This window comes from Klebsiella sp. CN_Kp073, from assembly GCF_040065495.2.
GTDB lineage: Bacteria > Pseudomonadota > Gammaproteobacteria > Enterobacterales > Enterobacteriaceae > Klebsiella > Klebsiella aerogenes.
The window spans coordinates 343609-569982 of record NZ_CM198051.1 but is presented as its reverse complement, the minus strand read 5'-3'; the positions used below and the strand labels follow the sequence as shown (position 1 = coordinate 569982).

230 protein-coding genes, 4 tRNA genes, 4 rRNA genes and 1 pseudogene (1 of these 239 only partly in view) are annotated in these 226374 nt (G+C 55.2%); 79 read left to right on the top strand and 160 right to left on the bottom strand.

What is annotated here, in order from left to right; translation table 11 throughout:
- The 9 genes from nlpI to ABLV66_RS02790 all read right to left on the bottom strand — a co-directional run.
- On the bottom strand, positions 1-746 hold the 5' portion of the coding sequence (gene nlpI / locus ABLV66_RS02830) for a lipoprotein NlpI (protein ID WP_020077841.1). Its footprint begins 139 nt before the window's first position; only the first 746 of its 885 coding nucleotides appear in the window; it begins with the start codon at positions 744-746; its stop codon lies off the left edge, out of view.
- Between the two features lie 107 nt (positions 747-853).
- The gene (pnp, locus tag ABLV66_RS02825; protein WP_047038750.1) at positions 854-2989 is read right to left on the bottom strand and encodes a polyribonucleotide nucleotidyltransferase; all 2136 of its coding nucleotides are present in this window, start codon (positions 2987-2989) and stop codon (positions 854-856) included.
- Positions 2990-3230: 241 nt separating this feature from the next.
- The gene (gene rpsO, locus ABLV66_RS02820; RefSeq protein WP_045394940.1) at positions 3231-3500 is read right to left on the bottom strand and encodes a 30S ribosomal protein S15; all 270 of its coding nucleotides are present in this window, start codon (positions 3498-3500) and stop codon (positions 3231-3233) included.
- 148 nt (positions 3501-3648) lie between these two features.
- The gene (gene truB, locus ABLV66_RS02815) at positions 3649-4593 is read right to left on the bottom strand and encodes a tRNA pseudouridine(55) synthase TruB (RefSeq protein WP_045394942.1); all 945 of its coding nucleotides are present in this window, start codon (positions 4591-4593) and stop codon (positions 3649-3651) included.
- The gene (gene rbfA, locus ABLV66_RS02810; RefSeq protein WP_002918248.1) at positions 4593-4994 is read right to left on the bottom strand and encodes a 30S ribosome-binding factor RbfA; all 402 of its coding nucleotides are present in this window, start codon (positions 4992-4994) and stop codon (positions 4593-4595) included. The genes truB and rbfA overlap by 1 nt, the downstream gene beginning before the upstream one ends.
- A gap of 105 nt (positions 4995-5099) precedes the next feature.
- Complete coding sequence (infB, locus tag ABLV66_RS02805; protein ID WP_348876254.1) at positions 5100-7790, bottom strand: translation initiation factor IF-2; 2691 nt, start codon at positions 7788-7790, stop codon at positions 5100-5102.
- A gap of 24 nt (positions 7791-7814) precedes the next feature.
- A complete protein-coding gene (gene nusA / locus ABLV66_RS02800; RefSeq protein ID WP_015369524.1) occupies positions 7815-9302 on the bottom strand; it encodes a transcription termination factor NusA in 1488 nt (495 codons plus the stop codon).
- A 27-nt stretch (positions 9303-9329) separates the two neighbouring features.
- Entirely contained in the window at positions 9330-9782 is a 453-nt protein-coding gene (gene rimP / locus ABLV66_RS02795; RefSeq protein ID WP_015703598.1) for a ribosome maturation factor RimP, read from the bottom strand.
- A gap of 206 nt (positions 9783-9988) precedes the next feature.
- Positions 9989-10065, bottom strand: a tRNA-Met gene (locus tag ABLV66_RS02790).
- A 306-nt stretch (positions 10066-10371) separates the two neighbouring features.
- Between ABLV66_RS02790 and argG the strand changes: the two genes are divergently transcribed.
- The 3 genes from argG to ABLV66_RS02775 all read left to right on the top strand — a co-directional run bounded on the left by argG (position 10372) and on the right by ABLV66_RS02775 (position 13238).
- The gene (argG, locus tag ABLV66_RS02785; RefSeq protein WP_015369521.1) at positions 10372-11715 is read left to right on the top strand and encodes an argininosuccinate synthase; all 1344 of its coding nucleotides are present in this window, start codon (positions 10372-10374) and stop codon (positions 11713-11715) included.
- Between the two features lie 170 nt (positions 11716-11885).
- A complete protein-coding gene (locus tag ABLV66_RS02780; protein WP_045394944.1) occupies positions 11886-12515 on the top strand; it encodes a winged helix-turn-helix transcriptional regulator in 630 nt (209 codons plus the stop codon).
- A gap of 171 nt (positions 12516-12686) precedes the next feature.
- Entirely contained in the window at positions 12687-13238 is a 552-nt protein-coding gene (locus ABLV66_RS02775) for a YfaZ family outer membrane protein (protein ID WP_045394946.1), read from the top strand.
- A gap of 38 nt (positions 13239-13276) precedes the next feature.
- Here the strand turns inward: ABLV66_RS02775 and ABLV66_RS02770 are convergent, their stop codons facing one another.
- The 7 genes from ABLV66_RS02770 to rlmE form a co-directional block, all read right to left on the bottom strand.
- Positions 13277-13672: a KPN_03583 family lipoprotein gene (locus ABLV66_RS02770; protein WP_348876255.1), complete on the bottom strand. Its 396-nt coding sequence runs from the start codon at positions 13670-13672 to the stop codon at positions 13277-13279.
- Between the two features lie 150 nt (positions 13673-13822).
- Positions 13823-13909 (bottom strand) — tRNA-Leu (locus tag ABLV66_RS02765).
- Positions 13910-13918: 9 nt separating this feature from the next.
- Positions 13919-14248, bottom strand: coding sequence for a preprotein translocase subunit SecG (gene secG / locus ABLV66_RS02760; protein ID WP_015369517.1), 330 nt, complete (start codon positions 14246-14248; stop codon positions 13919-13921).
- 227 nt (positions 14249-14475) lie between these two features.
- Positions 14476-15813 (bottom strand): phosphoglucosamine mutase, encoded by a 1338-nt coding sequence (gene glmM / locus ABLV66_RS02755; RefSeq protein ID WP_015369516.1) that lies wholly within the window; start codon positions 15811-15813, stop codon positions 14476-14478.
- Entirely contained in the window at positions 15806-16654 is an 849-nt protein-coding gene (gene folP / locus ABLV66_RS02750; protein ID WP_047044714.1) for a dihydropteroate synthase, read from the bottom strand. The genes glmM and folP overlap by 8 nt, the downstream gene beginning before the upstream one ends.
- A 341-nt stretch (positions 16655-16995) precedes the next feature.
- Positions 16996-18930, bottom strand: coding sequence for an ATP-dependent zinc metalloprotease FtsH (gene ftsH / locus ABLV66_RS02745; RefSeq protein WP_015369514.1), 1935 nt, complete (start codon positions 18928-18930; stop codon positions 16996-16998).
- A gap of 99 nt (positions 18931-19029) precedes the next feature.
- The gene (rlmE, locus tag ABLV66_RS02740) at positions 19030-19659 is read right to left on the bottom strand and encodes a 23S rRNA (uridine(2552)-2'-O)-methyltransferase RlmE (protein ID WP_008806638.1); all 630 of its coding nucleotides are present in this window, start codon (positions 19657-19659) and stop codon (positions 19030-19032) included.
- A 123-nt stretch (positions 19660-19782) separates the two neighbouring features.
- On the opposite strand from rlmE, the gene yhbY reads away from it, so the two are divergent.
- On the top strand, positions 19783-20076 hold the full coding sequence (gene yhbY / locus ABLV66_RS02735; RefSeq protein ID WP_002918374.1) for a ribosome assembly RNA-binding protein YhbY: 294 nt from the start codon (positions 19783-19785) through the stop codon (positions 20074-20076).
- A 152-nt stretch (positions 20077-20228) separates the two neighbouring features.
- Here yhbY and greA read toward each other — a convergent pair whose 3' ends face one another.
- A complete protein-coding gene (greA, locus tag ABLV66_RS02730; RefSeq protein ID WP_045394952.1) occupies positions 20229-20705 on the bottom strand; it encodes a transcription elongation factor GreA in 477 nt (158 codons plus the stop codon).
- A 235-nt stretch (positions 20706-20940) separates the two neighbouring features.
- On the opposite strand from greA, the gene dacB reads away from it, so the two are divergent.
- Entirely contained in the window at positions 20941-22374 is a 1434-nt protein-coding gene (gene dacB, locus ABLV66_RS02725) for a serine-type D-Ala-D-Ala carboxypeptidase (protein ID WP_047044712.1), read from the top strand.
- Positions 22375-22418: 44 nt separating this feature from the next.
- Here dacB and cgtA read toward each other — a convergent pair whose 3' ends face one another.
- From cgtA to rplU, 4 genes are all read right to left on the bottom strand, one after another.
- The gene (cgtA, locus tag ABLV66_RS02720; protein WP_045377966.1) at positions 22419-23594 is read right to left on the bottom strand and encodes an Obg family GTPase CgtA; all 1176 of its coding nucleotides are present in this window, start codon (positions 23592-23594) and stop codon (positions 22419-22421) included.
- Positions 23595-23609: 15 nt separating this feature from the next.
- Complete coding sequence (locus ABLV66_RS02715; RefSeq protein WP_015369509.1) at positions 23610-24575, bottom strand: DMT family transporter; 966 nt, start codon at positions 24573-24575, stop codon at positions 23610-23612.
- 98 nt (positions 24576-24673) lie between these two features.
- A complete protein-coding gene (gene rpmA, locus ABLV66_RS02710) occupies positions 24674-24931 on the bottom strand; it encodes a 50S ribosomal protein L27 (RefSeq protein ID WP_002434222.1) in 258 nt (85 codons plus the stop codon).
- Positions 24932-24952: 21 nt separating this feature from the next.
- A complete protein-coding gene (gene rplU, locus ABLV66_RS02705) occupies positions 24953-25264 on the bottom strand; it encodes a 50S ribosomal protein L21 (RefSeq protein ID WP_015703604.1) in 312 nt (103 codons plus the stop codon).
- A 260-nt stretch (positions 25265-25524) separates the two neighbouring features.
- Here rplU and ispB point away from each other — a divergent pair, with 260 nt between their 5' ends.
- A complete protein-coding gene (ispB, locus tag ABLV66_RS02700; RefSeq protein ID WP_045394958.1) occupies positions 25525-26496 on the top strand; it encodes an octaprenyl diphosphate synthase in 972 nt (323 codons plus the stop codon).
- A 195-nt stretch (positions 26497-26691) separates the two neighbouring features.
- Positions 26692-26964: a DNA-binding transcriptional regulator SfsB gene (gene sfsB / locus ABLV66_RS02695; protein ID WP_015369506.1), complete on the top strand. Its 273-nt coding sequence runs from the start codon at positions 26692-26694 to the stop codon at positions 26962-26964.
- A gap of 62 nt (positions 26965-27026) precedes the next feature.
- Here sfsB and murA read toward each other — a convergent pair whose 3' ends face one another.
- From murA to mlaF, 7 genes are all read right to left on the bottom strand, one after another.
- The gene (murA, locus tag ABLV66_RS02690; RefSeq protein ID WP_045394960.1) at positions 27027-28286 is read right to left on the bottom strand and encodes a UDP-N-acetylglucosamine 1-carboxyvinyltransferase; all 1260 of its coding nucleotides are present in this window, start codon (positions 28284-28286) and stop codon (positions 27027-27029) included.
- Between the two features lie 54 nt (positions 28287-28340).
- Complete coding sequence (gene ibaG / locus ABLV66_RS02685) at positions 28341-28595, bottom strand: BolA family iron metabolism protein IbaG (protein WP_015369504.1); 255 nt, start codon at positions 28593-28595, stop codon at positions 28341-28343.
- 136 nt (positions 28596-28731) lie between these two features.
- A complete protein-coding gene (mlaB, locus tag ABLV66_RS02680) occupies positions 28732-29022 on the bottom strand; it encodes a lipid asymmetry maintenance protein MlaB (protein WP_047077788.1) in 291 nt (96 codons plus the stop codon).
- Positions 29022-29657: a phospholipid-binding protein MlaC gene (gene mlaC / locus ABLV66_RS02675; RefSeq protein WP_045394964.1), complete on the bottom strand. Its 636-nt coding sequence runs from the start codon at positions 29655-29657 to the stop codon at positions 29022-29024. The genes mlaB and mlaC overlap by 1 nt, the downstream gene beginning before the upstream one ends.
- 18 nt (positions 29658-29675) lie before the next feature.
- On the bottom strand, positions 29676-30227 hold the full coding sequence (gene mlaD / locus ABLV66_RS02670) for an outer membrane lipid asymmetry maintenance protein MlaD (protein ID WP_045394997.1): 552 nt from the start codon (positions 30225-30227) through the stop codon (positions 29676-29678).
- A 4-nt stretch (positions 30228-30231) separates the two neighbouring features.
- The gene (gene mlaE / locus ABLV66_RS02665; protein ID WP_015369500.1) at positions 30232-31014 is read right to left on the bottom strand and encodes a lipid asymmetry maintenance ABC transporter permease subunit MlaE; all 783 of its coding nucleotides are present in this window, start codon (positions 31012-31014) and stop codon (positions 30232-30234) included.
- Positions 31015-31021: 7 nt separating this feature from the next.
- Positions 31022-31834, bottom strand: a complete 813-nt coding sequence (mlaF, locus tag ABLV66_RS02660; RefSeq protein ID WP_015369499.1) for a phospholipid ABC transporter ATP-binding protein MlaF — start codon at positions 31832-31834, stop codon at positions 31022-31024.
- Between the two features lie 206 nt (positions 31835-32040).
- Between mlaF and ABLV66_RS02655 the strand changes: the two genes are divergently transcribed.
- The 11 genes from ABLV66_RS02655 to npr are packed head-to-tail and all read left to right on the top strand — an operon-like array spanning position 32041 to position 39925.
- Positions 32041-33018 carry a calcium/sodium antiporter gene (locus ABLV66_RS02655; protein ID WP_047044703.1) on the top strand — a complete coding sequence of 326 codons (978 nt, stop codon included), beginning with the start codon at positions 32041-32043 and terminating at the stop codon, positions 33016-33018.
- A gap of 14 nt (positions 33019-33032) precedes the next feature.
- Positions 33033-34019, top strand: coding sequence for an arabinose-5-phosphate isomerase KdsD (gene kdsD, locus ABLV66_RS02650; RefSeq protein ID WP_015369497.1), 987 nt, complete (start codon positions 33033-33035; stop codon positions 34017-34019).
- 14 nt (positions 34020-34033) lie between these two features.
- Complete coding sequence (gene kdsC, locus ABLV66_RS02645) at positions 34034-34600, top strand: 3-deoxy-manno-octulosonate-8-phosphatase KdsC (RefSeq protein WP_015369496.1); 567 nt, start codon at positions 34034-34036, stop codon at positions 34598-34600.
- Positions 34597-35172: an LPS export ABC transporter periplasmic protein LptC gene (gene lptC / locus ABLV66_RS02640; RefSeq protein ID WP_047044700.1), complete on the top strand. Its 576-nt coding sequence runs from the start codon at positions 34597-34599 to the stop codon at positions 35170-35172. The genes kdsC and lptC overlap by 4 nt, the downstream gene beginning before the upstream one ends.
- On the top strand, positions 35141-35686 hold the full coding sequence (gene lptA, locus ABLV66_RS02635) for a lipopolysaccharide ABC transporter substrate-binding protein LptA (RefSeq protein WP_015369494.1): 546 nt from the start codon (positions 35141-35143) through the stop codon (positions 35684-35686). The genes lptC and lptA overlap by 32 nt, the downstream gene beginning before the upstream one ends.
- 6 nt (positions 35687-35692) lie before the next feature.
- Complete coding sequence (lptB, locus tag ABLV66_RS02630) at positions 35693-36418, top strand: LPS export ABC transporter ATP-binding protein (protein WP_004206203.1); 726 nt, start codon at positions 35693-35695, stop codon at positions 36416-36418.
- Between the two features lie 47 nt (positions 36419-36465).
- The gene (rpoN, locus tag ABLV66_RS02625) at positions 36466-37899 is read left to right on the top strand and encodes an RNA polymerase factor sigma-54 (RefSeq protein WP_047044697.1); all 1434 of its coding nucleotides are present in this window, start codon (positions 36466-36468) and stop codon (positions 37897-37899) included.
- 22 nt (positions 37900-37921) lie between these two features.
- Positions 37922-38209: a ribosome hibernation promoting factor gene (hpf, locus tag ABLV66_RS02620; protein WP_004125711.1), complete on the top strand. Its 288-nt coding sequence runs from the start codon at positions 37922-37924 to the stop codon at positions 38207-38209.
- A 58-nt stretch (positions 38210-38267) separates the two neighbouring features.
- Positions 38268-38756, top strand: a complete 489-nt coding sequence (gene ptsN, locus ABLV66_RS02615) for a PTS IIA-like nitrogen regulatory protein PtsN (RefSeq protein WP_015369492.1) — start codon at positions 38268-38270, stop codon at positions 38754-38756.
- Between the two features lie 45 nt (positions 38757-38801).
- Positions 38802-39656 carry an RNase adapter RapZ gene (gene rapZ, locus ABLV66_RS02610; RefSeq protein WP_015369491.1) on the top strand — a complete coding sequence of 285 codons (855 nt, stop codon included), beginning with the start codon at positions 38802-38804 and terminating at the stop codon, positions 39654-39656.
- A complete protein-coding gene (gene npr / locus ABLV66_RS02605; protein WP_002918431.1) occupies positions 39653-39925 on the top strand; it encodes a PTS phosphocarrier protein NPr in 273 nt (90 codons plus the stop codon). Before rapZ ends, npr begins: the two co-directional genes overlap by 4 nt.
- A 22-nt stretch (positions 39926-39947) precedes the next feature.
- Here npr and mtgA read toward each other — a convergent pair whose 3' ends face one another.
- The 4 genes from mtgA to mnmL all read right to left on the bottom strand — a co-directional run bounded on the left by mtgA (position 39948) and on the right by mnmL (position 44928).
- Positions 39948-40673 (bottom strand): monofunctional biosynthetic peptidoglycan transglycosylase, encoded by a 726-nt coding sequence (gene mtgA, locus ABLV66_RS02600; RefSeq protein WP_348876256.1) that lies wholly within the window; start codon positions 40671-40673, stop codon positions 39948-39950.
- On the bottom strand, positions 40670-41323 hold the full coding sequence (gene elbB / locus ABLV66_RS02595; RefSeq protein WP_047076747.1) for an isoprenoid biosynthesis glyoxalase ElbB: 654 nt from the start codon (positions 41321-41323) through the stop codon (positions 40670-40672). Before elbB ends, mtgA begins: the two co-directional genes overlap by 4 nt.
- A 234-nt stretch (positions 41324-41557) precedes the next feature.
- Positions 41558-43894: an aerobic respiration two-component sensor histidine kinase ArcB gene (gene arcB, locus ABLV66_RS02590; RefSeq protein WP_045394977.1), complete on the bottom strand. Its 2337-nt coding sequence runs from the start codon at positions 43892-43894 to the stop codon at positions 41558-41560.
- Positions 43895-44001: 107 nt separating this feature from the next.
- Complete coding sequence (mnmL, locus tag ABLV66_RS02585) at positions 44002-44928, bottom strand: tRNA modification radical SAM protein MnmL/YtqA (protein ID WP_045394979.1); 927 nt, start codon at positions 44926-44928, stop codon at positions 44002-44004.
- Between the two features lie 685 nt (positions 44929-45613).
- Between mnmL and gltB the strand changes: the two genes are divergently transcribed.
- Together gltB and gltD are read left to right on the top strand one after the other, a co-directional pair.
- A complete protein-coding gene (gene gltB / locus ABLV66_RS02580) occupies positions 45614-50074 on the top strand; it encodes a glutamate synthase large subunit (RefSeq protein WP_072056438.1) in 4461 nt (1486 codons plus the stop codon).
- 9 nt (positions 50075-50083) lie between these two features.
- On the top strand, positions 50084-51502 hold the full coding sequence (gene gltD / locus ABLV66_RS02575; protein WP_015369485.1) for a glutamate synthase subunit GltD: 1419 nt from the start codon (positions 50084-50086) through the stop codon (positions 51500-51502).
- A gap of 55 nt (positions 51503-51557) precedes the next feature.
- Here gltD and ABLV66_RS02570 read toward each other — a convergent pair.
- The 6 genes and pseudogenes from ABLV66_RS02570 to zapE all read right to left on the bottom strand — a co-directional run bounded on the left by ABLV66_RS02570 (position 51558) and on the right by zapE (position 56044).
- Positions 51558-52260, bottom strand: a pseudogene (locus ABLV66_RS02570) (N-acetylmannosamine-6-phosphate 2-epimerase).
- Positions 52261-52380: 120 nt separating this feature from the next.
- Entirely contained in the window at positions 52381-52878 is a 498-nt protein-coding gene (gene sspB, locus ABLV66_RS02565) for a ClpXP protease specificity-enhancing factor (RefSeq protein WP_045394985.1), read from the bottom strand.
- Positions 52879-52881: 3 nt separating this feature from the next.
- Complete coding sequence (sspA, locus tag ABLV66_RS02560; protein ID WP_015369483.1) at positions 52882-53520, bottom strand: stringent starvation protein SspA; 639 nt, start codon at positions 53518-53520, stop codon at positions 52882-52884.
- Positions 53521-53829: 309 nt separating this feature from the next.
- Positions 53830-54222 (bottom strand): 30S ribosomal protein S9, encoded by a 393-nt coding sequence (rpsI, locus tag ABLV66_RS02555; RefSeq protein WP_000829818.1) that lies wholly within the window; start codon positions 54220-54222, stop codon positions 53830-53832.
- A 15-nt stretch (positions 54223-54237) separates the two neighbouring features.
- Positions 54238-54666 carry a 50S ribosomal protein L13 gene (gene rplM, locus ABLV66_RS02550; protein WP_002918559.1) on the bottom strand — a complete coding sequence of 143 codons (429 nt, stop codon included), beginning with the start codon at positions 54664-54666 and terminating at the stop codon, positions 54238-54240.
- 247 nt (positions 54667-54913) lie between these two features.
- Positions 54914-56044, bottom strand: coding sequence for a cell division protein ZapE (zapE, locus tag ABLV66_RS02545; RefSeq protein ID WP_047077786.1), 1131 nt, complete (start codon positions 56042-56044; stop codon positions 54914-54916).
- Positions 56045-56234: 190 nt separating this feature from the next.
- Here zapE and zapG point away from each other — a divergent pair, with 190 nt between their 5' ends.
- The 3 genes from zapG (at position 56235) to degS (ending at position 59320) form a co-directional block, all read left to right on the top strand.
- Positions 56235-56633 (top strand): Z-ring associated protein ZapG, encoded by a 399-nt coding sequence (gene zapG / locus ABLV66_RS02540; RefSeq protein ID WP_015369480.1) that lies wholly within the window; start codon positions 56235-56237, stop codon positions 56631-56633.
- 173 nt (positions 56634-56806) lie between these two features.
- The gene (gene degQ / locus ABLV66_RS02535; RefSeq protein WP_348876257.1) at positions 56807-58174 is read left to right on the top strand and encodes a serine endoprotease DegQ; all 1368 of its coding nucleotides are present in this window, start codon (positions 56807-56809) and stop codon (positions 58172-58174) included.
- An 87-nt stretch (positions 58175-58261) separates the two neighbouring features.
- The gene (gene degS / locus ABLV66_RS02530; RefSeq protein WP_015703614.1) at positions 58262-59320 is read left to right on the top strand and encodes an outer membrane-stress sensor serine endopeptidase DegS; all 1059 of its coding nucleotides are present in this window, start codon (positions 58262-58264) and stop codon (positions 59318-59320) included.
- A gap of 29 nt (positions 59321-59349) precedes the next feature.
- On the opposite strand, the gene ABLV66_RS02525 is transcribed toward degS, so the two are convergent.
- The 10 genes from ABLV66_RS02525 to mdh form a co-directional block, all read right to left on the bottom strand.
- The gene (locus tag ABLV66_RS02525) at positions 59350-60048 is read right to left on the bottom strand and encodes a hypothetical protein (protein ID WP_348876258.1); all 699 of its coding nucleotides are present in this window, start codon (positions 60046-60048) and stop codon (positions 59350-59352) included.
- A gap of 279 nt (positions 60049-60327) precedes the next feature.
- The gene (locus ABLV66_RS02520; RefSeq protein WP_512173810.1) at positions 60328-61632 is read right to left on the bottom strand and encodes an oxaloacetate decarboxylase subunit beta; all 1305 of its coding nucleotides are present in this window, start codon (positions 61630-61632) and stop codon (positions 60328-60330) included.
- Between the two features lie 15 nt (positions 61633-61647).
- Positions 61648-63420, bottom strand: coding sequence for a sodium-extruding oxaloacetate decarboxylase subunit alpha (oadA, locus tag ABLV66_RS02515; protein ID WP_165430612.1), 1773 nt, complete (start codon positions 63418-63420; stop codon positions 61648-61650).
- A gap of 15 nt (positions 63421-63435) precedes the next feature.
- On the bottom strand, positions 63436-63684 hold the full coding sequence (locus tag ABLV66_RS02510) for an oxaloacetate decarboxylase subunit gamma (RefSeq protein ID WP_045398376.1): 249 nt from the start codon (positions 63682-63684) through the stop codon (positions 63436-63438).
- Between the two features lie 140 nt (positions 63685-63824).
- Positions 63825-64442, bottom strand: a complete 618-nt coding sequence (ttdB, locus tag ABLV66_RS02505; RefSeq protein ID WP_015703618.1) for a L(+)-tartrate dehydratase subunit beta — start codon at positions 64440-64442, stop codon at positions 63825-63827.
- The gene (gene ttdA / locus ABLV66_RS02500) at positions 64442-65341 is read right to left on the bottom strand and encodes a L(+)-tartrate dehydratase subunit alpha (RefSeq protein ID WP_045397212.1); all 900 of its coding nucleotides are present in this window, start codon (positions 65339-65341) and stop codon (positions 64442-64444) included. The genes ttdB and ttdA overlap by 1 nt, the downstream gene beginning before the upstream one ends.
- 32 nt (positions 65342-65373) lie before the next feature.
- Complete coding sequence (locus tag ABLV66_RS02495; RefSeq protein WP_047047149.1) at positions 65374-66642, bottom strand: SLC13 family permease; 1269 nt, start codon at positions 66640-66642, stop codon at positions 65374-65376.
- A gap of 200 nt (positions 66643-66842) precedes the next feature.
- Positions 66843-67508, bottom strand: a complete 666-nt coding sequence (locus ABLV66_RS02490; protein ID WP_045397216.1) for a GntR family transcriptional regulator — start codon at positions 67506-67508, stop codon at positions 66843-66845.
- Entirely contained in the window at positions 67495-68124 is a 630-nt protein-coding gene (locus ABLV66_RS02485; protein ID WP_047047146.1) for a GntR family transcriptional regulator, read from the bottom strand. The genes ABLV66_RS02490 and ABLV66_RS02485 overlap by 14 nt, the downstream gene beginning before the upstream one ends.
- Positions 68125-68255: 131 nt before the next feature.
- The gene (gene mdh / locus ABLV66_RS02480) at positions 68256-69194 is read right to left on the bottom strand and encodes a malate dehydrogenase (protein WP_045397222.1); all 939 of its coding nucleotides are present in this window, start codon (positions 69192-69194) and stop codon (positions 68256-68258) included.
- A gap of 540 nt (positions 69195-69734) precedes the next feature.
- Here mdh and argR point away from each other — a divergent pair.
- The 3 genes from argR (at position 69735) to yhcN-B (ending at position 71216) form a co-directional block, all read left to right on the top strand.
- A complete protein-coding gene (gene argR, locus ABLV66_RS02475; RefSeq protein WP_015369474.1) occupies positions 69735-70205 on the top strand; it encodes a transcriptional regulator ArgR in 471 nt (156 codons plus the stop codon).
- Positions 70206-70585: 380 nt separating this feature from the next.
- Entirely contained in the window at positions 70586-70849 is a 264-nt protein-coding gene (gene yhcN, locus ABLV66_RS02470) for a peroxide/acid stress response protein YhcN (RefSeq protein ID WP_015369473.1), read from the top strand.
- Positions 70850-70949: 100 nt separating this feature from the next.
- Positions 70950-71216, top strand: coding sequence for a DUF1471 family stress response protein YhcN-B (gene yhcN-B, locus ABLV66_RS02465; protein ID WP_015369472.1), 267 nt, complete (start codon positions 70950-70952; stop codon positions 71214-71216).
- A gap of 50 nt (positions 71217-71266) precedes the next feature.
- On the opposite strand, the gene ABLV66_RS02460 is transcribed toward yhcN-B, so the two are convergent.
- The 4 genes from ABLV66_RS02460 to aaeX form a co-directional block, all read right to left on the bottom strand.
- Complete coding sequence (locus ABLV66_RS02460; RefSeq protein WP_045380213.1) at positions 71267-71542, bottom strand: barstar family protein; 276 nt, start codon at positions 71540-71542, stop codon at positions 71267-71269.
- An 84-nt stretch (positions 71543-71626) separates the two neighbouring features.
- Complete coding sequence (aaeB, locus tag ABLV66_RS02455; RefSeq protein ID WP_047047143.1) at positions 71627-73594, bottom strand: p-hydroxybenzoic acid efflux pump subunit AaeB; 1968 nt, start codon at positions 73592-73594, stop codon at positions 71627-71629.
- A 5-nt stretch (positions 73595-73599) separates the two neighbouring features.
- Complete coding sequence (gene aaeA, locus ABLV66_RS02450) at positions 73600-74532, bottom strand: p-hydroxybenzoic acid efflux pump subunit AaeA (RefSeq protein WP_045397228.1); 933 nt, start codon at positions 74530-74532, stop codon at positions 73600-73602.
- A 7-nt stretch (positions 74533-74539) separates the two neighbouring features.
- A complete protein-coding gene (aaeX, locus tag ABLV66_RS02445) occupies positions 74540-74743 on the bottom strand; it encodes a p-hydroxybenzoic acid efflux pump operon protein AaeX (RefSeq protein WP_002918640.1) in 204 nt (67 codons plus the stop codon).
- Positions 74744-74873: 130 nt separating this feature from the next.
- Here aaeX and aaeR point away from each other — a divergent pair, with 130 nt between their 5' ends.
- Positions 74874-75803 carry an HTH-type transcriptional activator AaeR gene (aaeR, locus tag ABLV66_RS02440; RefSeq protein WP_015703623.1) on the top strand — a complete coding sequence of 310 codons (930 nt, stop codon included), beginning with the start codon at positions 74874-74876 and terminating at the stop codon, positions 75801-75803.
- 44 nt (positions 75804-75847) lie between these two features.
- Here aaeR and tldD read toward each other — a convergent pair whose 3' ends face one another.
- The 8 genes from tldD to csrD form a co-directional block, all read right to left on the bottom strand.
- Entirely contained in the window at positions 75848-77293 is a 1446-nt protein-coding gene (gene tldD, locus ABLV66_RS02435; protein ID WP_015369467.1) for a metalloprotease TldD, read from the bottom strand.
- Between the two features lie 114 nt (positions 77294-77407).
- Positions 77408-81205 (bottom strand): AsmA2 domain-containing protein YhdP, encoded by a 3798-nt coding sequence (gene yhdP, locus ABLV66_RS02430; RefSeq protein ID WP_047047140.1) that lies wholly within the window; start codon positions 81203-81205, stop codon positions 77408-77410.
- Between the two features lie 89 nt (positions 81206-81294).
- Positions 81295-82764 (bottom strand): ribonuclease G, encoded by a 1470-nt coding sequence (rng, locus tag ABLV66_RS02425; protein ID WP_015369465.1) that lies wholly within the window; start codon positions 82762-82764, stop codon positions 81295-81297.
- 2 nt (positions 82765-82766) lie between these two features.
- On the bottom strand, positions 82767-83348 hold the full coding sequence (locus ABLV66_RS02420) for a Maf family protein (RefSeq protein ID WP_015369464.1): 582 nt from the start codon (positions 83346-83348) through the stop codon (positions 82767-82769).
- Positions 83349-83356: 8 nt separating this feature from the next.
- Positions 83357-83845 carry a rod shape-determining protein MreD gene (gene mreD, locus ABLV66_RS02415; RefSeq protein ID WP_015369463.1) on the bottom strand — a complete coding sequence of 163 codons (489 nt, stop codon included), beginning with the start codon at positions 83843-83845 and terminating at the stop codon, positions 83357-83359.
- On the bottom strand, positions 83845-84843 hold the full coding sequence (gene mreC / locus ABLV66_RS02410) for a rod shape-determining protein MreC (RefSeq protein ID WP_015369462.1): 999 nt from the start codon (positions 84841-84843) through the stop codon (positions 83845-83847). Before mreC ends, mreD begins: the two co-directional genes overlap by 1 nt.
- A 70-nt stretch (positions 84844-84913) precedes the next feature.
- The gene (mreB, locus tag ABLV66_RS02405) at positions 84914-85957 is read right to left on the bottom strand and encodes a rod shape-determining protein MreB (protein WP_002918653.1); all 1044 of its coding nucleotides are present in this window, start codon (positions 85955-85957) and stop codon (positions 84914-84916) included.
- A gap of 300 nt (positions 85958-86257) precedes the next feature.
- Entirely contained in the window at positions 86258-88198 is a 1941-nt protein-coding gene (csrD, locus tag ABLV66_RS02400; protein WP_015369461.1) for an RNase E specificity factor CsrD, read from the bottom strand.
- A gap of 214 nt (positions 88199-88412) precedes the next feature.
- On the opposite strand from csrD, the gene acuI reads away from it, so the two are divergent.
- The 11 genes from acuI (at position 88413) to fis (ending at position 97927) form a co-directional block, all read left to right on the top strand.
- Positions 88413-89387, top strand: a complete 975-nt coding sequence (gene acuI, locus ABLV66_RS02395) for an acrylyl-CoA reductase (NADPH) (RefSeq protein WP_047047136.1) — start codon at positions 88413-88415, stop codon at positions 89385-89387.
- A 77-nt stretch (positions 89388-89464) separates the two neighbouring features.
- Complete coding sequence (gene msrP, locus ABLV66_RS02390; RefSeq protein WP_045397237.1) at positions 89465-90466, top strand: protein-methionine-sulfoxide reductase catalytic subunit MsrP; 1002 nt, start codon at positions 89465-89467, stop codon at positions 90464-90466.
- Complete coding sequence (gene msrQ, locus ABLV66_RS02385) at positions 90466-91065, top strand: protein-methionine-sulfoxide reductase heme-binding subunit MsrQ (RefSeq protein WP_047047133.1); 600 nt, start codon at positions 90466-90468, stop codon at positions 91063-91065. Before msrP ends, msrQ begins: the two co-directional genes overlap by 1 nt.
- A gap of 233 nt (positions 91066-91298) precedes the next feature.
- Positions 91299-91751 carry a type II 3-dehydroquinate dehydratase gene (aroQ, locus tag ABLV66_RS02380; protein WP_015369457.1) on the top strand — a complete coding sequence of 151 codons (453 nt, stop codon included), beginning with the start codon at positions 91299-91301 and terminating at the stop codon, positions 91749-91751.
- A gap of 22 nt (positions 91752-91773) precedes the next feature.
- A complete protein-coding gene (accB, locus tag ABLV66_RS02375) occupies positions 91774-92235 on the top strand; it encodes an acetyl-CoA carboxylase biotin carboxyl carrier protein (protein ID WP_015369456.1) in 462 nt (153 codons plus the stop codon).
- Positions 92236-92245: 10 nt separating this feature from the next.
- Positions 92246-93595 carry an acetyl-CoA carboxylase biotin carboxylase subunit gene (gene accC / locus ABLV66_RS02370; RefSeq protein ID WP_015369455.1) on the top strand — a complete coding sequence of 450 codons (1350 nt, stop codon included), beginning with the start codon at positions 92246-92248 and terminating at the stop codon, positions 93593-93595.
- Positions 93596-93705: 110 nt separating this feature from the next.
- Positions 93706-93948, top strand: coding sequence for a DUF997 family protein (locus ABLV66_RS02365; RefSeq protein ID WP_015369454.1), 243 nt, complete (start codon positions 93706-93708; stop codon positions 93946-93948).
- Entirely contained in the window at positions 93938-95389 is a 1452-nt protein-coding gene (panF, locus tag ABLV66_RS02360) for a sodium/pantothenate symporter (protein WP_045397242.1), read from the top strand. The genes ABLV66_RS02365 and panF overlap by 11 nt, the downstream gene beginning before the upstream one ends.
- An 11-nt stretch (positions 95390-95400) precedes the next feature.
- The gene (gene prmA, locus ABLV66_RS02355) at positions 95401-96282 is read left to right on the top strand and encodes a 50S ribosomal protein L11 methyltransferase (protein ID WP_015703628.1); all 882 of its coding nucleotides are present in this window, start codon (positions 95401-95403) and stop codon (positions 96280-96282) included.
- A 358-nt stretch (positions 96283-96640) separates the two neighbouring features.
- Complete coding sequence (gene dusB, locus ABLV66_RS02350) at positions 96641-97606, top strand: tRNA dihydrouridine synthase DusB (RefSeq protein WP_015369451.1); 966 nt, start codon at positions 96641-96643, stop codon at positions 97604-97606.
- Positions 97607-97630: 24 nt separating this feature from the next.
- Positions 97631-97927, top strand: coding sequence for a DNA-binding transcriptional regulator Fis (fis, locus tag ABLV66_RS02345; RefSeq protein WP_000462905.1), 297 nt, complete (start codon positions 97631-97633; stop codon positions 97925-97927).
- A gap of 85 nt (positions 97928-98012) precedes the next feature.
- Here fis and envR read toward each other — a convergent pair whose 3' ends face one another.
- The gene (envR, locus tag ABLV66_RS02340; protein ID WP_047047122.1) at positions 98013-98669 is read right to left on the bottom strand and encodes an acrEF/envCD operon transcriptional regulator; all 657 of its coding nucleotides are present in this window, start codon (positions 98667-98669) and stop codon (positions 98013-98015) included.
- A gap of 355 nt (positions 98670-99024) precedes the next feature.
- Between envR and ABLV66_RS02335 the strand changes: the two genes are divergently transcribed.
- The 4 genes from ABLV66_RS02335 to ABLV66_RS02320 all read left to right on the top strand — a co-directional run bounded on the left by ABLV66_RS02335 (position 99025) and on the right by ABLV66_RS02320 (position 104697).
- Positions 99025-100164, top strand: coding sequence for an efflux RND transporter periplasmic adaptor subunit (locus ABLV66_RS02335; RefSeq protein WP_047047118.1), 1140 nt, complete (start codon positions 99025-99027; stop codon positions 100162-100164).
- Positions 100165-100177: 13 nt separating this feature from the next.
- The gene (locus ABLV66_RS02330; protein ID WP_348877031.1) at positions 100178-103288 is read left to right on the top strand and encodes an efflux RND transporter permease subunit; all 3111 of its coding nucleotides are present in this window, start codon (positions 100178-100180) and stop codon (positions 103286-103288) included.
- Positions 103289-103565: 277 nt separating this feature from the next.
- Positions 103566-103787, top strand: a complete 222-nt coding sequence (locus tag ABLV66_RS02325; RefSeq protein ID WP_015369447.1) for a hypothetical protein — start codon at positions 103566-103568, stop codon at positions 103785-103787.
- 358 nt (positions 103788-104145) lie between these two features.
- Positions 104146-104697 carry a hypothetical protein gene (locus ABLV66_RS02320; protein WP_512173809.1) on the top strand — a complete coding sequence of 184 codons (552 nt, stop codon included), beginning with the start codon at positions 104146-104148 and terminating at the stop codon, positions 104695-104697.
- A gap of 19 nt (positions 104698-104716) precedes the next feature.
- Here the strand turns inward: ABLV66_RS02320 and rrf (ABLV66_RS02315) are convergent.
- The 6 genes from rrf (ABLV66_RS02315) to ABLV66_RS02290 all read right to left on the bottom strand — a co-directional run bounded on the left by rrf (ABLV66_RS02315) (position 104717) and on the right by ABLV66_RS02290 (position 109966).
- Positions 104717-104832 (bottom strand): 5S ribosomal RNA (gene rrf, locus ABLV66_RS02315).
- A gap of 37 nt (positions 104833-104869) precedes the next feature.
- Positions 104870-104945: transfer RNA gene (locus tag ABLV66_RS02310), tRNA-Thr, on the bottom strand.
- A 14-nt stretch (positions 104946-104959) separates the two neighbouring features.
- Positions 104960-105075 (bottom strand): 5S ribosomal RNA (gene rrf / locus ABLV66_RS02305).
- A 95-nt stretch (positions 105076-105170) separates the two neighbouring features.
- Positions 105171-108075 (bottom strand): 23S ribosomal RNA (locus tag ABLV66_RS02300).
- A 190-nt stretch (positions 108076-108265) separates the two neighbouring features.
- Positions 108266-108341 (bottom strand) — tRNA-Glu (locus ABLV66_RS02295).
- An 85-nt stretch (positions 108342-108426) separates the two neighbouring features.
- Positions 108427-109966 (bottom strand): 16S ribosomal RNA (locus ABLV66_RS02290).
- The 16S, 23S and 5S rRNA genes sit together here with 2 tRNA genes alongside, the layout of an rRNA operon.
- A gap of 471 nt (positions 109967-110437) precedes the next feature.
- On the opposite strand from ABLV66_RS02290, the gene ABLV66_RS02285 reads away from it, so the two are divergent.
- Entirely contained in the window at positions 110438-110992 is a 555-nt protein-coding gene (locus ABLV66_RS02285; RefSeq protein ID WP_047078585.1) for a gamma carbonic anhydrase family protein, read from the top strand.
- Here ABLV66_RS02285 and ABLV66_RS02280 read toward each other — a convergent pair.
- From ABLV66_RS02280 to dprA, 6 genes are read right to left on the bottom strand one after another with little or no spacing between them, the layout of a single operon-like run.
- Positions 110968-111225 carry a DUF1488 family protein gene (locus tag ABLV66_RS02280; protein WP_047078584.1) on the bottom strand — a complete coding sequence of 86 codons (258 nt, stop codon included), beginning with the start codon at positions 111223-111225 and terminating at the stop codon, positions 110968-110970. The genes ABLV66_RS02285 and ABLV66_RS02280 overlap by 25 nt on opposite strands.
- On the bottom strand, positions 111222-112040 hold the full coding sequence (gene aroE, locus ABLV66_RS02275; protein WP_047047081.1) for a shikimate dehydrogenase: 819 nt from the start codon (positions 112038-112040) through the stop codon (positions 111222-111224). Before aroE ends, ABLV66_RS02280 begins: the two co-directional genes overlap by 4 nt.
- Positions 112041-112043: 3 nt before the next feature.
- A complete protein-coding gene (gene tsaC / locus ABLV66_RS02270) occupies positions 112044-112616 on the bottom strand; it encodes an L-threonylcarbamoyladenylate synthase type 1 TsaC (RefSeq protein ID WP_015703634.1) in 573 nt (190 codons plus the stop codon).
- Positions 112609-113163, bottom strand: a complete 555-nt coding sequence (locus ABLV66_RS02265) for a DNA topoisomerase family protein (RefSeq protein WP_015369441.1) — start codon at positions 113161-113163, stop codon at positions 112609-112611. The genes tsaC and ABLV66_RS02265 overlap by 8 nt, the downstream gene beginning before the upstream one ends.
- Positions 113164-113189: 26 nt before the next feature.
- The gene (gene smg / locus ABLV66_RS02260) at positions 113190-113663 is read right to left on the bottom strand and encodes a DUF494 family protein Smg (protein WP_015369440.1); all 474 of its coding nucleotides are present in this window, start codon (positions 113661-113663) and stop codon (positions 113190-113192) included.
- On the bottom strand, positions 113635-114759 hold the full coding sequence (gene dprA, locus ABLV66_RS02255) for a DNA-protecting protein DprA (RefSeq protein ID WP_348876543.1): 1125 nt from the start codon (positions 114757-114759) through the stop codon (positions 113635-113637). The genes smg and dprA overlap by 29 nt, the downstream gene beginning before the upstream one ends.
- A 128-nt stretch (positions 114760-114887) precedes the next feature.
- Between dprA and def the strand changes: the two genes are divergently transcribed.
- The 5 genes from def (at position 114888) to mscL (ending at position 119650) form a co-directional block, all read left to right on the top strand.
- The gene (gene def, locus ABLV66_RS02250; protein ID WP_045397945.1) at positions 114888-115397 is read left to right on the top strand and encodes a peptide deformylase; all 510 of its coding nucleotides are present in this window, start codon (positions 114888-114890) and stop codon (positions 115395-115397) included.
- 14 nt (positions 115398-115411) lie between these two features.
- Entirely contained in the window at positions 115412-116359 is a 948-nt protein-coding gene (gene fmt / locus ABLV66_RS02245) for a methionyl-tRNA formyltransferase (RefSeq protein ID WP_047057387.1), read from the top strand.
- A gap of 52 nt (positions 116360-116411) precedes the next feature.
- Complete coding sequence (rsmB, locus tag ABLV66_RS02240) at positions 116412-117707, top strand: 16S rRNA (cytosine(967)-C(5))-methyltransferase RsmB (RefSeq protein ID WP_348876544.1); 1296 nt, start codon at positions 116412-116414, stop codon at positions 117705-117707.
- Positions 117708-117720: 13 nt separating this feature from the next.
- Positions 117721-119097: a Trk system potassium transporter TrkA gene (gene trkA / locus ABLV66_RS02235; RefSeq protein ID WP_015369435.1), complete on the top strand. Its 1377-nt coding sequence runs from the start codon at positions 117721-117723 to the stop codon at positions 119095-119097.
- Between the two features lie 142 nt (positions 119098-119239).
- Positions 119240-119650 (top strand): large-conductance mechanosensitive channel protein MscL, encoded by a 411-nt coding sequence (gene mscL / locus ABLV66_RS02230; protein ID WP_015369434.1) that lies wholly within the window; start codon positions 119240-119242, stop codon positions 119648-119650.
- On the opposite strand, the gene ABLV66_RS02225 is transcribed toward mscL, so the two are convergent.
- The 31 genes from ABLV66_RS02225 to rpsJ all read right to left on the bottom strand — a co-directional run bounded on the left by ABLV66_RS02225 (position 119651) and on the right by rpsJ (position 134482).
- Complete coding sequence (locus ABLV66_RS02225; RefSeq protein WP_045397936.1) at positions 119651-119866, bottom strand: alternative ribosome-rescue factor A; 216 nt, start codon at positions 119864-119866, stop codon at positions 119651-119653.
- 57 nt (positions 119867-119923) lie between these two features.
- The gene (gene zntR, locus ABLV66_RS02220) at positions 119924-120349 is read right to left on the bottom strand and encodes a Zn(2+)-responsive transcriptional regulator (protein ID WP_015369432.1); all 426 of its coding nucleotides are present in this window, start codon (positions 120347-120349) and stop codon (positions 119924-119926) included.
- 2 nt (positions 120350-120351) lie between these two features.
- Positions 120352-120720 carry a DnaJ family domain-containing protein gene (locus tag ABLV66_RS02215; RefSeq protein ID WP_047078581.1) on the bottom strand — a complete coding sequence of 123 codons (369 nt, stop codon included), beginning with the start codon at positions 120718-120720 and terminating at the stop codon, positions 120352-120354.
- Positions 120721-120828: 108 nt separating this feature from the next.
- Positions 120829-121215 (bottom strand): 50S ribosomal protein L17, encoded by a 387-nt coding sequence (gene rplQ, locus ABLV66_RS02210; RefSeq protein WP_004868344.1) that lies wholly within the window; start codon positions 121213-121215, stop codon positions 120829-120831.
- Between the two features lie 40 nt (positions 121216-121255).
- Positions 121256-122245: a DNA-directed RNA polymerase subunit alpha gene (locus ABLV66_RS02205; RefSeq protein WP_002438685.1), complete on the bottom strand. Its 990-nt coding sequence runs from the start codon at positions 122243-122245 to the stop codon at positions 121256-121258.
- 25 nt (positions 122246-122270) lie between these two features.
- Positions 122271-122891 carry a 30S ribosomal protein S4 gene (gene rpsD, locus ABLV66_RS02200; RefSeq protein WP_002919224.1) on the bottom strand — a complete coding sequence of 207 codons (621 nt, stop codon included), beginning with the start codon at positions 122889-122891 and terminating at the stop codon, positions 122271-122273.
- A gap of 32 nt (positions 122892-122923) precedes the next feature.
- Positions 122924-123313, bottom strand: coding sequence for a 30S ribosomal protein S11 (gene rpsK, locus ABLV66_RS02195; RefSeq protein WP_004388621.1), 390 nt, complete (start codon positions 123311-123313; stop codon positions 122924-122926).
- A gap of 16 nt (positions 123314-123329) precedes the next feature.
- Positions 123330-123686 carry a 30S ribosomal protein S13 gene (gene rpsM / locus ABLV66_RS02190; RefSeq protein WP_015369429.1) on the bottom strand — a complete coding sequence of 119 codons (357 nt, stop codon included), beginning with the start codon at positions 123684-123686 and terminating at the stop codon, positions 123330-123332.
- A gap of 146 nt (positions 123687-123832) precedes the next feature.
- Positions 123833-123949, bottom strand: a complete 117-nt coding sequence (gene rpmJ, locus ABLV66_RS02185) for a 50S ribosomal protein L36 (protein ID WP_000868187.1) — start codon at positions 123947-123949, stop codon at positions 123833-123835.
- Between the two features lie 31 nt (positions 123950-123980).
- On the bottom strand, positions 123981-125312 hold the full coding sequence (secY, locus tag ABLV66_RS02180; RefSeq protein ID WP_015703640.1) for a preprotein translocase subunit SecY: 1332 nt from the start codon (positions 125310-125312) through the stop codon (positions 123981-123983).
- Positions 125313-125319: 7 nt separating this feature from the next.
- The gene (gene rplO, locus ABLV66_RS02175) at positions 125320-125754 is read right to left on the bottom strand and encodes a 50S ribosomal protein L15 (protein ID WP_015369426.1); all 435 of its coding nucleotides are present in this window, start codon (positions 125752-125754) and stop codon (positions 125320-125322) included.
- 3 nt (positions 125755-125757) lie between these two features.
- Complete coding sequence (gene rpmD, locus ABLV66_RS02170) at positions 125758-125937, bottom strand: 50S ribosomal protein L30 (RefSeq protein WP_001140434.1); 180 nt, start codon at positions 125935-125937, stop codon at positions 125758-125760.
- A gap of 3 nt (positions 125938-125940) precedes the next feature.
- Positions 125941-126444, bottom strand: coding sequence for a 30S ribosomal protein S5 (gene rpsE, locus ABLV66_RS02165; RefSeq protein ID WP_015703641.1), 504 nt, complete (start codon positions 126442-126444; stop codon positions 125941-125943).
- A gap of 14 nt (positions 126445-126458) precedes the next feature.
- Positions 126459-126812 (bottom strand): 50S ribosomal protein L18, encoded by a 354-nt coding sequence (gene rplR / locus ABLV66_RS02160; protein WP_006817270.1) that lies wholly within the window; start codon positions 126810-126812, stop codon positions 126459-126461.
- 9 nt (positions 126813-126821) lie between these two features.
- Positions 126822-127355: a 50S ribosomal protein L6 gene (gene rplF / locus ABLV66_RS02155; protein ID WP_008807049.1), complete on the bottom strand. Its 534-nt coding sequence runs from the start codon at positions 127353-127355 to the stop codon at positions 126822-126824.
- 12 nt (positions 127356-127367) lie between these two features.
- Positions 127368-127760 (bottom strand): 30S ribosomal protein S8, encoded by a 393-nt coding sequence (gene rpsH / locus ABLV66_RS02150; protein ID WP_008807048.1) that lies wholly within the window; start codon positions 127758-127760, stop codon positions 127368-127370.
- Positions 127761-127793: 33 nt separating this feature from the next.
- A complete protein-coding gene (rpsN, locus tag ABLV66_RS02145) occupies positions 127794-128099 on the bottom strand; it encodes a 30S ribosomal protein S14 (protein ID WP_002919667.1) in 306 nt (101 codons plus the stop codon).
- A gap of 14 nt (positions 128100-128113) precedes the next feature.
- Positions 128114-128653 carry a 50S ribosomal protein L5 gene (rplE, locus tag ABLV66_RS02140; RefSeq protein WP_003031123.1) on the bottom strand — a complete coding sequence of 180 codons (540 nt, stop codon included), beginning with the start codon at positions 128651-128653 and terminating at the stop codon, positions 128114-128116.
- 14 nt (positions 128654-128667) lie between these two features.
- Positions 128668-128982 carry a 50S ribosomal protein L24 gene (rplX, locus tag ABLV66_RS02135; protein WP_015369424.1) on the bottom strand — a complete coding sequence of 105 codons (315 nt, stop codon included), beginning with the start codon at positions 128980-128982 and terminating at the stop codon, positions 128668-128670.
- A gap of 10 nt (positions 128983-128992) precedes the next feature.
- Entirely contained in the window at positions 128993-129364 is a 372-nt protein-coding gene (gene rplN, locus ABLV66_RS02130) for a 50S ribosomal protein L14 (RefSeq protein WP_000613954.1), read from the bottom strand.
- Between the two features lie 164 nt (positions 129365-129528).
- Positions 129529-129783 (bottom strand): 30S ribosomal protein S17, encoded by a 255-nt coding sequence (rpsQ, locus tag ABLV66_RS02125; RefSeq protein ID WP_002438707.1) that lies wholly within the window; start codon positions 129781-129783, stop codon positions 129529-129531.
- Positions 129783-129974, bottom strand: a complete 192-nt coding sequence (gene rpmC / locus ABLV66_RS02120) for a 50S ribosomal protein L29 (RefSeq protein WP_002919754.1) — start codon at positions 129972-129974, stop codon at positions 129783-129785. Before rpmC ends, rpsQ begins: the two co-directional genes overlap by 1 nt.
- Positions 129974-130384 carry a 50S ribosomal protein L16 gene (rplP, locus tag ABLV66_RS02115; protein ID WP_002919759.1) on the bottom strand — a complete coding sequence of 137 codons (411 nt, stop codon included), beginning with the start codon at positions 130382-130384 and terminating at the stop codon, positions 129974-129976. The genes rpmC and rplP overlap by 1 nt, the downstream gene beginning before the upstream one ends.
- 12 nt (positions 130385-130396) lie before the next feature.
- Positions 130397-131095: a 30S ribosomal protein S3 gene (gene rpsC, locus ABLV66_RS02110; RefSeq protein ID WP_002919766.1), complete on the bottom strand. Its 699-nt coding sequence runs from the start codon at positions 131093-131095 to the stop codon at positions 130397-130399.
- Between the two features lie 17 nt (positions 131096-131112).
- Complete coding sequence (rplV, locus tag ABLV66_RS02105) at positions 131113-131445, bottom strand: 50S ribosomal protein L22 (RefSeq protein WP_002919773.1); 333 nt, start codon at positions 131443-131445, stop codon at positions 131113-131115.
- Positions 131446-131459: 14 nt separating this feature from the next.
- The gene (rpsS, locus tag ABLV66_RS02100) at positions 131460-131738 is read right to left on the bottom strand and encodes a 30S ribosomal protein S19 (protein WP_001138115.1); all 279 of its coding nucleotides are present in this window, start codon (positions 131736-131738) and stop codon (positions 131460-131462) included.
- A 16-nt stretch (positions 131739-131754) separates the two neighbouring features.
- Complete coding sequence (gene rplB / locus ABLV66_RS02095) at positions 131755-132576, bottom strand: 50S ribosomal protein L2 (protein ID WP_015369423.1); 822 nt, start codon at positions 132574-132576, stop codon at positions 131755-131757.
- A 17-nt stretch (positions 132577-132593) separates the two neighbouring features.
- Positions 132594-132896, bottom strand: coding sequence for a 50S ribosomal protein L23 (gene rplW / locus ABLV66_RS02090; protein WP_000617546.1), 303 nt, complete (start codon positions 132894-132896; stop codon positions 132594-132596).
- Complete coding sequence (gene rplD / locus ABLV66_RS02085; protein ID WP_000424395.1) at positions 132893-133498, bottom strand: 50S ribosomal protein L4; 606 nt, start codon at positions 133496-133498, stop codon at positions 132893-132895. The genes rplW and rplD overlap by 4 nt, the downstream gene beginning before the upstream one ends.
- 10 nt (positions 133499-133508) lie before the next feature.
- Positions 133509-134138 (bottom strand): 50S ribosomal protein L3, encoded by a 630-nt coding sequence (gene rplC, locus ABLV66_RS02080; RefSeq protein ID WP_015369422.1) that lies wholly within the window; start codon positions 134136-134138, stop codon positions 133509-133511.
- Positions 134139-134170: 32 nt separating this feature from the next.
- Positions 134171-134482 carry a 30S ribosomal protein S10 gene (gene rpsJ / locus ABLV66_RS02075; RefSeq protein ID WP_001181005.1) on the bottom strand — a complete coding sequence of 104 codons (312 nt, stop codon included), beginning with the start codon at positions 134480-134482 and terminating at the stop codon, positions 134171-134173.
- A 376-nt stretch (positions 134483-134858) separates the two neighbouring features.
- On the opposite strand from rpsJ, the gene ABLV66_RS02070 reads away from it, so the two are divergent.
- Positions 134859-135341: a prepilin peptidase gene (locus ABLV66_RS02070; RefSeq protein ID WP_348876545.1), complete on the top strand. Its 483-nt coding sequence runs from the start codon at positions 134859-134861 to the stop codon at positions 135339-135341.
- Here ABLV66_RS02070 and bfr read toward each other — a convergent pair.
- The 11 genes from bfr to fkpA all read right to left on the bottom strand — a co-directional run bounded on the left by bfr (position 135325) and on the right by fkpA (position 143528).
- Positions 135325-135801, bottom strand: coding sequence for a bacterioferritin (gene bfr, locus ABLV66_RS02065; protein ID WP_015369420.1), 477 nt, complete (start codon positions 135799-135801; stop codon positions 135325-135327). The two genes, ABLV66_RS02070 and bfr, sit on opposite strands and share 17 nt — an antisense overlap.
- A 74-nt stretch (positions 135802-135875) precedes the next feature.
- Positions 135876-136070, bottom strand: coding sequence for a bacterioferritin-associated ferredoxin (gene bfd / locus ABLV66_RS02060; RefSeq protein ID WP_015369419.1), 195 nt, complete (start codon positions 136068-136070; stop codon positions 135876-135878).
- A gap of 180 nt (positions 136071-136250) precedes the next feature.
- On the bottom strand, positions 136251-137435 hold the full coding sequence (gene tuf, locus ABLV66_RS02055) for an elongation factor Tu (RefSeq protein ID WP_015369418.1): 1185 nt from the start codon (positions 137433-137435) through the stop codon (positions 136251-136253).
- Positions 137436-137504: 69 nt separating this feature from the next.
- Positions 137505-139619, bottom strand: coding sequence for an elongation factor G (gene fusA, locus ABLV66_RS02050; protein WP_045375915.1), 2115 nt, complete (start codon positions 139617-139619; stop codon positions 137505-137507).
- Positions 139620-139715: 96 nt separating this feature from the next.
- Positions 139716-140186 carry a 30S ribosomal protein S7 gene (gene rpsG / locus ABLV66_RS02045; protein WP_015369416.1) on the bottom strand — a complete coding sequence of 157 codons (471 nt, stop codon included), beginning with the start codon at positions 140184-140186 and terminating at the stop codon, positions 139716-139718.
- A 95-nt stretch (positions 140187-140281) separates the two neighbouring features.
- Positions 140282-140656 carry a 30S ribosomal protein S12 gene (rpsL, locus tag ABLV66_RS02040; RefSeq protein WP_000246815.1) on the bottom strand — a complete coding sequence of 125 codons (375 nt, stop codon included), beginning with the start codon at positions 140654-140656 and terminating at the stop codon, positions 140282-140284.
- 124 nt (positions 140657-140780) lie between these two features.
- Complete coding sequence (gene tusB / locus ABLV66_RS02035) at positions 140781-141068, bottom strand: sulfurtransferase complex subunit TusB (RefSeq protein ID WP_045394886.1); 288 nt, start codon at positions 141066-141068, stop codon at positions 140781-140783.
- Between the two features lie 7 nt (positions 141069-141075).
- The gene (gene tusC, locus ABLV66_RS02030; protein WP_045394885.1) at positions 141076-141435 is read right to left on the bottom strand and encodes a sulfurtransferase complex subunit TusC; all 360 of its coding nucleotides are present in this window, start codon (positions 141433-141435) and stop codon (positions 141076-141078) included.
- Positions 141435-141821, bottom strand: coding sequence for a sulfurtransferase complex subunit TusD (gene tusD, locus ABLV66_RS02025; protein ID WP_045394884.1), 387 nt, complete (start codon positions 141819-141821; stop codon positions 141435-141437). The genes tusC and tusD overlap by 1 nt, the downstream gene beginning before the upstream one ends.
- Positions 141821-142543, bottom strand: coding sequence for a helix-turn-helix transcriptional regulator (locus tag ABLV66_RS02020; RefSeq protein ID WP_004868391.1), 723 nt, complete (start codon positions 142541-142543; stop codon positions 141821-141823). The genes tusD and ABLV66_RS02020 overlap by 1 nt, the downstream gene beginning before the upstream one ends.
- A 166-nt stretch (positions 142544-142709) precedes the next feature.
- Positions 142710-143528, bottom strand: coding sequence for an FKBP-type peptidyl-prolyl cis-trans isomerase (gene fkpA / locus ABLV66_RS02015; RefSeq protein WP_015369412.1), 819 nt, complete (start codon positions 143526-143528; stop codon positions 142710-142712).
- Between the two features lie 221 nt (positions 143529-143749).
- On the opposite strand from fkpA, the gene ABLV66_RS02010 reads away from it, so the two are divergent.
- Positions 143750-143968: a protein SlyX gene (locus ABLV66_RS02010; RefSeq protein ID WP_015369411.1), complete on the top strand. Its 219-nt coding sequence runs from the start codon at positions 143750-143752 to the stop codon at positions 143966-143968.
- 58 nt (positions 143969-144026) lie between these two features.
- Here ABLV66_RS02010 and slyD read toward each other — a convergent pair whose 3' ends face one another.
- The 4 genes from slyD to kefG form a co-directional block, all read right to left on the bottom strand.
- Positions 144027-144617: a peptidylprolyl isomerase gene (gene slyD, locus ABLV66_RS02005; RefSeq protein ID WP_015369410.1), complete on the bottom strand. Its 591-nt coding sequence runs from the start codon at positions 144615-144617 to the stop codon at positions 144027-144029.
- A gap of 94 nt (positions 144618-144711) precedes the next feature.
- Positions 144712-144912: a YheV family putative zinc ribbon protein gene (locus ABLV66_RS02000; RefSeq protein ID WP_004106389.1), complete on the bottom strand. Its 201-nt coding sequence runs from the start codon at positions 144910-144912 to the stop codon at positions 144712-144714.
- A 13-nt stretch (positions 144913-144925) separates the two neighbouring features.
- Positions 144926-146731, bottom strand: coding sequence for a glutathione-regulated potassium-efflux system protein KefB (gene kefB, locus ABLV66_RS01995; RefSeq protein WP_047065852.1), 1806 nt, complete (start codon positions 146729-146731; stop codon positions 144926-144928).
- Positions 146718-147281, bottom strand: a complete 564-nt coding sequence (gene kefG, locus ABLV66_RS01990) for a glutathione-regulated potassium-efflux system ancillary protein KefG (RefSeq protein WP_047048039.1) — start codon at positions 147279-147281, stop codon at positions 146718-146720. Before kefG ends, kefB begins: the two co-directional genes overlap by 14 nt.
- 173 nt (positions 147282-147454) lie before the next feature.
- On the opposite strand from kefG, the gene ABLV66_RS01985 reads away from it, so the two are divergent.
- The 4 genes from ABLV66_RS01985 (at position 147455) to ABLV66_RS01970 (ending at position 151748) form a co-directional block, all read left to right on the top strand.
- On the top strand, positions 147455-149359 hold the full coding sequence (locus tag ABLV66_RS01985; RefSeq protein ID WP_348876546.1) for an ABC transporter ATP-binding protein: 1905 nt from the start codon (positions 147455-147457) through the stop codon (positions 149357-149359).
- Positions 149360-149631: 272 nt separating this feature from the next.
- Positions 149632-150591 (top strand): hydrolase, encoded by a 960-nt coding sequence (locus ABLV66_RS01980; RefSeq protein ID WP_230981849.1) that lies wholly within the window; start codon positions 149632-149634, stop codon positions 150589-150591.
- Positions 150588-150806: a YheU family protein gene (locus ABLV66_RS01975; RefSeq protein WP_015369405.1), complete on the top strand. Its 219-nt coding sequence runs from the start codon at positions 150588-150590 to the stop codon at positions 150804-150806. Before ABLV66_RS01980 ends, ABLV66_RS01975 begins: the two co-directional genes overlap by 4 nt.
- A gap of 72 nt (positions 150807-150878) precedes the next feature.
- A complete protein-coding gene (locus tag ABLV66_RS01970; RefSeq protein ID WP_015369404.1) occupies positions 150879-151748 on the top strand; it encodes a phosphoribulokinase in 870 nt (289 codons plus the stop codon).
- 62 nt (positions 151749-151810) lie between these two features.
- Here the strand turns inward: ABLV66_RS01970 and ABLV66_RS01965 are convergent, their stop codons facing one another.
- Positions 151811-152215, bottom strand: a complete 405-nt coding sequence (locus tag ABLV66_RS01965; RefSeq protein WP_015703648.1) for an OsmC family protein — start codon at positions 152213-152215, stop codon at positions 151811-151813.
- Between the two features lie 304 nt (positions 152216-152519).
- On the opposite strand from ABLV66_RS01965, the gene crp reads away from it, so the two are divergent.
- Both crp and ABLV66_RS01955 read left to right on the top strand, forming a co-directional pair.
- Complete coding sequence (gene crp, locus ABLV66_RS01960) at positions 152520-153152, top strand: cAMP-activated global transcriptional regulator CRP (RefSeq protein ID WP_000242758.1); 633 nt, start codon at positions 152520-152522, stop codon at positions 153150-153152.
- Between the two features lie 50 nt (positions 153153-153202).
- Positions 153203-155281, top strand: coding sequence for a YccS/YhfK family putative transporter (locus ABLV66_RS01955; protein WP_045394881.1), 2079 nt, complete (start codon positions 153203-153205; stop codon positions 155279-155281).
- Here ABLV66_RS01955 and argD read toward each other — a convergent pair.
- From argD to ppiA, 5 genes are all read right to left on the bottom strand, one after another.
- On the bottom strand, positions 155271-156491 hold the full coding sequence (argD, locus tag ABLV66_RS01950) for a bifunctional acetylornithine/succinyldiaminopimelate transaminase (RefSeq protein ID WP_049060873.1): 1221 nt from the start codon (positions 156489-156491) through the stop codon (positions 155271-155273). The genes ABLV66_RS01955 and argD overlap by 11 nt on opposite strands.
- A gap of 89 nt (positions 156492-156580) precedes the next feature.
- A complete protein-coding gene (pabA, locus tag ABLV66_RS01945; RefSeq protein ID WP_045394877.1) occupies positions 156581-157144 on the bottom strand; it encodes an aminodeoxychorismate synthase component 2 in 564 nt (187 codons plus the stop codon).
- Positions 157145-157176: 32 nt separating this feature from the next.
- Positions 157177-157779 carry a putative adenosine monophosphate-protein transferase Fic gene (locus tag ABLV66_RS01940; RefSeq protein WP_047048022.1) on the bottom strand — a complete coding sequence of 201 codons (603 nt, stop codon included), beginning with the start codon at positions 157777-157779 and terminating at the stop codon, positions 157177-157179.
- Positions 157769-157936 carry a FicA/YhfG family antitoxin gene (gene ficA, locus ABLV66_RS01935; protein WP_064571555.1) on the bottom strand — a complete coding sequence of 56 codons (168 nt, stop codon included), beginning with the start codon at positions 157934-157936 and terminating at the stop codon, positions 157769-157771. The genes ABLV66_RS01940 and ficA overlap by 11 nt, the downstream gene beginning before the upstream one ends.
- Positions 157937-158042: 106 nt before the next feature.
- Complete coding sequence (gene ppiA, locus ABLV66_RS01930; protein WP_015369397.1) at positions 158043-158612, bottom strand: peptidylprolyl isomerase A; 570 nt, start codon at positions 158610-158612, stop codon at positions 158043-158045.
- 277 nt (positions 158613-158889) lie between these two features.
- Here ppiA and tsgA point away from each other — a divergent pair, with 277 nt between their 5' ends.
- Positions 158890-160068, top strand: coding sequence for an MFS transporter TsgA (gene tsgA, locus ABLV66_RS01925; RefSeq protein ID WP_015369396.1), 1179 nt, complete (start codon positions 158890-158892; stop codon positions 160066-160068).
- Here tsgA and ABLV66_RS01920 read toward each other — a convergent pair.
- Entirely contained in the window at positions 160065-161387 is a 1323-nt protein-coding gene (locus ABLV66_RS01920; RefSeq protein WP_032715192.1) for a cytosine deaminase, read from the bottom strand. The genes tsgA and ABLV66_RS01920 overlap by 4 nt on opposite strands.
- A 215-nt stretch (positions 161388-161602) precedes the next feature.
- Here ABLV66_RS01920 and nirB point away from each other — a divergent pair, with 215 nt between their 5' ends.
- From nirB to cysG, 3 genes are all read left to right on the top strand, one after another.
- On the top strand, positions 161603-164146 hold the full coding sequence (nirB, locus tag ABLV66_RS01915; protein WP_015369394.1) for a nitrite reductase large subunit NirB: 2544 nt from the start codon (positions 161603-161605) through the stop codon (positions 164144-164146).
- A complete protein-coding gene (gene nirD, locus ABLV66_RS01910) occupies positions 164143-164469 on the top strand; it encodes a nitrite reductase small subunit NirD (protein WP_015369393.1) in 327 nt (108 codons plus the stop codon). The genes nirB and nirD overlap by 4 nt, the downstream gene beginning before the upstream one ends.
- Before the next feature lie 152 nt (positions 164470-164621).
- Complete coding sequence (cysG, locus tag ABLV66_RS01905) at positions 164622-165995, top strand: siroheme synthase CysG (RefSeq protein WP_047050227.1); 1374 nt, start codon at positions 164622-164624, stop codon at positions 165993-165995.
- A gap of 68 nt (positions 165996-166063) precedes the next feature.
- Here cysG and trpS read toward each other — a convergent pair whose 3' ends face one another.
- The 12 genes from trpS to ABLV66_RS01845 form a co-directional block, all read right to left on the bottom strand.
- Positions 166064-167068, bottom strand: coding sequence for a tryptophan--tRNA ligase (gene trpS, locus ABLV66_RS01900; RefSeq protein WP_015369391.1), 1005 nt, complete (start codon positions 167066-167068; stop codon positions 166064-166066).
- Positions 167061-167822 carry a phosphoglycolate phosphatase gene (gene gph / locus ABLV66_RS01895; RefSeq protein ID WP_045394865.1) on the bottom strand — a complete coding sequence of 254 codons (762 nt, stop codon included), beginning with the start codon at positions 167820-167822 and terminating at the stop codon, positions 167061-167063. Before gph ends, trpS begins: the two co-directional genes overlap by 8 nt.
- Positions 167815-168492 carry a ribulose-phosphate 3-epimerase gene (gene rpe, locus ABLV66_RS01890; protein ID WP_015369389.1) on the bottom strand — a complete coding sequence of 226 codons (678 nt, stop codon included), beginning with the start codon at positions 168490-168492 and terminating at the stop codon, positions 167815-167817. The genes gph and rpe overlap by 8 nt, the downstream gene beginning before the upstream one ends.
- Positions 168493-168509: 17 nt before the next feature.
- Entirely contained in the window at positions 168510-169337 is an 828-nt protein-coding gene (gene dam / locus ABLV66_RS01885) for an adenine-specific DNA-methyltransferase (protein ID WP_045394863.1), read from the bottom strand.
- 79 nt (positions 169338-169416) lie between these two features.
- The gene (gene damX / locus ABLV66_RS01880) at positions 169417-170709 is read right to left on the bottom strand and encodes a cell division protein DamX (RefSeq protein ID WP_315711683.1); all 1293 of its coding nucleotides are present in this window, start codon (positions 170707-170709) and stop codon (positions 169417-169419) included.
- An 84-nt stretch (positions 170710-170793) separates the two neighbouring features.
- On the bottom strand, positions 170794-171888 hold the full coding sequence (gene aroB, locus ABLV66_RS01875) for a 3-dehydroquinate synthase (RefSeq protein WP_015369386.1): 1095 nt from the start codon (positions 171886-171888) through the stop codon (positions 170794-170796).
- Positions 171889-171941: 53 nt separating this feature from the next.
- The gene (aroK, locus tag ABLV66_RS01870; protein WP_002920267.1) at positions 171942-172463 is read right to left on the bottom strand and encodes a shikimate kinase AroK; all 522 of its coding nucleotides are present in this window, start codon (positions 172461-172463) and stop codon (positions 171942-171944) included.
- 269 nt (positions 172464-172732) lie between these two features.
- Positions 172733-173974, bottom strand: a complete 1242-nt coding sequence (gene hofQ, locus ABLV66_RS01865; protein WP_289578434.1) for a DNA uptake porin HofQ — start codon at positions 173972-173974, stop codon at positions 172733-172735.
- Positions 173886-174287 (bottom strand): HofP DNA utilization family protein, encoded by a 402-nt coding sequence (locus tag ABLV66_RS01860; RefSeq protein ID WP_289578433.1) that lies wholly within the window; start codon positions 174285-174287, stop codon positions 173886-173888. The genes hofQ and ABLV66_RS01860 overlap by 89 nt, the downstream gene beginning before the upstream one ends.
- Complete coding sequence (locus ABLV66_RS01855; protein WP_348876547.1) at positions 174277-174714, bottom strand: HofO family protein; 438 nt, start codon at positions 174712-174714, stop codon at positions 174277-174279. Before ABLV66_RS01855 ends, ABLV66_RS01860 begins: the two co-directional genes overlap by 11 nt.
- The gene (locus ABLV66_RS01850) at positions 174698-175237 is read right to left on the bottom strand and encodes a PilN domain-containing protein (protein WP_348876548.1); all 540 of its coding nucleotides are present in this window, start codon (positions 175235-175237) and stop codon (positions 174698-174700) included. Before ABLV66_RS01850 ends, ABLV66_RS01855 begins: the two co-directional genes overlap by 17 nt.
- A gap of 2 nt (positions 175238-175239) precedes the next feature.
- Complete coding sequence (locus ABLV66_RS01845) at positions 175240-176025, bottom strand: type IV pilus biogenesis protein PilM (protein ID WP_213292990.1); 786 nt, start codon at positions 176023-176025, stop codon at positions 175240-175242.
- A gap of 214 nt (positions 176026-176239) precedes the next feature.
- Here ABLV66_RS01845 and mrcA point away from each other — a divergent pair, with 214 nt between their 5' ends.
- The 3 genes from mrcA (at position 176240) to ABLV66_RS01830 (ending at position 180445) form a co-directional block, all read left to right on the top strand.
- Complete coding sequence (gene mrcA, locus ABLV66_RS01840) at positions 176240-178798, top strand: peptidoglycan glycosyltransferase/peptidoglycan DD-transpeptidase MrcA (protein ID WP_348876549.1); 2559 nt, start codon at positions 176240-176242, stop codon at positions 178796-178798.
- A 239-nt stretch (positions 178799-179037) separates the two neighbouring features.
- Positions 179038-180042: a hypothetical protein gene (locus tag ABLV66_RS01835; protein ID WP_047078889.1), complete on the top strand. Its 1005-nt coding sequence runs from the start codon at positions 179038-179040 to the stop codon at positions 180040-180042.
- A 4-nt stretch (positions 180043-180046) separates the two neighbouring features.
- Positions 180047-180445 carry a hypothetical protein gene (locus tag ABLV66_RS01830; protein WP_047078888.1) on the top strand — a complete coding sequence of 133 codons (399 nt, stop codon included), beginning with the start codon at positions 180047-180049 and terminating at the stop codon, positions 180443-180445.
- Positions 180446-180556: 111 nt separating this feature from the next.
- Here the strand turns inward: ABLV66_RS01830 and nudE are convergent, their stop codons facing one another.
- Complete coding sequence (nudE, locus tag ABLV66_RS01825) at positions 180557-181117, bottom strand: ADP compounds hydrolase NudE (protein WP_015703662.1); 561 nt, start codon at positions 181115-181117, stop codon at positions 180557-180559.
- A 285-nt stretch (positions 181118-181402) separates the two neighbouring features.
- Between nudE and ABLV66_RS01820 the strand changes: the two genes are divergently transcribed.
- The 5 genes from ABLV66_RS01820 to pckA all read left to right on the top strand — a co-directional run bounded on the left by ABLV66_RS01820 (position 181403) and on the right by pckA (position 187555).
- The gene (locus tag ABLV66_RS01820; protein WP_047078887.1) at positions 181403-183532 is read left to right on the top strand and encodes an intracellular growth attenuator family protein; all 2130 of its coding nucleotides are present in this window, start codon (positions 181403-181405) and stop codon (positions 183530-183532) included.
- 59 nt (positions 183533-183591) lie between these two features.
- Positions 183592-184275: a GMP/IMP nucleotidase gene (gene yrfG / locus ABLV66_RS01815; RefSeq protein ID WP_047047984.1), complete on the top strand. Its 684-nt coding sequence runs from the start codon at positions 183592-183594 to the stop codon at positions 184273-184275.
- On the top strand, positions 184272-184673 hold the full coding sequence (hslR, locus tag ABLV66_RS01810; protein ID WP_015369376.1) for a ribosome-associated heat shock protein Hsp15: 402 nt from the start codon (positions 184272-184274) through the stop codon (positions 184671-184673). Before yrfG ends, hslR begins: the two co-directional genes overlap by 4 nt.
- A gap of 26 nt (positions 184674-184699) precedes the next feature.
- Entirely contained in the window at positions 184700-185578 is an 879-nt protein-coding gene (gene hslO, locus ABLV66_RS01805) for an Hsp33 family molecular chaperone HslO (RefSeq protein WP_015703666.1), read from the top strand.
- Between the two features lie 357 nt (positions 185579-185935).
- Positions 185936-187555 carry a phosphoenolpyruvate carboxykinase (ATP) gene (gene pckA, locus ABLV66_RS01800; RefSeq protein ID WP_045375850.1) on the top strand — a complete coding sequence of 540 codons (1620 nt, stop codon included), beginning with the start codon at positions 185936-185938 and terminating at the stop codon, positions 187553-187555.
- Positions 187556-187776: 221 nt separating this feature from the next.
- Here the strand turns inward: pckA and envZ are convergent, their stop codons facing one another.
- The 9 genes from envZ to ABLV66_RS01755 all read right to left on the bottom strand — a co-directional run bounded on the left by envZ (position 187777) and on the right by ABLV66_RS01755 (position 196321).
- Positions 187777-189138, bottom strand: a complete 1362-nt coding sequence (gene envZ / locus ABLV66_RS01795) for a two-component system sensor histidine kinase EnvZ (protein WP_015369373.1) — start codon at positions 189136-189138, stop codon at positions 187777-187779.
- Positions 189135-189854 carry an osmolarity response regulator transcription factor OmpR gene (gene ompR, locus ABLV66_RS01790; protein WP_001157751.1) on the bottom strand — a complete coding sequence of 240 codons (720 nt, stop codon included), beginning with the start codon at positions 189852-189854 and terminating at the stop codon, positions 189135-189137. Before ompR ends, envZ begins: the two co-directional genes overlap by 4 nt.
- A 341-nt stretch (positions 189855-190195) precedes the next feature.
- Positions 190196-191419 carry an L-fucose:H+ symporter permease gene (gene fucP, locus ABLV66_RS01785; protein WP_063415087.1) on the bottom strand — a complete coding sequence of 408 codons (1224 nt, stop codon included), beginning with the start codon at positions 191417-191419 and terminating at the stop codon, positions 190196-190198.
- Positions 191420-191450: 31 nt separating this feature from the next.
- A complete protein-coding gene (locus ABLV66_RS01780; RefSeq protein ID WP_320482952.1) occupies positions 191451-191807 on the bottom strand; it encodes an L-rhamnose mutarotase in 357 nt (118 codons plus the stop codon).
- Positions 191804-192580: an L-fucose dehydrogenase gene (locus ABLV66_RS01775; RefSeq protein WP_047047976.1), complete on the bottom strand. Its 777-nt coding sequence runs from the start codon at positions 192578-192580 to the stop codon at positions 191804-191806. The genes ABLV66_RS01780 and ABLV66_RS01775 overlap by 4 nt, the downstream gene beginning before the upstream one ends.
- Positions 192564-193415 (bottom strand): amidohydrolase family protein, encoded by an 852-nt coding sequence (locus ABLV66_RS01770; RefSeq protein WP_063415089.1) that lies wholly within the window; start codon positions 193413-193415, stop codon positions 192564-192566. Before ABLV66_RS01770 ends, ABLV66_RS01775 begins: the two co-directional genes overlap by 17 nt.
- On the bottom strand, positions 193402-194697 hold the full coding sequence (locus ABLV66_RS01765) for an L-fuconate dehydratase (protein ID WP_049060788.1): 1296 nt from the start codon (positions 194695-194697) through the stop codon (positions 193402-193404). The genes ABLV66_RS01770 and ABLV66_RS01765 overlap by 14 nt, the downstream gene beginning before the upstream one ends.
- On the bottom strand, positions 194694-195545 hold the full coding sequence (locus tag ABLV66_RS01760) for a fumarylacetoacetate hydrolase family protein (RefSeq protein WP_348876551.1): 852 nt from the start codon (positions 195543-195545) through the stop codon (positions 194694-194696). Before ABLV66_RS01760 ends, ABLV66_RS01765 begins: the two co-directional genes overlap by 4 nt.
- Positions 195546-195580: 35 nt before the next feature.
- Positions 195581-196321 carry an SDR family oxidoreductase gene (locus tag ABLV66_RS01755; RefSeq protein WP_348876552.1) on the bottom strand — a complete coding sequence of 247 codons (741 nt, stop codon included), beginning with the start codon at positions 196319-196321 and terminating at the stop codon, positions 195581-195583.
- A gap of 234 nt (positions 196322-196555) precedes the next feature.
- Between ABLV66_RS01755 and ABLV66_RS01750 the strand changes: the two genes are divergently transcribed.
- From ABLV66_RS01750 to feoC, 6 genes are all read left to right on the top strand, one after another.
- Positions 196556-197314, top strand: a complete 759-nt coding sequence (locus ABLV66_RS01750) for a FadR/GntR family transcriptional regulator (RefSeq protein WP_047047964.1) — start codon at positions 196556-196558, stop codon at positions 197312-197314.
- A gap of 85 nt (positions 197315-197399) precedes the next feature.
- The gene (greB, locus tag ABLV66_RS01745) at positions 197400-197873 is read left to right on the top strand and encodes a transcription elongation factor GreB (RefSeq protein ID WP_015703675.1); all 474 of its coding nucleotides are present in this window, start codon (positions 197400-197402) and stop codon (positions 197871-197873) included.
- A gap of 99 nt (positions 197874-197972) precedes the next feature.
- Complete coding sequence (locus tag ABLV66_RS01740) at positions 197973-200303, top strand: Tex family protein (protein WP_047064507.1); 2331 nt, start codon at positions 197973-197975, stop codon at positions 200301-200303.
- 388 nt (positions 200304-200691) lie between these two features.
- Entirely contained in the window at positions 200692-200919 is a 228-nt protein-coding gene (gene feoA / locus ABLV66_RS01735; protein WP_015703677.1) for a ferrous iron transporter A, read from the top strand.
- Between the two features lie 29 nt (positions 200920-200948).
- Positions 200949-203267, top strand: coding sequence for a Fe(2+) transporter permease subunit FeoB (feoB, locus tag ABLV66_RS01730; RefSeq protein ID WP_348876553.1), 2319 nt, complete (start codon positions 200949-200951; stop codon positions 203265-203267).
- A gap of 12 nt (positions 203268-203279) precedes the next feature.
- Complete coding sequence (gene feoC, locus ABLV66_RS01725; protein ID WP_063415097.1) at positions 203280-203516, top strand: [Fe-S]-dependent transcriptional repressor FeoC; 237 nt, start codon at positions 203280-203282, stop codon at positions 203514-203516.
- A 99-nt stretch (positions 203517-203615) separates the two neighbouring features.
- Here feoC and ABLV66_RS01720 read toward each other — a convergent pair whose 3' ends face one another.
- Together ABLV66_RS01720 and bioH are read right to left on the bottom strand one after the other, a co-directional pair.
- Positions 203616-203885: a YdgH/BhsA/McbA-like domain containing protein gene (locus tag ABLV66_RS01720; RefSeq protein WP_015369359.1), complete on the bottom strand. Its 270-nt coding sequence runs from the start codon at positions 203883-203885 to the stop codon at positions 203616-203618.
- A gap of 112 nt (positions 203886-203997) precedes the next feature.
- Positions 203998-204780: a pimeloyl-ACP methyl ester esterase BioH gene (bioH, locus tag ABLV66_RS01715; RefSeq protein WP_348876554.1), complete on the bottom strand. Its 783-nt coding sequence runs from the start codon at positions 204778-204780 to the stop codon at positions 203998-204000.
- A 37-nt stretch (positions 204781-204817) separates the two neighbouring features.
- Between bioH and gntX the strand changes: the two genes are divergently transcribed.
- The 3 genes from gntX to gntT all read left to right on the top strand — a co-directional run bounded on the left by gntX (position 204818) and on the right by gntT (position 207786).
- On the top strand, positions 204818-205492 hold the full coding sequence (gene gntX / locus ABLV66_RS01710; RefSeq protein WP_348876555.1) for a DNA utilization protein GntX: 675 nt from the start codon (positions 204818-204820) through the stop codon (positions 205490-205492).
- A gap of 58 nt (positions 205493-205550) precedes the next feature.
- Complete coding sequence (gene nfuA / locus ABLV66_RS01705) at positions 205551-206126, top strand: Fe-S biogenesis protein NfuA (RefSeq protein ID WP_015369356.1); 576 nt, start codon at positions 205551-205553, stop codon at positions 206124-206126.
- Positions 206127-206469: 343 nt separating this feature from the next.
- The gene (gene gntT, locus ABLV66_RS01700; RefSeq protein WP_047078876.1) at positions 206470-207786 is read left to right on the top strand and encodes a gluconate transporter; all 1317 of its coding nucleotides are present in this window, start codon (positions 206470-206472) and stop codon (positions 207784-207786) included.
- Between the two features lie 614 nt (positions 207787-208400).
- Here gntT and malQ read toward each other — a convergent pair.
- Positions 208401-210476: a 4-alpha-glucanotransferase gene (malQ, locus tag ABLV66_RS01695; RefSeq protein WP_348876557.1), complete on the bottom strand. Its 2076-nt coding sequence runs from the start codon at positions 210474-210476 to the stop codon at positions 208401-208403.
- A 10-nt stretch (positions 210477-210486) separates the two neighbouring features.
- Positions 210487-212877: a maltodextrin phosphorylase gene (malP, locus tag ABLV66_RS01690; protein WP_348876558.1), complete on the bottom strand. Its 2391-nt coding sequence runs from the start codon at positions 212875-212877 to the stop codon at positions 210487-210489.
- Positions 212878-213498: 621 nt separating this feature from the next.
- Here malP and malT point away from each other — a divergent pair.
- Positions 213499-216204 carry an HTH-type transcriptional regulator MalT gene (malT, locus tag ABLV66_RS01685; protein WP_348876559.1) on the top strand — a complete coding sequence of 902 codons (2706 nt, stop codon included), beginning with the start codon at positions 213499-213501 and terminating at the stop codon, positions 216202-216204.
- 6 nt (positions 216205-216210) lie between these two features.
- Here malT and ABLV66_RS01680 read toward each other — a convergent pair whose 3' ends face one another.
- The 3 genes from ABLV66_RS01680 to glpE are packed head-to-tail and all read right to left on the bottom strand — an operon-like array spanning position 216211 to position 218201.
- Positions 216211-216969, bottom strand: a complete 759-nt coding sequence (locus tag ABLV66_RS01680) for a DeoR/GlpR family transcriptional regulator (protein ID WP_015369351.1) — start codon at positions 216967-216969, stop codon at positions 216211-216213.
- Positions 216970-216988: 19 nt separating this feature from the next.
- A complete protein-coding gene (gene glpG / locus ABLV66_RS01675; protein WP_015703685.1) occupies positions 216989-217819 on the bottom strand; it encodes a rhomboid family intramembrane serine protease GlpG in 831 nt (276 codons plus the stop codon).
- A gap of 52 nt (positions 217820-217871) precedes the next feature.
- Positions 217872-218201, bottom strand: a complete 330-nt coding sequence (glpE, locus tag ABLV66_RS01670; RefSeq protein ID WP_015369349.1) for a thiosulfate sulfurtransferase GlpE — start codon at positions 218199-218201, stop codon at positions 217872-217874.
- Between the two features lie 206 nt (positions 218202-218407).
- On the opposite strand from glpE, the gene glpD reads away from it, so the two are divergent.
- Positions 218408-219916 (top strand): glycerol-3-phosphate dehydrogenase, encoded by a 1509-nt coding sequence (gene glpD, locus ABLV66_RS01665; protein WP_020077778.1) that lies wholly within the window; start codon positions 218408-218410, stop codon positions 219914-219916.
- A gap of 351 nt (positions 219917-220267) precedes the next feature.
- Here glpD and relB read toward each other — a convergent pair whose 3' ends face one another.
- The 5 genes from relB to glgC form a co-directional block, all read right to left on the bottom strand.
- Positions 220268-220567 carry a type II toxin-antitoxin system RelB family anti-toxin gene (gene relB, locus ABLV66_RS01660; RefSeq protein ID WP_045394831.1) on the bottom strand — a complete coding sequence of 100 codons (300 nt, stop codon included), beginning with the start codon at positions 220565-220567 and terminating at the stop codon, positions 220268-220270.
- A complete protein-coding gene (locus ABLV66_RS01655) occupies positions 220567-220914 on the bottom strand; it encodes a type II toxin-antitoxin system RelE/ParE family toxin (protein WP_045394830.1) in 348 nt (115 codons plus the stop codon). Before ABLV66_RS01655 ends, relB begins: the two co-directional genes overlap by 1 nt.
- 217 nt (positions 220915-221131) lie before the next feature.
- Entirely contained in the window at positions 221132-223579 is a 2448-nt protein-coding gene (gene glgP, locus ABLV66_RS01650; protein WP_348876560.1) for a glycogen phosphorylase, read from the bottom strand.
- Between the two features lie 17 nt (positions 223580-223596).
- Complete coding sequence (gene glgA / locus ABLV66_RS01645; protein WP_045394829.1) at positions 223597-225030, bottom strand: glycogen synthase GlgA; 1434 nt, start codon at positions 225028-225030, stop codon at positions 223597-223599.
- Positions 225030-226325, bottom strand: coding sequence for a glucose-1-phosphate adenylyltransferase (gene glgC, locus ABLV66_RS01640; RefSeq protein ID WP_015703688.1), 1296 nt, complete (start codon positions 226323-226325; stop codon positions 225030-225032). Before glgC ends, glgA begins: the two co-directional genes overlap by 1 nt.
- Positions 226326-226374: the final 49 nt, after the last annotated feature.

The following is a 226374-nucleotide window of genomic DNA, read 5'->3' as shown; positions in this document are numbered from 1 at the left end:
TCCCCCAGACTTAGGTAGTACTTACCTAAATAGAAGTTGGTTTCACTGAGATGCTCAGCGAGCGAGGTGTTATCCGTTGCGTCTGCCTTCAGACGGGTCATCAGCTCTTTTTCGCTAATGTCGCCAAGGTAGAACTCGACAATGTTCCATCCCCATTGCTCTTTATCCGACTTGTTGAAGCGCTGTTTCAGTGCTTCAAGCGCCTGCTTCTCATCAAGCTTACGCTCGGCGAGGTATAACCACAGACTGCGGAAAGGATCATTGGGATCGTCTTGATAAAACGCCAGCAGATCATCTTGCGCTAACTTAGCACGGCCACCGTAATACAGAGCGATGCCGCGGTTTAAGTGCGCGTAGTTGTAAGTTGGATCAAGCTCAAGTACAGAATCAAACGCTTCATAGGCAGCATCAAAATTGCCTGCCTGCGTTAAATAAATGCCTAAGTAATTGAATACTTCAGGCATATCGGGTCGGATTGCCAGCGCTTGTGAAAAATCATTTCGCGCTAATGCCCTCAGACCGAGACTATCATACAACACTCCGCGCTCATATAAAAGCTGTGCGCGTTCGTCATCGGTTAAAGCCCGACTGGCAAGAATTTGTTCCATGCGCGCCAGAATCACTTCTTGCTGCAAAGTCGGTTGCAATGGTACCGCGAGGACGGCGTCCTTACGCCAGGCAGAGTTGCTGCATCCTGCCAGCGTGAGAGCTGTCGCCACGAAACACCAGCGCAGAAAAGGCTTCATTTCCCACTCCCGAAGACAACGATTGGATGAACGTCCAGTTCCCCGGCTGCAAAAAGGCATCCTGCCCGGAATAGACCCTCCGCCGAAGCGGAGGGCAATCGGCAACCTTACTCGCCCTGCTCTGCGGCCGGAGCTTCCGGCGCGTTAGCTGGCTGAGTCTGCTCAGTTGCTTCTTTAATGCTCAGACGTACGCGGCCCTGACGGTCAACTTCCAGAACCTTAACCGGTACTTCCTGACCCATCTGCAGGTAATCAGTCACTTTCTCAACGCGCTTGTCAGCGATCTGAGAGATGTGAACCAGACCTTCTTTACCGCCGCCGATGGCAACGAATGCGCCAAAGTCAACGATGCGGGTCACTTTACCATTGTAGATACGGCCAACTTCGATCTCAGCGGTGATCTCTTCGATACGGCGGATAGCATGCTGCGCTTTGTCGCCGTCGGTCGCTGCGATCTTCACGGTACCGTCATCTTCGATTTCGATGGTGGTGCCGGTTTCTTCGGTCAGAGCACGGATAACAGAACCGCCTTTACCGATAACGTCTTTGATCTTGTCCGGGTTGATCTTGATGGTGTGGATACGCGGTGCGAATTCGGAGATGTCGCCGCGCGGCGCGTTAATCGCCTGTTCCATCACGCCCAGGATGTGCAGACGCGCACCTTTAGCCTGGTTCAGAGCAACCTGCATGATTTCTTTGGTGATACCTTCAATTTTGATATCCATCTGCAGCGCAGAGATACCGTCGCGAGAACCCGCAACTTTGAAGTCCATATCGCCAAGGTGGTCTTCGTCACCCAGAATGTCGGACAGTACGACGAAGTTGTCGCCTTCTTTCACCAGACCCATTGCGATACCCGCAACGGCGGCTTTCACCGGCACGCCAGCGTCCATCAGCGCCAGAGATGCGCCACAGACGGAAGCCATGGAAGAAGAACCGTTGGATTCGGTGATCTCAGATACCACGCGAACGGTGTACGGGAATTCGTCGATTGTCGGCATTACGGCCAGAACGCCGCGCTTAGCCAGACGACCGTGACCGATTTCACGACGCTTCGGAGAACCCACCATGCCAGTTTCGCCTACGGAGTACGGAGGGAAGTTGTAGTGGAACAGGAAGGAGTCCGTGCGCTCGCCCATCAGTTCGTCGATGTTCTGCGCGTCGCGTGCGGTACCCAGAGTCGCGGTAACCAGCGCCTGAGTTTCGCCGCGGGTAAACAGTGCGGAACCGTGAGTACGCGGCAGTACGCCGGTACGAACGTCCAGACCACGGATCATGTCTTTTTCGCGGCCATCGATACGCGGCTCGCCTGCCAGTACGCGGCTACGAACAACGTTTTTCTCGATGGCGTGCAGGATTTCACCCAGTTCGTTGGCGTCCAGGGTTTCATCTTCAGCAACCAGCGTAGCGATGGTTTCAGATTTGATCACGTCAACCTGAGCGTAACGCTCTTGTTTGTCGGTGATACGGTAAGCATCGCTCAGGCGGGATTCAGCCAGCGCAGCAACGCGCGCGTTCAGCGCTTCGTTGACCGCTTCCGGCTGCCAGTCCCAACGTGGTTTACCGGCTTCTTTCACCAGGTCGTTGATGTTCTGAATTACAACCTGCTGCTGCTCGTGGCCAAAGACCACCGCGCCCAGCATCTGGTCTTCGCTCAGCAGTTCAGCTTCGGATTCAACCATCAGTACGGCCGCTTCGGTACCGGCAACCACCAGATCCAGTTTGCTGGATTTCAGCTCTTCCTGGGTTGGGTTCAGTACGTACTGGTCGTTGATGTAACCCACGCGAGCGGCGCCGATTGGGCCATTGAACGGAATACCGGACAGAGACAGCGCTGCGGATGCGCCGATCATCGCGACGATATCCGGGTTAACCTGCGGGTTAACGGAAACAACGGTCGCGATAACCTGAACTTCGTTAACGAAGCCTTCCGGGAACAGCGGACGAACCGGGCGGTCAATCAGACGCGCGATCAGGGTTTCGCCTTCGCTTGGACGGCCTTCACGACGGAAGAAGCCACCCGGGATTTTACCGGCAGCGTAAGTACGCTCCTGGTAGTTAACAGTCAGCGGGAAGAAGTCCTGGCCCGGTTTCGCTTTTTTCTGACCCACAACGGTAACGAATACCGCGGTGTCATCCATGCTAACCATCACAGCGGCCGTTGCCTGGCGCGCCATCATGCCGGTTTCCAGGGTTACGGTGTGCTGGCCGTACTGGAATTTACGAACGATCGGATTAAGCAAAATTCTATCCTTTTATCTAAAAATGACGCCATATCCACGATATCGCGTCTGATGACCCGATCCTCTGCATCCTCGCGACTAATGACAACCTTTACCCGCCCCTGCGGATGAAGCCTCTCATTAGCCGCGCGAACCTCTGCATGAAGATCATTAATAGCAACAATACATGAGTTTTTAATGAATTGCTGCCGCCCGGTCGAAAAAAGGGGCCGTGAGGCCCCTTTTTCTGAAACTCGCAGAATTAGCGACGCAGACCCAGACGCTCGATCAGCGCGGAGTAACGTGCAACATCTTTACGTTTCAGGTAGTCGAGCAGTTTACGACGCTGAGAAACCATGCGCAGCAGACCACGACGGCTGTGGTGATCTTTTTTGTGCTCTGCAAAGTGACCCTGCAGGTGGTTGATCTGTGCAGTCAGCAGTGCAACCTGAACTTCAGTAGAACCGCTGTCGTTTGCGCCACGACCGAACTCAGAAACGATTTGTGCTTTAGCTTCAACGCTTAGAGACATTTTCAAACTCCAAAATTATAAGTAAAGAAAGGGTGCCGATCTCTAATTCAGCAACCCCTGATGCAACGCCCGAAAATGTTAAAACACTTTAGCGGACGTTAAGCGGCGATATTCTACTCGTAGCAGGCTTTTATCGCAACAAAAGCGCTCACTGCGGGTATTCCACCACCAGACGACGAGGCGCGACGCGGCCTTCATCGTCGATTTCGCCCATGCCGAGGAACTTACCGGACTCGCTTTCCATCACCCGCACCAGCCCGTTAAGCGGCGCGCCTGACTGACGAACCGGATTACCGTTCTTAAAGTAGACCGCGGAAGTTTCTGGAATATGAACCAGCGGGTAATCCGAAGCCGGGCTGTCCATCGGCATCAGCAGCGGATCAAGCAGTTGCGCGGCAGGAATATCCTGCGCCGCCGCCTGTTCGACCAGCGCCTGCAGCTGCTCCAGGGTCACCATCCGCTCGACCGGGTATTTGCTCACCGCCAGGCGACGCAGGAAAATCACGTGCGCGCCGCAGCCAAGTTTCTCACCCAAATCATCGATAATCGTACGGATGTAGGTGCCTTTCGAGCAGTGGATCTCAAGCTCCAGTTCATCGCCTTCATGGCGAATAAACAGCAGCTCATAGACCGTAATCGGCCGGGCTTCACGCGGAACCTCAATGCCCTGACGAGCGTATTCGTACAGTTTTTTACCCTGATACTTCAGCGCCGAGTACATCGACGGCACCTGCTGAGTCTCGCCGCGGAAGCTATCCAGCGCCGCCGCCAGTTGTTCTTCGCTAAAGGTTAACGGGCGTTCTTCCACCACCTGACCATCGGCGTCGGAGGTATCCGTACGCTGGCCAAGTTTGGCGATCACGCGATAACGCTTATCGGAGTCCAGCAGATACTGGGAAAACTTAGTCGCTTCGCCAAGGCAAACCGGCAGCATACCGGTCGCCAGCGGATCCAGCGCGCCGGTATGCCCAGCGCGGTTGGCGTTATAAATACGTTTTACTTTCTGCAGCACATCGTTGCTGGAGGCGCCCTGAGGCTTATCCAGCAGCAATACGCCGTGCACGTCGCGGCCGCGACGACGAGGACGACTCATTAGTCCTCCTTGCTGTCGTCCGGGTTAACACGACGCTCATCGTCGTGTTTCACCACGCTGGTAACCAGGTTGGACATGCGCATCCCTTCGACCAGCGAGTTGTCGTAGAAGAAAGTCAGTTCCGGCACGATGCGCAAGCGCATCGCTTTGCCCAGCAGAGAGCGGATAAAGCCAGAGGCTTCCTGCAGCGCTTTGATGCCCGCTTTCACCGCGGCTTCATCTTTGTCGTTGAGGAAGGTGACATACACTTTGGCATAGGCCAGGTCACGGGACATTTCCACGCCGGAAACGGTGGTCATCATGCCCAGACGCGGGTCTTTGATTTCACGCTGCAGGATGATGGCAATTTCTTTTTGCATCTCCTGGGCCACGCGCTGCGGGCGACCAAATTCTTTCGCCATAATAAATTCTCCAGAATAAAGACAAAAAAGGGGCCAAAAGCCCCTTTTTAAAATTATTGCCGGGTGGCGCTTCGCTTACCCGGCCTTCGCATAGCTATCTGACGATTAGTCGATGCTACGCTGGATTTCGATGATTTCGAACACTTCGATCATATCGCCAACGCGAACGTCGTTGTAGTTCTTCACGCCGATACCACATTCCATGCCGTTACGGACTTCGTTAACGTCATCTTTGAAGCGGCGCAGGGATTCCAGCTCGCCTTCATAGATAACCACGTTGTCGCGCAGGACGCGGATTGGGTTGTGACGTTTAATCGTACCTTCGGTAACCATACAGCCCGCGATGGCGCCGAATTTCGGCGATTTGAAGACATCACGCACTTCAGCCAGACCGATGATCTGCTGTTTCAGTTCCGGAGACAGCATGCCGCTCATCGCTGCTTTCACTTCGTCGATCAGGTTATAGATGACGGAGTAGTAACGCAGATCCAGGCTTTCTGACTCGATAACTTTACGTGCGGAAGCATCGGCACGAACGTTGAAGCCAACCAGAATCGCGTTGGAAGCGGCAGCCAGGGTCGCGTCGGTTTCGGTGATACCACCTACGCCGGAACCGATGATCTTCACTTTAACTTCGTCGGTAGACAGTTTCAGTAAGGAATCGGAAATCGCTTCGACAGAGCCCTGCACGTCCGCTTTCAGCACGATGTTCACTTCGTGAACTTCGCCTTCGGTCATGTTAGCGAACATGTTTTCCAGTTTAGATTTCTGCTGGCGAGCCAGTTTAACTTCACGGAATTTACCCTGACGATACAGCGCAACTTCACGCGCTTTTTTCTCGTCACGAACAACGGTAACTTCATCACCCGCCGCCGGAACGCCGGACAGACCGAGGATTTCCACCGGAATGGACGGACCCGCTTCCAGCACTTCGCGACCCAGTTCGTCACGCATCGCACGTACGCGGCCATATTCAAAGCCACACAGTACGATATCGCCCTTATGCAGAGTACCTTCGCGAACCAGAACGGTAGCTACCGGACCACGACCTTTATCCAGGAAGGATTCGATGACCGCGCCGCTCGCCATACCGTTACGTACCGCTTTCAGTTCGAGAACTTCAGCCTGCAGCAGGATTGCGTTCAGCAGGTCGTCGATACCGGTACCGACTTTCGCTGATACTGGGATGAACTGCGCTTCACCGCCCCACTCTTCCGGCATCACGCCGTACTGGGAGAGTTCGTTCTTCACGCGATCCATATCCGCTTCCGGCTTATCGATCTTGTTCACTGCAACCACTACCGGCACCTGCGCCGCTTTGGCGTGCTGGATAGCTTCCACAGTCTGCGGCATCACGCCGTCGTCTGCCGCCACCACCAGAACCACGATATCCGTCGCCTGCGCGCCACGAGCACGCATAGAGGTAAACGCGGCGTGGCCCGGGGTATCCAGGAAGGTGATCATGCCGTTGTCGGTTTCTACGTGGTACGCGCCGATGTGCTGGGTAATACCACCCGCTTCGCCGGAGGCAACCTTAGTAGAACGAATGTAGTCCAGCAGAGAGGTTTTACCGTGGTCAACGTGACCCATGATGGTCACTACCGGTGCGCGCGGTTCAGCCGCAGCGCCGGTGTCACGGTCGCTCATTACTGCTTCTTCCAGCTCGTTTTCACGACGCAGGATAACTTTGTGGCCCATCTCTTCGGCAACCAGCTGTGCGGTTTCCTGGTCGATGACCTGGTTGATGGTCGCCATCGCGCCCAGTTTCATCATCGCTTTGATGACCTGAGAGCCTTTGACCGCCATCTTGTTGGCCAGCTCGCCAACGGTGATGGTTTCGCCGATCACAACATCACGGTTAACGGCCTGAGCCGGCTTCTGGAAGCCCTGCTGCAGAGAAGAACCTTTACGATGTTTGCCGCCTTTACCGCCACGAACGGCCGCACGGGCTTCTTCACGGTCAGCTTTGGATTCAGCGTGTTTGTTGCCTTTCTTCGCCGGACGCGCAGCTTTGCTGTTACGGCCACGGCCGCGACCGCCTTCAACTTCACGATCGTTATCATCTTCAGCCTGACGCGCATGCTGAGAGGTGGTTACGTGGTAGTCGGTCGTTTCTTCTGGGGTTTCCGGAGTTTCACTCCAGTTTTTTTCATTTTCTTCAGCCATACGGCGTGCTTCTTCCGCTACACGGCGCGCTTCTTCTTCAAGTTTGCGGCGTGCTTCTTCTTCCGATTTGCGCTTCAGCTCCGCTGCTTCGTTCTCACGGCGGATCTTTTCAGCCTGGGCGGTCTTGGTCATTTCGTCGGTATGTTGATTGCTCACTTTGTCTTTTTCCGCGGCTTCACGTTTCGCTTTATCAGCGACTTCACGTTTAGCTTGTTCTGCGGCCTCACGTTCAGCTTTTAATTGCGCCTCGCGTTTAGCTGCTTCTTCAGCTTCACGACGGGCCTGCTCTTCCGCTTCACGCTGCGCCTGCTCTTCCGCGGCCAGGCGTTCAGCCTCTTGCGGATCGCGTTTCACAAAGATGCGTTTCTTGCGGACTTCGATTTGTACCGATTTACTCTTTCCACCGGTACCTGGAATATTTAACGTGCTGCGCGTTTTACGCTGCAACGTCAGCTTGTCAGGCGCCGAGCCGTGTTCACGGTTCAGGTGCGTTAACAAGGTTTGCTTCTCTTGCGCGGTCACAGAATCATCAGCCGATTTGCGAATGCCTGCATCAGCAAATTGCTGTATCAGGCGATCCACAGAGGTCTGAATTTCTGAGGCCAGCGCTTTAATAGTCACATCTGTCATGCTGTTCCTTCCTGCTACAGTTTATTACGCTTCGTCGCCGAACCAACAAATGTTGCGAGCAGCCATGATGAGTTCACCAGCTTTCTCGTCGGTCATACCTTCGATATCAGCCAGGTCATCAACGCCCTGTTCGGCGAGATCTTCCAGCGTACAAACACCACGGGCAGCCAGCTTAAACGCCAGAGCACGGTCCAAACCTTCCAGATTCAGTAAATCGTCGGCAGGTTTGTTGTCTCCCAGGCTTTCTTCCTGAGCCAGCGCCAGTGTAGTCAGTGCGTTTTTCGCACGCTCACGAAGTGCTTCAACGGTCGCTTCGTCAAGGCCGTCGATTTCCAGCAGTTCTTTCATCGGCACATAGGCCAGTTCTTCCAGCGAGGAGAAGCCCTCTTCAACCAGTACGGTTGCGAAATCTTCATCAATATCGAGATATTTGGTGAAGGTATCGATAGCGGCATGGGCTTCAGCCTGGTGCTTAGCCTGCAGGTCATCAACGGTCATGACGTTGAGTTCCCAGCCGCTGAGCTGCGATGCCAGGCGGACGTTCTGACCGTTACGGCCGATCGCCTGCGCCAGGTTGCCTGCTTCTACCGCGATGTCCATGGTGTGTTTATCTTCATCCACCACGATGGACGCGACGTCAGCCGGCGCCATAGCGTTAATCACGAACTGCGCCGGGTTATCATCCCACAGGACGATATCGATGCGCTCGCCGCCAAGCTCGGTAGAAACCGCCTGAACGCGCGCGCCGCGCATACCGACACAAGCGCCAACCGGGTCGATACGCTTGTCATTGGTTTTCACGGCGATTTTCGCACGAGAACCCGGATCGCGGGCTGCGGCTTTGATTTCCAGCACTTCTTCGCCAATTTCCGGCACTTCAATGCGGAACAGTTCGACCAGCATCTCCGGTTTGGAGCGAGTCACGAACAGCTGCGCGCCGCGTGCTTCCGGACGAACGGCGTACAGCACGCCGCGAATACGGTCGCCCGGACGGAAGTTTTCACGCGGCAGCATATCTTCACGCAGGATCACGGCTTCAGCATTGCTGCCCAGATCCAGAGTGATGTTGTCGCGGTTCACTTTTTTCACCACGCCGGTGATGATCTCACCTTCGTGCTCGCGGAACTGATCGACAACCATCGCGCGCTCAGCTTCACGTACTTTCTGTACGATAACCTGTTTAGCGGTCTGCGTAGTGATACGGTCGAAGGTGACAGATTCAATCTGATCTTCAACGTAGTCGCCGACGTTCATGCTTTCATCTTCGTAACGCGCAGCTTCCAGCGTGATCTCGCGGGTAGGTTGAGTCACCTCTTCAACCACCAGCCAGCGACGGAAGGTGTCGAAATCGCCGCTTTTACGGTCGATTTCTACGCGAACGTCGATCTCTTGTTCGTATTTTTTCTTGGTCGCCGTTGCCAGAGCGCTTTCCAACGCTTCGAAAATCTTCTCGCGCGGCAGCGCTTTTTCGTTGGAAACGGCTTCAACAACAGCCAAAATTTCTTTGTTCATCGGGGCCTTTCACCTCAATCCAGACTGTTAAAAGTGGGGAACCAGGTTCGCCTTCTGGATGTTACTCAGCGCGAACACTTCATCTTTGCCTTCGACGGTTACCGTGATCATCTCACCGTCTACCGCTTTGATAATGCCCTGCCATTTACGACGGTTCTGTACCGCCATGCGCAGCACCAGCGAAACTTCTTCACCGGTGAAACGTTGATAGTGTTCAGCAGTAAACATCGGACGGTCGAGACCAGGCGAAGAGACTTCCAGGTTGTAAGCGACGGTGATCGGATCTTCGACATCCATGACAGCACTGACCTGGTGGCTCACATCAGCACAATCATCAACATTGATGCCATCTTCACTATCAATATAGATGCGCAGTGTGGATGTGCGACCGCGAATAAATTCGATGCCGACCAGCTCAAAGCCAAGCGCTTCAACTGGCGCAGTGAGCATCTCTGTTAATTTTTGCTCTAATGTGGACAAACCCACCCCCAAGACATAAAAAAAGGGCGTATAGCCCAGTTATTCTGAAGTCAGATAACAAAAAACCCCGATAAATCGGGGCTTTAGATAACTGAACCCTGAGACCGCAATTGCGATCTGGAACACCTTCCAGAAGAATTCTTTCAAATCCGGCTACGAAGGACCTAGTCCTCACAGTATATTTGAAAAAGTACTTAATGGGAAAGTGGTTGCGGGGGCCGGATTTGAACCGACGACCTTCGGGTTATGAGCCCGACGAGCTACCAGGCTGCTCCACCCCGCGCCTGAAACGTGGCATATTTTACTCTTTCTGAGCAAAAGACGCAAATACTGCTGGGATTTGGTACCGAGGACGGGACATAAAATCGTGGTGAATTGTATCGATAAATCATATATTTTGTCAACATCCATTTTACACCACCCGCTTGCCGTTTATGCTGGCATTTCAGGCTTTTTTAGCAAAATCACCATCAGGCTCTTCCTGTCGCCAGCAAAAGATGATTAAATGAAAACTCACAATTAGTGCATAAAAATGCAAATTTGTTGTTGAGTCGAACTCACCACAGTCTATCTAGCAGGGTTTTATTTTATGACGACGATTCTTAAGCATCTCCCGGTTGGTCAACGTATTGGTATTGCTTTCTCTGGTGGACTGGATACCAGCGCCGCCCTGCTGTGGATGCGTAAAAAAGGCGCGGTTCCTTATGCATATACCGCGAATCTGGGCCAGCCTGACGAAGACGACTACGAAGCCATTCCGCGTCGTGCGAAAGAGTATGGCGCTGAAGGCGCTCGTCTGATTGATTGCCGCAAACAACTGGTGGCGGAAGGTATAGCGGCGATTCAGTGCGGCGCATTCCATAACACCACCGGCGGCTTAACTTATTTCAATACCACGCCGCTGGGCCGCGCCGTGACCGGCACCATGCTGGTTGCCGCGATGAAAGAAGATGGCGTCAACATCTGGGGCGACGGTAGCACCTATAAAGGCAACGATATCGAGCGCTTTTATCGCTACGGTCTGCTGACCAATGCGGAACTGCAGATTTACAAACCGTGGCTGGATAGCGACTTCATTGATGAACTGGGCGGTCGTCATGAAATGTCTGAGTTTATGATAGCCTGCGGCTTCGACTACAAAATGTCTGTCGAAAAAGCCTATTCCACCGACTCCAACATGCTGGGTGCGACGCACGAAGCGAAAGATCTCGAATTTCTCAATTCCAGCGTGAAAATCGTCAACCCGATCATGGGTGTGAAGTTCTGGGATGAAAGCGTAAAAATCGCCGCTGAAGAAGTGACCGTGCGTTTTGAACAGGGCCACCCGGTTGCGCTGAATGGTAAAACGTTCAGCGATGACGTCGAACTGATGCTGGAAGCTAACCGCATCGGTGGTCGCCACGGTCTGGGCATGAGCGACCAGATTGAAAACCGCATCATTGAAGCGAAAAGCCGCGGCATCTATGAAGCCCCGGGGATGGCGCTATTGCATATCGCCTACGAGCGCCTGCTGACCGGTATCCATAACGAAGATACTATCGAGCAATATCATGCTCATGGCCGCCAGTTGGGTCGTCTGCTGTATCAGGGACGCTGGTTCGATTCCCAGGCGCTGATGCTGCGCGATTCGCTGCAGCGTTGGGTAGCCAGCCAGATCACTGGCGAAGTCACCCTTGAACTGCGTCGCGGCAACGACTACTCGATCCTGAATACCGTGTCAGACAACCTGACCTATAAAGCAGAGCGTCTGACCATGGAAAAAGGCGATTCCATGTTTACCGCTGAAGATCGTATCGGCCAGCTGACCATGCGTAACCTGGACATTACCGATACTCGTGAGAAGCTATTCGGCTATGCCCAATCCGGGCTACTCAGCGCGTCTTCCGCCACCGGTCTGCCACAGGTTGAAAACCTGGAAAATCGCGATAAATAAACCGCGAAGCCAAACTCTCCAGCCGGCGCTAACCCGCCGGCTTTTTTATTTCCGCAATAAATCCTAAATGACAACCCTACTTTATCGTTATAGTTTATGGCATCACTATTTTTAATAATCACCATCTATAATTTATCGAATACCTGTACTCTTATACCGAGAGGATCGCAATGAATATTAAACCTCCCGTTCGGCCGCAAGACGCGATCAACCGTCTGATGGCAATGCTGGAACCGCATGCCACGCCAATAAATATGGTCGCAAGGAAAAGGCTTAGCTGGGAATATAAAGGCAAAATCCAGCTCTATCTGTTTAAGAAAGGTGAGTTATCCATTTTTCGCTCATCGGACAGATTACTCATGGTCACCGTCTATGAACCACACCTGTTTGGCGTAGCCGAGATGCTGCAGCCCAGCCGTAGCCACGGCCTTCGCGCGGAAGTCGATACGGAGATCCTGCGGATTGACAGCGACAAAGCCATGCAACTTTTCAGTGAGCATAATATGTGGGAAGAGGTCACCCGGCTACTGGCTTACCATACCTCTTATTTGGTGTATCGCGACGATTTAGTATTACAACAGCGGACTTATTCGGTCATTCGCAATCACTTAATGGAAATGTTGTTGCTTCCTGAAGAGACCCGTTCGCGGGTATCCATGCTGGAATATATTCAGGACCGCACGCATTTGTCGCGCAGCAGCATTCTGAATGTGCTTTCCGCATTGAAAAAAGGTGGCTATATCGAGTTTGCCCGCGGTGGTTATTTACAGAGTATCACCTCCCTGCCTGAGAAGTTTTAACGCACTGCAGTCCCACTTATCGCCTCACGACCATTATTTAAAAATAAACATATAAACGGTAACGGTGGGCGATAAATGCTTTTATTCTGCACATAACTATTAAACCAGAAACCCGTTAATTTTGCCCGAGCGCTCGTATCGGGCATTTTTTTACCCGAAGGAATACGAATAATGAGCATGTTCAGATTGAAATCCATCCTGCTTATCGCCGCCCTGAGCGCCAGCAGCGCCGCCTTCGCTTCCGTTAGTCTTCACGGTGAAGCCGGTTCAGAATTCACCAACTTATCAGCCAGCTTTAATCCGCAGGCTCCCGGAATGACCTTTAACGGGAACTGGGCGCATAGCGATAACGATGGCGATACGGTGGGATTGGGCATGGGCTATAACTTTGACCTCGGTCCGTTCCTGCTGACGGCCGGTGGTAAAGCGGTATACCTGAATCCGAACGATGGCGATGAAGGCTATGCGATTGCCCTCGGCGGCGGCGCTCAACTACCGCTTGGCGATTTCTTTACCTTGTTCGGTGAGGCTTATTATTCCCCGGATTCAATGTCCAGCGGCGTTGATGAATACCTTGAAGCCAATGCCGGCTTACGCGTGAATATCATCAAATCCATGAGCATCGAAGCGGGCTATCGCTATATCGATATGGCGGGTAAACATGACCACCGCGATAACGTCCTGGCGGATGGCGCCTATGCGGGTTTCAATTTCCGTTTCTAAGCGCGGCAAAAGGGATTGCCTGTCGGCAATCCCTTTTTTTATGCGACAGATGGTATGGTTTTCAGCAGCTTATTAATTTCCTGCAAGCCCGCAATATTGTTCTCTTTACGGTAGACGTCGTTCATCGAAGCCATTTGCTCAAGTTTGGTTAACGCACCGTAGACCTGAAACGCCTCGCTATCCTTATCAAAGACATCCCGTTTATCCACATCCTGTAAATAGTTGCTTTTAAGCGACTGGCTTAACTTGCTGATGAGCAGGTTGTTATCCTGAAAACAGTTAACGACCGTTGATGATTCCGGCGCAGGCACGGAATTATTTATAACCGGCACCTGCAGGGTATTCAACGTGTCTACTGTTTCTGGCGAAGAATTGCTGCTGCATCCGGCCAGGCCCAACATACCGGCAATGATAACTACTTTTAAAGTACGCATGGCGTCACTGAACCTCGTCAAAATTGATGAGGGCGACTTTAGCGATTTCACGGGGATCAAAACCAGCGGAGTGTTGTTTATAAATAAACAACGAATAGAGAGGGACAAAAACAAAAAAAGACGCTTTTCAGCGTCTTTTCTCTGGAATATTGGTACCGAGGATGGGACTCGAACCCACAAGCCCGTTAGGGCACTACCACCTCAAGGTAGCGTGTCTACCAATTCCACCACCTCGGTACAGAATACTTAGTGCGGGATATCGCTGGCCGGCTGAGCCGGTGCGGTTGGCTGAGTCTGCTCAGATTTCGGCGCACTCAGATTATCCCACTCACTTCCTTTATTGGTCTTGTTGCTGTTGATATTACCCAGCGCCAGACTGATGATGAAGAACAGCGCGGCCAGGATGCCGGTCATACGGGTCATGAAGTTACCAGAACCGCTAGAACCAAACAACGTGCCAGAAGCGCCTGCTCCGAAGGAGGCTCCCATGTCAGCGCCTTTACCTTGCTGCAGCATGATCAGGCCAACAAGGGCAATCGCTACAATAAGGAAAATTACTAAAAGAGCTTCGTACATAATCAACCTGTTCCTTGCGGATTCGCCGCATACCAAGTGCTTCACCAATAAAGCGGGACGTTTTAATATTTCCCACTGAAGCGGGTGTGAATACTAACCAAAGCGAATAACCTTCGCAAGGGCAATTTTGGCGTATTGTATCAACTGCGGAAAAAAACAGCAAAAAGCGTTTTTATATGCTTAAAAAGGCAGCAACAGCCGCCTTTTTAATCACTTAGACGCGATAGTTATACGCTTTTGACCGCATCGGCGATACGGTGGGCAAATTCCTTCACCTGCGCTTCATGCTCGCCTTCAACCATCACGCGAATCAGCGGCTCTGTGCCGGATTTACGCAGCAGCACGCGTCCACGGTTCCCCAGCGCAGCCTCTACTTCGGCAGTGACCGCTTTTACGCTGTCATGTTCCAGCGGGTTGCCGCTGCCTTCGGTAAAGCGTACGTTGACCAGAATCTGCGGGAACATTTTCATACCGCTGCACAGATCGTGCAGGCTCATATGATTACGCACCATCGCCGCCACCACCTGCAGGCTGGCGACAATGCCATCGCCGGTGGTGGTTTTGTCCAGCAGAATCACGTGTCCGGAGTTTTCCGCGCCGATACGCCAGCCTTTTTCCTGCAGTTTTTCCAGCACGTAGCGGTCACCCACTTTCGCACGGGTAAACGGAATGCCAAGTTGCTTCAGCGCCAGCTCAAGACCCATGTTGCTCATCAGCGTGCCGACTGCGCCACCGCGCAGCTGACCCTGACGCAGACCCTCACGGGCGATAATATAGAGGATCTGATCGCCATCGACTTTATTACCTTCATGATCAACCATGATGACGCGATCGCCATCGCCGTCGTAGGCGATACCCAGATCGGCTTTTTCCGCCAGCACGCGTGCCTGCAGCGCGCGGACGTCGGTTGCGCCGACCTCTTCGTTAATATTTAGCCCATCAGGCTCACAGCCCATCGCGATAACCTGTGCGCCCAGTTCACGGAATACATTCGGCGCAATGTGGTAAGTCGCGCCGTGGGCGCAATCCACCACTACCTTCAGCGAACCGAGGCTCAGCTCATTCGGGAAAGTGCCTTTGCAGAACTCAATATAGCGGCCTGCGGCATCGACAATACGGCTGGCTTTCCCAAGCTCAGCGGAATCAACGCAGGTCAGCTCTTTTTCCATCTCTGCTTCAATCGCTTCTTCGACGTCATCTGGAAGCTTAGTGCCTTCGATGGAGAAGAATTTAATACCGTTGTCGTAGAAAGGGTTATGAGAGGCAGAGATGACGATTCCCGCTTCAGCGCGGAAGGCGCGGGTCAGATAAGCGATTGCCGGCGTCGGCATAGGGCCGGTAAACGAGGCGGACAAACCCGCAGCCGCCAGGCCAGCTTCCAGCGCGGATTCCAGCATATAGCCGGAAATTCGCGTGTCTTTGCCGATAATGATTTTACGTGAACCATGGCGCGCGAGCACTTTGCCGGCCGCCCAACCCAGTTTCAGCACGAACTCAGGCGTAATAGGTGCGTCGCCAACGCGGCCACGAATACCATCGGTGCCAAAATATTTGCGGTTACTCATAACGTTTATTTTCCTTAGCGGCCAGGGTGGCTTCCACCACGCGCAGCGCTTCTACCGTTTCTTTGACATCATGGACGCGAATTATCTGCGCGCCCTGCATTGCAGCAATGACTGCGCAGGACAAGCTGCCGCTCAGCCGTTCCGACGGCCCTACGTTCAACAGCTGACCCACCATCGACTTACGCGACATCCCCACCAGCAGCGGGAGGCCAAAATGATGGAACTCCCCTAGTCGGGCAAGCAGTTCATAGTTATGGGAAAGATTTTTACCGAATCCGAATCCCGGGTCGAGCAACAATTTTTCTTTTGCGATCCCCGCCTGTTCGCAGCGCACAATGTGTTCAGCAAAAAAACGGTCAACATCGGCAAAAACATCTTCGTACTTCGGCGCTTCCTGCATCGTTTTCGGCTGCCCCTGCATATGCATCAGGCACACCGGTAGCCCGGTTTGCGCGGCGGCCTGCAGGGCGCCAGGCTCGGTTAATGAACGGATATCGTTAATGATATGCGCGCCAGCGTGTGCGGATTCGCGAATGACCTCGGCTTTCGAGGTATCAACCGAGATCCAGACTTCAAAACGTTGTGCAATTGCCTCAACCACCGGGATCACCCGCGCCAGCTCTTCCTCGACGCTGACATCCGCCGCGCCAGGCCGGGTTGATTCACCGCCGATATCAATAATAGTCGCCCCGGCGTTGATCATCAGGTTGGCATGCTTAACCGCTTCAATCAGTGAATTGTGGCTGCCGCCATCGGAGAAGGAATCCGGCGTAACGTTAAGGATCCCCATCACATGCGGATGGGAGAGATCGAGCGTTGACCCCTGGGCGTGTAATTGCATGTTTTCTTTCCGCTATGGTTTGTACAGTTGTCGTTCGGACAGGGTTCAGCCCGTACCATCTTAGAGATTCTGACGGTGACATCATTCAATTCCTCAAAAGGAATAATGAAGCGCCGGCGTTTAAATATTCAAAAAATGAATATTATCAGACAGACGATGCATCCGCGCGTGTTGCAGCCGCCTCCATCCCGAAAACATTTTACGCGATGGACGATAGCATGCCATCGCTATAGTTATGTTCCGAAAGAGGAACGCTGAAGACCGGCACATAAAACAAAAGGGCCGCAGCGGATTAGGCTGCGGCCCTTATTAGTCAGAGCGCTTTGGCAAAGCGTGGAGACTTATTTGTCGCCCAGCTGTTCCGACATGGTATTACCCGGATTCGGCGTACGCGGTTCATCAACCGGACGCGGCGCCGTCGGGGTGCCATTGTTGCCAGAGTTATTAGAAGAACCCGGTTCTTCCCAACCCGCCGGCGGACGAACATCGCGACGAGCCATCAGGTCGTCAATCTGCGGCGCATCGATGGTCTCATATTTCATGAGCGCATCTTTCATCGCGTGCAGAATATCCATGTTGTCGTTCAGCAGCTGGCGAGCACGACCATAGTTACGCTCAATCAGCGATTTCACTTCCTGGTCGATGATACGCGCGGTTTCATCAGACATATGCTTCGCTTTCGCGACGCTACGGCCGAGGAACACTTCGCCCTCTTCTTCGGCATACAGCAGCGGGCCGAGTTTGTCAGAGAAGCCCCACTGGGTAACCATGTTACGCGCCAGGTTAGTCGCAACTTTAATATCGTTGGACGCGCCGGTAGAAACATGTTCCGCACCGTAGATAATCTCTTCCGCCAGACGACCGCCGTACAGGGTGGAAATCTGACTTTCCAGTTTCTGACGGCTGGCGCTGATAGCATCGCCTTCCGGCAGGAAGAAGGTCACACCCAGCGCACGGCCGCGCGGGATAATCGTCACTTTGTGTACCGGATCGTGTTCTGGTACCAGACGGCCGATAATCGCGTGGCCCGCTTCGTGGTATGCGGTCGATTCTTTCTGCGCTTCCGTCATCACCATGGAGCGACGTTCCGCACCCATCATGATTTTGTCTTTCGCTTTTTCGAACTCAACCATCGAGACGACGCGTTTGTTGCCACGGGCAGCAAACAGGGCTGCTTCGTTCACCAGGTTCGCGAGGTCAGCACCGGAGAAGCCAGGAGTACCACGAGCAATAATTGCCGCGTCGATATCCGGCGCCAGCGGTACGCGACGCATGTGAACTTTAAGGATCTGCTCACGACCACGAACATCCGGCAGACCAACGACAACCTGACGGTCGAAACGGCCAGGACGCAGCAGTGCCGGGTCCAGAACGTCCGGACGGTTAGTCGCGGCGATAACGATGATACCTTCGTTACCTTCGAAGCCGTCCATCTCAACCAGCATCTGGTTCAGGGTCTGCTCACGCTCATCGTGACCACCGCCAAGACCGGCGCCACGCTGGCGACCGACGGCGTCGATTTCATCGATGAAGATGATGCAAGGCGCTGCTTTCTTAGCTTGTTCGAACATGTCGCGTACGCGAGACGCGCCGACACCCACAAACATTTCTACGAAGTCAGAACCGGAAATAGTAAAGAACGGCACTTTGGCTTCGCCGGCGATAGCTTTCGCCAGCAGCGTTTTACCGGTACCCGGAGGGCCGACCATCAGGACGCCTTTCGGGATTTTACCGCCCAGCTTCTGGAAACGGCTCGGTTCGCGCAGATATTCAACCAGCTCGCCTACTTCCTCTTTCGCTTCGTCGCAACCGGCAACGTCAGCAAAGGTGGTTTTGATCTGGTCTTCGGTCAGCATTCGGGCCTTGCTCTTGCCGAAGGACATCGCGCCCTTTCCGCCGCCGCCCTGCATCTGACGCATAAAGAATATCCAGACGCCGATCAGCAGCAGCATCGGGAACCAGGAAATGAAGATGGAAGCCAGCAGGCTTGGTTCTTCCGGCGGTTCGCCAACTACTTTGACGTTTTTAGTCAACAGGTTGTCGAGCAGCTTCGGATCGTTAACCGGAATGTAAGTCGTGTAACGGTTACTATCTTTCTTGGTAACGTTGATCTCACGTCCGTTGATACGCGCTTCGCGAACCTGGTCCTGATTGACCTCTTGCAGGAAGGTAGAATAATCCACCTTGCGGCCATTCGACTCGCTGGGCCCAAAGCTCTGGAATACTGACATCAGCACAACGGCAATGACCAGCCAGAGTATTAGGTTTTTCGCCATGTCACTCAAGGGATTAACCTCTTATTACAACTGTGTTAAAAACAGCGTCAGGATACTCTATATCCAGCGTCTTTCAAACTTTCGTTTGAAATCTACCGGTTATGGTTTACGCCCGGTCGCTACAATATACACTTCACGCGAACGAGCGCGGGAAGAGTCCGGCTTACGAACTTTGACCTTCGTAAACAGGGAGCGAATTTCTCTAAGATACTCATCGAAGCCTTCGCCCTGGAACACCTTCACAACAAAACTACCACCTGGCGCTAATACATCACGAGACATTTCAAGCGCCAGTTCTACCAGATACATAGCCCGGGGAATATCCACCGCCGGTGTTCCGCACATATTCGGCGCCATATCGGACATGACAACTTGTACTTTACTGTCGCCTACTCGCTCAAGTAACGCTTTCAGGACTAATTCATCACGAAAGTCGCCCTGAAGGAAGTCCACACCGACGATTGGATCCATTGGTAAAAGATCGCAAGCGATGATGCGGCCGCTGTTTCCGATCTGCGTAACCGCGTATTGCGACCAGCCACCGGGTGCAGCGCCAAGGTCGACTATCGTCATCCCCGGCTTAAAAATCTTGTCACTTTGCTGTATTTCATCAAGTTTAAACCAGGCACGGGAACGTAACCCCTTTTTCTGTGCCTGTTGAACATATTTATCGCTAAAGTGTTCCTGAAGCCAGCGGCTTGAGCTGGCAGAACGCTTTTTACCTGTCATTTAACATTCCCATTCGGGTTCATCGTACTTTACTGCGTAAAAATCGACGCGGTAGTTTGGCGATATATGGGAGATGGCGGTAGAATGACCCGTTTTCAATCCCAACGTAAGCAAAAAAATACGATGAATCTGAGTACTAAACAAAAACAGCACCTGAAAGGTCTGGCACATCCGCTCAAGCCGGTAGTTATGCTTGGCAATAATGGTTTGACCGAAGGGGTACTGGCCGAGATCGAACAAGCGTTAGGGCACCATGAGCTCATCAAGGTGAAGATCGCCTCAGAAGATCGCGAAACTAAAGCCTTGATCGTGGAAGCCATCGTGCGTGAAACCGGCGCCTGTAACGTACAGGTCATCGGTAAAACGCTGGTTCTGTACCGCCCAACGCCAGAGCGTAAAATCTCGCTGCCACGCTAAGAATATCCTGAATCCCGACACAACATTGTGTAAAACGAGGGATTTCTGTGGCCAGGCGAGCAAAATGCCATGCTCCTGACGTTGATAAAAGGCCGCTATGCGGCCTTTTTCCTTTCTTTACAATCTATAAACATCGTAGCGGGAAATACGCCTTACAGGTACTCAACCTTGGTAATTTCGTATTCCACTTCACCACCCGGGGTACGGATAGTGACGACGTCATCCTGCTCTTTGCCAATCAGACCGCGGGCGATCGGTGAATTCACAGAGATGAGATTCTGTTTAAAATCCGCTTCGTCATCGCCCACGATACGGTAAGTCTGCTCTTCGTCGTTATCCAGGTTCAGCACGCTGACCGTGGAGCCGAAAATCACGCGGCCATTATTCGGCATCTTAGTGATATCGATAACCTGCGCATTCGACAGTTTTGCTTCGATATCCTTGATACGACCTTCGCAGAAGCCCTGCTGTTCGCGGGCAGCGTGGTATTCCGCGTTCTCTTTCAGATCGCCGTGCTCACGCGCCTCGGCGATAGCAGCAATAATTTCTGGACGACGTACGGACTTCAGGAAATCCAGTTCTTCGCGCAGTTTTTCTGCGCCACGTAAGGTCATCGGAATAGCTTGCATTTGTTATACCTCTTTATCATTCCTTCATGGAACGGACGGAGTCGTTCCGCCATCGGTCACGTCTTAGCCATGGCCGAAGCAAAAAGAAAACCGACCCGGGAAACACTCCCCAGGTCAGCAGCAATTTTCAATTTGATACGCATTTTACCCTGAAGTTCACTATGGGTCATCGTTTACTTTACAGGGTGATGCACCGTAGTATGACGGCTTGGTTTCAGGTTGTTAGCGCGAGATTATGCGATTTCCCAGATTTATCATCGGATTGACTGCCGGTATAGCGCTTAGCGCTCAGGCCGCGAATATTGACGAGTACATTAGTCAGCTTCCTGCTGGCGCGAACCTTGCCTTCATGGCGCAGAAGGTTGGCTCCCCGACGCCGGAGATAGACTTCCACAGCCAACAGATGGCGCTGCCTGCCAGTACCCAGAAGGTGATCACCGCGCTGGCGGCGTTGCTGCAGCTGGGGCCGGACTTCCGCTTCACCACGACGCTGGAAACCAAAGGCTCGCTTGACGGCGGTGTGCTGAAAGGCGACCTGATTGCCCGCTTCGGCGGCGATCCGACGCTAAAGCGTCAGGATATCCGCAACATGGTGGCGTCGCTGAAAAAAGCCGGCGTACAGCGCATTGAAGGCAATGTGCTTATCGATACCTCGGTTTTCGCTAGCCACGATAAGGCCCCCGGCTGGCCATGGAATGACATGACGCAGTGCTTCAGCGCCCCGCCAGCGGCAGCGATTGTTGATCGTAACTGTTTCTCCGTCTCACTCTATAGCGCGCAGAAACCCGGCGATTTGGCCTTTATCCGCGTGGCCTCTTACTATCCGGTCACCATGTTCAGCCAGGTGCGGACGCTCGCCCGCGGCTCCGCAGAGGCGCAGTATTGCGAGCTGGACGTCGTACCAGGCGATCTTAACCGCTACACCCTCACCGGCTGCCTGCCGCAGCGCAGCGAGCCGCTGCCGCTGGCGTTCGCCATTCAGGACGGCGCAGGCTATGCAGGCGCGATCCTGAAAGCCGAGCTCACCGATGCGGGTATCACCTACAGCGGCACTCTCTTGCGCCAGACCCTGGCTAACGATCCGGGCACCGTGCTGGCGACGACCCAATCGGCGCCGTTGCACGATCTTCTACGCATCATGTTGAAGAAATCCGACAACATGATTGCCGATACGGTGTTTCGTACTATCGGCCACGCGCGAATGGGCGTGCCGGGAACCTGGCGCGCCGGTTCCGACGCGGTGCGGCAAATTCTGCGCCAGCAGGCGGGTATTGACCTCGGTAACACGATTATCGCCGATGGCTCAGGCCTGTCCCGGCACAATCTTATCGCGCCGGCGACGATGATGCAGGTATTGCAGTACATCGCTCAGCACGATAACGAGCTCAACTTTATCTCGATGTTGCCGCTTGCCGGACACGATGGTTCGCTGCAGTATCGCGCCGGTCTTCATCAGGCGGGCGTTGACGGTAAGGTTTCGGCGAAGACCGGTTCGCTGCAGGGGGTATATAACCTGGCAGGTTTCATTACCACCGCCAGCGGGCAAAAGATGGCCTTCGTGCAGTATCTCTCCGGCTATGCGGTGCCGCCGGGCGACCAGCGCAACCGCCGCATACCATTGGTGCGCTTCGAAAGTCGACTGTATAAAGATTTGTACCAGAACAACTAAAACAAAAGGGCCGCATCAGATGATGCGGCCCTTTTTACTCAGAATTAACGTTTGTAGATGAATTCGACGCCTTCTTCGTCGTCTTCGTCCCAGTCGTCATCCCAGTCTTCGTCATCTTCTTCCAGTTCGGCTTCTTCAAGCTGCTGACGGTGATAGTCGTCCCACATGAACTCGACTTTCTCCGGCTTCTGCTCTTCTTCCGCCTGCACGATTGGATTTTCGATGATAAAGGTCATCACGTCCCAGCACAGGTCTTTAACGCCCTGCTGGCTGGCCGCGGAGATCAGATAGAACTTATCTTCCCAACCCAGCGCTTCGGCGATGGCCTTCGCTTTGGCTTCAGCCTCCGCTTTGTCCATCAGGTCAATCTTGTTGAAGACCAGCCAGCGCGGTTTAGAGGCCAGCTTCTCGCTGTATTTCTCCAGTTCGCCGATGATAATGCGCGCGTTTTCTACCGGATCGGAACCGTCGATAGGCTCGATGTCGATAAGGTGCAGCAGCACGCGGCAGCGCTCGAGGTGCTTAAGGAAGCGAATACCAAGGCCAGCGCCTTCCGCTGCGCCCTCAATCAGCCCCGGAATATCGGCGACCACAAAGCTCTTCTCGTTGTCCATACGCACCACGCCCAGGCTCGGCACCAGGGTGGTAAATGGATAGTCGGCCACTTTCGGCTTCGCCGCGGAGACCGCGCGAATGAAGGTGGATTTACCGGCATTCGGCATCCCCAGCATCCCCACGTCGGCCAGCAGCATCAGCTCGAGCTGCAGATCGCGCTTATCGCCCGGCGTACCCATGGTTTTCTGACGCGGGGTACGGTTAACGGATGATTTGAAGCGCGTGTTGCCCAGACCATGCCAGCCGCCTTTCGCGACCATTAAACGCTGACCATGCTTGGTCATATCGCCCATGGTCTCGCCGGTTCCCTGGTCGATGACGCGGGTCCCTACAGGCACTTTCACCGTGACATCTTTACCGCGTTTACCGGTACAGTCGCGGCTCTGACCGTTCTGTCCGCGTTCTGCGCGGAAAGATTTTTCGAATCGATAGTCGATCAGGGTGTTGAGGTTCTCGTCCGCTTCCAGCCAAACGTCGCCGCCGTCACCGCCATCGCCGCCGTCCGGGCCGCCTCGCGGAATATATTTTTCGCGGCGGAAGCTAACGCAACCATTGCCGCCGTCACCTGCTACGACCAGGATCGTTGCTTCATCTACAAACTTCATTTTACTCTCCGTAAATCATTCGCCTGAGCGGGGCAGCGGTACAACCGCTTCTCGCTTGCGCCAGCGTCCCCAAAGACGATGGCCAATGGCGGAATACATCGCGCCCGCAACCACGACAAACGCACCGAGATAACCAATCAGGTTTAACATCGGTCTGGCGAAAACATCGGGCCAGGCCATTGATAATAAATCAGAAAACAGTAGCGTAAACAGTGGCGTTAAGGTAATTAACGCGCTGACCTGCGCCGCCTGCCAGCGCGCCATGGCTTCCGCCAGCGCCCCGTAGCCGACCAGGGTATTCAGCCCGCAAAAAATCAGGCAAGCCAGTTGCCAGTCGCTCAGTTGGGAGATAACCCCCGGTTTAGCGAGTGGCAGTAAAGCAATCGTACATAAAGTGTACAGCAAAAATAGTATCTGCTGTGATGCCAGGCGCCGCAATAACACCTTTTGCGCGACCCCGTAGCTTACCCACACCGTTGCCGCTGCGACACCAAAAATTACCCCCCACGTGTAGTCCGTGAGACGGGTAAAGATTTCAATCAGGCTGGTGTTGAAGAACATCACCAGCCCGCTGAGCAACATCAGCGCCCCTACAACCTGGGTACCACGCATGCGCTCTTTCAGAATCACAACGCTTGCCACCATCATACCGACCGGTGATAACTGGCCGATGACCTGGGAGGCCGTTGGACTGAGATATTGCAAGGAAGAGCTGAACAGAATGAAGTTACCGAACAGACCGCCGGTAGCAATCGCTAATAAAACCAACCAGCGCGGCTTGCGAAAAATACGCAGCGGCGGCAGCTTGCCTTTGATGGCGAGGATCGCGCCAAGACCAATACTGGCCATCAAAAAGCGATAAAAGACCACCGTTGGCGGCTCCATCACTTCGAGAACCTGCTTCATTGCAATTGGCAGTGCTCCCCAACACATCGCGGTGGTTAGCGCCAAAAGAATGCCTATGCCGGCCTGCTGCTTCATGATGCCCGTTTTCCCTGCAGAAATTTTTCCGGGATTCTAATGTAAAAAGCCCCGCAACGTGTTGCGGGGCTTTCATCCGTCACCAGGACGCGAAAAACTTATTCAGCAACGATGCTGATGAATTTACGGTTTTTCGGGCCTTTAACTTCGAACTTGACTTTACCGTCAGTCAAAGCGAACAGAGTGTGGTCACGGCCGCAACCAACGTTGGTGCCAGCGTGGAATTTGGTACCACGTTGACGAACGATGATGCTACCTGCCAGAACAGCTTCACCGCCGAAACGTTTTACGCCCAGACGTTTAGCTTCTGAATCGCGACCGTTACGAGTCGAGCCGCCAGCCTTTTTATGTGCCATTTAAATCTACTCCCTCAAGTCTTAGGCGCTGATGCCAGTGATTTTCACATCAGTGAACCACTGACGGTGGCCTGCTTGCTTACGATAGTGTTTACGACGACGAAACTTAACGATTTTAACTTTCTCGCCACGACCGTGAGCAACAACTTCAGCTTTGATTACGCCGCCCTCAACGAAAGGAACGCCGATCTTGATTTCTTCACCGTTTGCGATCATCAGAACTTCAGCGAACTCAACAGCTTCGCCAGTTGCGATGTCCAGCTTTTCCAGGCGAACGGTCTGACCTTCGCTTACTCGGTGTTGTTTACCACCACTTTGGAAAACCGCGTACATATAAAACTCCGCTTCCGCGCACCTCTTCGTGTGATTCAGAGTGCGCTATAAATATTCACAATAGGGCGCGAATATTACGCAAAACGCGACCCTTTGACAAGAGCGATCATCGATCAACGCAGAAAAAAAACACAACTTTCACGCTAACGTTTATCTGCGCTGATTTTTCAGTACAATCATATCTTCTTTTAATTCTATCTTAATCCTTCTGTGATCCCACCTGGATTCGCGGTAACAGGACATTTGGCCCGGCTTTTGCGATGAATTTAGAAAAAATCAATGAGTTAACCGCGCAGGATATGGCGGGTGTCAATGCGGCAATCCTCGAGCAGCTCAACTCAGATGTACAGCTTATCAATCAGTTAGGCTACTACATCGTCAGCGGAGGCGGTAAACGTATTCGTCCGATGATCGCCGTGCTTGCAGCGCGTGCGGTCGGCTATCAGGGGAATGCGCACGTCAACATTGCCGCACTGATCGAATTTATTCATACCGCGACCCTGCTGCATGACGACGTCGTCGACGAGTCCGATATGCGCCGCGGCAAGGCGACGGCCAATGCCGCGTTCGGTAACGCCGCCAGCGTACTGGTGGGCGACTTTATCTACACTCGCGCCTTCCAGATGATGACTCGCCTCGGTTCGCTGAAGGTGCTGGAGGTGATGTCGGAAGCCGTAAACGTTATCGCCGAAGGTGAAGTCCTGCAGTTGATGAACGTCAACGACCCAGATATCACAGAAGAGAACTATATGCGGGTCATCTACAGTAAGACCGCCCGTCTGTTTGAAGCCGCTTCGCAGTGTTCCGGCATCCTGGCTGGCTGCAGCGCGGAAGAAGAACAGGCGCTGCAGGATTATGGTCGTTACCTCGGCACCGCGTTCCAGCTGATTGACGATCTGCTGGATTACAGTTCCGATGGCGAACGCCTTGGCAAAAACGTCGGTGATGACCTGAACGAAGGCAAACCAACGCTGCCGCTACTGCACGCGATGCATCACGGTACCCCGGATCAGGCGGCGATGATTCGCGGCGCTATAGAGCAGGGTAACGGGCGCCATCTGCTTGACGCCGTACTTGAAACCATGGCGGCCTGCGGTTCGCTGGAGTGGACGCAGAAACGTGCGGAAGAAGAAGCCGATAAAGCTATCGCCGCGCTGCAGGTTCTGCCGGATACGCCGTGGCGCGAGGCGCTCATCGGCCTTGCCCATATCGCCGTTCAGCGCGACCACTAATCCCCCCCTTTCTCCCGCGCGCATTGCGCGGGAGAGTTCCAATAAAATCCAATATCCTTCAAATAACGCCAGAAACCTTAATATATTCCGAATATACAGGAACGATAATGGAACTTGTTAAAACCATATAAGAACCAGGGTATAGTATTTCAGCCGTCCGTATTGACGCGCAGACAGTTATCACCGGGAGAATTTATGGATAAGTTCATCGACTGGCATTCAGCGGATATCATTGCCGGCCTTCGCAAAAAGGGGACATCGCTCGCAGCTGAGTCGCGACGTCACGGTTTAAGCTCTTCTACGCTTGCCAACGCACTAACCCGTCCGTGGCCAAAGGGCGAATTGATTATTGCTAACGCGCTGGGAACCGATCCGTGGGTTATTTGGCCATCGCGTTATCACGATCCCATTACCCATCAGTTCATCGACAGAACGCAGATGATGCGTCAGAAGAGAAATAAGACCTAAGGTGAGGGAGAGCTCGATAACAGCCCCCGGACGGACGTCAGAGGGCTGCTACCGAAGCGGGACTACTCGCCCTTGACGCGTTCGATATTCGCGCCCAGAGCCTGCAGTTTATCTTCGATGCGCTCATAGCCGCGATCGATGTGATAGATACGGTCGACGATGGTCGTCCCTTCCGCAATACAACCCGCCAGTACCAGGCTTGCGGATGCACGCAGGTCGGTCGCCATGACCTGTGCGCCGGACAGCTTCGCGACACCATGGCAAATCGCGGTATTGCTCTCGATTTCCGCGTGCGCGCCCATACGGATCAGTTCCGGAATGTGCATGAAGCGGTTTTCGAAGATGGTTTCGGTGATAACGCCAGTCCCTTCAGCCACCAGGTTCAGCAAGGTGAACTGCGCCTGCATGTCGGTTGGGAAACCCGGGTGCGGCGCGGTACGCACGTTGACCGCTTTCGGACGGTTGCCGTGCATATCGAGGCTAATCCAGTCTTCACCGACTTCAATATCCGCGCCAGCTTCGCGCAGCTTCGCCAGCACCGCATCCAGGGTATCCGGCTGCGCATGGCGGCACATAATTTTACCGCCGGAGATCGCCGCCGCGACCAGGAAGGTACCGGTTTCGATACGGTCCGGCAGCACGCGATAAACGCCGCCGCCGAGACGCGCGACGCCTTCGATGGTGATACGGTCGCTGCCCTGGCCTTTGATTTTCGCGCCCAGCGCGTTGAGGAAGTTGGCGGTATCGACGATTTCCGGCTCGCGCGCGGCGTTTTCGATAACCGTGGTGCCTTCAGCCAGCGTCGCCGCGCTCATGATCGTCACGGTCGCCCCTACGCTCACCTTATCCATCACGATATGCGCGCCTTTCAGACGCCCATTGACTGATGCCTTCACATAGCCTTCTTCCAGTTTGATTTCCGCGCCCAGCTGTTCCAGGCCGGTAATATGCAGGTCGACCGGACGCGCGCCGATAGCGCAGCCACCCGGCAGAGAAACCTGACCCTGACCGAAACGCGCCACCAGCGGCCCCAGCGCCCAGATGGAAGCGCGCATGGTTTTCACTAAATCGTACGGAGCACAGAAAACATTTACCGGACCGGCATCGATCCATACGGAACCATTGCGCTCGACCTTCGCGCCCAGCTGGCTCAGCAGCTTCATGGTGGTATCGATATCTTTCAGCTTCGGTACATTCTGGATTTCAATCGGCTCTTCGGCTAACAGCGCGGCAAAGAGGATTGGCAGGGCAGCGTTTTTAGCGCCGGAAATGGTGACCTCGCCCTGCAGGCGAGTCGGCCCCTGAACACGGAATTTATCCATTGATTCTGTTCTCGGTTAAAAATTCATCAACGCTGTAGGGAACATCCCTACAGCTTAAAAGCCATTAAGTTTGCGATCGCGCGCCCATTCTTGCGGGGTAAACGCTTTGATCGACAGCGCATGAATGCGATTGTCGGCAATATATTCCATCAGCGGCGCGTAGATAGCCTGCTGTTTTTTTACCCGGCTCATGCCGTCAAACATCTCACCCACAGCGATAACCTGAAAGTGGCTGCCATCGCCAGAGACGTGGACTTCCTGAAGGGAGAGTGCGTTCATCAGCACGGTCTGAATTTCATGATTTTCCATGGGATCACATTTTTCTGAGTGTGAAAACAGCCCAACATCTTAGAGGAAAGTGGCGCTGTCTTAAACAAGCAAAAAGCCCCATCGAACAGATTGATGGGGCTTTCAGAATAGCTTCAGCATTAACCTACTGAAAAATTTACGGGATCATGTCTGCCGGAAGGTTGTAAAGACTCACCAGCGTTTGCAGGTTTTCGCTTTTTCCTACCACTTGCGCCGTTTTGCCCTGCCGGCGTACCAGCGCGACAAAATGAACCAGCAACGCCACTCCGGCGCTATCGACCCGCGAAACATCGCTGAGGTCGATAGTGGATACGCCGTCGGTGGCCTGCGCGCGGGCGTTCCACAGCGGCAGTATAAATTCCTGATCCAGTTCGCCGCGCAACGCCAGGCGTTCACCGTCGCGGTTCCAGCTCAGTTGCTCGCCCATTATTTTTTCTGTTCCAGAGTGATAGGCTGGGCAGAAATAGCTTTCAGCTGCGCGGTCAGACCGTCAACGCCTTTCGTACGCAGCAGATCGCTCCACTCGTTTTGTTTGGTAGTGATCATGCTGACGCCTTCGGCGATCATGTCATAAGCCTGCCAGTTGCCGGTCTGGGTATTTTTACGCCATTGGAAGTCCAGGCGTACCGGAGGACGGCCATTCGGGTCGAGGATGGTGACGCGAATCGGTACGATGGTTGCGCTGCCCAGCGGCTGCTCAGGCGCAATTTGATAAGTCTGCCCGTGATACATGGCCAGCGCCTGACCGTAAGCCTGTTTCAGATATTCGCGGAAGGCGGCAAAGTAGGCTTCACGCTGTGCAGGCGTCGCCTCTTTGTAGTAACGGCCCAGCACCAGCGCGCCGGCGTATTTCACCTGCACGTAAGGCAGCAGTTCCTGATCGACGATATCACGCAGATAGTTTGGGTTCGCTTTGATCTTCGGCTGTTCGTTCTTCAGACGATCGAAGGTCTTCTGCGCCGCCTCGTCCATCAGCTTATACGGGTTAGTTTGATCCGCGGCATGCGCGGCGGTCAGTGGAGCAATCACCAGCATGGCGACCATGAGTAAGCGTTTAAACATATCTTGTCTCTCCTGAAATTAATGCGTCATGCCGGCCTGCGGCGTAGCGTCAGTATGACTCTCAGCCGCCGCCTTATCATTGTCAGAATTCTGATTATCGCCGCCCTTGCTGTTATAGAGGAACTGGCCTATCAGATCTTCCAGTACCATCGCGGACTTGGTGTCCTGAATCGTACCGCCGTCTTTAAGAATAGCGGTGCCCAGTTCCGGATCTTCGAAACCGACGTTCAGCGCCAGGTACTGCTCCCCGAGCAGGCCGGAAGTACGAATCGCCAGCGAACTGGTATCCGGAATGTGGTTGTAGCTTTCGTCGATATCGATGGCAACACGCGGCAGATAGGTTTTCGGATCGAGGGTAATATCGGCAACGCGACCGACCACCACACCGCCGATACGCACCGGTGAACGCGCTTTCAGACCGCCGATGTTATCGAAGGTCGCATAAAGACGGTAAGTCGGTTCGGTACGCAACGAGGTCACGTTCGCCGCCTTCAGACAGACAAACAGCGCCGCTAGCAGCGCCGCCAGTAAGAACACACCTACCCAGATCTCATTTTTTTTCGTTTGCATGAACTTAATTCCCAAACATCAGCGCAGTCAGCACAAAATCCAGCCCCAGAACCGCCAGCGACGAATGCACCACGGTGCGCGTCGTTGCCCGGCTAATTCCAGCGGAAGTGGGGATAGCGTCATAACCATTGAATAACGCAATCCAGGTTACCGTAACGGCAAAAACCAGACTTTTAATCAGGCAGTTAACCAGATCCATTCGCCAGTCGACGGCATTTTGCATCGCGGTCCAGAAGAACCCTGCGTCGATGCCTTTCCAGCTTACGCCAACCAGCGAACCGCCCCAGACCCCCACGGCGACGAAAATGATCGTCAACAGCGGTAGCGAGATGACCCCGGCCCAGAAGCGCGGCGAAATCACCCGGCGCAGCGGATCCACCGCCATCATCTCCATGCTGGAGAGCTGCTCGGTCGCCCGCATCAGGCCAATCTCGGCGGTTAACGCCGAACCGGCTCGCCCGGCGAACAGCAGCGCGGCCACCACCGGCCCCAGTTCGCGCAGCAGCGACAGCGCCACCAGCATGCCCAGACTGGTCTCAGCGCTATAGGTCGTTAATACCAGATAACCCTGCAGCCCCAGTACCATTCCGATGAACAGCCCCGAGACGATAATAATCAGCATCGATAGCACGCCGACGTTATACAGCTGGCGTACCAGCAGCGGCGCATGCTTGCGAAATTCCGGCTTGCCCACCACGGCATTAAACAGCATTAATCCGGCGCGCCCGAAGGTCGCGGTGGTTTTGATGCCGCGGTGTCCGAGCGCTGCCAGCGCATTAAATAGCATGAGTCGTTTAGCTCCCTTTGCCTAATAAATCATGGTGGTAATCGCCCGCAGGATAACGGAACGGCACCGGGCCGTCAGCGATGCCATCAATGAACTGGCGCACGCGCGGATCGCTATTTTCACGCAGCGATTGCGCGCTGCCGTGGGCAACGATTTTCTTATCCGCCACGATGTAGGCGTAATCCGCAATGCTCAGCACTTCCGGTACGTCGTGCGATACCACAATGCAGGTCACTCCCAGGGTGCTATTCAGCTCTGAGATAAGTTTAACCAATACGCCCATGGTGATGGGATCTTGTCCGACGAAGGGTTCGTCAAACATGATCAGATCCGGCTCAAGGGCAATCGCCCGCGCCAGCGCCGCGCGCCGCGCCATTCCGCCGGAGAGTTCAGAAGGCATCAGTTTCGCCGCGCCGCGTAGCCCAACCGCCTCCAGCTTCATCATGACGGTGGTATGCAGCAGCGCATCCGGCAACTGGGTATGTTCGCGCAGCGGGTAAGCTACGTTATCAAACACGTTCATATCGGTGAATAGCGCGCCGGACTGAAACAGCATGCTCATGCGTTTACGCACGGTATACAGCCGCGAGCGCGTCATTTGCGGCACGTTTTCGCCGTCAAACAGGATCTCGCCGCTGTCCGGCGGGATCTGGCCGCCGATCAAACGCAGCAGGGTCGTCTTGCCGATCCCCGATGGCCCCATAATGGCGGTAATCTTGCCGCGAGGCACCGATAGCGAGATATCATCGAAGATGACGCGGTCGCCCCGAGAGAAACGAATACCGCGAACCTCGACTAAATTCGCCAGAGTTTGGCTCATAAAATCATCCTTACTAAACCTTCGGGCTAAGCATGGCGCTTTCTTTCACCACAAACCCAACATTTTTACAGAATCTTACCTGCCCGGGTTAGCGAAAGCTGGCATTTGTTTTACTTTTGCCACACATAAAGTCAAAATTAAGAATTCGTTACGCTGCGTACGGACGGCCAGCGAGGCGACGATTATACCTGAAGAAAGGACTTTAGATGCTCTTAGCAACGGCTCTGTTAATAATTGGTTTACTGCTGGTCGTTTACAGCGCCGATCGTCTGGTATACGCCGCTTCAATACTGTGCCGCATGATGGGGATCCCGCCGCTCATCATCGGCATGACTGTCGTGAGCATCGGTACCAGCCTGCCGGAGATCATCGTTTCCGTCGCCGCTTCCCTGCACGGACAAACCGATTTGGCGATCGGCACGGCGTTGGGATCCAATATTACTAATATTCTATTAATTCTCGGTCTTGCCGCCCTGCTCCATCCATTTACCGTGCATTCTGATATCCTGCGCCGCGAATTGCCGTTAATGTTGCTGGTCAGTTTACTGGCGGGATTTGTACTTTACGATGGTCAACTGTCGCGTCTGGACGGGCTGTTTTTACTGGCGCTAGCCATACTGTGGCTGGTGTTTACCCTAAAGATAGCGCGCCTGGCGGAACGCCAGGGCAGCGATAGCCTGACCCGGGAACAGCTGGCGGAGCTGCCGCGCGGCGGTTCTCTGCCCGTCGCCCTGCTGTGGCTCGGGGTGGCGATGATCGTCATGCCGATGGCCACCCGCATGGTGGTGGATAACGCCACGGTGCTGGCGAACTATTTCGCCATTAGCGAGCTGACGGTCGGCTTAACGGTTATTGCTATCGGCACCAGCCTGCCGGAACTGGCCACCGCTATCGCCGGCGCACGAAAAGGGGAAGACGATATCGCCATCGGGAATATTATTGGCGCGAATATCCTTAACCTTGTGTTGGTACTCGGGCTGCCAGCGTTAATCGCCCCTGGCGCCTTCCCTGCCGAAGCTTTTACGCGCGACTACAGCGTAATGCTGCTGGTCAGCGCTATCTTCGCGCTGCTGTGCTGGCGGCGCAAACGGCAGCCGGGACGCGTAGCGGGCGCCTTGCTGGTCGGCGGCTTTATGGTTTGGTTGGCGCTACTGTTCTGTTCTGCGCCGTTCTTCATTGAATGAATTGGGATAACATCATGTCGCAAATAGATTTGCCAACGGATTTTGACTTTCAACAGGCAGGACGTCAGGTTCTGGAAATTGAACGTGAAGGTCTGGCCCAGCTCGATCAGTATATTAATGAAGATTTCACCCGCGCCTGTGAAACGATTTTCCGCTGCGGCGGTAAAGTCGTGGTGATGGGCATGGGTAAATCCGGTCATATCGGGCGCAAAATGGCGGCGACTTTCGCCAGTACCGGTACTTCGGCTTTTTTTGTCCATCCCGGTGAAGCGGCTCACGGCGATCTGGGGATGGTCACGCCGCAGGATGTGGTCATCGCGCTATCCAATTCCGGTGAATCTAATGAAATTCTGGCGTTGATTCCGGTGCTTAAACGCCAGCAGGTGCCGCTTATCTGCGTCACCAGCCGTCCGGACAGCAGCATGGCGCGCGCCGCCGATATTCATCTATGTGTGAAAGTGCCGAAAGAGGCCTGTCCGCTAGGACTGGCGCCGACCTCCAGCACCACCGCCGCGCTGGTGATGGGTGACGCCCTTGCCGTAGCGCTGCTCGAAGCCCGCGGCTTTACCGCCGAAGATTTCGCCTTGTCGCACCCCGGCGGCGCACTTGGTCGTAAGCTGCTGCTGCGGGTCAATGATATTATGCATACCGGCGATGAGATCCCTCACGTCGGCCTGCAGGCCACCCTGCGCGATGCGCTGCTGGAAATCACCCGTAAGAATTTAGGCATGACGGCCATCTGCGATGACGAGATGAATATCATCGGCATCTTCACCGATGGCGACCTGCGCCGCGTCTTCGATACCGGCGTCGATATGCGCAACGCCAGCATCGCTGAAGTCATGACCCCAGGCGGGATCCGCATTCGTCCGGGCATGCTGGCGGTAGATGCGCTCAACCTGATGCAGTCCCGCCATATCACCTGCGTGCTGGTTGCCGATGGCGACCGACTGCTAGGTGTGGTACATATGCACGATCTGCTGCGCGCTGGCGTAGTGTAAGTAAGGATAAAATAATGAATAATGCTGATGCCCAGGTCGACACCTGCTACGGGCCGGTAAGCCAGGAATTTATCGACCGGGCGGCGAAGATCCGTTTACTGATCCTCGACGTCGACGGCGTGCTTTCCGACGGCCTTATCTATATGGGCAACAACGGCGAAGAACTGAAAGCGTTTAACGTCCGCGATGGCTACGGGATCCGCTGCGCGCTGACTTCCGGTATTGAAGTCGCGATTATTACCGGGCGAAAAGCTAAACTGGTAGAAGACCGCTGCCAGACGCTGGGCATTACGCATCTGTATCAAGGTCAGTCCGATAAGCTATTGGCGTTTCGCGAATTATTAAGCAAACTGGCGGTTCGCCCCGATGAAGTCGCGTACATTGGCGACGATCTGATCGACTGGCCGGTAATGGCGGAGGTCGGTTTAAGCGTCGCCGTCGCCGATGCGCATCCGCTGCTGCTCCCGCGGGCGAACTATGTCACGCGAATTAACGGCGGACGCGGCGCGGTACGCGAAGTCTGCGATTTGTTACTATTGGCGCAGGGCAAGCTTGATGAGGCCAAAGGGCAATCAATATGAGTAAAACCAGACGTTGGGTTATCATCTTACTATCGCTGGTCGCGTTGATCCTGATCGGCCTGAACCTGGCGAGTACGGACGACACCGCGACCGTCGCGGTCAATCCTAACGATCCGACGTATAAAAGCGAGCATACCGATACCGTGGTGTACAGCCCGGAAGGCGCGCTGAGCTATCGTCTGATAGCCGAGCATGTCGAATACTTTTCCGAACAAGAAGTATCGTGGTTCACCAACCCGGTAATGACTACCTTTGATACCAACAAGGTTCCGGCCTGGTCAATCAGAGCGGATAAAGCCAAGTTAACCAACGACCGTATGCTGTATCTTTACGGCCACGTTGAGGTCGACGCGTTGAGCCCCGACTCTCAACTGCGCAAAATTACCACCGATAACGCGCAGGTGAACCTGGTGACCCAGGATGTAACCTCTGACGATATGGTGACGTTATACGGAACAACATTTAATTCCAGCGGCCTGAAAATGCGCGGGAACCTACGCAGCAAAAATGCCGAGCTGATTGAAAAGGTTAGAACCTCTTATGAAATTCAGAACAAACAAACTCAGCCTTAACATTGCGCTCGCAAGCGCGCTTCTGGCCGCCAGCCTGCCGGCTCTGGCAAAAACCGGCGATACCGATCAGCCGATTCACATCGAATCCGATCAGCAGTCGCTGGATATGCAGGGTAACGTCGTGACCTTCACCGGTAACGTGGTCGTTACCCAGGGGACCATTAAGATCAATGCCGACAAAGTCGTGGTTACCCGCCCTGGCGGTGAAAAAGGCAAAGAGGTGATCGACGGTTTCGGCAATCCGGCCACCTTCTATCAGATGCAGGACAACGGCAAACCGGTGAAAGGCCGCGCGTCGAAAATGCATTATGAACTGCAGAACGATTTCGTGGTGCTGACCGGTAACGCGCATCTGGAACAGCTGGATAGCAATATTCAGGGCGATAAAATCACCTATCTGGTGAAAGAGCAGAAAATGCAGGCCTTCAGCAACAAAGGCGGTCGCGTGACTACGGTACTGGTGCCTTCGCAGTTGCAGGACAAAAGCGGCGATCAGCAAAAGAAAGGTAAGTAATCCGTTATGGCAACATTAACTGCAAAAAACCTCGCCAAAGCCTACAAAGGCCGCCGCGTGGTGGAAGACGTCAGCCTGACCGTCAACTCCGGTGAAATCGTCGGTCTGCTGGGCCCGAACGGCGCCGGTAAGACCACCACCTTTTATATGGTGGTGGGCATTGTGCCGCGCGATGCCGGCAACATTATCATTGACGATGAAGATATCAGTCTGCTGCCGCTGCACGCGCGCGCGCGCCGCGGCATTGGTTATCTGCCGCAGGAAGCCTCTATCTTCCGCCGCCTGAGCGTCTACGATAACCTGATGGCGGTGCTGCAGATTCGCGACGATCTCAGCAGCGAGCAGCGTGAAGATCGCGCTAAAGAGCTGATGGAAGAATTCCACATCGAACACCTGCGCGATAGCCTGGGCCAGGCGCTCTCCGGCGGTGAACGCCGCCGCGTCGAAATCGCCCGCGCGCTGGCGGCGAACCCCAAATTCATCCTGCTGGATGAACCGTTCGCCGGGGTCGACCCCATCTCCGTTATCGATATTAAACGCATCATCGAACACCTGCGCGACAGCGGGCTTGGCGTACTCATTACTGACCATAACGTCAGGGAGACGCTGGCGGTCTGTGAACGAGCTTATATCGTAAGCCAGGGCCATCTCATCGCCCACGGCACCCCGCAGCAAATCCTTGAAGACGAGCAGGTTAAACGCGTGTACCTTGGGGAAGACTTCAGACTCTGATAGGGTAGAGGTTATAGACGTTTTAGCCGGAGATATTGACCCTGAACATGAAGCAAGGTTTGCAATTAAGGCTAAGCCAACAGCTTGCCATGACGCCCCAACTGCAGCAGGCCATCCGCTTGTTGCAGCTGTCTACGTTAGAACTCCAGCAAGAACTCCAGCAGGCGCTGGAGAGTAACCCATTGCTTGAGCAAACCGATCTTCACGAAGAGGTTGAAACCACAGAAGCCGAGGACCGCGAGTCCCTGGATACCGTCGACGCGCTCGAACAAAAAGAGATGCCGGATGAGCTGCCGCTGGACGCCAGCTGGGATGAAATCTACACCGCCGGCACGCCGTCGGGTAATGGCGTCGACTACCAGGACGATGAACTGCCGATCTATCAGGGTGAAACCACCCAGAGCCTGCAGGATTATCTGATGTGGCAGGTTGAGCTCACGCCTTTCACCGATACCGACCGCGCGATTGCCACCTCCATCGTCGATGCCGTTGACGATACCGGCTACCTTACTATTCCCATTCAGGACATTGTCGATAGTATCGAAGATGATGAAATTGGCATTGAGGAAGTGGAAGCGGTACTCAAACGCGTGCAGCGTTTCGATCCGGTCGGCGTCGCCGCCAGGGATCTCCGTGACTGCCTGCTGATCCAGCTTTCACAATTTGCCAAAGAGACGCCGTGGCTGGAAGAGGCACGGTTGATCATCAGCGAGCATCTTGATCTCCTGGCCAACCACGATTTCCGCAGCCTGATGCGCGTCACCCGCTTGAAAGAAGACGTTCTGAAAGAGGCGGTTTGCCTGATCCAGTCGCTGGATCCGCGGCCGGGGCAGTCCATACAAACCAGCGAGCCGGAGTACGTGATCCCGGATGTGCTGGTGCGCAAGGTTAGCGGCCGCTGGGTTGTCGAGCTCAATTCCGATAGCATTCCGCGGCTGAAGATTAATCAGCAATACGCGGCGATGGGCAATAATGCGCGCAACGACGCCGACAGCCAATTTATCCGCAGCAACCTGCAGGAAGCCCGCTGGCTGATTAAGAGCCTTGAGAGCCGTAACGATACCCTGCTGCGCGTCAGCCGCTGCATCGTCGAACAGCAGCAGGCCTTCTTTGAGCAGGGCGAAGAATTTATGAAACCGATGGTGCTGGCGGATATCGCCCAGGCCGTCGAGATGCATGAATCAACAATTTCACGCGTTACCACGCAAAAATATCTGCACAGTCCACGCGGTATTTTTGAGTTGAAGTATTTCTTCTCCAGCCATGTGAATACCGAAGGCGGCGGCGAAGCCTCGTCTACCGCCATTCGCGCGCTGGTGAAGAAGTTAATCGCCGCGGAAAACCCCGCGAAGCCGTTGAGCGACAGCAAGCTCACCACCATGCTCTCCGATCAGGGTATTATGGTGGCACGGCGCACTGTTGCTAAGTACCGAGAGTCTTTATCCATTCCGCCGTCAAACCAGCGCAAACAACTGGTCTGACACAACCGATAAGGAAGACACTATGCAGCTCAACATTACAGGACACAACGTCGAGATCACTCCTGCTATGCGCGACTTCGTCACCACGAAGTTCAGCAAACTGGAGCAGTTTTTCGATAGGATCAACCAGGTCTATATTGTGTTAAAAGTAGAGAAGGTGACGCAAATCGCGGACGCCAATTTGCATGTCAACGGTGGCGAAATCCATGCCAGTGCGGAAGGGCAGGATATGTATGCCGCTATCGATGGTCTTATCGATAAGCTGGCAAGACAGTTAACAAAACATAAAGATAAACTGAAACAACACTAATTGTCCGGGCGATCGCCCTTATCCGCAGCCCGCGGATAAGGGCAGCTCAGGTGAAATTATGATGAACAACGATTCCGCTCTACAACTGAGCAATGTCCTTAACCAGGATTGTACCCGTAGCCAGGTTCACTGCCAGAGCAAGAAACGCGCGCTGGAAATCATCAGCGAACTGGCGGCGAAGCAGCTAGGTTTGCCGCCGCAGGTGGTCTTTGAAGCGATCCTGACCCGTGAAAAAATGGGCAGTACCGGGATCGGCAACGGCATTGCGATCCCTCACGGCAAGCTTGAAGAGGATACCCTGCGCGCCGTTGGCGTATTTGTGCAGCTGGAAACGCCGATCGCCTTCGATGCGATCGACAATCAGCCGGTTGATCTGCTGTTTGCGCTACTGGTGCCGGCCGATCAAACCAAAACCCACCTGCATACGCTCTCGCTGGTCGCCAAACGTCTGGCGGACAAAACCATCTGCCGTCGCCTGCGCGCTGCGGTGAGCGATGAAGAGTTGTATGAGATCATCACCGAAGCAGGAAGCAGCGATGACGCTTAACGTGAGTCGCGCCTTAACCTTTATCGTACTGAGGAGAAACGGTACATGGTACTGATGATCGTCAGCGGCCGCTCTGGCTCGGGGAAATCCGTCGCCCTGCGAGCGCTGGAAGATATGGGCTTCTACTGTGTGGATAACCTGCCGGTAGTGCTGTTACCTGAGCTGGCGCGAACGCTGGCCGACCGCGATATCTCCGCGGCCGTCAGCATCGACGTGCGTAATATGCCGGAATCACCGGAAATCTTTGAACAAGCGATGCAGAACCTGCCGGAATCCTTCTCCCCGCAGCTGCTGTTCCTTGATGCCGACCGCAATACCCTGATCCGCCGCTACAGCGATACCCGCCGCTTGCATCCGCTCTCCAGCAAGAATTTGTCGCTCGAAAGCGCGATCGACGAAGAGAGCGATCTGCTCGAGCCGCTGCGCTCGCGCGCGGACCTGATCGTCGATACTTCCGAAATGTCGGTGCATGAACTGGCCGAGATGCTGCGTACCCGCCTGCTAGGTAAACGCGAACGTGAATTGACGATGGTCTTTGAATCATTCGGCTTCAAACACGGTATCCCGATCGATGCCGATTACGTTTTTGACGTCCGTTTCCTGCCGAACCCGCACTGGGATCCGAAGCTACGCCCCATGACCGGCCTCGATAAACCGGTTGCCGCCTTCCTCGATCGCCATACGGAAGTGCATAACTTTATTTATCAGACCCGAAGCTATCTGGAGCTTTGGTTGCCAATGCTGGAAACCAATAACCGCAGCTATCTGACGGTGGCCATTGGTTGTACCGGCGGTAAGCATCGCTCGGTCTATATTGCCGAACAGCTGGCTGACTACTTCCGCTCGCGCGGTAAGAACGTGCAGTCTCGTCACCGGACGCTGGAAAAACGTAAATCATGACCGTCAAGCAAACCGTTGAAATCACCAACAAGCTGGGCATGCATGCGCGCCCGGCGATGAAGCTTTTCGAGCTAATGCAGAATTTCGATGCGGAAGTGTTGCTACGCAACGACGAAGGCACGGAGGCGGAAGCCAATAGCGTTATCGCCCTGCTGATGCTCGATTCCGCCAAAGGTCGTCAAATTGAGGTGGAGGCCAGCGGCCCGCAGGAAGTCGAAGCGCTGGCGGCGGTGATCGCGCTATTCAACGCCGGGTTTGATGAAGACTAAGCATCTCCCGGCGGGATTGCGGTTAATGCAGCTTATTGGCCTGCATAAAGCCTTCGCCGCCTGACTGACGCATCTGGCGCAGGATCCATGCCTGTCGGCTGCGAACATAACCTGATGGCGCATCGGCGCGAAACCGAATCGGATTCGGTAATACCGCCGCCAGCAGCGCGGCCTCTGCAGGGGTTAAACGGCTGGCCGGCTTATGAAAATAGCGCTGAGCCGCCGCTTCAACACCGAAAATACCGTCGCCAAACTCGGCGATATTCAGATACACGGTGAGAATGCGTTTCTTGCTCCAGACCGTTTCGATACCGACGGTCAGGCCCACTTCCAGCCCCTTGCGTAGCCAGCTACGGCCATCCCATAAAAACAGGTTTTTCGCCGTCTGCTGAGAGAGCGTTGACGCGCCGCGAATTCGATTTTCATTCCGTTCGTTGTGCGCCAGCGCTTTTTCGATTGCCGGCACGTCAAAACCCCAGTGGTCGGGGAATTTCTGATCTTCAGCAGCAATCACCGCCAGCCCCATCCAGGGGGAAATCTCGTCCATACCAACCCAATCAGAATGGGCGACATAATGAAAATCACCGGAGAACCAGGCGCTAACCTGGCGCTCGAGCATCACCGCTGAGAACGGCACCGGCAGAACGCTGAATACGGCGATACCGCCGCCCCAGAAAACCACGCAGATAAGCGCCAGGCGTAACAGCAGGCGCTTGATCATCGCCAGCGGCGCAACACGCTTACTCATTCAGCGAGAACCAGTACGCGATCGACCAGTTTCTCAATACCGCTGGCGGCCTCGGCAATATTCTGCGCCAGCATATAAGCAGGCGTGGTCACCACTTTGTTGTCTTCATCGACCACGATGTCGTCAACCGGGCACGGCACATGCTCCGCGCCCATCTCTTCCAGCACCTCGGCAGTATCCGGATCGGTACCGATGGTTATCCGCAGCGGTGTCGGGAAAATCTTCGGCAACAGCGCCGGCGCGATACACATAAAGCCCAGCGGCTTACCCGCCTCGTGCATCGCCAGCGTTAACGCCTGCAGATCGCGATCAACAACGCATTCACTTCCCTGGGCGGCGAAATTACTCAGGTTTTTCGCCGCGCCAAAGCCGCCTGGCACAATCAGCGCATCCAGATCGTCCACACGGGCGCTGGCCAAAGGCTGAATAGCGCCGCGCGCAAGACGCGCCGCTTCAATCAGCACGTTGCGGCTTTCCGCCATCGTTTCGCCGGTCAGATGATTGATCACGTCGGTTTGCGCCTTATCCGGCGCAAAGCAGACGGCCTGCGCGCCGCGACGCGCAATGGCCAACAGGGTAATGACCGCTTCATGGATTTCTGCGCCGTCGTAAACGCCACAGCCGCTTAGTACCACGCCAATCTTCTTCATCTTGCTAACCCCTTAGCGCAACTCTATGAAACAAGTAAATAATTTTGATTTACTCGCTATGCTTCACATATTTTACCGATTCACGTAACAAATTATTTATGGTTTGCTATCTTAATGAACGAGCAAGCCAAATCCTCAGGTTGCGCCGTGTAAAAAAATCACTCGAACAATCCTGGCTCAACAACCAGTTCCCTGGTGTTGGCGCAGTATTCGCGCACCCCGGTTTATCCGGGGTCATTTTTTATCCGCCGCCGCAATCCAGGCCTTCAGTATCGCAACATCGTTTTGCCACTCGGATTTCATCTCTTCCACCCACTCGCCGACGTTGTCTTCCCACGCGGGTAAATCAGGCGTTTGGATCTGCTGTCCCAACTGCTGGATATGGCGCAGGCCTATCGAACCCGCCGCGCCCTTAATTTTATGGCCCTCATCGACGATACCTTTCTGGTCGCGCGCGGTGAGATTCGATTCCAGCACGGACATGTAACCTGGCATCATCTTCTCAAACACCGCCAGCCCGTCGGTAATCAGCTTCGGTCCCACCAGCTCGATATATTGCTCCAGCATATCGGTGTCCAGTACCGATGCCGATTTCGCGACATCCACCGCAGGCGGCTCATGGCCGTCGTCTTCCGGCGCATCCCAGAATTTCTTGATGATCGCGGTTAACGCCGGTACCGATAGCGGCTTACTCAATACATCATCCATACCGGCATCAAGGTACTCTTTTTTGTCCTTCAGCACGTTAGCGGTCAGCGCCACCAGCGGCGGTAGCTCATCGGCGGCATAGCGCTGTTTTAGCTGCCGCGAGATGTCGAGGCCGGTCATGTCCGGTAGCTGAATATCCAGCAACACCAGGTCATATTCGCCGGGTTCGAACATCTCCAGCGCGGCTTTACCGGTCATCGCCACGTCCACGCTGTTGCCCAGTTTTTCCAGCACCGAACGGGCGACAATCACGTTCAGTTCGATATCTTCCACCAGCAGCACATTCAGCGCCGGCAGCGGCATATCGTCTTCGGCCAGCGTATCTTCGACTTCATCAGCCACCGCCTGCGCGTGTACGGTCAGGGTAAACGTCGCCCCCTGCCCCGGCTGGCTGGTCACGCTGATATCGCCGCCCATATTGCGCGCCAGACGGCGCGACACCGCCAGACCAATGCCGGTACCGGTTGCCGGTTTACCGCCATGGCTGTCTTTCACCTGATAATACATGGCGAAAATTTTGTCCTGCTCCGCCTGCGGGATACCGATACCGGAGTCCTCGACTTCGAAGTGCAGCATATCGCCTTCATCATAGCGGACGCGCACGGTGACATTGCCCTGCTGGGTAAACTTCACCGCATTGCTGATCAGGTTCCACAGGATCTGCCGCAGGCGCGTGCCATCGGTTACCACCTTGTGCGGCAGCGGCTGGGTTGGCTCCATCACAAAGCGCAACCCTTTCTGCTGCGCCTGCAGACCCGAGAGGTTCTCCAGATCGGCAAGGAAGCTGGTGAAATCCACCTCCTGATTATCGAGCTGCACTTTGCGCCGCTCCATTTTATCCATGTCGATAATATCATTGAAGATATTCCCCAGCGTCACCGCTGAAACATGGATAGTTTTCAGATATTTTTCCTGCTCGTTGGTCAATTCAGTATCCAGCAGGATGCGGCTGAGCCCAACGATGCCGTTGAGCGGCGTACGCAGCTCGTGGCTGATGGTTGAGATAAAGGTGGTCTTGTCCCGGCTGGCGCGCTCCAGCGCGTCCTGATAGCGCTTACGCTCGGTAATATCGCGGCCAAAGCCCATCAGGCCACGGCGCTTGCCCACGCGGTCATAGTAGGGGACCTTGCGGATCTCAAAGCAGGCTTTACGCCCATCGGGATAATCGAGCCATTGTTCGTAGGTCAGCGAGACATTATGGCGGAAGACTTTCTCATCGGTCTCCAGCACTTTCACCGCGGCTTCTTCGCTATAGACATCCTGCGGCTTGAGGTGAATCAGCTGCTTTTCGCTTTTTCCGGTCAACAGTTCCATCGCCCGGTTACAGCCGGAGAACTCTTTATCCTCGTTACGATAGAAAACCAGATCCGGTGAGGCATCAAGAAAAGAGCGCAGGAAAGAGGACTGTTGTTCCAGCTGAATTTGCGTCTCTTCGCGCTCTTTCATCTCTATTTTCAACTGTTCCAGCGTGGTTTCTCGTTCCGCTTCCGCTTTCTCGCGCTCGCCAATTTCCTGGTTCAACTGGGCGATATTGTCCTTGAGCTGCACGTTAAGCTTAAGGTCGCGCTCGCGCATCTCTTCCAGCTTTTCCACCAGCCGCGAGAGCCGCTGCCGCGACTCTTCCAGCTGTTCGACCACCACTGACAGAAAATAGACCGCCCAGGGGGTAATCAGCAGCCCGAAGAAGATAGAACGGATGACATCAATACTCTCCACCTGCCCATGTAGCACCATCGTGACGGCCATCTGTACCACAATAGCCAGCACCACCAGCGCCAGAGCTAACAGCATTGAAAAGCGCACCAGACCTAACTTCATCATCAGATCGACATAGTACTGCGCCAGCATACGAATTTGCTTCATGAGGGATTCCTTATCGCCAACTCCGCACAATAATACCCAATTCTGAACATTACGCTGTAAGTTGTGCAAAAAATGCGGCGGTAATCAGCCGTTAAGGAAGTGGAGCATCAGGCGGGCAGGATCCACGGTGTCCCCAATGCCGACCCCTGAACGCCATGGGCATTAAGGTATTTGTCCAGCTCGACCATGCCGGTCCAGCGGTTTTCGCACCACAGCGGCGCCAGCAGCGTTGGGCGACGGGCGCTGGCCGAGATACGGTGATAAATCACCTCCGGCGGCGTATGGCGAATCATCTCACCGGCGGTGACCGTATAGTCATCCAGCGCAATACCGTTCAGGCGACCCGCCTGCCAGGCTTTCGCCATGATGCTGCCGGTCACGATGTGCAGCGGGTGCAGCTTGATGCCATCGACGCCGGTGTCGACCACCCGTTGCAGGGTTTGCAGGCACTGTTGCTGGGTTTCGCCCGGTAGGCCGACGATAAGATGCGCACAGACCTTTAATCCGCGCTCGCGCGCCAGTCGGGTGGTGCGCTGGTAGCAGGCAAAGTCATGGCCGCGATTGATACGATGCAGCGTTTTATCGTGCGCGGTCTGCAGCCCCAGCTCCAGCCAGATTTCATAGCCCTGTTCCCGATATTCGCTGAGCAGATCCAGCACCGCATCGGGTACGCAGTCGGGGCGGGTGCCGACGCACAATCCAACGATATTCGCCTGGCTCACCGCCTGCTGATACATCGAACGCAGGAGCTGAACTTCGGCAAAGGTGCTGGTGTAGGCCTGGAAATAAGCAAGATAGCGTTTCGCGCGGTTGACCAGCTGCGCCTGGTGCGCCAGCTGATCGGCAATTGAGCGGTACTGCTGGGCCTCGTCGGCGAAGGAGGCGACATTACAAAATGTGCAGCCGCCGCGGCCAATTGTGCCATCCCGGTTCGGGCAGCTAAAGCCACCATGCAGCGTCAGTTTATGAACCTTTTCGCCGTAGCGGCGCGTAAGATCCCCACCAAACATGTTGACTAATTTTTGTAACTGCATAATCTGATAGACCGGCCTCAAGAAAGGGGCCAAGCCTGCCATTTTTAGCCTCCGACGGCGATGACCTGGATCAATCGTCAGCGCGGCCGCTTAGCTCATTGCATATTCAATCAAAATAAACGCTGTTTCATTCACAGCTGCAGTAATAACATTTCCTTATACTTCAATGCTGAGTTTCAATTATCTTTGTCACAGCAAAAAATAGTTTTATTTCCTGCCATTAAGAACAGCAGCAGTCAAATACTCTGCTATAAAAATACAATTCAGCACAGAAAGGTAATCTTAGGCTGCGGATATAGTGAGACAGATCACACTAGATTACGCATCCCTGAGAGTTTATATGCCTTAAAAAAAACAATAATACTCTTTAAAATCATAAAATTAACCACCTCTTAGCACACTTTTGTATAAATAAGATTGCCATTTGACGTAAGTGTGGATTCTCGATAAGTTGGGAATCCGCTGGAAGCTTTCTGGATGAGCGCTCTGCTCATCATATTTATGCAGTAATTGAGATTCCCTCTTAATAGCAAGTCCTCAAACTTGTGTACCGATGCGAAAAGGATTTAAAGAGGGCGAATGCGAGGTAGGCAAAGATGCCCTTACCCCGTCGCCATGCTCTTGCTGTGCCTTGCGCGCAATCGATTAAGAGGGCATCCCGTAGAGCCTGGGGAGGTTCACTGATATGTTGTACGACAAATCCCTTGAGCGGGATAACTGTGGTTTCGGCCTGATCGCCCACATAGAAGGCGAACCTAGCCACAAGGTAGTGCGCACCGCTATACACGCACTGGCCCGAATGCAGCACCGCGGCGCGATCCTTGCCGATGGTAAAACCGGCGACGGTTGCGGCCTGCTGTTACAAAAACCCGATCGTTTCTTCCGGATTGTGGCGGAAGAACGCGGCTGGCGCTTAGCCAAAAACTACGCCGTCGGGATGCTGTTCCTGAATAAAGACCCCGAGCTGGCAAGCGCTGCGCGCCGTATCGTTGAAGAAGAGCTGCAACGCGAAACATTGTCTATCGTTGGCTGGCGCGATGTGCCGACTAACGAAGGCGTGCTCGGTGAAATCGCCCTCTCCTCGCTGCCTCGTATTGAACAAATTTTTGTTAACGCTCCGGCAGGCTGGCGCCCGCGCGATATGGAACGCCGTCTGTTCATCGCGCGCCGTCGCATTGAAAAGCGCCTGCAGGACGACAAAGATTTCTACGTTTGTAGCCTGTCGAACCTGGTCAATATCTATAAAGGTCTGTGTATGCCGGCGGATTTGCCGCGCTTCTACCTGGACCTCGCGGACCTGCGCCTGGAATCCGCTATCTGTCTGTTCCACCAGCGCTTCTCCACTAATACCGTGCCGCGCTGGCCGCTGGCGCAGCCGTTCCGCTATCTGGCGCACAACGGTGAAATCAATACCATCACCGGTAACCGCCAGTGGGCCCGCGCCCGTACCTATAAATTCCAGACCCCGCTGATCCCCGATCTGCATGACGCCGCGCCGTTCGTCAATGAAACCGGCTCTGACTCAAGCTCGATGGATAATATGCTGGAACTGCTGCTGGCAGGCGGGATGGATATCGTCCGCGCGATGCGCCTGCTGGTACCGCCGGCCTGGCAGAATAACCCGGATATGGATCCGGAGCTGCGCGCGTTCTTCGACTTTAACTCCATGCATATGGAGCCGTGGGACGGCCCGGCGGGCATCGTCATGTCCGACGGTCGCTACGCCGCCTGTAACCTCGACCGTAACGGTCTGCGTCCGGCGCGCTACGTCATTACCAAAGATAAACTCATCACCTGCGCGTCTGAAGTCGGCATCTGGGACTATCAGCCGGATGAGGTGATGGAAAAAGGCCGCGTTGGGCCTGGCGAGCTGATGGTCATCGATACCCGCAGCGGGCGCATTCTGCACTCGGCGGAAACCGATAACGATCTGAAAAGCCGCCATCCGTACAAAGAGTGGATGGAGAAAAACGTCCGCCGTCTGGTGCCGTTCGAAGACCTGCCGGAAGAAGAAGTCGGCAGCCGTCAGTTGGATGACGACACGCTCGCCAGCTACCAGAAACAGTTTAACTACAGCGCCGAAGAGCTGGACTCCGTTCTGCGCGTCCTTGGGGAAAACGGCCAGGAAGCGGTCGGTTCGATGGGCGATGATACCCCATTCGCCGTGCTCTCCAGCCAGCCGCGTATCATTTACGATTATTTCCGCCAGCAGTTCGCCCAGGTGACAAACCCGCCTATCGATCCGCTGCGTGAAGCGCACGTGATGTCGCTGGCTACCAGTATTGGTCGCGAAATGAACGTCTTCTGCGAAGCGGAAGGCCAGGCGCACCGCCTGAGCTTTAAATCGCCGATCCTGCTGTACTCCGACTTTAAACAGCTGACCACCATGGAGGAGGAGCACTATCGCGCCGACACCCTGGACATTACCTTTGATGCCAACGAAACCACGCTGGCCGAGACGGTAAAAGCGCTGTGCGATAAAGCGGAACAGATGGTGCGTAACGGTACCGTATTGCTGGTACTGTCTGACCGCAACATCGCGAAAGATCGTCTGCCAGTGCCGGCGCCGATGGCCGTTGGCGCTATCCAGACGCGCCTCGTCGAAAAGAGCCTGCGCTGCGACGCTAACATCATCGTCGAAACCGCCAGCGCCCGCGATCCGCACCACTTCGCGGTGCTGCTGGGCTTTGGCGCGACGGCTATCTATCCTTATCTGGCTTACGAAACCCTGGCGAAGCTGGTGGATAGCAAAGCTATCGATAAAGAATACCGTGCGGTGATGCTGAACTACCGTAACGGCATCAACAAAGGCCTGTACAAAATCATGTCGAAGATGGGGATCTCGACCATCGCCTCCTACCGCTGCTCGAAGCTGTTCGAAGCGGTCGGCCTGCATCGCGACGTGGCCGACCTCTGCTTCCAGGGCGTAGTGAGCCGCATCGGCGGCGCCGGTTTCGACGACTTCCAGCAGGACCTGCTGAATCTGTCGAAGCGCGCATGGCTGGCGCGTAAACCGCTGGCTCAGGGCGGCTTGCTGAAATACGTCCACGGCGGCGAATATCACGCCTACAACCCGGACGTCGTTCGCACCCTGCAGCAGGCGGTTCAGAGCGGCGAATACCGTGATTATCAGGAATACGCGAAGCTGGTTAATGAACGCCCGGCGGCCACGCTGCGCGATCTGCTGGCGCTCAACCCAGGCGATGAAGCCGTAAGCATCAATGAGGTGGAATCAGCGAAAGAGCTGTTTAAACGCTTCGATACCGCGGCCATGTCGATCGGCGCACTGAGCCCGGAAGCGCACGAATCACTGGCGGAAGCGATGAACAGCATCGGCGGCTTCTCCAACTCCGGTGAAGGCGGTGAAGACCCGGCGCGCTACGGCACCAACAAAGTCTCGCGCATTAAGCAGGTGGCTTCCGGTCGTTTCGGCGTTACTCCAGCCTACCTGGTGAATGCCGACGTGATCCAGATTAAAGTCGCCCAGGGCGCGAAACCCGGTGAAGGCGGACAGTTGCCGGGTGACAAAGTGACGCCTTATATCGCCAAACTGCGTTATTCGGTACCGGGCGTGACGCTGATCTCCCCGCCGCCGCACCACGATATTTACTCTATCGAGGATCTGGCGCAGCTGATTTTCGACCTCAAGCAGGTCAATCCGAAGGCGATGATTTCCGTCAAACTGGTTTCCGAACCGGGTGTCGGCACCATCGCCACCGGCGTGGCGAAAGCCTACGCAGACCTTATCACTATCGCCGGTTACGATGGCGGTACCGGGGCGAGCCCGCTCTCATCGGTGAAATATGCCGGCTGTCCGTGGGAACTTGGCCTGGTGGAAACCCAGCAGGCGCTGGTCGCCAACGGCCTGCGTCATAAAATTCGCCTGCAGGTAGACGGCGGCCTGAAAACCGGCCTCGATATCATCAAAGCGGCAATCCTTGGCGCGGAAAGCTTCGGCTTCGGCACCGGCCCGATGGTCGCGCTGGGCTGTAAATACCTGCGTATCTGTCATCTGAACAACTGCGCCACCGGCGTAGCGACCCAGGACGACAAACTGCGTAAGAACCACTACCACGGCCTGCCGTTCAAAGTGACCAACTACTTTGAATTCATCGCCCGCGAAACCCGCGAGCTGATGGCGCAGCTGGGCGTGAAGCGCCTGGTGGACCTGATCGGCCGTACCGACCTGCTGAAAGAACTGGAAGGCTTTACGGCGAAACAGCAGAAACTGGAGCTCGGCAAACTGCTGGAAACCGCTGAGCCGCTGCCGGGCAAGGCGCTGTACTGCACCGAGAGCAACCCGCCGTTCGATAACGGCGTGCTCAACGCGCAGCTGCTGCAGCAGGCGAAGCCGTATGTGGATAACAAACAGAGCAAAACGTTCTGGTTCGATATTCGTAACACCGACCGTTCCGTTGGGGCGTCGTTGTCCGGTTATATCGCCCAGACTCATGGCGACCAGGGGCTGGCCGCCGACCCGATTACCGCCCACTTTAGCGGTACCGCGGGCCAGAGCTTCGGCGTCTGGAACGCCGGCGGCGTTGAGCTGCACCTGACCGGCGACGCCAACGACTACGTGGGTAAAGGCATGGCGGGCGGTCTGCTGTCGATTCGTCCTCCGGTCGGCTCCGCCTTCCGCAGCCATGAAGCAAGCATCATTGGCAACACCTGTCTGTATGGCGCGACCGGCGGTCGTCTGTACGCGGCAGGACGCGCGGGCGAACGCTTTGCGGTACGTAACTCCGGCGCCATCACCGTGGTGGAAGGCATCGGCGACAACGGCTGTGAATACATGACCGGCGGTATCGTCTGTATCCTGGGTAAAACCGGCGTGAACTTCGGCGCAGGTATGACCGGCGGCTTTGCTTACGTCCTGGATGAAGATGGCGACTTCCGTAAACGCGTTAACCCTGAACTGGTGGAAGTTCTGGACGTGGACACGCTGGCTATCCATGAGGAACACCTGCGCGGCTTAATTACCGAACACGTCCAGCTTACCGGTTCGCAGCGCGGCGAAGAGATCCTCGCCAACTGGCCGGCCTTCGCGGCGAAGTTTGCGCTGGTTAAACCGAAGTCCAGCGATGTTAAAGCACTGTTGGGTCACCGTAGTCGTTCCGCAGCTGAGCTGCGGGTGCAGGCGCAGTAAGGGGTTAAGATGAGTCAGAACGTATACCAATTTATCGACCTGCAGCGTGTTGATCCGCCAAAGAAACCGCTGAAGATCCGTAAAATTGAGTTTGTAGAAATTTACGAGCCGTTTTCAGAAGGCCAGGCCAAGGCGCAGGCGGACCGCTGCCTCTCCTGCGGCAACCCGTACTGCGAATGGAAATGTCCGGTGCACAACTACATCCCGAACTGGCTGAAGCTGGCCAACGAGGGGCGTATTTTTGAAGCGGCGGAGCTGTCGCATCAGACCAACACCCTGCCGGAAGTCTGCGGACGTGTCTGCCCGCAGGACCGCCTGTGCGAAGGTTCCTGCACCCTGAACGATGAGTTCGGCGCGGTGACCATCGGCAACATTGAACGCTATATCAACGATAAAGCGTTTGAGATGGGCTGGCGCCCGGACTTGTCCGGCGTGAAGCAAACCGGTAAAACCGTCGCCATCATCGGCGCCGGTCCGGCAGGGCTGGCCTGCGCCGATGTGCTGACCCGCAACGGCGTGAAGGCGATCGTCTTCGATCGTCATCCGGAAATCGGCGGCCTGCTGACCTTCGGCATCCCGGCGTTCAAGCTGGAAAAAGAGGTGATGACCCGGCGCCGTGAGATCTTCACCGGCATGGGGATTGAGTTCCGGCTCAATACCGAAGTGGGTCGTGACGTCCAGCTCGACGATCTGCTGAAAGAGTACGATGCGGTATTTCTGGGCGTGGGCACCTACCAGTCCATGCGCGGCGGGCTGGAAAACGAAGATGCCAACGGCGTGTATGACGCTCTGCCGTTCCTTATCGCCAACACCAAACAGATCATGGGCTTTGGCGAAACGGCACACGAACCTTTCGTCAGTATGGAAGGCAAACGCGTGGTGGTTCTCGGCGGCGGCGACACCGCGATGGACTGCGTGCGAACCTCGGTTCGTCAGGGGGCGGCGCACGTTATTTGCGCCTATCGCCGTGACGAAGAAAACATGCCGGGCTCCAAACGCGAAGTGAAAAACGCGCGTGAAGAGGGTGTCGAATTCCAGTTCAACGTCCAGCCGCTGGGCGTGGAAGTGAATGCCAACGGCAAAGTGTGCGGCGTGAAAATGGCGCGCACCGAAATGGGCCAGCCGGATGCGAAAGGCCGCCGTCGCGCGGAAATCGTCGCCGGTTCCGAGCACGTGGTGCCGGCAGACGCGGTGGTGATGGCGTTTGGTTTCCGTCCGCACAGCATGGAATGGCTGGCGAAGCATAGCGTCGAGCTGGACTCTCAGGGCCGCATCATCGCCCCGGAAGGCAGCGACAACGCGTTCCAGACCAGCAACCCGAAAATCTTTGCCGGCGGCGATATCGTTCGCGGTTCGGACCTGGTGGTAACGGCGATTGCCGAAGGCCGCAAAGCGGCAGACGGTATCCTCAACTATCTTGAAGTCTGATTAGATTCTGAGTCGCAACGCATAAAAGCCCGATGGTTAACGCCACCGGGCTTTTTTATTGCTCATTGAGTGGAAACGGCTTTTTTCAACGCCGTATTATACCAGCCACAGATATGCTCTAAGCGGGTTATCGCTGACCCGACGGTGACGGCCCACGCGCCGTGGCGCATCGCCTCAGCCGCCTGCGCTGGCGTATTATACCGCCCCTCGGCGATTACCCTGCAGCCCGCGGCGCTGAGGCTTTTCACCAGCGCCAGGTCGGGCTCATCCGGCGTCTCTTCTGCGGTATAGCCTGAAAGAGTGGTGCCGACGATTTCTGCGCCCAGCTGCCAGCACTGCAGGGCATCGGCCTGAGACGAACAATCCGCCATCGCCACTTTTCCCTGATGATGAATTTCCGCCAATAGCGCCGATACCGGTACCGGACGCTGACGCTGCGTACCGTCAATGGCAATAATATCCGCCCCGCCCTGCGCCAGCGCGACGATATCCTCCACCCACGGGGTGATACGCACCGGGCTTTCATGCAGATCGCGCTTTATCAGGCCGATAATGGGCACCGTCACTAACGGACGAACGGCCTGCAGGTTGTTCAGACCTTCAATACGCAGCGCCACGGCCCCCGCCTGCTCTGCCGCCAGCGCCATCGCGGCGACAATCTGCGGGTTATCAAGCGGGCTGCCGGGTACCGGCTGGCAGGAGACAATTAATCCGCCATGATGGCGTATGCGCGAATTTAGTTGGGCAAATAAAGACATTCCTGCTCCCCGAACGGATACGTGTAGCGTAAACAGTACCAGTGGCGAGACGCGTGATGTGTGGCGGGGTTAACAAAGCAGGCAGGCAAAAAAAACAGGCCCCGGAGGGCCTGTCAGGAATTACTTCACAACGCGCAGCGCCGGACGACCACCGCGCGGCGGCGGTGGCGTGTCGTCAGGATCGTCATCGTGATTATCCGGCTTATCGCCATCAATCACCGACATCACCGTTTCGTTTTCGCTCTCAGGCGCGACGTCATCATCGTTGAGGCTGCTGACATCTTCGTCATAGGCCGCTTCAGGTTCAAACATCGTTCCTGCGCCGTTCTCACGGGCATAGATAGCGAGTACCGCAGCCAGCGGCACGGAAACGTTGCGCGGTACGCCGCCGAAGCGGGCGTTAAAGCGCACTTCGTCATTCGCCAGTTCCAGATTGCCCACCGCACGCGGCGCAATATTCAGAACGATTTGGCCGTCGCGAGCGTACTCCATCGGCACGAGAACGCCTGGAAGCGTCACATCGACGACCAGGTGCGGAGTCAGCTGGTTATCCAGCAGCCACTCATAGAACGCCCGCAGCAGGTACGGGCGACGCGGCGTCAGCTGTGATACATCCATTATTTAGCCCCGGCCGAGGCGCATTTCACGCTCGGCTTCAGTTAAAGAAGCGAGGAAAGAATCACGTTCGAAGACGCGAGTCATATAGCCCTTAAGCTCTTTCGCGCCAGCACCCACCAGTTCTACGCCGAGAACCGGCAAACGCCACAGCAGCGGAGCCAGGTAGCAATCGACCAGGCTGAACTCATCGCTCAGGAAGTAAGGCTTCTGAGTAAAGACCGGCGCAATCGCCTGCAGTTCTTCACGCAGCTGCTTACGAGCGGCATCAGCCTGGGCCGCGGTACCGGTCTGGATGGTATTCATCAGCGAATACCAGTCTTTCTCGATACGTTGCATGTACAGACGGCTTTCACCACGCGCCACCGGGTAAACCGGCATTAGCGGCGGATGCGGGAAACGCTCATCCAGGTATTCCATAATGATGCGGGATTCCCACAGAGTGAGCTCACGATCCACCAGCGTCGGGACGCTTTGATTCGGGTTGAGGTCAATCAGATCCTGAGGCGGGTTATCCTTCTCCACGTGCTCTATCTCAAAACTGACACCTTTTTCGGCCAGCACGATGCGGACCTGATGGCTATAGATGTCAGTAGGACCAGAAAACAGCGTCATTACCGAACGTTTGTTGGCAGCGACAGCCATGAAAACCTCCAGGTATATTCAGAATTTTTACTGCTGCCGACCACGCATGGCCAGCCAGATGTATAAACCCCATTCGCACGGCGACGATATGTTCATTGATTAACTAAAAAATGAACAACCACCAGCATTTGGGCAGAAAATTGGATGATAGTTTACCAGATTTTGCGGACGTTGTGGTGAGGGTATTCTGGAAATGCTGAAAAAGTGGTAAGAACAGGCCATTTCTTTGTGGATAACAGCCGTTTTATCCATAAAAAAACCCGCCGGAGCGGGTTTTTTCGCAAATTGTTCTGCGTGAGCAGAAAACAATTAACGTTTGGAGAACTGCGGACGACGACGTGCTTTACGCAGACCGACTTTCTTACGTTCAACCTGACGAGCGTCACGAGTAACGAAGCCAGCTTTACGCAGTTCAGAACGCAGGGACTCGTCGTACTCCATCAGAGCGCGGGTGATACCGTGACGGATCGCACCAGCCTGACCAGAGATACCACCACCTTTAACAGTGATGTACAGATCCAGTTTCTCAACCATGTCGACCAGTTCCAGCGGCTGACGAACTACCATGCGGGCAGTTTCACGACCGAAGTACTGTTCCAGCGAACGCTGGTTGATTACGATTTTGCCGTTGCCCGGTTTGATGAAAACGCGAGCTGCGGAACTTTTGCGGCGACCAGTGCCGTAGTATTGATTTTCAGCCATTGCCTATAATCCCGATTAGATGTCAAGAACTTGCGGTTGCTGTGCCGCGTGGTTGTGCTCGTTACCAGCGTAAACTTTCAGTTTACGGTACATAGCACGACCCAGCGGGCCTTTTGGCAGCATGCCTTTAACCGCGATTTCAATCACACGCTCAGGACGGCGGGCAATCATCTCTTCAAAGGTCGCTTCTTTGATACCACCGATGTGGCCGGTGTGGTGGTAGTACATTTTGTCTTCGCGCTTGTTGCCGGTTACAGCAACTTTTTCTGCGTTCAGAACGATGATGTAATCACCAGTATCAACGTGCGGAGTGTATTCCGCTTTGTGCTTACCGCGCAGGCGACGAGCCAGTTCAGTAGCCAGACGGCCCAGAGTTTTACCGGTCGCGTCAACAACATACCAGTCGCGTTTTACGGTTTCTGGTTTAGCTGTAAAAGTTTTCATTAAAAGCTTACCCAAATAAATAAGTTACACGTTGGTGAACACCCAAACGTTTAGTCAGTTGAGGTTCACACGACAAAGTCCGGCAAACCTACCCCTTCGAATAGCCTATGCCAGCACATAGAAGATTTCGGGAAAAAAAACCTTCTCGTAACGTGGGGTCGCAAGATTATAGAGAAGTAGGGGCCAAAGATCGACCCCTTTATGTGATTTGCAGCAGGTTTTTCTCAACCTGAGAAGAAGGCTGGATTCAGGGCATGTGCGGCTGCTTCAGATACTCTTCACTTTGCATTTCCTGCAGGCGCGATAAACAGCGCTGGAACTCAAACTTCAGGCGTTCGCCCTGATAGATCTCATACAGCGGTACCGCCGCGCTGACCACCAGCTTCACATGGCGTTCGTAGAATTCATCCACCAGCGCGATAAAGCGCCGCGCTTCGCTCTCGAGCTGCGTCGTCATCACCGGCACATCGTACAACATCACGGTATGGAACAGGCGTGACAGCGCGATGTAATCGTGCTGGCTGCGCGCATCTACGCACAGCGTGTCGAACGACGCTGCCAGGGTCTGGTTTTCCACGCCCAACGTCGGCAGCGGCCGGTGGTTAATTTCCAGCGTCGGCATCTGCTCGCGTTTGCCCCCCGCCAGCGCCAGCCAGAGTTTATCCATTTGCTGGCTGGTCTCGGCATTGAGCGGCGACAGCCACAGATGCGCCTGGGTTAAAGTGCGCAGGCGGTAATCAATCCCCGCATCGACGTTCATAATGTCGCAATGCTGTTTGATGGCGTCTATCGCCGGCAGGAAACGCGCGCGTTGCAGACCATTGCGGTAGAGTTCGTCCGGCGGGATGTTCGAGGTAGCGACCAGCGTAATCCCCCGCGAGAACAGCGCTTTCATTAAGCCGCCGAGCAGCATGGCATCGGTGATGTCGGAGACAAAAAACTCGTCGAAGCACAACACATCGGTTTGCGCTTTAAAGCGGTCGGCAACGATTTCCAGCGGGTCGCTATGCCCCTGCAGGGTGGTTAACTCTTCGTGCACGCGCAGCATAAAGCGATGGAAATGCAGGCGCTGTTTACGCTCGCCCGGCAGGCTTTGATAGAACATATCCATCAGCCAGGTTTTGCCGCGCCCCACGCCGCCCCACATATACAGGCCGCGTACGGCGGTCGTTTCCGCCGCCGGCTCGCGCTTGCCGAGTAGTTTGCTGAATTTCGCCCGCAGACCGCCGCCCGCGGGCGCTGCGGCTACAGGTTTATCCTGCAGTTCACGATAGATGGTATCGAGTCGGCTGACCGCTTCTCGTTGGACATCGTCTGGTTGATGGCTGCCCTCTTTGAGAGCTAAAAGGTAACGCGATGTTGGGGACAGGCTTTGCATGATCTTATTGTTATTCCTTGAAAACCGTGGCGCCGTGACGCACGATTGACGAAAAAAAGGCGGTTCTACAGTACGCGATGATACGCCAGGATTCCACTTCTGTGGAATTAGCGGTTATAGTGGCACTATCGGGCGCAGGCGGAGAGCCTAACAGCCACCCTACGGAACCACAAAACAACGGGAGATGTTCATGACCTGGGAATACGCGCTAATTGGATTAGTCGTCGGTATCATCATCGGTGCCGTCGCCATGCGTTTTGGTAACCGCAAATTGCGTCAGCAACAAGCGCTGCAGTTCGAACTGGAAAAGAATAAAGCAGAGCTTGAAGAGTATCGCGAAGAGCTGGTCAGCCATTTTGCGCGCAGCGCAGAACTGCTGGACAACATGGCGGATGACTACCGTCAGCTGTATCAGCACATGGCAAAAAGCTCCAGCAGCCTGCTGCCGGACGCCATGGCGGACGCCAATCCGTTCCGCAATCGCCTGGCGGAGTCCGAAGCCAGCAACGATCAGGCGCCGGTCCAGATGCCGCGCGACTACTCTGAAGGCGCATCCGGCCTGCTGCGCGGTGGCGCGAAACGCGACTGATCCCGCTGTCTGCGTAAAAATATTTACCGGGCGCGCCTTCCGCGCCCGTCTTCCCCCTGCATCCCAGCTACAATTTAAGCACGGACCGCATTGTTAGCCGGTCGAAAATTCAATAACATCAAATCATTCGGACGTTTTTTCCATACACCTCAGGTTACGAGAGCCAGCATCTAATGAAGAAACAGACTTTGCTGTTGAGTGCGTTAACGTTAAGCATTGGATTATCGTTGTCGGTCCTGCCTCCGGCGGCGGCATCACTGCCGACCCAGGTTCCAGGCCAGGGCGCGCTGCCGAGCCTCGCGCCGATGCTGGAAAAAGTATTGCCTGCGGTGGTGAGCGTGCAGGTAGAAGGCACCGCCTCGCCGGTGCAGAATATGCCGGAAGAGCTGAAAAAATACTTCGGCGACAACGCGCCGCAAGAGCAGGCGCAGCCGTTTGAAGGCCTCGGTTCAGGGGTGATTATCGACGCCGCCAAAGGCTACGTGCTGACCAACAACCACGTAATAAGCCAGGCGCAGAAAATCAGCATTCAGTTGAACGATGGCCGCGAGTTCGATGCCAAACTGGTAGGCAGCGACGAACAGAGCGATATCGCTCTGCTGCAGGTTTTAAAACCCAGCAATTTAACGCAAATCGCCATCGCGGATTCCGACAAACTGCGCGTCGGCGATTTCGCCGTTGCCGTCGGCAACCCCTTCGGCCTCGGCCAAACCGCCACTTCCGGCATTATCTCCGCGCTGGGCCGTAGCGGCCTTAATCTCGAAGGGCTGGAAAACTTTATTCAAACCGATGCCTCAATTAACCGCGGCAACTCCGGCGGCGCGCTGCTGAATCTCAACGGCGAGCTTATCGGCATTAATACCGCCATTCTGGCGCCGGGCGGCGGCAGCATCGGCATCGGCTTCGCCATCCCGAGCAACATGGCGAAGACACTCGCCGATCAGCTTATTCAATACGGCGAGATTAAACGCGGCCTGCTGGGCATTAAAGGCATGGAAATGAGCGCGGATATCGCTAAAGCGATGAATATCAACGCTCAGCGCGGCGCCTTCGTAAGCGAAGTCCTGGCCAATTCAGGCTCCGCAAAAGCAGGGATTAAATCCGGTGACGTTATCGTCAGCATGAACGGCAAACCGCTAAGCAGCTTCGCCGAGCTGCGTTCGCGTATCGCCACTACCGCCCCTGGCACTAAAGTAAAACTGGGGCTACTGCGCGACGGCAAACCATTGGAGGTCGAAGTCACGCTGGATAAGAGCACTTCTTCCACCGCCAGCGCCGATCTGATTATCCCGGCCCTGCAGGGAGCGGCGCTAAGCGATGGCCAGCTGAAAGACGGCACTAAGGGCGTGACTATCGATAACGTCGATAAAGGCAGCGCGGCGGCGCAGGTTGGCTTGCATAAAGACGATCTGATTATCGGCCTCAACCGCCAGCGCGTGCGTTCCATCGCCGAGCTACGTAAAGTGCTGGAAACCAAACCGGCCGTCATCGCGCTGAATGTGCTGCGCGGTAACGAAAGCATTTATCTGCTGCTACGCTGACGGCTGCTTCCGGACATCGCGCGTCGTGCGATGTCCGGATAAGTCATGCTATGCTGCGCCTGCCCATTAATTAACGATATTCGCATCATGCCAGGAAAGCTTTTACGTTCAGTCCTTATCGGTTTAATCGTCGGCGGCATCCTGCTGGCGGCGATGCCTTCGCTGCGCCAGTGGCAGCTCTCATCGGCGACGCCGAGCGATACCGCTGACGAATCGCCCGCCAGCTATAATGCTGCGGTAAGACGCGCCGCGCCGGCGGTGGTCAACGTCTATAACCGCGCGCTGAACAGCACCAGCCATAACCAGCTGACGCTTGGCTCCGGCGTTATCATGGACCAACGCGGATATATCCTCACCAACAAGCACGTCATCAACGATGCTGACCAGATAATCATTGCGCTGCAGGATGGACGGGTATTCGAAGCCCTGTTAGTCGGTTCCGATACCCTGACCGACCTGGCGGTGCTCAAAATAAACGCCAGCGGCGGCCTGCCGGTCATCCCGATTAACCCGAAACGCGTTCCGCATATCGGCGATGTAGTACTGGCGATAGGCAACCCATATAACCTCGGACAAACCATCACCCAGGGCATCATCAGCGCGACCGGTCGTATCGGCCTGAACCCTACCGGGCGGCAGAATTTCCTGCAAACCGATGCCTCTATCAACCACGGCAACTCCGGCGGCGCGCTGGTCAACTCGCTGGGTGAATTGATGGGTATTAACACCCTGTCGTTTGATAAGAGCAATGACGGCGAAACGCCGGAAGGGATCGGCTTTGCCATCCCGTTCCAGCTGGCGACCAAGATCATGGATAAACTGATCCGCGACGGTCGGGTGATCCGCGGTTACATCGGGATCAGCGGCCGCGAGATCGCGCCAATGCATGCGCAGAGCGGCGGCATGGATCAGATCCAGGGGATCGTCGTGAATGACGTCGCCCCGGATGGCCCGGCGGCGCAGGCTGGGATCCGCGCCAATGACGTGATCATCTCGGTGAATGATAAACCAGCAGTTTCGGCGCTGGAAACCATGGACCAGGTTGCGGAAATTCGCCCGGGTTCAGAAATCCCGGTGGTCATCATGCGCGATGATAAGAAAATCACCCTGCACGTGGCGGTACAGGAATACCCGGCGACAAATTAACGCTTAGCGCTCCTTTACCGGGAGCGCGATTAATCGGCAAACAGCGGTCCGGCCGGGAATCTGGCCAGAAACCCGGTCACCGCCAGTAACGACCACAACGATGGCCAGCGGATCTGCCGCTCCCGCAGTTCATCATCCAGCGTCAGTAACGCGAACTCCCCTCTCTCGCCGAGAACCCCGCCCTGCCACAGCAGCCGTTGCGCCTGCTGCCGCGCCCACGGCGATTCACTCCTCCAGGCCAGCAAATGCAGCAGCGACTGCTGTAAACAAACGCTGTGCGCATGGTTGTCCCGCAGCAATCGTCGATACACCGGCAGCGAGATACTGCGTACGGTGTAGAAACCGCTGCATGATTCACTATCAGCCTGCGCCACGCTGGCGCACATCTTTCCGGCCAGATCGCATAAACGATTATGCGTCAGCGGCTGGCGCAGCGCATCCAGATACCCGGCAGCGGCGCAAAGCAGGCCGCTCCTTTGCCGCTCCTGCGTCAGCGAATCAAGCAACGCCGCTACCGTTTCAGCCTCCCCGCTCTGCGCATGCTGTACACCGGCGTCATAACAACAGACAAAGAAATCATGGCTGCCACGGCCGACCGGCGGGTGCGCCAGCAGATTCAGCGCCGGATGCAGTTGTTCAAGCTCCTCCAGCGACGCCAGGGCGTCATCCACGACCCCCTCTTTTGCCGACGACCGGCTGGCAGGATGTAATACTAGCGTTTCATTCATCAAAGCCTCCTCAGGGAAAATTCCCGGCTCGCGCGGCGCCCGGCCGGGCTACGGGGTCACCGGTCGCCCGGATAAGGCGCCAGCCGCCATCCGGGAACCTCTCCCCGGTGGCGCTGCGCTTACCGGGGTTACAAACCGGAGCGGACCGGTCGCCCGGATAAGGCGCCAGCCGCTATCCGGGAACCTCTCCCCGGTGGCGCTGCGCTTACCGGGGCTACAAACCGGAGCGGACCGGTAGCCCGGATAAGGCGTAAGCCGCCATCCGGGAAGGATGCCGGCCTACATCGCCAGCACGTACTTGAGCATCACCCCGGCGGCGATCGCCGAGCCGATCACCCCGGCCACGTTCGGGCCCATCGCGTGCATCAGCAGGAAGTTCTGCCCGTCCGCTTCCAGACCCACCTTGTTGGACACCCTCGCCGCCATCGGCACCGCCGATACCCCGGCGGAACCAATCAGCGGGTTGATCTTGTGCTTACTGAACACGTTCATCAGCTTCGCCATGATCACCCCGGCGGCGGTGCCCACGCAGAAGGCGATCACGCCCAGCAGCAGGATCCCCAGCGTCTGCGGCTGCAGGAACTTGTCCGCCACCAGCTTGGCCCCCACCGACAGCCCGAGGAAGATGGTGACGATATTGATCAGCGCGTTCTGCACCGTATCGCTCAGACGATCCACCACCCCGCTTTCGCGCATCAGGTTGCCGAAGCAGAACATCCCCAGCAGCGGCGCGGCGTCCGGCAGCAGCAGCAGCGCCACCAGCAGCAACAGCACCGCCGGGAAGAGGATCTTCTCGCGTTTGCTCACCGTACGCAGCTGCACCATGCGGATCTTCCGCTCTTTGTCGCTGGTCAGCGCCTTCATGATCGGCGGCTGGATCAGCGGTACCAGCGCCATGTAGGAGTAGGCGGCCACCGCGATGGCCCCCAGCAGCTCCGGCGCCAGCTTGCTCGACAGGTAGATGGCCGTCGGGCCGTCGGCGCCGCCGATGATGCCGATGGCCGCCGCCTGCGGCAGGGTGAAGGAGATGAAGCCGAAGTAGTTCAGCGTCAGCGCCCCGAGCACGGTGGCGAAGATCCCGAACTGCGCCGCCGCCCCCAGCAGCAGGGTGCGCGGGTTGGCCAGCAGCGGGCCGAAATCGGTCATCGCCCCGACGCCCATAAAGATCACCAGCGGCGCGATACCCGAGCCAATCGCCACCTTATAGAAGATGGCCAGCACCCCGGAGGAGTAGCCCATGTCCACCGCCAGCGTCTCCATCTGCCCCTGCACCGACGGCAGGGCCAGCGCCAGCGCCTCCTTGATGGCGTGGACGTCCGGCGCGCAGTTGAGCTTCGCGGCAATCACCGCCAGCTGGACCGGGTCGTGGTGGGCCAGCAGGTTTTCCAGCGCGCTCAGCGCCAGCCCGGCCTCCGGGATATTGGAGAGCAGGCCGCCGAAGCCAATCGGCAGCAGCAGTAACGGCTCGAACTTTTTCGCAATCGCCAGCCACAGCAGCAGCAGGCTGACCAGCAGCATTACCGCCTGGCCGGCCCCCAGGTGCATCAGCCCCATGCCCTGAATCAGGGCGTTCAGACTTTCCATTTGCGCTCCTCGTCCTTACGCCAGCTGCAGCAGGGTGTCGCCGACCGCCACCGCATCGCCGGATTTCACCGCGATACCGCGTACGGTACCGGCCTGCGCGGCGCGGATTTCGGTTTCCATCTTCATGGCTTCCAGAATCAGCAGCACCTCGCCTTCCGCCACCGCCTGGCCTTCGCTGGCCAGCACCTTCCAGATGGTGCCCGCCAGCGGCGCGGTCACCGGGGTGCCGGTGCCTGCCGGGGCCGGGGCGGCTGCCTGAACCGGTGCGGAAGACGGAGTGGCCGCCGTCAGCTGGCTGACGTCGCCGCCGTCGCTGACTTTGACCACGAAGGCTTTGCCTTCCACTTCCACGGTGTAGACGCCGGAGGCGGCGGCTTTTGCCGGCGCGGCAGATTTTGCTTCTTCCACCTGCGGCACGGGCTCAAAGGCCGCCGGGTTGTGGCGGTTTTCGAGGAACTTCAGGCCGATTTGCGGGAACAGCGCCACGGTGAGCACGTCGTCGATGGCGTTTTCGGCAAGCGTGATGCCCTTCTCCTGCGCCTGGCGTTTCACGTCGGCTTCAAGCTCCGCCAGCTCCGGCTTCAGCAGGTCCGCCGGGCGGCAGGTGACGGCGTCGGCGCCGTCGAGCACCCGCGCCTGCAGGGCGGCGTTAACCGGCGCCGGGGTGTGGCCGTATTCGCCTTTCAGGATACCGGCGGTCTCTTTCGCGATGGTTTTGTAGCGCTCGCCGCCCAGCACGTTAAGCACCGCCTGGGTGCCGACAATCTGCGAGGTCGGGGTCACCAGCGGGATGAAGCCGAGGTCCTCGCGCACACGGGGGATTTCCGCCAGCACCTCATCCAGACGGTGGGCGGCGCTCTGCTGTTTAAGCTGGCCCTCAAGGTTGGTGAGCATCCCGCCCGGCACCTGGGCGACCAGGATACGGCTGTCGGTGCCTTTCAGCTGGCCTTCGAAGGCGTGGTATTTTTTGCGCACCTCGCGGAAGTACGCGGCGATGCTCTCCAGTTTGTGGATATCGAGGCCGGTGTCGTAGCGGGTCCCGGCGAGGGTGGCCACCAGCGCTTCGGTGGCCGGGTGGCCGTAGGTGGCGCTCATCGAGGAGATGGCGGTATCGACGCCGTCGACGCCGGCTTCAATAGCCTTCAGCAGCGCCATCTCCGCCATGCCGGTGGTGGCGTGGCAGTGCAGGTGCAGGGTGACGGCAAAGCGTTTTTTGATTTCGCTGACCAGCTCAAAGGCGGCATGCGGGGTGAGGATACCGGACATGTCCTTGATGGCGATGGAGTCGACGCCGGTCTCCAGCAGCTGTTCGGTGAGGTCGAGCCAGGTCTGCAGGGTGTGTGCCGGGCTGGTGGTGTAGCTGAGTGTGCCCTGGGCGTGGGCGCCGTGGCTGCGCACCGCCTGCAGGGCGGCTTTCATGTTGCGCGGGTCGTTCATGGCATCGAAAACGCGGAACACGTCCATGCCGTTTTTGACGGCGCGCTCGACAAAGCGCTCCACCACGTCGTCGGCGTAGTGGCGGTAGCCGAGCAGGTTCTGGCCGCGGAGCAGCATCTGCAGCGGGGTTTTCGGCATCGCCTTTTTCAGTTCGCGCAGGCGGACCCACGGGTCCTCGCCGAGGAAGCGGATGCAGGCGTCAAAGGTGGCGCCGCCCCAGCATTCCAGCGAGCGGTAGCCGACGTCATCCAGCTGAGCGGCGACGGGGAGCATATCGTCAAGGCGCAGACGGGTGGCGAACAGGGACTGGTGGGCGTCGCGCAGGACGACATCGGTAATGGCAACGGTCATGAATTCCTCCGTGAATTAAGGATTAAGGCGGCGATGGTGGTGAATGGCGGCGACAATCGCCGGTTTTAAGCGGGCGAAGTCGTCGGCGGGCGCGACGGCGGCCGGCGCCGCTTTGGACGCGGCAGGCGGCTCAGGGAACAGACGGGTAACGGCGAGAGACATCCCCCGGATGGCGAAAATGAGCAGCAGCAGGAACGCCAGCACGAAGCCCATGCCAAGAAACATCAGGGTGAAGCCCTCGCCTAACAGCGCAGCATCAGTCATAAAATAGCCTTTGGAGGGGCGCAATAATGGCGTAATGAACCCGCGATAGCAGAGTGGATTTCCCCAGACCACATGGTCAGAAGCCTCTTTATCGCGGAATTTAATTCTCGCCACTACTGCGCAATATATTTAGCCAGGAGTTATTTAATAAAACTTACGTGCTGACAGATCTCATCAGCGACAATCTCTTTGCGCTGATTAAATATCACTTTATTCTGCTCAAACAGGTTATTTCCATGGGTATCGATCGACACAATAAGTGGGCCGAATTCTTTTACCCGGCAAACCCATAAGGTTTCCGGCATACCTAAATCACGCCACTGGGCGTCTTCAATTTCTTCCACACAGACCGCGGCAACCACCGCGCAGCCGGCCGGGAATACGCAGTGCAGCGCTTTATGTTCGGCGCAGCCTTCTTCGGTACCTTTGCCCATGCCGCCTTTACCGACAATGAGTTTCACACCGGTCTTAGCAATAAATTCTTTTTCAAATTTCTCCATACGCATACTGGTGGTTGGTCCAACAGAGACCATTTCAAATTTATCTTCTGTACCTTTAATCGGCCGCACAATTGGCCCGGCATGTAATATCGCGCCGCCGGCAACGTTGACCGGCAATTCGCGACCGCCTTCAATTAAACGACGATGAGCAACATCACGACAGGTAACAATATGACCATTAAGATAAATAATATCGCCCGCTTTAATATCAGCTAAATCTTCATCTTTAATTGGCGTAGTAAGTATTTTTTTAGTCATCAGAAAGCCACTCCTGTGTGAGACGTAATGGTGTAATTCAAATCTTTATCGAAAACGATATGTCCTTTGCGGTGCGACCAGCAGCCGACGTTGACCGCCACGCCAATGGTGGAAGGATGGCGTGCGGTATTTTCGATATTGACGCCCATCACGGAGGTATTGCCGGACATCCCCTGCGGGCCAAGGCCAATTTTATTAATGCCGTCTTCGAGCATTTTCTCCAACGATGCGGCGCGTTCATTCTCATTGCGCGATCCCACCGGACGCATCAGCGCTTTCTTCGACAACAGCGCCGCCGTTTCAACGGAAGTCGCGACGCCAACGCCAACCAACAACGGCGGACAGGCGTTCAGGCCATAGCTGGTCATGACATCCAGCACGAAACGGGTTACGCCTTCGTAACCAGCACCCGGCATCAGCACCATCGCTTTACCCGGCAGCGAGCAGCCGCCGCCGGCCATATAGGTGTAAATACTGCACTGGTCAGAATCAGGGACAATCTCCCAGAATACCGTCGGCGTACCTTTACCCACGTTTTTACCGGTGTTGTATTCGTCAAAGGTCTCAACGCTGTTGTGACGCAGCGGAGAATCCACGGTGGCTTTAATCACCGATTCGCGCAGCAGCGCTTCCAGCTCGCCAATCAGCGGGAAATTAGCGCCGCACTCAACCAAAAACTGAATGACGCCGGTGTCCTGGCAGGAGGGACGATCCAGCTCCTTCGCCAGACGCTGGTTTTCAATCATGGTGGTGAAGATGACGTCAGCCAGCTGGCTGGTCTCTTTCTTATGCAATTCTTTCAGTTTTGCAGTGACGTCATCAGGCAATACTTTGCCGGTATATCCCACGAATTTGGCCATAATATCGGTCATTCGGGATATCTGTTCGCTTTTGCTCATAAAGGCTCCTTAGTCAGAACAGCGTCCGTAAATTACGGGTGAAAAGGGAAAAGAATTGGCAGCAGTACGAGGCTGACAATGGTAGAAACGATAATCAGAGGAAGGCCCGATTTGGCGTAATCGACAAACTTATAGCCGCCTGCCGATAGCACCATCATGTTGGCGGGCATACCGATCGGCGTCGCGTAGGCGCAGGAACTGCCGATTACGGTCGCCATCAGAACCGCTTTCGGATCGGCGCCCATTCCGGCCGCGATCGACAAACTCACCGGTACCAGTAGCGCGACGGTGGCGGTATTGGACATAAAATTGGTCATGATGACGGACAGCGCAAAGACCACCACCATCAACATGAACGGGGAAGAGTTCTGGCCCAGCATGCCGATGACATGATCGGCAACCAGCTTGCCAGCACCGGTCATTTCCAGCGCTTTTGCCAGCGCCAGCGTGCCGCCAAAAATGAAAATAGTCTGTGAATCAATCGCCTTATAGGCCTGCTTTTCCGTCAGCACGCCGGTAAACACCAGTACCAACGCACCGATACAGCCTGCCACCGTCAGGCTAATGCCGGTCTGTTTCTCAAAAATCATGCCGAGGATCGTGGCGATCAGCACCACCAGCGACAGGATCTGTTTCCTGCGCGGAACGTGGCTGTAATCACGCTGTTCGCCGACGCTACCGACTTCACCGCTATTAGCGGTAGCAGGCAGAAATTTATAGCCGATAGTCAGGAAATAGAGGATGCCGCAGAGCAGCATCGGTAAACCCACTTTCGCATACTCAAAGAAGCCAAAGCCGCTACCGATATTCTGCAACGCCGATTGCGCGATCAGGTTGCCGGGCGCGCCAATCAGCGACAGGTTGCCGCCGAGCGCGGCGGCAAATACCAGCGGCATCAGCAGACGCGAGCGGGCAAAACCCGATTTCGCCGCGACGCCAATTACTACCGGGATCAATACCGCCGCCGTACCGGTGTTGGAAAGAAAACCCGACATCACGCCGACGACCACCATGATGGTGAAGATCAGCTGTTTTTCGGTTTTGGCGAAGTGAGTGATCACCCCACCGACTTTATTGGCCATCCCGGTTTCAAATAACGCCCCGCCGACGATAAACATGGCGACAAAAAGAATGACGTTGGAGTCGATAAAACCGGCAAAAGCTTGTTTTAGATCCAACACGCCGGTGAGCACTAACGCCACGCAGACCACCATGGAAGTCACTGCCAAAGGCACCTTCTCCCAGACAAACATGACGATAGCGAACACCAGCAAACATAAGGTGATGGTAATCGGTTCCATATTTATAATTATCCCTATCAATGATATATGATATTGTATCCAATATTGACGAGGGAGAAATTATGCCCATGCAAAAAGTAAGTCAATGCGTTTTTAAACAAAGATCGCGCAGTGCGATCTGCATCAAGATCCTCTGCAGATCGTCACAAGAGATGATTAATAGCGTTGATGAATACGACTAAAACCAACAGGCTTTAGCGCTATACAGAGGTTTCGGGAAGGTATCGCGTGAGCATATTTTCCATTGAGCGAATAATATGCTCGCGCATGCGCTGACGCGCCAGTTCTTCATTATGCTGTTCAAGTGCCTGTAAAATCTCCTTATGTTCGCGAATGGAGATAGCGGCGTATTCTGCTTCGGTGACCTTGTGCCCCATCGACAGTCCGTTCCACATATTACAGAGCAGCATCTTCATTTTTTCGTTGCCCGCGGCGTTCCAGATCTCCATATGGAAGGCCTGGTTCAGGTCGGAATATTCAGTGAAGTTATTATCGGCCAGCGCTTTTTCCGCCGCATCGTGTACCCGGGCAATGGACGAAATATCCGTGCCGGGACGGGAGGCTTTCGCCACCGCCTCACTTTCCAGCAGCGCGCGAATTTCATAATGCTCGCGAATCGTCTGTTCGTTGATCCCCAACACCACCGCGCCTTTATTAGGGCGGACTTTAATCAGGCCATCGGCGGCTAAAATCTGAAACGCTTCGCGCACCGGCATGCTGGAAACGCCGACCATCCGGGCAATGCCTTCGAGAGTTATCTCCTGCCCTTCCACTAAATCCCGCGAAAGAATCGCTTTGCGTAATACCGCAGCGACCTGCTCTTTCGCCGAAAGAAGCTTAATTTTCCCTAATTTAGGCTTCTGCACTTTCCCAATCCTTCATATGTTGACGCATAATTTCCGCAAGCATGAGGAAATAACGCTGTGTTGCCTGAGCAATATTGCCCACATCGCCGCGGCTAATGGCTCCAGCCAGTTCATGTAGTATCAGTGCCGATTCCTGGCTATCGTCTTTCAGATACAGGATGACATAAGAAATATATCCATCCAAAAATTGCTGATACGCCTTCGCCAGATAGCGGTTATCGAGATAAGAAATCAGCAACTGATGAAATTCCAGTTCGCGAGTTTTGTCGCCAGGCTGCGCCAGCGCTTGCGCGCGCCCGAGCAGCAATTCCCCCTGGTTTGCCGGCACGAGAGTGAACAATTCGGCAGCCATCACCGCGATCACGCGAAAAATATGGCTAACATCATCGGGCACCAGCTTTGATACCTGCATATGACGGTTAGGCAAGCGCACCAGAAACCCCTCTTGTTCAAGAGACTGCAACGCTTCTCTAACCGGCATACGTGAAAGCCCTAGCTGCTCAGCAATACTCTCCTGCGCCAGCTCATCTCCCGGTTTTATCGCTCCGGAAAGAATTTGATAGCGAATGATTTGCGTAATGTGGTCCCTGGTCTGCTTTCTTTCGATCTTTTTCACAACGTCCTCATTGCGTGGGGCTTAAGACGCGGGGATTTTAGCAGATTTAGCCGCCAGGCGGCGCATTCGGCAGGGAGATGAGGCGATAAAAAAGCCGGAACGACGGTTCCGGCTTTTCTGCTAAGGAGATGTTACTTGTTGACGAAATCCTCGCCGAGGGCGATATCTTTCTTCAGCGTATCCAGCATGCCTTCCAGCGCCTGCTGTTCAAAAGCGCTGAGTTTACCGATAGACTGACGCTCTTCCACGCCATTTTTGCCCAGCAGCAGCGGCTGCGAGAAGAAACGGGCATACTGGCCGTCACCTTCGACGTAGGCACATTCAACCACGCCTTTTTCACCCTGCATGGCACGCACCAGTGAGAGCCCGAAACGCGCAGCCGCCTGGCCCATCGACAGCGTCGCCGACCCGCCGCCCGCTTTCGCTTCCACGACTTCCGTCCCGGCGTTTTGAATACGTTTGGTGAGATCCGCGACTTCCTGCTCGCTAAAGCTGACGCCAGAAATCTGCGACAGTAAAGGCAGGATAGTGACGCCAGAGTGGCCGCCAATGACCGGAACTTCAACCTCGGTTGCCGACTTGCCTTTCAGCTCGGCGACAAAAGTATTAGAGCGAATAATGTCGAGCGTGGTGACGCCAAACAGTTTGTTTTTATCGTACACGCCGGCTTTTTTCAGCACTTCGGCGGCGATAGCGACGGTGGTATTTACCGGGTTGGTGATAATACCGATGCAGGCCTGCGGACAGGTTTTTGCGATCTGCTGCACCAGATTTTTAACGATACCGGCGTTAACATTAAATAAGTCGGAACGATCCATGCCGGGCTTGCGCGCGACGCCGGCGGAAATCAGCACCACATCAGCGCCTTCCAGCGCCGGGGTTGCATCTTCACCGGAGAAACCTTTGATTTTTACATCTGTGGGAATATGACTTAGATCTACCGCCACGCCCGGCGTAACCGGAGCGATGTCGTACAACGAGAGCTCTGAACCTGAAGGCAGTTGGGTCTTAAGTAGTAGGGCAAGCGCCTGGCCGATGCCACCAGCGGCGCCGAGGACTGCAACTTTCATCCTAAACTCCTTATTATGGTTAATTTACACCCTGAATAATTCGAGTTGCAGGAAGGCGGCAAGAGCGTGAATCCCCAGGAGCTTACTGAAGTAAGTGACTGGGGTGAACGATTGCAGCCAACGCACATGCAGCTCGAAGTATGACGGGTATAGTCTTTCGTTATTCCGTCGCCTGGACCTTAATTCACAAGATGAACAATTACAATAATTATGGCTGAAGAATGCGGGGTACGCGCAATGATGCAGCAAATTCGCATTTTTCTTCCTGAGACTGGCCATCCAGCAAAGCCGTAGTACCGGATCGACTATTGGTTACAATACACCCAGCTCGCTCGGCAAAACAATATCAATTTCATAACATTTATTTCACTTTTACAGCAATTTACCCGCTGTGATGCAGGCATGTTCCTCATCAGGGTTATTTGCTAAAATATGCGCCTTTCATAACATTATTTACGCTATTCCCTTGCGGATTATTTGCATAAAAATGCACTTGTATGCATAATGATGTTGTTTTTACCACCATAATCTGGGTGACTTATGCGTAGTTCGGCAAAACAAGAAGAACTGGTTAAAGCGTTTAAATCGCTGCTTAAAGAAGAAAAATTCAGCTCGCAAGGCGAAATCGTTCAGGCGCTGCAGGAAGAAGGTTTCGAGAACATCAACCAATCGAAAGTTTCCCGCATGCTGACAAAGTTTGGCGCCGTTCGCACGCGTAACGCCAAAATGGAAATGGTCTACTGTTTGCCTGCCGAACTCGGCGTGCCGACGACCTCCAGCCCGCTGAAAAACCTGGTGCTGGACATCGATTATAACGATGCGGTGGTAGTGATTCACACCAGCCCCGGCGCGGCGCAGCTGATCGCACGCCTGCTGGATTCCTTAGGTAAAGCCGAAGGTATTCTGGGTAGTATCGCGGGGGATGACACTATCTTTACCACCCCTGCCCGCGGTTTTTCCGTTAAAGATCTCTACGACGCGATCCTGGTCCTGTTCGAACAGGAACTCTAAGCGCTCCCCCTCTGGTTCCCGCCAGAGGGCTCTTCCCCGCAAAACGCTCCCCCTCAAACCTTCAAATAAAGCAGCATTTTTTTAACATTTAGTGTGGTTTTCCACCTCTATACATTCCTTTACCGAATGATAACGGCTAAAGCGCACAAAAGATCAAAGCGCAATATCTATTTGATTTAAATATAAATAATCATGACATTCACCCCATGAATGACATTTCTAATTCTTATACGTTATAAAAACGACATTTCTTGGAAATTATTTACACTGAAAACAATTAGCATGGTATTAATATTTTTGGTGATTAGTGTATACTTGATTTTGTGATGAGGGTCACGAAACAAAGCCCCCTAATAATAAAATTCGACGAGGTGAACATCATGAAAATCAAAACCACTGTAGCCGCACTCAGCATGCTATCCGTACTGTCCTTTGGCGCTTTCGCCGCTGATTCAATCAACAGCACTCAAGCGGAAAGCCGCCAGTCACTGGGCACCGTATCTATCGGCGCGGTAGGTTCTTCCCCGATGGATATGCACGAAATGCTGAACAAAAAAGCACAAGAAGAAGGTGCTTCTTCTTATCGCATTATCGAAGCTCGCACCGGCGACCACTGGCACGCCACTGCTGAACTTTATAAATAAGCTTTAACGATTGTCGGTCATTAACTGAAACAGTATCTCTTCAGCGGCCTGGGTTCATACGAAATCTCCCGCCGCTGCACAAATGGTTGGAGTAAAGATTATGAAAAGCGCAATTATCATCGCATCCCTGGGTCTGGCATCTGTTCTCTCTTTCGGCGCAAGCGCAGCCGTACAGCAAGTGAACGCCGATCAAGCACAAAATCTGCAACCAATGGGCACTATCTCTGTATCTCAAGTAGGTAGCGCGCCAATGGATATGCGCCAGGAACTGGCGGCTAAAGCCGAGAAAGAAGGCGCCAGCAGCTACCGCATTATTGAAGCTCGTACCGGCGACAGCTGGCACGCGACTGCTGAGTTGTACAAATAAACCCTCGTCGTCTTATCCGACGACTTGCCCCCGCCCTGCCGGGGGCTTTTTTATGCCCAACGGGCATTGAAACGTAGTAGTCCTTCCAGCTCCTCTTCCGCTTCATCGAACAGCAAAATTAACGCACCAAAGCGACGACGCTGTTTTTCATCCAGATGAACAAATTCAATCTCCAGCGGGAACGGTAAGCGCCCTCCCGTCACCGCGCTCCACAGCGCGTCGAGGTTATCCACCTGCTTATCCGGTAGCGCGAAGGCGCGGGAAAACTCGCGATAGAAATCCTGTTGCTCAGCTATTTCATCAAAATCAAAGGTATAAATAGTCATTGCCCGGCGCCCCTTAAGCTCTGTCCCTCTACACCAAATAAGTATAGCGATAAAAAAACCGACGCCGGGGCGTCGGTTCGCAGCTTAGCTGTTGGTGAGCACGTGCTGATATTTCTTCAGCATATCGACCAGCCGTCGCACCGGCTCAGTGACCTGGGGCGACGCCTGCCAGTGAAGGAGTTTTTCCTGATAAACATCAAGCTCTTCCAGCAGACGGGTAAAGTAACGGCGGCGCTTATCATCGCTGCCGGCGGAGATAACGTGATCGGCGGTTCGCCGCAGCTGGCGGTGGAAGGCCGACAGATCCTCGTTTACCGGCACCGGGGCATCGCGTAGACGCTGGTGCGCAATAATCAGCGTCAGCGCCAGCCGGAAGCGGGCGATATCGCCGGGAAACTTGTTCAGCAGTAAAAATAGCTGTTGATACAGCGCCGGCAAATGGTTCTCTTTACGCCGGGCGCTATTCGTGGTCAGCGAAGAGACCGCCGCCGAGACGAACTGGTTCAATAGCACCCGTCCGGTGCGGGCCTGCGAGTTATCACGCACTAACAGAATCACCATCAGCGCGAGGAAACAGCCGACAATCTGCCCCAGGGCGCTATCGAGGAACTGGCTAAACTGGAACTGCATCGGGTTATCCAGCACCAGAATATTGATGGTGCTCGCCAGGGCCCCAAGCGATCCCAACCGCCGCTTTTGTACCTCAATGCCGATAAAGAACGCCATCGCGGCAAGGCTGATACACAGCAGCAGCATGCTCTGCTGCGTCGCAGGCATGACGACAAGGAAGAACAGCGCGCCGAGCGGTAGAGCGGCAAGGGTGCCATAGAGGAAGTCTAAGGCCACCATCCGCGGGTTAGGCAGGCGCATCGCCAGCGCGGTCACCACGGCAATCATAACCATCGCCCCGCTACCGGATGTCCAGCCGGTCCACAACCAGAACAAGGTGCCGAGAATACACGAAATAGAAGTTCGCCAGAAATTGACCATCGCGTGGTGACGCTCGGCGGACTCAACCTTCACCACCGTTTCGCCGCGTAAGACTTCATCTTCGATACGGCTGATTTTGGTATTGCCGACCACGCCGCGCTTCAGCAGCAGGTAACGCGTCGCCGCGCCGACCCAGCTATAAATCGTAACTGGCGTATTGTGTTCACCTTTCCAAGTCAGGAAGCGGCGCATACGCTTAAGCTGTTGATGCACATCCTGTACGGTTTCTACGGGCTCGGCAAACAGCTCGCGGTAGTCGTCAGTCACCATCTCCGGGCGAGAGTTCTGGATCAGATAGGTTTCGCAGGCCTGAGTAATCAGCGTCAGCGATAGCGTGTTGATCGCCTTTAGCCGCTGGTTTACCTTCGCCCAGCGCGAAGATTCCATGATCAGGTTGCCGCGCATCCCCTCCAGCGCGGCAGTACGACGCACCAGCGCTCCCCAGGCTTTATCCACCACCTCGCTATCGCCATGGGCGACACAAAGCTGCATCAGGCGATACTGATCCAGCAGCAGGTTATCCAGTTCGAGGTCGATCTCTTTTTTGATAGAACGCGGAGAAAATAGCAGGTCAGCGACGATGGCGCTGACGATCCCGATGACGATTTCGCTGCAGCGCTCGACGGCAAACTGCGGCGCCAGCATCGGGTCGGTATGAATGGTGATGATGATAATCAGCGCCGTATAACCCGCCAGCCCCCAGGCGTAGGAGTTTTCGACCTTCACCAGCGAGGAGATCCAGGTGCAGAAACCGGCCCAGAGACAGCAGACCAGCATCATCAATAGCGGCGCGCGGATCATGAGGATGATGATCGCCAGCGCGGCAATACAGCCGATAAACGTCCCGGCAATACGCAACATCCCGCGGTAGCGAATCGCCCCGGAATAGGGCTCACCGCCAGCGGCAAATGCCGGACCGGCGGTCACAATAGCCGCGGTCAATACGGCCCAGCGCGGCGTCTCAAGCTGAAAATGAAAGCCGACGAACAGCGCCAGCACCACCGCGCATGCAAGCTTAATGGCAAAGCGGAGATGCCGGGGAGCAATGGTATAGGTCCCCATGGCGATTAACCAAACTCACGCAAGCGCATGGCGACTTTCTGGAAGAAGTTGGCCTGGCTGGCGTCGCGATCTTCTTTGCCGGTGATGACAACGGTCGCAGTGGTGCCCGACGGCCAGAGGTTGCCCTGCTGCTGGTCAAGACGGATACGTACCGGCACGCGCTGCGCCAGACGTACCCACTCAAGGTTGGAGTCAACGGAAGCCATGCCTTTCGCATCGCTGCTGCTGCTGGCGTTGGTTACGCCCGCGGCAACGCTGTCGACGGTACCTTTTATCACCTTACTACTGCCGAGCGGGGTGATTTCGGCGCGGTAGCCTGGACGCACTCCTTCCAGCTTGGTCTCTTCCAGATAGGCCATCACGTAGAAGGTATTTTGTTTCACCAAAGCGACCGCGGTCGAACCGCGGGTGATGAATTCGCCGGAGTAGACGTTCAGGTTGGTCACCCAGCCATCAGCAGGCGCACGGATAACCGTACGTTCAAGATCCAGCTTGGCTAAGTCGCGGCTGGCCACCGCTTTCGCCAGCTGATGCTCAACGGTTTGCAGTACGTTGTTGGCCTGGTCAATCTCTTCGCGCGACATGGCCTGCACGCCGAGCCTGTTACGGCGCCCGGCTTCAACGCGTTTTTCCTGAGCCAGCGTCTGGTAATAAGAGACGTCGGCTTCCGCCTCCGCCAGCGCTTTTTGGTAACGAGGTTGGTCAATAACGAACAATACCTGGTCTTTCTTAACCAGTTGGTTATCCTTGACATTCACTTGCGAAATGAGCCCCGACACGTCCGGCGCGATGGCGACGATATCGGCGCTAAAGCGCGCATCGCGCGTCCACGGCGACGCGGTGTAGTACACCCATGCGCGAAAAATAGCGATAAACGCCAGAATAACCAGTATCACAGTGATGGCAGTACGCAGGATATTTCTTGTTAGTGTTTTCACATCGACCTCAAACGAACAAGCGCGATATCAGATAAAACAGACAGCAATACAGCGCAGTATTAAACAGTGCAGGGTGCCAGACAAAATCATAAATACCGGTCGGAACCAGCAAACGGTGCACCAGCCAGAAGATGGCTAGCGACAATAGCAGCTCAAAGAAGATCGGCGGAAACGATAGGCCGAAAATCACTATGACAGGAAACAGACTCATGATGACCTTGATAAGAAGCGTACAGGTGGTAGCGTGATGCGTTTATTATGTAGCTAACTATATATTAACGTAACAATTGCAGCCTTATCTATAATATGTGATCTAAATCACTTTTAAGCCAGAGTGAATAATGGAACGACTAAAACGCATGTCGGTGTTCGCCAAAGTGGTTGAGCTGGGCTCTTTCACCGCCGCCGCACGCCAGCTCCAGATGAGCGTTTCATCTATCAGCCAGACCGTTGCTAAACTGGAAGACGAGCTTCAGGTAAAGCTGCTCAACCGCAGCACCCGCAGCCTGGGCTTAACAGAAGCGGGTAAAATTTATTACCAGGGCTGCCGAAGAATGCTCTTTGAAGCGCAGGACGTCCATGAACAGCTGTATGCCTTCAACAATACCCCTATCGGCACGCTGCGCATCGGTAGCTCTTCAACTATGGCACAGAATGTGCTGGCGCGCATAACCGCCGAAATGCTCAAAGAATATCCGGGTTTATCGATTAATCTGGTGACCGGCATCCCCGCGCCGGACCTGATTGCCGACGGCCTCGACGTGGTGATACGCGTCGGCGCATTGCAGGATTCCAGCCTCTTCTCGCGGCGGTTAGGCTCAATGCCAATGGTGCTCTGCGCGGCGAAAAGCTATCTTCAGCACGCGGGATGTCCGGAAAAACCAGCGGATCTTGCCAGCCACTCGTGGCTGGAATACAGCGTACGGCCAGATAATGAGTTCGAAATTATCGCTCCGGAGGGGATCTCAACGCGCCTGATCCCACAAGGACGCTTCGTCACCAACGACCCGATGACGCTGATCCGCTGGCTGACTGCCGGCGTTGGCGTGGCCTACGTTCCGCTGATGTGGGCGATCGACGAGATCAACCGCGGTGAACTGGAGATCCTGCTGCCGAGCTATCAATCGGATCCGCGACCGGTCTATGCGCTATATACCGAAAAAGATAAGCTACCGCTGAAGGTGCAGGTATGTATTAACTATCTGACGGATTATTTTGTCGAGGTGGCGAAGATCTATCAGGGAATGCACGGGCGCGGGATGACCCGTTAACTGACATCCCGGCAGCGGCACCGCGCCGCCGGGACCAGCCGTTATCAGGCGGTGCCGCCAACGGTAAGGTTGTCGACTTTCAGCGTCGGCTGGCCGACGCCGACCGGCACGCTCTGCCCTTCTTTACCGCACACGCCAACGCCGCTATCCAGCTTCAGGTCGTTACCAACCATAGAAATCTGCTGCATCGCTTCGATACCGGAACCGATTAGCGTCGCGCCTTTGACTGCCTTGGTCACTTTACCTTTTTCAATCAGATAGGCTTCCGAGGTCGAGAAGACAAATTTACCGGAGGTAATGTCCACCTGACCGCCGCCAAAGTTCGGCGCATAGATACCGTAATCGACCGATTCGATAATCTCCTGCGGCGTCGACTTCCCTGCCAGCATATAGGTGTTGGTCATCCGCGGCATCGGCAGATGCGCATAAGATTCGCGGCGACCATTACCGGTCGGCGCGACGCCCATCAGACGCGCGTTGAGCTTATCCTGCATATAACCTTTCAGGACGCCGTTTTCGATAAGCACGTTGTATTGACCCGGCGTACCTTCGTCATCAATCGCGACCGAACCACGGCGATCGGCCATGGTGCCGTCATCCACGACGGTGCACAGTTCAGAGGCGACTAATTCGCCCATGTGACCGCTGAAGACCGAGGTGCCGCGACGGTTAAAGTCACCTTCCAGGCCGTGGCCGACGGCTTCATGCAGCAGCACGCCAGGCCAGCCCGCGCCAAGCACCACCGGCAGCATACCGGCTGGCGCCGCAACCGCGGACAGATTGACTAATGCCATACGTACCGCTTCACGCGCCCAGACATCCGCCCGTACGTCGCCATCCAGCGGCGCGAGGAAATAATCATAGCCAAACCGTCCTCCGCCGCCACTGGCGCCGCGCTCGCGTTTGCCGTCTTCCTCCACCAGCACGCTCACGGAGAGACGAACCAGCGGACGGACATCAGCGGCCAGCGTCCCGTCCGTTGCCGCTACCAGGATAAGCTCGTAGACGCCGCTCAGACTGGCGGAAACTTCCTGCACGCGCTTATCGGCGGCACGCGCCACCTTATCGACGCGGCGCAGAATATCCAGTTTCTCTTCGCGGCTCATGCTCTGCAGCGGATCGACGCTGGTATAGAGAGAGCTGTACTCCACCGCGCCGAGCGTCTGCACTTTGCCGTCGCCATGGTCGCGGACGATAGTACGCGCCGCCTGCGCGCTCTGCTCAAGCGCCAGTTTGCTGATTTGGTCCGCATAGGCAAAACCAGTTTTCTCGCCGCTTACCGCCCGGACGCCTACGCCCTGGTCAATATTGTACGACCCATCTTTAATGATGCTGTCTTCCAGAACCCAGGATTCGTGATAGCTCGACTGAAAATAAAGATCGCCGTAATCGAGACGGCGCTCAGCCAGTTGGCCAAGAATGGCAAACAGGTCCTGATGATTCAGGCCATTTGCCGACAGTAATTGTTCACTTACCAGGTTCAAACTCATCGTTACGCTACTCGTTTATTGCCGCCTGACACAGGGGAATGCCATGCGGCGAAAAAGATGACGGGGAGAAAATGCCCTCTATTGAGAGTGCGATAATTCCCCGTACTCGTCAAATCATTGCTTTTTGTTGCTGCGCGCCTGGCGCAGCACTTCGTTGATTTCCGGCTGATCGATTGGACCCGTAATGCGATAGCGCAGAATCGACACTTTGTTCCACAGCGGCCCAAGCACCTTGCTGGCGGCAAAAACCGCCGCGCCGACGATCGGGTTGACGGCGAATGCCGCCGCTACGCCCACGGTCGCCGATATTTCCGGCGCCACCACCGCTTGTAAATCTAAACGACGGCGCACCAGATCGACCGAACCTTTCATCGCGATGTCGGCTTCAAGGCCATCCACCAGCGTATCATCCGTATTCAATACGCCGTCTTTAATCCATGCCGTACTGCGAATCGAATCAAACCAGAAGCCTTCCTGGAAGGTGTCGCTGAAATCGAAGCGTAGCTTACGCAGCAGCGCGTCAACGCTCAATAGCCGTAACAGCTGACCGGCATGACCGGTGCTCAGGTCAGTAAACTCGCCTTTGCCGAGGCGGCTTTTGAGGATCCCGTTCAGCGAAGCGACATCAGGCTGCCATGGCGGCGCGCGCCAGTGCAGATCGTAATCGACATCAAACGACGAGCCTTTTACCGGCGTCGAAACGCCAAAGAAGTTCACGAAGTCATCCGTTTTATTACCGTGCAGCTTGCCTTTCAGCGAGGTACGCACGCCGCCGGGCGCATTCACCCAGACGCCATCGGTAGTGAGCCGGCCAAAGCCGGTATCCACCAGGCCATTACTGAGGGTGAGCGTATCGCCCTTGATATCGAAGTCACCGTCGATTCGCCCATATTTTTGCCCCCACAGCCAGCACTCTTTACAGCGCAGCTGTAAATCAGGCCAGCCGCGGAAATCCAGACGGGTATCAGCCAGCGGGCCGCTCTCTTTTTTCGCCGTGCCGTTGTTATCGCTGGAAGGGTTGTAATAGAGATAGCGAATAGCCGCCAGCCAGGGCGCGTTCTTATGCATCGTCAACGTAGCGTTGATTTCGCGCCCCTGCGCCTCCACCTTCGAGCCGCTACCGTCAGGCTGGGAGACCAGACTGACGTTATTCCAGTTTTGCCCGGCGAACGCCAGCGACGGTGTACGAAGCGTCACGCGCTCAGGGAAAGCCATATTACTGCTCACTTCGTTGACGGCCCCCCGCTGGAACAACGCCAGCCATTGCGCGCCATCCATCGCCGGCATGTTCAGCTCGACGCCTGATGCTTCAGGCAGCGAAGGAATCGCTTTGCTGTCGGAGGTCAGAATCGCCCGGTCGAGCGTCAGCTTATTATTCAGTAACCAGCGGCTATTGACGTGGTTCTTGCTGCCGATGTTGCCGGTCAGATCGAAGCTGTTTAAGCCACCGGTCACGTTGATTTTCACCGGCAACGGTTCGCCCGCCGATTTATTCACCGGCGCAGGTAAGTGACTACTCACATTTTTCAGATCGCCGTTGATATCGACTTTGTAGCTCGCGCTACCGTGATACGGTAACTCAATGGCCACTTTGCCATCCCAGGGGACGCTGCCGCTGAGTTCATCATTGACCGCTTTCGGCAGCAGGCCGGTACGCGTCGGCTGCCAGTTAGCGTTCATGCCGACGTCAACGAGGAAGGCTTTCGCCCCTTCAGTAGTGGTGAAATTGAGGTTCAGCGGTTGATTAAACCAGGTCGCGCTTAGCGGCCCGCTTTTTAAATCTCCGTTCTCAAAGCTGAACTGACCATTGAGGTTCTTCAGCGTCGCGTCAATCGGCTTGATAAACAGATCGTTATTTTTCAGCCGCACATCGCCTTTGGCGGTGGTCATCTCGCCATCGAGCGGGATAGCAAGATGTAAGCGAGCGCTCACATTACCATCCAGCTGCAGTTCATCCAGCGCCGAGCCGAGCGAATCCTTCAGCGGGGTCTGTTTGAAATAAGGGCCGACCTCTTTGCCCGGTCCGTTAACATCGGCATCAATAAACAGTTTTTCATGGGAATAGTCGGGGATCACCGCGTCAAGGTTGCTGGCGGTGACGTTGCCCAGCATCGCTTTATCCGCCTTCATCCACAGGCCGTTATTAACGAAGTTAAGGTTGATATCCAGGCCGGTCAGCGCCGGCCAGTCCGGCTGGAAGGCGAAGGTCGCGTTCTTCAGCGGTACCGAGACCTGGAATTGGCCTTCGTTATGCTCATAGGGGAACAGATGCGGGTTGCCGCCGTAAACCAGGGTGGCATTGCTGGCCTGGCCACCCTTAATTGCGCCGCTCAGGTAATCCACCAGCGCTTTGCCCATCAGGTTTTCCGGGAAATATCGCCACGCCTGGCCGCCATCGTTGGTACTGATACCCGCCAGGATGCCTAACCACGGCTCATCGCCTTCCGGCTGCAGATAGCGGAAGCCGCCGCGCGCGCGAACGCCGGTAGCCTGTACGTCGATATCGCGGCCATCCAGCATAAAGCCCTTGCTGTTCTTCTCCCAGCTCAGAGTCGCATCGCCCTGGGCTATCTCCAGCGGCGCGCGAAAGACCGTTTCATAGGGCATTTTCGCCTGGGTCATATGCGCGCGCAGTTCGCCGTTTTCAACGCTGCCGCTCAGGCTGCCGGAAAAGTGCTCGGCCCCCGGCAGCAGCTTCCACTGCTTCCACGCCAGATCGCTCCAGTCGGCCTGGAAACGGGTCTTTTCCGTTGCCTGCAGCGGGATATCCAATGCCAACAGGTTGATCTTGCCGCTCGGCTGGGTAGTTCGCCACACTTCGCCAAAGCTCGGCGCCAGCTTATCGGCCATCGGCTGCAGACCGGTCAAGCCGCCAAGCTCGAGATTGCTGGCGCGGATGCGCAGCTCATCACTACGCTGATTGTTATTACCACCCACTTCCTGCGCCGGGATCCACGCCATCGCCAGCGCGCCGCGCGGCCAGGCTTTACCGTCTATCGAGATCCGCGTGTCGGGGATATGAAATGCCCAACTTTGATTTTCGCGTGTGATATGCGCCGTCAGGTTATCCACCGACAGCTGATGCAGATGCTTGTCACCCTGCCAGCTGGCGCCGCCTTTTTTCAGCCACACATCGCCGCTGGCGACATCGCCTTTATCGATGGTCATCCAACCTTCGAGACTAAAGCGCGCGCTCTGCAGGGCGATGTTGTCCTGCATCCAGCGCCCGAGCCAGGGTTTAACGTCGATGTCGTCGGCCTGTAACCAGAGGCGCCCCTTATTGAGCAGGCCGTTCTCGTCACGTAAATCCATCCGCACCTGCATGACGCCGTGCTGGCCGGTGAGGCTCGAAAGGCTCAGTTGCCCCTCGGCGCGGTGGCGGTTTTTACCGTTAAGCCAGGTAAGCTGCGGGATCGCCAGCTCCGCGCGCTGACCGGAAATCGTCAGGAAGCTCAAATGGCTATCGCGGAGAATAAAGTGGTCAAACTGACGCAGGAACAGATCGCTGATGCGGTCGGTCTTCAGGCTGGCGCCGTCGTCGTTGGTCTGGATGGGGGTATTGGTGTGGATTTGCAGCTGCCAGAAGGTCAGGTCGCGGAACTGCCAGCGCATATGTAGCAGGCTTTGCCAGACGTCGAGCGCAAGGGTAACCCGTTTGATCGTCATTTCGCCACCGTCTTTCAAGGTGGCTTTAATATCGCGAACGTCCAGCGTCGGGCCGAAGTTTTCCCAGTTGGCGTTGATCTGCGAGGCATCGACCGCCACCCCGGATACCGCGGTAATTTTCTCCAGCAGTTGGGGACGCCAGTTATTTAGCTGCGGCAATGCCAGACGCAGGCCGCTCACCAGCAGCGCAACAATCACCACCACGGTTGCCACGGTGAGCAGTAATATCCCGGGCCATCGCCTCAACGCATCTCTCCTTGTCAGCCTGTTACGCCTCATCCTTCAGCCCGCCTGTTTACCGCCCCCGACGCCATCGGGAACGACGGGCTGAATGATTACATCATTACCACATCGAACTGCTCTTGATTATAGAGCGGCTCAATTTGCACTTTGACCTGCTTGCCGACAAAGATTTCGACTTCCGCCAGCGCGTGGGACTCTTCCCCTTTCAGAGCTTCCGCGACGGCAGGTGAAGCATAGACCAGGAAGCGGTCTGAGTCATACGCATGATGCACGCGGACTATCTCGCGCATGATCTCATAACAGACCGTTTCGACCGACTTTACCGTGCCGCGCCCATGACAGGTAGGACACTCGTTACACAGCACATGTTCCACGCTTTCGCGGGTGCGTTTACGGGTCATCTCGACCAGCCCCAGCTGCGAGAAGCCGTTAATGCTGGTTTTCACCCGGTCTTTACTCAGCGCCTGCTCCAGCGAGTGCAGTACCCGACGACGATGATCTTCATTATTCATATCGATAAAATCAATGATGATAATGCCGCCCAGATTACGCAGACGCAGCTGGCGCGCGATGGCCTGCGTGGCTTCAATATTGGTATTGAAGATAGTGTCGTCGAGATTGCGGTGGCCAACGAACGCCCCGGTGTTGATATCGATGGTGGTCATCGCTTCGGTCTGATCGATGATCAGATAGCCGCCTGATTTCAGCTCGACTTTACGCTCCAGCGCGCGCTGGATTTCGTTCTCAACGTCAAAGAGATCGAAAATAGGCTGGCGGCCGCTGTAATGTTCCAGCTTGCTGGTCATTTCCGGGATGTATTCCGCGGTGAACTCCAGCAGCGCCTCGTAGGTCAGGCGCGAATCCACGCGAATGCGGTCAAGCTGAGCATCGGCGAAATCGCGCAGCACGCGCTGGGCCAGCGCCAGCTCGCCGTACATCTGATAACGGGTCTGGTTGCGCTTTTTGCGCTCCATGACTTTGGTCCAGACGCGCTTAAGGTAGGCCGCATCCGCCGCCATCTCTTGCTCATGCACGCCTTCCGCCGCGGTGCGGATAATAAACCCACCCTGCTCGTCGCAATATTCGGTGACCACGCTTTTCAGGCGTTCACGCTCGGCCTCGCTTTCAATACGCTGCGATACGCCGACGTGCGAAGCGCCGGGCATAAACACTAAATAGCGGGAAGGTATGGTGATGTCGGTGGTCAGACGCGCGCCTTTGGTGCCCAGCGGATCTTTCACCACCTGTACCATCAGGTCCTGGCCCTGACGCACCAGTTCGGAAATATCGCGAACGGTAAACTGCTTCTGCTCTTCACCCGCCACGCACTCGGTGTGCGGCATGATATCGGATGCATGCAGGAAGGCGGCCTTATCCAGGCCAATATCTACAAAAGCCGCCTGCATTCCAGGCAACACACGACTGACACGACCTTTGTAGATATTGCCTACGATTCCGCGCCGCGCTTCTCTCTCAATATGAATTTCCTGCAGGATCCCGCCATCGATATACGCGACGCGCGTCTCGGATGGCGTTACGTTAACTAATAATTCAGCCGTCATCTTTATCCCTTTTCTTCACGCAGTGAGTTAAAGTTACTCAGCAACTCATACGTTTCCACCAGCGGTAAGCCGACTACGGCGTGATAGCTGCCATTTATCTTCCTGACAAAACAACCACCCAACCCTTGAATACCGTATGCGCCTGCTTTATCTAAAGGTTCGCCGCTGGCTACGTAGGTAGCGATATCCTGCTCGGAGAGCAGACGGAAGGTCACTTCCGTCACCACCAGACAATCCAGCGTTTGCTGCTTATCCGCCAACGCCACCGCGGTCATCACCTGATGGGTTTTTCCGGAAAGCATGCGAAGCATTTCTGCGGCGTGCCCGGCATCGCGCGGCTTTTCCAGCACTTCGCCGTTAAGAATGACAATCGTATCCGCCCCCAACACCGGCAGATCTCGCGGCGCCATAGCCACGCCAGCCAGCGCTTTTTCACGCGCCAGACGCGCAACATAATGCGCAGCGCTCTCCTGCGGGCCGCGCCGTTCCTCAATACCCGGAACCAGGCGTTCGAAAGAGAGGCCAAGCTGAGTTAACAGTTCCTGCCGACGCGGGGAACCAGAAGCCAGATACAGAGTTGTCATATCAACCTTTATTGAACCGCAAATTGCTGACGCACTTTACGCATTAGCAGGAATAGCCACGGCCAGAGCACACCGTTTACTACACTACTCCAGAACACTTCCGGACGGAAAGAGACGTTGATCACTAAAAACTCTGCCCAGAAAACAATGATATCAACGGCAAGAGACAACAGCATGACCACCAGCGCCTGTTGCCAGAGCGCCAGATTACGGAACAGCTGATATTTTAAAGCGACCAGATAGGCAACGATACTTAACGACAGCGCGCGTACGCCAAGCGTTGAACCGCTGATGAGGTCGAGAATCGCCCCCATCACAAAGCCGGTACCGACGTTAACCCGATGCGGCAGCGCCAGGATCCAGTAAAGCAGAATCAACAACACCCAGTTTGGCCGGAAGACGGTGATGTCCTGCGGCCAGGGCATAATCTGCAGCAATAGCGCAATAAGAAACGAGAGCCAGATAACCCAGCGTCCCTGGCTACGATAACTTGCCACTATTGCCCCCCTGCTGGCAGAGGTTGCGCGGACGGCGGCGGCGTCAGGCCCGTCGCCGGCGCCGGCATCTGCGGCCCCATCGCATCAGGCGCAGGCAGCACCTGCGGCATCATTTGCATCAGGCGTTCATTGGCAACGCGGTGAACCTCTTCCGGGGTCATTGGGTTGGCGCCGTTACGATCGGCGCCCCACAGCAGCAGCAGATAGCGTAAACGCTGCAGCCCGGCAGTCGGACGAGCCTGGATTACCGTGTAAGCACGCTGAGTATCCAGACGTACCGAGGAGACCACCCCAACCGGATACCCTTCCGGGAAGCGTCCGCCGAGCCCGGAAGTCACCAGCACATCGCCGACGCGAATATCGGTATTCGCCGGCAGATGTTCAAGCTGTAAATCATCAGTGCAGCCGTTGCCGGCGGCAATCACGCGGATATCGTTACGCAGTACCTGAATCGGCAAGGCATGGGTCGCATCGCAAATCAGCAGCACGCGGCTGGTCATTTTCGCTACCGCCACCACCTGACCGACAACGCCCTTGTCACTGATAACCGGCTGGCCTTCATAAACGCCGTTAACGCTGCCCTTGTCGATAACGACCTGATCGCTGTAGGGGTCGTTAACCGTCGAGATAACCTGAGTTACCATCTTCTGCTCGTCCTGACGCAGCGGCGAGCCTAACAGCTCACGTAGACGGGCGTTTTCTTGTTTGTATTGACCCAGCATCAGCAGATCGCTGTTTTTCAACAGCAGTTCCTGACGCAGCGCGCGGTTTTCCAGTTCGAGCTGATCGCGGGTCGCCAGCGATTGCGATACGCTGTCGAGCAGTTCCCGGGGACCATTTGAGATAAAGTAGAAAGGACTGACGGCTGTATCCATGTACGTTCGGATCTGGCTGAACGTACCCAGGCGGCTGTCGGCGATAATGACGCCAAGCGCCACCAAAACCGCCAGAATAAGGCGAATCTGTAGCGACGGGCCACGGCTAAAAATTGGCTTCATAGGCTATGCGTATTCTCGTGTCAGTAAAGACCAGAGGCAGCCATTAAGCTGCCCCAGACCTTCAGGCTGACTACTCTTCGCTGAACAAGTCGCCGCCGTGCATATCGATCATTTCCAGCGCCTTACCGCCGCCACGAGCGACGCAGGTCAGTGGATCTTCTGCAACTACGACAGGGATCCCTGTCTCTTCCATTAACAGACGGTCAAGGTTGCGCAGCAGCGCGCCGCCGCCGGTCAGGACCATACCGCGCTCGGAGATATCGGATGCCAGCTCCGGCGGGCACTGTTCCAGCGCGACCATAACGGCGCTGACGATGCCGGTCAGCGGCTCCTGCAGCGCTTCGAGGATTTCGTTGGAATTGAGGGTGAAGCCGCGTGGAACGCCTTCAGCAAGGTTACGGCCGCGAACTTCGATTTCGCGTACTTCATCACCCGGGTAAGCGGAACCGATTTCGTGTTTGATACGCTCAGCGGTCGCTTCGCCGATCAGGGAACCGTAGTTACGACGCACGTAATTGATCACGGCTTCATCGAAACGGTCGCCGCCGATACGTACGGAAGAAGAGTAGACCACGCCGTTCAGGGAGATAACCGCGACTTCGGTAGTACCGCCGCCGATATCAACAACCATAGAACCGGTCGCTTCAGAAACCGGTAAGCCTGCGCCGATCGCGGCCGCCATCGGCTCTTCGATCAGGAAAACTTCACGGGCGCCAGCACCCTGCGCGGATTCGCGGATAGCACGACGCTCAACCTGGGTCGCGCCAACCGGCACGCACACCAGCACACGCGGGCTCGGGCGCATAAAGCTGTTGCTATGCACCTGTTTAATAAAGTGTTGCAGCATCTTTTCAGTCACGAAGAAGTCGGCGATAACGCCGTCTTTCATCGGGCGAATCGCCGCGATGTTGCCCGGCGTACGGCCCAGCATCTGCTTCGCTTCATGACCTACAGCGGCAACGCTTTTCGGCGAACCGGCACGATCCTGACGAATGGCCACAACGGAAGGCTCATTCAATACGATGCCTTGTCCTTTTACATAAATAAGGGTATTCGCGGTACCCAGGTCAATGGACAGGTCATTGGAAAACATGCCACGAAATTTTTTTAACATACTAAGGGATAATCCTGAAAGCTGGGGCGGAAAACAAAATCCGCTTACTTTACCAACCACACGCAGCAGCGACAAGGCGCAAAAATCATCTGCTACGGTGAAAATTAGTGCAGTTCATTTCCTTTGTTACAAACATTTACGAAGTCCCTTCGGCGCTGAATAAATCAGCTGCGCTCCGTGCTCTGTTTGTACCTGTCAAAGGTCAGTCTTGCGTAAGTTGCGACATTCCGGCGGGTAGACAAGCACACCCCCTTTACTATGGCGCGCGTTATTCTACGTGAAATCACGCCAAACGGCAGATCAAACAGAGTATCTTTGCGAATATTTTTTCACATTTGTGTCAAGTGGCTGTGAGGCGGCAAAAAATTCCCCCTGCCCGCCGGTCACGCCGCATTGCGACAGCACCTGCCACTCGCTGCGACTGCGTACTCCCGTCGCAAAAACCTGTACCGGCATCCCTTTACAGGCCTCCACCAGACTTTGAACCAGTAACTGGTTCTCGCTGCGTTTTTCAATATTGCGCGATAGCCCTTGATGCAGCTTGATCACTTCCACGTCCAGCTGCTTGATCCAACTGGTGCCAACCAACGTCAACCCGGCCTGAACCACGGCGACGCGAATGCCCAGCGCGTTTATCAACCGCATAACCGGGTGTAAACGGCCGATATATTGACAAACATCCGCCTCTGCAAGTTCAAAAATAATCCGCCGACGTTGTGATTTTTCGCACTGCATCATGGTATCGCGCAGCCAACGCTGGAAACGCGGGCGAATCAGCGACTCCACGGTCACCTGCAGGGCCAGCGTTTGATCAGGCCAATAACTTAATAACGGCAGCAAACGCGTAATCTGTAGGCGATCGTACTCTTCCGCTAAGCCAAACTGCTGCACCATTGGCATATACTCGGCGGCAATCACCTCTTCTTTACCGTCATAGATGCGACACATTAGCTCGCGATGATGTACCCGCCCATCGCGCATGACCGCCGGTTTCTGATACAAGCGCGGGCCGCCGCGGCTAAGCATCTGCTCGATAAGCGTCCGCCAGCGCACGTTGCCGCGCCCTTTCTCCGGCAGTGAATCATCGTAAACCGCCCAGCTATTACTCCCCTGTAGCACGGCGTTGCGGGTAGCCGCTTCGGCGTGTTCCATCACCTGAGAAGTGGACTGGCCGCTGCGAAACGCGCAGATGCCGATATGCATCGTGTCGTCTTTATCCAGCACCCGTGTTGACGGCAGCGCATCCATCGCCTTGAGTAACTGCCCGGCGATACTATCAGCCTCTTTTAAAGTGCGATGCGGCAATAAGACGGCGAAATCGCTACGGTGATAGCGCGCCAGTAGCGAGCCGGGATAGCGCATAATAAAAGTAGACAGCAAATTAATTAGCGTGAAGTAATGCTCTTCCGCCGCCGCCCGTCCCCAGTTGTCGCGCAGCAGATCAAACTCCGGCAGGCGAATCATCATCACGATACCGTGCGCCCCCACCTTTTCCTGATCGTCCAGCAGCGTCGCCAGCTGGTTATCAAAGAACAGGCGGTTATTGAGGCCGGTTTTGGAATCCTGGGCGGCGTAGGATCGAATCAGGGTATCCATGCGGCTGCGCTGATCGCTGGCGAACTGCAGTTCCGAGAGCAGCATATCCAGCGCGCTGCTGGTACTGGCCGGCCATTCATGAACCGAACCGCGCACCTGCGGCCCGCGCTCGCCGCTGAGAATGCGCCGCGCGCGCAGCTCCAGTAGTTCTTGCCCCGCCAGCTGGCGGCGGATCCAGCGAATCGAAAAGAAGATAATCAGCACCATGAAGCCGATGGCGAAGGAGAGCGGCGCGGTGACGTGAAGCGAGCGGAAATAATTGACCATCGGGTCCATGTAGACCAGACGAATCGAAATTCCGGGATGTTTGAGCGAGGGTACCGTCATTTCACGATACTGGTTGTTACTACCCAGCGGACGATAACTGTCGCCGCGGGTATGGCTGTAAAGCGATTTGCCGTTGAGCAGAAAATCAATATGTTCGACTTCTACCGGCGTCAGCAGCTCGTCCATTTGCGGTTCGAGCTTTTCAAAAGAGGTGGTTACCAGGCGGCTGTCCAGCATCGTCGCCACCGCCTGCACGCGATTCTCAACTTTAATCTGAATGCCGTTGTAAAAGCTCAGCGACGCGCCGATGAGCGTGACAAAAATCGTCAGGCTGGTGAGCAGCGTAACAAATGCTGAGAATTTCGTCGTTAATCGCATCCCTGTGTTAACTCCGCGTGTGAATAACTACCCGAAGGGCATTCGGGCTCCTTTTAAGACTTTTGCTTAAGTAAGTACTAACTTTCTGAAGCGACGCATACTACCAAAGCTGGCGTATCTGGCAATTTATTGCGTTACATCCACGTAATAATGCCGTTAGCGAGTATAGTCTGCAGAATAATTTTTCCAATCTTCAAACCGCGAGGAACCACATATGCAGGCTTTAATCTTAGAACAGCAGGATGGCAAAACCCTTTCCTCGGTGCAAAACATCGATGCCAACCTGCTGCCGCCAGGCGATGTGACGGTCGATATTCACTGGTCGAGCCTCAATTATAAAGATGCCCTGGCCATTACCGGCAAAGGAAAAATTATCCGCAACTTTCCGATGATTCCTGGTATCGATTTTGCCGGTACCGTCCATGCCAGCGAAGATCCGCGTTTTCACGTTGGCCAGCAGGTGTTGCTCACCGGTTGGGGCGTGGGAGAAAACCATTGGGGCGGCCTGGCCGAGCGCGCCCGCGTCAAAGGTGAATGGCTGGTGGCCATGCCTGAAGGTCTCGACGGACGCAAAGCGATGACCATCGGTACCGCAGGCTTTACCGCCATGCTATGCGTGATGGCGCTGGAAGACGCCGGCGTGCGACCGCAGGATGGCGAGATCGTCGTAACAGGCGCCAGCGGCGGCGTTGGCAGCACGGCGGTCGCTCTGCTGCATCATCTGGGCTATCAGGTGGCGGCGGTTTCCGGTCGCGAAAGCACCCATGACTTTCTGAAAAGCCTCGGCGCGCAGCGTATTCTGGGCCGCGATGAGTTTACCGAGACCCGGCCGCTGGAAAAACAAATCTGGGCGGGCGCTATCGATACCGTCGGCGATAAAGTACTGGCGAAGGTACTGGCGCAGATGAACTATGGCGGCTGCGTCGCGGCCTGCGGCCTGGCGGGCGGTTTCGCGCTGCCGACCACCGTGATGCCGTTCATCCTACGCAACGTACGCCTGCAGGGCGTCGATTCGGTAATGACCCCGCCTGCGCGCCGCGCCGAAGCCTGGCGCCGGTTGACGCGCGATCTGCCGGAATCTTTTTACGCGCAAAGCGCGACTGAAATCTCCCTTGCCGATGCCCCGGCCTTCGCCGATAAAATCATGAACAACCAGATCCAGGGTCGTACGCTGGTCAAAATCGGCTAATCTGCAATTTTTCGTGACATATTCGCGATCGCGCTCCGCCTCCGTCATGCTTAGGAAAAAGTATGACGGAGGACGCCATGAAAACCAGAAAACTGACGGAAGCCGACGTAACGGCGGAATCGGTATTTAACCTGCAGCGCCGCCAGGTGCTGAAAATGCTCGGTATCGGCGCGACGGCGATGTCGCTCTCAACAAAGGCCCATGCCGACCTGCTCGATTGGTTCAAAGGCCATGACCGCCCGCCGGCGCCCGCCGGAAAGGCCCTCACCTTTGATAAACCCGCAGCATGGCAAAGTAAGCTCGCCCTCACCCCGGAAGATAAAGTCGCCGGCTACAACAACTTCTACGAATTCGGCCTCGATAAAGCCGATCCGGCGGCTAACGCAGGCAGCCTGCGCACTGACCCCTGGACGCTTACCATCGGCGGCGAAGTCGCCAAACCCCTGACGCTCGATCACGACGACCTGACCCGTCGCTTCCCGCTGGAAGAACGAATTTATCGTATGCGCTGCGTGGAGGCCTGGTCGATGGTCGTACCGTGGGTCGGCTTCCCCCTGCATAAACTGCTCTCGCTGGTGGAGCCCACCAGCAACGCCCGCTACGTCGCTTTCAAAACGCTGTATGCGCCGGAACAGATGCCGGGACAAAAAGATCGCTTCATCGGCGGCGGCCTGGCCTATCCCTATGTCGAAGGATTGCGCCTTGATGAAGCGATGCACCCGCTCACGCTGATGACCGTTGGCGTCTACGGGAAAGCGTTGCCGCCGCAAAACGGCGCGCCCATCCGCCTGACCGTGCCGTGGAAGTACGGCTTTAAAGGGATTAAATCGATCGTGAGTATTGAGTTAACCCGCGAGCGGCCGCCGACCACCTGGAATCTGGCGGCGCCGGATGAATACGGTTTCTATGCCAATGTGAACCCGCACGTCGATCATCCGCGCTGGTCGCAGGCCAGCGAGCGGTTCATCGGCGCCGGCGGCGTACTCGACGTAAAACGCCAGCCAACGCTGCTGTTTAATGGCTATGCCGAGGAAGTCGCCTCGCTGTATCGCGGGCTTAACTTACGGGAGAATTTCTAGTGCGTCTGAGCGTTAAACAGATAGGCTGGCTGAAAGTTGTGCTGCATTTAGCCGGTTTTTTACCGCTGGTCTGGCTGTTCTGGGCCGGGCATCAGGGCTACTTCAGCGCCGATCCGGCGAAGGATATCCAGCATTTTACCGGACGGATGGCACTGAAGTTTTTGCTCGCCACCTTGCTTATTACGCCGCTGGCGCGTTACGCTAAACAGCCATTATTGATACGCACCCGTCGTTTATTAGGGTTATGGTGCTTTGCCTGGGCAACGTTGCATCTCACCAGCTATACGCTGCTGGAGCTAGGCATTAACAATCTGGCGTTACTCGGTTCCGAGATAATCAACCGTCCGTATCTCACGCTTGGTTTAATCAGTTGGCTGGTTTTACTGGCGCTGGCGGCGACGTCAACCCAGTACATGCAACGAAAATTAGGCCGTCGTTGGCAAACATTGCACAACTTCGTCTATCTGGTCGCGATCCTCGCCCCTATACATTATCTATGGTCGGTGAAAATTTTATCGCCGCAGCCGCTGATTTATGCCGGGCTGGCAATGGTACTTTTAGCCAGCCGCTATAAGAAGTTTCGCCAGTGGTGGCGCTAATCTCCGGATATGTGCAGTTCCCCGCAGAACGTTTATCAACCGCGACTCTTTTTACGATAGCGGTTGATAATCTTCCCTGATAAGACCAGTATTTAGCTGCCAATTGCTACGAAATCGTTATAATGTGCGACTTTGGTTTTCCTGAAGGGATTTTCGAACCCTGAAAAGGTGACAAGCGCGCATCGAAGGTATATTTTGTTTTTTGCCCGAGATTAGCAGGAGATAGCTGCACAATGGCTGACAAGTTTCGCATTTTGCTTTTGAACGGACCAAACCTTAATATGCTCGGCAGCCGTGAACCCGAGAAGTATGGTTCGCTAACGCTGGCAGAAATTGTTAACCGTTTAACCGCAGAAGCGGAAGCGCTAAACGTGACGCTCGACCACCTGCAATCCAATGCGGAGTTCGCGCTCATCGACCGAATTCATCAGGCTAAAGACTCTGTGGACTATATCCTGATCAATCCGGCCGCGTTTACGCATACCAGCGTGGCCATCCGCGACGCGCTGCTTGCCGTGAGTATCCCGTTTATCGAGATCCACCTGAGCAACGTGCATGCGCGCGAGCCGTTCCGTCACCACTCGTATCTGTCTGATGTCGCCTCGGGCGTTATCTGCGGATTAGGTGCGGACGGCTATTCATACGCTTTACAGACGGCGGTAAAACGCCTGTCACAAACACACTAAACAAAGAGTACGGAACCCACTCATGGATATTCGTAAGATTAAAAAACTGATCGAGCTGGTTGAAGAATCAGGCATCTCCGAACTGGAAATTTCTGAAGGCGAAGAGTCTGTACGCATCAGCCGTGCAGCGCCGGCCGCCAGCTATCCGGTAATGCAGCAAGCTTATGCTGCGCCAATCGCCCAGCCTCAGGCGCCAGCCGCCGCAGCGCCGGCAGCAGCACCTGCCGCTGAAGCGAAAGCGGAAATCAGTGGTCACATCGTACGTTCCCCGATGGTCGGTACTTTCTACCGCACCCCGAGCCCGGACGCGAAAGCCTTTGTGGAAGTCGGTCAGAAAGTTAACGTGGGCGACACCCTGTGCATCGTAGAAGCGATGAAAATGATGAACCAGATCGAAGCCGACAAAGCCGGCGTGGTTAAAGCCATTCTGATCGAAAGCGGCCAACCTGTAGAATTCGACGAGCCGCTGGTTGTCATCGAGTAACGAGGCGAACATGCTGGATAAAATTGTCATCGCTAACCGTGGCGAGATCGCACTGCGCATCCTGCGTGCCTGTAAAGAACTGGGCATCAAGACCGTTGCTGTGCACTCCACCGCGGATCGCGATTTAAAACACGTATTATTAGCGGATGAGACGGTCTGCATCGGCCCGGCTCCGTCCGTAAAAAGCTATCTGAACATCCCGGCTATCATCAGCGCGGCGGAAATCACCGGCGCGGTAGCGATTCACCCGGGTTACGGCTTCCTGTCCGAAAACGCTAACTTTGCCGAGCAGGTTGAGCGTTCCGGTTTCATCTTCATCGGCCCGAAAGCCGACACTATCCGCCTGATGGGCGACAAAGTGTCTGCCATCACCGCAATGAAGAAAGCTGGCGTTCCGACCGTTCCAGGTTCTGATGGCCCGCTGGGCGACGACATGGACGCAAACCGCGCGCATGCCAAACGCATCGGCTATCCGGTTATCATCAAAGCCTCCGGCGGCGGCGGCGGTCGCGGTATGCGCGTCGTGCGCAGCGACGCTGAACTGGCGCAATCCATCTCCATGACCAAAGCGGAAGCGAAAGCGGCTTTCAACAACGACATGGTCTACATGGAGAAATACCTGGAAAATCCTCGTCACATCGAGATCCAGGTGCTGGCGGACGGCCAGGGCAACGCTATCTATCTGGCAGAACGCGACTGCTCCATGCAGCGTCGTCACCAGAAAGTCGTCGAAGAAGCGCCGGCGCCGGGCATTACCCCGGAACTGCGTCGCTACATCGGCGAACGTTGCGCGAAAGCCTGTGTGGATATCGGCTATCGCGGAGCGGGTACCTTTGAATTCCTGTTCGAAAACGGCGAGTTCTACTTCATTGAGATGAACACCCGTATTCAGGTAGAACACCCGGTTACCGAAATGATCACCGGCGTCGACCTGATCAAAGAACAGCTGCGCATCGCGGCGGGTCAACCGCTGTCTATCAAGCAAGAAGAAGTCCAGGTTCGCGGCCATGCGGTGGAATGCCGTATCAACGCCGAAGACCCGAACACCTTCCTGCCGAGCCCGGGTAAAATTACCCGCTTCCACGCGCCGGGCGGTTTTGGCGTGCGCTGGGAGTCTCATATCTACGCCGGTTACACCGTACCGCCGTACTATGACTCAATGATCGGCAAACTGATCTGCTACGGCGAAAGCCGTGATGTGGCGATTGCCCGCATGAAGAACGCGCTGCAGGAACTGATCATCGATGGCATCAAAACCAACGTTGAGCTGCAGATGCGCATTATGAGCGACGAGAACTTCCAGCATGGTGGCACCAATATCCACTATCTGGAGAAAAAACTCGGACTGCAGGAAAAATAATCCTGTACTCGCTGCAAAAGGCCGGATAATCCGGCCTTTTTTCTTTTTCTCTCCCCTCGACTTTTCCATGCGGTACAATCCCCGCTTTCTTCATCCTCAAGGGACAAAAAATGGACAAAAGATTTGTTCAGGCCCATAAAGAAGCGCGCTGGGCGCTGTGGCTGACCCTTCTCTATCTTGCCGCCTGGCTGGCTGCGGCCTATCTACCGGGCGTCGGTATTGGCTTTACCGGGCTGCCACACTGGTTCGAACTGGCCTGCCTGCTGGTGCCGCTGCTGTTCGTTCTGCTGTGCTGGGCGATGGTGCGCTTTATCTTCCGCGATATCTCTCTGGAGGATAACGATGCAGCTTGAGATTATCGTGGTGCTGATCGCTTATCTGTTTGTGGTCTTCGGGCTGTCTCTTTACGCGATGCGTAAACGCAGTACCGGGAACTTCCTTAGCGAGTATTTTCTTGGCAGCCGATCGATGGGCGGTTTTGTATTAGCGATGACCCTCACCGCCACCTATATTAGCGCCAGCTCGTTTATCGGCGGTCCCGGCGCCGCCTACAAATATGGACTGGGCTGGGTACTGCTGGCGATGATCCAGGTACCGACGATCTGGCTCTCTCTCGGGATCCTCGGCAAGAAGTTCGCGATCCTGGCGCGCCGCTACAACGCCATTACCCTTAACGATATGCTGCAGGCGCGCTACCAAAGCCGCGCGGTGGTATGGATTGCCAGCGTCAGCCTGTTGGTGGCCTTTGTCGGGGCCATCGCGGTGCAGTTTATTGGCGGCGCGCGCCTGCTGGAAACCGCCGCCGGTATCAAATACGAAACCGGACTACTGATATTTGGCATCACGATCGCGCTCTATACCGCGTTCGGCGGCTTCCGCGCCAGCGTACTCAACGATACCATGCAGGGAATGGTGATGTTGATCGGGACGATCGTCCTGCTGGTTGGCGTAGTGCATGCCGCTGGCGGTCTGCATCAGGCGGTAGATACGCTCCAGCGGATCGACCCGCAGCTGGTGTCGCCTCACGGCGCCGATGATATCCTCACGCCAACCTTTATGACCTCGTTCTGGGTACTGGTCTGTTTCGGCGTCATCGGCTTGCCGCATACCGCCGTGCGCTGTATCTCCTATAAAGACAGCAAGGCCGTGCACCGCGGGATCGTTATTGGCACCATCGTGGTGGCGATTCTGATGTTCGGTATGCATCTCGCCGGCGCGCTTGGCCGCGCCGTCCTGCCGGGCCTCACCGTCCCCGATCAGGTGATCCCGACGTTGATGGTCCAGGTGCTGCCGCCGTGGGCCGCGGGGCTATTTTTAGCGGCGCCGATGGCCGCGATTATGTCTAACGTTAACGCCCATTTACTGCAGGCATCGGCTACGATCATTAAAGATCTGTGGCTCAGCGCTCAGCCTACGAAAAAGCGTAATGAGCAGAAGCTGAAGCGGATCTCAACGATCGCCACCTTAGTGCTCGGCATACTTATGATGCTGGCCGCCTGGCGGCCGCCGGAAATGATTATCTGGCTTAATCTGCTGGCCTTTGGCGGCCTGGAAGCGGTGTTCTTATGGCCGCTGGTGCTGGGTCTCTACTGGGAGCGGGCAAATGCTGCTGGCGCGCTCAGCGCGATGTTAGTGGGCGGCGTACTGTATGCCGTGCTCGCGACGTTTAATATTCAGTACCTGGGCTTCCACCCTATCGTGCCCTCGCTGCTGCTAAGTTTGTTGGCTTTTGTCGTCGGGAACCGTTTCGGTCAGCCCGTACCGCCAGCCCCTATTATGACTACTGATAAATAAAGAGTTTTGCCATGCCTTGGATCCAACTAAAACTGAATACGACCGGCGCTCACGCGGAAGAACTGAGCGACGCGCTGATGGAGGCCGGCGCGGTCTCGATTACCTTCCAGGACACCCACGACACGCCGGTGTTTGAGCCGCTGCCGGGTGAAACCCGTTTGTGGGGCGATACCGACGTTATTGGCCTGTTCGACGCGGAAAGCGACATGAACGAAGCGGTTGCTATCCTTGAGCAGCATCCGCTGCTCGGCGCAGGCTTCGCGCATAAAATTGAACAGCTGGAAGATAAAGACTGGGAACGCGAGTGGATGGATAACTTCCACCCGATGCGTTTCGGCGAACGCCTGTGGATTTGCCCGAGCTGGCGCGATGTTCCTGATGAGAATGCAGTCAACGTGATGCTTGATCCAGGTCTAGCCTTTGGTACCGGTACTCACCCAACGACCGCGATGTGTCTGCAGTGGCTCGATGGCCTTGACCTTCAGGGCAAAACGGTTATCGATTTTGGCTGCGGTTCCGGCATCCTGGCGATCGCCGCGCTGAAGCTGGGCGCCGCCAAAGCTATCGGTATTGATATCGATCCGCAGGCCATTCAGGCCAGCCGTGATAACGCCCAGCGTAACGGCGTCTCCGAACGCCTTGAACTGTATTTGCCGCAGGATCAGCCAGAAGCCATGAAAGCCGATGTGGTGGTCGCAAACATCCTGGCAGGCCCGTTGCGTGAGCTGGCCCCTTTAATCAGCGTCCTGCCGGTTACAGGCGGCCTGCTGGGCCTTTCCGGAATCCTGGCAAGCCAGGCAGAAAGCGTCTGCGAAGCCTACGCCCCGCTCTTCACCCTCGACCCGGTGGTGGAGAAAGAGGAGTGGTGCCGAATTACCGGACAGAAAAACTAAGTAAGACTGCGGCCTACGGGCCGCATTTTTGTTTCCAGTAACCGCCGAATATTGCCAGGAAATGAGAGCCGGATCGCATTACGATGCCCTTTTTTGGCTACAAAAACAGCGTTTTATCCCGTCTCGTATCGCCTTCGTCTCAGAAAAATCGAGAAGTTTTGCGATTTTATAATTGGACACAAATTATCCCATTGCTAATAACGCAATGATTAATATGATAATTTATTCATGACTATTACGTTACTCCTGGATTCATTGATCTGTAACAGAGGATTGGTCAAAGTTTGGCCTTTCATCTCGCGCAAAAAATGCGTAATATACGCCGCCTTGCAGTCACAGTATGGTCATTTCTTAACTCATGCGCATCGGACACCACCAGCTCAGAAATCGCCTGATCGCAGCACCTATGGCTGGCATCACTGACAGACCATTCAGGACGCTGTGTTACGAGATGGGAGCAGGTTTAACCGTCTCCGAGATGATGTCCTCCAACCCGCAGGTATGGGAGAGCGACAAGTCCCGGTTACGGATGGTGCACATTGATGAGCCCGGTATTCGTACCGTGCAAATCGCCGGTAGCGTACCGGAAGAGATGGCCGCGGCCGCCCGTATTAACGTGGAAAGCGGCGCCCAGATTATTGATATCAATATGGGGTGCCCGGCTAAAAAGGTGAATCGTAAGCTCGCTGGTTCAGCCCTCTTGCAGTATCCCGATCAGGTGAAGTCAATCCTGACCGCGGTCGTCAAGGCAGTGGACGTTCCGGTGACTCTCAAGATTCGCACCGGTTGGGAACCGGAACACCGTAACTGTGTAGAGATTGCCCAACTGGCTGAAGAATGTGGCATTCAGGCTCTGACTATTCACGGACGCACTCGCGCCTGCTTGTTTAACGGAGAAGCTGAATACGACAGTATTCGGGCAGTTAAGCAGAAAGTTTCCATTCCGATTATCGCGAATGGCGACATTACTGACCCGCTTAAAGCCAGAGCCGTGCTCGACTACACGGGGGCTGACGCCCTCATGATAGGCCGTGCGGCTCAGGGAAGACCCTGGATCTTTCGGGAAATCCAGCATTATCTGGACACTGGGGAGTTGCTGCCCCCCCTGCCGTTGGCAGAGGTTAAGCGCTTGCTTTGCGCGCACGTTCGGGAACTGCATGACTTTTACGGTCAGGCAAAAGGGTACCGAATCGCGCGTAAACACGTCTCCTGGTATCTCCAGGAGCATGCTCCAAATGACCAGTTTCGGCGCACATTCAACGCCATTGAGGATGCCAGCGAACAGCTGGAGGCGTTGGAGGCATACTTCGAAAATTTTGCGTAATAGAAATAAAGAGCTGACAGAACTATGTTCGAACAACGCGTAAATTCTGACGTACTGACCGTTTCTACCGTTAACTCTCAGGATCAGGTAACTCAAAAGCCCCTGCGTGACTCGGTTAAACAGGCACTGAAGAACTATTTTGCTCAACTGAATGGTCAGGATGTTAATGATCTGTATGAGCTGGTATTGGCTGAAGTTGAACAGCCACTGTTGGACATGGTGATGCAATACACCCGTGGTAACCAGACCCGCGCTGCCCTGATGATGGGTATCAACCGCGGTACTCTGCGTAAGAAACTGAAAAAATACGGCATGAACTGATATTAATCAGTAAATTGCTGAATTAAAAAGGCGCTCTTCGGCATGGGGAAGCGCCTTTTTTTATGGCCTGATTTTTGATACTGGACTACTGCCCCACGGCAGCCATCGGCCACCCGCTATGGCCAGGTTGCTGCAGCGATAACGCCGACATAATATTGTCTACCAGCACGGGCGCCTGCTCATAGAGATTGAATTTTTCAGGGTCCATTAACCAGTTCTTAATAATTCCTGTAAAAGCGCCATGTAATATAATTAACGTGATTTCGATATTTGTTTCCGCCGGTAATAACCTGTTTCTGACACAACGTTGTAGTACGTCACGGACTATCGCGTAATTAAAGCCAATTCGCTTGCGGATTTCCGTTTCCGGCAGCATATCGCTGGCGAATTCGCATTTGTGATAAAGAATCTGTAACAGCGCCTGCTGTCGGGGTGTTTCGGCAATATATTGCAACCCGGTAATAAATTTTTTACGTAACCCCATTAACGGATTTTGGTTATCCAGTTCCCACTGCTGATGGGGCAATAACTCCCTAAGCGGCGGCTGCTGCTGCCACATTTCATTAAACAACTCCGCCTTGCTGGAAAAATGCCAGTACACCGCTCCACGCGTGACGCCAGCGGCGTCGGCGATATCAGTCAGCGTGGTATTGGTAACGCCGCGCTGTGCGAACTGCTGGATCGCGGACTCAATCAGGAGCTGACGCGTTCTTAATGCGTCCTCTTTGGTTTTTCTGGCCATAACCTTTCCCACTAGCTGCCGAACGGTGAATACAAATCTTACTGACATACCTACCAACTTAACATTCCTTAAATATTATTATTTAGCAAAAATGCAGATACAAACATTTAATAACAGAGATATCTTATACATGAGACAAATATAAACAAAGAACATATTCACAAAAAAAATATTAAAGGAAGAGGAGCTAAATCAATCGCCTGTTTTTTGTTTTTGCGTGCCTTGTTCATTGTCCAAAAATAACTATTTCTTACATCCATCGGTGATTATTTGTAGGATAACGAACCGCTTTAATATTCATTATTTCTTCGCAGATTCGCCGCCCTATCCGGCCCGTAATCTATAAGGAACAGCAATGACGAGTCATGCCAGAGTTTCTCTTTTAGCCAGCCTAATTATCTCCACCTTGTTGCTTACCGGTTGTGATAATTCAGGCGATCAACAGGCGCAGCCGCAAGCGCCTCAGGTTAGCGTACATGTGGTGCGCAGCGAACCGCTCTCCGTTACTACCGAATTACCGGGGCGGACTTCGGCTTTTCGCGTCGCTGAAGTTCGCCCCCAGGTCAGCGGCATTATCCTGAAACGCAATTTTGTCGAGGGCAGCGATATCAAGGCCGGTGAATCGCTCTATCAAATCGACCCCGCCACTTATCAGGCCGCGTGGAACAGCGCCAAAGGCGACGAGGCGAAAGCCGAAGCCGCAGCGGCTATCGCCCATCTGACGGTAAAACGCTATGTTCCTCTGCTTGGAACGAAATACATCAGCCAGCAAGAATACGATCAGGCCGTCGCCACCGCACATCAGGCCGATGCCGACGTCGTGGCGGCTAAAGCCGCGGTCGAAAGCGCCCGTATCAACCTGGCGTACACCAAAGTGACCTCGCCGATTGACGGTCGCATTGGTAAATCCAGCGTAACTGAAGGCGCACTGGTGACCAACGGCCAGGCTGACGCTATGGCGACGGTGCAGCAACTCGATCCGATCTATGTCGACGTGACCGAATCCAGCAACGATTTTATGCGTCTGAAGCAGGAAAGCCTGCAGCGTGGCGATGACAGCAAAAGCGTGCAGTTGATTATGGAAAATGGCCAGCCCTACTCCTTGAAAGGATCGCTGCAATTCTCCGATGTCACCGTAGATGAGAGTACCGGGTCCATCACGCTTCGCGCGGTATTCCCTAACCCGCAACACACTCTCCTGCCGGGCATGTTTGTTCGCGCCCGTATCGATGAAGGCATCAATCCGCAAGCGATTCTGGTACCACAGCAGGGGGTTACCCGCACGCCGCGCGGCGATGCCACGGTGATGATCGTCAATGCGCAGAACCAGGTGGAAAACCGTGAGGTCACCGCCGCGCAGGCGATAGGCGATAAATGGTTGATCACCAGCGGTCTGCAAAACGGCGACAAAGTCATCGTTAGTGGATTACAAAAGGTTCGCCCTGGCGTCACCGTGAAGGCGACGGAAGATACCGCTGCCCCAGCTGCACAATAAGGTATGAATCGCTATGTCTAAGTTCTTCATCCATCGACCGGTGTTTGCATGGGTGCTGGCAATCATCATGATGATTGCCGGTGGCCTGGCCATCATGCAGCTCCCTATTGCGCAATATCCCACGATCGCGCCGCCTGCGGTGGCGATTTCTGCTACCTATCCTGGCGCGGATGCGCAAACCGTGCAGGACACCGTCACCCAGGTTATCGAACAGAACATGAATGGTATCGATAATCTGATGTACATGTCATCTACCAGCGACTCATCCGGTAGTGTGACCATAACGCTCACTTTCAAATCCGGCACCGATCCGGATATCGCTCAGGTTCAGGTACAGAACAAACTGCAGCTGGCGACGCCGCTGCTGCCACAGGAAGTACAGCAGCAAGGTATTAGCGTTGAGAAATCCAGCAGCAGCTTCCTGCTGGTTGCCGGTTTTATCTCTGATAATCCAAACACTACCCAGGATGATATTTCCGACTACGTTGCCTCTAACATTAAAGACCCTATTAGCCGCCTTAACGGCGTTGGCGATGTGCAATTGTTCGGCGCGCAATATGCCATGCGTATCTGGCTTGACGGCAACCTGCTGAATAAATATAACCTCACGCCGGTCGATGTTATCAACCAACTGAAGGTGCAAAACGATCAGATTGCCGCCGGGCAACTTGGCGGAACACCATCTGTTAAAGGTCAGCAGCTTAACGCCTCGATCATTGCTCAAACTCGCCTGAAAGATCCGGAGGAATTCGGTAAAGTCACGCTGCGGGTTAACGCCGATGGTTCCGTCGTTCGCCTGAAGGATGTCGCGCGCATTGAATTAGGCGGCGAGAACTATAACGTTGTCGCCCGCATTAACGGTAAACCCGCCTCTGGATTGGGGATTAAACTGGCGACCGGCGCCAATGCGCTGGATACCGCTACGGCGATTAAGGCGAAACTTGCCGAGCTGCAGCCCTTCTTCCCGCAAGGGATGAAAGTTGTTTATCCCTACGACACCACGCCGTTCGTTAAAATCTCCATTCATGAAGTGGTGAAAACGCTGTTTGAAGCCATTATCCTCGTCTTCCTCGTGATGTATCTGTTCCTGCAGAACATCCGTGCGACGCTTATCCCGACGATTGCCGTGCCGGTGGTTTTGTTGGGTACCTTTGCGGTACTGGCGATGTTCGGCTACTCCATCAATACGCTAACGATGTTCGGCATGGTGCTGGCGATTGGGCTACTGGTCGATGATGCCATCGTGGTGGTAGAGAACGTCGAGCGCGTCATGGTCGAGGACAAGCTTTCCCCCGTTGAAGCCACAGAGAAATCAATGGAGCAGATTCAGGGGGCGCTGGTTGGTATCGCCATGGTGCTCTCGGCGGTATTCGTCCCGATGGCCTTCTTTGGCGGCTCTACCGGGGCGATTTACCGCCAGTTCTCAATTACTATCGTTTCCGCAATGGCGCTCTCTGTGCTGGTCGCGTTGGTGTTGACTCCGGCGCTGTGCGCGACCATGTTAAAACCGTCATCCGTCGACCATCATGGCAAGAAGGGGTTCTTCGGCTGGTTTAACGCCAGGTTTGACCAAAGCGTTAACCATTACACCAATAGCGTAAGCGGGATCTTACGAGGTACCGGGCGCTACCTGGTCATCTACCTGCTGATCGTTATCGGCATGGCAGTACTGTTTGTCCGCCTGCCTACATCCTTCCTGCCTGATGAAGACCAGGGTGTGTTCCTGACCATGGTTCAGTTACCTGCTGGCGCTACGCAAGAGCGTACGCAAAAGGTGCTCGACTCCGTCAGCGACTACTATCTACAGAAAGAGAAAGCTAATGTTGAGAGCGTGTTCACCGTTAACGGCTTTAGCTTCAGCGGACAAGGACAAAACTCCGGTATGGCGTTTGTCAGTCTGAAACCATGGGAAGAGCGCAGCGGTTCGGAAAACGGCGTTGAAGCCATTATCAAGCGTGCGACCGCCGCATTTAGCCAGATTAAAGATGCAATGGTCTTCCCGTTCAACATGCCGGCCATCATCGAGTTAGGTACCGCGACCGGTTTCGACTTCGAGCTGATTGACCAGGGTGGCTTAGGACACACACAGCTAACTCAGGCACGAAACCAGCTTCTGGGGATGGTAAAACAGCATCCTGAACAGCTGGTACGCGTTCGCCCTAATGGCCTTGAAGATACACCGCAGTTTAAACTCGACGTCGATCAAGAGAAAGCGCAGGCGCTTGGCGTCTCGTTATCCGACATTAACGAAACGATATCAGCGGCGCTGGGCGGCTATTATGTGAACGACTTTATTGACCGCGGCCGCGTGAAGAAAGTCTACGTTCAGGCCGATGCCAGTTTCCGTATGCTGCCTGGTGATATCAATAACATGTATGTCCGCAGCTCTAACGGTGAAATGGTGCCGTTCTCGGCATTTGTTACTTCACGTTGGGTATATGGTTCTCCGCGCCTCGAACGTTACAACGGCCTGCCTTCGATGGAAATCCTCGGCGAAGCGGCTCCGGGTAAGAGTACCGGGGAAGCCATGGCCTTGATGGAGCAACTGGCCAGTAAACTGCCTGCGGGTATCGGTTATGACTGGACGGGCTTGTCTTATCAGGAACGTTTATCAGGTAACCAGGCGCCAGCGCTATATGCTATTTCGCTGATAGTCGTCTTCCTCTGTCTGGCAGCACTCTATGAAAGCTGGTCTATTCCATTCTCAGTTATGCTGGTTGTGCCATTAGGGGTTATTGGCGCTTTATTAGCAGCTTCGCTTAGAGGGTTGAATAATGACGTTTATTTCCAGGTCGGCCTGTTAACGACTATTGGTTTATCTGCGAAGAACGCTATTCTTATTGTCGAGTTCGCTAAAGATCTTATGGATAAAGAAGGCAAAGGCATTATTGAGGCGACCCTGGAAGCATCTCGTATGCGTCTACGCCCTATATTAATGACTTCATTAGCCTTTATTCTCGGGGTCATGCCATTAGTGATTAGCCATGGAGCTGGTAGCGGCGCGCAAAACGCTGTCGGTACCGGTGTGATGGGCGGTATGCTTACTGCAACGCTGCTGGCCATCTTCTTCGTGCCGGTGTTCTTTGTGGTCGTAAGGCGTCGCTTTACCCGCCACGCAGAATAATCGACTATAATTATCAAGGCGCCACGCGGCGCCTTTTTTTATATCTATCAGAACAACAAGTTAGTAGAAATATTAATTTTTCATCCCCAACTAACGCATTGGTATATCCCTTCCTGCATATTCTCTTCATTATTTCTCATTTCTCTTCACGATATTTACACTGCTCATAATTTGAGATTATTTCCCCTTCCAGGCCCGGGTCATTGCGGTGGTAAAATAAGCTATTCCGTTATGTGTTAACAACGTTGACAGCAAACGGTTATTTAGAGGTAATACCATGAAAAAATTAATATTAGTGACATTGTTAGCAACGTTGCTTGCTGGCTGTGCCCATGATTCCCCGTGCGTGCCTGTCTATGACTCGCAGGGCCGACTGGTGCATACCAATACCTGTGTAAAAGGCACAACACAGGATAACTGGGAAACGGCTGGCGCGATCGCCGGTGGGGCCGCAGCGGTTGCCGGTCTCACGTTAGGTATCGTGGCGCTGACTCGTTAGCAATTCCTCTCCATGAATGCTCAGCCTGGAGGCGTTCCCTTTGGCTCAGTCGCCAGAAAAACAAAAGGCCCAGTCGTGTGACTGGGCCTTTTGTTTACGTTGATATGGCAGCGGCTTTTCCCGGAGGCGGTGCTGCGCACCTTTTCCGGGCTACGGGTTGCGTAGCCCCGGTAAGCGTAGCGCCACCGGGGAACTGGTACCGCGTCTGGCCGCAAAAGACAAAAGCAGAAAGCCCGGTCTTCCGACTGAGCCTTTCGTTTACGTTGCTATGGCAGCGGCTTTCCCCGGAGGCAGTGCTGCGCACCTTTTCCTAGCTACGGGTTGCGTAGCCCCGGTAAGCGCAGCGCCACCGGGGGAGATGGCGGCGTGTCTGGCCGCAAAAGACAAAAGCAGAAAGCCCGTCTTCCGACTGAGCCTTTCGTTTACGTTGCTATGGCAGCGGCTTTCCCCGGAGGCGGCGCGATGCGCCTTTTCCGGGCTACAGGACTGTAGCCCCGGTAAGCGCAGCGCCACCGGGGAAGATAGCGGCGCGTCTGGCCGCAAAACACCAAAACAAAAGGCCCAGTCTTCCGACGGAGCCTTTCGTTTACGTTGCTATGGCAGCGGCTTTCCCCGGAGGCGGCGCGATGCGCCTTTTCCGGGCTACGGGTTGCGTAGCCCCGGTAAGCATAGCGCCACCGGGGAACTGGTGCCGCATCTGGCCGCAAAACATAAAAACAAAAGGCCCAGTCTTTCGACTGAGCCTTTTGTTTTATTTGATGCCTGGCAGTTTATGGCGGGCGTCCTGCCCGCCACCCTCCGGGCCGTTGCTGCGCAACGTTCAAATCCGCTCCCGGCGGATTTGTCCCTACTCCGGAGAGCGCTCACCGACAAACAACAGATAAAACAAAAGGCCCAGTCTTTCGACTGAGCCTTTTGTTTTATTTGATGCCTGGCAATTCCCTACTCTCACATGGGGAGACCCCACACTACCATCGGCGCTACGGCGTTTCACTTCTGAGTTCGGCATGGGGTCAGGTGGGACCACCGCGCTCTCGTCGCCAGGCAAATTCTTTACAAGTGCCGAACTTTAACCTAAAAAGTGGTGCTGATACCCAGAGTCGAACTGGGGACCTCACCCTTACCAAGGGTGCGCTCTACCAACTGAGCCATATCAGCACGCTAAATTTGATGCCTGGCAGTTCCCTACTCTCACATGGGGAGACCCCACACTACCATCGGCGCTACGGCGTTTCACTTCTGAGTTCGGCATGGGGTCAGGTGGGACCACCGCGCTATCGCCGCCAGGCAAATTCTGTTTTACCAGCCCGTCATTACGACGCACTGATTAATCTGTATCACGCTGAAAATCGTCTCAAATCGCCAAAACATCTTCGGCGTTGTAAGGTTAAGCCTCACGGTTCATTAGTATCGGTTAGCTCAACGTATCGCTACGCTTACACACCCGACCTATCAACGTCATCGTCTTTAACGTTCCTTCAGGAGACTTAAAGTCTCAGGGAGAACTCATCTCGGGGCAAGTTTCGTGCTTAGATGCTTTCAGCACTTATCTCTTCCGCATTTAGCTACCGGGCAATGCCATTGGCATGACAACCCGAACACCAGTGATGCGTCCACTCCGGTCCTCTCGTACTAGGAGCAGCCCCCCTCAATTCTCCAGCGCCCACGGCAGATAGGGACCGAACTGTCTCACGACGTTCTAAACCCAGCTCGCGTACCACTTTAAATGGCGAACAGCCATACCCTTGGGACCTACTTCAGCCCCAGGATGTGATGAGCCGACATCGAGGTGCCAAACACCGCCGTCGATATGAACTCTTGGGCGGTATCAGCCTGTTATCCCCGGAGTACCTTTTATCCGTTGAGCGATGGCCCTTCCATTCAGAACCACCGGATCACTATGACCTGCTTTCGCACCTGCTCGCGCCGTCACGCTCGCAGTCAAGCTAGCTTATGCCATTGCACTAACCTCCTGATGTCCGACCAGGATTAGCTAACCTTCGTGCTCCTCCGTTACTCTTTGGGAGGAGACCGCCCCAGTCAAACTACCCACCAGACACTGTCCGCAACCCCGATTAGGGGCCAACGTTAGAACATCAAACATTAAAGGGTGGTATTTCAAGGTTGGCTCCACGCAGACTGGCGTCCACGCTTCAAAGCCTCCCACCTATCCTACACATCAAGGCTCAATGTTCAGTGTCAAGCTATAGTAAAGGTTCACGGGGTCTTTCCGTCTTGCCGCGGGTACACTGCATCTTCACAGCGAGTTCAATTTCACTGAGTCTCGGGTGGAGACAGCCTGGCCATCATTACGCCATTCGTGCAGGTCGGAACTTACCCGACAAGGAATTTCGCTACCTTAGGACCGTTATAGTTACGGCCGCCGTTTACCGGGGCTTCGATCAAGAGCTTCTCCTTACGGATAACCCCATCAATTAACCTTCCGGCACCGGGCAGGCGTCACACCGTATACGTCCACTTTCGTGTTTGCACAGTGCTGTGTTTTTAATAAACAGTTGCAGCCAGCTGGTATCTTCGACTGATTTCAGCTCCACCCGCAGGGGCTTCACCTACATATCAGCGTGCCTTCTCCCGAAGTTACGGCACCATTTTGCCTAGTTCCTTCACCCGAGTTCTCTCAAGCGCCTTGGTATTCTCTACCTGACCACCTGTGTCGGTTTGGGGTACGATTTGATGTTACCTGATGCTTAGAGGCTTTTCCTGGAAGCAGGGCATTTGTTACTTCAGCACCGTAGTGCCTCGTCATCACACCTCAGCGTTAAAAGGTACCGGATTTACCTGGAACCTCCGCCTACATGCTTAAACCGGGACAACCGTCGCCCGGCTAACATAGCCTTCTCCGTCCCCCCTTCGCAGTAACACCAAGTACAGGAATATTAACCTGTTTCCCATCGACTACGCCTTTCGGCCTCGCCTTAGGGGTCGACTCACCCTGCCCCGATTAACGTTGGACAGGAACCCTTGGTCTTCCGGCGTGCGGGCTTTTCACCCGCATTATCGTTACTTATGTCAGCATTCGCACTTCTGATACCTCCAGCAACCCTCACAGGTCACCTTCGCAGGCTTACAGAACGCTCCCCTACCCAACAACACATAGTGTCGCTGCCGCAGCTTCGGTGCACAGTTTAGCCCCGTTACATCTTCCGCGCAGGCCGACTCGACCAGTGAGCTATTACGCTTTCTTTAAATGATGGCTGCTTCTAAGCCAACATCCTGGCTGTCTGTGCCTTCCCACATCGTTTCCCACTTAACTGTGACTTTGGGACCTTAGCTGGCGGTCTGGGTTGTTTCCCTCTTCACGACGGACGTTAGCACCCGCCGTGTGTCTCCCGTGATAACATTCTTCGGTATTCGTAGTTTGCATCGGGTTGGTAAGTCGGGATGACCCCCTAGCCGAAACAGTGCTCTACCCCCGAAGATGAGTTCACGAGGCGCTACCTAAATAGCTTTCGGGGAGAACCAGCTATCTCCCGGTTTGATTGGCCTTTCACCCCCAGCCACAAGTCATCCGCTAATTTTTCAACATTAGTCGGTTCGGTCCTCCAGTTAGTGTTACCCAACCTTCAACCTGCCCATGGCTAGATCACCGGGTTTCGGGTCTATACCCTGCAACTTAACGCCCAGTTAAGACTCGGTTTCCCTGCGGCTCCCCTATACGGTTAACCTTGCTACAGAATATAAGTCGCTGACCCATTATACAAAAGGTACGCAGTCACACCATAAAGGTGCTCCCACTGCTTGTACGTACACGGTTTCAGGTTCTTTTTCACTCCCCTCGCCGGGGTTCTTTTCGCCTTTCCCTCACGGTACTGGTTCACTATCGGTCAGTCAGGAGTATTTAGCCTTGGAGGATGGTCCCCCCATATTCAGACAGGATACCACGTGTCCCGCCCTACTCTTCGAGTTCACAGCCTGTGCATTTTGGTGTACGGGACTATCACCCTGTACCGTCGGACTTTCCAGACCGTTCCACTAACACACAAGCTGATTCAGACTCTGGGCTGCTCCCCGTTCGCTCGCCGCTACTGGGGGAATCTCGGTTGATTTCTTTTCCTCGGGGTACTTAGATGTTTCAGTTCCCCCGGTTCGCCTCGTTAACCTATGTATTCAGTTAACGATAGTGCAACGAATTGCACTGGGTTTCCCCATTCGGACATCGCCGGCTGTAACGGTTCATATCACCTTACCGACGCTTTTCGCAGATTAGCACGTCCTTCATCGCCTCTGACTGCCAGGGCATCCACCGTGTACGCTTAGTCGCTTAACCTCACAACCCGAAGATGTTTCGTAAAACATTTTCGTGTCGCGAAAATTTGAGAGACTCGAACACACATTGACTGTGTGTCGTTTCAATTTTCAGCTTGATCCAGATTTTTAAAGAGCAAATATCTCAAACGTCACCCGAAGATGAGTTTTGAGATATGTCGGCGCGCGTCTTTCACTCACGAACCAGCAAGTGGCGTCCCCTAGGGGATTCGAACCCCTGTTACCGCCGTGAAAGGGCGGTGTCCTGGGCCTCTAGACGAAGGGGACACTGAAGTCTCAATCGCAAGACGCCTTGCTTCTTTACTTTCATCAGACAATCTGTGTGAGCACTACAAAGGCAGGTTCTTTAAGGTAAGGAGGTGATCCAACCGCAGGTTCCCCTACGGTTACCTTGTTACGACTTCACCCCAGTCATGAATCACAAAGTGGTAAGCGCCCTCCCGAAGGTTAAGCTACCTACTTCTTTTGCAACCCACTCCCATGGTGTGACGGGCGGTGTGTACAAGGCCCGGGAACGTATTCACCGTAGCATTCTGATCTACGATTACTAGCGATTCCGACTTCATGGAGTCGAGTTGCAGACTCCAATCCGGACTACGACATACTTTATGAGGTCCGCTTGCTCTCGCGAGGTCGCTTCTCTTTGTATATGCCATTGTAGCACGTGTGTAGCCCTACTCGTAAGGGCCATGATGACTTGACGTCATCCCCACCTTCCTCCAGTTTATCACTGGCAGTCTCCTTTGAGTTCCCGGCCGGACCGCTGGCAACAAAGGATAAGGGTTGCGCTCGTTGCGGGACTTAACCCAACATTTCACAACACGAGCTGACGACAGCCATGCAGCACCTGTCTCAGAGTTCCCGAAGGCACCAAAGCATCTCTGCTAAGTTCTCTGGATGTCAAGAGTAGGTAAGGTTCTTCGCGTTGCATCGAATTAAACCACATGCTCCACCGCTTGTGCGGGCCCCCGTCAATTCATTTGAGTTTTAACCTTGCGGCCGTACTCCCCAGGCGGTCGACTTAACGCGTTAGCTCCGGAAGCCACGCCTCAAGGGCACAACCTCCAAGTCGACATCGTTTACGGCGTGGACTACCAGGGTATCTAATCCTGTTTGCTCCCCACGCTTTCGCACCTGAGCGTCAGTCTTTGTCCAGGGGGCCGCCTTCGCCACCGGTATTCCTCCAGATCTCTACGCATTTCACCGCTACACCTGGAATTCTACCCCCCTCTACAAGACTCTAGCCTGCCAGTTTCGAATGCAGTTCCCAGGTTGAGCCCGGGGATTTCACATCCGACTTGACAGACCGCCTGCGTGCGCTTTACGCCCAGTAATTCCGATTAACGCTTGCACCCTCCGTATTACCGCGGCTGCTGGCACGGAGTTAGCCGGTGCTTCTTCTGCGAGTAACGTCAATCACTAAGGTTATTAACCTTAATGCCTTCCTCCTCGCTGAAAGTACTTTACAACCCGAAGGCCTTCTTCATACACGCGGCATGGCTGCATCAGGCTTGCGCCCATTGTGCAATATTCCCCACTGCTGCCTCCCGTAGGAGTCTGGACCGTGTCTCAGTTCCAGTGTGGCTGGTCATCCTCTCAGACCAGCTAGGGATCGTCGCCTAGGTGAGCCATTACCCCACCTACTAGCTAATCCCATCTGGGCACATCTGATGGCATGAGGCCCGAAGGTCCCCCACTTTGGTCTTGCGACGTTATGCGGTATTAGCTACCGTTTCCAGTAGTTATCCCCCTCCATCAGGCAGTTTCCCAGACATTACTCACCCGTCCGCCGCTCGTCACCCGAGAGCAAGCTCTCTGTGCTACCGCTCGACTTGCATGTGTTAGGCCTGCCGCCAGCGTTCAATCTGAGCCATGATCAAACTCTTCAATTTAAGTTTGATGCTCGTGAATTAAACTTCGTAATGAATTACGTATGTTCACTCAGAGACTTGGTATTCATTTTTCGTCCGAGGACGTTAAGAATCCATGTCACTTTGAGTGCCCACACAGATTGTCTGATAAATTGTTAAAGAGCAGTTGCGACGCGCTTTAGCGCTCTGTCGCGAGGTGGCGTATATTACGCTTTCCTCTTTCAGAGTCAACCCTGAATTTCAGAATTTTTCTCTTCAACCGAACCGGCTGTTTGTGTGAAGTGATTCACATCTGCCGTGTCAGTGGGTGCGCATTATAGGGATCCCATTTTTTTGCACAAGCCTTTTTTCGATCTTTTTTTCTGAATGATGGTTTTTCGCGCTTTTCGCGCTGTTATTGCTCAAATAGCTCAATTTTTATCAGAAAAAGGGGTTGCGGGAGCGCCTGAAAGCTACCAAAGTCTGCTTATCTACCCTGATGTTGAGGCAGCCATGTCCAGTAATATACGTCCTTATAAAGAATTATTTCCCCAAATCGGTCTGCGGGTGATGGTGGATCCCAGCAGCGTTGTGATAGGCGACGTCAGAATTGCCGATGATGTAAGCATTTGGCCACTGGTCGCCATCCGCGGCGACGTGAACTATGTGTCAATCGGCGCACGTTCGAATATTCAGGACGGCAGCGTCCTGCATGTCACCCACAAGTCTTCTTATAACCCTGAAGGTAATCCGCTGCTCATCGGTGAGGATGTTACCGTCGGGCATAAGGTCATGCTGCACGGTTGCACTATCGGCAATCGCATTCTTGTCGGAATGGGGTCAATTCTGCTGGATGGCGTGGTAGTAGAGGATGACGTGATGATCGGCGCCGGCAGCCTGGTTCCGCAAAACAAGCGTCTGGAAAGCGGATACCTCTACTTTGGCAATCCGGTAAAACAAATCCGCCCCCTGACGGAGGCGGAATATGCAGGGCTGAAGTATTCAGCCAACAACTATGTGAAGTGGAAAGACGACTACCTGGATCAGGAAAACCAGACCCAACCCTGAGGGTCTTCTTGCCGATCGCGAATTAGCGCTTCCGCTTCATCTTCCAGATCCCAGCGATGTTCACTAAATAGAGCCAGCCACTGCGCTGGCTCATCGCCACCGAATCGTTGCTGCAGTGTCTTACTCCGAATAGCGCAGGTTAACTGCATACCATTGACCAGCGCCGGGAATAGGATGCATTGCCGTTCAGCGTCCCACTCTTCTCTATCGGGAAATTGGATCGCCTGGTTCACGCATTCAGTTCCTGATGTAAAACGGCAATTACCGGAGCAATTTCCGGTAGCGTACCGTGCCACAGCAGAACGGCATGTGCGGCCTGAGCCACCAGCATACCTAATCCATCCGCCAGTTTTTTAGCGCCATACTGCTGGCACCAATGCAGAAATGGCGTATTTCCTTTCTGATAAAACATGTCATAGCAGTAAACGTCGGCATGAATTAACGAGGAAGGTATTGCCGGGATATCGCCACTTATACCGCTGGACGTCGCGTTAATAATGAGGTCAAACTGGTGGCCTTCCAGTTTATCCAGCGGTAACGCGCTAACGCTGCCGGTATGAGCAAAAAGCGTTGCCAGCTCATGAGCGCGGGAAAAAGTACGGTTAACAATAGTGACCGCGCAATCTAAAGAGAGCAGCGGTAACAATACACCACGCGATGCGCCGCCTGCGCCAATCAATAAAATCCTCATACCAGGTTTGATAAACCCCAGGCGCTCTAAATCGCTTAATAACCCTATGCCATCCGTATTGTCGCCAAGCAGACGGCCATCTTCCAGGCGCTTCAACGTATTGACTGCACCAGCCAGCGCGGCGCGTTCAGTGAGTTCATCGGCACGGGCAAAAGCTTCCTCTTTAAAGGGAACGGTCACGTTAGCGCCCTTACCGCCCGTGTTGAAAAAAGCGTCCAGGGTATTCACAAAATCATCTAATGGCGCCAGTACCCGACCGTAGGGGTGCGCAATATGTAACTGTTCGGCAAACAACTGATGAATGGAAGGCGACTTGCTATGCGCTATAGGGTTACCAAAAACGGCATAAGTTTCCATAAATTACCCCTGGCGGAACTGTTCACCCGTCAGGGCATCACGGATTTCAGATGGGTTTTGCCGCCCGCCCGTTGCGCCATCCACCACCGGGAAACTGTCGCCAAACTGGGCACGTACTTCAGCAGTAGTACGGCACGGCGGCTGACCGGTTAAGTTGGCGCTCGTTGAGACCAGCGGCTTTCCGTAGGCTTCACATAATTCAATTACCAGTGGATGATCGGTAACGCGCACGGCCAGCGAATCAAAGCGCCCCGTCAGCCAGCGTGGAGTATCCGGACGCGCCGGGAACACGAACGTCACCGGGCCGGGCCAACAGGAAAAGATAGCTTCACGCTGGGCGTCGCTTAACCGGGAATCATCAATATACGGTTTCAACTGTTCAAAGCTGGCGGCGATAAGAATCAGTCCCTTTTCAACAGGGCGCTGTTTTAACGCCAGAAGACGCATCACGGCCGTTTCGCTATCCGGATCGCAACCAACGCCAAATACCGCTTCGGTTGGATAGGCGATAACATGTTCATTATTCAGTACCGCCACAGCCTGTGCGACGGTTTCTGAGGGCAGGTTTTTATTCACTTATTTGTTCCGCCGGGATCGGCTTTCCACATTGTTTACTGGCGCAAAAGCGTTTAACACCCTGCGCCGTTTTCTTTTCTATTAATAGCGGGTAATGGCATTCAGGGCATTCGCCCGCCACCGGTTTAAAATTAATAACGAACTGGCAATCAGGGTAGCGATCGCAGGAGTGAAAGGTTTTACCGAAACGGGAGCGACGCTGCACCAGATGACCCTGTCCGCATTGCGGACACGCGATAGCGGTCTCATCAGGTTTATCAATCAGCTCGGTATGTTCGCATTCGGGATAACGACTGCAGCCGATGAACATACCAAAGCGCCCCTGGCGTAACACCATAACAGCGCCGCAAGATGGGCACTCTTGCCCCTCCAGCACCTTGACGATATGTCCATCCGCCTGACTTTTCAGGGGACGGACATAGTCACAGTCCGGATAGTGAGAACAGCCGAGAAACGGGCCATGTTTCCCGGAACGAATCACCAGTTCGGCCCCGCACTGCGGGCAGGGCTCGTTTTTACGCACCGAAAACAGTGCTGATTTGGTCATAACAACTCGATGTTGCTGCAATAAGATTAATGCAGCATACCTTCATTTACTTCGAAGAGTAATTCTTCCATTTGCTGATAGGCGTTTTCACAGCCCGGAATATTAAACAGAACCATCAGGATCACCCATTTCAGGTCTTCCAGTTCAAACTCTGCCGTATCCAGCGCCAGTACGCGCTCTATCACCATTTCTCGCGTTTCGAGGTTCAACACCTGGATCTGCTCGAGGAAGAGTAAAAATCCTCGACAGCTGGCATCCAGACGCTGGCACTCTTCATCGGTATATACCCGAAGAGAGAGCGGGTCGGAGGCGAGCTGCATGGGTTCAACGAGACCTTCCTGATAATCAGCCAGTTTCTCGAGCCACATTAACGCGTTATAGATGTCTTCCCGCTCAAAACCTGCATCGGTCAGATCCCGCGTCAGTTTGTCCTGATCCACGCGCATTTCTGCTTCGTTATGGATATAAGTCTCAAACAAATACATGAGTACGTCGAACATGGCTTGCCCTCCTTAATCGGACATAGCCGCCGGGTACAGCTGCGATCCAGCCTGCTAACTCCAGTTCAAGTAGCTGGGCTACGGTTACTGGCACAGATTGGCCGGCACGTTCAGCGACAACGTCAACAGGTGTTACCTCATCTCCTACGTTAGCCAGGAGCTCTGGAAATGGCAATGCTACAGGGGGCTGATCTGCGTAATTATTTAGCAAATCAGCGGTCTCTTCCCGCGCTGACAGCTCATATTGCCAATACTCAAGGATCTCTTCCGGTGCGGTAACGGGAACCGCTCCCTGCTTTATCAGCCAGTGCGGCCCTTCAGAGCCTGGATTGCCAATTGGCCCAGGCAGGGCAAATACATCTCTACCCTGTTCCAGCGCGCAGCGGACAGTTACCAGGGAACCGCTTTTCAAGGCGGCCTCTATCACCAGAACCCCAGCGCTTAACCCGCTGATAATCCGGTTGCGGCGTGGGAAATTCCCCGGTAACGGTCGCGCAGAGAGAGGAAATTCGGAAAGTAGCGCGCCGCCGCTTTCCTCGATCTGCTTTGCTAAAGCCCGATGCCGGTGCGGATAGATATCAGATAAACCATTGCCTAATACGGCGATGGTTTTTCCCTTTACCGCCAACGCCCCGCGATGGGCAATGCCGTCAATCCCCAACGCCAGACCGCTAGTAATGGTCAAGCCATACCGCGCTAGCGCTTCACTGAATGCCTTTCCCCACCGCGCGCCGTACCACGAGTGCGCGCGGCTCCCAATGATCGCCAACTGTCGGCTACACAAGAGATCAACATTACCGCTCACCAGCAGCGCGCCGGGATAATCGTCGATAGCGCGTAGCTGCGGCGGGTAACGTGTATGATCCGCTGAAAGCAAATGATGTTCTGGTTGCTCTAACCATTGCAGTGAGGCGTCAATCTCCTGTTGCTTAAAGGCAAGAAACTGTATTGCCTGCGCTTTAGTTAAACCGGCCTCATGCAACGTTTCATTATCCGCATGACCTGCGCCAGCCAGCCGTCGCGCAACTAATACCATTTTATCTCCGTACAGGTTATTCACCCGCATCAGACGCAGCCAAATCTCCGTGGGCGTCATCCGTTCCCCCTGCCATTAGCGGCTCAGCCAATCCTTGTGATTGGTTAGCGAGACTGTCAATTAGAGGGGGTTTTGTCTAGAATAGAGGTAATAATCTTATCAACTACTGAATACGACTCTGGATCTTTATGGCAGTTTTGCAAGTGTTACATATTCCGGACGAGCGCCTTCGCAAAGTCGCCGAGCCGGTCAAAGAAGTGAATGCAGAAATTCAGCGTATCGTCGATGATATGTTCGACACGATGTACGCTGAAGAAGGTATTGGTCTGGCCGCCACGCAGGTGGATATCCATCAGCGTATTATCGTTATTGATGTCTCGGAAAACCGTGAAGAGCGCCTGGTGCTCATCAACCCAGAGCTACTCGAAAAGGACGGCGAAACCGGCATTGAAGAAGGTTGCCTGTCGATTCCGGAACAACGTGCGCTGGTTCCACGTGCCGAAACCGTAAAAATCCGCGCGTTGGACCGTGAAGGCAACGCTTTCGAGCTGGAAGCTGATGGCTTGTTGGCTATCTGTATCCAGCATGAAATGGATCACCTGGTCGGTAAGCTGTTCATTGACTATCTGTCGCCGCTCAAACAGCAGCGCATTCGCCAGAAAGTTGAGAAACTGGATCGTTTACGCGCCCGTGCCTGATAACAAGGATTAACGTGTCACAAACACTACGTATCATTTTCGCCGGAACCCCCGACTTTGCAGCGCGTCACCTTGACGCGCTGTTGTCGTCTGAACATCAGGTGGTTGGCGTATTTACTCAGCCCGACCGCCCTGCTGGTCGCGGCAAAAAATTGATGCCGAGCCCGGTAAAAGTGCTGGCTGAAGCCAACAATCTACCGGTCTTCCAGCCATCCTCCCTACGTCCGCAGGAAAATCAGCAACTGGTTGCCGATCTTAACGCCGATGTTATGGTCGTCGTGGCTTATGGACTGATTCTGCCGAAAGCGGTTCTTGAAATGCCGCGTTTGGGCTGCATTAACGTTCACGGCTCCCTGCTTCCTCGCTGGCGCGGCGCAGCGCCGATTCAGCGTTCGCTATGGGCTGGCGATGCCGAAACCGGTGTCACCATCATGCAGATGGACGTCGGTCTTGATACCGGCGACATGCTGTATAAGCTCTCCTGCCCGATTACCGCGGAAGATACCAGCGGTAGCCTGTACGATAAGCTGGCCGACCTTGGCCCAGAGGGTCTACTGGCGACCTTAGCGCAGCTGGCCGATGGTAGCGCAGAGCCTGAAGTTCAGGACGAATCGCTAGTCAGTTACGCCGAGAAGCTGAGTAAGGAAGAGGCCCGTATTGATTGGTCGCTTTCCGCAGAACAGCTCGAACGCTGTATCCGCGCATTTAATCCCTGGCCAATGAGCTGGCTGGAAATCGATGAGCAACCGGTGAAGGTGTGGCATGCATCCGTTATTGCAGAATCCGCCAACGCAGAGCCAGGCACTATCGTTGCAGCAACCAAGCAAGGGATCCAGGTTGCCACCGGCAACGGTATTCTGAATCTGGAATCACTGCAGCCGGCAGGGAAAAAAGCGATGAGTGCCCAGGATTTACTGAACTCTCGCCGGGAATGGTTTATCCCCGGAAACCGCCTTGCCTGACGCACTTCTCTTCTAAAGCCCGGGTTCGCCGGGCATTTTTATTTTTGCGCTTATGAAAAAGAATAGTAATTTACGCAGCCTGGCAGCCCAGGCTATTGAGCAGGTCGTAGAGAAAGGCCAGTCTTTAAGCAATGTTCTGCCGCCGCTTCAGCAAAAAGTGAGTGAAAAAGACAAAGCGCTGCTGCAGGAGCTGTGCTTCGGCGTCTTGCGTACCTTAAGCCAACTCGAGTGGCTGATTGGTAAACTAATGGCGCGTCCGATGACCGGCAAACAGCGTACCGTACATTTCCTGATCATGGTCGGCCTGTATCAGCTACTTTATACGCGAATTCCCCCGCACGCCGCGCTGGCGGAAACGGTGGAAGGCGCGGTGGCAATTAAGCGTCCGCAGCTTAAAGGGCTTATCAATGGCGTATTACGCCAGTTTCAGCGCCAGCAGGAAGAGCTGCTGGCAGAATTCGCCCAGCATGAGAACCGTTATCTCCATCCTAAATGGCTGCTTAAACGTCTGCAGCAGGCCTGGCCGGAACAATGGCAGGATATTGTGTCAGCTAATAATTTACGCCCGCCAATGTGGCTGCGTGTGAATCGCAGTCATCATACGCGAGATGAATGGCTCTCTCTGCTGGAAGACGCGGGTTTACAGGGTTTCGCTCACCCGGACTATCCGGATGCCGTCCGTCTTGCCTCCCCGGCCCCGGTCCATGCGTTACCGGGATTTGAAGAAGGCTGGGTCACCGTTCAGGACGCCTCAGCTCAGGGCTGCATGCGCTACTTGCAACCGGAAAACGGCGAGCGCATTCTCGATCTCTGTGCGGCGCCGGGCGGCAAAACGACGCATATTCTGGAAGTCGCGCCGCAGGCAAATCTAATGGCGGTCGACATCGACCAGCAGCGTCTGTCTCATGTCTATGACAACCTGAAACGTCTGGGTATGAAAGCGGAAGTGAAACAGGGCGATGGCCGCTATCCTGAACAGTGGTGCGGCGATGAGCAGTTCGACCGTATTTTGCTTGATGCGCCATGTTCGGCCACCGGCGTTATCCGTCGCCATCCGGATATTAAATGGCTGCGCCGGGATCGCGATATCGCCGAGCTGGCGCAATTACAGGCAGAAATTCTCGATGCCACCTGGGCTCATCTGAAACCGGGCGGTACGCTGGTCTATGCGACATGCTCTATTTTGCCGGAAGAGAATAGCCAACAGATCGCCGCCTTCCTGGCCCGTACCAGTGATGCCGAACTCCATGAGACAGGGACGCCGGAAAACCCGGGTCAGCAAAATCTGCCAGGGGCGGAAGAAGGCGATGGCTTCTTTTACGCTAAGCTAATCAAAAAGCGGAATTAATGGGTCACTGCTGATGAAGATTATTATTCTTGGCGCCGGACAGGTAGGCGGCACGCTGGCGGAAAATCTCGTCGGCGAAAACAACGATATTACCCTGGTCGATACCAATGGCGACCGTTTGCGCGGTCTGCAGGATAAGTTCGATCTCCGCGTCGTTCAGGGCCACGGTTCTCATCCGCGCGTGCTGCGTGAAGCTGGCGCCGATGATGCCGATATGCTGGTCGCCGTGACCAGCTCAGATGAGACCAACATGGTGGCCTGTCAGGTCGCCTATTCGCTGTTTAATACGCCGAATCGTATCGCCCGAATTCGTTCACCGGATTACGTTCGCGATGCCGATAAACTTTTTCATTCAGAAGCGGTACCAATTGACCATCTGATTGCTCCGGAGCAATTAGTCATCGATAACATCTACCGTCTGATTGAATATCCGGGCGCGCTTCAGGTAGTGAACTTCGCTGAAGGGAAAGTGAGCCTGGCCGTTGTGAAGGCTTATTACGGTGGACCACTGGTCGGTAATGCACTATCAACGATGCGTGAACATATGCCGCACATCGACACGCGCGTTGCGGCAATTTTCCGCCACGACCGACCAATTCGCCCACAGGGATCAACCATCGTTGAAGCTGGCGACGAAGTCTTCTTTATCGCCGCATCGCAACATATTCGCGCAGTAATGAGCGAACTCCAACGTCTGGAGAAACCCTACAAGCGCATTATGCTGGTCGGCGGCGGCAACATCGGCGCGGGTCTCGCGCACCGCCTGGAGAAAGACTACAGCGTGAAGTTGATCGAGCGCGATCAACAGCGTGCCGCTGAGCTTGCCGAAAAGCTGCAGAATACGATCGTCTTTTATGGCGATGCGTCGGATCAAGAGTTACTGGCGGAAGAGCATATCGATCAAGTCGATCTCTTTATTGCCGTCACCAATGATGACGAAGCCAATATCATGTCGGCAATGCTGGCCAAGCGGATGGGCGCGAAGAAGGTCATGGTGCTGATCCAGCGTCGCGCTTATGTCGATCTGGTTCAGGGAAGCGTGATTGATATTGCTATATCGCCGCAGCAAGCCACTATTTCTGCACTGCTGAGCCACGTACGTAAAGCTGATATTGTCGGTGTTTCGTCGCTACGCCGCGGCGTTGCCGAAGCGATTGAGGCCGTCGCGCATGGCGATGAAAGCACCTCTCGGGTAGTTGGCCGTTCAATTGATGAAATTAAACTGCCGCCGGGAACGATTATTGGCGCGGTAGTGCGCGGTAATGACGTAATGATCGCCAATAATAATTTACGTATTGAGCAAGGCGACCACGTAATTATGTTCCTGACCGACAAGAAATTTATCTCCGACGTTGAGAGACTATTCCAGCCGAGCCCGTTCTTCCTGTAATTACAATGGGCGTCGCTCAGACGCCTTTTTATTATCCCTTATTTATCAATGGATAATATTTTCCGGCAATTATTCAACAGCAATGGAAAATGGAAATACATTTGATAAACTTATCAATGTCAGCTGGCTCAAGGAGAGTAAAATGGGTATGTTAAAAGAATTCCGCGAATTCGCAATGCGCGGGAATGTTGTCGATTTGGCAGTGGGTGTCATCATTGGTGCAGCATTCGGTAAAATTGTATCGTCTTTAGTGGCCGATATTATTATGCCTCCACTGGGTTTGCTTATTGGCGGGATCGACTTTAAACAGTTCGCCGTTACGCTACGCGATGCGCAGGGAGATGTCCCAGCCGTTGTCATGCATTATGGCGTGTTTATTCAGAACGTTTTCGATTTCATCATCGTCGCCTTCGCGATTTTCATGGCGATCAAACTGATGAATAAACTGAACCGTAAGAAAGAAGAAGCGCCTGCCGCTCCGGCGCCGAGCAAAGAAGAAGTTCTTCTGAGTGAAATCCGCGATCTGTTAAAAGAACAAAATAACCGTTCTTAATCAGCACACAGAAAGCAGAAGGCCAGTGGTAAAAAAGCGATTCGCTTGCTTGCCACTGGCCTCCCGGTCATTACGTCCTGCATGTTTTTCTTTACGTTGATAGCTTCCTTTCCCTTTCTTATTTTTCTCAACGCGCTGTCTGAATAATGGGTCATGCAGTAATGCCTCAATCGCATTATCTTTAATTTGCCCTTTGGTATGCTGATAGCGACTCATAGTAACTCCAGTTAATGTATGAATTCGGCGCGAGTGTAGATCCGCGCGCGGAAAAAATCAACGCCCGGCATGGCTACCGCTGGCGCCTTGCTCTAAAGCTTCGAGAATTGAGCAGTAAACGCTACTGTGCGCCGTGCCGCAGCAGGCATCATTCAGCCGCTGTAAAGAACGCCGCATCGTTTCCAGTTCTTTAATACGCGCTTCGACTTCACTTAGCCTGGCCTGGACGATCCCTTTAGACTCCTGGCAAGTATGATGTTCGGGATCGATACGGATCGATAACAGTTCGCGGATCGACTCTAGTGTGAAGCCTAATTGCCGGGCATAACGGATAAAACGCAGTCGCTGCAGATCGTTATCCGAATAGAGGCGAAAACCGCCTTCAGTGCGGATGTCGTGATCCATCATTTGCTGCTTTTCATAATAGCGGATGGTATCCGGGGTGACATCAGCCAGTTTGGCCAGCTCGCCAATACGATACATAGCTACTCCTCGTTCATTTTGTGCCACAGTCTATCGGCATAATCACCGCGTAGAAAATCGGTATTCATCCCTGCCTGACGTAATTTCAGCTCAAACAGAGTCAAGCGACGGTTTAACTCGGCATACCGCGGGTCGTCATGCTCAACGGTCTTGAGTAGGTCGCTCAACGCCATGGCATCTCTACGTAACTCGAGTTCAGGTGGTAAACAGCCGGCATTTTTTAATAAGCGGTAACCGGCGCGTAGTTCCGGCGGCACATGTGAATCATCATCCAGCGCCAGCGGTTCGCCGCTGCCCGTCAGATTATCAAACTCGCCTTTAGATTGTGCGTCGAGGATGTGGCGTTCTGCCCACTGGTCCAGTAACCACATTATACGGCTCCCAGGGATGAACAAAAAGAGTACAGATAGTGTAATGAAGTGGGGTGGCGGTAGATATAAAAAAACCCGCCGGGGCGGGTTTTTTTACGTTACTACAGATTACTCTGCAGCAGCTTCTGCTTTCAGCTCAGCACGATCAACCAGCTCGATGTATGCCATCGGCGCGTTGTCGCCTGCACGGAAGCCACACTTCAGAATGCGAGTATAACCACCGGCGCGGCTCGCGAAACGCGGGCCCAGCTCGTTAAACAGTTTTGCCACGATCTCGTTATCACGAGTGCGGGCGAATGCCAGACGACGATTAGCAACGCTATCAGTCTTGGCAAGAGTAATCAGCGGCTCAACTACGCGACGCAGTTCTTTCGCTTTCGGCAGGGTCGTCTTGATGATCTCATGACGAACCAGCGAACCTGCCATGTTACGGAACATAGCCTGGCGATGGCTGCTGTTGCGGTTCAGTTGACGACCACTCTTACGATGGCGCATGACCTTATCCTTCTCAGTAAAACCTTAACCTGTGATCCGGTTACTCGTCAGCAATGCTTGCCGGCGGCCAGTTTTCCAGGCGCATGCCCAGAGACAGACCACGTGAAGCCAGCACGTCTTTAATCTCGGTAAGAGATTTTTTACCCAGGTTCGGCGTTTTCAGCAACTCAACCTCGGTACGCTGTACCAGATCACCGATATAGTGGATAGCTTCTGCCTTGAGGCAGTTAGCAGAGCGGACAGTCAATTCCAGATCGTCAACAGGGCGCAGCAGGATCGGATCGAACTCTGGTTTCTCTTCTTTCACTTCCGGCTGACGTACATCACGTAAGTCAACGAAAGCTTCCAGTTGTTCAGCCAGAATGGTTGCCGCACGACGAATCGCCTCTTCAGGATCGATTGTGCCGTTGGTTTCCATCTCGATGACCAGCTTGTCCAGGTCGGTACGCTGCTCAACACGCGCGGCTTCAACATTGTAGGCAATACGCTCTACAGGGCTGTAGCAGGCGTCGACCAGCAGACGGCCGATTGGGCGCTCATCTTCTTCCGAATGAATTCGGGCAGAAGCCGGCACATAACCGCGACCGCGCTGAACTTTGATGCGCATGCTAATAGATGCGTTCTCATCGGTCAGGTGGCAGATCACGTGCTGCGGCTTGACGATTTCGACATCACCGTCGTGGGTAATGTCGGCTGCAGTCACAGGGCCAATGCCAGATTTATTCAAAGTAAGGATGACTTCATCTTTACCCTGAACTCTCACCGCCAGCCCTTTCAGGTTGAGCAGGATTTCAAGGATGTCTTCCTGAACGCCTTCTTTGGTGCTGTACTCGTGCAGTACACCATCAATCTCAACCTCGGTCACCGCGCAACCCGGCATCGATGAGAGCAGAATACGGCGCAGTGCGTTACCCAGAGTATGGCCGAAGCCACGCTCTAAAGGCTCAAGGGTCACCTTGGCGTGCGTCGAACTCACTTGCTCGATATCGACCAGGCGCGGTTTTAGAAACTCTGTCACAGAACCCTGCATTGTGTCCTCTCTTTGGTACTAAGCTTTACTTGGAGTAAAGCTCGACGATCAGGTGTTCGTTAATGTCCGCAGACAGATCAGAACGCTCCGGCTGACGCTTGAACGTACCTTCCATCTTGCCAGCATCAACTTCCAGCCAGGTTGGCTTTTCACGCTGCTCAGCCAGCTCCAGAGCGGCTTTCACGCGAGATTGCTTTTTCGCTTTCTCACGGATGCTAACAACGTCATTCGCTTTTACCTGATAAGAAGCGATGTTAACAACACGACCGTTTACCATGATAGCCTTGTGGCTAACCAGCTGGCGTGCTTCAGCACGAGTGGCGCCGAAGCCCATACGGTATACAACGTTGTCCAGACGACCTTCCAGCAGAGCCAACAGGTTTTCACCGGTGTTGCCTTTCAGACGTGCTGCTTCTTTATAGTAGTTACGGAACTGACGCTCCAGCACTCCGTACATACGGCGAACTTTTTGCTTTTCACGCAACTGCACACCATAGTCAGACAGACGCGGCTTACGCGCACCGTGCTGGCCAGGAGCTTGTTCAATTTTACACTTGGTATCGATCGCGCGAACGCCAGACTTAAGGAATAAGTCAGTGCCCTCACGACGGCTCAGCTTGAGCTTAGGACCCAAATATCTTGCCATTTTCTTTCTCCAACAATCCTAGAAACGAGGCGTTATACGCGACGTTTTTTCGGCGGACGACAACCGTTATGAGGGATCGGAGTCACATCAGTAATATTAGTGATGCGGAAACCAGCGGCGTTCAGTGCACGAATAGTAGATTCGCGACCTGGACCCGGACCTTTAACCATAACTTCCAGATTCTTGATGCCGTATTCTTTTACGGCTTCTGCGCAACGCTCTGCTGCAACCTGAGCTGCAAACGGAGTGGATTTGCGAGAACCACGGAAACCGGAACCACCGGCTGTTGCCCAACCCAGCGCGTTACCCTGACGATCAGTGATGGTAACGATGGTGTTGTTAAAAGAAGCATGGATATGAGCCACGCCATCAGAGACTTGTTTTCTTACACGCTTACGTGCACGAACTGGTGCCTTTGCCATTATTCAATCACCCCGATTATTTCTTGATCGGTTTACGCGGACCCTTACGGGTACGTGCGTTGGTCTTAGTACGCTGACCGCGAACCGGAAGACCACGACGATGGCGTAAACCACGGTAGCAACCAAGGTCCATCAGACGCTTGATGCTAAGGGTGATTTCACGGCGCAGATCACCTTCAACGACAAATTTACCTACTGCTTCACGCAGAGAATCAATCTGTTCTTCAGACAGCTCACTGATCTTAACATTTTCAGCGATACCCGTTTCAGCGCAGATGGCTTTAGAGCGGGTCTTGCCGATACCAAAAATTGCGGTTAAAGCAATTACGGTATGTTTCTGATCAGGAATGTTAATGCCTGCTATACGGGCCACTATGCACTCCTACTATTTAATATGTACGTACCATGCTGAAAAGCCCGTTTTCAGGATACTCAAATGGAAACGTACAGACATACAAAAGATTGGCTGGCTAATCTAGCCAGCTCAACCCAACTTTGCAAGAAAAATATGCGAATAAATCAGCCTTGGCGCTGTTTATGCTTTGGCTCGGCACTGCAAATCACACGGATGACACCATCACGCTTAACGATTTTGCAGTTACGGCATAATTTCTTGACGGAAGCACGAACTTTCATTTTTACTCTCCGTAACTTCTCGGGCGACCAGTTAGCGGCCGTAGCCTTTCAGGTTCGCCTTCTTCAATGCAGACTCATACTGACTAGACATCATCAGAGTTTGCACTTGAGCCATAAAGTCCATAATCACGACGACAACAATAAGCAGCGAGGTTCCACCGAAGTAGAACGGCACTTTCATTGCATCACGCATGAACTCCGGGATCAGGCAGATAAAAGTGATATACAACGCACCGACCAGAGTCAGGCGGGTCATTACTTTATCGATATACTTCGCCGTTTGTTCTCCCGGACGAATTCCTGGTACAAATGCACCGGACTTCTTCAGGTTATCTGCTGTTTCACGCGGGTTGAAAACCAACGCCGTGTAGAAGAAACAGAAGAAGATGATTGCAGACGCATAGAGTAACACATAAAGCGGTTGCCCAGGCTGCAAATACAGCGAAATTGTTGTCAGCCAGTTCCAACCAGTACCGCCCCCGAACCATGACGTGATGGTCGCCGGGAACAGAATAATACTGGAAGCGAAGATTGCCGGGATTACCCCCGCCATATTCACTTTCAGCGGTAAATGTGTGCTCTGTGCAGCATAGACACGACGACCCTGTTGACGCTTAGCGTAGTTTACCACAATGCGGCGTTGACCACGTTCAACGAATACAACGAAGAAGGTCACTGCAAATACTAATACTGCAACCAACAGCAACAGGAGGAAGTGCAGGTCGCCTTGACGCGCTTGCTCGATAGTATGGGCGATGGCCGGCGGGAGTCCCGCAACGATCCCGGCGAAGATCAGGATCGAGATACCGTTTCCGATACCGCGTTCGGTGATCTGTTCGCCGAGCCACATCAGGAACATAGTCCCTGTGACCAGACTAACAACAGCGGTGAAATAGAATGCAAAGCCCGGATTAATCACCAGGCCCTGCATACCAGGCATATTCGGCAAACCGGTAGCAATACCGATCGACTGGAATATAGCCAGCACCAGAGTACCGTAGCGGGTGTACTGGCTGATCTTACGACGACCAGACTCCCCTTCTTTCTTCAGTTCTGCCAGCGGTTGATAAACAACGGTCAGCAGCTGGACAATGATCGACGCCGAAATATACGGCATGATCCCCAGAGCAAAGATAGAAGCACGGCTGAGAGCACCACCAGAGAACATGTTAAACATTTCAATGATGGTGCCTCGCTGTTGCTCAAGCAGTTTGGCAAGTACAGTGGCATCAATACCAGGGATCGGAATAAAAGAGCCAATACGGAACACAATCAGCGCACCGATAACAAACAGAAGTCTGCGTTTCAGTTCGCCAATTCCACCTTTGGCACTTTGAAAATCTAATCCCGGTTGTTTAGCCATCTGCTACTTATTCCTCAATTTTACCGCCAGCAGCTTCGATAGCAGCACGAGCGCCTTTAGTCACGCGCAGGCCACGAACAGTTACCGGACGAGTTACCTCACCAGACAGGATCACTTTCGCGAACTCGATCTGGATACCGATAATGTTAGCCGCTTTCAGCGTGTTCAGGTCTACCACATCGCCTTCTACGTGAGCCAGATCAGACAGACGAACTTCTGCGGTGATCATTGCTTTACGAGAAGTGAAGCCGAATTTCGGCAGACGACGGTACAGTGGCATCTGACCACCCTCGAAACCGCGACGTACGCCACCGCCAGAACGAGAGTTCTGACCTTTGTGACCACGACCACCGGTTTTACCGAGGCCAGAACCGATACCACGACCCAGGCGTTTACCCGCCTTTTTGGAGCCTTCGGCCGGAGACAGAGTATTTAAACGCATCTCTTACTCCTCAACTTTAACCATGAAGGAAACCGCGTTGACCATACCACGAACAGCAGGAGTATCCTCGCGCTCTACGGTGTGACCAATACGACGCAGACCCAGGCCAAGCAGCGTTGCCTTGTGTTTCGGCAAACGACCGATTGCACTGCGGGTTTGAGTAATTTTAATAGTCTTTGCCATGGTTTATTTCCCCAGAATTTCTTCAACGGATTTACCACGCTTGGCAGCGACCATATCTGGAGACTTCATATTTTCCAGGCCATCAATAGTTGCACGAACCACGTTGATCGGGTTGGTGGAACCATATGCTTTAGCCAGAACGTTACGAACCCCAGCGACTTCCAGAACGGCGCGCATTGCACCACCGGCGATGATACCGGTACCTTCGGAAGCCGGCTGCATGAATACACGAGAACCCGTGTGAGTACCCTTAACCGGGTGCTGCAGGGTGCCAGTATTCAGCGCGACGTTAATCATATTGCGACGGGCTTTTTCCATCGCTTTCTGGATCGCTGCTGGAACTTCACGCGCTTTACCGTAACCAAAACCTACGCGACCGTTACCGTCACCAACTACAGTCAGAGCTGTGAAGGAGAAAATACGACCACCTTTAACGGTTTTAGATACGCGGTTAACCGCGATCAGCTTTTCCTGCAGTTCGCCAGCTTGTTTTTCGATGTGAGCCATCTTACACCTCTACCTTAGAACTGAAGGCCAGCTTCACGGGCAGCATCTGCCAGTGCCTGGACACGACCATGATATTGGAACCCGGAACGGTCAAAGGAAACATCTTTGATGCCTTTTTCCAGAGCGCGTTCAGCAACAGCTTTACCCACAGCTGCAGCCGCGTCTTTGTTACCGGTGTACTTCAGTTGTTCAGAGATAGCTTTTTCTACAGTAGAAGCAGCTACCAGAACTTCAGAACCATTCGGAGCAATTACCTGTGCGTAAATATGACGCGGGGTACGATGTACCACCAGGCGAGTTGCACCCAGCTCCTGGAGCTTGCGGCGTGCGCGGGTCGCACGACGGATACGAGCAGATTTCTTATCCATAGTGTTACCTTACTTCTTCTTAGCCTCTTTGGTACGCACGACTTCGTCGGCGTAACGAACACCCTTGCCTTTGTAAGGCTCAGGACGACGGTAGGCGCGCAGATCTGCTGCAACCTGGCCGATCACCTGCTTATCAGCGCCTTTCAGCACGATTTCAGTTTGAGTCGGACATTCTGCAGTGATACCGGCCGGCAGCTTATGTTCAACAGGATGAGAGAAACCTAAAGCCAGGTTTACTACATCCCCTTTGACCGCTGCACGATAGCCTACACCAACCAGCTGAAGCTTTTTAGTGAAGCCTTCGGTAACACCGATAACCATTGAGTTCAGCAGGGCACGCGCGGTACCAGCCTGAGCCCATCCGTCTACGTAACCATCACGCGGACCGAAGGTCAGAGCATTATCTGCATGTTTAACTTCAACAGCATCGTTGAGAGTACGAGTCAGCTCGCCATTCTTACCTTTGATCGTAATAACCTGACCGTTGACTTTAACGTCAACGCCGGCAGGAACAACGACCGGTGCTTTAGCAACACGAGACATTTTTTCCTCCGATTAGGCTACGTAGCAGATAATTTCGCCACCAAGACCAGCTTGGCGCGCTGCACGATCAGTCATAACACCTTTAGAGGTAGAAACAACTGCGATACCCAGACCCGCCATAACTTTCGGCAGCTCATCTTTACGTTTGTAGATGCGCAGACCTGGGCGGCTGACACGCTGAATGCTTTCTACAACAGCTTTACCCTGGAAATACTTAAGAGTCAGTTCCAGTTCCGGCTTGATGTCGCCTTCAACTTTAAAATCTTCAATAAAGCCTTCTTCCTTCAGCACGTTGGCAATTGCCACTTTCAGCTTGGAGGAAGGCATGGTGACCGCAGCTTTATTCGCGGCCTGACCGTTACGGATACGGGTCAGCATATCCGCGATCGGATCTTGCATGCTCATCTGTCTTTACTCCCGTGATTCAATTGGTGACAATTACCAGCTAGCCTTTTTCAGACCCGGGATTTCACCGCGCATAGCGGCTTCACGGACCTTGATACGGCTCAACCCGAACTTCCGCAGGAAACCATGCGGACGACCTGTTTGACGGCAGCGATTACGCTGACGAGACGGGCTGGAATCACGCGGCAGAGTCTGCAGCTTGAGAACAGCGTTCCAACGATCTTCGTCGGTTGCGTTCACATCAGAGATGATAGCTTTCAGTTCAGCGCGTTTAGCGAAGAATTTATCAGCTAAAGCCACGCGCTTTACTTCGCGTGCTTTCATTGATTGCTTAGCCATTAAGTAACCCTACCTTACTTGCGGAACGGGAAGTCAAAGGCAGCCAGCAGAGCGCGGCCTTCTTCATCAGATTTCGCAGTAGTGGTAATGGTAATATCCAAACCACGAACGCGGTCGACTTTATCGTAGTCGATTTCTGGGAAGATGATCTGCTCACGGACACCCATGCTGTAGTTACCACGACCGTCGAAAGACTTAGCGGACAAGCCACGGAAGTCACGGATACGCGGTACAGCAATAGTGATCAGGCGCTCAAAGAACTCCCACATGCGCTCGCCGCGCAGAGTTACTTTACAGCCGATCGGATAGCCCTGACGGATTTTGAAGCCTGCAACTGATTTGCGTGCTTTGGTGATCAGCGGTTTTTGACCGGAGATTGCTGTCAGGTCAGCTGCTGCATTATCCAGCAGTTTCTTGTCAGCGATCGCTTCACCAACACCCATGTTCAGGGTGATCTTCTCGACCCGAGGGACTTGCATGACAGAATTGTAGTTAAACTCAGTCATGAGTTTAGCGACTACTTCGTCTTTGTAGTAATCATGCAGTTTCGCCATCGTACTACTCCAAATTACTTGATAGTTTCGCTATTAGATTTGAAGAAACGGACTTTTTTGCCGTCTTCGAATCTAAAGCCTACACGGTCAGCCTTGCCGGTTGCCGCGTTGAAGATAGCAAGGTTAGAGACTTGAATAGCTGCTTCTTTCTCTACGATGCCGCCTGGTTGGTTCAGGGCCGGAACCGGCTTCTGATGTTTCTTAACCAGGTTGATACCTTCAACAATGACCTTGCCGGAAGACAGGACATTTTTAACTTTACCGCGTTTACCTTTATCTTTACCGGTTAACACGATAACTTCGTCATCACGACGGATTTTCGCTGCCATGATTCGCTCCTTAGAGTACTTCTGGTGCCAGAGAGATAATTTTCATGAACTTCTCGTTACGAAGTTCACGAGTTACCGGCCCAAAAATACGCGTACCGATAGGTTGCTCGCTGTTATTGTTTAAAATAACGCATGCATTACCATCGAAGCGAATGACAGAACCGTCCGGGCGACGAACACCCTTCTTGGTGCGCACCACTACCGCCTTCAGCACATCACCTTTCTTGACCTTACCACGCGGAATTGCTTCTTTGATGGTGATCTTGATGATGTCGCCTACGCCTGCGTAGCGACGGTGCGAGCCACCCAGAACCTTGATACACATTACGCGACGTGCACCGGAGTTGTCGGCGACGTTCAGCATAGTCTGTTCTTGGATCATTTTAGTGCTCCGCTAATGTCAACTACTACTGGGACCCAAAAGCTGGGTCGTTAAAAAGCCCCATATCGAGGGCGCGGCATTATAACACCGCTTCTGCAATATGGGTAGAAAAAATAAACGGCCCATCGCTGAGCCGTTTATTCGTATTGAGAATGCGTACTCTATTACAGAACCGCTTTCTCTACAACGCGAACCAGCGTCCAGGACTTAGTCTTGGACAGTGGACGGCATTCACGGATTTCAACCTTGTCGCCGATACCACATTCGTTGTTCTCGTCATGTACGTGCAGTTTGGTCGTACGTTTGATGAATTTACCGTAGATCGGGTGTTTCACAAAACGTTCGATAGCAACAACAATGGATTTCTCCATTTTGTCGCTAACTACGCGACCTTGCAGAGTACGGATTTTATCGGTCATTACGCACCCGCCTTCTGAGTCAGTAAAGTCTTAACGCGTGCAACATCACGACGCACTTGCTTCAGCAGATGAGTCTGTTGCAGCTGGCCACTTGCAGCCTGCATACGCAGGTTGAACTGCTCACGCAGCAGGTTCAGCAGCTCAGCGTTCAGCTCTTCAACGCTTTTTTCACGCAGCTCTTTTGCTTTCATTACATCACCGTCTTAGTTACAAAGGTGGTTTTGATCGGCAGTTTCGCTGCTGCCAGGCCGAATGCTTCACGGGCCAGCTCTTCCGGTACGCCGTCCATTTCATAAAGGACTTTACCCGGCTGAATCAAGGCAACCCAGTACTCCACGTTACCTTTACCTTTACCCATACGAACTTCCAGCGGCTTCTCGGTGATCGGTTTGTCCGGGAATACACGGATCCAGATCTTACCTTGACGCTTAACTGCACGGGTCATAGCACGACGTGCTGCTTCGATCTGACGTGCAGTCAGACGACCACGGCCAACAGCTTTCAGACCGAAAGTGCCGAAGCTAACATCCGTACCCTGCGCCAGACCACGGTTGCGGCCTTTGTGCACTTTACGGAATTTTGTACGCTTTGGTTGTAACATCAGCGACGCTCCTTATTTACGGCCTTTACGCTGCTGCTTTTTAGGTTGAGCAGCCGGTTCCGGTTGTTCAACAGCAGCCATACCACCCAGGATCTCACCTTTGAAGATCCATACCTTAACGCCGATTACACCGTAAGTGGTGTGCGCTTCAGAGGTGTTGTAGTCGATGTCAGCACGCAGAGTGTGCAGCGGTACGCGACCTTCACGGTACCATTCGGTACGTGCGATTTCCGCGCCGCCCAGACGGCCGCTAACTTCAACTTTGATACCTTTAGCGCCCAGACGCATTGCGTTCTGTACAGCACGCTTCATAGCACGACGGAACATAACGCGACGTTCCAGCTGAGAAGTGATGCTGTCAGCAACCAATTTAGCGTCCAGTTCAGGCTTACGAACTTCGGCAATATTGATCTGTGCAGGAACGCCAGCGATATCCGCTACGACCTTGCGCAGTTTTTCTACGTCTTCGCCTTTCTTACCGATAACGATACCCGGGCGAGCAGTGTGAATGGTCACACGGATGCTCTTAGCCGGACGCTCGATAACGATGCGAGATACAGACGCTTTAGCCAGCTCTTTAGTTAAGAACTGACGTACTTTAAAATCGCTGTCCAGGTTGTCAGCGAATTCTTTGGTGTTCGCGAACCAGGTAGAGTTCCATGGTTTGACAATACCCAGGCGAATACCATTAGGATGTACTTTCTGACCCATTGCTAGTCTCCAGAGTCTCAGCGATCGGACACAACCACAGTGATGTGGCTGGTGCGCTTCAGGATGCGATCTGCACGACCTTTAGCACGCGGCATAATGCGCTTCATGCTCGGGCCTTCGTCTACGAAAATTTTCGCAACTTTCAGATCATCAATGTCAGCGCCATCGTTGTGTTCAGCGTTAGCAATGGCAGATTCCAGTACCTTCTTGACCAGTACAGCAGCTTTTTTGTTGGTGTAGGTCAGAATATCCAGGGCCTGCGACACTTTCTTACCGCGAATCAGGTCAGCTACAAGGCGAACCTTCTGAGCAGAAGAACGAGCATGGCGATGTTGAGCTAAAGTTTCCATCTCTTCCTCCTACCTTATTTCTTCTTCGCTTTTTTATCAGCAGCGTGGCCGCGATAAGTACGAGTCGGTGCGAATTCACCCAGTTTGTGACCAACCATTTCGTCGGAAACAAAGACTGGAACGTGCTGACGACCATTATGGACAGCGATGGTCAAACCGATCATGTTAGGAAAGATCGTTGAACGACGGGACCAAGTGCGCAGGGGCTTCTTGTCTCCGCTTTCCACCGCTTTCTCTACCTTCTTCAGCAAGTGCAGGTCAATAAAAGGACCTTTCTTGAGAGAACGTGGCATGGCTTATCCTCTAAAATTATTTGCTACGGCGACGTACGATGAATTTATCAGTACGCTTGTTGCTGCGGGTCTTCTTACCTTTGGTCTGCAGGCCCCACGGGGATACCGGGTGCTTACCAAAGTTACGACCTTCACCACCACCATGTGGGTGATCGACTGGGTTCATCGCAGTACCGCGAACGGTAGGACGAACACCACGCCAGCGTGCAGCACCTGCTTTACCCAGAACGCGCAGCATATGCTCAGCATTGCCAACTTCGCCCAGAGTAGCGCGGCAGTCTGCTTCGACTTTACGCATTTCACCAGAACGCAGACGCAGGGTGACATAAGCACCGTCACGAGCAACGATCTGAACGTAAGTACCAGCGGAACGAGCCAGCTGACCGCCTTTACCTGGTTTCATTTCTACGTTATGAACGGTAGAACCAACCGGGATATTGCGCATCGGCAGGGTGTTGCCTGCTTTGATTGCAGCATCAACGCCAGACTGAATCTGGTCGCCAGCTTTCAGGCCTTTCGGGGCCAGAATGTAACGGCGCTCACCGTCTTTGTACAGAACCAGCGCGATGTTCGCGGAACGGTTCGGATCGTACTCAAGACGTTCAACAACTGCCGGGATACCATCTTTGTTGCGTTTGAAGTCAACAATACGGTAAGCCTGCTTGTGACCACCACCGATATGACGAGTGGTGATACGGCCATTGTTGTTACGACCGCCGGATTTGCTGTTTTTTTCAACCAGCGGAGCAAAAGGTTTGCCCTTGTGCAACTCTGGGTTGACCACTTTAACAACGTGGCGACGACCCGGAGATGTCGGTTTACATTTAACAACTGCCATTGTATTACTCCTCCGACTTACTCAGCGCCGCCGACGAAGTCCAGATTCTGGCCTTCCTTCAGGGTGACGTAAGCTTTTTTCCAGTCGCTACGACGACCGATACGCTGTCCGTGACGTTTAACTTTCCCTTTAACTACCAGGGTGTTAACGACTTCGACTTCGACTTCAAACAGTTTCTGCACAGCAGCTTTGATTTCTGCTTTGGTCGCGTCTTTAGCAACTTTGAGAACGATGGTGTTGGTTTTTTCCATCGCAGTAGACGCTTTTTCAGAAACGTGCGGTGCGCGCAGCACCTTCAGCAGACGTTCTTCACGAATCATGCCAGCATCTCCTCAACTTGCTTAACAGCATCAGCAGTCATTACGACTTTGTCGAAGGCGATCAGGCTAACCGGGTCGATACCAGTCGCATCGCGTACGTCAACCTTGTGCAGGTTACGTGCGGCCAGGAACAGGTTCTCGTCCAGCTCACCGGTGATGATCAGCACATCTTCCAGAGCCATGTCTTTCAGTTTCTGAGCCAGCAGCTTAGTTTTAGGCGCTTCTACAGAGAACTTCTCGACAACGATCAGACGATCCTGACGTACCAGTTCGGACAGAATGCTTTTCAGCGCGCCGCGGTACATCTTCTTGTTAACTTTTTGACTGTGGTCCTGCGGACGAGCAGCGAAGGTTACGCCACCGGAACGCCAGATCGGGCTCTTGATAGAACCTGAACGCGCACGGCCGGTACCTTTCTGGCGCCATGGCTTTTTGCCTGAACCAGTTACTTCAGCACGAGTCTTCTGAGCACGAGTACCCTGACGCGCACCAGCTGCATAAGCAACAACAACCTGGTGAACCAGCGCTTCGTTGAAATCACGACCGAAGGTAGTTTCGGAAACAGTCAGCGCGCTCTGCGCGTCTTTCAATACTAATTCCATTGCTATCCCCTTACGCCTTCACAGCTGGTTTAACGATCAGGTCGCAGCCGGTTGCACCCGGAACACCACCTTTAACCAGCAGCAGGTTGCGCTCAGCGTCAACACGTACTACGTCCAGGCTCTGAACAGTAACGCGTTCGTTGCCCAGCTGACCTGCCATTTTCTTGCCTTTGAACACTTTGCCCGGAGTCTGGTTCTGACCGATAGAACCCGGAACGCGGTGAGACAAGGAGTTACCGTGGGTAGCGTCCTGGGTACGGAAGTTCCAGCGCTTAACGGTACCAGCGAAACCTTTACCTTTAGAGGTACCGGTTACGTCAACTTTTTTAACGTCAGCAAACAGTTCAACGCTAATGTTCTGACCAACGGTGTATTCTTCACCATCTGCCAGACGGAACTCCCACAGGCCGCGGCCAGCTTCTACGCCAGCTTTAGCAAAGTGACCAGCTTCCGGCTTAGTTACACGGTTAGCTTTTTTAGCACCAGTGGTAACCTGAATAGCGCGATAGCCATCGTTAGCCAGATCTTTGACCTGAGTAACGCGGTTTGCTTCAACTTCGATAACGGTTACTGGGATAGAGACGCCATCTTCAGTGAAGATGCGGGTCATACCCACTTTTTTACCGACTAAACCAATCATTGTATCAACCTCTCAATCGCTCGATGACCTGATTAACCCAGGCTGATCTGCACGTCTACACCGGCAGCCAGGTCCAGACGCATCAGAGCATCAACGGTTTTTTCAGTTGGCTCAACGATGTCAACCAGACGCTTGTGAGTACGAATCTCGTACTGATCACGCGCATCTTTGTTGACGTGCGGAGAGATCAGAACGGTGAAACGCTCTTTGCGGGTCGGCAGCGGGATCGGACCACGGACTTGCGCACCAGTGCGCTTAGCAGTCTCGACGATTTCCGCGGTTGATTGATCGATCAGACGATGATCAAACGCTTTAAGGCGGATACGGATTCTTTGGTTCTGCATGAGACCAGAGCTCCAATTATTTTATAGACGAAATGATTACTCCTCATACCCATTACGATTGATGGGAGAGTGTAACCGTTCTTACAGAGTTCCCCGATTGGGAACATTGTTAGGTAGCAAACTGCGCTACCAGGGCTCATATCGAACCGGCCGTCAATTTTGACAGGCCCGCGCATTATACGCAAATTCAGGCGCGACGCAAGTGCTGATTAGAAAATCATCACCACAATTTGCGCGTCTTCTCGCGCAGGCGCTCAGCAATGCAATAACACGATAAATAAGTCAGGAATAAGCCTTCCATCTTGCACAAATGCGCTTTGCGCAAACGCGCGACGATAAGCAAAGTGAGCGCATTATCCCCGAACAGGAGTGTTCCATGCTTACCGTCCTCCCCTTCTTAGTTTTCTACTGCGCATTAACCCTGGCGCTGTGCCGGCAGGACCTGCTTCACGGTCTTCTTCCCGACAGGCTCACCTGCCCGCTGCTGTGGAGTGGTTTAGTTTTTTACCTGTGTCTTGCGCCGCAGCGGCTAGAAGATGCCGTCTGGGGGGCTATTGCCGGCTATCTTTTTTTTGCCCTGCTCTATTGGCTATATCGCATGTTTCGCAGCTATGAGGGGTTAGGATACGGCGACGTTAAATATCTTGCCGCCCTCGGCGCCTGGCACGGCTGGCAAAGGTTGCCACAGCTGGTATTGGTCGCCTCGCTGTTTGCCGGGATGACATGGGTGATATGGGCGTTGGTCAGGAGGAGGAAGCAACAACGATGGGATTTGAACAACCCGCTGCCGTTTGGGCCATTTCTGACTGCAGCGGGTTTTTGGTGCGGGTGGCAGACGTTCGCTAGTCTGACACTTTGATCTGCGATTGAAGGTAATTTTGCAGACCGATTTTGCCGATCAGATCTAACTCGGTTTCCAGCCAGTCAATATGGCCTTCCTCATCGGCAAGGATTTCAATCATCATATCGCGACTGACATAATCATGAACGCTGTCGGCATAGGCGATTGCCTCACGCAGGTTTTGCGCGCCTTCGAGCTCCAGCCGTAAGTCAGACTGCAGCATCTCTTCGACATCCTCACCGATGCCAAGTTTGCCAAGATCCTGCAGGTTAGGCAGCCCTTCAAGAAACAAAATACGCTCGATGTACTTATCGGCGTGTTTCATCTCATCGATAGATTCATGATATTCAATATCGTTGAGGCGCATCAGGCCCCAGTTCTTGAACATTCTTGCATGAAGAAAATACTGGTTAATAGCAACCAGTTCGTTTCCCAATAATTTATTGAGATAACTTATGATTTTGACATCACCTTTCATTATAAAGTCCCTCCGCTTCCACTTATTGAAGCGTAGTCCGGGCTATAAGGATGTCAAAAAGAGAAGGGTCGCGATCAGGCGATTTCTTTGAATTCCGGCATGCTGGTTAATTCATCTTCCATCACTTCGCGTGCCGCGCGGACGCACTTACCGCATTGATTTCCAACGGGAATAAACTTGCGTAATTGTTGAAAAGATTGCGGTTGAAATTGACGCACAACCTGGCGGATTTTTTTATCGCTAACGCCATTGCACAAACAAACGTACATATAAACTCCCGTTCAATTTATGCACAAAGTTTAAATGAGAATAGTTATGATTACAATAGACTGTTTATTAATTATCCGTAGCGGCGCACTTTATGAATATTTAAACCAACCTGGCTTATCACCAAATCACAGACAGCAAAAAGGGCGCCGAAGCGCCCTTTTTAATTCAAAGCTAACGAATTAGCCCAGAACTTTAGCTACAACGCCCGCGCCAACGGTACGGCCGCCTTCACGGATTGCGAAACGCAGACCGTCGTCCATCGCGATCGGGTGGATCAGGGTAACAACCATTTTGATGTTGTCGCCCGGCATTACCATCTCTACGCCTTCCGGCAGTTCGATGGTACCAGTCACGTCAGTAGTACGGAAGTAGAACTGCGGACGGTAGCCTTTGAAGAACGGAGTATGACGGCCGCCTTCGTCTTTGGACAGGATGTACACTTCAGATTCGAACTTGGTGTGCGGCTTGATGCTGCCCGGCTTAGCCAGTACCTGACCACGTTCGATTTCTTCACGTTTGATACCACGCAGCAGAACACCAACGTTCTCACCAGCACGGCCTTCGTCCAGCAGTTTGCGGAACATTTCAACGCCAGTACAGGTGGTTTTCGCGGTTTCTTTGATACCAACGATTTCAACTTCTTCACCAACTTTGATGATACCGCGCTCTACACGACCGGTAACAACGGTACCACGACCGGAGATGGAGAATACGTCTTCGATCGGCAGCAGGAACGGCTTGTCAATCGCACGCTCTGGTTCCGGAATGTAAGAATCCAGGAAGCCAGCCAGTTCGATGATTTTCGCTTCCCACTCTGCGTCGCCTTCCAGCGCTTTCAGAGCAGAACCACGAACGATCGGAGTGTCGTCGCCCGGGAAATCGTACTGAGACAGCAGTTCACGAACTTCCATCTCAACCAGTTCCAGCAGCTCTTCGTCATCAACCATGTCGCATTTGTTCAGGAACACGATGATGTACGGAACGCCTACCTGACGACCCAGCAGGATGTGCTCACGAGTCTGCGGCATCGGGCCGTCAGTCGCAGCAACAACCAGGATCGCGCCATCCATCTGAGCAGCACCGGTGATCATGTTTTTAACATAGTCGGCGTGGCCCGGGCAGTCTACGTGTGCGTAGTGGCGAGTCGGGGTGTCATATTCAACGTGGGAAGTGTTGATGGTGATACCACGAGCTTTTTCTTCCGGCGCGTTATCGATCTGGTCGAATGCGCGAGCAGCACCGCCGTAGGTTTTAGCCAGTACGGTGGTGATTGCAGCGGTCAGAGTAGTTTTACCATGGTCGACGTGGCCGATAGTACCAACGTTGACGTGCGGTTTTGTACGTTCAAATTTTTCTTTAGACACGGCTATATTCCTTACTATAGTGCTCTCCCCTCAGGAGAGAGCACGGGACTTAGGTTTTAATCCTGTGGATTATTTACCACGGGCTTCAATAACGGCCTGAGCAACGTTGTTCGGCGCATCATCATACTTCAGGAATTCCATGGTGTATGATGCACGACCTTTGGTCAGAGAACGCAGCTGAGTTGCATATCCGAACATTTCAGACAGCGGAACTTCAGCGTGGATCTTAACGCCAGTTACTTCAGATTCTTGACCGCGCAGCATGCCGCGACGACGGCTCAAGTCACCGATTACGTCACCGGTGTTCTCTTCCGGAGTTTCTACTTCAACCTTCATGATCGGCTCAAGCAGAACTGGTTTCGCTTTCTTAAAGCCTTCTTTAAAGGCGATAGAAGCGGCCAGTTTAAACGCCAGCTCAGAGGAGTCAACGTCGTGGTAAGAACCGAAGTGCAGACGGATACCCATATCAACTACCGGGTAACCAGCCAGCGGACCAGCTTTCAGCTGTTCCTGGATGCCTTTATCAACGGCCGGGATGTATTCGCCAGGGATTACACCACCTTTAATGTCGTTGATGAACTCGTAACCTTTCGGGTTAGAGCCCGGCTCCAGCGGGTACATGTCGATCACAACGTGACCGTACTGACCACGACCACCAGACTGCTTGGCGTGTTTACCTTCAACATCGGTAACTTTCTGGCGAATCGCTTCGCGGTAAGCAACCTGAGGTTTACCGACGTTCGCTTCAACGTTGAATTCACGCTTCATACGGTCAACGATGATGTCGAGGTGCAGCTCACCCATACCGGCGATGATGGTCTGGTTAGACTCTTCGTCAGTCCATACGCGGAATGACGGGTCTTCTTTAGCCAGACGACCCAGAGCCAGACCCATTTTTTCCTGGTCAGCTTTGGTTTTCGGCTCAACGGCGATGGAGATTACCGGCTCAGGGAATTCCATACGCTCCAGAATGATCGGCGCATCCGGGTCACACAGGGTGTCACCAGTGGTTACGTCTTTCAGACCGATAGCGGCAGCGATATCGCCCGCGCGAACTTCTTTGATCTCTTCACGTTTGTTAGCGTGCATCTGAACGATACGACCGAAACGCTCACGTGCAGCTTTCACGGAGTTCAGTACGGTATCACCAGAGTTAACCACACCGGAGTACACACGGAAGAAGGTCAGGTTACCAACAAACGGGTCGGTAGCGATTTTGAACGCCAGTGCAGAGAACGGCTCGTCGTCGCTTGCGTGACGCTCAGCCGGGGTATCTTTACCGTCGTCCAGGATGCCGTTGATTGCCGGAACATCAACCGGGGATGGCAGGTAATCAATTACCGCATCCAGCATCGCCTGAACACCTTTGTTCTTGAACGCAGAACCGCAGGTTACCAGGATGATTTCGTTGTTCAGAACGCGCTGACGCAGAGCTTTTTTGATCTCTTCTTCAGTCAGTTCTTCACCACCCAGGTATTTTTCCATCAGCTCTTCGGAAGCTTCCGCAGCGGACTCGATCAGGTTCTGGTGCCATTCGTCAGCCAGGTCCTGCATGTCAGCCGGGATATCTTCGTATTCGAAGGTAACGCCCTGGTCTGCATCGTTCCAGTTGATGGCTTTCATTTTCACCAGGTCAACAACACCGGTGAAACCTTCTTCAGCACCAATTGCCAGCTGCAGCGGAACCGGGTTCGCGCCCAGACGGGTTTTGATCTGACCAACAACTTTCAGGAAGTTCGCACCCATGCGGTCCATTTTGTTAACGAACGCAATGCGCGGAACTTTATATTTGTTTGCCTGACGCCATACGGTTTCAGACTGCGGCTGAACACCACCAACTGCGCAGTAAACCATTACCGCACCATCAAGAACACGCATGGAACGTTCTACTTCGATAGTGAAGTCAACGTGCCCCGGGGTGTCGATGATGTTTACACGGTGCGGTTCATACTGTTTAGCCATACCAGACCAGAATGCAGTAGTCGCAGCGGAAGTGATGGTGATACCACGTTCCTGCTCCTGCTCCATCCAGTCCATGGTAGCGGCGCCGTCATGAACTTCACCGATTTTGTGGTTTACACCGGTGTAGAACAGAATACGTTCGGTAGTAGTGGTTTTACCGGCGTCGATGTGCGCACTGATACCGATGTTACGGTAGCGTGCGATGGGTGTTGTACGAGCCATTTGATTCCTCGTTTATTTCTTTAGGCGTTCAGTTAAGTTATCCAGAGCGGGCGACTCATCTGAAACGCCCGCCTGGTGACTATGACTCCGAAGGGATTACCAACGGTAGTGTGCGAACGCCTTGTTGGCTTCGGCCATACGGTGAACGTCTTCACGTTTCTTAACTGCAGTACCTTTGTTGTCTGCAGCGTCAGTGAGTTCGTTCGCCAGGCGCAGAGCCATGGATTTATCACCGCGTTTACGAGCAGCTTCAACGATCCAACGCATTGCCAGGGCATTACGACGAACCGGACGTACTTCAACTGGAACCTGATAAGTAGAACCACCTACGCGGCGGGACTTAACTTCGACAGTCGGGCGCACGTTTTCGAGCGCAACTTCGAAGGCTTCCAGTTCAGTTTTACCAGAGCGCTGAGCCAGGGTCTCCAGCGCGCTGTATACGATAGTTTCTGCAGTAGATTTTTTACCATCTACCATCAGGATATTTACAAATTTAGCCAGCAGTTCTGATCCGAACTTCGGATCCGGCAGAATTTTACGCTGACCAATGACGCGACGACGTGGCATGGAAATACTCCGTTGTTAATTCAGGATTGTCCAAAACTCAAAGAGTTTAGTTTGACATTAATATAAAACGTTTGGCCTTACTTAACGGAGAACCATTAAGCCTTAGGACGCTTCACGCCGTACTTGGAGCGAGCCTGCTTACGGTCTTTAACGCCGGAGCAGTCAAGCGCACCACGAACGGTGTGGTAACGAACACCCGGAAGGTCTTTAACACGACCGCCACGGATCAGGATCACGGAGTGCTCCTGCAGGTTGTGACCTTCACCACCGATGTAGGAGGTGACTTCAAAACCGTTAGTCAGACGCACACGGCAAACTTTACGCAGTGCGGAGTTCGGTTTCTTAGGAGTGGTGGTATATACGCGAGTACATACGCCACGTTTCTGCGGGCAGGCTTCCAGCGCCGGCACGTTGCTCTTTGCAACTTTGCGCGCGCGTGGTTTGCGTACCAGCTGGTTAACTGTTGCCATTAAATAGCTCCTGGTTTTAGCTTTTGCTTCGTAAACACGTAATAAATCGCCTCATATAATATGAGGACGCAGAATTTTAGGGCGGTGCCGAAAAGGTGTCAAGAAATATACAACGATCCCGCCATTACCAGGCCAACTGACCTTCATGTTTGACCGTAAGACTGACGAAATCAGTATAGTCAACCCTGACGACACTGTCCGCAATTTGACCAGCCAGCCCGCGGGCTTCGATATCGTCTTGCAGAGCATGTAGGGTTATGGGGGCGGATTGCAGGATTTCAAGGAAACGGCCGCCGTCAATCGCCGCGACCACGCCATCGGAGAGCAGCAGCAGATCGTCGCCTGGCTTCACCAGACGCAGCATCGCGTCGATATCGGCGTGCCAGGGAGAGACGCTTAGAGTATGGAGCATCTGGGCCTCAGAATCGTAGAATCACGTTGAACTCGTCAAGCCGGGCGCGCAGCGCTTCTGGCTCGAGGCTTTCTGCATCCACCACCCACGGCGTATCGGCAGCCAGGCCGCGTTCGCGGGCAGACGCCGCGCATAGCCAGCACTGTTCGATGTCATACAGCGATAACAGCTTGAAGGTGGCGATATAATCACGGGCGAGGATTTTTCCCGGCTGCTGGCCAGGGATAATCTGAAACACGCCGTCGCCGACAAAGAAGACGCCGAGATCATCGGTAAGCGCCGAGGTCGCCAGTAAGGCGTCCAGCCCTTCCCTGCCGGCTGCGCTGCCGTGCGGCGCGGAAGAAAATACGAAAGCCACGCGTTTCATCAGAACTGTACCATTCTATCGCAGGTTAACGACGCTTCAGCCAGCGCGCCTAGTCCGCTTAAGGTGAATCCCGGCTGCAGATTCTGCGCCGGCAAACCAAGCTGCTGCGCTTCGCGTTCATCGGTCACGCCGCGGCGTAGCGCGGCTGCCACGCAAATGTGCAGCGCAACGGCATGTTCATCATGCAGGCGCTGCCAGTGACGCACCAGGTCTACCTCATCGCTGGCTGGGGCCGTCAGCTGATTGGCGTTGTAGACTCCTTCGCGATAGAAAAACACGCAGGCCAGTTCATGCCCTGCGTTAATAACCGCCTGCGCAAACTGCCACGCGCTACTGGCCTGCTGAGTACCGTAGGCAGGCCCGGTTACCGTGATGGCAAAACGCATTACTTATCGAGTCCCTGGAAATCACCGCTTTTAAACTGGCGGATGTAGAGGTACACCGTGTGTTTAGAGATATTCAGGCGATCGGCTACCTGGTTAATCGCATCTTTGATATCGAAGATGCCTTTCTCGTAAAGATTCAACACGATTTGGCGGTTTTTCGCGTTATTCGACACGTTGCGATCGGCATTCACCTCTTCAATGGTGAACTCCAGCGTTTGTGCGACCAGGTCATCTACCGACGAGGCAAAGTTAACCTGAGAGTTCACTTCCGGCGTTTCCGGTGGAATGAAAGTGCTCATAATCTGCGAGAACGGGACATCGAGGTTCATGTTGATACAAAGCAGACCAATCACCCGATGTTCGCGGTTACGTATGGCGATAGTCACCGATTTCATCAGCACGCCGCTTTTCGCGCGGGTAAAATAGCACTTCGATACGCTGCTATCCGCTCCCGTCATATCGTGCAGCATACGTAACGCCAGATCGGTAATCGGCGAGCCAATTTGGCGGCCGGTGTGTTCACCGTTAGCGATACGAATAGCGGAGCATTTTAAATCCTGCAGTGAGTGCAGCACGATTTCACAGTGGGAGCCAATGAGCATCGCTAACCCGTCCACCACCGCTTCATAGGATTTTAGGATATCGAAGTCGGTCTGGTCGAAAGGACGTTGATCCAGCAGGTCAAGCTCGCTGGTTTCGTTGGTTAAAAGCGACCTGGACATGTAAAAAAGCACTCCTTTTCAGGAACCTGTCGTTATCGTCAGGGCAGGCTCATCATCATTATTAAGCTATCTAAAGTAATACAGCGCCTGAGGAATTTTCCAGTTTTAATTATATCTGCTGCCAATAAAAAAGCCGCCGCCCCTGAAGGCGGCGGCTTATGGCAGATTACTTCTTAGCGTCTGCAGCCGGTGCTTCGGCAGCGGCTTCTGGCTTAGCATCAGCCTTCGGAGCCGGTTTGATGTCCAGCAGTTCTACATCGAATACCAGCGTAGAGTTAGCCGGGATACCCGGAACGCCAGTTTTGCCGTAAGCCAGATCCGGTGGGATGACCAGCTTGATTTTGCCGCCTTTTTTGATGTTTTTCAGGCCTTCGGTCCAGCCCGGGATAACGCCATCAAGACGGAAAGAGAGCGGCTCGCCGCGGGTGTAAGAGTTGTCGAACTCTTTACCATCGATCAGCGTACCTTTGTAGTTCACCACGACGGTATCGCTGTCTTTCGGCGCATCGCCGGTACCGGCTTTCTCGACTTTATACATCAGGCCGGATTTAGAAGTTTTCACGCCCTTCTCTTTAGCGAAGGCGTCACGGAACGCTTTGCCTTTGGCATCGTTCTCAGTCGCATCTTTTTCCATCTTCTGCTGAGCGGCGGTTTTCACGCGGGTCTCAAAGGACTGCAGAGTGGTTTCAATTTCTTTGTCGGACAGTTTGCTCTTATCGGCAAACGCATCCTGCACGCCGGCGATCAGCTGGTCTTTATCCAGTTTGATACCCAGCTTCTCTTGTTCTTTCAGGGAGTTTTCCATGTAACGGCCGAGGGATGCACCCAGCGCATAAGCGGATTTTTGATCGTCATTTTTAAATGCCGATTTGCTGTCCGCCGCCGGTGCGGCTTTTGCTGCGGTATCGGCAGCAAAGGTCAGCGGTGCATTCAGGGCAACGGCCATCGTGGTCGCCAGCAGCGTTACTTTAAACAGTGATTTCATCCATTTCTCCAGGGCCGGGGCATCTCACCCCAGGGTTATCATAAAAAGCAAAAAACGTACTATAGAACGTTGCAGAACAAATCTACATACGGACCTACCTGAATATCGCCTCATTTCAGACTATTTTTGTATGAATTAGTTTCCTCTCTGACGTTACGATGCTGCGTTAACGCGGAAACTTGAGTAGAATCCGCCCGCAAACAAGACAGAAGAGGCGACCTATGAACGATAGCACAATGGAGACGCGTCTGGCGGAACTGGAAAGCCGACTGGCGTTTCAGGAGATCACCATCGAGGACCTCAACAAAACCGTCACGGCGCATGAAATAGAAATGGCCAAAATGCGCGAACATATGCGCTTGATGATCGAAAAACTGAAAGCGACGCAGCCGTCGCACATCGCGTCACAGTCTGAAGAGACGCCGCCTCCGCATTATTGAGACGTAAAAAAAGCGGGTCTCCCCGCTTTTTTTGGCTATTCGCGCGAACGCGACGCCATTAGTGGCAACCGCAACCGCCGTTACCGCAACCACCTTTGCCGTGTTCATGGTCGTGACCATGATCGTGGCCGTGGCCGCCGCAGCAACCGTCATGACCGTGGTCATGATCGTGATCGTGGCCATGAGCGCCGTGTACGTGACCGTGCTCCAGCTCTTCTGCAGTGGCTTCGCGCAGGGCGACAACTTCTACGTTGAACTTCAGATTCTGGCCAGCCAGCATGTGGTTGCCGTCAACCACCACGAAATCGTCGCCGACTTCGGTGATTTCTACCGGTACCGGACCCTGGTCGGTTTCAGCCAGGAAGCGCATGCCAACCTGCAGTTCGTCAACGCCCATGAAGACGTCTTTAGGAACGCGCTGAACCAGGTTTTCGTCATACTGGCCGTACGCGTCATTCGCGCCGACTTCGACATCAAATTTGTCGCCCACTTCGTGGCCGTTTAATGCGTTTTCCAGGCCGGAAATCAAGGAACCGTGACCATGCAGGTAGTCCAGCGGCGCACTCACCGGAGACTCATCAACCAACACACCGTCTTCTGTACGTACCTGATAGGCCAGGCTGACCACCAGGTCTTTTGCTACTTTCATGATATCTCCTGAGCATGGGAAGAATAGTGGCGCAGATTGTAGCGGAATTCTGCAGCCGTGTACCCTCTAGCTTAAAAAAAGGCGACAGATAACGCTAGTCCGGATGAAAAATGCCGATCACTTGCTCTTCTTTGCGAACGTGTTCGCGGACCTCTTTATCGGCCTCGCGCATCTGATGTCCGCACTTAACGCACTCAACAATATCGACATTATTCTCGCGCCACATCGCCAGTGAATCCTGTGCCTGGCACGCCGGACATTTTGCGCCGGCAATAAAACGTTTACGTACCGCCATTTTGCTCTACCTTCTATTCAAACTCGTCCCAGCCGTCCAGCTGCCGGCTTTCTTTCTGCATCTCACGCTCAAAAATCTCTTCCAGCTCGCGCCGGGCTTCCCGCACGCGGGATATCTGTACGGTATCAGTATGCACCGGCATTAACTCGCGAAGCATTCGCATATCGAGGCGTCGAAAGTGTAACTGAGCGCGCTGCGCCTGATGCGGATGCATTCCCAGAGTCACCAGCGCCTTGCGCCCCAATTCCAGGGCGCTGGAGAAGGTTTCACGCGAGAACTGCGTCACGCCGGCCTGTAATAGCTCATGCGCCTCTACGCGCCCCCGTGCTCGCGCCAGAATATGCAGGTGGGGAAAATGCTGTTGGCACATCTCCACCAGCTTCATGGTATCTTCCGGCTCGTTGCAGGTAATCACGATCGACTGCGCCTCTTCCGCCCCCGCCGAGCGCAGCAGCTCAAGCTGCGTCGCATCGCCGAAATAGACTTTGTAGCCATATTTGCGCATCAGGTTAACCGCGCTGATATCGCGTTCAAGCACGGTAATACGCATTTTATTAGCCATCAGCAGACGCCCAATCACCTGACCAAAACGCCCGAAACCGACGATAATCACCTGTGGCTTATCATCCTCGACCCACGGCGCCTCATCGGTATCTTCCGCCGGGTTAAGCCGTCGCGACAGCACTTTATCAATGATCTTCATCAGGAGCGGCGTGGTCATCATCGATAAGGTTACGGTAACCAGCAGCAGCGCCATCTGATCGTTATGGAACAGTTTCTGCGAAGCCGGCATGGAAAAGAGAACAAAGGCGAACTCGCCGCCCTGGCTCAATACGCCGGCGAACTGCGTGCGCTCGGAGCTGCGCAAACCATATACCCGAGCCAATACATAGAGCACCAACGCTTTCACCGCCACCAGCGCGGCAACGCTTACCACCACCCACAGCAGATGGGTGTAGAGCACGCCAAGATTCAGCGCCATGCCGACGGAGATAAAAAACAGCCCCAGCAGCAGGCCTTTAAACGGCTCAATAGCGATTTCCAGCTCGTGGCGATATTCGCTTTCCGCCAGCAGCACGCCGGCGATAAACGTCCCCAGCGCCATCGACAGCCCCAGGGCGTCCATAAACAGCGCGGAACCCAGCACCAGCAGCAGCGTGGCGGCGGTGAAGACCTCACGCACGCCGGAACCAGCGATAAAGCGGAATACCGGGCGCAGCAGAAAACGGCCGCCAATCAGCATGCCGGCGAATGCCAGCACCTTCATCCCTACCGACATCCAGTTGAAGTTATCGTCGCCGTGTCCGGCGAGCAGCGGGACCAGCGCCAGCGCCGGGATCACCGCTAAATCCTGAAATAACAGAACTGAAAAACCCAGCTGGCCGGATTCGTTACGGCTCATTCCTTTCTCGCGCATCAGCTGCAGCGCCATCGCGGTAGAGGACATCGCCAGACCAATACCGCCCACTACGGCCGCCTGCCACGAAAACCCGGTGACCACCAGCAATCCGCCGAGGATCGCCGCGCTAAACAACACCTGCGCCGCGCCGACCCCGAATATTGAGTTGCGCAGTTGCCACAGTTTGGCGGGGTTGAGCTCAAGGCCGATGATAAACATGAGGAACACGACGCCCAGCTCGGAAAAGTGAAGAATTTCATCCACATCGCTAATAAACCCGAGCCCCCACGGGCCAATCGCAATCCCGGCCAGCAGGTAACCGAGTACGGCGCCAATACCCAGCCGGGCCGCCAGCGGAACCGCCACCACGGCGGCAAACAAAAACAGTACCCCTGCTAATAGCAAATCAGCTCCCGCCATTGGCGCCTCCTGTTGCAACAGGATTCGCGAGCCAATCGCGGTACGCGCGGGCGTGGCTTTGCAAATCTTCCGGCCGCTGTCGGCGCGCCCAGTAGACAATAATCGGACTCAGCCAGTGCATGCGGCACATGCCGGCCGTTAACTCAAAAGGGCGCAGAATATCGTTCATCGGATAGCGGTTAGCATCGCGGCGGTAAGCGCTCTCCGGCTCGCCGGTGGTGATCACGCTACGCCAGTACTTTCCCGCCAGTTGATTTCCTCCCGCGCCGCTGGCGAAGCCGCGGCTCAGCACCCGGTCCAGCCACTCTTTCAACAATGCCGGACAGCTCCACGTATACAGCGGATGTTGGAACACAATCACCTGATGCTGACGCAGGAGATCCTGCTCAAGGGCGATATCAATAAAAAAATCTGGATAGTGCGCATAAAGATCGTGCACGGTGACATTCGGCAACTGTAAAGCCGGTTCAAGCAACACCCGGTTGGCCACGGAATCCTGAGATTCTGGGTGGGCATACAGCAGCAACACTTTCGCTGTCTGAGACATCATTCCCCTCCCGAACGTCATCTGGCGGCTTGCGAAGCGGCTGCGTCTCGACGCAACCAGAATGACTTTGTCTATCGTCTTCATTTTGGGCTACCATTGCGGCCCCATGGAGCGTTTCGCTTCCACACTACATTATCATAAAGACAAATTAACATAGTCTGAACATACGGCGCCTTATGATTGTTTTCTCCTCGTTACAAATTCGTCGCGGCGTACGCGTCCTGCTGGACAACGCCACCGCCACCATCAATCCTGGCCAGAAGGTCGGTCTGGTGGGTAAAAACGGCTGCGGTAAATCTACGTTGCTTTCGCTTTTGAAAAACGAGATAAGCGCCGACGGCGGTTCCATGACCTTCCCGAGCAACTGGCAGCTGGCGTGGGTTAATCAGGAAACGCCGGCCCTGCCGCTGCCGGCTATTGATTATGTTATTGATGGCGATCGCGAGTTCCGCAAGCTGGAAGCCGATTTACAGCAGGCCAATGAGCGCGACGACGGCCATGCCATCGCCACCGTCCACGGTAAGCTGGATGCGATTGACGCCTGGACGATTCGTTCCCGCGCCGCCAGCCTGCTGCACGGCCTTGGTTTCAGCAACGAGCAGCTCGATCGGCCGGTCAGTGATTTCTCCGGCGGCTGGCGTATGCGCTTAAACCTCGCGCAGGCGCTGATCTGTCGTTCCGATCTGCTGCTGCTCGACGAACCGACCAACCACCTCGATCTTGATGCGGTGATCTGGCTGGAAAAGTGGCTAAAGGGCTATACCGGTACGCTGATCCTGATTTCCCACGATCGTGATTTCCTCGATCCGATCGTCGATAAAATTATTCATATCGAACAGCAAACGATGTTCGAATACACCGGTAACTACAGCTCGTTTGAAATCCAGCGCGCAACCCGTCTGTCGCAGCAGCAGGCCATGTATGAAAGCCAGCAGCAGCGCGTAGCCCACTTGCAGAGCTACATCGACCGTTTCCGCGCCAAAGCCACCAAAGCGAAGCAGGCGCAGAGCCGTATCAAAATGCTTGAGCGTATGGAGCTTATCGCCCCGGCGCACGTCGATAACCCGTTCCACTTCAGCTTCCGCGCGCCGGAAAGTCTACCGAACCCGTTACTCAAGATGGAGAAAGTCAGCGCCGGCTACGGCGAACGAATTATTCTCGACTCCATCAAGCTGAATCTGGTACCCGGTTCGCGTATCGGTCTGCTGGGGCGCAACGGCGCCGGTAAATCAACGCTGATTAAGCTGCTGGCCGGCGAACTACAGCCGCTGTCCGGTGAAATTGGCCTGGCTAAGGGCATTAAGCTCGGTTACTTCGCCCAGCATCAGCTCGAATTCCTGCGCGCCGATGAGTCGCCGATACAGCATCTGGCCCGCCTGGCGCCGCAGGAGCTGGAACAAAAATTGCGCGACTACCTCGGCGGCTTTGGATTCCAGGGGGATAAAGTCAGCGAAGAGACCCGCCGTTTCTCCGGCGGCGAAAAAGCGCGTCTGGTGCTGGCGTTAATCGTCTGGCAGCGCCCTAACCTGCTGCTGCTCGATGAACCGACCAACCACCTTGATCTTGATATGCGCCAGGCCTTGACCGAAGCGCTGATCGACTTCGAAGGGGCGCTGGTCGTGGTCTCGCACGATCGCCACCTGATCCGCTCCACCACTGACGATCTGTACCTCGTACACGACGGCAAAGTCGAACCCTTTGATGGCGATCTGGAAGATTATCAGCAGTGGCTGAGCGATTCGCAGAAGCTGGAAAACCAGACCTCTGAAGCGCCAAAGGATAACGGCAATAGCGCGCAGGCGCGTAAGGATCAAAAACGCCGCGAAGCCGAACTGCGTACGCAAACGCAACCGCTGCGTAAAGAGATCGCCCGTCTGGAAAAAGAGATGGATAAATTCAACGCGCAGCTGGCGCAGGCGGAAGAGAAACTGGGCGACAGCGAGTTGTATGACGCCTCGCGCAAAGCGGAATTAACCGCATGCCTGCAGCAGCAGGCGAGCGCCAAATCAGGGCTCGAAGAGTGTGAGATGGCGTGGCTCGACGCGCAGGAACAGCTGGAGCGGATGCTGCAGGAAAGTTAATGAGTAACCGCCCGGCGGTGAGAGAAAATTCATCGTCGGGACTTTCTGCTTAGGCATCCCGGGAGACTTTCCGAAATTCATCGCTCAGCCATTCTCTTGAGTCATTTTCATGTAATCTATACCGATTACCCGCAAGACCACATATTGGCTAACCGCCCACTTTTATGCGCGGTATAGTGTTCTAAAAGTTTCTTAATAATCCTGGTACTATGGTTGAAATAACCCCGACAGCAGTGACGCCCCCCGATAACGACTCGCGTGAATTCCATCCGATGCGCGGCGTGGGCAATCGTCATCTGCAAACCATGCTGCCGCGGATCATCCGCCGCAAGCTCCGATTTACGCCGCACTGGCAACGCCTTGAGCTGCCGGATGGCGATTTCGTCGATCTGGCCTGGAGCGAAGACCCCGCCGGCGCGCGCCACAAACCGCGACTGGTGGTCTTTCACGGTCTGGAAGGCAGCCTGCACAGCCCTTACGCCCACGGTTTAATTCACGCCGCCATGCAGCGCGGCTGGCTCGGGGTGGTGATGCATTTTCGCGGTTGCAGCGGCGAGCCGAATCGCAACAGTCGTATTTATCACTCTGGCGAAACGGAAGACGGTACCTGGTTCCTGCACTGGCTGCAGCGCGAATTCGGCGCCGCGCCGACGGCGGCGGTAGGCTATTCGCTTGGCGGCAACATGCTGGGCTGTCTGCTGGCGAAAGAAGGCGACAATATTCCGCTCGATGCAGCCGTCATTGTCTCGGCGCCCTTTATGCTGGAAGCCTGCAGCTACCATATGGACAAAGGATTTTCGCGCGTCTATCAGCGTTACCTGCTCAACCTGCTGAAAGCCAACGCCGCGCGCAAGCTAAAAGCCTATCCAGGCTCGCTGCCGGTCGATCTTCGCCAGCTTAAAAGCATGCGCCGCATCCGCGAATTCGACGACATGATCACCGCCAAAATCCACGGTTTCGCCGATGCGCTAGACTATTACCGACAGTGCAGCGCGATGCCGCGCTTAAGCGATATCACCAAGCCGACGCTGATCATTCACGCGAAAGACGATCCGTTTATGGACCATCATTCAATTCCGCCGCAGGAACAACTGCCGGCTAACGTCGAATATCAGCTCACGGAACAGGGCGGTCACGTTGGCTTTGTCGGCGGTACGCTGCGAAAACCGCAAATGTGGCTGGAGCAACGTATTCCGGATTGGTTAACCCGCTGGCTGGGAGGACAAGCATGATTATTCCCTGGCAGGATCTCGATCCCGAAACGCTGGATAATCTGATTGAAAGCTTTGTGTTGCGCGAAGGCACCGATTATGGTGAACATGAACGTTCGCTTGCCGATAAAGTCGCCGATGTAAAACAGCAGCTTAAAACCGGGGAGGCCGTGCTGGTGTGGTCAGAACTGCACGAGACGGTCAACATCATGCCCCGCAAGATGTTTAACGGCTAAGCGCCATGCCCCTCTAACCGCGAGTGCCTGGCGCGATACGGCGACACACCATCACTTAATCAGGGAGTTGTTATGTCTGCCAAACATCCAGTGATCGCAGTCACGGGCTCCAGCGGTGCGGGCACCACCACCACCAGCCTCGCGTTTCGCAAAATTTTCTCGCAACTGAACCTGCATGCCGCGGAGGTCGAAGGGGATAGCTTCCATCGCTATACTCGCCCGGAAATGGACATGGCGATCCGCAAGGCGCGCGATCAGGGCAAACACATCAGCTACTTTGGCCCGGAAGCCAACGACTTCAGCCTGCTTGAACGCACCTTTTTAGAGTACGGCGAATTCGGCAAGGGCCAGTCGCGCAAATATCTCCATACCTACGATGAAGCGGTTCCCTGGAATCAGGTTCCCGGCACCTTTACCCCATGGCAACCGCTGCCTGAACCGACCGACGTGTTGTTTTATGAAGGGCTGCACGGCGGCGTGGTGACGCCGCAGCATGACGTGGCGAAACATGTCGACCTGCTGGTCGGCGTGGTGCCGATCGTCAACCTTGAATGGATCCAGAAGCTCATTCGCGATACCAGCGAACGCGGCCATTCGCGCGAAGCGGTGATGGACTCGGTGGTGCGTTCGATGGAAGACTATATCAATTTCATCACCCCGCAGTTCTCACGCACCCATATCAACTTCCAGCGTGTGCCGACGGTCGATACCTCGAATCCGTTTGCCGCCAAAGGCATTCCATCGCTCGACGAAAGCTTCGTGGTGATTCACTTTCGCAATTTGCAGGGGATTGATTACCCCTGGCTGTTGGCGATGCTACAGGGGTCGTTTATCTCGCATATGAACACCCTGGTGGTGCCAGGCGGTAAGATGGGGCTGGCGATGGAGCTCATTATGGCGCCGCTGGTCGAGCGCTTGATGGAAGGCAAAACCATTAGTTAAGGGCAAAATAAAACCCCGGCCGCCGTGCTGCCGGGGTTAGCGTCCCGCTACATCAATTCGTCTCAGGCTTCGATCACTTCGTAAGAGTGGGTGATGTTGACGGCCTTTTCCAGCATCAGGGCCACCGAGCAGTACTTCTCCGCGGATAAATCCACCGCACGGGACACCGCCGCATCCTTCAGCTCTTTGCCGGTGACGATAAAGTGCAGATTGATATGGGTGAACAGGCGCGGCGCCTCTTCACGGCGTTCAGAAGTCAGCTTCACTTCGCAGTTGGTGACGTTTTGACGCCCTTTTTGCAGGATAGACACCACGTCAATTGCGCTACAGCCGCCCGCCGCCATCAGCACCATTTCCATCGGGCTGGGCGCTTTGTCCCCGGAGTTGCCATCCATTAAAATCTGGTGGCCGGAGGCCGACTCACCGATGAAGGTTAGACCTTCCACCCATTTCACACGCGCTTGCATAAAATTTAACTCCGCTGTTGCAATTTTCCTGACAGATTACGCGCACATAACAAATCTCGCAACGGAAGGCGACCTGGGTCATGCTGAAGCGAGACACCAGGAGACATGCGGTGAAAGCTATGCTAAAACAGTCTGGATGCTACAGTAATACATTGATGTACCGCATGTATGCTGAGGAGTTCACATTACAGGCTGCATAAATTGAGCAGCCAGCTTCCCAGGCATAGGGAAAAATACGATTGCATGCCCGGATGCCGTGTAGTGTCGGCGTCCGGAGATAGCTTATAACAGAGGATAACCGCGCATGGTGCTTGGCAAACCGCAAACAGACCCTACCCTTGAATGGTTCTTGTCTCATTGCCACATTCATAAGTACCCATCAAAGAGCACGCTGATTCACCAGGGTGAGAAAGCGGAAACGCTTTACTACATCGTAAAAGGCTCCGTGGCTGTACTCATCAAGGATGAAGAAGGTAAAGAGATGATCCTCTCTTACCTCAACCAGGGCGATTTCATCGGTGAATTAGGTCTGTTTGAAGAAGGTCAGGAACGTAGTGCCTGGGTACGTGCGAAAACCGCATGTGAAGTGGCCGAGATCTCTTACAAAAAATTCCGTCAGTTAATCCAGGTGAACCCGGACATCCTGATGCGCCTCTCTTCTCAGATGGCGCGTCGTCTGCAGGTCACTTCCGAGAAAGTCGGTAACCTTGCTTTCCTCGACGTGACGGGCCGTATCGCTCAGACCTTACTGAATCTGGCGAAACAGCCTGATGCCATGACCCACCCGGACGGGATGCAGATCAAAATCACCCGCCAGGAAATTGGCCAGATCGTCGGCTGTTCTCGTGAGACGGTTGGCCGTATTCTGAAGATGCTGGAAGATCAAAATCTGATCTCCGCACACGGTAAAACTATCGTCGTCTACGGTACCCGTTAAGTCGCTAAACGGCGTATTGCTCCGCGCAGTACGCCGTTTTTGTTTCTCCCATGTGGCGCAGGCTGATTTACCACCCGGAAGTCAACTACGCACTGCGGCAAACGCTGGTGCTGTGTCTACCTGTGGCCATCGGGCTTCTGCTCGGCCATCTGCAGCAGGGGTTGCTGTTCTCGTTAGTTCCCGCCTGTTGCAATATCGCCGGTCTCGACACCCCGCATAAACGCTTTTTCAAACGCCTGATCGTTGGCGGCTGCCTGTTTGCCGGCAGCAGCCTGATTGTGCAATTGCTTCTGGCGCGCGATATCCCGCTGCCGCTTATCCTCAGCGCGCTGGCGCTGATTCTCGGCGTGACGGCGGAAATCAGTTCGCTGCACGCTCGCCTGTTGCCGGCATCGCTTATCGCCGCCATTTTTACCTTAAGCCTGGCCGGCAATATGCCCATCTGGGAGCCGCTGCTTATCTATGCGCTGGGAACCTTGTGGTACGGACTCTTTAACTGGTTCTGGTTTTGGCTCTGGCGGGAGCAGCCGCTGCGCGAGTCGTTAAGCCTGCTTTACCGCGAACTGGCTAATTATTGCGAGGCCAAATATAGCCTCCTGACGCAGCACACTGATCCGACGACCTCCCTGCCGCCGCTGCTTACCCGCCAGCAGAAGGTGGTCGATTTAATTACCCAATGCTACCAGCAAATGCATATGTTAGCCGCCAACCAGCGTAGCGATCATAAGCGCCTGCTGCGCGCGTTCCAGGTTGGGCTGGATCTGCAGGAACATATTTCAGTGAGCCTGCACCAGCCGGAAGAGGTACAAAAACTGGTGGAGCGCAGCCATGCGGAAGCGGTTATCCGCTGGAATGCGCAGACCGTCGCCGCGCGTCTGCGGGTGCTGGCGGATGATATTCTCTACCACCGCTACCCGCGTCGCTTCCAGATGGATAAGCAAATCGGCGCGCTGGAAAAAATCGCTTATCAGCATCCCGATAACCCGGTAGGCCAGTTCTGCGCCTGGCACTTCAGTCGTATCGCCCGCGTGCTGCGCACCCAGCGCCCGCTGTACGCACGGAATCTGATGGCGGATAAAGAACGGCGCCTGCCGCTACTACCGGCGCTGAAGAACTACCTGTCATTGAAATCCCCGGCGCTGCGCAACGCCGCGCGCATCAGCGTAATGTTGAGCATCGCCAGCCTGATGGGCAGCGCCCTACATCTGCCGAAGCCGTACTGGATCCTGATGACCGTGCTGTTCGTGACGCAAAACGGTTACGGCGCCACCCGCGTGCGGATTGTCCACCGGGCGGCAGGCACCCTGGCGGGCCTGGTGATCGCCTGGTTGACCCTACATTTCCACGTACCGGAGAGCTACACGTTAAGCGGTATGTTGTTCATCACGCTGCTGAGCTATCTCATCATCCGTAAACACTACGGCTGGGCGATGGTGGGCTTTACCGTCACCGCAGTATATACCCTGCAGTTGCTAACGCTTAACGGCGAGCAGTTCATCGTCGCCCGCTTTATCGATACCATTATTGGTTGTCTGATCGCCTTTGGCGGGATGGTCTGGCTATGGCCGCAATGGCAGAGCGGCCTGCTGCGTAAAAACGCCCACGATGCCCTGGAGGCCGATCAGGAGGCTATTCGGCTGATCCTTAGCGCCGATCCGCAGGCCCCGGCGTTGGCCTACCAACGTATGCGCGTCAACCAGGCGCACAACGCCCTGTATAACTCGCTTAACCAGGCGATGCAGGAACCGGGCTTTAACTCGCACTATCTGGAAGATATGAAGCTGTGGGTAACCCATAGCCAGTTTATCGTTGAGCATATCAACGCCATGACCACGCTGGCGCGCGAGCATACGATGCTAACGCCTGACCTGGCGCAGCGGTATCTGGAATCTTGTGAAATTGCCCTGCAGCGCTGTCAGCAGCGTCTGGATTCAGACGGGCCGGGCAGCGCGGGCGATGTGAATATTATGGAATCCCAGGACGGGGAAGTGTTGCGTGGGCCGCTCAGCACCCTTGAGCAGCATCTGCAGCGGATCCTCGGCCATCTGAACACCATGCACACCATTTCGTCGGTGGCATGGCGTCAGCGTCCGCATCACGGCATCTGGCTACGCACGACTAAGCGCTAAGTACGTTTTTAACCGCCTGCGCGAAGCGCGCCATCCCTTCGGCGATATCGCTATCATCAATCACCAGCGACGGCACAAAGCGCATTACGTCCGGCCCGGCGTTTAACACCATCACCCCGGCCTCCGCCGCAGCATAGAGGAAATCGCGCGCGCGTCCGTGATGCTGCGGCTTAAGCGCGGCGCCGATTAACAGTCCCATGCCGCGGATGTCGCTGAACAGATCAAACTGCGCATCGATCTGCTGCAGGTGTTCGACAAACAGCGCCCGTTTGGCATTGACGCCCGCCAGCACCTGCGGCGTGTTAATCAGGTTGAAAGCCGCGGTCGCCACCGCACAGGCCAGCGGATTGCCGCCGTAGGTGGAGCCATGGGAACCGGCATGGAAGGCGCTGGCGATTTCATTGGTGGTTAACATCGCGCTAATCGGGAAACCGCCCCCGAGCGCTTTCGCGCTGGTCAGGATGTCCGGCGTCACGCCGTAATGCATATAGGCGAACAATGAACCGGTACGGCCCATACCGCACTGCACTTCATCAAATACCAGCAGCGCCTGATGCTGGTCGCACAGATCGCGCAGCCCCTGCAGGAACGCTGGCGTCGCCGCCATCACCCCGCCCTCGCCCTGAATCGGCTCAACCACCACCGCGCAGGTATGGTCATCGATCACCGCTTTCACCGCCTCGAGATCGTTAAATGGAACATGCACGATATCTGCCGGTTTCGGCCCGAAACCGTCAGAGTATTTCGGCTGACCGCCGACCGAGACGGTGAACAGCGACCGTCCGTGGAAAGCATTATGGAAAGCGATGATTTTGGTTTTGTACGGACTATGGCGAGTGATCGCGTAATGACGCGCCAGCTTGAACGCCGTTTCGTTGGCTTCCGTTCCGGAGTTCATAAACACCACGCGCTCGGCAAAAGTGGCATCTACCAGTTGGCGCCCCAGGCGCAGCGCCGGCTCGTTGGTAAAAACGTTGCTGGTGTGCCACAGGGTCTCGCCCTGCTCGTGCAGCGCCGCCACCAGCGCCGGGTGGCAGTGGCCCAGCGCGGTCACCGCAATCCCGCCGGCAAAATCAACGTACTCTTTGCCCTGCTGATCCCAAACGCGGCTGCCTTTCCCCTTCACCGGAATAAACTCCGCCGGTGCATAAATCGGCAGAATGACTTCATCGAATGTGGCGCGGGTGATTGCCGGTTGCTCTGTTGCCATGTGATGCCCATCCTTCTGTGTAATGTGCAATGATTGCGATGTTTTAATCACAAAATATGCATAATAAATCACTTTATGGCAACTACAAATCAGCGTTTAAGGAAGTTTTCCAGCAACTGGTGTCCCTGTTCGCTAAGAATGCTCTCCGGGTGGAACTGCACGCCTTCGAGATCCCACTGGCGATGGCGGATACCCATGATTTCACCGCTGGCGCTGCGGGCGGTAACGATAAAATCCGCGGGAAGGGTCGGCGGGTCGATAACTAATGAATGGTAGCGCGTAACGGTAAGCGGGTTGTTTAGTCCCTGAAAAACGCCCTCGCCGTTGTGCTCAATCAGCGACGTTTTACCATGCATGACCTGCGCGGCGCGTACGATGGTGGCGCCAAAGACCTGGGCGATGGCCTGATGACCCAGACACACGCCGAGCAGCGGTGTTTTACCGGCATAGCGGCGGATAACGTCCAGCGAAATACCGGACTCATCCGGCGTGCAGGGGCCCGGCGAAATGACGATTTTCTCCGGCGCCAGCGACGCTATCTCTTCCAGCGTTAACTCATCGTTACGCTTAACCAGCACCTCCGCCCCCAGTTCACAAAAGTACTGGTACAGATTCCAGGTGAAAGAGTCATAGTTATCGATTAGCAGGATCATAGCGGCTCCGGAAAAAACAAAACCGGGCTATTCTACTCAGATTCCCGCGCTTCGCTCACCACTTTACGAAAGATCCGCTCCAGCGGCTCCGGGTCGCCCATCGCGCCCAGCTGGTTAGCCTGGCTCCACGCATCCGGATCGATGCCCCGCCAGTCGAGCAGGTAACCGGCGTGAATGGCCAACTGTTCGAAGAAGATCCTTTGCGTCAGGCCGTTGCCAAGGCGGAACGGATGCAGAACATTGATTTCGCCGTAGTACCAGCTCAGGCGCTCGACGAAGGTCTCCCGGGGGAGTTCACACAGATAGTCCTCTTCTTCCAGCTTGCGCATCAGCGCGTTACCCTCTTTCTCTATCCACGCGAAGTGGCAAAATGGCGTATCGCCCTGGTAGATATCGATTTCCCGCAGTTTGCCCGCCCAGTCAAAGAGATCCTGATAAAGTTGCCGGTGAATGGCGCAGAGATGCGGTAAGCCGCGGCCGCGCGGGCCCAACGGGATCGTCGCCGCGCGCAGCGAAGTGAATTCCCATACAGTTTGTTCCAGCCGTTGCGCCTGATGGATACCCAGCCGGTTACGCAGCACATCCAGCGCCGGATAGAGATAGGGGTCGCGACCATCGCCATATTTATCGCTCATGACGCCTCCTCAGCTCGGCAAGACGCGCCAGCGCTTCCTCAGCCGTCAGGCTAACCAGCGGTACCGTCGCGCCTTCAAGGCGTCTGCTGGCCTGAAAATTGGCGTTGCGGGTCTGTTCCCAGAGCCGGGATTTTTGCTTATCGGTGAGTAAACGCATGGTCGCCTCCCTTATCGTCCCCTGTGTGCCACAAGTATAAGCAGCAATTTCGGGTTACGCAGAGAGGCAAGCCAGGCGCAGGCGGACCGCCCGCGCCAGAAGAGGGTTACGGCAGCACTTTCGCCGAAAGAATAACGACCGGTTTGGACGGAACATTTTGGTACGGGCCAACGTTGTGGGTCGGAACCTGAGAGATTTTGTCGGCGACGTCCATACCCTTCACCACTTTACCAAATACCGCGTAGCCAAAATCACGCTGGCCGTGGTCGAGGAAGGCGTTATCCGCCACGTTGATGAAGAACTGGCTGGTCGCGCTGTCTTGATCGGCGGTACGCGCCATGGCGATCGTCCCGCGGGTATTACGCAGGCCATTGTCGGCTTCGTTTTTAATCGGCGGGTTAGGCTGCTTTTGCTGCATCTGCTCGTTAAAGCCGCCGCCCTGCACCATAAAGCCTGGGATCACCCGGTGGAAGGTCGTGTTGTTATAGAAACCGCTGTTCACGTACTTCAGGAAGTTATCGACAGAAATCGGCGCCTTCTGGCTATTCAGCTCCAACTCGATGTTGCCAGCAGAAGTGGTCAGCAGTACGTGCGGGTCGCCCTTGGCCGCCATGGCGGGGGAGAATGCTGAAATGGCGAATACGGCAGCCATCGCCGCCAGAGTGGATTTGAGCATGGAAATTCCTTAACGGAGCAGAGTAAAAAGCAAGTGCCTTGATTCTAAAGAGCCTTTGCATAGCGGGCTAGCCTTTTACCTAATTTTACTTAGCTGAAACACTTGTTACGAACTGACTCAATCCTCTCGCCGATCACTAATGTCACGGAGATCACATAAATCCATGCAATAAATTCTACATTTCAATATAAACGTTTGCCTTCATCACTTGAATGAATAAAATCTGTGCGCCCGGCGCACCGTCAACGCGCTTTACCTATCTATTCACAGGCCTGTCATGACTAACAGCAATCGTATCAAGCTCACATGGATCAGCTTTTTCTCCTACGCCCTGACCGGCGCGTTGGTGATCGTCACCGGGATGGTGATGGGGAACATCGCAGATTATTTCCATCTGCCGGTGTCCAGTATGAGTAACACCTTTACCTTCCTCAATGCCGGTATTCTGATTTCTATCTTCCTCAATGCCTGGCTGATGGAGATCGTGCCGCTGAAAACCCAGCTGCGCTTCGGCTTTATCCTGATGCTGTTAGCCATCGCCGGGCTGATGTTCGGCCACAGCCTGACGCTGTTCTCCGCGTCGATGTTCGTGCTCGGTCTGGTCAGCGGGATCACCATGTCGATTGGGACTTTCCTGATTACCCACATGTATGAAGGCCGCCAGCGCGGCGCGCGTCTGCTGTTCACGGACTCCTTCTTCAGCATGGCAGGGATGATCTTCCCGATGGTCGCCGCCGTGCTGCTGGCGCGCAGCATCGAGTGGTACTGGGTTTACGCCTGTATCGGCCTGGTCTACGTCGCTATTTTCGTGCTGACTTTCGGCTGTGAGTTCCCGGTGCTTGGCAATAAAGCGCTGGCGGAAAACAGCCAGCCGGTAGTGAAAGAGAAATGGGGCATCGGCGTGCTGTTCCTTTCCATCGCCGCGCTATGCTACATCCTCGGCCAGTTGGGCTTTATCTCCTGGGTACCAGAGTATGCCAAAGGCCTCGGCATGAGCCTCGGCGACGCCGGTAAGCTGGTCAGCGATTTCTGGATGTCCTATATGATCGGCATGTGGTCGTTCAGCTTCATCCTGCGCTTCTTCGACCTGCAGCGCATCCTGACCGTGCTGGCGGGTCTGGCGACAGTCCTGATGTATCTGTTCATTAACGGTTCGCCGGAGCATATGCCGTGGTTCATCCTGACCCTTGGCTTCTTCTCCAGCGCCATCTATACCTCGATCATTACCCTGGGCTCGCAGCAGACCAAAGTCGCTTCACCGAAGCTGGTGAACTTCATTCTGACCTGCGGCACCATCGGCACCATGCTGACCTTCGTGGTGACCGGGCCGATCGTCGCGGCTAGCGGCCCGCTGGCCGCGCTGCATACCGCGAACGGCCTCTATGCCGTGGTATTCGTGATGTGTCTGCTCCTTGGCTTCGTTTCCCGCCACCGTCAAAACGCGTCGGCGCACTAAGCCTTAGGCCCCTTTGCTTCGGCAAAGGGGCTATTTTTGGTAAAAAACAGCTCCTCGCCGCCTTTATCGGTCTGTATCCACGTCTGCGCCAGCTGCGTTGTCGCAATAACCCTTCCCTGACGAATTGACCAACGTACCGGCACCTGGCAGCGTACGGCTTCAAAACCGTTTTCCGCCGGCAAGATCACCAGATTAGCCGGGTTGCCGGTAGCGATGCCGTAATCATTGAGCCCAAAGGTTCTGGCGCTGTTGTGGGTAATCAGCTGTAGACTGTCGTTAATCTGCTGATAGCCCATCAGTTGGCAAACGTGCAGCCCCATATGCAGCACCTGTAGCATGTTGCCGGTTCCCAACGGATACCATGGGTCGAACACATCATCGTGGCCAAAACAGACATTAATGCCGGCCGCCATCAGCTCCTTGACCCGCGTCACGCCGCGCCGCTTCGGGTAGTCATCAAAACGCCCCTGCAGATGAATATTGACCAGCGGGTTGGCGACGAAGTTAATGCCCGAGAGTTTTAACAGGCGGAACAGCCGCGAGGTATAAGCGCCATTGTAGGAGTGCATCGCGGTCGTATGACTCGCGGTCACCCGGGGGCCGATTCCCTCTTTTAATGCCAGCGCGGCGACCGTTTCGACAAAGCGTGACTGTTCATCGTCAATTTCATCGCAGTGGATATCCAGCGGACGCTGGTATTTCTGCGCCAGACGGAAGGCGATATGCAGCGATTCCACTCCGTATTCACGAGTAAATTCGAAATGCGGGATCGCCCCGACCACATCGGCGCCCAGCCGTAATGCCTCCTCCAGCAAACTCTCACCATTGGGGTAGGATAAAATCCCTTCCTGGGGGAAGGCGACTATCTGCAAATCGACCCACGGCGCTACCTCTTGTTTGACTTCCAGCATCGCTTTCAGCGCGGTCAACGATGGGTCAGAAACATCGACATGGGTGCGAACAAACTGGATGCCGTTGGCGATTTGCCAGCGCAGCGTTTTCCACGCACGGGCTTTCACATCCTCATGGCTTAGCAGCGCTTTACGCTCGGCCCAACGCTCAATCCCTTCGAACAGCGTCCCGGACTGGTTCCAGTTTGGCTCTCCCGCCGTCTGCGTGGTATCGAGATGAATGTGCGGTTCGATAAACGGCGGGATGGCCAATCCGCCGCGGGCGTTAAGCACTTCGTAGCTCTCGCTGCGTGCCTCTCCCATCGGCGTAATGTCGCCGAATCGCCCTTTATCAATCGCAATCTGCCACAGCCCTTCTCGCTTTGGCAGATGGACGTTCTGAATTAACCACAGCGGCGTTGTCGACATAGTTTGCTCCCCTGAATATTGCTCATTTCTTCCGCTGCCTTTGTACATAAAAAGAACAGAACGGAAAAGCCTGATTTTTCCATCACTTAGAAAAATCATTATAAATCATGAATATACTCATTAAGTGGTAGGTAAGTTCTAAATTGATTTGTATCAATGAGTGTAGTAGCTGAATCGTTAAGGTAGGCGGTAATAGAAAAGAAATCGAGGCAAAAATGAGCAAAGTCAGAATCGCTATTATCGGTAACGGCATGGTCGGCCATCGCTTTATCGAAGAGCTTCTTGATAAGGCGCCTGCCGGACAATTCGACATTACCGTGTTCTGTGAAGAGCCGCGTATCGCCTATGACCGTGTCCACCTGTCGTCTTACTTCTCCCATCACACTGCGGAAGAGCTGTCGCTAGTACGTGAAGGTTTCTATGAGAAACACGGCGTCAAGGTGCTGGTCGGCGAACGCGCGATTACCATCAACCGCCAGGAAAAGGTGATCCACTCCAGCGCTGGCCGTACCGTTTTCTACGACAAGCTGATTATGGCGACTGGCTCATACCCGTGGATCCCGCCGATTAAAGGCGCGGAAACCCAGGATTGCTTCGTCTATCGTACTATTGAAGATCTTAACGCCATCGAATCCTGCGCCCGTCGCAGTAAACGCGGCGCGGTGGTCGGCGGCGGTCTGCTCGGTCTGGAAGCTGCCGGCGCGCTGAAAAATCTCGGCGTGGAAACCCACGTGATCGAGTTTGCGCCGATGCTGATGGCCGAGCAGCTCGATCAGATGGGCGGCGAGCAGCTGAAGCGTAAGATCGAAAGCATGGGTGTGAAGGTTCACACCAGCAAAAACACCAAAGAGATCGTTCAGCAGGGCACCGAGGCGCGCAAAACGATGCGCTTCGCCGACGGTAGCGAACTGCAGGTCGATTTCATCGTCTTCTCTACCGGTATCCGTCCGCGCGACAAGTTGGCTACCCAGTGCGGGCTGGCGGTCGCCCAACGCGGCGGCATCATGGTCAACGATAGCTGCCAGACCTCCGACCCGGATATCTACGCTATCGGCGAATGCGCCAGCTGGAATAACCGCGTGTATGGTCTTGTCGCCCCGGGCTACAAAATGGCGCAGGTGACGGTTGACCATATCCTCGGCAACGATAATCTGTTCACCGGCGCCGACCTCAGCGCCAAGCTGAAACTGCTCGGCGTTGACGTTGGCGGTATCGGCGACGCCCACGGGCGTACGCCGGGCGCGCGTAGCTACGTCTATCTCGACGAAAGCAAAGAAGTCTACAAACGGCTTATCGTCAGCGAAGATAACAAAACCCTGCTTGGCGCGGTACTGGTCGGCGACACCAGCGATTACGGCAACCTGCTGCAGCTGGTGCTGAACGCCATCGAATTACCGGAAAACCCGGATTCGCTGATCCTCCCGGCCCACGCCGGCAGCGGCAAGCCGTCTATCGGCGTGGATAAACTGCCGGACAGCGCGCAGATTTGTTCCTGCTTCGACGTCAGCAAAGGCGACCTGATCGCCGCTATCAATAAAGGCTGTCACACCGTGGCGGCGCTGAAAGCGGAAACCAAAGCCGGAACCGGCTGCGGCGGTTGTATTCCGCTGGTAACGCAGGTGCTCAACGCCGAGCTGGCGAAACAGGGTATCGAAGTGAACAACAATCTGTGCGAGCACTTCGCCTACTCTCGCCAGGAACTGTTCCACCTGATCCGCGTGGAAGGCATCAAAACCTTCGACGAGCTGCTGGAAAAACACGGTCAGGGCTACGGCTGTGAAGTCTGTAAGCCGACCGTCGGTTCCCTGCTGGCCTCCTGCTGGAATGAGTACATCCTCAAACCACAGCACACGCCGCTGCAGGACACCAACGATAACTTCCTCGCCAATATCCAGAAAGATGGCACCTACTCGGTGATCCCGCGCTCCGCAGGCGGCGAAATCACGCCAGAAGGCCTGGTTGCCGTCGGTCGCATCGCGCGCGAATTTAATCTGTATACCAAAATCACCGGCTCCCAGCGTATCGGCCTGTTCGGCGCGCAAAAAGATGACCTGCCGGAGATCTGGCGTCAGCTGATTGAAGCCGGCTTCGAAACCGGCCATGCGTACGCCAAAGCGCTACGTATGGCGAAAACCTGCGTCGGCAGTACCTGGTGCCGCTACGGCGTCGGCGATAGCGTCGGCTTCGGCGTGGAACTGGAAAACCGCTACAAAGGCATCCGTACCCCGCACAAAATGAAGTTCGGCGTCTCCGGCTGCACCCGTGAATGCGCGGAAGCCCAGGGTAAAGACGTTGGGATCATCGCCACCGAGAAAGGCTGGAACCTGTACGTGTGCGGTAACGGCGGGATGAAACCACGCCACGCCGATCTGCTGGCCGCGGACCTCGATCGCGATACGCTCATCAAATATCTCGACCGCTTTATGATGTTCTACATCCGCACCGCCGATAAGCTGACCCGTACCGCGCCGTGGCTGGACAACATGGAAGGCGGCATCGACTATCTGCGCAGCGTCATCATCGACGATAAGCTGGGCCTGAACGATCACCTTGAAGAAGAGCTGGCTCGCCTGCGCGCCGCTTTCGCCTGCGAATGGACCGAGACCGTCAATAACCCGGCGGCGCAGACGCGCTTCAAACACTTTATCAACAGCGACCAGCGCGACCCGAACGTTCAGGTAGTGCCGGAACGTGACCAGCATCGCCCGGCCACGCCCTATGAGCGCATCCCGGTCACGCTGGTGGAGGAAAACGTATGAGCCAGTGGGTAAACATCTGCAAAATTGACGACATCCTGCCGGCGACCGGCGTCTGCGCGCTGCTGGGGCAACAGCAGGTGGCTATCTTCCGTCCGTACCATGACGACAGAGTGTTCGCCATCAGCAATATCGATCCGTTCTTCAATGCCAGCGTGCTGTCCCGCGGGATCATCGCTGAGCATGACGGCGCGCTGTGGGTTGCCAGCCCGCTGAAAAAGCAGCGCTTCCGCCTCAGCGACGGGTTGTGCATGGAAGATGAGAGCCACTCCATCGCCCATTACGAAGCCCGTGTGAAAGATGGCAAAGTGCAGCTGAAAGCCTGATGCCGCATGGTTCCCTCCGCGCCGCGGGGGGAACCATATCATCGGCTTATAACCACTACTAAGTAGAGGCGGCAAAATTCATATCTCCGTGATTCCCTCTGCTGCTATGCTACGACCGCACTCCCTTTCCCCCCTTGCCGTGAGGATCTGCCGTGGACCACTTACCTATTTTTTGCCAACTACGCGATCGCGACTGCTTGCTGGTCGGCGGCGGCGATGTCGCTGAACGCAAGGCGCGTCTGTTGCTCGACGCCGGCGCCCGGTTAACGGTGAACTCACGCCAGTTTACTCCGCAGTTTCAGGTGTGGGCCGAGGCGCAGATGCTGACGCTGGCGCAGGGCGATTTCAATCCTGCGCTGCTCGATAACTGCTGGCTGGCGATCGCCGCCACCGACGATGATGTCGTTAATCAGCAGGTCAGCGAGGCAGCCGAATCACGGCGTATTTTCTGTAACGTGGTGGATGCGCCCCGTCAGGCTAGCTTTATCATGCCGTCAATTATCGACCGCTCGCCGCTGATGGTCGCCGTGTCTTCCGGTGGTACCTCTCCGGTGTTGGCGCGCCTGCTGCGTGAAAAGCTCGAATCGCTGCTGCCGCTGCATCTCGGACAAATCGCCCGCTATGCCGGGCAGCTGCGCTCAAGGGTGAAAAAGCAGTTCGCTACCGTCGGCGAACGCCGCCGCTTCTGGGAAAAGCTATTTGTTAACGATGGCCTCGCCCAATCGCTGGCGAACGATGATCGTCAGGCCGTCGCCGATACCACGGAACGGTTACTGAATGAACCACTGGAACATCGCGGCGAAGTGGTGCTGGTTGGCGCCGGTCCGGGCGATGCCGGTCTGCTCACCCTCAAAGGGCTGCAGCAGATCCAGCAGGCCGATGTGGTGGTCTACGACCGGCTGGTCTCCGACGATATTATGAATCTGGTGCGCCGCGACGCCGATCGGGTATTTGTCGGCAAACGCGCAGGCTATCACTGCGTGCCGCAGGAGGAAATTAACCAAATCCTGCTGCGCGAAGCGCAAAGCGGCAAGCGTGTCGTGCGCCTGAAAGGCGGCGATCCGTTTATTTTTGGCCGCGGCGGCGAAGAGCTGGAGACTCTCTGCGCGGCAGGTATTCCGTTCTCGGTGGTGCCAGGGATCACCGCCGCATCCGGCTGCTCGGCCTACTCAGGCATTCCGCTTACCCACCGTGATTTCGCCCAGGGCGTACGTCTAATTACCGGCCATCTGAAAACCGGTAGCGATCTCGACTGGCAAAACCTGGCGGCGGAAAAACAGACGCTGGTGTTCTATATGGGGCTAAACCAGGCGCCGGCGATCCGTGAAAAGCTGATCGCCCACGGCATGGCGGCGGATATGCCGGCCGCCATCGTCGAGAACGGCACCGCGGTCAACCAGAAGGTTGTCGCCGGCACTCTGGATCGGTTGGATATTCTGGCGCAGCAGATGGCCAGCCCGGCGTTGATTATCGTGGGCCGCGTGGTGGCGCTACGCGACAAGCTGAACTGGTTTTCTCACCATTAAGCTAATGCGCTCTGACAGACACAAAAAAACCGGGATTATCCCGGTTTTTTTACCTTCAGCGAGCCTTGTTACGGCTTAGCGACAAAGCCAATCGCTTCATACACCGCTTTCAGGGTCTTAGAAGCGTGCGCGCTGGCTTTTTCCGCCCCCTCTTTCATCACCTGATTAAGGAACGCTTCGTCGTTGCGGAAACGGTGATAGCGCTCCTGCAGCTCGGTCAGCATACCGGAAACCGCTTCGGCGACTTCGCCTTTCAGGTGGCCGTACATTTTACCTTCAAAGTGCTGTTCCAGTTCCGGAATGCTCTGGCCGGTCACGGCGGAGAGGATATCCAGCAGGTTGGAAACGCCCGCTTTGTTTTGCACATCGTAACGGACAACCGGCGGCTCGTCGGAGTCGGTCACCGCGCGTTTAATCTTCTTAACCACCGATTTCGGGTCTTCCAGCAGGCCAATGACGTTGTTGCGGTTGTCATCGGACTTGGACATCTTCTTGGTCGGCTCCAGCAGGGACATCACGCGCGCGCCGGACTTAGGAATAAACGGCTCAGGCACTTTAAAGATATCGCCATAGATAGCGTTAAAGCGCTGCGCAACGTCGCGGCTCAGCTCAAGATGCTGTTTCTGATCTTCGCCTACCGGTACCTGGTTGGTCTGGTACAGCAGGATGTCAGCGGCCATCAGTACCGGGTAGTCAAACAGACCGGCGTTGATGTTCTCGGCGTAGCGCGCGGACTTGTCCTTAAACTGGGTCATGCGGCTCAGTTCGCCGAAATAGGTGTAGCAGTTCAGCGCCCAGCCCAGCTGTGCGTGTTCCGGCACGTGAGACTGGACGAAAATGGTGCTCTTTTGCGGATCGATACCGCAGGCCAGGTACAGCGCCAGCGTATCCAGCGTTGCTTTACGCAGGTTCTGCGGATCCTGACGCACGGTGATCGCGTGCTGGTCAACGATGCAGTAAATACAGTGATAGTCATCCTGCATGTTTACCCATTGACGCAGCGCACCCATATAGTTGCCAATGGTCAATTCACCTGAGGGCTGTGCGCCACTAAAAACGATGGGCTTAGTCATTTTTTAATTCCTGAGTTTCACTGTACGGTAGCCCAAGAGCGGGCAAGAGTTCATTAAATTGGTCAAAGATAAAATCCGGCTCGCTCAACGCAATCGGCTCGCCGTAGTTGTAGCCGTAAGTCAGACCGATAGAGCAACAGCCCGCCGCTTTCGCCGCCTGAATATCGTTGCGCGAATCCCCGACGAACAGGAGTTCGGCTGGCGTCAGAGAGAGCTTTTGCGCCACCAGCAGCAGCGGATCCGGATGCGGCTTTTTATTCTTCACATCGTCGCCGCCGATCACCACGCTAAAGTATTTCGCGATATCGAGGGCCTCGAGCAAGGGCGCCACGAACGGTGTCGGTTTGTTGGTAACCAGCGCCAGCGGCAGGCCTTTGGCATGCAGCGCGCCGAGCGTATCGGCCACCGCCGGGAACAAGAAACTGCCTTCTTCCGCCGCTTCGGCGTAATAGCGGTCGAACAGTTTACGCAAAACGCGTAGCTGTTCGTCTTGCGGTATATCATGATCGTCGACGGAAGGTTTCCCCATCGCCGCGCGTAACGTGGCACGCTCCTGGCGAGCCCAATTCAGCGCCCGCTCCATCAGGACGTCTGCGCCGTTGCCAATCCAGGTCACGACGCGCTCTTCACCTGCCACCGGCAGTTCCAGCGCGTAAAGCGCGCTATCAACGGCGGCGGTTAAACCCGGCGCGCTATCGACCAGCGTACCGTCCAGGTCAAATGCCACGCCGCGGATGGCCTGTAATTTATCCATGACTAACCTTCGCTAATTCACTGCGCATTTGATCAATAACTTTTTTGTAGTCCGGCTGGCCGAAGATCGCCGAACCGGCGACAAACATATCCGCACCGGCGGCGGCAATTTCACCAATATTGCTGGCTTTCACGCCGCCATCGACTTCAAGGCGAATGTCGTAGCCGGATTGATCGATAAGCTGACGCACCTGACGCAGTTTTTCAAGAGTGTGCGGAATAAAGGACTGGCCGCCAAAGCCTGGGTTAACCGACATCAGCAGAATCACATCCAGCTTATCCATAACGTAATCGAGATAGCTCAGCGGCGTTGCCGGGTTGAATACCAGCCCCGCTTTACAGCCGTGCTCTTTGATAAGCTGCAGGCTGCGGTCGACGTGTTCAGAGGCTTCCGGGTGGAAAGTGATAATGCTGGCGCCGGCTTCGGCAAAATCAGGAATGATGCGGTCGACCGGCTTTACCATCAGGTGCACATCGATCGGCGCGGTAATGCCGTAGTTGCGCAGCGACTTCAGCACCATCGGGCCAATCGTCAGATTCGGCACGTAGTGGTTGTCCATGACGTCGAAGTGTACGACATCCGCGCCCGCCGCCAGTGCCTTAGCGGTATCCTCGCCCAAACGGGCAAAATCAGCCGACAGAATCGAAGGGGCAATCAAATACTGCTTCATCCGCATCTCCTTGAAATTTATTTGGTCTTCGGCGGACGGTACAGCGCTAAGAGCTCGTCCACCTTTTTACGCGTACCACCGTTGCTGCTGATGCTGCGCCGAACCTTCACAATATGCGTTTCCGCCGCGTTTTTATACCACTCCTGCGTCAGCGGCGTGCGGTGGTTTGAGATAAGCACCGGGATCCGCTTTTTCATCAACGATTCCGCCTTTTTCGCCAGCATTACCTGCTGATCAAGGTTGAAACTGTTGGTGTGGTAGGCGGTAAAATTCGCCGTCGCCGTCAGCGGCGCGTACGGGGGGTCGCAATAGACCACCGCCCGGCTATCGGCTCGCTTCATGCACTCTTCATAAGATTCGCAGTAAAACTCGGCGTTCTGCGCCTTGGCGGCGAAGTGATAGAGCTCAGCCTCGGGGAAATAGGGCTTTTTGTAGCGGCCAAACGGCACGTTGAACTCGCCGCGCAGGTTGTAGCGGCACAATCCGTTGTAGCCATGGCGATTCAGATACAGGAACAGCACCGCGCGACGCAGGGGATCCTGACTCTGGTTGAATTCATCACGGTACTGGTAGTAGCGCTCCGCGGCGTTGTTTTCCGGCGTAAACATCTCGCGTGCGGCGCTGACGTATTCGTCAGTGCGCAATTTGACGATGTTATACAGACCGATCAGATCGCTATTGATATCCGCGAGGATATAACGAGAAAAGTCGGTATTCAGGAATACCGACCCGGCGCCCACAAAGGGCTCAATTAAGCATTCACCTTCCGGCAAATGCTTTTTAATATCGTCAAGCAGGGGGTATTTCCCCCCTGCCCACTTCAGAAAAGCGCGATTCTTTTTCATGCTGCCTAACTAATTACACTTTCTCCGGCTGTGGAGAAATCGCTCCGACAGCATCCTGCGCTTAAGACTACTCGCGGCATTACTTCAGGTCAGCTTGTACCTGATGCAGCGGTTTTGCCCATGGATTTTTCGCCTGAACATCCGCAGGGAGCGTGGCGACGGCACGTTTCGCTTCATCTTTCGAAGCGTAGATGCCGCTGACCAGCACATACCACGGTTGACCGTTGCGAGTCGTCTCATAGACAACATATTTTTCCAGCTTCTCTTTCTTCGCCCAGTTGTTCAGGTTGTTGTAGTTAGAGGAGCTGCTGAGCTGCAACGTATAGTTACCTGACGGCGCAGACTTCATCGAACCAACATCGCCAGCCGTTTTGCTACCAGCCGCTGCGGTCGCCGCAGGCGCAGTGGCCGCCGGGGTGGAGGTCGTTGCGGCAGGCGCAGTCGCGGTAGCCGTTGGCGCGGTTGTCGCAGCCGGTTTAGTCTGCGCAGTGGCGACAGGCTTGCTGGCGGTAGCCACCGGCGCGCTCTCTACGCGCTTAGGTTTGGTTTCAACCGGCGCTTTGGCGGTAGCCTGCGGCTTGCTTTGCGGTTTCGGTTCAATCACCACCTGTTTACGCTCGGCAGGACGCGGCGCGGCAGCCGTCTGGCGTTCGGTCGTTTGACGCGGCGCGGCGCCATTACGCATTGGCGCAACGGTCGCAGGTTCGGTCGGTAAGGTGGAGTTAGCAACGGCGCTATCCAGTTGACCCTGCTGCTGAGTCAGTGCGTTGTTCAGGTCGCCCTGAACTTCCACACGCTGCTGGCCCTGCGGCTCAGAGGCGGGTTGACCCTGAGTCGGATTAGAGGCGATCGGCGGCAGAGAAACGTCCTGCGGCTGCTGCTGGTTGGTGTTGCCCGCAGTTTGATCGACCGGCTGCGCGGCATTGTTGTTCTGGTCAGCGGTCATGCTTTGATCGCCTGACAGGTTAACGCTCTTCTCACCAGAAGCGGATTCATTGGAAGAAGATGGCGATTTCAGCGCCGAACCCACGCCGACAATCAGCAGCAGGAGTACCAGCACCCCTACGCCCATCATGACATACTGGCGGGAAGCCGGTTTAGCAGGGGCCTTTTTGCGTTTACGCGGACGGCGTTCAACCTGCTGCTCTTCTTCTGCTTCTTCTTCGGACTCAAGGTCCTCTTCATACTCTTCTTCATCGCGTTCACGACGGGCTTTGTTCGCGCGCGTCGGACGGCTTTCATCAGCCTCGAGATCGAGATCGTCGAAATTGATCTGCGGATCGGCGTCACGCTCGGAAGACTGACGGGAACGACCAGTACGACGATCGTTGCGATCGGCTTTCATATCGTCTTCTGGTTTGAAATCATCCATTTAACACCCCACTAAAAGGCTTATGCTCACGATTATTGCATGTTGCCCGAAATGATAACGCCGCGCGGACGCGGCTAGACCTTCTTATTGTTGCGCCTGCTGAGTATCAGCAATCGCGCCAAGAACTACATCGTGCGACACTCCGCCGCGGACCTCGCTCTTTCCTATAGCGAGCGGCAATACCAGGCGCATTTCGCCTGCCAGTACCTTTTTATCACGCATCATGTGAGGCAAGTACGCTTCTGCAGACATTTCCTGCGGCCCGCGTACCGGCAACCCTGCACGTTGCAACAGCGCAATCATACGCTGCGTATCCTGCGCGCTAAACTGCCCTAAACGCTCGGACGTATGCGCCGCCATGACCATTCCTGCCGCCACAGCTTCGCCATGTAGCCAGTTACCGTAGCCCATTTCAGCTTCGATAGCATGACCAAATGTATGTCCCAGATTCAGTAAAGCACGTAACCCGGTTTCGCGCTCGTCGGCAGCGACAACTTCGGCTTTTAGCTCACAACAACGGCGAATACAGTACGCCATCGCTGATTCATCCAGCGCCATCAGCGCATCGATGTTGTCTTCAAGCCAGCAGAAGAACTCGCCGTCGAGGATAATGCCGTACTTAATGACCTCAGCCAGGCCGGAGGAGAGCTCGCGCTTTGGCAATGTTTTGAGACAATTAAGGTCGACGACCACGGAAACCGGCTGCCAGAAGGCGCCAATCATATTTTTACCGAGGGGATGGTTTACGGCCGTTTTGCCGCCAACCGAAGAGTCCACCTGCGAAAGCAGCGTGGTGGGAACTTGAATAAAACGTACGCCGCGCTGATAGCTCGCCGCGGCAAAACCGGTTAAATCGCCAACCACGCCGCCGCCGAGCGCCACGAGTGTGGTGTCGCGGCCATGTGGTTTTTGCAACAGCGCGGTAAATACCGTATCCATCACCGCCAGGCTTTTATACTGCTCGCCATCCGGCAGGATCACGCTGTCGACATTGACACCCGCTTGCTCCAGTACGGAGCGAACGGTATCAAGATAAAGCGGCGCCAGCGTTTCATTGGTGACCAGCATAACCTGGTCGCCTGATTTCAGTGGCAGAAAAGAAGCTGGATCGTTAAACAAACCAGCCGCGATGGTAATCGGGTAACTACGTTCCCCGAGAGTTACAGTCAGCTTCTCCATAACGCGACGTCCACCTCAGTTGCTTTACTCTGACGCACTTTATTAAGCCAGAATCAGTTGCTTTCCAGCATATGAATAATCTGGTTTGCAACGACTTTCGCGCTTTGATCGTCGGTGCGGATAGTCACATCGGCAATCTCTTCATACAGCGGATTACGCTCATCTGCCAACGCTTCAAGAACTTCACGTGGCGGCGCATCTACTTGTAATAAAGGACGCTTTTTATCGCGCTGCGTACGAGCAAGTTGTTTTTCGATCGTTGTTTCCAGGTAGACCACCACGCCGCGGGCGGAGAGACGGTTACGCGTTTCACGGGATTTTACTGAGCCGCCGCCAGTGGCGAGTACGATTCCCTGTTTTTCCGTCAACTCATTGATGATTTTTTCTTCACGATCGCGGAAGCCTTCTTCGCCTTCGACATCGAAGACCCAGCCGACGTCTGCGCCAGTGCGTTTCTCAATCTCTTGATCAGAATCGTAAAATTCCATGTTGAGCTGTTGGGCTAACTGGCGCCCAATAGTGCTTTTGCCGGCACCCATAGGCCCAACCAGAAAGATATTGCGTTTCTCTGCCATTTTTTCGGTACTACTAAGACTATTCGTTAATGATAAACCCGCTTCGCAGACACCCAGCGCAGCAGGACATGAACTGAAACCTCATATGCAATAGAGCGAGAGTCAGACTAAAAATTATCTCAATACTCCGGCTGGTTTGGCAACAGAATAAAATCACCGGACATAAAGGGAGGATTGATGTCGTACCCGACTCTCAAATCGGTACCCCTTGTATGCTAAATCCGTCCCCGCGTCAAACACCTGAAACGTGTTTAGCATGAAAAACCCGCTTAATGTACTGCCAGAATACGCGGCGTGATGAAGACAACCAGTTCACGTCGTTCATTATCTTTACCATCATGGCGAAACAGCTGCCCGAGTAAGGGGATTTCGCCAAGCAACGGCACGCTGTCGCGCGCCGACTTATTCTTCTGCGAAAAAATACCGCCCAACGCCAGGGTCTCGCCGCTTTTCACCTCGACTAAGGTTTCAATCTCTTGCTTATCAATTGCCAGCGCTTCGCCGTTTTCCTGCTGCAGTACCTGGCCTGGCGTATTTTCGCTAATGCGCAGTTTCAGGCGCACGCGATCCTGCTGTAGCACCGTCGGCGTCACCTCCATACCCAGGACCGCCTCTTTAAACTCAACCGAGGTGGCGCCGCTTTCTCCGCTGGAGACCTGATAGGGGATCTCGCTGCCCTGTTTGATACTAGCGGGTTGCATATGCGACGCCAGCAGGCGCGGACTGGCGATGATGTCCACCTGCTGCTTTTGCTCCAGCGCGGAAAGCTCAAGCTCCAGTAGCCGCCCGTTAATCCGGCCGATATTAAACCCGCCGCGGGTGGTCGCGTCTGATACCGACAGATTACTGCTCAGGTTGGTCATTTTCCCCATCCCCGGCGTGCTGCTGGCCTCCGCCAGGCTCCACTTCACGCCAAGCTCACGCAGGCTGGTCGCGCTCATTGACACAATGTGCGCCGCCAGCTCCACCTGGCCGACCGGCAGATCCATCTCTTCAGCCCACGCCTTCAGCGCCGGCAGATGCCGATCGTCGTCGCGGATTAACAGACGATTAGTTCGCCGATCGACGGTCATCGTGCCGCGGGCGCTCAACAGCTTGCTCCCGGATTTCGCCAGTTCGTCTGCGTCGGCATAGCGAAGCGGGATACTGTGGTTACGTAATGGCAGATTCTGCCAGCGTTTAGCCTGCTCGGCTTCCTGCTGCGTCCGTTTCGCTTGCTGCCACGCCAGCGTGTGGATGTACAACACCGTGCCCTGACGGGCCATTGTCAGTCCAGCGCTATCGAGAACCGACTGGAGCGCCTGTTGCCAGGGGACGCTATTTAAGTGGAGCGACAGCGTGCCGCTGACCTCCGGCGCCACGATTAAATTAAGATGTTGCATTTCCGCCAGGCTTTGCAGTACCTGGGCCACCGGTACATCATCAACCACCAGCGATACCGGCGGTTCTTTTTTCGCTGCCGCGGCCAGCAGCGGCAGCAGCAGAAGTAGCAGGCTTATCCTTCGCATCATGTTGGCTTTCCTTACGTGACCAGACCCAGCGTGCGGGTTCACACCCGGTATTGGCCTCCAGAGTTAATGTTTCTGCCGTTAGCTGTCGAATTCGCCAGCCGCCAGGCAAAACGTCGTTAATTCGTACACGCCGCCACTGACCGGTATGATCCTGAACAAGACCCAGCCACTGGGCCGGGCGGCCAACCCCGCCGCCGTAACGCCACTGCGTCAGCTGCGCGGTCTGGCAGTGGTCCTCGACCGGTAAAAAAGGATCGCGCGCTCCTGCCAGCAGCGGGCAAACCAGCAGCAGCATGTATCCTTTATATTTCATCGTCGCGCTCCAGTTGCAACGACATCTGTAGTACCCCTTTTTCATCATTTAGTGAAAAAGCGCTAGCGTGTACCCCGCAATCGGCAAGCCAGGCGAACAGCGGCGGCACCGACTGCCAGTTAACCGCCGCCAGCATCTCACCGCCGCGCCCTCGCGGTTGCCAGGCCTGTAACAAGATACCGGCCACGGGTGGCTCCAGCGGTGAAAAACGCCGGGCCGTCCAATCATCAACCACGCGCTGCTGCAGCGTGGCCCGCAACGGCATTACTCGCCACCATTGCGTCTGTAGGGGCGGCGGCGCAGGCTGCGAAGCGCTGACAACAACCAGCGAAAACGCCAGATACATTGCCGCAGCCAAAACTGTGGCGCAAAGTAACGCTAACGGCCATCCGCGCAGCGCCTGCAGGCGTTCAATCGCTGTCCGCATCGGCAGTGTCTCCAGGTAGAAAAAAGCTAAATGACCAGCGTCCCTGTGTATCGCGATGCGTTCCTCCTGCCATCGCCGGTTGAAACCCCTCCAGCTTGCCAAGCGCCTTTTCCAGCGCCGCCACCGCCTTGAGGTTCAGCGCCAGGCCGCTGAGGGTGATGCCCTGCGGTTGGTAGTCCAGTCTGGTTAACCACAGCGGCTCCGGCAACAGCGACGCTAACGTGAGCAATCGTGTCTGCCAGGCCTGCATTTCGGCTCGCCGCTGCGCTTGCCGTGCCTGTCGCTCACCGCGCTGTATTTCTTCGCGCATATCCCGCTCGCGTTGCAACAGCATGGAATAAAGCAGATTGTCGGCCTGGGCGCGCATCGCCTGCTGCGCCACGTCCATCTGACGCAACGCGCGCGTCGCTATCGTCAGGGCGGCGATGTTTAGCGCCATCGCCACCGCCAGCAGCCCGCCCAGACGCAAGCGTTGCCGCCGTCGCGTCTCGCGCCACGGCAGAAGATTAATCGGCTGCGCCATGGTTATTTACCTCCCAGCGCCAAACCAAGCGCGATAGCAAAGCGATCGCCGCAGGCGGGAAGCGGCGGCTGCAGGCGGTGGATTACGCTCCAGCAATCAAAGCTATTTTCCGCCAACGGCAGGCTGCTACAGAGCTGGAACTGTTCATCGTTGAGGCGCGAGGTTAAGTGCGAGAAAGAGGGGGCTTCAGCGCATGGACAATAGCCCCAGCGCTCCTGGGTCGCCCATAACCACTGCGCGTCCCCCTGCCAGACCAATCCCTGAGTCGCGTCAGTAAGCCAGGGAAAAAAAGAAGTGAGAGCAGCCGCATCCGGCACGATCGCCGCCAGGCGCAGCTTCAGCCGCCGAGCCAGTTGACGCAGCGCGTCGATATCCAAACGCTGAGCCGCCGTCGCCTGCCAGCCATCGTTAGCCGCGCGGGCGGTGTAATCGATACACAGCGAAGAGGCAGGCATTTCCAGCTGACGCGCCATCGTACCCGCTATCCACATTGCTCTTTCGTTTTCCCGCAGCGACACCTGTGGCGCCGGCAACTGCTTTTGCAGCGTACGGCTGGCAGGAAGCGCAATGCACACCTGATGCTGTAACGGCAGCTCGCGGCGCCAATCACGTAACCGCTTCACCGCCTCATTGATGTCAACGATGCTGCCCTGCGCCACCAGGCCGGGCGGCAGCGGAATTCGCCACCAGCGACGCAACGCCCAGCGTCCACGTTCGTACAATAGTGCCACTATGACGACGCTATCCTGTTGAATGTGAATTCCTATACGCCAATTTCTGAAAGTCATGCTTAGATCTCCTTATCCGCGATTGCGATTCAAGGAGCAGCCTGGATATACCATGTGGCGAAATGGGGGCTTTTAGCGTCGATCGACACGCCGTCTGGAAGACATAGCGCCAGCAAGCCGCCCCGTGGGGGTATATCAATGCTCCTGGCTTGCCTTTATACTACCGCGCGTTTGTTTATAAACTGCCCAAATAAAACTAAATGGGAATTCTCCGGTGAAGTTCGTAAAGTATCTTTTTATCCTTGCAGTTTGTTGCGTTCTGCTGGGAGCAGGCTCGATTTATGGCCTCTACAAATTTATAGAGCCGCAACTCCCCGACGTCGCGACCTTAAAGGATGTGCGCTTGCAGATCCCGATGCAGGTTTATAGCGCGGACGGCGAGCTCATTGCGCAATATGGCGAAAAGCGCCGCATCCCCGTCACTCTGCAGCAGATGCCGCCGGAGCTGATAAAAGCGTTTATCGCGACTGAAGATAGCCGCTTCTATGAGCATCATGGCGTCGATCCGGTGGGGATTTTCCGCGCCGCCAGCGTGGCGATGTTCTCAGGCCATGCCTCGCAGGGCGCCAGTACCATTACTCAGCAGCTTGCGCGTAACTTCTTCCTCAGCCCGGAAAAAACGATAACGCGTAAGATCAAAGAGGTTTTCCTTGCGATCCGCATCGAACAGCTGCTGAATAAAGACGAAATTCTCGATCTTTACCTCAATAAAATTTACCTCGGCTACCGCGCCTATGGCGTCGGCGCCGCCGCGCAGGTTTACTTCGGTAAAACGGTCGATCAGCTGACGCTGAGCGAAATGGCGGTCATCGCCGGTCTACCAAAAGCGCCTTCCACCTTTAACCCGCTCTATTCGCTGGATCGCGCGACCTCGCGTCGCAACGTGGTGCTGTCGCGTATGCTGGGCGAAGGCTATATCACCCAGGCACAGTACGATCAGGCGCGCAGCGAGGCGATTGACGCCAGCTATCACACGCCGGAAATCGCCTTCTCCGCCCCGTATTTGAGCGAAATGGTGCGTCAGGAGATGGTCAACCGCTACGGCGAGCAGGCCTACGAAGACGGCTATCGCGTCTACACCACCATCACGCGTAAAAACCAGCAGGCCGCCCAGCAATCGGTGCGTAAAAACGTGCTCGATTACGACATGCGCCACGGCTATCGCGGCCCGGCCAACGTGCTGTGGAAAGTTGGCGAGCCCCCGTGGGATAACAAAAAAATCCTCGATACGCTGAAAAAACTGCCGGGCGTCGGCCCGCTGGCGCCGGCGGTAGTCACCTCCGCGAACCCGCAGGAAGCCGTCGCGTTGCTGGGCAACGGCACGTCGGTGGCGTTAACGATGGATGGCGTCCGCTGGGCGCGTCGCTACGTTTCCGATACGCAACAAGGCTCGACGCCGCGCAAAGTGACCGACGTCATTCAGACCGGGCAGCAAATTTGGGTGCGCAAAGAGGGCGACAAATGGTGGCTGTCGCAGGTGCCGGAAGTGAACTCCGCGCTGGTCTCTATCAACCCGCAAAATGGCGCGATTATCGCTCTGGTCGGCGGCTTTGACTTCAATCAGAGTAAATTCAACCGCGCTACCCAGGCGCTACGTCAGGTTGGCTCCAATATCAAGCCGTTCCTTTATACCGCGGCGATGGACAAAGGCTTAACCCTCGCCAGTATGCTTAACGATGTGCCGATCTCCCGCTGGGATGCCGGCGCGGGCTCCGACTGGCGGCCAAAAAACTCGCCGCCGCAGTACGCCGGCCCTATTCGTTTGCGTCAGGGATTAGGTCAGTCGAAGAACGTGGTGATGGTGCGCGCGATGCGCGCAATGGGCGTCGATTATGCGGCAGAGTATCTGCAGCGTTTCGGCTTCCCGGCGCAGAACATCGTCCATACCGAATCACTGGCGCTGGGTTCCGCTTCCTTTACCCCGCTACAGGTCGCCCGCGGCTACTCGGTAATGGCTAACGGCGGCTTCCTGATTAACCCGTACTTCATTAGCAAGATCGAGAACGACCAGGGCGGCGTGCTGTTTGAAGAGCGGCCTAAGGTCGCCTGTCCGCAGTGTAATTCGCCGGTGATCTACGGCGATACGCCGAAATCCAACGTGCTGGAAAACCAGGATGTCGAAGAGGTCGCCACCTCTCAGGAGCCGCAAAACGGCGACGTCCCGCCGCAGCCGCAGCTTGAGCAGGCTAATCAGTCGCTGGTCGCGCAAAGCGGCGCGCCGGAGTATGCCCCGCATGTTATCAACACGCCGCTGGCCTTCTTGATTAAAAGCGCGCTGAATACCAATATTTTCGGCGAACCGGGCTGGATGGGCACCGGCTGGCGTGCGGGCCGCGATCTGCAGCGTCATGATATCGGCGGCAAAACCGGTACCACCAACAGCTCGAAAGACGCGTGGTTCTCCGGCTACGGTCCGGGCGTAGTGACTTCGGTGTGGATTGGTTTCGATGACCACCGTCGCGATTTGGGCCGTACCACCGCTTCCGGCGCGATTAAAGATCAGATTTCGGGTTATGAAGGCGGCGCTAAAAGCGCCCAACCGGCTTGGGATGATTTTATGAAACGGGTGCTGGAAGGCGTGCCGGAAGAGCCGTTAACGCCGCCGCCGGGTATTGTGACGGTGAATATCGACCGCAGCACAGGTCAACTGGCTAACGGCGGCAACAGCCGCGCCGAGTACTTCATCGAGGGCACACAGCCTACCCATCAGGCGGTGCGCGAAGTTGGCACCACCATTACCGATAGCGGTGGCGAAACCCACGAGTTGTTCTAGTGAAAACCACTTTCTAAAAGGTGGCCTGAGAGCAGCAAAAAAACCGCCGAAATGAACTGCACCCGAAAAGTTGGACACCCAACGAAGTAAGGTGCAGTTTTTTATGGGCAAGGAATTCCAGCAGGCTCTCAGGTTGCTGATGGCCTTCTATCATTGCTATCTCAGACAAAAAAAGGCTTACTGTTCTAAAAAACTTCCGATGTCCCTTTCCATGGAAACAACTAAGACAAGGATTTTTTATGTCAAGAAAACTAGCTCCTGGTTACTGTATAGTCGAACAGCCGGGCTCTATATCTCTTCAAGCTGGGTTGTTATTCCGAAACCGCAATAGCAGTGCCGCGCGTTACTTTGAACAGCTAAATGCAGGTACGCCCTGGGTCAAACCCGGGCAAATACTCATTGTCGCCGACCCAAATAGCACGATGACAGAACAGACACTCCGTTTGCTCCATCAGGCAAAACAACAGGTAAATAACAATCTGGTAGGAGTCAGTACCGATGAGGCCAGTTTTCTTCAAAGAAACTATGGAATGATTGCCGGAATAACGACTGCAGGAGATAAAATTTTTGGCGCTATCGGGGATGCTGGAGAAAAATACTTCAAAGCTATAGAAACCACGCTAAAAAAAATAGAGGCCAGCTATCAAAATCAGTTTCGGACGCAAGGTACGCTTATAGGACAACAGTTTTTTGTTGAGAGAAATCAACTACTGGCTGAACTTAAAATATTAGTTAATAAACCTATTATTAAATATTTAGCAAAACACTCAATCAAATTCCGGCCATATGAGGATATGCGAAGAGCATTAAACCTATCCAGTCGTTCAATTGTCCATGAATGGTCAACGGTTGGAGTAGGTGCTATCCCTGGATATTCCACCTATACCGGTAATGCTGCCAGAGCGGCCCGCTTTTTAAAGTATGGCGGATATATTGGCATTGCATTTTCGTTTGCTGGGGCAACAAATAACATTATAAAATCTTGTACTACTGGAAGAGAAAGTGAATGTGGTAATACAGCATTTAAAGAATATTTTAAATTTGGTGCAAGCACGACGTTAGGTTTAGCCGGAGGTGCTTATGGCTCCACCGGCGCAGTAGCCCTTTGCGTGGGCGTAGGGCTAGCAACAGCTGGAACGGGGGCATTGCCATGCGCGATTATCGGGGGTCTTGCCGGAGGATATATAGGTGGTAAATTCGGCGAGTACTCGTCAAAAAAAATATTGGAATTAACAGGATACTAGTAATATGCAATACCTGAGCTATGCGTTATTGATTTGTTGTGTGATAGGCATCCTGTTAATGATCGTCTCGTATTTCATATTCATTTCTCACAGAAAAGAATATAGTGCCATCTTAGAAAGTTATTTAGCAAGCAAGCTTGAATTCCCAATGCTATACAACATCCAATCGATGACTGGTTTTTTTGGAGCTTATCCTGTATCACGTTTCTTTCTGGGATTAAAAGAAAATAAAAAAATCCTTTTCATCACAAAAGAAAGCAACGCATATTCATTCTTCTTACAAAAACCAACATTATCAATAGAATGGATGAAGAAATTCTGTTTTTTCTGGAAGACATCTGTAATGTTAGTTCTTATTCCTTGTATTACCGCTTTAATTATTCACGTACTAAGTTTGGCATAACTTTCGTTTTCTTCACCATCAGTAAAGCGCCAGCAATGTTTCCAGCAGGTTTAAGTCAAAGCCACTTTCAGCGAAAATGGCTTTGACGATGGCGACAACAATGTTAGCCGCTTACAAACGCCCCTGCGCCTGTAGCCATTCACGCACCAGAAACAGCGCGCTGACGTTACGCGCTTCATTGAAGTCTTCTTCTTCCAGTAGCGACATCAGCTGCGACAGCGGCCAGCGCACCTGCGGCAGCGGTTCCGGCTCATCGCCCGGCAGCGATTCCGGATAGAGATCTTCCGCCACCATAATATTCATTTTGCTGGAGAAATAAGATGGCGCCATGCTGAGCTTCTTCAGGAAGGTCAATTGACGGGCGCCGAAACCCACCTCTTCTTTCAGCTCGCGGTTGGCGGCTTCCATGGCGGTTTCGCCAGGGTCGATAAGCCCTTTGGAGAAACCCAGCTCGTAGGATTCGGTGCCGACCGCATATTCGCGGATTAAAATAATGTGGTCGTCAACAATCGGCACAATCATTACGGCTTCACGCGCGGTGGGCCGCATGCGTTCATAAACGCGACGCACGCCGTTGCTGAACTCCAGGTCCACGCTTTCAACATTAAAAAGACGCGAACGCGCTACCGTTTCAACGTTGAGAATGGTGGGTTTTTGTAATGATTTGCTCATTGTCATCGGTCTATGCTGTGATTACAGAAGTCATTGTGCGATACGCAGCACGGTTTCGGCAATCCAAATTGCCACTAATTTACATAGTTGCAACGTTTTGCTTGCAATGCAAAGATTCATAAAGATAAAAAAGTCAATAGGTTGAATTTGTTTTGAGAATTTACCGATTCCTGAGTTTTCCCGTTTTTGATAAGCTTACATGCTGCTGCATTGCACAATAAAATTTCCTGCATTAGACAACATGTGCCGATAAACAATTAAAATTACTATGACGATGGGATGGGCATGGGCACCTTTCTGACCTTTTTCACAGCTCTGCTACTCTGTGTCTTGCTTATCGGGTGGTGGTATCGATCTCATGCCAGACGTCGTCGCCTCCCCTTACTGCAAGCCTTTAGCGACGCGACGACCCGCAAGCTTTCTGATGATGAACGCCAGGCGGTCGAAAAGTATCTCGATGGCCTCAGCCAGTCGCAACAGGTACCGGCGACCGGCGCCAGCGTCGCGCCTGTCGCCCTGAAACTCAATGAGCAGAGCGACACCGTTTATACCGTCACCCGCGCCGTCACCCGCTACGGTATTTCGTCTGATGAGCCCAACAAATGGCGCTACTTCCTCGACTCGGTGGAGGTTCATCTGCCGCCGTTCTGGGAACAGCATATCAACGACGAGAACAGCGTCTCGCTGATCCCAACCGATAGCCTGCCGCTGGTGATTGTTCTCAACGACCACACCTTGCGCGACTATCCGCAGGAAGCCCGCGGCTACGCGCTTGAACGCGCGTCGGCTACCCAGGCGTCGATTCGCGGTGAAGAGAGTGAACAGGTCGAACTGCTGAATATCCGCCAGGAAACCCAGGAAGAGCATGCCCTAAGCCGTCCTGACAGCCTGCGCGAAGGGATCATGATTGTCGCAGCCTTCCTGCTGTTCTATTGCTGTCTGATCTCCCCGGATGTCTTCGCGCCGTGGCTGCTCGGCGGCGGCGTGCTGCTGTTGGCCGCGGGCGTATGGGGCATTTACGCGCCGCCGCTGGCCGGTTCGCTACGCGAAATCCACTGCCTGCGCGGGATGCCGAAACGCTGGGGACTGTTTGGCGAGAACGACCAGGAACACGTTAATAATATTTCGCTGGGGATTATCGACCTTATCTATCCGCGCCACTGGCAACCGTGGATCGCCCAGGATCTGGGACAGCAAACCGATATTGATATTTATCTTAACCGCCACGTTGTTCGCCAGGGGCGATTCCTGTCGCTGCACGATGAAGTGAAACACTTCCCGCTGCAGTACTGGCTGCGCAGCGCGATTATCGCCGCCGGCGCGCTGCTGGTCGTCATCATGCTGTGGATTAGCGTACCGCTGAATATGCCCTTTAAATTCACGCTCTCCTGGCTTAAGGGGGCCCAGACCATCGAAGCCACCACCGTCGGCCAGCTTGAAAAGGCGAAAGTGCGTATCGGCGACACGCTGCAATTAAAAGGTACCGGGATGTGCAACATCCGTACGCCGGGCGCCTGGAGCGCGAAAGACGCGTCACCGTTTACGCCGTTCGACTGTTCGCAGATTATCTGGAACGACGCGCCTCCCCTGCCGCTGCCGGAGTCCGATATCGTCGGTAAGGCCACGGCGCTGGTCCAGGCGGTACAGCGCCAGTTGCATCCTGACCCGGACGACGATTCGCACGTTAGCCCGGCATTACGTTCGGCAATTCAGAAATCAGGAATGGTGCTGCTGGATGACTTCGGCGATATCGTGCTGAAAACCAACGATCTCTGCTCGGCGAAAGATGACTGCGTGCGTCTGAAGAACGCGCTGGTCAACCTTGGCAATACCCGCAACTGGGAAGCGCTAACCAAACGCGCCACCGCCGGTAAGCTCGATGGCGTGAACGTGTTGCTGCGCCCGGTGAGCGCCGAATCGCTGGAGAATCTGGTGACCACCTCCACCGCGCCGTTTGTGATGCGTGAAACCTCGCGCGCGGCGCAGGCGCTAAATAGCCCGGCCCCTGGCGGATTCCTGATCGCCAGCGATGAAGGCAGCGAACTGGTCAATCAGCCGTGGCCGGCTATCAGCCTGTACGATTATCCTGCCCACGAGCAGTGGGGCGAGCTGCAGCGCCTGGCGGGCATGTTGATGCACACGCCATTCCATGCGGAGGGGATTGTCACTAATCTTTATACCGATGCCAATGGCACCCAGCATATCAACCTGCACCGCATTCCCGATCGCAGCGGGCTGTGGCGCTATCTTGGCACCACTCTGCTGCTGCTGGCGATGCTTGGTTGTATGTCGTGGCACGGCGTGCAGGCGATCCGCCGCTATCAGCGCCAGCGCCTGCGCATGGAAGAAATTCAAAAATATTATGAAAGCTGCCTGAATCCGGTTCTTATCCCTTCCCCGGATCATCAAGATTAATTCCTGCGCGACAGGGTATGATACCCTGTCGCGCATTTCCCCCTCGCTGGAGACTCACCATGCAAATCAATATCGCGTGGCAGGAGGTTGATACCGTTCTGCTGGATATGGATGGCACGCTGCTCGACCTCGCCTTCGACAACTACTTCTGGCAAAAATTGGTCCCGGAAACCTGGGGCGCCGCGCGCGGACTCAACCTGCAGGAAGCCAAAGCGGCAATGCACCAGGAGTATCACGCCGTGCAGCATACGCTAAACTGGTACTGTCTTGATTACTGGAGCGAGCGACTGGGTTTGGATATTTGTGCGATGACCAGCGAGCAGGGACCGCGGGCAAAACTGCGGGAAGATACCGTGCCATTCCTTGATGCGCTGCGGGCCAGCGGCAAGCGCCGCATCCTGCTGACCAACGCGCACCCGCATAATCTGGCGGTGAAGCTTAAGCACACCGGTCTGGACGCGCACCTTGATTTATTACTTTCCACCCACACATTTGGTTATCCGAAAGAGGATCAGCGCCTGTGGCGCGCGGTGGCGGAAGAAACCGGCCTTGATGCGCGCAAAACGCTGTTTGTCGATGACAGCGAGGCTATCCTGGACGCGGCGGCGCAGTTCGGCATTCGTTATTGCCTGGGCGTCACCAATCCGGATTCCGGCCTGGCGGAAAAACAGTATGCCCGCCATCCTGGCGTGAACGATTACCGGCGGCTGATCCCTTCCCTGACTCCGGAGGAGAGGCCATGAAAGATAAGCCCGCTGAAAGCGTCAGGCTGGACAAATGGCTCTGGGCAGCCCGCTTTTATAAAACTCGCGCCATTGCGCGCGAAATGGTTGAAGGCGGCAAGGTGCACTACAACGGACAACGTAGTAAGCCGAGCAAAATCGTCGAGCTGAATGCCACCCTGACCCTGCGCCAGGGCAACGACGAGCGCACCGTTATCGTCAAAAGCGTTACCGAACAGCGCAGGCCAGCCAGCGAAGCCGTCATGCTGTACGAAGAGACGGCGGAGAGTATCGAGAAACGCGAAAAAGTGGCGCTGGCGCGTAAGCTGAATGCGCTCACGATGCCGCACCCAGACAGACGTCCGGACAAAAAAGAGCGCCGCGACCTGATGAGATTTAAACACGGCGACAGCGAATAGCGCTGCCGCCAGCAAGAGAGATGATTATGACTCAACACGATCAATTACATCGTTATCTGTTTGAAAACTATGCCGTGCGCGGTGAACTGGTCACCGTATCGGACACGTTGGAACAGATCCTGGCCAACCATAGCTACCCGCAGCCGGTGAAAACCGTGCTGTCGGAGCTGCTGGTCGCCACCAGCCTGCTGACCGCCACGCTGAAGTTCGCCGGCGATATTACCGTTCAGCTGCAGGGCGACGGCCCGCTCTCGCTGGCGGTGATCAACGGCAATAACCAGCAGCAGCTACGCGGCGTCGCTCGGGTTCAGGGTGAAATCCCGGAAGGCGCGGACCTGAAAACGCTGGTCGGCAACGGCTATCTGGTCATTACCATCTCTCCACAGGAAGGCGAGCGCTATCAGGGCGTTGTTGGCCTGGAAGGCGATACCCTGGCGGCATGCCTGGAAGATTACTTCCAGCGTTCCGAACAGCTGCCGACCCGTCTGTTTATTCGTACCGGCGAGCACGACGGTAAAGCGGTGGCCGGCGGCATGCTGCTGCAGGTGATGCCGGCTCAGGACGCGCAGCTTAACGACTTCGAGCATCTGGCGACCCTGACCGAGACCATCAAGGCGGAAGAGCTGTTCACCCTGCCGGCGACCGATGTATTATGGCGCCTGTACCATGAGGAAGAGGTGACGGTATACGACCCGCAAGACGTCGAGTTCAAATGCACCTGTTCTCGCCAGCGCTGCGCCGATGCGCTGAAGACGCTGCCGGATGAAGAAGTCGACAGCATCCTCGCCGACGAAGGCGAAATTGATATGCATTGCGACTACTGCGGTAATCATTATCTGTTCAACGCGATGGACATCGCCGAGATCCGCAATAACGCCTCGCCGGCGGATCCGCAGGTACACTAATCGCCCCTCTCGCCGGGCGTTGCCGGGTTTTTCTAACCCGCCGCGCCTGGCGTCAACTATTTCGACCGCGTGTTGAATCGATTTTCACTGAAAGAGTTACGTAACTTTCTTTCAAGAAAGCGATTACATTCACATTTCAGCAGTTTTTTTAATTACTTTTTAACCATTCGGAAACATCTATCGCCACCTGCGGCCGTTTTCCTGAGATAATCACGCGCACTTCGTGACAGGAGTCACTGTGTTTTTCGTAAGAAAGGCGTTTGTCGAGATACGTAAATCTATGAGCCTGGTCGCGGTCTATTCCCTGAAAGAAACCCTACAATTTAAAGCAGTACATATTGGCTAAGGAGCAGTGACATGCGCGTTAATAGTTTAACCCCGCAGGATCTCAAGGCTTACGGTATCAATGACGTCCAGGAAATTGTCCACAACCCGAGCTTCGATACGCTGTATCAGGAAGAGCTCGACCCGAAACTGGAAGGTTATGAGCGTGGCGTATTAACCAATCTTGGCGCCATCGCCGTCGATACCGGCATTTTCACCGGCCGTTCGCCGAAAGATAAATATATCGTCCGTGACGATACCACTCGCGATACCGTGTGGTGGTCTGATAAAGGCAATGGCAAGAACGACAACAAGCCGCTCTCCCAGGAAACCTGGCAGCACCTGAAAGGTCTGGTGACTCACCAGCTGTCGGGCAAACGCCTGTTTATCGTCGACGCCTTCTGCGGCGCCAACGCCGACACCCGCCTCAGCGTGCGCTTCATTACTGAAGTCGCCTGGCAGGCACACTTTGTTAAGAACATGTTCATTCGCCCGAGCGAAGAAGAGCTGGCAGCCTTCGAGCCGGACTTTATCGTCATGAATGGCGCGAAGTGCACCAACCCGCAGTGGAAAGAGCAGGGTCTGAACTCCGAAAACTTCGTGGCTTTCAACCTGACCGAGCGCATCCAGCTTATCGGCGGCACCTGGTACGGCGGCGAAATGAAGAAAGGGATGTTCTCGATCATGAACTACCTGCTGCCGCTGCAGGGCATCGCTTCGATGCACTGCTCCGCTAACGTCGGAGAAAAAGGCGATGTCGCCGTGTTCTTCGGCCTGTCCGGCACCGGTAAAACCACCCTCTCCACCGACCCGAAACGCCGCCTGATTGGCGATGACGAGCACGGTTGGGATGATGACGGCGTGTTTAACTTCGAAGGCGGCTGCTACGCGAAGACCATTAAGCTGTCGGAAGCCAACGAGCCGGATATCTATCACGCGATCCGCCGCGATGCGCTGCTGGAAAACGTCGTGGTACTGGCTGACGGCACCATCGATTTTGATGACGGTTCGAAGACCGAGAACACCCGCGTCTCCTACCCGATCGACCATATCGAAAATATCGTTAAGCCGGTGTCGAAAGCCGGTCACGCTACCAAGGTCATCTTCCTGACCGCCGACGCCTTTGGCGTATTGCCGCCGGTTTCACGTCTGACCGCTGACCAGACTCAGTACCACTTCCTGTCTGGCTTTACCGCCAAGCTGGCCGGTACCGAGCGCGGCGTAACCGAGCCGACCCCAACCTTCTCCGCCTGCTTCGGCGCCGCGTTCCTGTCGCTGCACCCGACGCAGTACGCTGAAGTGCTGGTAAAACGCATGCAGGCTTCCGGCGCCCAGGCCTACCTGGTCAACACCGGTTGGAACGGTACCGGCAAACGTATCTCAATTAAAGATACCCGCGCGATTATCGACGCCATCCTCGACGGTTCGCTGGATAACGCCGAAACCTTCACTCTGCCGATGTTCAACCTGCAGATCCCAACCGAGCTGCCGGGCGTCGATACCCATATCCTCGACCCGCGTAATACCTACGGTTCTCCGGAGCAGTGGCAGGAGAAAGCCGATCAGCTGGCGAAACTGTTTATTGAGAACTTCGAGAAGTATACCGATACCCCGGCCGGCGCTGCGCTGGTTGCGGCTGGTCCGAAGCGTTAATCAGGTCGCAGAGACAACAAAGCCGGGCGATGCCCGGCTTGAGATTGATGACAAACCTCATGCAACCATTGAACTTACAGATTGCAAGAGACAAATAACAAGGAAAATCAATTTATTGATTTTCGGCTGATAACCACAAAGAAGGAAAAACCACGCTTTTTCCTTCTTTGTCAGCAGTCTGAAGCCGGGCGATGCCCGGCTTTTTTATATTTATACGCTAATCAACTCTCTTTTGCGGGCTTCGCCGGCGACAACGCGCGATGCACCGGAATCGGTAGCCAGGCGCGGATCAGCAGGCCGCCGCGTTCGCTGGTGCCAATCTCCAGGCGACCGTTATGATTGTCGATAATACGCTGCACTATCGCCAGCCCCAGCCCGGTGCCGCTGGTGCTACGGGCGCTATCGCCGCGCACAAACGGCTGGAACAGATGTTCGCGCTGTTCCGGTTTAATCCCCGGGCCGTCATCTTCCACCTGGAACCAGGCGCGGCTGGCTTCGCTGCCGCTGCTGACTTTAATCCAGCCCTTACCGTAACGAGCGGCGTTCACCACCATATTGGCTAACGCGCGTTTGATCGACAGCGGATGCAGGCGCAGCGGAATTTCTCCGGCCTGCAGATCGGTGGCGATTTCCCGCTCGTAGCCGCTTTCGGCGGCGATCACTTCGCCTAACACGGCGTTGAGATCCGCAAGCTCCATCGGCATCTCCTGGCCGGTGCGCAGGTAATCAATAAACTGCTCGATGATGGCGTTGCACTCTTCGATATCTTTATTGATCGACTCGGCGAGATAGCCGTCCTGCTCGCCCATCATCTCCGTCGCCAGCCGGATCCGCGTCAGCGGCGTGCGCAAATCGTGGCTGACCCCGGCCATCAGCAGCGTACGGTCATCCGCCAGCTGTTTGACCCCGGCGGCCATATGGTTGAAGGCGCGGGTCACCGAACGCACTTCCGACGCGCCGTATTCGCGCAGCGGCGGCGGAATAATCCCGCGCCCGACCTGCAGCGCGGCATGTTCAAGGTCGACCAGCGGCCGGTTCTGAATGCGGATAAATAGCCACGCGCCGCCAATGGCCAGCAGCATTATCGCCAGCGTATAGCGGAATAGCGGCGAGAAATCGCCCTGATGGATTTCAGTCAGCGGTACCCGCACCCAGATATTCGGCGACAGCCAGGTCTTCAGCCACACCACCGGCGAGCTTTTGTTGACCTCAACCCGCACTTCGGTCGGCCCGCCAAGCTGGTGCGCCATCTGCTGGCTTAAGAATTCATAATGCTGCGCCCAGCGCAGGCCTGCGTCTTCCGCCGCCTCATTGGAATAGAGCGAAATCCCCAGCTCGCGGTAAATTTCGCGGCGAAACGCCGGCGGTACCACCAGTTGAGTGCCGTCTTCCAGCTGCAGTTTATCGGTCATCAGCATACGGACTTCGTATGCCAACACCTTGTTAAACTGCTGCAGGCTCGGCAGGATCGCGAAATTCAGCACCACCAGATAGGTCGTCACCAGGCTGACGAACAGCAGGGTGACGATCAGTAACAGGGTGCGGGCAAATGAGCTTCGCGGCGAAAAACGCACGCGCTTCATGCCTTAGAACCGTCCGGTACGAAGACGTAGCCCAGTCCCCAAACGGTCTGGATGTAGCGCGGGTGCGCCGGATCTTCTTCCACCATGCGGCGCAGGCGGGAGATTTGTACGTCGATGGAGCGCTCCATCGCCGAGTATTCGCGGCCGCGGGCAAGGTTCATCAGCTTATCGCGGGACAGCGGCTCGCGCGGATGGCTAACCAGCGCTTTTAATACCGCGAACTCACCGCTGGTGAGCGGCATCGGCTCATCTTCACGGAACATCTCGCGGGTGCCGAGGTTCAGTTTGAACTTGCCAAAAGCAATCACCGCTTCTTCTTGCGATGGCGCGCCCGGCAGCTCGTTCGCTTGGCGGCGCAGCACGGCGCGGATACGGGCCAGCAGTTCGCGCGGGTTAAACGGTTTAGGAATGTAATCATCGGCGCCGATTTCCAGGCCCACGATACGGTCCACTTCTTCCCCTTTCGCCGTCACCATAATGATCGGCATCGGGTTGCTCTGGCTACGCAGACGGCGGCAGATAGATAAACCATCTTCGCCCGGCAGCATCAGATCCAGCACCATCAGGTGGAAGGATTCACGGGTCAGCAGGCGATCCATCTGTTCGGCGTTCGCCACGCTACGAACCTGGAAGCCCTGCTCGGTCAGATAACGTTCCAGCAGCGCGCGCAGGCGCATATCGTCATCCACAACCAGAATCTTATAATTCTCTTGCATTGTTTGTACTCCCAAAGGTTCACTGCAATCGTTAGTGCGTATTCTTAAAAACCCACGCTAATACGACCAGCCAAATCTGGTATATATTCTAGTCGAAATTGTTACAAAGCATATTAAACAGCAATTTATACCCGTCATTCTTCAAGTTGCACGTGCGTTGGCTGCGTGCGCTCACCCCAGTCACATAGTTATCTATGCTCCTGGGGATTCACACACTTGCCGCCTTCCTGCAACTCGAATTATTTAGGGTAAACCCGTCATTCTGAGCAAAATTTACCACCGGCGCGACAAAAAAGAAAAAGGCGGAGGGTCTCCTCCGCCTTTTTAGCTAATTTTGCCGCTTACGCGCGTCGTTGGCTCATGCCGTACCACAGCACCACCAGGAAGCATAGCAGCGGCAACCCATAGGCCAACGCGGTACTGTAGCGGTCGGCCAGCGCCCCCATGAAGTAAGGCATAATCGCCCCGCCGACGATGGCCATAATCATAAACGAGCTGGCGCGTTTGGTATGGCTGCCCATATTTTTAACGCCCAGCGCGAAAATGGTCGGGAACATAATCGACATAAAAAAGAAGACCGCAATCAGCGCCACCACCGACACGCCATCAATGCTCATCATCACCAGACCGCAGAGCACGATATTGACCAGCGAGTAAACCATCAGCAGCGTCGCCGCCTGCACCCGCCCCATCAGCCAGGTACTGAAGAAACGACCGACCATAAAGCTAATCATCGCAATCGACAGCAGATAGGAAGCGTGCTGGTTTGTCACGCCATGCCAGTGCTCGGTCGCATAGTTGATAAAGAACGCCCCCACGCCGACCTGCGCGGCAACGTAAAAGAACTGGGCGATGACCCCGCCGGTAAAGTGGCGATGCTGCCACAGCCCTTGTGCCGCTTCTTGCTGACTGCCCTCATCTTCGCGAATATCCGGCATCGGCGTGCGGCGGAACAGCAGCGCGATGGCCAGCACCAGCACGGCGATAGCGACATAGGTGATTTTTACCGAGCTCTGATCGCCGGTATTGCTCTGAGTGGCTGAAAAGAACAGCGTGCCGCCGATCAGCGGGCCAATAAACTGCCCCAGTCCGTTAAACGACTGCGCCAGATTCAACCGCCGCTCGGCGCCTTTACTATCGCCAAGTACCGTCGCATAAGGGTTCGCCGCGGTCTCAAGGCAACCTAATCCACAGGCAATCACAAACAGCGCGAAGAGGAATAGCGCAAAGCTATTCACGCTCGCCGCCGGCACAAACAGCAGCGCGCCAAGCGCATACAGGCACAAACCGACCAGGATCCCCGCTTTATAACCGCGTTTATCCATAAAATAGCCGGCGGGCAGCGCCACCAGGAAGTAGGCGCCAAAATAGGCCGCCTGCAGTAAACCGGACTGCGCTTTGGTGACGTGCAGGGTCTCCTGAAAGTGTTTATTGAGAACATCGAGCAGGCCGTAAGAGAGCCCCCACATAAAGAACAGGCTGGTGACCAGCATAAATGCCCAGCGCAGATTAGGGGTCGCCCCGGCGCGGGCCGCCAGCGGCTCCGCCGTTTTATTCACTAGCATGGTGAGATCCTCAGTAGAGTACAGAGTTGTTTTATTGATCCTGCAAAGAGAATATGCGCTCCATCGACACCCATTTTTCGCCTGCCGGCGTCCAGGGGGTGGGAACCTGGTATTGCCACATCAGCGCTTCCCAGCGCTGAATGACCGGGTGGTTCAGGCTGTGCTGAGCAAAGCGTTCGCCATCGAAATCCCCGGCGACCTCCATCACCATAAACAGCCGCGTGCCAAGCCGGTAAATCTCCATATCCAGCACGCCATGGGCGCGCAGGTGCCCGGCGACTTCCGGCCAGATACGTTCATGCAGACGCTGGTATTCGGCGATTTTCTCCGCCGAATCGACTAAATCCAGCGCCTGACACAGCCGCCGCCGCGCGACGATGGCGTTCATGACAGCGCCCTGTCGAGATGCAAATATCCGCCGTCCACCGATAGCCACTGCCCGGTAGTGTGCGACGCGCGCGAGGAGATAAGAAACACCACGGTGTTGGCGATCTCTTCCGGCGTGGTCATGCGTTTGCCCAGCGGAATGCGTTGGTTAATCGCCGCCATCTGCCGCTGCGGATCGGGGAAGGTATTTATCCAGCGCTGGTACTGCGGCGTCAGCACTTCCGCCGGAACCACCGCGTTGACGCGCACGCCGCTCTCACGCAGCGATACCGCCCATTCACGGGTTAATGCCAGCACCGCCCCTTTCGCCGCGGTATAGCCGCTGGTGCCGCCCTGGCCGCTGAGCGCGGTTTTCGAGGCGATATTGACGATAGCGCCCCGCGCCGCCTCTAACGCTTCGCGGCACAGGTGGGCCATCTGATAGTAGTGGATCAGGTTTTTCTCAAGCGATCCGAGAAACGCCTCACGCCCGGCCTCGAGCCCTACGCCATCGTTCACTCCGGCGTTATTCACCAGCGCATCAATGCGGCCAAAGCGCGCCAGCACCTGACCTACCGCCCCGGCGCATTCAGCCTCCTGGCACAGGTCGGCGATAATGAGCTCACTTTGCGGCGCGATTTGCTTCAACCTATCCATAAACCCCTGCTCAGGCAGGGCGTTAGTGACGATGACCGGCACCGCCCCCTCTTCCGCCAGCAGTTGCGTCACGGCCGCGCCGATCCCCGAGCCGCCGCCGGTGACGATAACCACTTTGTCTTTAAGAAATAGATCCACGCTTCGCCTCCGTTAAACCATAAACCCGACAGGCAGTGCCGCCCCAAATAGCTGACCGCTGCGTTTCCGTCAGCGGAGCCAGCGCCGTTTCGCACAGCTGGTAAACCTGGCGATACTCCGCCGCCAGCAGGCATACCGGCCAGTCGGAACCAAACATTAGCCGCTGCGGGCCAAACAGCTCCAGCGCGGCGTCGAAGAAAGGCAGCAGCTGTTCCTCAGTCCAGCATCCGCGCCCGGCTTCGGTCACCAGGCCGGAAAGTTTGCCCACCACATGCGGTAATGCGGCCAGCGGCCGCGCCTGTTCGGCCCAGTGGGCCGCGCCGCGCGCGATATCCGGCTTGCCGAAATGATCGAGTACCAGCCAGTGGTCATCGTGGCGGGCGGCAAAGCGTGCCGCCGCCGCGAGATGACGATGGGTAACCAACAGATCCCAGCTATAGCCCTGGCGCTGCAACTGCTGCATTCCTCGCGAGACCGCCTCGCGCTCAAGCCACGCTGCCGGGTCGGCTTCATCCTGCACCTGATGGCGCAACCCGCACAACTGGCCGCGCCACTGCGTCAGCTTGTCTCCGAGATCCGCGGCGGTAATATCCAGCCAGCCCACCACGCCGCATACGCCTGCTGCTTGAGAAACCTGCGCCACCAGCCAGGCGGTTTCGTTTTCATCATGACGCGCCTGCACTACCACCGCGCCATCGAGCTGGTGCTGCGCCAGCAGCGGCTGGAGCTGCGGGGGGTAAAAATCCCGGCGCAGTTGCGGCATGTCGTCATCAATCCACGGGTAATCCTGTGGCTGATAGCGCCAGTAGTGGTGGTGGGCGTCAATGCGCAACATGCGCTTCTCCACGGTAGCGGTACTGCTCGATAGAAGCCTGGTGCATTTCAATCGAGTAGCCCGGCGCCTGCGGTGGCATATAAGCTGCGCCGCGGATTTCGCAAGGGTGCAGGAAGTGCTCGTGCAGATGGTCGACAAACTCAATCACCCGCCCTTCATGGGTACCGGCGATGCACAGGTAGTCAATCATCGACAGGTGCTGGACGTATTCGCACAGTCCGACGCCGCCGGCGTGCGGGCAAACCGGCAGGTTGTACTTCGCCGCCATCAGCATCACCGCCAGCACTTCGTTGACGCCACCTAACCGGCAGGCATCGATCTGCACCACGTCAATCGCGCCGCGCATAATGAATTGTTTGAACATAATCCGGTTCTGGCACATCTCGCCGGTGGCGACCTTCACCGCGCCGATGTTTTCGCGGATCTTGCGGTGGCCTTCGATATCATCCGGGCTGGTCGGCTCTTCGATAAACCACGGGTTGGCGAAGGCCAACGCTTTGACCCATGGAATGGCGGCGTCCACTTCCCATACCTGGTTGGCATCAATCATCAATTTCCGCTCGGGGCCAATCACTTCCCGGGCAATGCGCACGCGGCGGATATCATCTTCAATGTCGCGCCCGACCTTCAGCTTGATATGCGAGAAACCGGCGTCCACCGCCTGCTGACAAAGACGACGCAGTTTGTCATCACCGTAACCCAACCAGCCCGCTGAGGTGGTGTAACACGGATAACCATGCGTCTGCAGTTGTTCAAGCCGCTGGGCTTTGCCCTCTTCACGGCTTTCCAGCAGGCGCAACGCCTCCTCCGGGGTAATGCAGTCGGTGATGTAGCGAAAATCGATGCAGCGCACCAGCTCGGCCGGGCTCATATCGGCGACCAGTCGCCAGACCGGTTTGCCTTCGGCCTTCGCCCACAGATCCCACACCGCATTGACCACCGCGCCGGTCGCCAGGTGAATCGCCCCTTTATCCGGGCCAATCCAGCGCAGCTGGCTATCGCTGGTAAAGCGCCGCCAGAAGGCGCCCATATCGGCGGCGATCGCCTCAAGTTGCTCGCCGACGATTAAATGCTCCAGCGCCTGAATCGCCGCGCAGCAAATTTCGTTGCCGCGGCCAATGGTGAAGGTCAGCCCGTGACCGGTGAGCTTAGGATTGTCGGTTTCGAGGATCACGTAGGCGGCGGAGTAATCCGGATCGGGATTCATCGCGTCGGAGCCGTCCAACTGCTGCGAAGTGGGGAAGCGAATATCCTCTACCCGCAGGGCGGTAATTTGCGTCATTGTTTGTCCTCCACGGTCAGCTGCTGCTGTTCGCCCAACCCTTCAATGCCCAAACGAATAGTCTGCCCGGCGCGTAAATAAACCGGCTGCGGTTTCTGGCCCATACCCACCCCCGGCGGCGTACCGGTGGAGATGACATCGCCCGGCTGCAGGCTCATAAAGCGGCTCAGGTAGCTGATGATATAGGGCACTTTGAAAATCATGGTGCGGGTGTTGCCGTCCTGATAGCGCTTGCCGTCGACCTCCAGCCACAGGTTGAGGGAGTTGGGGTCGGGGATTTCATCGGCGGTCACCAGCCAGGGGCCGGTCGGCCCGAACGTGTCGCAGCCTTTGCCCTTATCCCAGGTGCCGCCGCGCTCGATTTGATACTCGCGCTCGGAGACGTCATTAATCACGCAGTAGCCAGCAACGTGCTGCATGGCGTCGCGCTCGTCGATATAGCGCCCGCCTTTGCCAATCACTACCCCTAATTCGACTTCCCAGTCGGTCTTTTGCGAACCGCGCGGGATAATCACGTTGTCGTTAGGCCCGACCACCGCGCTGGTCCACTTGCTGAATACCACCGGTTCCTGCGGAATGTCGGCGCCGGTCTCTGCGGCGTGATCGGCATAGTTCAGGCCAATGCAGATAAACTTACCGATACCGCCGACGCAGGCGCCAATACGCGGATTGCCTTCAACCAGCGGCAGGCTGTAGAGATCCAGCTGGCGCAGACGCGCCAGACTCTCCGGCAGCAGCGAGTCGCCGCGCAGATCGTTAATATATTGCGACAGGTCGCGCAGGCGGCCGTCGTTATCGAGTACGCCCGGACGCTCGCTGCCGGGATTGCCAAAACGAAGTAATTTCATGCGTTTTCCTGATAGTGAAATAAAGCGCCGTACAGTTAGTTGCTCCAGCCGCCGTCAATAATCTGTACCGTACCGGTGGTGTAGGCGCTGGCGTCGGAAGCCAGATACAGCGCCAGCTGGGCGATCTCTTCCGGCTTGCCGATGCGGCCAATAGGCTGGCGGGCGACAAACGCCTCATAAACCGCCTCTTCGCTCAACCCTTGTTCACGCGCCTGCTCGGCAATACGTCCGCGCAGCGAAGGTGAATCGACGGTGCCCGGACAAATCGCATTACAACGAATGCCCTGGGTGACGAAATCCGCCGCCACCGAGCGGGTCAGGCCAATGACCGCCGCTTTACTGGCGCTGTAGGCGAAGCGGTTTGGTACCCCTTTCACGCTGGAAGCCACCGATGACATGTTGATAATCGAGCCGCCGCCGCGGGCGATCATCGCCGGCAAAAAGGCGCGAATCGTGTGGAACATGGCGGTGACATTCAGATCGAGAGCGAACTGCCACTCCCGCTCGCTACATTCAAGAATGCTGCCGCTATGCACCACCCCGGCACAGTTGAACAAGACATCCAGCGGGCCCAGCGTTTCCGCAGCGGCGGCAATGGCGTCGGCGCGGGTGACATCCAGCTGCAGCGGCTGCACGCCGGGGATATCGCTCAATCCGGTAATGTTGATATCGCTGGCAATCACTTCCGCGCCAGCGGCGGCAAATAGCTGCGCGCAGCTATTGCCAATCCCCTGCCCTGCGGCGGTAATCAGAACGCGTTTTCCGGTTAGTTCCATTTCTCTCCCCTGGTCTAAAGGACTAATGGTCAGGCCATTGGTGGTAGTCAAAGGCCTGACCTTTCGCATGACAAGTCAGGCATAACCCGCTATCGTGAAGCTTAGATGTTGCAAAAACGGCCACAAACGGCACATTGGTTAACCAATTAATTACACTCGACTAACAAACACTCAAGTGTGCTGGCCAATATTTGTGCGCTTTATCACTGTCTATCGCATGAGCAAAGGTGAAACATGCCGATTACCAGACTGGAAAACCCAAGGATTTACAGACAGATAGCAGACCAACTCAAGCGATTAATTGAGAACAACGAATTTCCGCCCGGCAGTCGTCTCCCGTCTGAGCGAGATTTAGCCCAGCAGTTGAACGTCAGCCGCGCATCGGTACGCGAAGCGCTGATTGCGCTGGAGGTGATTGGCCTGGTGGACGTGCGCGTCGGCAACGGGGTAATCGTCAAATCGCAGACGCCGCTCGCCGCCACCAAAGAACCGGTGATGGCGCAGGCCGGTCGCGACCAGTGGACGGAGATCGACGACGAACTCAACATAGACCTCGATTTTAACGCCGAACTTCCGCCCTTTTCCCTGCTGCAGGCGCGCCTGTTAATCGAACCGGAAACCGCCGCGCTGGCGGCGCGCCACGCCAGCGCCGAAGAGCTGGCCGCTATCCGCGAGGCCTTTGAACAGAACTGTCGCGATAACCGTGCCGGTTCAACCACCCATCCCGGCGACCGCCTGTTCCATATCCGTATCGCTCAGGCCAGCGGCAACCCGGCGTACGCGTTTATCATCGGCCACCTGCTCGGCCACCGCTACGGCAGTATGTTCCGCATGCTGCAGCGCCATTACACCCCGGACGATATGCCACATCGCTCGGAACAGGAGCATCGCGCGATCCTTGAAGCCATTGAGGCCCACGACGTACGTGCGGCAAAGAAAGCAATGAAAAATCATATTGATCAGGTGATTACCATTTTTACCCGCAGCCAGTAGCCGCGATTTCTGCGCCTGGCGCTTTACCTTGCCGAAACGGCTGGTTAAGGTACGGCGGGACGAGATTATTTTGGATGAACCACAGATGAAAACGCCGCTGATCACCCGTGAAGGGTATGAAAAACTGAAGCAAGAGATGGATTACTTGTGGCGTACAGAGCGCCCGGAAGTCACCAAGAAAGTGACCTGGGCGGCGAGTCTTGGCGACCGCAGCGAAAACGCCGATTATCAGTACAATAAAAAGCGCCTGCGCGAGATTGACCGCCGGGTGCGTTATCTCACCAAGTGCCTGGAAAATCTAAAAATCGTCGATTATTCCCCGCAGCAGGAAGGCAAAGTGTTCTTCGGCGCGTGGGTGGAAATCGAGAACGACGATGGTGATACCAAGCGCTTTCGCATTGTCGGCTACGATGAAATCTTCGGCCGCAAAGACTATATCTCTATCGATTCGCCAATGGCGCGCGCCTTACTAAAGAAAGAGGTGGGCGACCTGGCTATCGTTAACACCCCGGCGGGCGAAGCCAGCTGGTACGTCAATGAAATTGAATACGTGAAATAGCGCCGGAACATTCCGAGAGAACCCGGTCGCGGCTGGCATTTTAGCCTGGCAGCCCGTATAACTATCCCCTGATTTTGACCCTAATGATGAATAAAACCGATGATGAATGATTCGCTCTGCCGCATTATTGCGGGTGAACTTCAGGCCAGAGCCGAACAGGTAGAAGCTGCCGTTCGCCTGCTTGATGAAGGGAACACCGTGCCGTTTATTGCACGTTATCGTAAGGAAGTCACCGGCGGTCTGGATGACACGCAGTTGCGTAATCTGGAAACTCGCCTCGGGTATTTGCGCGAACTTGAAGACCGCCGCCAGGCGATCCTCAAATCGATCGGCGAACAGGGCAAGCTCAGCGAAGCGCTGGAAAAAGCCATCAACGCCACCCTCAGCAAAACCGAGCTCGAAGATCTCTACCTGCCGTACAAACCCAAACGCCGCACCCGCGGGCAAATCGCCATTGAAGCCGGTCTCGAACCGCTGGCCGATCTGCTGTGGAATGAGCCCTCCCACGATCCGGAAACCGAAGCGGCAAACTATATCGATGCCGATAAAGGCGTGGCGGATAGCAAAGCCGCTCTCGACGGCGCGCGCTATATCCTGATGGAACGCTTCGCGGAAGACGCCGCCCTGCTGGCGAAAGTACGTGATTATCTGTGGAAAAACGCCCATCTGGTGGCCAGCGTCGTCAGCGGCAAGGAAGAAGAAGGCGCTAAATTCCGCGATTACTTCGACCACCATGAACCGATCGCTTCCGTGCCGTCACACCGCGCGCTGGCGATGTTCCGCGGGCGCAATGAGGGCGTGCTGCAGCTGTCGCTCAACGCCGACCCGCAGTTTGACGAGCCGCCGAAAGAGAGCCACTGCGAGCAGATCATTATCGATCATCTCGGCCTGCGCCTGAACAACGCCCCGGCGGACAGCTGGCGCAAAGGCGTCGTCAGTTGGACCTGGCGCATCAAGGTGCTGATGCACCTCGAAACCGAATTAATGGGCACCGTGCGCGAACGCGCGGAAGACGAAGCGATTAACGTATTCGCCCGTAACCTCCATGACCTGCTGATGGCCGCGCCTGCCGGCCTGCGCGCCACCATGGGCCTCGATCCGGGCCTGCGTACCGGCGTCAAAGTGGCGGTAGTCGACGGCACGGGCAAACTGGTGGCCACCGATACCATCTACCCGCATACCGGCCAGGCGGCTAAAGCCGCCGTCGTGGTGGCGGCGCTGTGCGAGAAACATAACGTTGAGCTGGTGGCTATCGGCAACGGTACCGCTTCCCGCGAGACCGAGCGTTTCTTCCTCGACGTGCAAAAACAGTTCCCGAAAGTGACCGCCCAGAAGGTAATCGTCAGCGAAGCCGGCGCGTCGGTCTACTCGGCTTCCGAACTGGCGGCGCAGGAGTTCCCGGACCTCGATGTTTCCCTACGCGGCGCGGTCTCTATCGCCCGCCGTCTGCAGGATCCGCTGGCCGAGCTGGTGAAAATCGATCCGAAATCAATCGGCGTCGGTCAGTATCAGCATGACGTTAGCCAGACGCAGCTGGCGCGTAAGCTGGATGCGGTGGTGGAAGACTGCGTTAACGCCGTCGGCGTTGACCTTAACACCGCCTCGGTGGCGCTGTTGACACGCGTCGCCGGCCTGACCCGCATGATGGCGCAGAATATCGTCGCCTGGCGCGACGAGAACGGCCAGTTCCTCAACCGCCAGCAGTTGCTGAAGGTTAGCCGTCTGGGGCCAAAAGCCTTTGAACAGTGTGCCGGCTTCCTGCGCATTAACCACGGCGACAACCCGCTGGACGCCTCAACCGTTCACCCGGAAGCCTACCCGGTGGTCGAGCGTATTCTGGCCGCTACCCAGCAGGCGCTGAAAGATCTAATGGGCAACAGCAGCGAGCTGCGCAACCTGAAAGCCTCTGATTTTACCGATGATAAGTTCGGCGTGCCGACGGTATCCGATATCATCAAAGAGCTGGAAAAACCGGGCCGCGATCCGCGCCCTGAGTTTAAAACCGCCCAGTTCGCCGACGGCGTTGAGACGATGAACGACCTGCTGCCGGGGATGATTCTGGAAGGCGCGGTCACCAACGTCACCAACTTTGGCGCCTTCGTCGATATCGGCGTGCACCAGGATGGCCTGGTCCATATCTCTTCGCTGTCGAATAAGTTCGTTGAAGACCCGCATACCGTGGTCAAAGCGGGCGATATCGTCAAAGTGAAGGTGATGGAAGTCGACCTGCCGCGTAAACGCATCGCGTTAACGATGCGACTCGATGAACAGCCGGGCGACAGCAACGCGCGCCGCGGCGGCGGCAACGATCGCCCGCAGGGTAACCGCCCGGCGGCAAAAGCGGCGAAGCCGCGCGGTCGCGATGCTCAGCCAGCCGGCAACAGCGCGATGATGGATGCGCTGGCCGCCGCGATGGGCAAAAAACGCTAATCTTTCCCTGCCCCTCAATACGAGGGGCAATTTTCCGCTTTTTAATGCCTGAACCTCGATTAATATATTCCAGTAACCTTTCAATAAGTTCGAAATTTATAAAGTTTCATTCTGTTAACCAATGAAACCTTTATTAAACATTAAGTGAATAAATTAATTTTTCCCTTATTTTTAGCTACAGCAACGTTCTTGCGTCATATCAAAAAATAAGCAAATTCCCCGGAAAACCGCATTTATTATCCATGTCATGTATTGATGATACAAACCATTCTCATTATCATCGTTATCAGTTAAGTTTTATTCTTCTTCGTTGGCTATAGTCCCCAGCGCCGCTTTTATAGCCGCGCCTGGAAATTCTCTTTTCGGTTAGCGATAACAAGTAGGCCCTATGCAATTCACTCCTGATAGTGCGTGGAAAATCACCGGTTTTTCCCGCGATATTAGCCCGGCTTATCGGCAGAAACTGCTCTCCCTGGGAATGTTGCCCGGCTCTTCGTTTCATGTCGTGCGCGTGGCGCCGTTGGGCGATCCTATTCATATTGAGACCCGGCGGGTGAGCCTGGTATTACGTAAAAAAGACCTCGCGTTAATTGAACTGGAAGCGGTTGCGCAATAACACCTGACCCGGCACTAAGAGTCTGAAAAATGAAAAAATTAACCGTTGGTTTAATTGGTAATCCTAATTCCGGCAAAACAACGTTATTCAATCAGCTAACCGGCGCGCGCCAGCGGGTGGGGAACTGGGCGGGGGTCACCGTTGAGCGCAAAGAAGGCGCCTTCGCCACTACCGACCACCAGGTCACCCTGGTCGACCTACCGGGAACCTATTCGCTGACCACCATCTCCTCGCAAACGTCGCTCGATGAACAGATTGCCTGTCACTATATTCTCAGCGGCGATGCCGATCTGCTGATTAACGTCATCGACGCCTCGAACCTGGAACGTAACCTCTATCTGACCCTGCAGCTGCTGGAGCTGGGTATTCCCTGCGTCGTCGCGCTAAACATGCTCGATATTGCCGAAAAACAGCAAATCCGCATCGACGTCGACGCGCTGGCGGCCCGTCTCGGCTGCCCGGTGATCCCGCTGGTCTCCACCCGCGGTCGCGGCATCGAAGCGCTGAAAATGGCGCTCGACCGCCATGAACACAATCAGCCGCTGGAACTGGTGCACTATCCACAATCTCTGCAGCGCGAAGCCGATATGCTGGCGCAGGCGATGCCCGCTGATATGCCGCTGCGTCAGCGCCGCTGGCTGGGGCTGCAGATGCTGGAAGGCGATATTTATAGCCGCGCCTTCGCCGGCAACGCCGCCGACAAACTCGATCTGGCGCTGGCCAACCTGAGCGGCGAGATGGACGATCCGGCGCTGTATATCGCCGATGCCCGCTATCAAAGTATCGCCGCGGTATGCGATGCCGTCAGTAACACCCTGACCGCCGAGCCAAGCCGCTTCACCACGGCGATGGATAAAATTATCCTTAACCGCTTCCTCGGCTTACCGATCTTCCTGTTCGTGATGTACCTGATGTTCCTGCTGGCTATCAACATCGGCGGCGCCCTGCAGCCGATTTTCGACGCCGGTTCGGTGGCTATCTTCATTCACGGCATCCAGTGGCTGGGCTACACCCTGCACTTCCCGGACTGGCTGACCGTGTTCCTCGCGCAAGGGCTGGGCGGCGGTATCAATACCGTGCTGCCGCTGGTGCCGCAAATCGGCATGATGTACCTGTTCCTCTCCTTCCTTGAGGACTCCGGGTATATGGCGCGCGCGGCCTTCGTAATGGACCGCCTGATGCAGGCGTTAGGTTTGCCGGGGAAATCCTTCGTGCCGCTGATCGTTGGTTTCGGCTGTAACGTGCCTTCCGTTATGGGCGCCCGTACGCTGGATGCGCCGCGTGAACGCCTGATGACCATCATGATGGCGCCATTTATGTCCTGCGGCGCGCGACTGGCGATTTTCGCGGTCTTCGCCGCTGCCTTCTTCGGGCAGAACGGCGCGCTGGCGGTCTTCTCACTGTACGTACTGGGCATCGTGATGGCGATTCTTACCGGCCTGATGCTCAAATACACCATTATGCGCGGCGAAGCCTCGCCGTTCGTGATGGAGCTGCCGGTGTATCACGTACCGCACATCAAGAGCCTGGTTATCCAGACCTGGCAGCGCCTGAAAGGCTTCGTCCTGCGCGCCGGTAAGGTCATTGTGATTGTCAGTATTTTCCTCAGCGCGCTGAACAGCTTCTCGCTTAGCGGCAAAGTGGTCGATAACATCAACGACTCGGCGCTGGCTTCGGTTAGCCGAGTGATCACCCCAGTGTTTAAGCCGATTGGCGTGCACGAAGATAACTGGCAGGCAACCGTCGGCCTGTTTACCGGCGCGATGGCGAAAGAAGTGGTGGTCGGTACGTTGAACACCCTCTACACCGCGGAAGATATCCAGAATGAAGAGTTTAACCCAAAGGAGTTTAGCCTTGGCAACGAGCTGTTGGCCGCCGTCGATGAAACCTGGCAGGGGCTGAAAGACACCTTTAGCCTGAGCGTGCTGGCGAACCCGATTGAAGCAAGCAAAGGCGATGGCGAAATGGAAACCGGCGCCATGGGCGTGATGGGCAGCAAATTCGGCAGCGCCGCCGCCGCGTACAGCTACCTGATTTTCGTCCTGCTCTATATTCCATGCATTTCCGTGATGGGGGCAATTGCCCGTGAATCCAGCCGCGGTTGGATGATGTTCTCGGTGCTGTGGGGGCTTAATATCGCCTACTCGCTATCGACGCTGTACTACCAGACCGTGAGCTTTAGCCAGCACCCGCGCTACAGCCTGGTGTGTATTCTGGCGGTGATTCTGTTTAACGTCGTGGTCTTTGGCCTGCTGCGTCGGGCGCGGAGCCGGGTGGATGTTTCCCTGCTGGCGACGCGTAAAACCCCGACGTCCTGCTGCCAGAGTCCGGCCGGCGACTGCCATTAAGGAGCAATTATCATGGCATCGTTAATCGAAGTACGCGATATGCTGGCCCTGCAGGGGCGCATGGAGGCCGCACAGCTGAGCGCCCGCCTGCATACGCCGCAGCCGCTAATCGACGCCATGTTAAGCCGCCTGGAAGCGATGGGGAAAGCGGTCAAGATGACCGAAGATGCCGATGGCTGCCTTTCCGGCAGCTGTAAAAGCTGCCCGGAGGGTAAAACCTGCCTGCGGGAGTGGTGGTCTTTGCGCTGAATAGACATCCCGGATGGCGGCGCGTAGCGCCTTGTCCGGGCTATCTGCGGTGCGATTTGCTAGCCCTGCCAGGCACAGCGCTGGCAGGGAAAATCAGGCTTACTTATACACGTCGGCGTTCGCGTGAACCGTCTTCTCGTTCTTCTCGCCGGCAATGACCACGAAGTACTTACCGCCCAACTCATCCGCCTTCTTCGACAGATCGCGCTTCGCGTCCATCGGCGACGTGGTACGGGAAGTCGTGATGCTGCCGACCTTGGTCAGATTCATCTTCGCGACTTCATCTTTCTGGATCTCTTTCGCCGCGAACGCGCCAAAAGAGAGGGAGCCTATCACCAGAGATGCAACAATACCTGTAACAAGTTTCATAGCCTTTACTCTCCATAAGGTTGTTATTGTTAGTTTGCGGCGGCAAAAACGAAATAATCAACCACCGCAACAACCTAAGTATTGCCCGATCCTGATGATTTACCACGCGGCGCTAAAAATAATTATTCAGCCGCTTTTTCAACGCGATCAGAGGCTCACAAAATGGCTGGGGATGTGAAATAAACGGCGCATGGGCCGCCTTTTCGAAGACGATAGACTCACTTTGCGGCCACAGCTCATCCAATAACGGAACGATTTTACGCGGCACCAGCCCATCCAGGCGACCATAGAGGCGCAAAAACGGCATGGTTAGCGCGGCGAGCGGTTGACGCAAATCGGCGGTTTTGAGAATTTCCAACCCGCCGTTGAGAACCTCGGCAGGCGGCATCGGCAGCGACAGAACGGTGCTTTTCAGCGCCCGGGCGTCCTGGCGCGCGCTTTCGGTACCCATGGTTTGCAGGGCGAGAAAACGCTCGACGGTTCGCTGGAAATCTTCACTCAGCTGTTGCTGGAAGCCGCTCAGCACTTCCGGTTTAATCCCTGGCCACTGGTCGCGCGCGCCAAAACACGGCGAAGAAGCGACGGTCACCAGCGCCTGCACGCGTTGCGGGTGCTGCAGCGCCACCAGACTCGCCACCAGCCCGCCCAGGCTCCAGCCAAGCCAGATGGCCTGCTCCGGCGCTTTTTCAACGACCTGCTGCGCCATCTCTTCAAGCGTTAAAGCGCCAAAACCACCGCTGCGGCCATAGCCCGGCAGATCCACCAGGTGCAGGGTAAAATGCGTAGCCAGTTCCGGCGTGATGCAATCCCACACGTTGGCATTCAGCCCCCATCCGTGCAGCAGCACAAGATGACAATTTCCTTCGCCCGTGGTTTGCCACCAGATGTCATTCATCAGTTACTGTTCTCTTTCCATCACTATGAGGGGAATTATGCTAACAGCACACGGCTTATGCTGGCTATGCCAAATGCCGCTGGCTATCGCTCACTGGGGGATGTGCTCGCGCTGCACCGCCTCGTTGCTCATCTCACAATCACTCTGCCCGCAGTGCGGCCTACCGGCATCGGCCTCTAACGTTCCCTGCGGACGCTGCCTGCAAAAACCGCCGCCCTGGCAGCGGCTGGTTACGGTGAATAGCTATGCCCCGCCGCTAAGCGGACTGGTACATCAGTTCAAGTTTGCCCCTCATCCGGAGTTGGGACCCGCGCTGGCGCGGCTGCTTCTTTTACGCCTGCGCCTTTACCGCGCGCTGCCGCCGGTGGACCGGATTATCAGCGTGCCTCTCTGGCAGCGCCGCCACTGGCGTCGGGGATTTAACCAAAGCGAGGCGCTATGTCGCCCGCTGGCGCGGTGGATGGGCTGCGCCTGGCGCGGCGATGCGCTGACGCGAACCCGGCGTACCGCAACGCAGCACCAGTTAAGCGCCAGATTACGTAAGCAGAACCTGAAAAATGCTTTCCAGGTTGAATTATCCGTTCGGGGCCACCATATCGCCATTGTGGATGATGTCGTCACAACCGGAAGCACCGTCGCCGAGATTTCCCGCCTGCTTTTGCGAAACGGCGCCGCGACGGTTCAGGTATGGTGTGTGTGCCGTACCTTGTAGACCCCCGCTGATGGGCGTATTATAACCCAGTAAAATAGTCAACTATTAGGCCAACGCTATGATCCGTATTTCCGATGCTGCACAAGCGCACTTTGCCAAACTGCTGGCAAATCAGGAAGAAGGGACGCAAATTCGCGTATTTGTGATTAATCCCGGCACCCCAAACGCTGAGTGCGGCGTATCCTACTGCCCACCGGATGCGGTGGAAGACACCGACACGGCGCTGAAATTTGAACAGCTGACCGCGTATGTTGATGAACTCAGCGCCCCTTATCTGGAAGATGCTGAAATTGACTTCGTCACTGACCAACTCGGTTCCCAGCTGACGCTGAAAGCGCCGAACGCCAAAATGCGTAAGGTTTCTGACGATGCCCCGCTGATGGAGCGCGTCGAGTATCTGCTGCAGTCGCAGATCAACCCACAGCTGGCAGGCCACGGCGGCCGCGTTTCGCTGATGGAAATCACCGAAGACGGGCTGGCTATCCTGCAGTTCGGCGGCGGTTGCAACGGCTGCTCAATGGTCGACGTGACCCTGAAAGAAGGGATCGAAAAGCAACTGCTGAACGAATTCCCGGAGCTGAAAGGCGTGCGCGACCTGACCGAACACCAGCGCGGCGAGCACTCCTACTACTAAGCTTTCGCCTTCTCGCCCGGCAACAACCATTTGCCGGGTGAATTTCCCCTCCAGCATGTTACCGCGCAACATTTCTGACTAGTCGACATGTCAAAAACCCGGCAGAGAGTATGACTTAAGTCTCATATTTAAAATTTACCCCGTTCAGGGCATTCTCAAAGCTCACATGTTACCCGTATCATCCACGACAAGCACCACCGACAAAAAAATAGCCAGCTATCCTTTCTCTGGGTCAGGTATAAGCCAGCTTTACGGTGCCAGACATCCTTGTTCCTCTGCGGAACGGATACTGTAGATGTTCAGACTTTAACGTTACCCATAACAAGTTAAGGCCAGGTAAATCATGCCATTAGTCATCGTAGCTATCGGGGTTGCCCTGTTATTGTTGCTGATGATCCGTTTCAAAATGAACGGCTTCATCGCTCTGGTTCTGGTGGCGCTCGCCGTCGGATTAATGCAGGGTATGCCTCTGGATAAAGTCATCGTATCCATCAAAAACGGCGTCGGGGGCACGCTCGGCAGCCTCGCGCTGATCATGGGCTTCGGCGCCATGCTCGGTAAAATGCTGGCGGACTGCGGCGGCGCGCAGCGTATCGCCACCACCCTGATTGATAAATTCGGTAAAAAACATATTCAATGGGCCGTTGTACTGACCGGTTTCACCGTCGGTTTCGCCCTGTTCTATGAAGTCGGTTTCGTGCTGATGCTGCCGCTGGTCTTTACCATCGCCGCCTCCGCGCGTATCCCGCTGCTGTACGTTGGCGTACCGATGGCCGCGGCGCTCTCCGTCACCCACGGTTTCCTGCCGCCGCACCCGGGCCCGACCGCTATCGCGACAATTTTCCACGCCGATATGGGCAAAACGCTGCTCTACGGTACGATTCTGGCTATCCCGACGGTTATTCTCGCCGGTCCGGTTTTCGCCCGTTTCCTGAAAGGTATTGATAAGCCGATCCCGGAAGGCCTGCACAACCCGAAAACCTTCACCGAAGAAGAGATGCCGGGCTTTGGCGTCAGCGTCTGGACCTCTCTGGTACCGGTGATCCTGATGGCGATGCGCGCCGTCGCCGAGATGGTTCTGCCGAAGGGCCACGCCTTCCTGCCCGTTGCCGAGTTCTTCGGCGACCCGGTGATGGCGACCCTGATTGCGGTACTGATCGCGCTGTTCACTTTCGGCCTGAACCGCGGCCGCTCCATGGAGCAGATCAACGATACGCTGACCTCCTCTATCAAAATCATTGCCATGATGCTGTTGATCATCGGCGGCGGTGGCGCCTTTAAGCAGGTACTGGTGGATAGCGGCATGGATAAGTACATCGCCTCTATCATGCACGAATCCAATATGTCACCGCTGTTTATGGCGTGGTCTATTGCTGCGGTGCTGCGTATTGCGCTGGGTTCGGCTACCGTTGCCGCTATCACCGCGGGTGGTATCGCCGCGCCGCTGATTGCCACCACCGGCGTCAGCCCGGAGCTGATGGTTATCGCCGTGGGTTCCGGTAGCGTCATCTTCTCGCACGTGAACGACCCAGGTTTCTGGCTGTTCAAAGAGTATTTCAACCTGACCATTGGCGAGACCATCAAGTCCTGGTCGGTGCTGGAAACCATCATTTCCGTGTGCGGCCTGATTGGTTGTCTGCTGCTGGGGATGGTGGTGTAACCCTCCCTCCCTGAAATAAAAAGGCCGGGTGCGCATCATACGCCCCGGCCTTTTTATTATTCGTTTCCCGGATAGCGGCTAACGCCTTATCCGGGCTACCCGCTGGAAACCATCATTTCCGTGTGCGGCCTGGTTGGTTGTCTGCTGCTGGGGATGGTGGTGTAACCCTCCCTCCCTGAAATAAAAAAGGCCGGGTGCGCATCATACGCCCCGGCCTTTTTTGTTGCTCGTTTCCCGGATGGCGGCGCAAAGCGCCTTATCCGGGCTACCCGCGGTGCCGTTTTTGTCGGGTGGCGCTGCGCTTACCCGACCTACGGTCCGCGCGGCCTGCATTTAATTTATTCACCATGCTGGTTGAAACTGCCGGTGTTGGCGGCCTCAAAATCGCTGAGACGTTCCCGGAAGGCCGGGGGTACAGGGGGCGGTGGCGACTGACCGCCCCCTGTGCGCTCCCTGCGCCAGGAGAGACATAACGCAGAAGAAATATCGGGAGCGCAATGTGCCCGGAATTAACACAAAGCACATGTTTTCCCCGACCAAAACCGTTGCAAACCGATAACAGTATCTACCAGTAGCCCCGGTAAGCGCAGCGCCACCGGGGAATTCTCTCTGGATTAGCGGGCCTTGCGGCGCTTATCCAGGTCTTTAATCAGCTTATTCACCTGCGCATCGGCAAACATCTGCTCGAGCGTCACGGTAAGCTTACGCCGCCAGTTGGGATACTCGGTACTGGTGCCCGGGATGTTGACCGGTGAAGCCATCTCCAGCCAATCTTCCGGCTGCAGCCCAAGCAGGGCGCTGTTGCTGTCGGCGATATAGCGCTGCATCCCGCGATTGAGCGTTGAGGTCATCGCCATCAGCGAGGCTTTATGTCCGGCGCGCTTCGGCAAACAGCCGTGCCGATGCAGCGCATCCAGCAACCCCTGCTTCGCTTGTTCGCGATCGGCATATAAGCCGCGCAGCACCACTTCATCCGGATACAGGCCCAGCGTCTTCCCAAGCGTCAAATCGCCGCTCTCCCAATAACCGCGCAGCGTCGGTAGATCGTGGGTCGTCGCGACCGCCATCGACTGTTGCGGATAAGCCTTCGGCGCGCGGAACGTTTTATCAGGGCCATTCTCGAAGTAGACCACTTTGTACGAGTAGACCCCGCTTTTGCGCAGCTTGCCGACGATTTCGACCGGTACGGTGCCCAGGTCTTCGCCGATCACCATGCAGCGGTGCCGCTGGCTCTCCAGCGCCAGGATCGCCAGCAGGTCATCCACGGGATACTGCACATAGGCGCCGTGGTCGGCGGTTTCGCCATACGGTATCCACCACAAACGCAGCACCGACATCACGTGGTCAATACGTAACGCGCCGCAGTTTTGCATATTCGCCCGTAGCAGTTCGATAAACGGCTCGTAGGCGCGGGCAACCATGACGTGCGGATCCATCGGCGGCAGGCCCCAGTTCTGTCCCAGCGGGCCGAGGATGTCCGGCGGCGCGCCGACGGAAGCCTTCAGGCAATACAGCTCGCGATCGCACCACGTCTCCGATCCGCCTTCGGCGACGCCGACCGCCAGATCGCGATACAGGCCAATCGGCATCCCGTCCTGCTGGCTGGTGTGCCAGCAGGCGGCGAACTGCGTATAAGCCAGCCATTGCAGCCATAGATAGAAGCTCACCTCATCGGCATGCTCCGCACAGAAGGTTTTCACCTGCGGGCTACTCGTACTTTGATACGCCTCCGGCCATACCGGCCAGCCCCAGCGCATTGGATCCTGCTGGCTTTGCCAGGCATGCAGCGCATCAAACGCCGCCTGCCAGTAGAGACTTTCTCCCTCGCGCAGCACGAACTGGCGGAACTCCGCCATCTGCTCGTCTTCACGCTTAGAAAACTCAGCCCACGCCAGACGCAGCGCGGTCAGCTTCAGCGCGGTGACGGCGGTATAATCGACATCAGCGGTCTGCCGCGCGGCCTGCAAGGCCTGCTGGGTTTCCGCAAGCTGCCACCATGCCTGCGCGGCAGGGCTACGCTGGAAATCTTCCACCGCGTTGACGTCGATATAGATAACGTTGAGCCAGCGGCGCGATGACGGACTGTACGGGCTGGCGCTCTCCGGGTTCGCCGGATAGAGCGCGTGAATCGGGTTGAGACCGATAAACGCGCCGCCGCGACGGGCGATTTCCGGCAGCATGGCGCGTAGATCGCCGAAGTCGCCGATGCCCCAGTTATTCTCCGAACGCAGGGTGTAGAGCTGGACGCAGGCGCCCCATAGCTTTTTGCCCTCTTTGAGCGCCTGCGGTTCGTAGCAACGCGCCGGGGCGACGATCGCCCGGCAGTGCCAGCGTTCGCCATCCCGCGTGAGGGTCAGGGTGTGATAGCCCGTCGGCAATCGCCCAGGCAGGGTGAGCGCTTCGCCGCCGCGCGTCTCGCCCTGATACTGCTTACCTTCTTCGGTCGTCAGCAGCCAATGAAACGCGCCGCTTCCCGCGACCGACAGCTGCATTTTTTTACCGTGGGTAAAAACCTTGACGCTGGGCAGCGGTTCTACCGCCGCTTTCGCGGCAGTAGACGTACGATGCATAGCATCCAGCAAACGTTGTTTGGTGGCCGCCGCGATCGACTGCGGCTGCCCGTGCGCGTTGATATAGCTGGGGCTGATCCCCGCCGCCAGCGCGGCGTTATCAAGGCGTTTATTCTCCATAGGCCTGTCCTTAGCGTTTTGCCTGCCAGATACGTTGCTGATAATCACGGATAGAACGGTCGGAGCTGAACATGCCGCAGCGCGCGGTGTTGAGGATCGCCGCACGGGTCCAGGCTTCCTGGTCGCGATACAGTTCATCCACCTGCTTCTGCGCCGCGACGTAAGCGCTAAAGTCAGCCAGCACCAGGTACGGATCGCCGCCTTGCAGCAGGCTATGCAGCATCTGATCAAAGGCGTGTTTGTCGCCGCCGCTATATTTACCGCTTTCCAGCTCTTTCAGCACCGCGTCCAGCAGTTTATCTTTTTTGCGCCATTTCAGCGGATCGTAGCCTTTCGTTTTCAGCGCCTTAACTTCTTCTACGGTATGGCCGAAGATAAAGATATTGTCCTCGCCAACCTGCTCGGCGATTTCAACGTTGGCGCCGTCAAGGGTGCCGACGGTCAGCGCGCCATTCAGCGCCAGCTTCATGTTGCCGGTACCGGAGGCCTCTTTACCCGCCGTAGAAATCTGCTCGGAGACGTCCGCCGCCGGGATCAGCATTTCCGCCGCCGATACGCAGTAATCCGGCAGGAAGACCACTTTTAGCTTATCGCCCACCAGCGGATCGTTGTTGATCGCCTCGGCCACCTTGTTGATCGCCAGAATAATATTCTTCGCCAGGTAGTAGCCCGGCGCGGCTTTGGCGCCAAACAGGAAGACGCGCGGTACGCGGTCGGCCTGCGGGTTTTCGCGGATCTCTTTATACTGCGCCAGAATATTCAGCAGGTTGAGGTGCTGGCGTTTGTACTCGTGCAGACGCTTAATCTGGATATCGAAAATCGCCTGCGGGTTGATGTCGATACCGGTACGCCGCTTCACGAACTCAGCGAGACGCACTTTATTCGCCTGCTTAATGTCGCGATAAACCTGACGGAATTTGGCATCGTCGGCGTACTTCTCCAGCTTGATCAACTGGTCGAGATCGTTGGCCCACTCTTTCTTCAGCGTCTTATCGAGCAGGGCAGCGAGCGCCGGATTACACTGTTTAATCCAGCGACGCGGCGTAATGCCGTTGGTCACGTTATGGAATTTGTTCGGCCACAGCTGGTGATATTCCGGGAACAGATCCTTCACCACCAGATCGGAGTGCAGCGCCGCGACGCCGTTGACCGCAAAGCCGCTCACCACGCACATGTTGGCCATGCGAACCTGTTTATCATGGACCACCGCCAGCTTCGCCCACACCTGCTTATCGCCCGGCCAGGTTTTCTCCACCAGCAGTTTAAATCTGTCGTTAATCTCTTTGATTATCTGCATATGACGCGGCAGCAGCGCCTTCACCAGCTTCTCATCCCAGCACTCCAGCGCTTCCGGCATCAGGGTATGGTTGGTGTAAGCGAAGGTTTTGCTGGTGATGGCCCACGCATCGTCCCAGCTCATCTGGTGCTCATCAATCAGCACGCGCAGCAGTTCCGGGATGGCGATGGTCGGGTGGGTGTCGTTCAACTGGATCACTTCATAATCCGCCAGCTGATGCAGCTTGCGGCCAGCCAGATGGTGGCGACGCAGAATGTCCGCCACCGAGCAGGCGCACTGGAAGTACTGCTGCATCAGGCGCAGTTTTTTCCCCGCCAGGTGGTTGTCATTCGGATACAGCACCTTGGTCAATTTTTCGGCGTCGATACCCTGTTGCTCCGCGCGCAGGAAATCGCCGTCGTTGAATTTCGTCAGGTTGAACGGATGGGCATGCTTCGCCTGCCACAGGCGCAGCGGCTGCGCGACGTTATTGCGATAGCCAAGCACCGGTAAATCCCAGGCTTCGCCGGTAATCACGAAAGCCGGTTGCCATTCGCCGCTTTTGCTGACTTTACCGCCGATACCCACCTGCACATCCAGCGCTTCGTTGTGGCGGAACCACGGATAGCTGCCGCGTCCCCAGTCATCCGGCGCTTCCATCTGCTGGCCGTCAGCGAAGGATTGACGGAACAGACCGTATTGGTAGTTCAGGCCGTAACCGGTCGCCAACTGGCCAACGGTGGCCATAGAATCCAGGAAGCAGGCCGCCAGACGGCCCAGGCCGCCGTTGCCCAGCGCCGGATCGGTCTCTTCTTCCAGCAGGTCGGTCAGCTGAATGTCATACGCCTTCAGCGTCTCGCTCACTCCTTCATACCAGCCCAGGTTGAGCAGGTTATTACCGGTCAGGCGACCGATCAGGAACTCCATCGAAATGTAGTTAACGTGGCGCTGTCCTTTAACGGCTTCCGCCGCCGGTTGCGCCGCCAAAAGCTCCGCCAGCGCGCCGCTGACCGCGCGCCACCACTGGCGTTGAGTCATCTCTGCGGCTGACGATAAACCGAAACGCTGCCACTGACGCGTCAGTGCAGCCTGAAACTGAGCCTGGTTAAAAGAAGTCTGTGACATAAGAAATCCTGGTCCTTTACTAAAACGTTAGCCTTAGTGTGCCGACCTCCTGATGCCGCTGCCTCCTCCCGAGGGGGATTAGACAGGGAGGAGTAGCGGGGATGAGCGAAAATTGTGATCGCGGCCACTTTAACGTTAGCTCGTCGTCGGGAATTCGCCGCCTTATTGCGCGTGTAGAACAATAATTTCGCCAGCGCGACGAACGGCAAATTTGTTACAGCGCAATTCATATCGCCAGGCAAAATTTGCTCGTACCATTATCGTGAAATAAAAAACAAACAACTGACAGAATAAAAAGATGCCATGACAAAAATACGTGAAATAGATTAACCCTAAGAATCCACTGACGATAATTTAATAAAAACAATCAACTACGAAAAACACTGTGTAAAGTAATTTCGTCCCGGACGAAACCGTCGTAAACCGAGGCATGGCGCGTACTGGTACCGGTTTAAAGCTAATTAAAAACCGAAGCGAGAAATTGTGACCCAGAGCAAATTCAAGAGCATCAATTTTGGACATAACTTGCAATAACTTTCATTATCGCCGACCTTAGGAGTCATTAATTACGAAGCGCAAAAAAAATCCCCATCCCTTTCTTGCACAGCGAAAAAGTGAACTATGTTGATTCCGTCAAAATTAAGTCGTCCATCCCGTCTTGAACACACTGTGGTTCGCGAACGGTTGCTGGCGAAACTTTCCGGCGCGAACAATTATCGTCTCGCGTTGGTGACCAGCCCGGCAGGTTACGGCAAAACCACGCTCGTTTCGCAGTGGGCTTCGGGTAAGCATGACCTTGGCTGGTTTTCGCTCGATGAAGGCGATAATCAACAAGAGCGCTTCGCCAGCTATCTGATTGCGGCGATTCAACAGGCGACAGGCGGCCACTGCGCCGCCAGCGAAGCCATGGTGCAAAAGCGCCAGTACGCCAGCCTGCCGTCGCTGTTTGCGCAGCTGTTTATTGAGCTTGCCGACTGGCAGCGTCCGCTGTACCTGGTCATTGATGATTATCACCTGATTACCAATCCGGTGATCCACGACGCCATGCGCTTCTTCTTGCGCCATCAGCCAGAGACCATGACGCTGGTAGTGCTGTCGCGCAACCTGCCGCAGTTGGGGATCGCCAATCTGCGGGTGCGCGAGCAGTTACTGGAAATCGGCAGCCAACAGTTGGCTTTTACTCATCAGGAGGCGAAACAGTTCTTTGACTGCCGCCTCGCCTCCCCCATTGAAGCCGATGACAGCAGTCGCCTGTGCGATGACGTCGCCGGCTGGGCCACAGCCCTGCAGCTCATCGCCCTCTCCGCCCGGCAGAAAAATACCTCCGCCCAGCACTCCGCCCGTCGTCTCGCCGGGATTAACGCCAGCCACCTTTCCGACTATCTGGTCGATGAAGTGCTGGATAACGTCGATGCCCGTACCCGCAGCTTCTTGTTAAAAAGCTCGCTGCTGCGCTCGATGAATGACGCGCTTATCGTCCGCGTCACCGGCGAAGAGAACGGCCAGATGCAGCTGGAAGAGATCGAACGTCAGGGGTTGTTCCTGCACCGAATGGATGACTCCGGCGAGTGGTTCCGCTATCACCCGCTATTCGGCAACTTCCTGCGCCAGCGCTGTCAGTGGGAAATGGCCACCGAGCTACCGGAAATTCACCGCGCCGCCGCCGAAGCGTGGATGGCGCAGGGGTTCCCCACCGAAGCCATCCATCATGCGCTTGCCGCCGGCGATGCCGCTATGCTGCGCTATATTTTGCTCAACCACGCCTGGGGCATGTTCAACCATAGTGAGCTGGGTCTGCTGGAACAATCGCTGGCGGCGCTGCCGTGGTCGAATTTACTGGAAAATCCGCGGCTGATCCTGCTGCAGGCCTGGCTGATGCAGAGCCAGCATCGCTATAGCGAAGTGAATACCCTGCTGGCCCGCGCCGAGCAGGAGATGGATGTCGAAATGGACACCGCGATGCACGGCGATTTCAACGCCCTGCGCGCGCAGGTCGCTATCAACGCCGGCGATCAGGACGAAGCCGAACGTCTGGCAATGGTGGCGCTGGATGAACTGCCGCTGGCGAGCTATTACAGCCGCATCGTCGCCACTTCCGTTCACGGCGAAGTACTGCACTGCAAAGGCCACCTGAGTAAATCGCTGGCGGTGATGCAGCAAACAGAACAGATGGCTCGCCGTCATGACGTCTGGCACTACGCCCTGTGGAGCATGATCCAGCAGAGCGAGATTCTGTTTGCTCAGGGCTTCCTGCAGGCGGCATGGGAGATTCAGGATAAAGCTTTCCAGCTTATCCGCGATCAGCATCTTGAACAGCTGCCGATGCATGAGTTCCTGTTGCGCATCCGCGCGCAGCTGCTGTGGGCATGGGCGCGTCTTGATGAAGCAGAAGAGAGCGCCCGCAGCGGCATCGCGGTGCTGGCAAACTACCAGCCGCAGCAGCAACTGCAGTGCCTGGCGCTGATGGTGCAGTGCTCGCTGGCGCGCGGCGATCTCGACAACGCCCGCAGCTTATTAAACCGACTGGAGAATCTGCTGGGCAACGGCCACTATCACAGCGACTGGGTTTCCAACGCCGACAAAGTACGGGTGATCTACTGGCAGATGACCGGCGATAAAACCGCAGCGGCCAACTGGCTGCGCCAGACGCCGAAACCTGAATTCGCTAATAACCACTTCCTGCAAAGCCAGTGGCGCAACATTGCCCGCGCGCAGATCCTGCTCGGTGATTTTGATTCCGCCGAAATGGTGCTGGAAGAGTTAAATGAAAACGCCCGCTCGCTGCGGCTGATGAGCGATATCAACCGTAACCTGCTGCTGTTGAACCAGCTGTACTGGCAGGCGGATCGCAAGGGTGAGGCGCAAAAAGTGTTAATGGAAGCCTTAACCCTCGCTAACCGCACCGGCTTTATTAACCACTTCGTGATTGAAGGGGAAGCCATGGCCCAGCAGCTGCGCCAGCTGATTCAACTGAATACGCTGCCGGAGCTTGAGCAGCACCGCGCGCAGCGCATCCTGCGCGATATTAACCAGCATCATCGACATAAATTCGCCCACTTTGACGAGAGCTTCGTCGAACGGCTGTTAAACCACCCGGAAGTGCCGGAGCTTATCCGCACCAGCCCGCTGACCCAGCGCGAGTGGCAGGTGTTAGGGTTAATCTATTCCGGTTACAGCAACGAGCAGATCGCCGGCGAACTCGATGTCGCGGCCACCACGATTAAAACGCATATTCGCAATCTGTATCAGAAACTGGGCGTCGCGCACCGCCAGGATGCCGTTCAGCATGCCCAGCGGTTGCTCAAAATGATGGGATACGGCGTATAACGCCGTTTAGCAAAGCTCCAGCTGCAGGTTGTTGTCTTTAATCACCTTCAGCACGCCTGCGGGCGGCATGATATCGGTATAAACCGCATCGACCATACTAATGCTGCCCATGTTCACCATCGCATTACGCCCAAACTTCGAGTGATCCACCACCAGCATCACGTGGCGCGAGTTTTCGATAATCGCCCGCTTGGTGCGCACTTCATGGTAATCAAACTCCAGCAGCGAACCGTCGCTATCAATGCCGCTAATACCGAGAATGCCGAAGTCGAGGCGGAACTGGGAGATAAAATCGAGCGTCGCTTCGCCGATGATCCCGCCGTCGCGGCTGCGTAGCTCGCCGCCGGCAAGGATAATGCGAAAATCATCTTTCACCATCAGCGTATTTGCGACGTTGAGATTGTTGGTCACAATCCGCAGGTCATTATGGTCGAGCAACGCGTGGGCCACCGCTTCCGGCGTTGTGCCGATATCGATAAACAGGGTTGCGCCGTCGGGGATTTCGCTCGCCACTTTCCGCGCGATACGTTCTTTTTCCGCCGTCTGAGTCGCTTTCCTGTCGTGCCACGAGGTGTTGACCGAGCTGGAAGGCATCGCCGCGCCGCCGTGGTGGCGCAGGATCATTTTTTGTTCCGCTAAATCATTCAGGTCGCGACGAATAGTCTGCGGGCTGACGGCAAACTGCTCCACCAGTTCTTCGGTACTGACGTATCCCTGTTTTTTTACCAGCTCGATAATCGCGTCATGACGTTGTGTTTGTTTCATGAAATATCCCTGGGAATCTCTACGTTCGTTTTCGCACATTTAGCGTATCGACAAACGCCATCGCCAGCCCGACTGCCAGGCCCGCCACGTGCGCGCCATTGGCGATCGACATGCCGAAAACATCAAACCATCCTGCCACTAACCACACTAAAGAGAAGAGGATCAGACCACGCTGCAGATAAATACCGCTCTGCGGGTCGCGCTCGCCACGCAGCCAGACATAGCCCATTAACGCATAGACCACTCCCGACAAACCGCCGAACCACGGGCCGCTAACCTGATGCTGGACGAATCCGCTCAGCAGAGCGCTGATAATGGTAATCACCACCAGCTTACCGCTACCGATGCGCTTCTCCACCGCACCGCCGAGGTACCACCACCATAGCAGGTTAAACAGAATATGCATCAGCGAGAAGTGCATGAAAGCGTGGGTAAGATAGCGCCAGGCTTCGAATTTCAGCGAAGGATCGTAAGGCCAGGCAAGCCAGATCATCATCGTCTGATCGCCCAGAACGTTTTGCAGTATGAAGACCAGGATACAGGCCAGCAAAATCGCCCACGTAAACGGCCCGGCGTTGTTACGCAGGGTAGCTAAAAACGGGAAGCGTTGATAATGCAATCCGCTATTGGTATGCCCCGATTGCCAGCTGGCGGCGAGATAGCGCGGGTCGGCCGGGTTTTCGAGAAAACGGGCCAGCTCGGCCTGCACCCGCGCGGCCTGGCTTTCATCTGCCAGCCAGACATCGCTCTGCGTGTGCTGTTGGATAGTCAGGATGACGCCCTGCGTCGCCATATAGTCGACAAACGCCTGGGCCACGCGCGGGTTGGCAAAAGAGGTAATCATTAACATACAGCGGATCGCTTATTCCACACAAAGGGGGCTAGTATATACCGTACCGCGCTTATAGCGAGCCGTGCGCGACTTCCGCCGGGAAATGACGATGCCAGGCGTCAAAACCGCCATCGACGCTGTAGACGTTCTCGAAGCCCTGCTGCAGCAGATACTGCGCAGCGCCTTTACTGCTGTTGCCGTGGTAGCACATCACCATCACCGGCGTCTCAAAATCGTTATCGCGCATAAAAGCGCCCAGGGTATCGTTGGTCAGATGAAACGCGCCCGGCGTGTGCCCCATGGCATAGCTTTGCGGGTCGCGGATATCGACCAGCACCGCCTTCTGCTGATGCAGTTTCTGATGCGCTTCTTCTACATTGATACATTCAAATTGTTCCATGATTCTCTTCTCTATTGCACTTCATGACGGGCGGTGACCGACCCTGATTTTACCCGCTAGTGTACCGTCAGGCGGTAAATAAACGCCAATATGTTACATGCATCACTCTGAAATGTTTTTTTGATGTTACCAAAAGCGCGTTTGTTTGCTATAGTGAGCGATATCGAACATTTATGAGCTTAAACGAAAGCGAACGAGGTGCGAGCGTGGAAATCAAAGATCTGATTGTGATAGGCGGAGGCATCAACGGTGCCGGTATCGCGGCAGACGCCGCCGGGCGCGGTTTATCCGTGCTGATGCTGGAAGCGAGAGACCTTGCCTGCGCCACCTCAAGCGCCAGCTCGAAACTGATTCACGGCGGCCTGCGCTATCTGGAACACTACGAATTCCGCCTGGTCAGCGAAGCGCTGGCGGAGCGCGAGGTGTTATTAAAAATGGCGCCGCATTTGGCCTTCCCGATGCGCTTCCGCTTACCGCATCGCCCGCATCTGCGCCCGGCGTGGATGATTCGTATCGGTCTGTTTTTATACGATCACCTCGGCAAACGCACCAGCCTGCCGGGCTCGACCGGTTTGCGCTTTGGCGCGGAATCGGTACTTAAGCCGGAAATCGTGCGCGGTTTCGAATATTCCGACTGCTGGGTCGACGATGCGCGTCTGGTTCTTGCCAACGCCCAGATGGTGGTACGTAAAGGCGGCGAAGTTCGCACCCGCACCCGCGCTATCTCGGCAAAACGCGAAAACGGCCTGTGGGTGGTGGAAGCGGAAGATATCGATAGCGGCGAAAAATTCACCTGGCACGCGCGCGGTCTGGTTAACGCCACCGGCCCGTGGGTGAAACATTTCTTCGACGAAGGCATGCATCTGCGCTCGCCGTATGGCATCCGCCTGATCAAAGGCAGCCATATCGTGGTGCCGCGCGTACACACCCAGAAGCAGGCCTATATCCTGCAAAACGAAGATAAACGTATCGTGTTTGTCATCCCGTGGATGGATGAGTTCTCGATTATCGGCACCACCGACGTCGAGTACAACGGCGATCCGAAAGAGGTGGCGATCGATGATAAAGAGATCAACTACCTGCTGAACGTCTACAACGCGCACTTTAAAAAGACGCTGTCGCGCGACGATATCGTCTGGACTTACTCCGGCGTGCGTCCGCTGTGCGACGATGAATCCGACTCACCGCAGGCGATTACCCGCGACTATACGCTCGATATTCACGATGAGAACGGTCAGGCGCCGCTGCTGTCGGTATTCGGCGGCAAGCTCACCACCTACCGTAAACTGGCGGAACATGCGCTGGAAAAACTGACGCCGTATTATCAGGGGATTGGCCCGGCGTGGACCAAAACCGCCGTTCTGCCCGGCGGCGATATCGGCGGCGACCGCGACGACTATGCGGCGAAACTGCGCCGTCGCTTCGCGTTTATCAGCGAATCAATGGCCCGCCACTACGCCCGCACCTACGGCAGCAACAGCGAGTGGATCCTTGGCGAAGCGACTTCGCTTGCCGATCTGGGAGAAGATTTTGGCCACGAATTTTATGAAGCCGAGCTGAAGTACCTGGTCGAACACGAGTGGGTTCGCAGCCTGGATGACGCTATCTGGCGCCGTACCAAACAGGGGATGTGGCTGAATGCCGAGCAGCAGGCGCGTATCAGCGAGTGGCTGGCGCAACATACGGGAAAGTCTGAACTGTCGTTAGCGTCCTGACATACCCCGGGCGGCGGCTGACGCCTGGCCCGGGCTACATCACCGTCTGTAGGCCCGCGCAAGCGTAGCGCCGCCGGGCAATAACCGCGGGTAAAGCGCCGCTTTTGCGCCGGATAGCGGCTGCGCCTTATCCGGCCTACGGACAGTGCCAAGGTGAGCTTAAGATCTCTATCTTGTACCCATGGCCACTGAAACCACCGGTGTTGGCGGCCTCAAAATTGCTGAGACGTTCCCGGAAGACTGGGAGCGTAATGTGCTCTGAATTAACACAAAACACACGTTTTTCCCGAACCAAAACAGTTGCCAACCGATAACCGTATCTACGGCTTGCGCCTGACCCGGGTTACCGATTCACAAATTAAACGAGACTTTTTTTCCAGTCGGCAACGTGACATTTATACTTAGTTCCCCACCCAAGGCCGCAATGTAGCGCTTTAGGGTCGAAAGCCTCGGGTCGTTATCAGCCTGTTCCATTTTAGCGATCGTTGGCTGCTTAACCCCCATAGCCGCAGCCATCTCCGTTTGTGAAATTTGTAACTCTTCGCGAAGCAAGTTTAAAGCGACAGACTGGCGTATCTCTGCCGCTTTCGCTGCAATACGCTGCTGGCTTTCAGGACTCTGTTTCGCCATGAGTTCTTTTAGCGTGCCCATTATCGCTCCTTAGTCAGGTGCTGGCTGAATTCTCTATCAGCCAGGGTAATCATCTCTTTGTAAAAACGTTTCTCATTCATGCCATCCTTATTGCCCGCACATAAAACGATAGCTTTCCGAAGAGGATCAAAAGCAAAAAAGGCGCGGACTGGGAGCCCATGATGCTGAACCCGAAGTTCTTTCATATTCTGAAACTTTGAACCTTTTACCGTATCAACATACGGACGCCCAAGCTGCGGACCAAACTCAGACAGGATAAGCATCGTGGCCAACATATCCTCTTTTAAAGCTCTGCTTTGTAATTCGAACCAGGTATCAAACGTATCCGTCGTTTCTACATCCCACATAGACGATCCCTCATAGCCTAAAGGCTATCATCAACATTATAGCTATTAGGCTATGAACGTAAACTATTTGAGCATTTATCGTACTGCTGGCAAATTCACGTCAATAGTATATTCCCGCAATAGCCTGAATCCCTCCCGCCACTTTTCCGAATAAAACGTTCGCTACACAAACAGAAACGGGGCCAGTTTTGGCCCCGTTTTGCTGATGCTTAACCGATTACAAACGAACCGGGTCGATATGCCAGATATGTTTGGCGTACTCCTGGATCGTGCGGTCGGATGAGAAATAGCCCATGTTGGCGATGTTCATCATCGCTTTATTGGCCCACTCCTCCGGATGGCGGTACAGCTCGTCCACCTTATCCTGGCAATCAACGTAGCTGCGATAGTCCGCCAGTACCTGATAGTGGTCACCGAAGTTGATCAGCGAATCCAGCAGGTCGCGGTAGCGACCAGGTTCCGACGGGCTGAACAGGCCGGTGCCAATCTGCGTCAACGCCTGATGCAGCTCCTCATCCTGCTCATAGTAATCGCGAGGTTTATAGCCGTTACTGCGCAGGGCTTCTACCTGTTCCGCGGTATTACCGAAGATAAAGATATTGTCCTCGCCGACGTGCTCCAGCATCTCGACGTTAGCGCCATCCAGCGTACCAATGGTCAGCGCGCCGTTGAGCGCAAACTTCATATTACTGGTACCGGACGCTTCCGTTCCCGCCAGCGAGATCTGCTCGGAGAGATCCGCCGCCGGGATAATCAGCTGCGCCAGGCTCACGCTGTAGTTGGGGATAAACACCACTTTCAGCTTATCGCCAATCTGCGGATCGTTGTTCACCACCGCCGCCACATCGTTGATCAGATGAATAATATGCTTCGCCATATAGTAGGCCGACGCGGCCTTACCGGCGAAGATATTCACTCGCGGCACCCACACCGCCTGCGGATCGGCTTTGATCCGGTTGTAGCGGGTGATGACGTGCAGGATATTCATCAGCTGGCGTTTATATTCGTGGATGCGTTTGATCTGCACATCAAACAGCGCCTTAGGATTGACCACCACGTTCAACTGCTGGGCGATATAGTTCGCCAGCCGCTGCTTATTCTCAAGCTTGGCGCGGCGCACCGCCTGGTTCACCGTCGGGTAATCAATATGCTGTAGCAGATCGCTCAACTGGCTTAAGTCGGTGCGCCAGGTGTGGCCGATATTCTCATCCAGCACCTGCGACAGCGGCGGGTTCGCCAACGCCAGCCAGCGCCGCGGCGTGACGCCGTTGGTGACGTTGGTAAAGCGCATCGGGAAAATCTTCGCAAACTCGGCAAACAGCGACTCGACCATTAAGCGCGAATGCAGCTCGGACACGCCGTTGACTTTATGGCTGACCACGACCGCCAGCCACGCCATGCGCACCCGGCGACCATTGGATTCATCAATGATCGAGGTACGGCTCAGCAGAGCAGTATCGTTGGGATACTGCTCCTGCAGCGTCTTGAGGAAGTAATCGTTAATCTCGAAGATAATCTGCAGATGGCGCGGCAGGATTTTCCCCAGCATATCGACCGGCCAGGTCTCCAGCGCTTCGCTCATCAACGTATGGTTGGTATAGGAGAAGACCTGGCAGGTCACCTCGAAGGCTTCATCCCAGCTAAATTTGTGCTCATCGATCAGCAGACGCATCAGCTCAGGGATCGACAGCACCGGGTGGGTGTCATTGAGGTGAATGGCGATTTTCGCCGCCAGATTGTCGTAGGTGCGGTGCAGCTGGTAGTGGCGACTGAGGATATCCTGTACCGTCGCCGAGACCAGGAAATACTCCTGACGCAGGCGCAGCTCGCGCCCGGAATAGGTGGAGTCGTCCGGATAAAGTACCCGCGAAACGTTCTCGGAGTGGTTCTTATCTTCCACCGCCGCGAAGTAGTCGCCCTGGTTGAATTTACCGAGGTTGATTTCGCTACTGGCCTGCGCGCTCCACAACCGCAGGGTGTTGGTGGCATCGGTATCGAAACCGGGGATAATCTGATCGTAGGCTTCGGCGATAATCTCTTCGGTCTCTATCCAGCGGGTATTTTTTCCTTCCTGCTGCACGCGGCCGCCGAAACGCACTTTATAGCGCGTATTGTGCCGTTCGAACTCCCACGGGTTGCCGTACTCCAGCCAGTAATCCGGCGACTCTTTCTGTCGTCCGTCGACGATGTTCTGCTTGAACATCCCATAGTCGTAGCGGATTCCGTAGCCGCGGCCCGGCAGACCCAGCGTCGCCAGCGAATCGAGGAAGCAGGCGGCCAGGCGCCCTAAACCGCCGTTGCCTAAACCGGGGTCGTTTTCTTCATCAATAAGCTCTTCCAGATCGAGCCCCATATCGGCCAGCGCATTATTCACATCTTCATAAATCCCTAACGACAACAGCGCGTTAGAGAGGGTGCGGCCAATCAAAAACTCCATCGACAGATAGTAAACCTGCCGCACTTCCTGCGACAGCTGGGCTCGGTTTGAACGCAGCCAGCGCTCGACCATGCGGTCGCGAACGGCGAACAGGGTGGCGTTCAGCCATTCGTGTTTGTTGGCGATCGCCGGATCCTTGCCGATGATAAACATCAGCTTATACGCGATAGAATGCTTTAACGCCTCAACGCTCAGCGTGGGTGATGCATAACTAAAGGGTGCATTCATAGCCATAGCTCCTGTGGTTACATCAAGCGTTGATAGAGTTCACGATAGGATTTCGCCGCCACCTGCCAGCTAAAGTCCATATTCATCGCCTGACGCTGAACGTAGCGCCACAGCGATGGCCGCGACCACAACACAAAGGTGCGCCGGATGGCCCGCAGCAACGACACCGCGTTACTGTCCTCAAAGACAAAGCCGCTGGCGACGCCGTCGGCGAGGTTTTCCAGCGAACAGTCGGCCACGGTATCGGCGAGACCGCCGGTGCGGCGCACCAGCGGCAGAGTGCCGTATTTCAGGCCATACAGCTGAGTCAGACCGCACGGTTCAAAGCGGCTGGGAACCAGAATCACATCGGCGCCGCCCATGATGCGGTGCGAAAACGCCTCGTGATAGCCAATCTGCACGCCGACCTGGCCCGGATGTTCGGCGGCGGCGGCGAGGAAGCCCTCCTGCAGTACCGGATCGCCGGCGCCCAACAGCGCCAGTTGCCCGCCCTGCTCCAGCAGGCCCGGCAGCGCCTCCAGTACCAGATCCAGCCCTTTTTGGCTGGTCAGGCGGCTCACCACGGCGAACAGCGGCGCTTTGTCATCCACCTTCAGCCCCATGGCGATTTGCAGCTGCCGTTTATTCTCGGCTTTCTCCTCCAGGCAATCGCGGTCATAGCGTGCCGCCAGCAGCAGATCGCTTTGCGGATTCCAGATACCATCATCGACGCCGTTAAGGATGCCAGACAAGCGGCCCTCGTGTTGGCGCTGACGTAGCAGCCCTTCCATGCCGTAGGCATATTGCGGTTCGGTGATTTCCCGCGCGTAGGTTGGGCTCACCGCCGTGATATGGTCGGCATAGTACAGACCGGCTTTGAGGAACGAGATCTGGCCGTTAAATTCGAGGCCGTGCATGTTATAGAACGACCACGGCAGCTCTATCTCATTCATATGCCAGGAGTAAAACATCCCCTGGTAGGCGAGATTGTGCACCGTAAACACCGATTTCGCCGGACGCCCACGCGCCGCCAGGTAGGCCGGCGTCAGGCCCGCATGCCAGTCATGGGCATGCACCACCTCCGGGCGCCAGAATGGATCCAGCCCGCAGGCCATTTCGCTACCTACCCAGCCGAGCAGCGCAAAGCGCAGCACGTTGTCAGTATAGGCGTTCATGTTGGCGTCGTGATACGGGCTCCCTGGGCGATCGTAGAGATGCGGCGCGTCGATCAGATAGATACCGACGCCGTTAAAATGGCCGAACAGCAGGGTGATGCGCCCGGCAAAGGTATCCCGGCGGGTGACGACCTGCGCGTCGGTAATTCCGCGGCGGATATCCGGATACCCCGGCAGCAGCACGCGGGTATCCACGCCGTCTGCGATCTGCGCCGCCGGCAGCGCGCCGATAACGTCAGCCAGACCGCCGGTTTTTAACAACGGGAACATCTCTGAACATACGTGTAAAACCTGCATTATCGCTCCTGTTTGTGCCCCAGTTTCCGCAGCATGTCGCGCGTAACCAGCACGATCCCTTCTTCTGAACGATAGAAGCGGCTGGCATCTTCTTCCGCATTCTCCCCAATCACCATCCCTTCCGGGATGACGCAGGCGCGATCTATCACGCAGCGGCGCAGGCGGCACGAGCGCCCGACCCAGACATCCGGCAATAAGACTGCCGAATCAATGTTACAAAACGAATTCACCCGCACCCGCGGGAACAGTACCGACTGCACCACTACTGACCCGGAGATAATGCAGCCGCCGGAAACCAGCGAGTTCAGCGTCATGCCGTGACTGCCGGAGCGGTCCTGGACGAACTTCGCCGGCGGCAGCGATTCCATATGGGTACGGATAGGCCAGTGCTGGTCGTACATATCGAGCTCCGGCGTCACCGAGGCCAGATCGAGGTTGGCCTTCCAGTAGGCTTCCAGCGTCCCGACATCGCGCCAGTACGGCTCGGCTTGCGGGTCGGACTGCACGCAGGAGAGCGGGAAAGGATGTGCATAAGCCATGCCAGCTTCGGTAATTTTCGGGATGATATCTTTGCCGAAGTCGTGGCTGGAGTTTTCGTCGAGATCGTCGGCGGCCAGCAGTTCATAAAGGTAATCCGCATCAAAGACATAGATGCCCATACTGGCAAGCGAGCGGGTAGCGTCGTTCGGCATCGCCGGCGGGTTGGCCGGTTTCTCGACGAACTCGATGATCTTCTCGCTTTCGTCGACCGCCATCACGCCAAAGGCGGATGCTTCTTCGATGGGCACCGGCATACAGGCGACGGTGCAGCGCGCGCCTTTTTCGACATGGTCGATCAGCATGCGCGAGTAGTCTTGTTTGTAGATGTGGTCGCCGGCGAGGATCACCACATATTCGGCTTTATAGCGACGAATAATGTCGAGGTTCTGCGTCACCGCATCGGCCGTACCGCGATACCAGTTTTCACCGTGTACCCGCTGCTGCGCCGGCAGCAGATCGACAAACTCATTCATCTCTTCGCTGAAGAAAGACCAGCCGCGCTGGATATGCTGCACCAGGGTGTGCGACTGATACTGGGTAATCACGCCGATGCGGCGAATACCTGAGTTAAGACAGTTAGATAACGCGAAGTCGATAATACGGAACTTACCGCCAAAGTGGACGGCAGGCTTCGCGCGCTTAATGGTTAAATCCTTAAGCCGGGTACCACGCCCGCCAGCAAGGATCAGCGCCACCGATTTGAGAGGAAGTTGACGCGCCAGCATCAACGGATCGTTCTTTTCAAGCCCAACCATGATTAACTCCTTTTGATTCCCCTGCTTCACGGCCCATTCATCATGAACG

Excerpts from the sequence above, each read along its gene's own strand:
- rpsO (WP_045394940.1), bottom strand. The coding sequence starts at position 3,500 with ATGTCTCTAAGCGTTGAAGCTAAAGCACAAATCGTTTCTGAGTTCGGT.
- truB (WP_045394942.1), bottom strand. The coding sequence starts at position 4,593 with ATGAGTCGTCCTCGTCGTCGCGGCCGCGACGTGCACGGCGTATTGCTG.
- rbfA (WP_002918248.1), bottom strand. The coding sequence starts at position 4,994 with ATGGCGAAAGAATTTGGTCGCCCGCAGCGCGTGGCCCAGGAGATGCAA.
- infB (WP_348876254.1), bottom strand. The coding sequence starts at position 7,790 with ATGACAGATGTGACTATTAAAGCGCTGGCCTCAGAAATTCAGACCTCT.
- nusA (WP_015369524.1), bottom strand. The coding sequence starts at position 9,302 with ATGAACAAAGAAATTTTGGCTGTTGTTGAAGCCGTTTCCAACGAAAAA.
- argG (WP_015369521.1), top strand. The coding sequence starts at position 10,372 with ATGACGACGATTCTTAAGCATCTCCCGGTTGGTCAACGTATTGGTATT.
- ABLV66_RS02780 (WP_045394944.1), top strand. The coding sequence starts at position 11,886 with ATGAATATTAAACCTCCCGTTCGGCCGCAAGACGCGATCAACCGTCTG.
- ABLV66_RS02775 (WP_045394946.1), top strand. The coding sequence starts at position 12,687 with ATGAGCATGTTCAGATTGAAATCCATCCTGCTTATCGCCGCCCTGAGC.
- ABLV66_RS02770 (WP_348876255.1), bottom strand. The coding sequence starts at position 13,672 with ATGCGTACTTTAAAAGTAGTTATCATTGCCGGTATGTTGGGCCTGGCC.
- secG (WP_015369517.1), bottom strand. The coding sequence starts at position 14,248 with ATGTACGAAGCTCTTTTAGTAATTTTCCTTATTGTAGCGATTGCCCTT.
- glmM (WP_015369516.1), bottom strand. The coding sequence starts at position 15,813 with ATGAGTAACCGCAAATATTTTGGCACCGATGGTATTCGTGGCCGCGTT.
- folP (WP_047044714.1), bottom strand. The coding sequence starts at position 16,654 with ATGCAATTACACGCCCAGGGGTCAACGCTCGATCTCTCCCATCCGCAT.
- ftsH (WP_015369514.1), bottom strand. The coding sequence starts at position 18,930 with ATGGCGAAAAACCTAATACTCTGGCTGGTCATTGCCGTTGTGCTGATG.
- rlmE (WP_008806638.1), bottom strand. The coding sequence starts at position 19,659 with ATGACAGGTAAAAAGCGTTCTGCCAGCTCAAGCCGCTGGCTTCAGGAA.
- yhbY (WP_002918374.1), top strand. The coding sequence starts at position 19,783 with ATGAATCTGAGTACTAAACAAAAACAGCACCTGAAAGGTCTGGCACAT.
- greA (WP_045394952.1), bottom strand. The coding sequence starts at position 20,705 with ATGCAAGCTATTCCGATGACCTTACGTGGCGCAGAAAAACTGCGCGAA.
- dacB (WP_047044712.1), top strand. The coding sequence starts at position 20,941 with ATGCGATTTCCCAGATTTATCATCGGATTGACTGCCGGTATAGCGCTT.
- cgtA (WP_045377966.1), bottom strand. The coding sequence starts at position 23,594 with ATGAAGTTTGTAGATGAAGCAACGATCCTGGTCGTAGCAGGTGACGGC.
- ABLV66_RS02715 (WP_015369509.1), bottom strand. The coding sequence starts at position 24,575 with ATGAAGCAGCAGGCCGGCATAGGCATTCTTTTGGCGCTAACCACCGCG.
- rpmA (WP_002434222.1), bottom strand. The coding sequence starts at position 24,931 with ATGGCACATAAAAAGGCTGGCGGCTCGACTCGTAACGGTCGCGATTCA.
- rplU (WP_015703604.1), bottom strand. The coding sequence starts at position 25,264 with ATGTACGCGGTTTTCCAAAGTGGTGGTAAACAACACCGAGTAAGCGAA.
- ispB (WP_045394958.1), top strand. The coding sequence starts at position 25,525 with ATGAATTTAGAAAAAATCAATGAGTTAACCGCGCAGGATATGGCGGGT.
- sfsB (WP_015369506.1), top strand. The coding sequence starts at position 26,692 with ATGGATAAGTTCATCGACTGGCATTCAGCGGATATCATTGCCGGCCTT.
- murA (WP_045394960.1), bottom strand. The coding sequence starts at position 28,286 with ATGGATAAATTCCGTGTTCAGGGGCCGACTCGCCTGCAGGGCGAGGTC.
- ibaG (WP_015369504.1), bottom strand. The coding sequence starts at position 28,595 with ATGGAAAATCATGAAATTCAGACCGTGCTGATGAACGCACTCTCCCTT.
- mlaB (WP_047077788.1), bottom strand. The coding sequence starts at position 29,022 with ATGGGCGAGCAACTGAGCTGGAACCGCGACGGTGAACGCCTGGCGTTG.
- mlaC (WP_045394964.1), bottom strand. The coding sequence starts at position 29,657 with ATGTTTAAACGCTTACTCATGGTCGCCATGCTGGTGATTGCTCCACTG.
- mlaD (WP_045394997.1), bottom strand. The coding sequence starts at position 30,227 with ATGCAAACGAAAAAAAATGAGATCTGGGTAGGTGTGTTCTTACTGGCG.
- mlaE (WP_015369500.1), bottom strand. The coding sequence starts at position 31,014 with ATGCTATTTAATGCGCTGGCAGCGCTCGGACACCGCGGCATCAAAACC.
- mlaF (WP_015369499.1), bottom strand. The coding sequence starts at position 31,834 with ATGAGCCAAACTCTGGCGAATTTAGTCGAGGTTCGCGGTATTCGTTTC.
- ABLV66_RS02655 (WP_047044703.1), top strand. The coding sequence starts at position 32,041 with ATGCTCTTAGCAACGGCTCTGTTAATAATTGGTTTACTGCTGGTCGTT.
- kdsD (WP_015369497.1), top strand. The coding sequence starts at position 33,033 with ATGTCGCAAATAGATTTGCCAACGGATTTTGACTTTCAACAGGCAGGA.
- kdsC (WP_015369496.1), top strand. The coding sequence starts at position 34,034 with ATGAATAATGCTGATGCCCAGGTCGACACCTGCTACGGGCCGGTAAGC.
- lptC (WP_047044700.1), top strand. The coding sequence starts at position 34,597 with ATGAGTAAAACCAGACGTTGGGTTATCATCTTACTATCGCTGGTCGCG.
- lptA (WP_015369494.1), top strand. The coding sequence starts at position 35,141 with ATGAAATTCAGAACAAACAAACTCAGCCTTAACATTGCGCTCGCAAGC.
- lptB (WP_004206203.1), top strand. The coding sequence starts at position 35,693 with ATGGCAACATTAACTGCAAAAAACCTCGCCAAAGCCTACAAAGGCCGC.
- rpoN (WP_047044697.1), top strand. The coding sequence starts at position 36,466 with ATGAAGCAAGGTTTGCAATTAAGGCTAAGCCAACAGCTTGCCATGACG.
- hpf (WP_004125711.1), top strand. The coding sequence starts at position 37,922 with ATGCAGCTCAACATTACAGGACACAACGTCGAGATCACTCCTGCTATG.
- ptsN (WP_015369492.1), top strand. The coding sequence starts at position 38,268 with ATGATGAACAACGATTCCGCTCTACAACTGAGCAATGTCCTTAACCAG.
- rapZ (WP_015369491.1), top strand. The coding sequence starts at position 38,802 with ATGGTACTGATGATCGTCAGCGGCCGCTCTGGCTCGGGGAAATCCGTC.
- npr (WP_002918431.1), top strand. The coding sequence starts at position 39,653 with ATGACCGTCAAGCAAACCGTTGAAATCACCAACAAGCTGGGCATGCAT.
- mtgA (WP_348876256.1), bottom strand. The coding sequence starts at position 40,673 with ATGAGTAAGCGTGTTGCGCCGCTGGCGATGATCAAGCGCCTGCTGTTA.
- elbB (WP_047076747.1), bottom strand. The coding sequence starts at position 41,323 with ATGAAGAAGATTGGCGTGGTACTAAGCGGCTGTGGCGTTTACGACGGC.
- arcB (WP_045394977.1), bottom strand. The coding sequence starts at position 43,894 with ATGAAGCAAATTCGTATGCTGGCGCAGTACTATGTCGATCTGATGATG.
- mnmL (WP_045394979.1), bottom strand. The coding sequence starts at position 44,928 with ATGCAGTTACAAAAATTAGTCAACATGTTTGGTGGGGATCTTACGCGC.
- gltB (WP_072056438.1), top strand. The coding sequence starts at position 45,614 with ATGTTGTACGACAAATCCCTTGAGCGGGATAACTGTGGTTTCGGCCTG.
- gltD (WP_015369485.1), top strand. The coding sequence starts at position 50,084 with ATGAGTCAGAACGTATACCAATTTATCGACCTGCAGCGTGTTGATCCG.
- sspB (WP_045394985.1), bottom strand. The coding sequence starts at position 52,878 with ATGGATGTATCACAGCTGACGCCGCGTCGCCCGTACCTGCTGCGGGCG.
- sspA (WP_015369483.1), bottom strand. The coding sequence starts at position 53,520 with ATGGCTGTCGCTGCCAACAAACGTTCGGTAATGACGCTGTTTTCTGGT.
- rpsI (WP_000829818.1), bottom strand. The coding sequence starts at position 54,222 with ATGGCTGAAAATCAATACTACGGCACTGGTCGCCGCAAAAGTTCCGCA.
- rplM (WP_002918559.1), bottom strand. The coding sequence starts at position 54,666 with ATGAAAACTTTTACAGCTAAACCAGAAACCGTAAAACGCGACTGGTAT.
- zapE (WP_047077786.1), bottom strand. The coding sequence starts at position 56,044 with ATGCAAAGCCTGTCCCCAACATCGCGTTACCTTTTAGCTCTCAAAGAG.
- zapG (WP_015369480.1), top strand. The coding sequence starts at position 56,235 with ATGACCTGGGAATACGCGCTAATTGGATTAGTCGTCGGTATCATCATC.
- degQ (WP_348876257.1), top strand. The coding sequence starts at position 56,807 with ATGAAGAAACAGACTTTGCTGTTGAGTGCGTTAACGTTAAGCATTGGA.
- degS (WP_015703614.1), top strand. The coding sequence starts at position 58,262 with ATGCCAGGAAAGCTTTTACGTTCAGTCCTTATCGGTTTAATCGTCGGC.
- ABLV66_RS02525 (WP_348876258.1), bottom strand. The coding sequence starts at position 60,048 with ATGAATGAAACGCTAGTATTACATCCTGCCAGCCGGTCGTCGGCAAAA.
- ABLV66_RS02520 (WP_512173810.1), bottom strand. The coding sequence starts at position 61,632 with ATGGAAAGTCTGAACGCCCTGATTCAGGGCATGGGGCTGATGCACCTG.
- oadA (WP_165430612.1), bottom strand. The coding sequence starts at position 63,420 with ATGACCGTTGCCATTACCGATGTCGTCCTGCGCGACGCCCACCAGTCC.
- ABLV66_RS02510 (WP_045398376.1), bottom strand. The coding sequence starts at position 63,684 with ATGACTGATGCTGCGCTGTTAGGCGAGGGCTTCACCCTGATGTTTCTT.
- ttdB (WP_015703618.1), bottom strand. The coding sequence starts at position 64,442 with ATGACTAAAAAAATACTTACTACGCCAATTAAAGATGAAGATTTAGCT.
- ttdA (WP_045397212.1), bottom strand. The coding sequence starts at position 65,341 with ATGAGCAAAAGCGAACAGATATCCCGAATGACCGATATTATGGCCAAA.
- ABLV66_RS02495 (WP_047047149.1), bottom strand. The coding sequence starts at position 66,642 with ATGGAACCGATTACCATCACCTTATGTTTGCTGGTGTTCGCTATCGTC.
- mdh (WP_045397222.1), bottom strand. The coding sequence starts at position 69,194 with ATGAAAGTTGCAGTCCTCGGCGCCGCTGGTGGCATCGGCCAGGCGCTT.
- argR (WP_015369474.1), top strand. The coding sequence starts at position 69,735 with ATGCGTAGTTCGGCAAAACAAGAAGAACTGGTTAAAGCGTTTAAATCG.
- yhcN (WP_015369473.1), top strand. The coding sequence starts at position 70,586 with ATGAAAATCAAAACCACTGTAGCCGCACTCAGCATGCTATCCGTACTG.
- yhcN-B (WP_015369472.1), top strand. The coding sequence starts at position 70,950 with ATGAAAAGCGCAATTATCATCGCATCCCTGGGTCTGGCATCTGTTCTC.
- ABLV66_RS02460 (WP_045380213.1), bottom strand. The coding sequence starts at position 71,542 with ATGACTATTTATACCTTTGATTTTGATGAAATAGCTGAGCAACAGGAT.
- aaeB (WP_047047143.1), bottom strand. The coding sequence starts at position 73,594 with ATGGGGACCTATACCATTGCTCCCCGGCATCTCCGCTTTGCCATTAAG.
- aaeX (WP_002918640.1), bottom strand. The coding sequence starts at position 74,743 with ATGAGTCTGTTTCCTGTCATAGTGATTTTCGGCCTATCGTTTCCGCCG.
- aaeR (WP_015703623.1), top strand. The coding sequence starts at position 74,874 with ATGGAACGACTAAAACGCATGTCGGTGTTCGCCAAAGTGGTTGAGCTG.
- tldD (WP_015369467.1), bottom strand. The coding sequence starts at position 77,293 with ATGAGTTTGAACCTGGTAAGTGAACAATTACTGTCGGCAAATGGCCTG.
- rng (WP_015369465.1), bottom strand. The coding sequence starts at position 82,764 with ATGACGGCTGAATTATTAGTTAACGTAACGCCATCCGAGACGCGCGTC.
- ABLV66_RS02420 (WP_015369464.1), bottom strand. The coding sequence starts at position 83,348 with ATGACAACTCTGTATCTGGCTTCTGGTTCCCCGCGTCGGCAGGAACTG.
- mreC (WP_015369462.1), bottom strand. The coding sequence starts at position 84,843 with ATGAAGCCAATTTTTAGCCGTGGCCCGTCGCTACAGATTCGCCTTATT.
- mreB (WP_002918653.1), bottom strand. The coding sequence starts at position 85,957 with ATGTTAAAAAAATTTCGTGGCATGTTTTCCAATGACCTGTCCATTGAC.
- csrD (WP_015369461.1), bottom strand. The coding sequence starts at position 88,198 with ATGCGATTAACGACGAAATTCTCAGCATTTGTTACGCTGCTCACCAGC.
- acuI (WP_047047136.1), top strand. The coding sequence starts at position 88,413 with ATGCAGGCTTTAATCTTAGAACAGCAGGATGGCAAAACCCTTTCCTCG.
- msrP (WP_045397237.1), top strand. The coding sequence starts at position 89,465 with ATGAAAACCAGAAAACTGACGGAAGCCGACGTAACGGCGGAATCGGTA.
- aroQ (WP_015369457.1), top strand. The coding sequence starts at position 91,299 with ATGGCTGACAAGTTTCGCATTTTGCTTTTGAACGGACCAAACCTTAAT.
- accB (WP_015369456.1), top strand. The coding sequence starts at position 91,774 with ATGGATATTCGTAAGATTAAAAAACTGATCGAGCTGGTTGAAGAATCA.
- accC (WP_015369455.1), top strand. The coding sequence starts at position 92,246 with ATGCTGGATAAAATTGTCATCGCTAACCGTGGCGAGATCGCACTGCGC.
- ABLV66_RS02365 (WP_015369454.1), top strand. The coding sequence starts at position 93,706 with ATGGACAAAAGATTTGTTCAGGCCCATAAAGAAGCGCGCTGGGCGCTG.
- panF (WP_045397242.1), top strand. The coding sequence starts at position 93,938 with ATGCAGCTTGAGATTATCGTGGTGCTGATCGCTTATCTGTTTGTGGTC.
- prmA (WP_015703628.1), top strand. The coding sequence starts at position 95,401 with ATGCCTTGGATCCAACTAAAACTGAATACGACCGGCGCTCACGCGGAA.
- dusB (WP_015369451.1), top strand. The coding sequence starts at position 96,641 with ATGCGCATCGGACACCACCAGCTCAGAAATCGCCTGATCGCAGCACCT.
- fis (WP_000462905.1), top strand. The coding sequence starts at position 97,631 with ATGTTCGAACAACGCGTAAATTCTGACGTACTGACCGTTTCTACCGTT.
- envR (WP_047047122.1), bottom strand. The coding sequence starts at position 98,669 with ATGGCCAGAAAAACCAAAGAGGACGCATTAAGAACGCGTCAGCTCCTG.
- ABLV66_RS02335 (WP_047047118.1), top strand. The coding sequence starts at position 99,025 with ATGACGAGTCATGCCAGAGTTTCTCTTTTAGCCAGCCTAATTATCTCC.
- ABLV66_RS02330 (WP_348877031.1), top strand. The coding sequence starts at position 100,178 with ATGTCTAAGTTCTTCATCCATCGACCGGTGTTTGCATGGGTGCTGGCA.
- ABLV66_RS02325 (WP_015369447.1), top strand. The coding sequence starts at position 103,566 with ATGAAAAAATTAATATTAGTGACATTGTTAGCAACGTTGCTTGCTGGC.
- ABLV66_RS02320 (WP_512173809.1), top strand. The coding sequence starts at position 104,146 with ATGGCGGCGTGTCTGGCCGCAAAAGACAAAAGCAGAAAGCCCGTCTTC.
- ABLV66_RS02285 (WP_047078585.1), top strand. The coding sequence starts at position 110,438 with ATGTCCAGTAATATACGTCCTTATAAAGAATTATTTCCCCAAATCGGT.
- aroE (WP_047047081.1), bottom strand. The coding sequence starts at position 112,040 with ATGGAAACTTATGCCGTTTTTGGTAACCCTATAGCGCATAGCAAGTCG.
- ABLV66_RS02265 (WP_015369441.1), bottom strand. The coding sequence starts at position 113,163 with ATGACCAAATCAGCACTGTTTTCGGTGCGTAAAAACGAGCCCTGCCCG.
- smg (WP_015369440.1), bottom strand. The coding sequence starts at position 113,663 with ATGTTCGACGTACTCATGTATTTGTTTGAGACTTATATCCATAACGAA.
- dprA (WP_348876543.1), bottom strand. The coding sequence starts at position 114,759 with ATGACGCCCACGGAGATTTGGCTGCGTCTGATGCGGGTGAATAACCTG.
- def (WP_045397945.1), top strand. The coding sequence starts at position 114,888 with ATGGCAGTTTTGCAAGTGTTACATATTCCGGACGAGCGCCTTCGCAAA.
- rsmB (WP_348876544.1), top strand. The coding sequence starts at position 116,412 with ATGAAAAAGAATAGTAATTTACGCAGCCTGGCAGCCCAGGCTATTGAG.
- trkA (WP_015369435.1), top strand. The coding sequence starts at position 117,721 with ATGAAGATTATTATTCTTGGCGCCGGACAGGTAGGCGGCACGCTGGCG.
- mscL (WP_015369434.1), top strand. The coding sequence starts at position 119,240 with ATGGGTATGTTAAAAGAATTCCGCGAATTCGCAATGCGCGGGAATGTT.
- ABLV66_RS02225 (WP_045397936.1), bottom strand. The coding sequence starts at position 119,866 with ATGAGTCGCTATCAGCATACCAAAGGGCAAATTAAAGATAATGCGATT.
- zntR (WP_015369432.1), bottom strand. The coding sequence starts at position 120,349 with ATGTATCGTATTGGCGAGCTGGCCAAACTGGCTGATGTCACCCCGGAT.
- ABLV66_RS02215 (WP_047078581.1), bottom strand. The coding sequence starts at position 120,720 with ATGTGGTTACTGGACCAGTGGGCAGAACGCCACATCCTCGACGCACAA.
- rplQ (WP_004868344.1), bottom strand. The coding sequence starts at position 121,215 with ATGCGCCATCGTAAGAGTGGTCGTCAACTGAACCGCAACAGCAGCCAT.
- ABLV66_RS02205 (WP_002438685.1), bottom strand. The coding sequence starts at position 122,245 with ATGCAGGGTTCTGTGACAGAGTTTCTAAAACCGCGCCTGGTCGATATC.
- rpsD (WP_002919224.1), bottom strand. The coding sequence starts at position 122,891 with ATGGCAAGATATTTGGGTCCTAAGCTCAAGCTGAGCCGTCGTGAGGGC.
- rpsK (WP_004388621.1), bottom strand. The coding sequence starts at position 123,313 with ATGGCAAAGGCACCAGTTCGTGCACGTAAGCGTGTAAGAAAACAAGTC.
- rpmJ (WP_000868187.1), bottom strand. The coding sequence starts at position 123,949 with ATGAAAGTTCGTGCTTCCGTCAAGAAATTATGCCGTAACTGCAAAATC.
- secY (WP_015703640.1), bottom strand. The coding sequence starts at position 125,312 with ATGGCTAAACAACCGGGATTAGATTTTCAAAGTGCCAAAGGTGGAATT.
- rplO (WP_015369426.1), bottom strand. The coding sequence starts at position 125,754 with ATGCGTTTAAATACTCTGTCTCCGGCCGAAGGCTCCAAAAAGGCGGGT.
- rpmD (WP_001140434.1), bottom strand. The coding sequence starts at position 125,937 with ATGGCAAAGACTATTAAAATTACTCAAACCCGCAGTGCAATCGGTCGT.
- rpsE (WP_015703641.1), bottom strand. The coding sequence starts at position 126,444 with ATGGCTCACATCGAAAAACAAGCTGGCGAACTGCAGGAAAAGCTGATC.
- rplR (WP_006817270.1), bottom strand. The coding sequence starts at position 126,812 with ATGGATAAGAAATCTGCTCGTATCCGTCGTGCGACCCGCGCACGCCGC.
- rplF (WP_008807049.1), bottom strand. The coding sequence starts at position 127,355 with ATGTCTCGTGTTGCTAAAGCACCGGTCGTTGTTCCTGCCGGCGTTGAC.
- rpsH (WP_008807048.1), bottom strand. The coding sequence starts at position 127,760 with ATGAGCATGCAAGATCCGATCGCGGATATGCTGACCCGTATCCGTAAC.
- rpsN (WP_002919667.1), bottom strand. The coding sequence starts at position 128,099 with ATGGCTAAGCAATCAATGAAAGCACGCGAAGTAAAGCGCGTGGCTTTA.
- rplE (WP_003031123.1), bottom strand. The coding sequence starts at position 128,653 with ATGGCGAAACTGCATGATTACTACAAAGACGAAGTAGTCGCTAAACTC.
- rplX (WP_015369424.1), bottom strand. The coding sequence starts at position 128,982 with ATGGCAGCGAAAATCCGTCGTGATGACGAAGTTATCGTGTTAACCGGT.
- rplN (WP_000613954.1), bottom strand. The coding sequence starts at position 129,364 with ATGATCCAAGAACAGACTATGCTGAACGTCGCCGACAACTCCGGTGCA.
- rpsQ (WP_002438707.1), bottom strand. The coding sequence starts at position 129,783 with ATGACCGATAAAATCCGTACTCTGCAAGGTCGCGTAGTTAGCGACAAA.
- rpmC (WP_002919754.1), bottom strand. The coding sequence starts at position 129,974 with ATGAAAGCAAAAGAGCTGCGTGAAAAAAGCGTTGAAGAGCTGAACGCT.
- rplP (WP_002919759.1), bottom strand. The coding sequence starts at position 130,384 with ATGTTACAACCAAAGCGTACAAAATTCCGTAAAGTGCACAAAGGCCGC.
- rpsC (WP_002919766.1), bottom strand. The coding sequence starts at position 131,095 with ATGGGTCAGAAAGTACATCCTAATGGTATTCGCCTGGGTATTGTCAAA.
- rplV (WP_002919773.1), bottom strand. The coding sequence starts at position 131,445 with ATGGAAACTTTAGCTCAACATCGCCATGCTCGTTCTTCTGCTCAGAAG.
- rpsS (WP_001138115.1), bottom strand. The coding sequence starts at position 131,738 with ATGCCACGTTCTCTCAAGAAAGGTCCTTTTATTGACCTGCACTTGCTG.
- rplB (WP_015369423.1), bottom strand. The coding sequence starts at position 132,576 with ATGGCAGTTGTTAAATGTAAACCGACATCTCCGGGTCGTCGCCACGTT.
- rplW (WP_000617546.1), bottom strand. The coding sequence starts at position 132,896 with ATGATTCGTGAAGAACGTCTGCTGAAGGTGCTGCGCGCACCGCACGTT.
- rplD (WP_000424395.1), bottom strand. The coding sequence starts at position 133,498 with ATGGAATTAGTATTGAAAGACGCGCAGAGCGCGCTGACTGTTTCCGAA.
- rplC (WP_015369422.1), bottom strand. The coding sequence starts at position 134,138 with ATGATTGGTTTAGTCGGTAAAAAAGTGGGTATGACCCGCATCTTCACT.
- rpsJ (WP_001181005.1), bottom strand. The coding sequence starts at position 134,482 with ATGCAGAACCAAAGAATCCGTATCCGCCTTAAAGCGTTTGATCATCGT.
- ABLV66_RS02070 (WP_348876545.1), top strand. The coding sequence starts at position 134,859 with ATGCTTACCGTCCTCCCCTTCTTAGTTTTCTACTGCGCATTAACCCTG.
- bfr (WP_015369420.1), bottom strand. The coding sequence starts at position 135,801 with ATGAAAGGTGATGTCAAAATCATAAGTTATCTCAATAAATTATTGGGA.
- bfd (WP_015369419.1), bottom strand. The coding sequence starts at position 136,070 with ATGTACGTTTGTTTGTGCAATGGCGTTAGCGATAAAAAAATCCGCCAG.
- fusA (WP_045375915.1), bottom strand. The coding sequence starts at position 139,619 with ATGGCTCGTACAACACCCATCGCACGCTACCGTAACATCGGTATCAGT.
- rpsG (WP_015369416.1), bottom strand. The coding sequence starts at position 140,186 with ATGCCACGTCGTCGCGTCATTGGTCAGCGTAAAATTCTGCCGGATCCG.
- rpsL (WP_000246815.1), bottom strand. The coding sequence starts at position 140,656 with ATGGCAACAGTTAACCAGCTGGTACGCAAACCACGCGCGCGCAAAGTT.
- tusB (WP_045394886.1), bottom strand. The coding sequence starts at position 141,068 with ATGCTCCATACTCTAAGCGTCTCTCCCTGGCACGCCGATATCGACGCG.
- tusC (WP_045394885.1), bottom strand. The coding sequence starts at position 141,435 with ATGAAACGCGTGGCTTTCGTATTTTCTTCCGCGCCGCACGGCAGCGCA.
- tusD (WP_045394884.1), bottom strand. The coding sequence starts at position 141,821 with ATGCGTTTTGCCATCACGGTAACCGGGCCTGCCTACGGTACTCAGCAG.
- ABLV66_RS02020 (WP_004868391.1), bottom strand. The coding sequence starts at position 142,543 with ATGTCCAGGTCGCTTTTAACCAACGAAACCAGCGAGCTTGACCTGCTG.
- fkpA (WP_015369412.1), bottom strand. The coding sequence starts at position 143,528 with ATGAAATCACTGTTTAAAGTAACGCTGCTGGCGACCACGATGGCCGTT.
- ABLV66_RS02010 (WP_015369411.1), top strand. The coding sequence starts at position 143,750 with ATGAACGATAGCACAATGGAGACGCGTCTGGCGGAACTGGAAAGCCGA.
- slyD (WP_015369410.1), bottom strand. The coding sequence starts at position 144,617 with ATGAAAGTAGCAAAAGACCTGGTGGTCAGCCTGGCCTATCAGGTACGT.
- ABLV66_RS02000 (WP_004106389.1), bottom strand. The coding sequence starts at position 144,912 with ATGGCGGTACGTAAACGTTTTATTGCCGGCGCAAAATGTCCGGCGTGC.
- kefB (WP_047065852.1), bottom strand. The coding sequence starts at position 146,731 with ATGGCGGGAGCTGATTTGCTATTAGCAGGGGTACTGTTTTTGTTTGCC.
- kefG (WP_047048039.1), bottom strand. The coding sequence starts at position 147,281 with ATGATGTCTCAGACAGCGAAAGTGTTGCTGCTGTATGCCCACCCAGAA.
- ABLV66_RS01985 (WP_348876546.1), top strand. The coding sequence starts at position 147,455 with ATGATTGTTTTCTCCTCGTTACAAATTCGTCGCGGCGTACGCGTCCTG.
- ABLV66_RS01980 (WP_230981849.1), top strand. The coding sequence starts at position 149,632 with ATGCGCGGCGTGGGCAATCGTCATCTGCAAACCATGCTGCCGCGGATC.
- ABLV66_RS01975 (WP_015369405.1), top strand. The coding sequence starts at position 150,588 with ATGATTATTCCCTGGCAGGATCTCGATCCCGAAACGCTGGATAATCTG.
- ABLV66_RS01970 (WP_015369404.1), top strand. The coding sequence starts at position 150,879 with ATGTCTGCCAAACATCCAGTGATCGCAGTCACGGGCTCCAGCGGTGCG.
- ABLV66_RS01965 (WP_015703648.1), bottom strand. The coding sequence starts at position 152,215 with ATGCAAGCGCGTGTGAAATGGGTGGAAGGTCTAACCTTCATCGGTGAG.
- crp (WP_000242758.1), top strand. The coding sequence starts at position 152,520 with ATGGTGCTTGGCAAACCGCAAACAGACCCTACCCTTGAATGGTTCTTG.
- ABLV66_RS01955 (WP_045394881.1), top strand. The coding sequence starts at position 153,203 with ATGTGGCGCAGGCTGATTTACCACCCGGAAGTCAACTACGCACTGCGG.
- argD (WP_049060873.1), bottom strand. The coding sequence starts at position 156,491 with ATGGCAACAGAGCAACCGGCAATCACCCGCGCCACATTCGATGAAGTC.
- pabA (WP_045394877.1), bottom strand. The coding sequence starts at position 157,144 with ATGATCCTGCTAATCGATAACTATGACTCTTTCACCTGGAATCTGTAC.
- ABLV66_RS01940 (WP_047048022.1), bottom strand. The coding sequence starts at position 157,779 with ATGAGCGATAAATATGGCGATGGTCGCGACCCCTATCTCTATCCGGCG.
- ficA (WP_064571555.1), bottom strand. The coding sequence starts at position 157,936 with ATGCGTTTACTCACCGATAAGCAAAAATCCCGGCTCTGGGAACAGACC.
- ppiA (WP_015369397.1), bottom strand. The coding sequence starts at position 158,612 with ATGCTCAAATCCACTCTGGCGGCGATGGCTGCCGTATTCGCCATTTCA.
- tsgA (WP_015369396.1), top strand. The coding sequence starts at position 158,890 with ATGACTAACAGCAATCGTATCAAGCTCACATGGATCAGCTTTTTCTCC.
- ABLV66_RS01920 (WP_032715192.1), bottom strand. The coding sequence starts at position 161,387 with ATGTCGACAACGCCGCTGTGGTTAATTCAGAACGTCCATCTGCCAAAG.
- nirB (WP_015369394.1), top strand. The coding sequence starts at position 161,603 with ATGAGCAAAGTCAGAATCGCTATTATCGGTAACGGCATGGTCGGCCAT.
- nirD (WP_015369393.1), top strand. The coding sequence starts at position 164,143 with ATGAGCCAGTGGGTAAACATCTGCAAAATTGACGACATCCTGCCGGCG.
- trpS (WP_015369391.1), bottom strand. The coding sequence starts at position 167,068 with ATGACTAAGCCCATCGTTTTTAGTGGCGCACAGCCCTCAGGTGAATTG.
- gph (WP_045394865.1), bottom strand. The coding sequence starts at position 167,822 with ATGGATAAATTACAGGCCATCCGCGGCGTGGCATTTGACCTGGACGGT.
- rpe (WP_015369389.1), bottom strand. The coding sequence starts at position 168,492 with ATGAAGCAGTATTTGATTGCCCCTTCGATTCTGTCGGCTGATTTTGCC.
- dam (WP_045394863.1), bottom strand. The coding sequence starts at position 169,337 with ATGAAAAAGAATCGCGCTTTTCTGAAGTGGGCAGGGGGGAAATACCCC.
- damX (WP_315711683.1), bottom strand. The coding sequence starts at position 170,709 with ATGGATGATTTCAAACCAGAAGACGATATGAAAGCCGATCGCAACGAT.
- aroB (WP_015369386.1), bottom strand. The coding sequence starts at position 171,888 with ATGGAGAAGCTGACTGTAACTCTCGGGGAACGTAGTTACCCGATTACC.
- aroK (WP_002920267.1), bottom strand. The coding sequence starts at position 172,463 with ATGGCAGAGAAACGCAATATCTTTCTGGTTGGGCCTATGGGTGCCGGC.
- hofQ (WP_289578434.1), bottom strand. The coding sequence starts at position 173,974 with ATGATGCGAAGGATAAGCCTGCTACTTCTGCTGCTGCCGCTGCTGGCC.
- ABLV66_RS01860 (WP_289578433.1), bottom strand. The coding sequence starts at position 174,287 with ATGAAATATAAAGGATACATGCTGCTGCTGGTTTGCCCGCTGCTGGCA.
- ABLV66_RS01855 (WP_348876547.1), bottom strand. The coding sequence starts at position 174,714 with ATGCGGACAGCGATTGAACGCCTGCAGGCGCTGCGCGGATGGCCGTTA.
- ABLV66_RS01850 (WP_348876548.1), bottom strand. The coding sequence starts at position 175,237 with ATGGCGCAGCCGATTAATCTTCTGCCGTGGCGCGAGACGCGACGGCGG.
- ABLV66_RS01845 (WP_213292990.1), bottom strand. The coding sequence starts at position 176,025 with ATGACTTTCAGAAATTGGCGTATAGGAATTCACATTCAACAGGATAGC.
- ABLV66_RS01835 (WP_047078889.1), top strand. The coding sequence starts at position 179,038 with ATGTCAAGAAAACTAGCTCCTGGTTACTGTATAGTCGAACAGCCGGGC.
- ABLV66_RS01830 (WP_047078888.1), top strand. The coding sequence starts at position 180,047 with ATGCAATACCTGAGCTATGCGTTATTGATTTGTTGTGTGATAGGCATC.
- nudE (WP_015703662.1), bottom strand. The coding sequence starts at position 181,117 with ATGAGCAAATCATTACAAAAACCCACCATTCTCAACGTTGAAACGGTA.
- ABLV66_RS01820 (WP_047078887.1), top strand. The coding sequence starts at position 181,403 with ATGGGCACCTTTCTGACCTTTTTCACAGCTCTGCTACTCTGTGTCTTG.
- yrfG (WP_047047984.1), top strand. The coding sequence starts at position 183,592 with ATGCAAATCAATATCGCGTGGCAGGAGGTTGATACCGTTCTGCTGGAT.
- hslR (WP_015369376.1), top strand. The coding sequence starts at position 184,272 with ATGAAAGATAAGCCCGCTGAAAGCGTCAGGCTGGACAAATGGCTCTGG.
- hslO (WP_015703666.1), top strand. The coding sequence starts at position 184,700 with ATGACTCAACACGATCAATTACATCGTTATCTGTTTGAAAACTATGCC.
- pckA (WP_045375850.1), top strand. The coding sequence starts at position 185,936 with ATGCGCGTTAATAGTTTAACCCCGCAGGATCTCAAGGCTTACGGTATC.
- envZ (WP_015369373.1), bottom strand. The coding sequence starts at position 189,138 with ATGAAGCGCGTGCGTTTTTCGCCGCGAAGCTCATTTGCCCGCACCCTG.
- ompR (WP_001157751.1), bottom strand. The coding sequence starts at position 189,854 with ATGCAAGAGAATTATAAGATTCTGGTTGTGGATGACGATATGCGCCTG.
- fucP (WP_063415087.1), bottom strand. The coding sequence starts at position 191,419 with ATGCTAGTGAATAAAACGGCGGAGCCGCTGGCGGCCCGCGCCGGGGCG.
- ABLV66_RS01780 (WP_320482952.1), bottom strand. The coding sequence starts at position 191,807 with ATGAACGCCATCGTCGCGCGGCGGCGGCTGTGTCAGGCGCTGGATTTA.
- ABLV66_RS01770 (WP_063415089.1), bottom strand. The coding sequence starts at position 193,415 with ATGTTGCGCATTGACGCCCACCACCACTACTGGCGCTATCAGCCACAG.
- ABLV66_RS01765 (WP_049060788.1), bottom strand. The coding sequence starts at position 194,697 with ATGACGCAAATTACCGCCCTGCGGGTAGAGGATATTCGCTTCCCCACT.
- ABLV66_RS01760 (WP_348876551.1), bottom strand. The coding sequence starts at position 195,545 with ATGAAATTACTTCGTTTTGGCAATCCCGGCAGCGAGCGTCCGGGCGTA.
- ABLV66_RS01755 (WP_348876552.1), bottom strand. The coding sequence starts at position 196,321 with ATGGAACTAACCGGAAAACGCGTTCTGATTACCGCCGCAGGGCAGGGG.
- ABLV66_RS01750 (WP_047047964.1), top strand. The coding sequence starts at position 196,556 with ATGCCGATTACCAGACTGGAAAACCCAAGGATTTACAGACAGATAGCA.
- greB (WP_015703675.1), top strand. The coding sequence starts at position 197,400 with ATGAAAACGCCGCTGATCACCCGTGAAGGGTATGAAAAACTGAAGCAA.
- ABLV66_RS01740 (WP_047064507.1), top strand. The coding sequence starts at position 197,973 with ATGATGAATGATTCGCTCTGCCGCATTATTGCGGGTGAACTTCAGGCC.
- feoA (WP_015703677.1), top strand. The coding sequence starts at position 200,692 with ATGCAATTCACTCCTGATAGTGCGTGGAAAATCACCGGTTTTTCCCGC.
- feoB (WP_348876553.1), top strand. The coding sequence starts at position 200,949 with ATGAAAAAATTAACCGTTGGTTTAATTGGTAATCCTAATTCCGGCAAA.
- feoC (WP_063415097.1), top strand. The coding sequence starts at position 203,280 with ATGGCATCGTTAATCGAAGTACGCGATATGCTGGCCCTGCAGGGGCGC.
- ABLV66_RS01720 (WP_015369359.1), bottom strand. The coding sequence starts at position 203,885 with ATGAAACTTGTTACAGGTATTGTTGCATCTCTGGTGATAGGCTCCCTC.
- bioH (WP_348876554.1), bottom strand. The coding sequence starts at position 204,780 with ATGAATGACATCTGGTGGCAAACCACGGGCGAAGGAAATTGTCATCTT.
- gntX (WP_348876555.1), top strand. The coding sequence starts at position 204,818 with ATGCTAACAGCACACGGCTTATGCTGGCTATGCCAAATGCCGCTGGCT.
- nfuA (WP_015369356.1), top strand. The coding sequence starts at position 205,551 with ATGATCCGTATTTCCGATGCTGCACAAGCGCACTTTGCCAAACTGCTG.
- gntT (WP_047078876.1), top strand. The coding sequence starts at position 206,470 with ATGCCATTAGTCATCGTAGCTATCGGGGTTGCCCTGTTATTGTTGCTG.
- malQ (WP_348876557.1), bottom strand. The coding sequence starts at position 210,476 with ATGGAGAATAAACGCCTTGATAACGCCGCGCTGGCGGCGGGGATCAGC.
- malP (WP_348876558.1), bottom strand. The coding sequence starts at position 212,877 with ATGTCACAGACTTCTTTTAACCAGGCTCAGTTTCAGGCTGCACTGACG.
- malT (WP_348876559.1), top strand. The coding sequence starts at position 213,499 with ATGTTGATTCCGTCAAAATTAAGTCGTCCATCCCGTCTTGAACACACT.
- ABLV66_RS01680 (WP_015369351.1), bottom strand. The coding sequence starts at position 216,969 with ATGAAACAAACACAACGTCATGACGCGATTATCGAGCTGGTAAAAAAA.
- glpG (WP_015703685.1), bottom strand. The coding sequence starts at position 217,819 with ATGTTAATGATTACCTCTTTTGCCAACCCGCGCGTGGCCCAGGCGTTT.
- glpE (WP_015369349.1), bottom strand. The coding sequence starts at position 218,201 with ATGGAACAATTTGAATGTATCAATGTAGAAGAAGCGCATCAGAAACTG.
- relB (WP_045394831.1), bottom strand. The coding sequence starts at position 220,567 with ATGGGCACGCTAAAAGAACTCATGGCGAAACAGAGTCCTGAAAGCCAG.
- ABLV66_RS01655 (WP_045394830.1), bottom strand. The coding sequence starts at position 220,914 with ATGTGGGATGTAGAAACGACGGATACGTTTGATACCTGGTTCGAATTA.
- glgP (WP_348876560.1), bottom strand. The coding sequence starts at position 223,579 with ATGAATGCACCCTTTAGTTATGCATCACCCACGCTGAGCGTTGAGGCG.
- glgA (WP_045394829.1), bottom strand. The coding sequence starts at position 225,030 with ATGCAGGTTTTACACGTATGTTCAGAGATGTTCCCGTTGTTAAAAACC.
- glgC (WP_015703688.1), bottom strand. The coding sequence starts at position 226,325 with ATGGTTGGGCTTGAAAAGAACGATCCGTTGATGCTGGCGCGTCAACTT.